Origin of the sequence: Polaribacter sp. Z022, assembly GCF_023555495.1 — a bacterium.
Classification (GTDB): domain Bacteria; phylum Bacteroidota; class Bacteroidia; order Flavobacteriales; family Flavobacteriaceae; genus Polaribacter.
Genome location: NZ_JALCZO010000004.1, coordinates 173014 through 403699 on the forward strand (window position 1 = coordinate 173014; position 230686 = coordinate 403699).

183 protein-coding genes, 3 tRNA genes and 1 other RNA gene (2 of these 187 running past the window's edge) are annotated in these 230686 nt (G+C 28.5%); 85 read left to right on the top strand and 102 right to left on the bottom strand.

Annotated features, from left to right (window positions below):
• The 8 genes from MPF13_RS10505 to MPF13_RS10540 all read left to right on the top strand — a co-directional run.
• On the top strand, positions 1-3076 hold the 3' portion of the coding sequence (locus MPF13_RS10505; RefSeq protein ID WP_249982475.1) for a caspase family protein. 938 nt of this gene lie to the left of the window's left edge; 3076 of the gene's 4014 nt are visible here — the last part of the coding sequence; its start codon lies off the left edge, out of view; it ends in the stop codon at positions 3074-3076.
• A 102-nt stretch (positions 3077-3178) separates the two neighbouring features.
• Positions 3179-4009, top strand: coding sequence for an ion transporter (locus MPF13_RS10510; protein ID WP_249982476.1), 831 nt, complete (start codon positions 3179-3181; stop codon positions 4007-4009).
• Positions 4010-4933, top strand: a complete 924-nt coding sequence (gene miaA / locus MPF13_RS10515; RefSeq protein WP_249982477.1) for a tRNA (adenosine(37)-N6)-dimethylallyltransferase MiaA — start codon at positions 4010-4012, stop codon at positions 4931-4933.
• Positions 4934-4988: 55 nt separating this feature from the next.
• Entirely contained in the window at positions 4989-5507 is a 519-nt protein-coding gene (locus MPF13_RS10520; RefSeq protein WP_249982478.1) for an OmpH/Skp family outer membrane protein, read from the top strand.
• A 139-nt stretch (positions 5508-5646) separates the two neighbouring features.
• Positions 5647-6588 (top strand): alpha/beta fold hydrolase, encoded by a 942-nt coding sequence (locus MPF13_RS10525; RefSeq protein ID WP_249982479.1) that lies wholly within the window; start codon positions 5647-5649, stop codon positions 6586-6588.
• Positions 6589-6987: 399 nt separating this feature from the next.
• Complete coding sequence (locus MPF13_RS10530) at positions 6988-8499, top strand: UvrD-helicase domain-containing protein (protein WP_249982480.1); 1512 nt, start codon at positions 6988-6990, stop codon at positions 8497-8499.
• 9 nt (positions 8500-8508) lie between these two features.
• Complete coding sequence (locus MPF13_RS10535) at positions 8509-9192, top strand: DarT ssDNA thymidine ADP-ribosyltransferase family protein (RefSeq protein WP_249982481.1); 684 nt, start codon at positions 8509-8511, stop codon at positions 9190-9192.
• Complete coding sequence (locus MPF13_RS10540) at positions 9189-10724, top strand: ADP-ribosylglycohydrolase family protein (RefSeq protein ID WP_249982482.1); 1536 nt, start codon at positions 9189-9191, stop codon at positions 10722-10724. Before MPF13_RS10535 ends, MPF13_RS10540 begins: the two co-directional genes overlap by 4 nt.
• Before the next feature lie 536 nt (positions 10725-11260).
• On the opposite strand, the gene MPF13_RS10545 is transcribed toward MPF13_RS10540, so the two are convergent.
• Both MPF13_RS10545 and MPF13_RS10550 read right to left on the bottom strand, forming a co-directional pair.
• A complete protein-coding gene (locus MPF13_RS10545; protein WP_249982483.1) occupies positions 11261-13327 on the bottom strand; it encodes a hypothetical protein in 2067 nt (688 codons plus the stop codon).
• A gap of 74 nt (positions 13328-13401) precedes the next feature.
• A complete protein-coding gene (locus MPF13_RS10550) occupies positions 13402-13809 on the bottom strand; it encodes a DUF134 domain-containing protein (RefSeq protein ID WP_249982484.1) in 408 nt (135 codons plus the stop codon).
• 232 nt (positions 13810-14041) lie between these two features.
• Between MPF13_RS10550 and MPF13_RS10555 the strand changes: the two genes are divergently transcribed.
• Positions 14042-15277 (top strand): DEAD/DEAH box helicase, encoded by a 1236-nt coding sequence (locus MPF13_RS10555; RefSeq protein ID WP_249982485.1) that lies wholly within the window; start codon positions 14042-14044, stop codon positions 15275-15277.
• A gap of 9 nt (positions 15278-15286) precedes the next feature.
• Positions 15287-15679: a hypothetical protein gene (locus MPF13_RS10560; RefSeq protein ID WP_249982486.1), complete on the top strand. Its 393-nt coding sequence runs from the start codon at positions 15287-15289 to the stop codon at positions 15677-15679.
• Positions 15680-15689: 10 nt separating this feature from the next.
• Here the strand turns inward: MPF13_RS10560 and MPF13_RS10565 are convergent, their stop codons facing one another.
• From MPF13_RS10565 to MPF13_RS10585, 5 genes are all read right to left on the bottom strand, one after another.
• On the bottom strand, positions 15690-17210 hold the full coding sequence (locus tag MPF13_RS10565) for an ATP-binding response regulator (RefSeq protein ID WP_249982487.1): 1521 nt from the start codon (positions 17208-17210) through the stop codon (positions 15690-15692).
• Between the two features lie 6 nt (positions 17211-17216).
• Positions 17217-17702 (bottom strand): Rab family GTPase, encoded by a 486-nt coding sequence (locus tag MPF13_RS10570; RefSeq protein WP_249982488.1) that lies wholly within the window; start codon positions 17700-17702, stop codon positions 17217-17219.
• Positions 17703-17721: 19 nt separating this feature from the next.
• A complete protein-coding gene (locus tag MPF13_RS10575; protein ID WP_249982489.1) occupies positions 17722-18531 on the bottom strand; it encodes a cell envelope biogenesis protein OmpA in 810 nt (269 codons plus the stop codon).
• Positions 18532-18885: a hypothetical protein gene (locus MPF13_RS10580; protein ID WP_249982490.1), complete on the bottom strand. Its 354-nt coding sequence runs from the start codon at positions 18883-18885 to the stop codon at positions 18532-18534. It lies immediately after the preceding gene.
• Positions 18886-18985: 100 nt separating this feature from the next.
• Positions 18986-19768 carry an MBL fold metallo-hydrolase gene (locus MPF13_RS10585; RefSeq protein WP_249982491.1) on the bottom strand — a complete coding sequence of 261 codons (783 nt, stop codon included), beginning with the start codon at positions 19766-19768 and terminating at the stop codon, positions 18986-18988.
• A gap of 77 nt (positions 19769-19845) precedes the next feature.
• Here MPF13_RS10585 and MPF13_RS10590 point away from each other — a divergent pair, with 77 nt between their 5' ends.
• Genes MPF13_RS10590 through MPF13_RS10605 form a run of 4 tightly spaced genes read left to right on the top strand, consistent with a single transcriptional unit; the run spans position 19846 to position 22936 of the window.
• On the top strand, positions 19846-21300 hold the full coding sequence (locus tag MPF13_RS10590) for a TonB-dependent receptor (protein ID WP_249982492.1): 1455 nt from the start codon (positions 19846-19848) through the stop codon (positions 21298-21300).
• Positions 21301-21345: 45 nt separating this feature from the next.
• Positions 21346-21894, top strand: a complete 549-nt coding sequence (locus tag MPF13_RS10595) for an RNA polymerase sigma factor (RefSeq protein WP_249982493.1) — start codon at positions 21346-21348, stop codon at positions 21892-21894.
• 33 nt (positions 21895-21927) lie between these two features.
• Complete coding sequence (locus MPF13_RS10600) at positions 21928-22467, top strand: hypothetical protein (protein ID WP_249982494.1); 540 nt, start codon at positions 21928-21930, stop codon at positions 22465-22467.
• A 10-nt stretch (positions 22468-22477) separates the two neighbouring features.
• Positions 22478-22936 carry a sensor of ECF-type sigma factor gene (locus MPF13_RS10605; RefSeq protein ID WP_249982495.1) on the top strand — a complete coding sequence of 153 codons (459 nt, stop codon included), beginning with the start codon at positions 22478-22480 and terminating at the stop codon, positions 22934-22936.
• A gap of 34 nt (positions 22937-22970) precedes the next feature.
• On the opposite strand, the gene MPF13_RS10610 is transcribed toward MPF13_RS10605, so the two are convergent.
• The 8 genes from MPF13_RS10610 to MPF13_RS10645 all read right to left on the bottom strand — a co-directional run bounded on the left by MPF13_RS10610 (position 22971) and on the right by MPF13_RS10645 (position 28490).
• Entirely contained in the window at positions 22971-23168 is a 198-nt protein-coding gene (locus MPF13_RS10610) for a hypothetical protein (protein ID WP_249982496.1), read from the bottom strand.
• 132 nt (positions 23169-23300) lie between these two features.
• Positions 23301-23561, bottom strand: a complete 261-nt coding sequence (locus MPF13_RS10615) for a hypothetical protein (RefSeq protein WP_249982497.1) — start codon at positions 23559-23561, stop codon at positions 23301-23303.
• 29 nt (positions 23562-23590) lie between these two features.
• On the bottom strand, positions 23591-24217 hold the full coding sequence (locus MPF13_RS10620) for a chloramphenicol acetyltransferase (RefSeq protein ID WP_249982498.1): 627 nt from the start codon (positions 24215-24217) through the stop codon (positions 23591-23593).
• Complete coding sequence (locus MPF13_RS10625; protein WP_249982499.1) at positions 24214-24915, bottom strand: HAD family hydrolase; 702 nt, start codon at positions 24913-24915, stop codon at positions 24214-24216. The genes MPF13_RS10620 and MPF13_RS10625 overlap by 4 nt, the downstream gene beginning before the upstream one ends.
• Positions 24916-24917: 2 nt before the next feature.
• Positions 24918-25649, bottom strand: a complete 732-nt coding sequence (gene kdsB, locus MPF13_RS10630) for a 3-deoxy-manno-octulosonate cytidylyltransferase (RefSeq protein WP_249982500.1) — start codon at positions 25647-25649, stop codon at positions 24918-24920.
• 22 nt (positions 25650-25671) lie between these two features.
• The gene (locus MPF13_RS10635; protein WP_249982501.1) at positions 25672-26085 is read right to left on the bottom strand and encodes a 6-pyruvoyl trahydropterin synthase family protein; all 414 of its coding nucleotides are present in this window, start codon (positions 26083-26085) and stop codon (positions 25672-25674) included.
• Complete coding sequence (idi, locus tag MPF13_RS10640; RefSeq protein ID WP_249982502.1) at positions 26078-26599, bottom strand: isopentenyl-diphosphate Delta-isomerase; 522 nt, start codon at positions 26597-26599, stop codon at positions 26078-26080. The genes MPF13_RS10635 and idi overlap by 8 nt, the downstream gene beginning before the upstream one ends.
• Before the next feature lie 37 nt (positions 26600-26636).
• Positions 26637-28490, bottom strand: coding sequence for a glycerophosphodiester phosphodiesterase (locus MPF13_RS10645; protein ID WP_249982503.1), 1854 nt, complete (start codon positions 28488-28490; stop codon positions 26637-26639).
• 88 nt (positions 28491-28578) lie between these two features.
• Here MPF13_RS10645 and MPF13_RS10650 point away from each other — a divergent pair, with 88 nt between their 5' ends.
• From MPF13_RS10650 to MPF13_RS10670, 5 genes are all read left to right on the top strand, one after another.
• Positions 28579-29271: a peptidylprolyl isomerase gene (locus MPF13_RS10650; RefSeq protein ID WP_249982504.1), complete on the top strand. Its 693-nt coding sequence runs from the start codon at positions 28579-28581 to the stop codon at positions 29269-29271.
• 44 nt (positions 29272-29315) lie between these two features.
• Complete coding sequence (locus tag MPF13_RS10655) at positions 29316-30908, top strand: peptide chain release factor 3 (protein ID WP_249982505.1); 1593 nt, start codon at positions 29316-29318, stop codon at positions 30906-30908.
• 4 nt (positions 30909-30912) lie between these two features.
• Positions 30913-32481 (top strand): hypothetical protein, encoded by a 1569-nt coding sequence (locus MPF13_RS10660; protein WP_249982506.1) that lies wholly within the window; start codon positions 30913-30915, stop codon positions 32479-32481.
• A gap of 53 nt (positions 32482-32534) precedes the next feature.
• Positions 32535-33464, top strand: coding sequence for a peptidylprolyl isomerase (locus tag MPF13_RS10665; protein WP_249982507.1), 930 nt, complete (start codon positions 32535-32537; stop codon positions 33462-33464).
• A 186-nt stretch (positions 33465-33650) separates the two neighbouring features.
• Positions 33651-34094: a hypothetical protein gene (locus MPF13_RS10670; protein ID WP_249982508.1), complete on the top strand. Its 444-nt coding sequence runs from the start codon at positions 33651-33653 to the stop codon at positions 34092-34094.
• Positions 34095-34109: 15 nt separating this feature from the next.
• On the opposite strand, the gene MPF13_RS10675 is transcribed toward MPF13_RS10670, so the two are convergent.
• Positions 34110-34334, bottom strand: a complete 225-nt coding sequence (locus MPF13_RS10675; RefSeq protein ID WP_249982509.1) for a DUF8828 family protein — start codon at positions 34332-34334, stop codon at positions 34110-34112.
• Positions 34321-35718, bottom strand: a complete 1398-nt coding sequence (locus tag MPF13_RS10680; RefSeq protein WP_502924348.1) for an MATE family efflux transporter — start codon at positions 35716-35718, stop codon at positions 34321-34323. Before MPF13_RS10680 ends, MPF13_RS10675 begins: the two co-directional genes overlap by 14 nt.
• A gap of 118 nt (positions 35719-35836) precedes the next feature.
• Here MPF13_RS10680 and tpx point away from each other — a divergent pair, with 118 nt between their 5' ends.
• From tpx to ribB, 6 genes are all read left to right on the top strand, one after another.
• The gene (gene tpx, locus MPF13_RS10685) at positions 35837-36334 is read left to right on the top strand and encodes a thiol peroxidase (RefSeq protein WP_249982510.1); all 498 of its coding nucleotides are present in this window, start codon (positions 35837-35839) and stop codon (positions 36332-36334) included.
• Positions 36335-36337: 3 nt separating this feature from the next.
• On the top strand, positions 36338-36718 hold the full coding sequence (locus MPF13_RS10690; RefSeq protein WP_249982511.1) for a diacylglycerol kinase family protein: 381 nt from the start codon (positions 36338-36340) through the stop codon (positions 36716-36718).
• Between the two features lie 42 nt (positions 36719-36760).
• Positions 36761-39226 carry an FtsK/SpoIIIE family DNA translocase gene (locus MPF13_RS10695; RefSeq protein WP_249982512.1) on the top strand — a complete coding sequence of 822 codons (2466 nt, stop codon included), beginning with the start codon at positions 36761-36763 and terminating at the stop codon, positions 39224-39226.
• A 2-nt stretch (positions 39227-39228) separates the two neighbouring features.
• Positions 39229-39885, top strand: a complete 657-nt coding sequence (lolA1, locus tag MPF13_RS10700; RefSeq protein ID WP_249982513.1) for an outer membrane lipoprotein periplasmic chaperone LolA1 — start codon at positions 39229-39231, stop codon at positions 39883-39885.
• 62 nt (positions 39886-39947) lie between these two features.
• On the top strand, positions 39948-41393 hold the full coding sequence (locus MPF13_RS10705) for an LptF/LptG family permease (RefSeq protein WP_249982514.1): 1446 nt from the start codon (positions 39948-39950) through the stop codon (positions 41391-41393).
• Between the two features lie 5 nt (positions 41394-41398).
• Complete coding sequence (ribB, locus tag MPF13_RS10710) at positions 41399-42544, top strand: 3,4-dihydroxy-2-butanone-4-phosphate synthase (protein ID WP_249982515.1); 1146 nt, start codon at positions 41399-41401, stop codon at positions 42542-42544.
• A gap of 112 nt (positions 42545-42656) precedes the next feature.
• Here ribB and pepE read toward each other — a convergent pair whose 3' ends face one another.
• Positions 42657-43358, bottom strand: a complete 702-nt coding sequence (pepE, locus tag MPF13_RS10715) for a dipeptidase PepE (RefSeq protein ID WP_249982516.1) — start codon at positions 43356-43358, stop codon at positions 42657-42659.
• A gap of 57 nt (positions 43359-43415) precedes the next feature.
• On the opposite strand from pepE, the gene MPF13_RS10720 reads away from it, so the two are divergent.
• The 6 genes from MPF13_RS10720 (at position 43416) to MPF13_RS10745 (ending at position 50736) form a co-directional block, all read left to right on the top strand.
• Positions 43416-43949 carry a hypothetical protein gene (locus MPF13_RS10720; protein ID WP_249982517.1) on the top strand — a complete coding sequence of 178 codons (534 nt, stop codon included), beginning with the start codon at positions 43416-43418 and terminating at the stop codon, positions 43947-43949.
• Positions 43950-44066: 117 nt separating this feature from the next.
• A complete protein-coding gene (locus MPF13_RS10725; protein WP_249982518.1) occupies positions 44067-44849 on the top strand; it encodes a peptidase associated/transthyretin-like domain-containing protein in 783 nt (260 codons plus the stop codon).
• Between the two features lie 9 nt (positions 44850-44858).
• Positions 44859-45662 carry a hypothetical protein gene (locus tag MPF13_RS10730; RefSeq protein ID WP_249982519.1) on the top strand — a complete coding sequence of 268 codons (804 nt, stop codon included), beginning with the start codon at positions 44859-44861 and terminating at the stop codon, positions 45660-45662.
• Between the two features lie 29 nt (positions 45663-45691).
• Entirely contained in the window at positions 45692-46192 is a 501-nt protein-coding gene (locus tag MPF13_RS10735) for a DUF6702 family protein (protein WP_249982520.1), read from the top strand.
• Between the two features lie 60 nt (positions 46193-46252).
• Positions 46253-48376, top strand: a complete 2124-nt coding sequence (locus MPF13_RS10740; RefSeq protein ID WP_249982521.1) for a M1 family metallopeptidase — start codon at positions 46253-46255, stop codon at positions 48374-48376.
• A gap of 158 nt (positions 48377-48534) precedes the next feature.
• On the top strand, positions 48535-50736 hold the full coding sequence (locus MPF13_RS10745; protein WP_249982522.1) for a M1 family metallopeptidase: 2202 nt from the start codon (positions 48535-48537) through the stop codon (positions 50734-50736).
• A 674-nt stretch (positions 50737-51410) separates the two neighbouring features.
• Here MPF13_RS10745 and MPF13_RS10750 read toward each other — a convergent pair.
• Together MPF13_RS10750 and MPF13_RS10755 are read right to left on the bottom strand one after the other, a co-directional pair.
• A complete protein-coding gene (locus MPF13_RS10750) occupies positions 51411-52229 on the bottom strand; it encodes a lysophospholipid acyltransferase family protein (protein ID WP_249982523.1) in 819 nt (272 codons plus the stop codon).
• Positions 52230-52286: 57 nt separating this feature from the next.
• Positions 52287-52913, bottom strand: coding sequence for an NUDIX hydrolase (locus MPF13_RS10755; RefSeq protein WP_249982524.1), 627 nt, complete (start codon positions 52911-52913; stop codon positions 52287-52289).
• Between the two features lie 98 nt (positions 52914-53011).
• On the opposite strand from MPF13_RS10755, the gene MPF13_RS10760 reads away from it, so the two are divergent.
• On the top strand, positions 53012-53275 hold the full coding sequence (locus MPF13_RS10760) for a hypothetical protein (protein ID WP_249982525.1): 264 nt from the start codon (positions 53012-53014) through the stop codon (positions 53273-53275).
• Here the strand turns inward: MPF13_RS10760 and MPF13_RS10765 are convergent.
• The 7 genes from MPF13_RS10765 to MPF13_RS10795 form a co-directional block, all read right to left on the bottom strand.
• The gene (locus MPF13_RS10765) at positions 53272-53583 is read right to left on the bottom strand and encodes a DUF6787 family protein (RefSeq protein ID WP_249982526.1); all 312 of its coding nucleotides are present in this window, start codon (positions 53581-53583) and stop codon (positions 53272-53274) included. The genes MPF13_RS10760 and MPF13_RS10765 overlap by 4 nt on opposite strands.
• Before the next feature lie 10 nt (positions 53584-53593).
• Positions 53594-54415 (bottom strand): prolipoprotein diacylglyceryl transferase, encoded by an 822-nt coding sequence (gene lgt, locus MPF13_RS10770; RefSeq protein ID WP_249982527.1) that lies wholly within the window; start codon positions 54413-54415, stop codon positions 53594-53596.
• Positions 54416-54513: 98 nt separating this feature from the next.
• The gene (yidD, locus tag MPF13_RS10775; RefSeq protein WP_249982528.1) at positions 54514-54747 is read right to left on the bottom strand and encodes a membrane protein insertion efficiency factor YidD; all 234 of its coding nucleotides are present in this window, start codon (positions 54745-54747) and stop codon (positions 54514-54516) included.
• Position 54748: 1 nt separating this feature from the next.
• Positions 54749-56227: a cysteine--tRNA ligase gene (gene cysS / locus MPF13_RS10780; RefSeq protein WP_249982529.1), complete on the bottom strand. Its 1479-nt coding sequence runs from the start codon at positions 56225-56227 to the stop codon at positions 54749-54751.
• A gap of 112 nt (positions 56228-56339) precedes the next feature.
• On the bottom strand, positions 56340-57752 hold the full coding sequence (locus MPF13_RS10785; RefSeq protein ID WP_249982530.1) for a hypothetical protein: 1413 nt from the start codon (positions 57750-57752) through the stop codon (positions 56340-56342).
• Complete coding sequence (locus tag MPF13_RS10790; protein WP_249982531.1) at positions 57733-58293, bottom strand: hypothetical protein; 561 nt, start codon at positions 58291-58293, stop codon at positions 57733-57735. Before MPF13_RS10790 ends, MPF13_RS10785 begins: the two co-directional genes overlap by 20 nt.
• A complete protein-coding gene (locus MPF13_RS10795; protein ID WP_249982532.1) occupies positions 58277-58834 on the bottom strand; it encodes an RNA polymerase sigma factor in 558 nt (185 codons plus the stop codon). The genes MPF13_RS10790 and MPF13_RS10795 overlap by 17 nt, the downstream gene beginning before the upstream one ends.
• Before the next feature lie 92 nt (positions 58835-58926).
• On the opposite strand from MPF13_RS10795, the gene meaB reads away from it, so the two are divergent.
• Complete coding sequence (gene meaB / locus MPF13_RS10800; RefSeq protein ID WP_249982533.1) at positions 58927-59994, top strand: methylmalonyl Co-A mutase-associated GTPase MeaB; 1068 nt, start codon at positions 58927-58929, stop codon at positions 59992-59994.
• 85 nt (positions 59995-60079) lie between these two features.
• Here the strand turns inward: meaB and MPF13_RS10805 are convergent, their stop codons facing one another.
• The 3 genes from MPF13_RS10805 to recG form a co-directional block, all read right to left on the bottom strand.
• Entirely contained in the window at positions 60080-60955 is an 876-nt protein-coding gene (locus tag MPF13_RS10805; protein ID WP_349666030.1) for a serine hydrolase domain-containing protein, read from the bottom strand.
• Positions 60952-61269 carry a hypothetical protein gene (locus MPF13_RS10810; protein ID WP_249982534.1) on the bottom strand — a complete coding sequence of 106 codons (318 nt, stop codon included), beginning with the start codon at positions 61267-61269 and terminating at the stop codon, positions 60952-60954. Before MPF13_RS10810 ends, MPF13_RS10805 begins: the two co-directional genes overlap by 4 nt.
• 86 nt (positions 61270-61355) lie before the next feature.
• The gene (gene recG, locus MPF13_RS10815; protein WP_249982535.1) at positions 61356-63452 is read right to left on the bottom strand and encodes an ATP-dependent DNA helicase RecG; all 2097 of its coding nucleotides are present in this window, start codon (positions 63450-63452) and stop codon (positions 61356-61358) included.
• Between the two features lie 186 nt (positions 63453-63638).
• Between recG and MPF13_RS10820 the strand changes: the two genes are divergently transcribed.
• From MPF13_RS10820 to MPF13_RS10845, 7 genes are all read left to right on the top strand, one after another.
• Positions 63639-75023: a DUF8693 domain-containing protein gene (locus tag MPF13_RS10820; protein WP_249982536.1), complete on the top strand. Its 11385-nt coding sequence runs from the start codon at positions 63639-63641 to the stop codon at positions 75021-75023.
• Between the two features lie 123 nt (positions 75024-75146).
• Entirely contained in the window at positions 75147-75305 is a 159-nt protein-coding gene (locus MPF13_RS15695; RefSeq protein ID WP_502924353.1) for an Fjoh_0651 family PID-CTERM protein, read from the top strand.
• A gap of 91 nt (positions 75306-75396) precedes the next feature.
• A complete protein-coding gene (locus tag MPF13_RS10825) occupies positions 75397-76608 on the top strand; it encodes an RsmB/NOP family class I SAM-dependent RNA methyltransferase (protein WP_249982537.1) in 1212 nt (403 codons plus the stop codon).
• A 79-nt stretch (positions 76609-76687) separates the two neighbouring features.
• The gene (locus tag MPF13_RS10830) at positions 76688-78790 is read left to right on the top strand and encodes an endonuclease (RefSeq protein WP_249982538.1); all 2103 of its coding nucleotides are present in this window, start codon (positions 76688-76690) and stop codon (positions 78788-78790) included.
• A 99-nt stretch (positions 78791-78889) separates the two neighbouring features.
• A complete protein-coding gene (locus MPF13_RS10835) occupies positions 78890-80971 on the top strand; it encodes an endonuclease (RefSeq protein ID WP_249982539.1) in 2082 nt (693 codons plus the stop codon).
• Positions 80972-81140: 169 nt separating this feature from the next.
• On the top strand, positions 81141-84818 hold the full coding sequence (gene purL / locus MPF13_RS10840) for a phosphoribosylformylglycinamidine synthase (RefSeq protein WP_249982540.1): 3678 nt from the start codon (positions 81141-81143) through the stop codon (positions 84816-84818).
• Positions 84819-84904: 86 nt separating this feature from the next.
• Complete coding sequence (locus MPF13_RS10845; RefSeq protein ID WP_249982541.1) at positions 84905-86125, top strand: threonine/serine exporter family protein; 1221 nt, start codon at positions 84905-84907, stop codon at positions 86123-86125.
• Positions 86126-86184: 59 nt separating this feature from the next.
• Here the strand turns inward: MPF13_RS10845 and ppdK are convergent, their stop codons facing one another.
• Entirely contained in the window at positions 86185-88914 is a 2730-nt protein-coding gene (ppdK, locus tag MPF13_RS10850; protein ID WP_249982542.1) for a pyruvate, phosphate dikinase, read from the bottom strand.
• A gap of 282 nt (positions 88915-89196) precedes the next feature.
• Here ppdK and MPF13_RS10855 point away from each other — a divergent pair, with 282 nt between their 5' ends.
• The 3 genes from MPF13_RS10855 (at position 89197) to MPF13_RS10865 (ending at position 93872) form a co-directional block, all read left to right on the top strand.
• Positions 89197-89985, top strand: coding sequence for a pentapeptide repeat-containing protein (locus MPF13_RS10855; protein WP_249982543.1), 789 nt, complete (start codon positions 89197-89199; stop codon positions 89983-89985).
• Positions 89986-90232: 247 nt separating this feature from the next.
• Complete coding sequence (locus MPF13_RS10860) at positions 90233-91999, top strand: AMP-dependent synthetase/ligase (RefSeq protein WP_249982544.1); 1767 nt, start codon at positions 90233-90235, stop codon at positions 91997-91999.
• 97 nt (positions 92000-92096) lie between these two features.
• Complete coding sequence (locus tag MPF13_RS10865) at positions 92097-93872, top strand: AMP-dependent synthetase/ligase (protein ID WP_249982545.1); 1776 nt, start codon at positions 92097-92099, stop codon at positions 93870-93872.
• Positions 93873-93985: 113 nt separating this feature from the next.
• On the opposite strand, the gene MPF13_RS10870 is transcribed toward MPF13_RS10865, so the two are convergent.
• The 4 genes from MPF13_RS10870 to MPF13_RS10885 all read right to left on the bottom strand — a co-directional run bounded on the left by MPF13_RS10870 (position 93986) and on the right by MPF13_RS10885 (position 96428).
• Positions 93986-94059: transfer RNA gene (locus MPF13_RS10870), tRNA-Arg, on the bottom strand.
• A 29-nt stretch (positions 94060-94088) separates the two neighbouring features.
• Positions 94089-94163 (bottom strand) — tRNA-Pro (locus MPF13_RS10875).
• 15 nt (positions 94164-94178) lie between these two features.
• Positions 94179-94261 (bottom strand) — tRNA-Ser (locus MPF13_RS10880).
• 103 nt (positions 94262-94364) lie between these two features.
• Positions 94365-96428: an HD family phosphohydrolase gene (locus MPF13_RS10885; protein ID WP_249982546.1), complete on the bottom strand. Its 2064-nt coding sequence runs from the start codon at positions 96426-96428 to the stop codon at positions 94365-94367.
• Positions 96429-96563: 135 nt separating this feature from the next.
• Here MPF13_RS10885 and MPF13_RS10890 point away from each other — a divergent pair, with 135 nt between their 5' ends.
• On the top strand, positions 96564-97739 hold the full coding sequence (locus MPF13_RS10890; RefSeq protein ID WP_249982547.1) for an acetyl-CoA C-acyltransferase: 1176 nt from the start codon (positions 96564-96566) through the stop codon (positions 97737-97739).
• A 23-nt stretch (positions 97740-97762) separates the two neighbouring features.
• Positions 97763-98533 (top strand): C40 family peptidase, encoded by a 771-nt coding sequence (locus MPF13_RS10895; RefSeq protein WP_249982548.1) that lies wholly within the window; start codon positions 97763-97765, stop codon positions 98531-98533.
• Positions 98534-98595: 62 nt separating this feature from the next.
• Here MPF13_RS10895 and MPF13_RS10900 read toward each other — a convergent pair whose 3' ends face one another.
• Together MPF13_RS10900 and gyrA are read right to left on the bottom strand one after the other, a co-directional pair.
• A complete protein-coding gene (locus MPF13_RS10900; RefSeq protein WP_249982549.1) occupies positions 98596-99840 on the bottom strand; it encodes a tetratricopeptide repeat protein in 1245 nt (414 codons plus the stop codon).
• 20 nt (positions 99841-99860) lie between these two features.
• Positions 99861-102377, bottom strand: a complete 2517-nt coding sequence (gene gyrA / locus MPF13_RS10905) for a DNA gyrase subunit A (RefSeq protein ID WP_249982550.1) — start codon at positions 102375-102377, stop codon at positions 99861-99863.
• Positions 102378-102651: 274 nt separating this feature from the next.
• On the opposite strand from gyrA, the gene MPF13_RS10910 reads away from it, so the two are divergent.
• From MPF13_RS10910 to MPF13_RS10920, 3 genes are all read left to right on the top strand, one after another.
• The gene (locus MPF13_RS10910; protein ID WP_249982551.1) at positions 102652-105216 is read left to right on the top strand and encodes an ATP-dependent Clp protease ATP-binding subunit; all 2565 of its coding nucleotides are present in this window, start codon (positions 102652-102654) and stop codon (positions 105214-105216) included.
• 48 nt (positions 105217-105264) lie between these two features.
• A complete protein-coding gene (locus MPF13_RS10915; protein ID WP_249982552.1) occupies positions 105265-105759 on the top strand; it encodes a TlpA family protein disulfide reductase in 495 nt (164 codons plus the stop codon).
• A 555-nt stretch (positions 105760-106314) separates the two neighbouring features.
• The gene (locus MPF13_RS10920) at positions 106315-112887 is read left to right on the top strand and encodes an SP85-like N-terminal domain-containing protein (RefSeq protein WP_249982553.1); all 6573 of its coding nucleotides are present in this window, start codon (positions 106315-106317) and stop codon (positions 112885-112887) included.
• A gap of 135 nt (positions 112888-113022) precedes the next feature.
• On the opposite strand, the gene MPF13_RS10925 is transcribed toward MPF13_RS10920, so the two are convergent.
• Positions 113023-114321, bottom strand: coding sequence for a sulfatase-like hydrolase/transferase (locus MPF13_RS10925; protein ID WP_249982554.1), 1299 nt, complete (start codon positions 114319-114321; stop codon positions 113023-113025).
• A 118-nt stretch (positions 114322-114439) separates the two neighbouring features.
• Here MPF13_RS10925 and MPF13_RS10930 point away from each other — a divergent pair, with 118 nt between their 5' ends.
• From MPF13_RS10930 to MPF13_RS10940, 3 genes are read left to right on the top strand one after another with little or no spacing between them, the layout of a single operon-like run.
• Entirely contained in the window at positions 114440-115120 is a 681-nt protein-coding gene (locus MPF13_RS10930) for a tetratricopeptide repeat protein (RefSeq protein WP_249982555.1), read from the top strand.
• Positions 115120-115656, top strand: coding sequence for a YfiT family bacillithiol transferase (locus MPF13_RS10935; protein WP_249982556.1), 537 nt, complete (start codon positions 115120-115122; stop codon positions 115654-115656). Before MPF13_RS10930 ends, MPF13_RS10935 begins: the two co-directional genes overlap by 1 nt.
• 1 nt (position 115657) lies before the next feature.
• Positions 115658-115996, top strand: a complete 339-nt coding sequence (locus tag MPF13_RS10940) for a tRNA-binding protein (RefSeq protein WP_249982557.1) — start codon at positions 115658-115660, stop codon at positions 115994-115996.
• Here MPF13_RS10940 and MPF13_RS10945 read toward each other — a convergent pair.
• From MPF13_RS10945 to MPF13_RS10960, 4 genes are all read right to left on the bottom strand, one after another.
• Positions 115993-116151 carry a YqaE/Pmp3 family membrane protein gene (locus tag MPF13_RS10945; protein WP_249982558.1) on the bottom strand — a complete coding sequence of 53 codons (159 nt, stop codon included), beginning with the start codon at positions 116149-116151 and terminating at the stop codon, positions 115993-115995. The genes MPF13_RS10940 and MPF13_RS10945 overlap by 4 nt on opposite strands.
• A gap of 177 nt (positions 116152-116328) precedes the next feature.
• Positions 116329-118821: a M14 family zinc carboxypeptidase gene (locus MPF13_RS10950; RefSeq protein WP_249982559.1), complete on the bottom strand. Its 2493-nt coding sequence runs from the start codon at positions 118819-118821 to the stop codon at positions 116329-116331.
• A gap of 92 nt (positions 118822-118913) precedes the next feature.
• Positions 118914-119528, bottom strand: coding sequence for a LysE family translocator (locus MPF13_RS10955; protein WP_249982560.1), 615 nt, complete (start codon positions 119526-119528; stop codon positions 118914-118916).
• 4 nt (positions 119529-119532) lie between these two features.
• A complete protein-coding gene (locus MPF13_RS10960) occupies positions 119533-120567 on the bottom strand; it encodes a quinone-dependent dihydroorotate dehydrogenase (protein ID WP_249982561.1) in 1035 nt (344 codons plus the stop codon).
• A 134-nt stretch (positions 120568-120701) separates the two neighbouring features.
• On the opposite strand from MPF13_RS10960, the gene MPF13_RS10965 reads away from it, so the two are divergent.
• Both MPF13_RS10965 and MPF13_RS10970 read left to right on the top strand, forming a co-directional pair.
• On the top strand, positions 120702-121532 hold the full coding sequence (locus MPF13_RS10965) for a sterol desaturase family protein (protein WP_249982562.1): 831 nt from the start codon (positions 120702-120704) through the stop codon (positions 121530-121532).
• A gap of 44 nt (positions 121533-121576) precedes the next feature.
• Complete coding sequence (locus MPF13_RS10970; protein ID WP_249982563.1) at positions 121577-122416, top strand: thioredoxin family protein; 840 nt, start codon at positions 121577-121579, stop codon at positions 122414-122416.
• Positions 122417-122494: 78 nt separating this feature from the next.
• Here MPF13_RS10970 and MPF13_RS10975 read toward each other — a convergent pair whose 3' ends face one another.
• Both MPF13_RS10975 and MPF13_RS10980 read right to left on the bottom strand, forming a co-directional pair.
• On the bottom strand, positions 122495-123460 hold the full coding sequence (locus MPF13_RS10975) for a hypothetical protein (protein ID WP_249982564.1): 966 nt from the start codon (positions 123458-123460) through the stop codon (positions 122495-122497).
• Between the two features lie 11 nt (positions 123461-123471).
• Entirely contained in the window at positions 123472-124629 is a 1158-nt protein-coding gene (locus MPF13_RS10980) for an exo-beta-N-acetylmuramidase NamZ family protein (protein WP_249982565.1), read from the bottom strand.
• Between the two features lie 52 nt (positions 124630-124681).
• Here MPF13_RS10980 and MPF13_RS10985 point away from each other — a divergent pair, with 52 nt between their 5' ends.
• The 7 genes from MPF13_RS10985 (at position 124682) to MPF13_RS11015 (ending at position 141132) form a co-directional block, all read left to right on the top strand.
• A complete protein-coding gene (locus tag MPF13_RS10985; RefSeq protein ID WP_249982566.1) occupies positions 124682-125917 on the top strand; it encodes an ABC transporter permease in 1236 nt (411 codons plus the stop codon).
• A gap of 157 nt (positions 125918-126074) precedes the next feature.
• Complete coding sequence (locus MPF13_RS10990; RefSeq protein WP_249982567.1) at positions 126075-126920, top strand: MORN repeat-containing protein; 846 nt, start codon at positions 126075-126077, stop codon at positions 126918-126920.
• Between the two features lie 359 nt (positions 126921-127279).
• Positions 127280-128659 carry a sugar porter family MFS transporter gene (locus MPF13_RS10995; protein ID WP_249982568.1) on the top strand — a complete coding sequence of 460 codons (1380 nt, stop codon included), beginning with the start codon at positions 127280-127282 and terminating at the stop codon, positions 128657-128659.
• A gap of 28 nt (positions 128660-128687) precedes the next feature.
• Entirely contained in the window at positions 128688-132836 is a 4149-nt protein-coding gene (locus MPF13_RS11000) for a hybrid sensor histidine kinase/response regulator transcription factor (RefSeq protein WP_249982569.1), read from the top strand.
• Between the two features lie 359 nt (positions 132837-133195).
• Positions 133196-136180 (top strand): SusC/RagA family TonB-linked outer membrane protein, encoded by a 2985-nt coding sequence (locus MPF13_RS11005; RefSeq protein WP_249982570.1) that lies wholly within the window; start codon positions 133196-133198, stop codon positions 136178-136180.
• Positions 136181-136200: 20 nt separating this feature from the next.
• Complete coding sequence (locus MPF13_RS11010) at positions 136201-137745, top strand: RagB/SusD family nutrient uptake outer membrane protein (RefSeq protein ID WP_249982571.1); 1545 nt, start codon at positions 136201-136203, stop codon at positions 137743-137745.
• A 102-nt stretch (positions 137746-137847) separates the two neighbouring features.
• Complete coding sequence (locus MPF13_RS11015) at positions 137848-141132, top strand: VCBS repeat-containing protein (RefSeq protein ID WP_249982572.1); 3285 nt, start codon at positions 137848-137850, stop codon at positions 141130-141132.
• Here MPF13_RS11015 and MPF13_RS11020 read toward each other — a convergent pair.
• The 6 genes from MPF13_RS11020 to MPF13_RS11045 form a co-directional block, all read right to left on the bottom strand.
• Positions 141129-142469: a GntP family permease gene (locus tag MPF13_RS11020; protein WP_249982573.1), complete on the bottom strand. Its 1341-nt coding sequence runs from the start codon at positions 142467-142469 to the stop codon at positions 141129-141131. The two genes, MPF13_RS11015 and MPF13_RS11020, sit on opposite strands and share 4 nt — an antisense overlap.
• A gap of 6 nt (positions 142470-142475) precedes the next feature.
• Positions 142476-144728: a beta-glucosidase BglX gene (bglX, locus tag MPF13_RS11025; RefSeq protein ID WP_249982574.1), complete on the bottom strand. Its 2253-nt coding sequence runs from the start codon at positions 144726-144728 to the stop codon at positions 142476-142478.
• A gap of 8 nt (positions 144729-144736) precedes the next feature.
• The gene (locus tag MPF13_RS11030; protein ID WP_249982575.1) at positions 144737-145711 is read right to left on the bottom strand and encodes an SMP-30/gluconolactonase/LRE family protein; all 975 of its coding nucleotides are present in this window, start codon (positions 145709-145711) and stop codon (positions 144737-144739) included.
• Positions 145712-145714: 3 nt separating this feature from the next.
• Complete coding sequence (locus tag MPF13_RS11035) at positions 145715-146590, bottom strand: carboxylesterase family protein (RefSeq protein WP_249982576.1); 876 nt, start codon at positions 146588-146590, stop codon at positions 145715-145717.
• A 65-nt stretch (positions 146591-146655) separates the two neighbouring features.
• Positions 146656-148884 (bottom strand): beta-glucosidase, encoded by a 2229-nt coding sequence (locus tag MPF13_RS11040; RefSeq protein WP_249982577.1) that lies wholly within the window; start codon positions 148882-148884, stop codon positions 146656-146658.
• A gap of 345 nt (positions 148885-149229) precedes the next feature.
• On the bottom strand, positions 149230-149754 hold the full coding sequence (locus MPF13_RS11045) for a YkgJ family cysteine cluster protein (protein ID WP_249982578.1): 525 nt from the start codon (positions 149752-149754) through the stop codon (positions 149230-149232).
• 88 nt (positions 149755-149842) lie between these two features.
• Between MPF13_RS11045 and argS the strand changes: the two genes are divergently transcribed.
• The 5 genes from argS to MPF13_RS11070 all read left to right on the top strand — a co-directional run bounded on the left by argS (position 149843) and on the right by MPF13_RS11070 (position 154693).
• Positions 149843-151618, top strand: a complete 1776-nt coding sequence (gene argS, locus MPF13_RS11050) for an arginine--tRNA ligase (protein WP_249982579.1) — start codon at positions 149843-149845, stop codon at positions 151616-151618.
• Positions 151619-151702: 84 nt separating this feature from the next.
• A complete protein-coding gene (gene lpdA, locus MPF13_RS11055; protein WP_249982580.1) occupies positions 151703-153091 on the top strand; it encodes a dihydrolipoyl dehydrogenase in 1389 nt (462 codons plus the stop codon).
• Between the two features lie 270 nt (positions 153092-153361).
• Positions 153362-153736: a LysM peptidoglycan-binding domain-containing protein gene (locus MPF13_RS11060; protein ID WP_249982581.1), complete on the top strand. Its 375-nt coding sequence runs from the start codon at positions 153362-153364 to the stop codon at positions 153734-153736.
• 76 nt (positions 153737-153812) lie between these two features.
• Positions 153813-154094 carry a hypothetical protein gene (locus MPF13_RS11065; protein ID WP_249982582.1) on the top strand — a complete coding sequence of 94 codons (282 nt, stop codon included), beginning with the start codon at positions 153813-153815 and terminating at the stop codon, positions 154092-154094.
• A complete protein-coding gene (locus tag MPF13_RS11070; RefSeq protein WP_249982583.1) occupies positions 154091-154693 on the top strand; it encodes a hypothetical protein in 603 nt (200 codons plus the stop codon). Before MPF13_RS11065 ends, MPF13_RS11070 begins: the two co-directional genes overlap by 4 nt.
• On the opposite strand, the gene rlmF is transcribed toward MPF13_RS11070, so the two are convergent.
• Positions 154690-155544, bottom strand: a complete 855-nt coding sequence (rlmF, locus tag MPF13_RS11075; RefSeq protein ID WP_249982584.1) for a 23S rRNA (adenine(1618)-N(6))-methyltransferase RlmF — start codon at positions 155542-155544, stop codon at positions 154690-154692. The two genes, MPF13_RS11070 and rlmF, sit on opposite strands and share 4 nt — an antisense overlap.
• Complete coding sequence (gene bshC / locus MPF13_RS11080) at positions 155544-157136, bottom strand: bacillithiol biosynthesis cysteine-adding enzyme BshC (RefSeq protein ID WP_249982585.1); 1593 nt, start codon at positions 157134-157136, stop codon at positions 155544-155546. Before bshC ends, rlmF begins: the two co-directional genes overlap by 1 nt.
• 201 nt (positions 157137-157337) lie before the next feature.
• On the opposite strand from bshC, the gene MPF13_RS11085 reads away from it, so the two are divergent.
• The gene (locus tag MPF13_RS11085; protein ID WP_249982586.1) at positions 157338-159815 is read left to right on the top strand and encodes a M14 family metallopeptidase; all 2478 of its coding nucleotides are present in this window, start codon (positions 157338-157340) and stop codon (positions 159813-159815) included.
• Positions 159816-159851: 36 nt separating this feature from the next.
• On the opposite strand, the gene MPF13_RS11090 is transcribed toward MPF13_RS11085, so the two are convergent.
• Both MPF13_RS11090 and rimO read right to left on the bottom strand, forming a co-directional pair.
• On the bottom strand, positions 159852-160583 hold the full coding sequence (locus MPF13_RS11090) for a Dph6-related ATP pyrophosphatase (protein ID WP_249982587.1): 732 nt from the start codon (positions 160581-160583) through the stop codon (positions 159852-159854).
• A 50-nt stretch (positions 160584-160633) separates the two neighbouring features.
• On the bottom strand, positions 160634-161986 hold the full coding sequence (rimO, locus tag MPF13_RS11095; RefSeq protein ID WP_249982588.1) for a 30S ribosomal protein S12 methylthiotransferase RimO: 1353 nt from the start codon (positions 161984-161986) through the stop codon (positions 160634-160636).
• 107 nt (positions 161987-162093) lie between these two features.
• On the opposite strand from rimO, the gene MPF13_RS11100 reads away from it, so the two are divergent.
• Together MPF13_RS11100 and MPF13_RS11105 are read left to right on the top strand one after the other, a co-directional pair.
• Positions 162094-163167 (top strand): serine hydrolase domain-containing protein, encoded by a 1074-nt coding sequence (locus MPF13_RS11100; protein WP_249982589.1) that lies wholly within the window; start codon positions 162094-162096, stop codon positions 163165-163167.
• Positions 163168-163258: 91 nt separating this feature from the next.
• Entirely contained in the window at positions 163259-163867 is a 609-nt protein-coding gene (locus MPF13_RS11105; RefSeq protein WP_249982590.1) for a hypothetical protein, read from the top strand.
• A gap of 89 nt (positions 163868-163956) precedes the next feature.
• Here the strand turns inward: MPF13_RS11105 and MPF13_RS11110 are convergent, their stop codons facing one another.
• The 10 genes from MPF13_RS11110 to MPF13_RS11155 form a co-directional block, all read right to left on the bottom strand.
• Entirely contained in the window at positions 163957-164838 is an 882-nt protein-coding gene (locus MPF13_RS11110) for an NAD(P)-dependent oxidoreductase (protein ID WP_249982591.1), read from the bottom strand.
• Positions 164839-164915: 77 nt separating this feature from the next.
• The gene (gene ftsY / locus MPF13_RS11115) at positions 164916-165890 is read right to left on the bottom strand and encodes a signal recognition particle-docking protein FtsY (protein ID WP_249982592.1); all 975 of its coding nucleotides are present in this window, start codon (positions 165888-165890) and stop codon (positions 164916-164918) included.
• 236 nt (positions 165891-166126) lie between these two features.
• Positions 166127-166279 (bottom strand): DUF4295 domain-containing protein, encoded by a 153-nt coding sequence (locus MPF13_RS11120; protein WP_249982593.1) that lies wholly within the window; start codon positions 166277-166279, stop codon positions 166127-166129.
• Between the two features lie 51 nt (positions 166280-166330).
• Positions 166331-166513: a 50S ribosomal protein L33 gene (gene rpmG, locus MPF13_RS11125; RefSeq protein WP_249982594.1), complete on the bottom strand. Its 183-nt coding sequence runs from the start codon at positions 166511-166513 to the stop codon at positions 166331-166333.
• Between the two features lie 30 nt (positions 166514-166543).
• Entirely contained in the window at positions 166544-166783 is a 240-nt protein-coding gene (gene rpmB, locus MPF13_RS11130) for a 50S ribosomal protein L28 (protein ID WP_077809621.1), read from the bottom strand.
• 88 nt (positions 166784-166871) lie between these two features.
• On the bottom strand, positions 166872-168113 hold the full coding sequence (locus tag MPF13_RS11135; protein WP_249982595.1) for a competence/damage-inducible protein A: 1242 nt from the start codon (positions 168111-168113) through the stop codon (positions 166872-166874).
• Positions 168114-169268: a T9SS type A sorting domain-containing protein gene (locus MPF13_RS11140; RefSeq protein ID WP_249982596.1), complete on the bottom strand. Its 1155-nt coding sequence runs from the start codon at positions 169266-169268 to the stop codon at positions 168114-168116.
• A gap of 394 nt (positions 169269-169662) precedes the next feature.
• Positions 169663-170271, bottom strand: a complete 609-nt coding sequence (locus MPF13_RS11145; protein WP_249982597.1) for a fumarylacetoacetate hydrolase family protein — start codon at positions 170269-170271, stop codon at positions 169663-169665.
• A 72-nt stretch (positions 170272-170343) separates the two neighbouring features.
• A complete protein-coding gene (purU, locus tag MPF13_RS11150) occupies positions 170344-171213 on the bottom strand; it encodes a formyltetrahydrofolate deformylase (RefSeq protein ID WP_249982598.1) in 870 nt (289 codons plus the stop codon).
• An 82-nt stretch (positions 171214-171295) separates the two neighbouring features.
• Positions 171296-172135, bottom strand: coding sequence for a 1,4-dihydroxy-2-naphthoyl-CoA synthase (locus MPF13_RS11155; protein WP_249982599.1), 840 nt, complete (start codon positions 172133-172135; stop codon positions 171296-171298).
• 150 nt (positions 172136-172285) lie between these two features.
• On the opposite strand from MPF13_RS11155, the gene MPF13_RS11160 reads away from it, so the two are divergent.
• On the top strand, positions 172286-173362 hold the full coding sequence (locus tag MPF13_RS11160) for an alpha/beta hydrolase-fold protein (protein WP_249982600.1): 1077 nt from the start codon (positions 172286-172288) through the stop codon (positions 173360-173362).
• 70 nt (positions 173363-173432) lie between these two features.
• On the opposite strand, the gene MPF13_RS11165 is transcribed toward MPF13_RS11160, so the two are convergent.
• The 5 genes from MPF13_RS11165 to ffs all read right to left on the bottom strand — a co-directional run bounded on the left by MPF13_RS11165 (position 173433) and on the right by ffs (position 177624).
• Complete coding sequence (locus MPF13_RS11165) at positions 173433-173885, bottom strand: S1 RNA-binding domain-containing protein (RefSeq protein WP_249982601.1); 453 nt, start codon at positions 173883-173885, stop codon at positions 173433-173435.
• Positions 173885-175567, bottom strand: a complete 1683-nt coding sequence (gene menD / locus MPF13_RS11170; RefSeq protein WP_249982602.1) for a 2-succinyl-5-enolpyruvyl-6-hydroxy-3-cyclohexene-1-carboxylic-acid synthase — start codon at positions 175565-175567, stop codon at positions 173885-173887. Before menD ends, MPF13_RS11165 begins: the two co-directional genes overlap by 1 nt.
• A gap of 119 nt (positions 175568-175686) precedes the next feature.
• Entirely contained in the window at positions 175687-176340 is a 654-nt protein-coding gene (fsa, locus tag MPF13_RS11175; RefSeq protein ID WP_249982603.1) for a fructose-6-phosphate aldolase, read from the bottom strand.
• Between the two features lie 200 nt (positions 176341-176540).
• Positions 176541-177344 (bottom strand): SDR family oxidoreductase, encoded by an 804-nt coding sequence (locus MPF13_RS11180; protein WP_249982604.1) that lies wholly within the window; start codon positions 177342-177344, stop codon positions 176541-176543.
• Between the two features lie 181 nt (positions 177345-177525).
• Positions 177526-177624: signal recognition particle sRNA small type (ffs, locus tag MPF13_RS11185), an RNA gene on the bottom strand.
• A gap of 177 nt (positions 177625-177801) precedes the next feature.
• Between ffs and MPF13_RS11190 the strand changes: the two genes are divergently transcribed.
• The 4 genes from MPF13_RS11190 to MPF13_RS11205 are packed head-to-tail and all read left to right on the top strand — an operon-like array spanning position 177802 to position 182925.
• Positions 177802-178323, top strand: coding sequence for a DUF4199 domain-containing protein (locus tag MPF13_RS11190; protein ID WP_249982605.1), 522 nt, complete (start codon positions 177802-177804; stop codon positions 178321-178323).
• Positions 178324-178370: 47 nt separating this feature from the next.
• A complete protein-coding gene (locus tag MPF13_RS11195; RefSeq protein ID WP_249982606.1) occupies positions 178371-179327 on the top strand; it encodes a glycosyltransferase family 2 protein in 957 nt (318 codons plus the stop codon).
• A gap of 53 nt (positions 179328-179380) precedes the next feature.
• Complete coding sequence (locus MPF13_RS11200; RefSeq protein WP_249982607.1) at positions 179381-181096, top strand: phospho-sugar mutase; 1716 nt, start codon at positions 179381-179383, stop codon at positions 181094-181096.
• Complete coding sequence (locus MPF13_RS11205; RefSeq protein ID WP_249982608.1) at positions 181096-182925, top strand: ABC transporter ATP-binding protein; 1830 nt, start codon at positions 181096-181098, stop codon at positions 182923-182925. The genes MPF13_RS11200 and MPF13_RS11205 overlap by 1 nt, the downstream gene beginning before the upstream one ends.
• Positions 182926-182938: 13 nt before the next feature.
• On the opposite strand, the gene MPF13_RS11210 is transcribed toward MPF13_RS11205, so the two are convergent.
• Both MPF13_RS11210 and MPF13_RS11215 read right to left on the bottom strand, forming a co-directional pair.
• Positions 182939-183706 (bottom strand): DUF1647 domain-containing protein, encoded by a 768-nt coding sequence (locus MPF13_RS11210; protein WP_249982609.1) that lies wholly within the window; start codon positions 183704-183706, stop codon positions 182939-182941.
• A 7-nt stretch (positions 183707-183713) separates the two neighbouring features.
• Positions 183714-185129 carry a CCA tRNA nucleotidyltransferase gene (locus MPF13_RS11215; protein ID WP_249982610.1) on the bottom strand — a complete coding sequence of 472 codons (1416 nt, stop codon included), beginning with the start codon at positions 185127-185129 and terminating at the stop codon, positions 183714-183716.
• Positions 185130-185254: 125 nt separating this feature from the next.
• Here MPF13_RS11215 and MPF13_RS11220 point away from each other — a divergent pair, with 125 nt between their 5' ends.
• Positions 185255-186058 (top strand): alpha-1,2-fucosyltransferase, encoded by an 804-nt coding sequence (locus tag MPF13_RS11220; protein WP_249982611.1) that lies wholly within the window; start codon positions 185255-185257, stop codon positions 186056-186058.
• Positions 186055-186825 (top strand): glycosyltransferase family 25 protein, encoded by a 771-nt coding sequence (locus tag MPF13_RS11225; RefSeq protein WP_249982612.1) that lies wholly within the window; start codon positions 186055-186057, stop codon positions 186823-186825. Before MPF13_RS11220 ends, MPF13_RS11225 begins: the two co-directional genes overlap by 4 nt.
• Positions 186826-186847: 22 nt before the next feature.
• On the opposite strand, the gene MPF13_RS11230 is transcribed toward MPF13_RS11225, so the two are convergent.
• The 3 genes from MPF13_RS11230 to MPF13_RS11240 all read right to left on the bottom strand — a co-directional run bounded on the left by MPF13_RS11230 (position 186848) and on the right by MPF13_RS11240 (position 189886).
• On the bottom strand, positions 186848-188167 hold the full coding sequence (locus tag MPF13_RS11230; RefSeq protein ID WP_249982613.1) for an FG-GAP repeat domain-containing protein: 1320 nt from the start codon (positions 188165-188167) through the stop codon (positions 186848-186850).
• A gap of 144 nt (positions 188168-188311) precedes the next feature.
• A complete protein-coding gene (locus tag MPF13_RS11235) occupies positions 188312-189058 on the bottom strand; it encodes a glycosyltransferase family 2 protein (RefSeq protein WP_249982614.1) in 747 nt (248 codons plus the stop codon).
• Between the two features lie 12 nt (positions 189059-189070).
• A complete protein-coding gene (locus MPF13_RS11240) occupies positions 189071-189886 on the bottom strand; it encodes a 2,3,4,5-tetrahydropyridine-2,6-dicarboxylate N-succinyltransferase (RefSeq protein ID WP_249982615.1) in 816 nt (271 codons plus the stop codon).
• A 208-nt stretch (positions 189887-190094) separates the two neighbouring features.
• Between MPF13_RS11240 and ruvX the strand changes: the two genes are divergently transcribed.
• The 4 genes from ruvX to mazG are packed head-to-tail and all read left to right on the top strand — an operon-like array spanning position 190095 to position 192377.
• Positions 190095-190505: a Holliday junction resolvase RuvX gene (ruvX, locus tag MPF13_RS11245; protein WP_249982616.1), complete on the top strand. Its 411-nt coding sequence runs from the start codon at positions 190095-190097 to the stop codon at positions 190503-190505.
• Positions 190506-190557: 52 nt separating this feature from the next.
• Complete coding sequence (gene def, locus MPF13_RS11250; protein ID WP_249982617.1) at positions 190558-191148, top strand: peptide deformylase; 591 nt, start codon at positions 190558-190560, stop codon at positions 191146-191148.
• 27 nt (positions 191149-191175) lie between these two features.
• Positions 191176-191598: a DUF5606 family protein gene (locus tag MPF13_RS11255; protein ID WP_249982618.1), complete on the top strand. Its 423-nt coding sequence runs from the start codon at positions 191176-191178 to the stop codon at positions 191596-191598.
• The gene (gene mazG / locus MPF13_RS11260; RefSeq protein WP_249982619.1) at positions 191598-192377 is read left to right on the top strand and encodes a nucleoside triphosphate pyrophosphohydrolase; all 780 of its coding nucleotides are present in this window, start codon (positions 191598-191600) and stop codon (positions 192375-192377) included. Before MPF13_RS11255 ends, mazG begins: the two co-directional genes overlap by 1 nt.
• A gap of 192 nt (positions 192378-192569) precedes the next feature.
• Here the strand turns inward: mazG and MPF13_RS11265 are convergent, their stop codons facing one another.
• The 14 genes from MPF13_RS11265 to MPF13_RS11330 form a co-directional block, all read right to left on the bottom strand.
• On the bottom strand, positions 192570-193532 hold the full coding sequence (locus tag MPF13_RS11265) for a glycosyltransferase family 2 protein (RefSeq protein WP_249982620.1): 963 nt from the start codon (positions 193530-193532) through the stop codon (positions 192570-192572).
• 252 nt (positions 193533-193784) lie between these two features.
• The gene (locus MPF13_RS11270; RefSeq protein ID WP_249982749.1) at positions 193785-194561 is read right to left on the bottom strand and encodes an enoyl-ACP reductase FabI; all 777 of its coding nucleotides are present in this window, start codon (positions 194559-194561) and stop codon (positions 193785-193787) included.
• 131 nt (positions 194562-194692) lie between these two features.
• The gene (recN, locus tag MPF13_RS11275; protein ID WP_249982621.1) at positions 194693-196345 is read right to left on the bottom strand and encodes a DNA repair protein RecN; all 1653 of its coding nucleotides are present in this window, start codon (positions 196343-196345) and stop codon (positions 194693-194695) included.
• Between the two features lie 71 nt (positions 196346-196416).
• Positions 196417-197307 (bottom strand): type IX secretion system protein PorD, encoded by an 891-nt coding sequence (gene porD, locus MPF13_RS11280; protein ID WP_249982622.1) that lies wholly within the window; start codon positions 197305-197307, stop codon positions 196417-196419.
• Entirely contained in the window at positions 197300-198511 is a 1212-nt protein-coding gene (gene coaBC, locus MPF13_RS11285; protein WP_249982623.1) for a bifunctional phosphopantothenoylcysteine decarboxylase/phosphopantothenate--cysteine ligase CoaBC, read from the bottom strand. The genes porD and coaBC overlap by 8 nt, the downstream gene beginning before the upstream one ends.
• A complete protein-coding gene (locus MPF13_RS11290) occupies positions 198511-198831 on the bottom strand; it encodes a DNA-directed RNA polymerase subunit omega (RefSeq protein ID WP_249982624.1) in 321 nt (106 codons plus the stop codon). The genes coaBC and MPF13_RS11290 overlap by 1 nt, the downstream gene beginning before the upstream one ends.
• 8 nt (positions 198832-198839) lie before the next feature.
• Positions 198840-199700 carry an outer membrane protein assembly factor BamD gene (locus tag MPF13_RS11295; RefSeq protein WP_249982625.1) on the bottom strand — a complete coding sequence of 287 codons (861 nt, stop codon included), beginning with the start codon at positions 199698-199700 and terminating at the stop codon, positions 198840-198842.
• A 124-nt stretch (positions 199701-199824) separates the two neighbouring features.
• The gene (locus tag MPF13_RS11300) at positions 199825-200334 is read right to left on the bottom strand and encodes a ferritin (protein ID WP_249982626.1); all 510 of its coding nucleotides are present in this window, start codon (positions 200332-200334) and stop codon (positions 199825-199827) included.
• 6 nt (positions 200335-200340) lie between these two features.
• Positions 200341-201219 (bottom strand): 4-hydroxy-tetrahydrodipicolinate synthase, encoded by an 879-nt coding sequence (gene dapA / locus MPF13_RS11305; protein ID WP_249982627.1) that lies wholly within the window; start codon positions 201217-201219, stop codon positions 200341-200343.
• Positions 201220-201318: 99 nt separating this feature from the next.
• Positions 201319-201840, bottom strand: coding sequence for a DUF6913 domain-containing protein (locus MPF13_RS11310; RefSeq protein ID WP_249982628.1), 522 nt, complete (start codon positions 201838-201840; stop codon positions 201319-201321).
• Positions 201840-202925, bottom strand: a complete 1086-nt coding sequence (locus MPF13_RS11315) for an esterase-like activity of phytase family protein (protein ID WP_249982629.1) — start codon at positions 202923-202925, stop codon at positions 201840-201842. The genes MPF13_RS11310 and MPF13_RS11315 overlap by 1 nt, the downstream gene beginning before the upstream one ends.
• A gap of 430 nt (positions 202926-203355) precedes the next feature.
• The gene (locus tag MPF13_RS11320; protein ID WP_249982630.1) at positions 203356-204003 is read right to left on the bottom strand and encodes a lysoplasmalogenase; all 648 of its coding nucleotides are present in this window, start codon (positions 204001-204003) and stop codon (positions 203356-203358) included.
• A gap of 4 nt (positions 204004-204007) precedes the next feature.
• Entirely contained in the window at positions 204008-207658 is a 3651-nt protein-coding gene (locus tag MPF13_RS11325) for a M1 family aminopeptidase (protein WP_249982631.1), read from the bottom strand.
• Positions 207659-207706: 48 nt separating this feature from the next.
• Complete coding sequence (locus MPF13_RS11330; protein ID WP_249982632.1) at positions 207707-208594, bottom strand: ABC transporter ATP-binding protein; 888 nt, start codon at positions 208592-208594, stop codon at positions 207707-207709.
• A gap of 153 nt (positions 208595-208747) precedes the next feature.
• Here MPF13_RS11330 and MPF13_RS11335 point away from each other — a divergent pair, with 153 nt between their 5' ends.
• Positions 208748-209836, top strand: a complete 1089-nt coding sequence (locus MPF13_RS11335; protein ID WP_249982633.1) for a M42 family metallopeptidase — start codon at positions 208748-208750, stop codon at positions 209834-209836.
• A 199-nt stretch (positions 209837-210035) separates the two neighbouring features.
• Positions 210036-210581 (top strand): NUDIX hydrolase, encoded by a 546-nt coding sequence (locus MPF13_RS11340; protein WP_249982634.1) that lies wholly within the window; start codon positions 210036-210038, stop codon positions 210579-210581.
• On the opposite strand, the gene MPF13_RS11345 is transcribed toward MPF13_RS11340, so the two are convergent.
• From MPF13_RS11345 to MPF13_RS11360, 4 genes are all read right to left on the bottom strand, one after another.
• Complete coding sequence (locus MPF13_RS11345) at positions 210578-211150, bottom strand: hypothetical protein (protein ID WP_249982635.1); 573 nt, start codon at positions 211148-211150, stop codon at positions 210578-210580. The genes MPF13_RS11340 and MPF13_RS11345 overlap by 4 nt on opposite strands.
• 4 nt (positions 211151-211154) lie before the next feature.
• Positions 211155-211919: a DUF6503 family protein gene (locus MPF13_RS11350; protein ID WP_249982636.1), complete on the bottom strand. Its 765-nt coding sequence runs from the start codon at positions 211917-211919 to the stop codon at positions 211155-211157.
• A 135-nt stretch (positions 211920-212054) separates the two neighbouring features.
• On the bottom strand, positions 212055-213821 hold the full coding sequence (locus MPF13_RS11355; RefSeq protein WP_249982637.1) for an ABC transporter ATP-binding protein: 1767 nt from the start codon (positions 213819-213821) through the stop codon (positions 212055-212057).
• A gap of 216 nt (positions 213822-214037) precedes the next feature.
• Positions 214038-214808 carry a hypothetical protein gene (locus MPF13_RS11360; protein ID WP_249982638.1) on the bottom strand — a complete coding sequence of 257 codons (771 nt, stop codon included), beginning with the start codon at positions 214806-214808 and terminating at the stop codon, positions 214038-214040.
• A gap of 212 nt (positions 214809-215020) precedes the next feature.
• On the opposite strand from MPF13_RS11360, the gene MPF13_RS11365 reads away from it, so the two are divergent.
• Both MPF13_RS11365 and MPF13_RS11370 read left to right on the top strand, forming a co-directional pair.
• Entirely contained in the window at positions 215021-216913 is a 1893-nt protein-coding gene (locus MPF13_RS11365) for a DUF294 nucleotidyltransferase-like domain-containing protein (RefSeq protein ID WP_249982639.1), read from the top strand.
• Between the two features lies 1 nt (position 216914).
• A complete protein-coding gene (locus MPF13_RS11370) occupies positions 216915-217580 on the top strand; it encodes a 3'-5' exonuclease (RefSeq protein WP_249982640.1) in 666 nt (221 codons plus the stop codon).
• A gap of 54 nt (positions 217581-217634) precedes the next feature.
• Here MPF13_RS11370 and acs read toward each other — a convergent pair whose 3' ends face one another.
• From acs to MPF13_RS11415, 9 genes are all read right to left on the bottom strand, one after another.
• A complete protein-coding gene (gene acs / locus MPF13_RS11375) occupies positions 217635-219542 on the bottom strand; it encodes an acetate--CoA ligase (protein ID WP_249982641.1) in 1908 nt (635 codons plus the stop codon).
• A 22-nt stretch (positions 219543-219564) separates the two neighbouring features.
• The gene (locus MPF13_RS11380) at positions 219565-221460 is read right to left on the bottom strand and encodes an acetate--CoA ligase (RefSeq protein ID WP_249982642.1); all 1896 of its coding nucleotides are present in this window, start codon (positions 221458-221460) and stop codon (positions 219565-219567) included.
• Entirely contained in the window at positions 221457-221681 is a 225-nt protein-coding gene (locus MPF13_RS11385) for a hypothetical protein (protein ID WP_249982643.1), read from the bottom strand. Before MPF13_RS11385 ends, MPF13_RS11380 begins: the two co-directional genes overlap by 4 nt.
• A gap of 46 nt (positions 221682-221727) precedes the next feature.
• Complete coding sequence (locus MPF13_RS11390) at positions 221728-222093, bottom strand: response regulator (RefSeq protein ID WP_249982644.1); 366 nt, start codon at positions 222091-222093, stop codon at positions 221728-221730.
• Between the two features lie 16 nt (positions 222094-222109).
• On the bottom strand, positions 222110-224797 hold the full coding sequence (locus tag MPF13_RS11395) for a sensor histidine kinase (RefSeq protein ID WP_249982645.1): 2688 nt from the start codon (positions 224795-224797) through the stop codon (positions 222110-222112).
• A gap of 277 nt (positions 224798-225074) precedes the next feature.
• Positions 225075-226766: a sodium:solute symporter family protein gene (locus tag MPF13_RS11400; RefSeq protein ID WP_249982646.1), complete on the bottom strand. Its 1692-nt coding sequence runs from the start codon at positions 226764-226766 to the stop codon at positions 225075-225077.
• Positions 226767-226793: 27 nt separating this feature from the next.
• Entirely contained in the window at positions 226794-227054 is a 261-nt protein-coding gene (locus tag MPF13_RS11405) for a DUF4212 domain-containing protein (protein ID WP_249982647.1), read from the bottom strand.
• A gap of 12 nt (positions 227055-227066) precedes the next feature.
• On the bottom strand, positions 227067-228287 hold the full coding sequence (locus tag MPF13_RS11410) for a hypothetical protein (RefSeq protein WP_249982648.1): 1221 nt from the start codon (positions 228285-228287) through the stop codon (positions 227067-227069).
• 109 nt (positions 228288-228396) lie between these two features.
• Positions 228397-228816 (bottom strand): IS1/IS1595 family N-terminal zinc-binding domain-containing protein, encoded by a 420-nt coding sequence (locus MPF13_RS11415; RefSeq protein ID WP_249982649.1) that lies wholly within the window; start codon positions 228814-228816, stop codon positions 228397-228399.
• A 120-nt stretch (positions 228817-228936) separates the two neighbouring features.
• Here MPF13_RS11415 and MPF13_RS11420 point away from each other — a divergent pair, with 120 nt between their 5' ends.
• Positions 228937-229716 carry a sulfite exporter TauE/SafE family protein gene (locus MPF13_RS11420; protein ID WP_249982650.1) on the top strand — a complete coding sequence of 260 codons (780 nt, stop codon included), beginning with the start codon at positions 228937-228939 and terminating at the stop codon, positions 229714-229716.
• Between the two features lie 66 nt (positions 229717-229782).
• The gene (locus MPF13_RS11425; RefSeq protein ID WP_249982651.1) at positions 229783-230580 is read left to right on the top strand and encodes a TerC family protein; all 798 of its coding nucleotides are present in this window, start codon (positions 229783-229785) and stop codon (positions 230578-230580) included.
• Positions 230581-230632: 52 nt separating this feature from the next.
• Here the strand turns inward: MPF13_RS11425 and MPF13_RS11430 are convergent, their stop codons facing one another.
• A protein-coding gene (locus tag MPF13_RS11430) for a hypothetical protein (RefSeq protein ID WP_249982652.1) crosses the window boundary here: on the bottom strand, positions 230633-230686 show its 3' end. Its footprint extends 426 nt past the window's final position; only the last 54 of its 480 coding nucleotides appear in the window; its start codon lies beyond the right edge, outside the window; its stop codon occupies positions 230633-230635.

The window sequence follows — 230686 nt, forward strand, 5'->3', positions numbered from 1 at the left end:
TGTTATTAAACATATAAAAGATGGCACACAGTCTTTTACAAAAGATTGGACAGAATCTAGCCATATTAAAACTGGAGATGGAGCTGTAAACTATTTAAAAGTAGAAAAAGATGGCAGTAAATTAAAATATTACATTAACAGTAATCTAGTGTATACATCCTATTCTTATGAATTTTATGGAGACAGAACAGGATTTATTGTTTATGGAAAACAAAAAATATCTATTGGCTATTTAAGTATGGCCTATACAGATAGTAAATCTAACAACAATAATAACAACAGCAACAATAAAGACAAAACCACTAAAACCATACTTTATGATAGTTTTTATTCTAACAAAAATGGTTGGGCAATTGCAGATGAAGATTTAACTAAGTTAGAAATTAAAAATAGTAAATATTACTTTCAATATACAGGAAATAAAGGTTGGACAACCACTAAAGGTTTTGATTTTGATGCCACAAGAGATTTTAAAGTAGAAGCCTCTATTCAAAAAATATCTGGTATAAAAAACAATGGTTTTGGTATTGTTTTCGGAAGACAAGATGGAGACAATCAACATCAATTTTTAATAAATGCACTTGGTAGTTATTCTATAGATAAATATGAAAATGGAAAGTTAAATACACTTGTTGAGTGGACTAAATCTTCTGCAATTAAAAAAGAAAACTACTCTACCAACCTTTTAAAAATGGAAAAAAGAGGTAGCAAGTTTTATTATTACATAAATAACTCTTTAGTTTACACAGGTTCATATATGAAAGTGTATGGTAAACGTTATGGATTCTCAATTTTTGACCCTCAAAAAATTGCTGTAGATCATATTTATATTTCTTATTTAGACAATGGTCCAAACAACAATAACATTTTTAATAATAACACTAAGTTTAAGGGAGATTTAGTTTTTAGTGATGATTTTAATGTTGGTAATACCAATGAATGGGCAACTCAAAATGATGAAAAAATCCATTTTAGATTTAAGAACGGAAAATATCATATACAACATAAAAGAAAAGAAAAGGGTTGGTCTACTTACATTTCTAAGAAATTTGATAGCTCTAAAGATTTTGAAATAGAAACTAAAATTGACAAAATTAGTGGTGTAACCAACAACTCTTATGGTTTAACTTGGGGACTAGATGATAATAATAGTTTTAGATTTTTTATAGCAAGTACAGGGTATTATAAAATTTCTAGAACCGTAAATAATAAAGAAGAAATAATTGTAAAATGGACAAAATCTTCTAATATTAATCAAAACAATGGAGCTTCTAACATTTTAAAAGTTAGAAGAGATGGAGAATATTACAAATACTACATAAATAATAGATACATAACTAAAACAGATTTTGAACCTTTTTACGGAGATAAAATTGGTTATGTAGTTTATTCAGATCAAGAAATAGCTATAGATTATTTAAAAATTTATAAAGTAAAAAGTAATAACAACACAAATATTGTAACCAATAAAAAATTAACACTTCCTGTTTATGATAATTTTGATGGCAATAAAAATGGTTGGAATTTAGAAGATTCTGATGATTATTCTGTAGCTATTGCAAATAGCAAACTATTACTACACAAGAAAAAAGAAGGAGGAATTTTTATTAGTAGAGATGTAACTATAAATACAGAAAAAGATTTTATTATTGAAACTGCTTTAAGTAGAGTTACAAAATCTACAGACGGACTTTATGGTATTACTTTTGGAAGAAAAAATTCTTCAAACGAATATTCATTCTTATTCTCTGGTAATGGAAGTTATATCTACAGAAAGTTTGACAACGATGTTTACAAAAAAATTATTCCTTTTACAGAATCTTCTGCTATTAAAACTGGCATAGGAGAATCTAACAAAGTTAAAATTGTAAAATCTGGTAATTTATTACGTTTTTACATCAATGATCAATATGTAAATGAAACTCCTTTTGAAGGTTTCTTTGGAAGTAAATTTGGATATAGTATTTATTATGATAAAAAAATAGCTGTAGATTATTTAGATATTAAATACCAATCTTCTAACTTTAACAATCCACCTGTTGTTGTAATTACTTCTCCTAATGTAGAAGCTAAAAGAGGTTTTAAAATTGTAAAAACTAAAAGAATTCAAGTTAAAGGAAAAGCAACAGATTCTGATGGTATATACGAAATAACAGTAAATGGTATAGAAGCAAACGTTGCAGAAGATGGTACTTTTATTGCAAACGTACCTTTAAAATATGGTAAAAACGATTTAATAGTAAAAGCTACAGATTTAAAACAAGCTTCTTCTACTAAAACATTTGTTATTAAAAGAAACTCTCCAATTATAGACAATACTATAATTACAGATAATAAAATAGACAAACTAGATATTGGTTTTGGTAAATACCATGCTTTAATTATTGGTGTTAGTGAGTACAAAGACGAAAGTATTGTAGATTTAAATGGAGAACCAACTAAAGATGCAGATGCTTTAGCTAGTTTATTAATTTCTAAATACAATTTTAGCCAACAAAATGTTACTGTTTTAAAAAATCCTACAGAAAATCAAATTATAAAACAGTTATACACACTAAGAAAAAACGTTGGTAAAAATGACAATTTAGTAATTTTCTATGCTGGTCATGGTAACTATGATGAAGCAAGTGAAAAAGGTTATTGGATGCCTGCTGATGCAGAAATGGAATTTGAAGGAAATGTAATTTTAAACACAAGTATTGTTTCTTACATAAAATCTATTAACTCTAAACATACTTTATTAATTGCAGATGCTTGTTTTAGTGGTAGTATTTTATCTACAAACAGAAATTATAGCAAAGCTTCAAATGCTGTAAAAACTAAATATTCTTTACCAAGTAGAAGAGCAATTACAAGTGGTACATTAACAACAGTACCTAATAAAAGTGTATTTATGAAGTACTTGTTAAAAAGATTAAGAGAAAATACCAAAACATATTTATCTGCTGGTCAATTATTTAACATGATAGAAGATCCTGTAATTAATAATACTTCTGGAGATAACAAACCTCAATATGCACCAATTAGTAGAACTGGTGATGAAGGTGGAGATTTTATATTTATAAAAAATAATTAAACATGTATATCACTTAAAAATAAGCTCTTGTTAATTATAACAAGAGCTTATTTTTTATAACGCAATTAATAGCTTTATATTTGTAATTATCAACTTAGTATTTTGGAAACAAATAATCAAAAAAACAATTCTTGGAAACATAGACTTCATGAAATTATTTATGAAGCAGATACCAAAGCAGGTAAGTTATTTGATGTAGTTTTATTAATTGCAATACTTGCTAGTATTTTATTGGTAATGCTAGAAAGCGTAGAGAGTTTTGACAAAAAATATCACGATTTTCTTAACATTTCTGAGTGGGTTATTACAATTCTATTTTCTATTGAATATTTTATCAGAATCATTTCTATAAAAAAACCATTAAAATATATTTTTAGCTTTTATGGTGTTATAGATTTCCTGTCTACAATACCTAAATACTTGTCGTTATTTTTTATTGGTTCTCATCATCTTGCAGCATTAAGAGCTTTACGTTTACTAAGAGTTTTTAGAATCTTAAAATTGGCAAGATATATAGGTGAGTCTAATAATTTAATGAAAGCTTTAAAAGCTAGTAAAGCAAAAATTGCAGTTTTCTTATTTTTTGTTCTTATTTTATGTATAATTTTAGGTACTGTAATGTACATGATAGAAGGAGAAGAAAACGGATTTACAAGCATACCAAGAAGTGTATATTGGGCAATTGTAACCCTAACAACTGTTGGTTATGGAGACATTGCTCCTAACACACCTTTAGGGCAACTTATTGCAAGTATTATTATGATTTTAGGTTATGGTATTATTGCAATTCCTACAGGAATTGTAACTTCTGAAATGACAAAAACAAATTTAAATTCTGTAGATACCAACACACAATCTTGTAAAAGTTGTTCTGCAGAAAACCACAAAGACGCTTCTCAATTTTGTTATAATTGTGGAAACAAATTAAAATAAATGATCTCTAAAAACTTTTTAATTACCATTGTTGGTCCTACTGCCATAGGTAAAACTGCCTTAAGTATTAAACTAGCAAATCATTTTAAAAGTGATATAATTTCTTGCGATTCAAGGCAATTTTATAAAGAAATGAAAATAGGAACTGCTGTTCCTGAAGATGATGAACTGGCAGCTGCAAAACATCACTTTATACAAAACAGAAGTATTTTAGAAGATTACAATGTTGGTTCTTTTGAAAAAGATGCACTCAATAAATTAGAAGAACTTTTTAAAGAAAACCCAGTTCAAATAATGGTTGGTGGAAGTGGTTTGTATGTAGATGCTGTTTTAAAAGGATTAGATTATTTTCCGAAAGTAAATGCAAAAATAAGAGAAGATTTAAATAGTAAATTAGAAAAAGAAGGCTTAGAATCGCTTCAAAATAAACTTAAAGAATTAGATTTAGAAACCTACAATACAATTGCAATAGACAACCCTCAAAGAGTAATTAGAGCCTTAGAAATTTGTATAGGTTCTGGTACACCCTACTCAACTTTTAAAAACAAACCAAAAGCACCAAGAAATTTCCATTCTATAAAAATTGGTTTAGATGCAGAGAGAGAAATTATTTACAACAGAATTAATATGCGAGTAGATATTATGATTGCAAATGGTTTATTAGAAGAAGCTAAGTTATTGCATAAACATAAAAATTTAAACGCATTACAAACTGTAGGTTACAGAGAATTGTTTTCTTATTTTGATGGAGATTTTACCAAAGAATTTGCAATTTCAGAAATTAAAAAAAACACCAGAAGATTTGCAAAAAGACAAGGAACTTGGTTTAAAAAAGACCAAAATACCTTATGGTTTAATTACCAAACAGAAATAGAGACTATTATTGCCAACATTTCTGATAAAATTAACAAAACTAAACAGTAACAAACTTTTGTAATTCATTCACTTTTATATCTTTGTCACACATAAAACAAAAAACATGAAATCTAAAATTATATTTATTTGTATTGCTTTTTTTAGCATCGTTTCTATTGCACAATCTAAAGTTGGTACCATTGATAGCGAATATATTGTTGGTTTAATGCCAGAAACAAAAATTGTTCTTAAAAGATCTCAAGATTATGGAGCAAAATTAGATTCTTCTTTTTCTATTAAATTAAAATTATATCAAACTAAAGTTGAAGCTTATAAGAAAAACGAAAAGACTTTAGGCGCTTTAGCTAAAAAAACTGAAATAGCAGAACTTACACAAATGGAGGCTGATATTAAACAATATCAACAAAATGGAAATAAGTTAATGCAATTAAAAAAGAACGAATTAATGCGTCCTTTATATAAAAAATTAAGCGATGCTATTACTGCTGTTTCTAAAGCAGGAAACTACACACAAGTTTTAACTTTAACAGGTAACCAATTTGCGTATATAGATAACAAATATGATATTACAGATTTAGTTATTAAACACTTAGGCATTAAAATACCTGAAGCTAAAAAGTAATTTAAATTACTTTTAACAGATACCAAACCTCACAATTTTTGTGAGGTTTTTTTGTTTTAAAAAACACCTATTTAATCATAGATTAATAGCAACAAAAAAAGTAACTTCGTTATTAAAATTAGAACTTAATCTGCTAACAATGAAAACTAAAGAACTTATTACCTATGTATTATTATGTATAATATTTACTTCTTGTTTTCAAAATAAAAAAGAAGCTAAAGTTAATTTTTCAGACAAAAAGCATTTTAAATATATTGCTGTAGATGATCATTACAAAATGGCATATCTAGATTTAGGAAACCCAGAAAAAGAAACAGTGCTTTTATTACATGGAGAACCTAACAGTTCTTTTGTTTATAGAAACATTGCTCCTCTTTTAGTAGCACAAAATTACAGAGTAATTATTCCTGATTTGGTTGGATTTGGTTTTTCTGACAAACCAAAAAATAAAGAAATTGTAACTTATACCAACCACACAAAGTGGATGAATAACTTTATTAAAAACCTAAACCTATCTAAAATAAATTTATTTGCACATGATTGGGGTGGCATGATTTCTTTAAGAATTGTAGCCGAAAAACCAACACTTTTTAACAAAGTTGCAGTTTCTTATAGCTATTTATTTGAAGGAAATGAAAACATACCAACAAGCTTTTTAGGTTTTGTTAATTATGCTAAAAATGATCCTTCTTTTTTACCTGGTAACATTATGGATTGGGGAAGCAACACAAAACTCAAAGATTCTATTAAAACCATTTACAACAAACCATTTAAAGATAGTACAGACTTTATATCTGTAAGAAAATTTCCTTCTCTAATTCCTTTAAAAGAAGAAAACAAAGAAGCAATGATTAATAAATTACTTAATAAAAAGCTTAATAATTTTTCGAAACCATTTATAACTATTTGGGGAAATCATAAAGATTTAATGTGGATTAGAAAAGATAGTATTTTACAAAAAAACATACTTGGTGCAAAGAATAAAAAGCATTATACTATAGATGCAAATCATTTTATTCAAGAAGACAAGCCAAAAGAACTTGCAAAAATTTTAATTGACTTTTTTAATAGTAATGATTAAATATAAGTGTTATATAGTTTAAAAAACTTAATAAAATAGGATCTATTAATCCAAAATGGAAATTCTATTTATTGACTTTTTAAAATAAAAACACGAACTTCGCTAACGCCTGATATAAGTCATTGAAACGAACGTATATCAGCGTAAGTTGTAAGTAATGCGAAAATCGTGCTAAAATTGAACATTTGAACTAAAAAAAGCCAACGCGCAAACAGCACATTTATTTTTTTGCCAACGCGAAAAGCCAACGCTGAAAAAAATAAAAGAGCTGTTTCTTGCCAACGCTCGAATCAGATTGTGGGAATCCGTAAAGAAGTAAACTGAAAATGTAATAAATTGCTGAATTGTATGAAAAAAGAAGAGTAACTGCTTTTTTCTAAAGCTCTAAATAGAAATGAAATGCTGAAAAAAATTACTCTGAAAGGAGAACAGAAAAAAGTACTATTCTTACCACCAACAAATCCAATTCAGATTAAAGGAGTTGCTGGAAGTGGAAAAACCACAGTCGCACTTTATAGAGCAAAACATTTACTTGAAACACAAGCTAATCTTTTTAAGGAAACTAAAATTGTAATATTTACATACAATAAAACACTTGCTGCGTATATCAAAGCTATTAAACCATATATAAATGGTGGGTATCAAAAAGATAGTGATGAACTCAAACCTAAAACAGCAGATGGACTAAATGTCCAAATTATAAATTTTCACAGTTGGGCTTATCATTTTGCAGGAATACAGTACAACCAGACTGTTATGCAATGGACTCAAATTGAATATATAGAAGACATAATCAGCGGACTATCTTCAAGTACATCTAACATTTTAGATAAAAGTGCAGAATTTTTTCAAGAAGAAATTTCTTGGATGAAAGGTAAATTGTTCAATAACAAATCAGAATATCTTGAAGCTGCGAGAACTGGTAGAGGAACTTCTGACCGTGTTACAAAAGTAGATAAAGAAGTTATTTGGGTAGTTTACGAAAAATATAATCAGGAATTGAAAAACAGAGGTCAAGTAGATTTTGATGACTATGCAATTCTTGCATTAAAAAAGATACAAAATGATAGTAGTTTTATTCCGCCATACACTCATATAATAATTGATGAAGCACAAGATTTAAATAAAGCACAAATTTTAACTATTTCAAGTTTAGTAGATACAGAAACAAACAGTTTATCAATAATTGCTGATGCAGCACAACGTATTTTCAAAAGTGGTTTCGTTTGGAGTGAAGTTGGTATTAACGTAAGAGGTGGTAGAACAATTGAATTTAAGAAGAATTACAGAAATACTGTTCATATTGCTAAAGCTGCACTTTCTCTGCTTTCAAACGAGAAAGACCAATCTGAATTTACAACAGTAGAAACTGCATTAACAGGTGGAGAAAAACCGAAAATTGCTTATTATTCAGATTTTGACGAGCAATTAAATCATCTTGATGACCAACTAACAATACTAAAAAACAGTAGTAATCTTAAAAGTACGGTTGTTTTACATAGGTCAACAAGTGGAGTAAAACAAATAAAAGCTTTTTTAGATGCAAATGGTTTTTCTACAGAATTAGTAAAATCTAATCTTGCAGTAAATTATGGAAGTGATAGCATTAAAATATGCACAATGTCATCAGTAAAAGGACTTGAATTTAACAATGTAATTATCCTTGACCTCAATGATGACATTATACCTTATCCACCAGGTTTTATTGAAGCAGATGATGAATTTCATATTTCAACAGAGCGAAGGTTACTTTATACTTGTATGACAAGAGCAAGAAACAAACTTTATCTATTTTCAAGTGACAAGCTAAATCCGTCAAGGTATTTGAAAGAAATAAACGCAAGTTTATTAGAAGATATAAGTCCAAAAAGTTCTTCTAAAAGAACTTATGATAATGACTTACCTTTTTAAAAAACAACTATGAGTTTAAAACCAAACCATATAGAATTTCAGAATGAAATAAAACAAAGAGAAATCGAGTGTTTAATTCATTTTACGCCAACCATAAATTTATTCAGTATTTTAGAAAATAATGAATTAATGAGTAGAGCTAAATTGGAAAATTTAGACATTGAGCAATTTGACATTTTAGATTATGTTCAATTTACAGATGACGTAAGATATGATGATAAAAATTATATTAACCTTTCCCTTTCAGGTCCAAATACCTTTTTATTTTCAAAATTTAGACAAAAAACTAAAGAGGATTTTACTATAAATTGGTGTGTAATTAAAATAAACCCTAAACATATTTACGATAGTGAAACTCTATTCGCAATCACAAATGCAGCTTCAAATGCAGCTAAAAGACAATACGGAATTTCGGGAGATTTAGATAAATTCAAAATGCTTTTCACAGAACAATTAAACATAAATTCTTACAATGGTATTCGCACTATTTCCAGAAATTCAGCTCACTCAAAATATCCAACTGATGTTCAAGCAGAAATATTAGTGAAAGATAAAATTTCATCAGATAGTATTTTAGCTGTTTGTTTTGAATCAGAAGAAAAAATGGCAGAAGCTAAAGCTGCAATGTCTTCTTTTGACACAAGTAAATTTATAGTTAATAAAGAAATATTTTTACCAAATCGTTCAATATGAAAGCAGAAACAAAATATAAAGGTAGCTTAAAGCTCGCAGCTATTGGAGACGCTTTAGGCTGGATGACTGAATTTGAAAAAAGTCAAACCACTTTGAAGAAAAAATTTGGAACTGATTACATTAATTCGTTTCACGATTGGGAAAAAAATGTTGGTGGTAGATTTTACGGTTATGTAGATAAACTTAATTCAGGTTCGTATTCTGATGATACGCAACTCTTACTTTCAGTCGCTCGTTCAATCAACAAAGATGGTTTTGTCGACCAACAATATTTTGCAAAAAAAGAATTGCCAGATTGGTTACTTTATTCAAGAGGAGCAGGAAGAACTATAAAAAATGCAGCTCGAAAGATAGAAAGAAAAACAGCTAAATGGAATAATAACTTTTTCACATTTAAAGCAGGTAAAACTACAATCGATTATAGAGAAAGTGGTGCAAATGGTGCAGCAATGAGAATACTGCCAATTGCATTGGCAAATTTCGGAGAGCAAGAAAAAATCAAAGAAGAAATCTTTGGAAATAGCATAATAACTCACGGACATCCAAGAGCGATTTTAGGAGCAATGCTTTATGGATATTCTGTTGACACTATTTTGAGATTTAATCCCGAAAATTTTAACTATAAAAACTTTCTCACCGAATTAGGAAAAGATATTCACCAAAAATTCTCAATCGATTTTTTAGATAGTCCAAAATTAAAAAGCTGGGAAACTGAATGGAATAAAAACTCTAAAGAACCTTTTAGAATTTTATTTAAATCTATTGTTGATGAAACACAAGAGTATTTAAGAACAACTTATAAATTGATTACGAATAATTCATCTGATTTTGATGCTTTATCTAAACTTGGCTGTTATAAAAACGAGACAAAAGGTTCAGGAACTTCTACTGTAATTGCAGGTATTTATTTAGCTTGTAAGTATTCTAAAGAACCCTTAAAAGGAATTGAGCAAGCTGTTAATTCAATTGGAACTGACACAGATAGTATTGCTGCATTTGCAGGTGGTTTAATTGGTGCTTTACACGGACAATCTATTATTCCTTCAAAATGGAAAAACGTTCAAGACCTTGATTATATTGATGCAATTTCAATTCGCTTACTTGAAATTTCCAAAAGCAGAGCAAATTTCAATAAGACAATAAACACAAAAAACACTAAATCTATTTCAGAGATTGAAAATGACAGTTTTGAAATTAACGAAAGAGTCTTTCTTGAAACTTTAGGAGATGGAAGAATTGAAGCTATTGACAGACAAAAGACTTTAACAAAAGGAAAATACAATCTGATTTTAGACGTTCAATTTGACAATGGACAGTTTTGTCGATTTGCGAAATTATTGAGTATCGAAAAAGAAAATAAATCTGAATTATTTACCGAGAGTTTGGAAAAGGAAGTTAACCTATGGAATGGACTTAATTTGGATTACAAATCAAAAGAACGAATTGAAAAGTTTATGGCATCTCTAAACGAAATGAATAAAAAGGAATTTAAGGAAATAATCAAGTTAATAGAAAAAAGAGTCCAACGCTAAAAGCCATACACATTTGCAATTCGCACCAGCCAACACACAATCCAAAAATTGCAAAAGAGTATGTCTTGCCAACGCTCACATTTGAACTAAATAAGAAACATCGGTAAAACAAGCTGAATGAAAAAAGCACTACTTACAACAACGTGTATAAAACATAGCTATTACAGGCTTTCTGAGAAGTTTTCGCTTATTTACAAAGTACGCCAAATTTTTTATTTGGTTATATTTATAAAAGGAACTTAAACATAAAAATAAAAAATTCGGCTCGTGTTAAATCCGAAAAGTTAGCGTTTATTTATACGCTACGTTTCATACACAAGACCGTTAGCGAAATAATCAAAAAAAAAAATCTTACAAAAAGCTAGCAAACAAGTTTAGCCCTGATAGGAACAATTGTTTGAGCTCTTTTTTATTTGTTTTTCAGAATAAAAAAAGCGAGTGTGGATAGCAGGAAATAGCTACAAAAAAAATAAAACAGCAACAAAAAAGCATCCAATATTTATGGATGCTTTTTGTTTGTAATTTATAATTTAAGATTAATCTAACAAATCTGAGTTATTTAGTATTAAATCTATTTTCTTAATAATTACTGTTATTTGGTTTAATTGCAATTCTATGTTTCTAAAATAGATACTAATGTCTCTATTTACCCAACTTTCTGATATTACTCTTGCTCCTAAACTTATTCTTAAAATAGCGCTTTGCAAATGGTTGTATTTTACATTTACTGCTTGCCCTATATGACATTTTTGTGCTGCCAATCTAATGGTTTCTATAGAGTGGTTTTTAAATTGTTGAGACAAGTCTGAATTTAACAATACATATAGTTTTTTAACTTTATCTACAGGCAACGCTTCTTTGTTTTTAAGAATGAAAAAAGGAAATATTGTACGAATATTTCTCATACTAAATTCTTCGTCTTTAAAAGTATTTGCTCTTGTATCATTGCCATAAATAGGTTCTAAAAAAGCTGCATCTTTTATAGAATCTTCTACAAAATTACAGAACATTTCTATACCCATATTTCTGTATAAAACTGGTGTTTTAAAATACCTATCCATTTCTACCAAAGCTGCTTTCCAACGCATATAAGAACCATAGTTAAAACCTTCTGAAAGTTCTTTAGCACAAGACCAATTTGTAGGCCAATCAGAATGGTTAAAATAGGCTGTTAATCCTTCTGGCAATTTATTTTTAGTTGCATGTACAAGTTTGCTTACACTTTCTGGAAAAATTAAGGCTCCAGAATAAGGAGGCCCTGTAAAGTATTTACTACCTGTAATGCTCATAATATAACCTTTAGAAAGGTATTTTCTTACATCTGAAGGGTCTAATCTTAATTGAGCTGCATCTATTATAACTTGCATAGATAGGTTGTTTAATGCATCTAATTTTTGCATCATTTCTTCACTTGGAGATTGATATCCTAATTTTGAATGATCCATTACATGCAAAACAACTTGTCTGCCTAATTTATTAGTTTCAGTTATGGCTGTATAAACTTCTGAATCTAATTGAGCTGTAGATTTTAATTTTCCTGTTTCATCTCTAAAAGGAATTTTAATTAATTCTACATCTTTAAAACCTTTAATTCTATCTCCTTTTTTTATTGGAAAATTAAGTGCTGTTGTATTTTCGAAATGACAACCTTTTAATGCTGCTGGTACACCACTACCTGTTTCATCTGATGCTACTAAAACATGGGTAATTTCTTTTTTAGTTATAATTTGAGTTATTGCTGCAATTTGTAAAGAAGAATCTGTACCTGAAGGAGAAAATATTATTTCGTTTTTTTCTTTTAAATCAAATGCAGTTCTTAGGTTGTCTTTTAATGATTCTGCAAAATCTATAGTTGTATCTGTAAAACCATATTTTAAGCTATTTTTTATTAAAATGCTTCTTACTTTATCTGCTTTATCAAAAGAATAATTAGATACACTTGTTGCTGTAGATGATGCAAATGTAAAGGCTTCTGGTCTTGGAAAAGGTCTGCAACCATATTTGTTAAGCAAAAATATTTCGTCAATATTTAACCTTAAATCTCCACCATCCATTAATAAGTATTCTGTTGGTTTTGCTAAATTTTCTAAAATAGGTTTCCAAGAATCTTTAAAAGTTTTGATTTGGTTTTTTAAACCATGAAAGCTTTCTAATTCTTTATACTTATCTAATTGTGCAGTGTTTACATCTTCTTCTTTTCTAATTTTATCTATTAAATAAAAATGTACTTCTTCTAGCTTTTCTTTATCTTCTTTTGGTAATAATTTGTAAAAAATACGAGTTACTTTTAACGCAGCTAAATCGCACAAAACTGTATCTTCTTTATTATTTAAAGCTTTATACCATAACTGCCATTCTATACCATATCTTAAATATACCAATGCCAAAACAGGATTTTTTAAATACAATGAACCAATTACGATTGATTTATTGGGTACTATTTTAAATATCTCTGGTTTATCATTAGAAGTAATAATATTAATGTTGTTAATTTTTGGAACCGTATTAAATCTTTTTAAAACATGTACTAAATAATTTACATTCTCTTTTTCGAACAATCTTGTTCTTTTATATTGATTTTCTAAGGATATATTATTTGTCATAATTATTAATTATAAAACGCTCTTAAGAGCGAAAAACCGTAATTAGTTTTTTTCTTAGTGTATTTACTACACTTTTATTCATTTAAATTTATTAACTCATTTTTTATAAACGCAGGACAATCTCCACAAATTGCTGGGTCTTTAACCCCATCAATTAATTTATAACATGTTTTACATTTGTACCAATCTTTTTCAAATTCATAGTTTCCTCCTTTTATTAATATAGATTTTCCTTCTACAAAACCCTGCCCTATTTTAGACAATGCACTATTATAAATTCTTGTTAGTGTTGGTCTAGAAACTTCCATTTGTTCTGCTGCTATGTTATGAGGTAGGTTATTGTACACAACCAACTTAACAGCCTCATATTCTTCATATTGCATTACAATATGTTCTTCGTCTTTAAACTTTATTCCAAAAGGTTTAAAACCCAGCATTTTTGGAGGATGATTAACCTTTCTTTTCTTTTTTGGTCTTGGCATTTTTTAATAAAAAAATTACTATAGAATTTTGAAAAATAATTCGGCGCAAAGATAATGAACTCACGTTCATAACTAAAACTTATATACTTTTTTAGTAATATTTTAAGAGATTGGTTTTAATTTTTAGAAATATTGAATACATGATTTATTATTATATTAAATATTAAGAAACAACTTAAAATCACAATAAAATTATAGATTCATTTAAACTACCTTTGTAAAAAAATAATACATGCAGTTTTCTGAATTACCATTACATAAATCTATTTTAAAAGCAGTTGCTGAAGAACGTTTTCATAGACCAACTTTAGTTCAAGAAAAAACAATACCCTTAGTTTTAGCTAAAAAAAATGTAATTGTTTCTGCACAAACTGGTACAGGAAAAACGGCTGCTTTTGCATTGCCAATTATTCAGCTATTAAATGAAAAACAAACCGCCAAAGATGATAGCAAAAAAATTAAATCTTTAGTGGTTACTCCTACTCGTGAATTGGCAATTCAAATTTTAAAAAACTTTGAAAGCTATAGCAAATACTTAAACTTATCTACGTATGCTGTTTTTGGAGGTGTTGCTTTAGATCCTCAAAAAAAAGCATTAGCAGATGGTGTAGATATTTTAATTGCTACTCCTGGTAGATTAATTGATTTACAACTACAAGGTAATTTAGACATAAGTGCTGTTGAAATTTTTGTATTAGATGAAGCAGATTTAATGTTAGATATGGGTTTTATTAACGATGTTAAAAAAATTGAAGCTTTATGTCCGAAGAAAAAACAAACCTTACTTTTTTCTGCAACCATACCAGAAAAAATAAACGAATTAGCTAAAACTACTTTAAAAAATCCTGTTAAAGTAGAAATAAATCCAGAAGAAACTACTGCTAAAAACATTGGTCAATTATTATATTATTTACCTAAAAAAAATAAAACAGACTTATGTTTGCATTTATTGAGAAATACCATAAATGGAAAAATAATTATTTTTAGACGTACTAAATTTGGAGTTGATAAATTAGAGCAAACTTTAATAAAAAACGGTTATAAAGTTGCTAGTATTCATGGAGAAAAAACACAGGCTATTAGAAATAAAGCCATAGAAGATTTTAAAAATAAAAAAGCAAATATTTTAATTGCTACAGATGTTGCTTCTAGAGGAATTGATATTATAAATGTTGATGCAATTATAAATTTTGACATACCAAACATACCAGAAACCTATGTTCATAGAATTGGTAGAACTGGTAGAGCTGGAAAATCTGGAATTGCTTTTTCTTTTTGTTCTCCAGATGAAAATGGGTACATAAAAACGATAGAATCTTTAATTGAAAAAACAATTAAAGTAATTGATGAACATCCTTACCCAATTACTAAACCAAAACACAAAAAGAAACAACCTAATACAATTAGCAAACATAAAAAAGGAAGAAAATCTGAAGCTTCTAAAAAGAAAAAGAAACGTTGGTATTAAAATTCTATTATGAAGGATTCGTTAAGTTTTATTTCACAAATTACAAATGGAATTCAATTAATTGTAGAAAATTTAAATAAGGAGAAATCTGATAAAAATTTTACAATTAAAGTTAATGAATCTAATTTGTATTGGTGCATAAACTGGAACAGTTGTAAAAAATGGAAAACTGATGCACTTTTAAAAGAATACTTTCAGGTTCAAATATGGAGTGAAAATGATAAATATTCTGTTTTAGGAGAACATAGAATAGAAGATTTATTTGAGCATCTTAGTGATGAATATTTTCATTACGAAAAAATTACACTTTTAAACTTAAACTCAATAATTGATGAAATTCTTTTAAAAATTAAGAATGGAATTTATGAAGCAATTGACAAAGAGTTTGATTCTGATTTTTAAAATAAAACGATTATAAAACACTTTTAATTTTCTGAATAAAATCTTGAATTTTAAAAGGTTTAGATATAACTGCAGAAAAACCCAACTCTAAATAACGTTCTATATCTTCATTAGAAGTATTTGCTGTTAGCACTAAAAAAGGCGTTTCTGAATTCAGTTTTAAAAATGTTTTTCTTTTTTTCATTAACTCCTCTCCTGTCATATTTGGCATATTAATATCTAACAAAACAGCATCAAAAGAAGATTCTTGTAATTTTATATGAGCATCTAAACCATCACCAACAACTGTACTAAAAACACTTTCTTTATTTAAAATGTGTGTAACTATTGTTTGATTCATTAAATCATCATCTACAACTAAAATGTTTTTATTTTTTAGGCTAATTCCCTCATTATTAACATCTAATTTACTTTCTGTATTTTCTAAAATAACTTTAGGAAAAGGTATTTCTACTTTAAAAGTAGAACCTATTTTTAATTCACTTTTTACAGCTATTTTACCAAACATTGCTTTTACCAAACGATTAACAATTGCCAAACCTAAACCTGCACCACCATGAATTCTATTATCATTTAACTCGTTTTGTTGGTATTCTTCAAATATTTTTAAGCATTGTTCTTCAGACATTCCTCTTCCTGTATCTATAACCTCAAAAACAATGTTTATATCATTTTCAGTTTCAGAAATTGATTTAGCATTTAAAGTTATACTTCCTTTGTTTGTAAATTTTATAGCGTTACTTATTAAGTTTGCTAAAATTTGATTCAGTCTTACAGAATCTCCAACTACAAATTCAGGTATAGTTTCATCTACAGAAAAAACAAGATTTACAGCATCATTTGTTTTTAAATATTGAAAATCATTTATACAATTTTGAACGATTTCTTTTATTGAAATATTTTCGGAAACTAAATCTAATTTACCTGCTTCAATTCTAGATAAATCTAATATATCATCTACAATAACTTTTAAATTTTTACCAGAAGCAGATAGGTTTTTAATGTATTGAGTTACATTTTTATTTAATTTTTCTGCTGAAATCATTTCTGCATATCCTAAAATAGAGTTTAAAGGATTTCTAATTTCGTGACTCATCATTGCTAAAAAACGAGTCTTTTCTTCATTTGCTTTGTCTGCAATCTTTCTTAATCTATCTAGCTCTTTATTTTTTTCTGCAATTTCTCTTTTAATAAAGAAAATATCGTTTCTATTTTGATTTAATTGATCTACATATTTGTAAACATTTGTTCTATTATGAATTAGAACATTTATAGAATTATTGTTTTTAAAAAGCTCTAAATCAACATTGTACTCTTTATTATCAGAAGCTATTACCATTCCTTCTAAAAGAAAAGATTCGTTTAGTGGTAAGGCTTCTAAAGTACCTTCTAAAAAAGGGCAAGAATTATAAATAGATTCTTGAATTATGAATTCATTTTGGGAAAATTTACCTGCAACAATGTTTGTAATTACTCCTGTATTATCAGTAGTTAATTGTAAAAAAACATCTTCTATTTTTGCAGGTATCAAATACTATTATTTTAAAGTTTGTGAGGTTAATTGCATAAATGCGTCTTCTACATTTTCATCTTCTTTAGCACTTGTAATTAAATCTATATCTACAGAAACTTGCTCAATTACTTTTTGTAATTCTTCTTCAGATACTAAATCTTTTTTATTTCCAACAACAGTAATAGCATCTAAACCAGATAAATCTTTTACCATTTTTAAATTTTCTTCAATGTTTAAAAAAGTTTCTTCTCTACTTACATCAAAAACAAACATTGCTCCATGAGAACCCAAAAAATAAGCTTTGGGTATTTTTTCATTGCCACTTGTACCAGCAACATCCCAAATCATTAATTTAATTGTTTCGTTTTTATATTCTACTACTTTTTTACTAACTCTTACGCCTATGGTACTAATGTAATCTTCAGAAAATTCATTTAATACAAACCTTCTTATTAAAGAAGTTTTACCAACGCCAAAGTTACCAACAAGTAGTACTTTTTTTGCAATCATTATTTATTGTTGATTTTTTTTACGCTTTAATTAATTCTTGAAGTATCAATTTATTTAATCGTTCTTCATCAGATAAATAAGAACGGTCTCTTAAAATACTTTCTGCTAAATTACTAATTTTATCAGAAAATTCTTCTTTGAGTTCTTCTGTTAAAACACCAGAAGTAGCAGTAGCAATATAAATAGTTTTAAAATTTCTAATTGATAATTGAAAAGTTTCGAATTTTATGTTTTCCAAATCTTGTCCTTCTTTAGAAAAAGCATCTTCTGCAAAAGATTTAATTGCAGTTAACATGCCAGAAATCATATCTTTATCTGCAATATTACCTCTAGAATAACTACCAGAAAGTAAACCAGATTCTTTTTCTATTACAAAAACCTCTTCAATTACAAATTCGAAAACTTCTTCTAAAACAATACCTGCATCATTTCTTTTCCCTTTTATAAAACGTTTTAAGATTTGTTGTAAAGAGAATTTTTCTTTTATTGTTTTATTAATACTGTCTGATAATTTGGTAATTTCTGCAACAATAAATTTCTTAACCATTTTACCCATAATTGGGTATAAGGCTTCTACAACTTCGTCTTGAGAGTCTCTAATTTGAACTTTAATAGTTTCTGTAATTGTATCTCCAAAATATTCTGGAAACCTTTCACGAAGTTCTAAGATTTTTTCATCAATAATAGGAGAAACACTATTAGACAGTTTTTCTCTAAGAATTATTTCTTGACTTAATGAATCAAACTTTTCTCTATCTTCAGCTAGTAAAAGATCTCTGAGCAACTCAAAACGATTGTCTTTATTGTTATCTGCAGGTTGTTTTTTCATCTATTCTTGCAACATCAATGCAATTTTTTCTAGAGCTTTTCCTAGTTTTCTTCTATCTGCTTTTTCATCATCTAAATCCGCAAGTCTTTTGTCTAAATCATCATTTAAATCTTGAAATTTATGATCCATTAAACTTTCTAGGTCAGATAATTTATTTTCAAGATTAGTTACTGCTTCGTTTAAGTTTTTATCAGTAGATTCTTTAAGAGATTTTATCTTGTTATATACATCAGCAAATTCACTGCTGTATTCTTTCATATTTTCACCAAAGATAAGCTCTCTTACTGCTGCAATTCTATCAACTTCTTTTTGATTGTCAACTGCATTTTTGCTGTTTTCTTGTTTTTCTGCCATTTCTATTTTTCTTGTTTAGTTAGACCTTATTAAAAAAGGGTAATTCTTTTTATAACAAGCACTTCAAACAAATATACATTAAAAAACAGTTTATAAAAATCTAAACTTTAATTTTTAACCCATCATAAGCTAAAAAAACGTTATTTGGTAAGACCTTAGATACTTCTTTATGAAAACCTAATTTATGACTTATGTGTGTAAAATAAGTTTTTTTTGGTTTTAACTCTTCTACTAAATCTAATGCTTCTTGTAAATTAAAGTGTGTAGGGTGCTCATCAATTCGTAAAGCATTTACTATTAAAACATCTAAGTTTGTTAGTTTTTCTTTTTCTTCTTTAGCAATCGTTTTAACATCAGTTAAATAAGCTACATCTTGAAACCTAAAAGCTGTAATTGGTAATTTTCCATGAAAAACTTCTATTGGTATTACTTTAAGATTATTAACAACAAAAGGAGTTCTGTCTATTATATGGGGCAAAACTGTTGGTGCTCCTGGATACTTAAATTCTTCACTAAAAATGTATTCAAATCTTTTTTCTAAACTTCTAAGAGTTCTTTCATTTAGGTAAATTGGCATCTCTCCTATTTGATAACAAAAAGGTCTTAAATCATCTATTCCACCAATATGATCTGCATGTTCATGCGTAAAAAAAACGCCATTTAAAGACTGAATATTTTCTCTCAGCATTTGCTGTCTAAAATCTAAACCACAGTCTACAGTATAAGATACATTATCCCAAGAAATTAAAATTGAAGACCTTAAACGTTTATCTTTTAAATCATTAGATAAACAAACAGGGTCGTTATTTGCAATCATTGGTATTCCTTGAGAAGTACCAGTTCCTAAAAAGGTAATATTAAGTTCTTTCTTGGTAAAGTTCATTGCAACAAAAATAGCATAAAAATTGACTGATAGCAGTCTATTTTAGTACATTTGTTTTAAACCTTAAAATCTTATTTATGGCAATATCTTTAAAAGGAGATCAAAAGATTAGTAGTGTACCTACTACTAAAAGCAAAGCACTTAGAATTAACTTAAACTCAGATATTTACGGAACTTTTTCTGAAATTGGAGCTGGACAAGAAACTGCTCGTAATTTTTTTAGATCTGGTGGAGCATCTGGTACAATTGCAAAAGCAATGAGTGCTTATGATAAAGATTTTTCTGATGCCATTTACGGAATTGAAGATGACAGACGTTATGTAACACAACCTCGTTTACATAAAATGTTAGTGCATGAAATGGATTTAATGGAAGATCGTTTAAGTAGACAAAAGCATCCTAATAAATTATTTTTTAGCTATGCTAATACTGTAACTACTATAGATTTTGCTAAAAAATTTAAAGGTCATGGTTGGGTAGGTATTCGTTTTCAATTAGACCCTTTAGAAGGTTATAATGAAATAATTTTACATTTACGTTTTAAAGAAACTGATGCTCGTTTGCAACAAGAAACTTTAGGTGTTTTAGGTGTAAACCTTATATATGGAGCTTTTTATTTAAATGACAACCCAAAAGATTTAGTAAAATCTTTTTACGATAATCTTGGAAGTGACCAATTAGAAATTGATATGATTAATTTCTCTGGTCCACGTTTTATGTATGTAGATAATAGGTTAATGAGTTTACAGTTACTAAAAAATGGTATGACCAATGCTGTAATGTTTGGTTCTGATGGAAACAACCTTTTACCAGCACAAGTTCTTTACAAAAAAAACATTTTAGCTTTACGTGGTAGTTTTAGACCTGTTACCAAAGTTAACATGGATATGTATGAGAAATCTAAAGAAATGTTTTTTGCAGAAAAGAAAGTTAACCCAGATAAAACCCAAATTATTTTTGAAATTACACTGAGTAACTTAACTTCTGAAGGAAAAATTAATGAAAGAGATTTCTTAGACAGAGCAGAATTACTTTGTTCTTTAGGACAGAATGTAATGATTACAAGTTTCCAAGAATACTATAAATTGGTTGAGTATTTTAGCGAGTTTACCAAAGAAAGAATGGCACTTGCAATGGGAGCTCAAAACCTAATTCAAATTTTTGACGAAAAATACTACAGAAACTTAAGTGGTGGTATTTTAGAAGCTTTTGGAAAATTATTTTACAAAGATTTAAAAGTGTACATGTATCCTTTCCATGATCAAAAAACTAACGAGTACATTACAAGTGAAAACCTTAGAGTTCATCCAAGAATGAAAGAACTTTACAAATTCTTTAATAGTAATGGAAGACTTATTGATATCGATATTACTGATAAAGAAATATTAGATATTTTTTCTAGAACTGTTTTAAAAATGATAACAAAAGGAGAAGAAGGTTGGGAAGAAATGTTACCAGAAGGTATTGCAGAAACCATTAAACAAAAAAGACTTTTTGGTTATGCAAGATCTAGAGTTAAAAATATTGGTTAAACCTTTTTAAGTTTTTTTAGTCTTAAAGCTACAAACTATATATAGTTGATAGATGAAGCTCTTTTAATAGAACAATTAAAAAATGTTCAAACAAAAGAAAAAGCGTTTAGAGAGTTAATTACTCTTTATAAAGAACGCTTGTATTGGCATATACGTAAAATTGTAATTTCTCATGATGATGCAGATGATGTTTTACAAAACACTTTTATTAAAGTTTTTAAAAATATAGAAAATTTTAATCAAGAAAGTAAGTTGTTTTCATGGATGTATAGAATTGCAACTAATGAGTCTATCACTTTTATAAACAAACGTGCAAAACAAAGAAATGTAGATATTACAGAATATCAACATGAAATTACATCAAACTTAAATAGTGATGATTTTTTTAATGGAGATAAAATTCAATTAATTTTACAAAAAGCAATTGCAACTTTACCTCAAAAACAACAAATTGTTTTTAACATGAAATATTTTGATGATTTAAAATACAATGAAATGTCAGAAATACTAGAAACATCTGTTGGAGCCTTAAAAGCCTCTTATTTTCACGCAGTTAAGAAAATAGAAAACTATATAAAACAAGAAACTAATTAAACCTTTTTAAAAATAAAAGGTCTAAAAAGTATAATGGAAGAACAAATAAAAAATAGCGAAGCATATTTAAACTCAATTTTGGGAAAAGAAAATGGATTTTCTACTCCTGATAATTACTTTAATTTAATTGAAGATAATATTGAAATAAAATTAGCTGAAGAAAATTTGAAAAAAGAAAGTGGTTTTAAAACACCTGATTCTTATTTTTCAAATTTAGAAGATGCTATTTTAACAAAAGTAAATACAATAGAGAAAAAACCTAAAGTAATATCTTTTAAAAGTCGTGTATTAAAATTAATACCTATTGCAGCTGCAGCTTCTATTATTTTATTTATTGGGTTAAATTCTTTTATATTTAACAAGACAGATGAACTTACATTAGATTCTTTATCTGATAATGATATTGAAATCTGGTTAGATTCTAATACAATTAGCACAAATGATATTGCTTTTGTATATAATGACGATCTTTTAAGTGAAATTGATTTTTCTTTTGCAACACTTGAAGATGAAAACATAGAAGATTATATTAATTCTATTGATAATACTTCTATTTTAAACGAATTAAATTAAACTGAAGATTATGAAAAAAATAATCACTTTAATAACGATTACCTTATTCTGTATTTGTACAGTAAATGCACAAGGCAAAAAAAGTAGAGAAAAAATTAAAGCACTTAAAATTGCTTATTTAACAGAACAATTAAATTTAACTTCTACAGAAGCAGAAAAATTTTGGCCTATTTATAATGCTTACTCAGAAAAGCAACATAAATTAAGAAATATAATTAGAACCGAAATAAAAAACACAGTTAAAGAAAATGGAGATATAAATTCTGTTTCTGAAAAAACTGCAGAAAGAATCATTAAATTAAAGTTAGCTACAGATAAAAAAATTTATGAAGCTCAAAATAAATTTATTGATGACATTAAAAAAATAATTTCTTATCAAAAAATAATGCAATTACAGGTAGCAGAATTAAATTTTGGAAGAAAACTAATGAAAAAATATAGACATAAAAAAGGTAATTCTAAAAATTAAAATAAAAAAGGAAGCAAAATTTGCTTCCTTTTTTTTATTCATTAATTAAAACCATACATGAGTATAATTCTGGTTTATTTGCTGTAAATTGTCTTAACCAAATTGTTAACTCATCTATTTCATAAGGTAACAACCTATTTAAAGCTTTCTCTACTTCTTTATAAAACAAATCTGAATTAAAACTCACTTTTTTAAGTACGGTTTTGGTGTACTCAAACATTGCTCTAGCCATTTTTTATAATTAAATTATACTAATAAAACGTATACTAATATATATTTAGTATAAATTTCCTTTCAAATTTAATAAAAAAAAACCATCATTAAAAAATGATGGTCTTAAATTTTGTTTAAAAGAATGTTAAGATTATAAACTATTAATCTTTTCTACTAAACCTTTAGCTTTTTCTTCTAACTCAACGTTAATTGCTTTAAAGTGAGCTTTTTTGTTTTCTACCTTATTGTTATTTACTTTAGAAACTAAATTGTCAAAAATATCAATTGCTTCATCAATAATAGCATCACCTTTTTCTGGTGCATTCTTTAATATAGATACGTCTAATGCATATTCAATAACATCTCCTAAAACATAATTAATATCTTTTTTTAAGTTTTTAATACTTGCCATAACTTATTATAAATTTTAATGTTGCAAATTTAGGTGTTTTTATCTAATTGTATCTGAAATTCTTTAAAAAATAAACCAATATGATATCCATCTACCAAAGCATGATTTACAGAAATACCAACTGGCATCATTAATTTATCATTTTCTTTAAAAGTTTTTCCAAATGCTAACCTTGGTATACTGTCGTTTTTTTGTCCAGAAACAGGTTCTGATTGGCTTGTAAATGAAAACCATGGTAAAGCAGAACAATACATACAAGCTTCTGAATATTTAGGCGAAAACAATTCTGTAGAATTTAAAATTCTTTCTTTTTCTTTTAATAAATTCTGATTAAAAATCTGAAAATCATTAGAATAATCAATAAATGAAAAACCAAAAGTATTGTCTTTTCTTGCAATTGTTGCAGACGCATGAATTATATCATGAATTACAACCTTACCTTCTTTAATTCTATATTTAAAATTTTCTACACTGTTTAATGCTTTTAAACAGGCATGCAAATACAAAGTAAAAAATGATACTTTTTGTGCTTTTGCATACTTATAAGAAGATGTTACATCTACATTTACAGTTACACCAAAAAATGGATCTTTTAACGATAAAAAATGTTGAAAATGTTGTTTTCTATTCCAATTGTCAATATTTAAATACCTCATATTAATAAAATTACATCCTTAATATTAGAAACTGTTTTATAAGCAACATCAGATTTTTCATTTTCATGTACTTCTTCATGTGCCCAAGTAGTATGAAAAGGAACATGAATTGCAGTTGCTCCAATTTCTACCAATGGTAAAACATCCGATTTTAGCGAGTTTCCAATCATTAACAATTCTGATGGTTGAATATCTAAATGTTTAATCAACTTTAAATAATCTTTCTCCTTTTTATCGCTCATCACTTCTATATGATGAAAGTATTTTAGCAGATTTGATTTTTCTAGTTTTCGTTCTTGATCTAATAAATCTCCTTTGGTAGCAACAATTAACTTGTATTTTCCTTGAAGAGATTTTAACACCTCTTCTACTCCATTTAACAATTCTATTGGTTCTTCTAACATTCTTTTTCCAATATCTAAAATTGCTTCAATAGTTTTTTGACTTACTTGATAATTAGAAAGTTCTAAAGCACATTCTACCATAGATAAAACAAAACCTTTTACACCATAACCATAATGTTGTAAATTTTTAATTTCTGTTTTAAATAACTCTTGGTCTATTTTATTTTCTGTTTCGTATTTAGATAAAAGTTTAGCAAATTCGTATTCTGCATTTCTAAAATAAGTTTCATTTACCCACAAAGTATCATCTGCATCAAAAGCTATTACTTTAATGTTTTCACTTATTTTATGCATAACTACGAGTTTAAAAATTGAATTGCTTTTTCTAAGTCTTCTGGTGTATCTATACCTACAGCTTCTACACTGGTTTCTACCATTTTAATTTTTTTACCAATTTCTTGATATCTAATAGCTTCAATTTTTTCTGCAGCTTCTAAAGGTGTCATTGGTGTATTGTAAAAATCTATTAAAGCTTGTTTTCTAAAGGCATAAACACCTTTATGTTTAAAGTATTTTACTTCAACATTTTTATCTCTATGATAAGGAATAACACTTCTAGAAAAGTAAATTGCCAAATTATTTACATCTGTTATTACCTTAACATTGTTAGGATTTTCAATATCTTCTTTGTTAGTAATTTGTACTTTTAAAGAAGCCAAATCTATTTCTTTTTTAGCATCTTTTTTAAAGACATCTATTAATTTAGAAAGCGAAACTTCATCAATAAATGGCTCATCTCCTTGTACATTAATTACAATATCTGCTTCAATATTTTCTACAGCTTCTGCAATTCTATCAGAACCACATTCGTGTTCTTTTTTACTCATTATTGCTTTTCCTCCAGCATTTTCTATCGTCTTATAAATAATATCAGAATCTGTTACAATAAATACTTCATCAAATAAATTTGTATTTTTTGCTGCTTCATAAGTTCTAAGAATTACAGGTTTCCCTCCTAAATCTTTCATTAATTTTCCTGGAAAACGAGATGCACTATATCGTGCAGGAATCATTGCAATAATCTTCATATAAGTTTATTTATTAAAGAATTTATTCTCCAGAATAGCGTACAAAATTTCTTCGTGTTTCATACAAAGTAACTTCTATTTCTAAATGCTCTGGAATGTGTGGTCTTAATTTATCATAAATTACTATAGAAATATTTTCTGCAGTAGGATTTAAGTTTTTAAATTCTGGCACTTCAATATTTAAATTTTTATGATCTAAAGGTTCTTCAATTTCTTTTTTAATTAACTCTCTTAAAACACCTAAATCATAAACAAAACCTGTTACAGGATCAACATTTCCAAACAAAGCTACTATCATTTCATAATTATGACCATGATAGTTTGGATTGCTACATTTACCAAAAATTTCAGCATTTTTTTCATCTGTCCAATCTGGATTGAACAGTCTATGTGCAGCATTAAAATGAGCTCTTCTGTATACTTTAACTTTAGGCATTTTTTAATTTATCAAAAGATTTATCAAAAATAATTTTAAACCATTCTGTATATTCTTGCGGATTTAATTCCATATCATTTTTAACAGCTTCTAAAGTCATCCACTTATAAGCTTCTACTTCTTCTTTGTTAATTTCTGGAACATCATCATAATAACCAACCATAACATGATCTAATTCATGTTCTGTTAATCCGTTATCAAAAGGAGCTTTGTAAATAAAAGAAAACACTTCTTTAATTTCTGTTACAAACCCCATTTCTTCTTGTAATCTTCTTTTACCTGCTGCTAAATTTGTTTCTCCATCTCTTTGGTGAGAACAGCAAGTATTTGTCCATAATAAAGGAGAATGGTATTTACTTGCAGCTCTTTGTTGCAACATTAATTCTCCTTTTTTATTAAATATGAATACTGAAAAAGCTCTATGTAAAACCGCTTTTTCATGTGCTTCCATTTTTGGCATTAATCCTATTGGATTATCATTTTCATCTACTAAAACAACTTGTTCTTCTATCATGCCGTAAAAATACCAAAGAAATTTTTAATTTATGGCTTTAATTTTCAATTTTCAAAATTACGCTCCAATTAGACTTAGAATGACCATCTTGAGCAGTAACTGTAATAATTTGTTGTTTGTTTTCTTTAAAACGTAATACATCTCCAGAATTTATACTGCTTTTGGCTCCATAAGGTAAATTAAAACTAACCTTCAAATTAATATCTGAATCTTTATTATGCTCTTTTGATATGTAAACATAAATCTCTTTTGCATCCCAATTTACAATACTTTCTTTTAGTTCTCCTTCAAATTTTAAGTTATAAATTCCTGTATTGTTTATAGCAATTCCATTTGATTTTACATCTCCAAGTAATTTTATTTCTTCTTTACTCATTGCATAATTTCTAAGTTGTAAACTACTTAAAAATAATGGAGCAGTTTCATTATCATTATCTGAAAAAAGTAAAAACCCTTGATCTTGCCCACCAGCAAAAGTGTTATAAACAGACCATCTACCAGAAGAAATAGCTTGTTCACCAACAAATTTTCCATTTATATATTTTTTTATTGAAAACTCACTCACAACAATTCCTAATCTATACCAAGTTTCAGATTGTAAATTTCCATGATATTCATTATCTATTCCAATTCCTTTTTTATTGATAAAAAAATCTCCATCATTACTATTAGTAGGACTTGTTTGAAATAAACTTATAAATTTATTTTCACTTTCTTTTGGGATGTACAAATCCATTAGTAAAGAATAATTAAAATGATGATTCTCATTTTTAAATGGAGTGAAATTGGTAAAAAGAAAAAGTCCGTTTTTAGGATCAAAAGCTGGCACTTTAATAATACTTGTATTTTTACCTTCAATAGCACTTATATTAAAAGATGAAGTGGTTCCAAAAGTTACTTTTTGATAATTTTTATCTGTGTAATTAAAAGGTCTTAATTGGCTTCCAACCCCTGTACTTTGTAGGTTATTTTTATCAAAAGTCCAATTTCCAGTTGTTGCTTTTAAGGGCTTAATTTCTAAGTTTTTATTTTCATAAAGAGCTTTAAATGCAGAAGCTGATAAATCTGATTCTACTCCATCTACGTTATTTTCTTTAATTTTATTTATTTCAGTAATATCATTTGAAGTAAATACCCAAACTTTGGCATTATTTTCATGAACCTTCTTAACAAATGTTTTAAAATCTTCTTTATTATCTAAAGCAAAAGTGTAATAAGTTTCAAAAACAGTACATCCTAAATCTACATATTCTTTGTACCAATTATCATCATTTGGATTTTTAGGCATTCCTCCAAAATATACAAAAGAAGAGTTTGGACAATATTTTTTAAATTCTTTAGCTTCTTTAATATTTGCAATTGCAGGCATTAATCTTTTAGGATTAACTTTAGTTTTTTCTAAAGCTTTCCCCATTAAATCTACTCTAAATTTTTTAGTGTCTAAATATAAAAAAGCATCATATTTTTCTGCTAATTCAAGAGCTTCTTCTAAAGTTGCAATTTTAGTGTTTTTAAATTGTTCTCCTTTCCAACTTCCATAATCAAAATCTAATAATTCTTTATATGTAGAAGAAACTACATACCTATTACCACTACTAGTTCTATACATTGTAGGTTGATCATGAAACAACACATAAACATCGTCTGAAGTTACATTTACATCAATTTCACAATACTTAACTCCTCTTTTAAAAACTTCTTCTATAGCTAACAAAGTATTCTCTGGATACATATCAGAAAAACCACGGTGACCAATAATCTGAAAATCAGAAATATTATAATTATAAGAAGGTATTTTAACAGGTATGGATTCTTTTACTTTTTCTGTTTTACACTGAAAAAACAATACTACTACCCCTAACAAATAAAGTATTTTTAAAAATAATTTCATTCGAAAAAATTAACAAGAATTAGAACTCAATATTATCAGATGTAACAAAATCAATTACCTTTGTAATTTACAATTATGTTTTTAAACTATGAAATTAAGAAGCTTTTTTATAATTATTTTATTATCAATAATTCATATTGGTTGTGACAATAAAAAGTCAGAAAAAAACACCTCTGAAAAAACATTAAAAACAATAAAAGAAAAACAGGTTAAAAAAGTAAAAAAACGTTGGGATAGCCTAAATAGTAAAAACGTTGAAGCTTTTTTTACAGAATATGAAAAGAAAAACAAAGAATCTAAAGTTATTATAAAAACTAAATTTGGTAACATTAAGTTACGTTTGTATGATGACACACCTATTCATAGAGCAAATTTTATTTTCTTAACTAAAATTAAATATTTTAATACTACAGAAATTTATAGAGTTGCTAAAAACTTTGTAATTCAAGGAGGAAATTCTGATGAAACATATACAAAAACACAAAGAAGATTGTATGGAAACTATTTAATAAAACCAGAGTTTAGAAAAAATAGAAAACACAAATACGGAGCTTTAGCAGCCACAAGACATTGGGAAGACAACCCTAATAAATTATCAAATCCGTTTGAATTTTACATTGTTCATAGTAGAAAAGGAGCACATCATTTAAATAATGAACACACAGTTTTTGGAGAAGTTATTTCTGGTTTTGACACTATGGATAAAATTTCTAGAGTAAAAGTTGGTGTAGATGAATGGCCTACTAATGACATTCATATGACTGTAGAAATTTTAGATTGATATTTCTCTAAGTAAAGACTATCTTTGCACCTCAAATTTTGTAGATGAGTTTTTTAGAAGAAATAGAACGTAGAAGAACCTTTGGTATTATATCACATCCAGATGCTGGTAAAACCACATTAACAGAAAAATTATTACTGTTTGGTGGTGCAATACAAGAAGCAGGTGCTGTTAAAAATAATAAAATAAAAAAAGGTGCAACTTCCGATTTTATGGAAATTGAACGTCAACGTGGAATTTCTGTAGCTACTTCTGTTCTTGCTTTTATTTATAAAGATAAAAAGATTAATATCTTAGATACACCAGGTCATAAAGATTTTGCAGAAGATACTTTTAGAACCTTAACAGCTGTAGATAGTGTAATTGTTGTTATTGATGTTGCAAAAGGTGTAGAGCCGCAAACCGAAAAGTTAGTAGAAGTTTGTAGAATGAGAAGCATACCAATGTTGGTATTTATCAACAAGTTGGATAGAGAAGGAAAAGATGCTTTTGATTTATTAGATGAAGTTGAACAAAAATTAGGATTAACAGTAACTCCAATGAGTTTTCCTATTGGTATGGGTTATGATTTTAAAGGAATTTATAACATTTGGGAAAAGAAATTAAATCTTTTTTCGGGTGATAATAAAACTACAATTTCTGAAGGAGTACAATTTAATGATTTATCAAATCCTGAATTAGATACTATTGTTGGTGAAACTGCTGCAGAAACTTTACGTGAAGAAATAGAGTTAATCAGTGAAGTTTATCCTGAGTTTAATCAACAAGAATATTTAGAAGGAAAATTACAACCCGTATTTTTTGGTTCTGCTTTAAATAATTTTGGAGTTAAAGAATTGTTAGATGCATTTATAGAAATTGCTCCTTCTCCACAACCTAAAAAAGCAGAAGAACGTTTAGTTGATTCTAAAGAAAATAAAATGACTGGTTTTGTGTTTAAAATTCATGCAAACATGGATCCTAAACATAGAGATAGATTAGCCTTTATAAAAATTGTATCTGGTACTTTTAAACGTAACTCACCATATTTACATGTTAGAAATGGTAAAAAAGTTAAATTTTCTAGTCCAAATGCTTTTTTTGCAGAAAAGAAAGAAATTGTAGATGAATCTTTTCCTGGAGATATTGTAGGTATACATGATACAGGTAATTTTAAAATTGGTGATACATTAACAGAAGGAGAACAATTGAATTTTAAAGGAATTCCAAGTTTTTCTCCAGAACATTTTAGATATGTAAATAACGCAGACCCAATGAAATCTAAACAATTATATAAAGGTTTAGATCAATTAATGGACGAAGGTGTTGCTCAATTATTTACTTTAGATATGAATGGACGTAGAGTAATAGGTACTGTTGGTGCTTTACAATATGAAGTTATTCAATATCGTTTAGAACATGAATATGGAGCTAAATGTACTTACGAAAATTTACAAGTTCACAAAGCTTGTTGGGTAGAACCAGAAGATATTAAAAACGAAGAATTTAAAGAATTTAAACGTGTTAAACAACGTTTTTTAGCAAAAGACAAACAAGGACAACTTGTATTTTTGGCAGACTCTGCTTTTACTATTCAAATGACACAAAGTAAATATCCAACTGTAAAATTGCATTTTACAAGCGAGTTTAAAAACTAAACAAATGAAAAAATTACTCTTAGTACTTTTTACACTTTTAGGATTACAAAGTTTTTCTCAAACTTATAGTCTTTCAGATTTTGAACCTAAAGAAATGCACAATAGCATTCGTTTAAGTTACTTGGTGGTAAATCAACCTGTAAATAAAGTTTCTTATGATTTAGAACCAAAAATGGGTTTTGTAGGTTTAAATTATAATATTCCTATAAATGATTGGCTATATACAGGTGCAGGATTTCATGGTGCAATAACTGGTGATCAGGGTGGATTATTTACTTTAGGAGTTAATTTAGGTGTTAATTTACCGCTTTATAAAAACTTATTTTTTGATGCTAATGTTCACTTTGGTGGTGGTGGTGGTTATAGAACTCTTGTTAATGGTGGTGGTATACTAATCCCTAATATAGGTTTACAATACAAAAAGAAGAAGTTCGCATTTGGTGTACAATATACCTATGTAAACTTTTTTACAGGAATTCAAAAAAATGATAATGTTTCCTTTTTTGTAGAAATACCAAGTTTATTAAGAACTAGTTCTTACGCAGATGCTCAAAAAACTTTTATTGTAAACAATAAATCTAAAGATGAATTTTGGAAAAGACCTGCTGTAAAGTCTGTACAGCAAATAACTTTCGATTACTTCTTTCCCTTTGGAAACTCAAGAACAGATGCTAGTACAACTCCATCTTATAAACCTATTGACCATACTTTATCTGTCTTAGGATTTGAGTACCAAAAATATATTAACAGTAATACTTTTATTTATGCGCATGTAGATGCTATGTATGGAGGATTAACTGCTGGATTTATGGATGTTTTTTTTGGAGCAGGAAAAAACTTTATTGAAACAAAACATATAAACTTTTTTGGAAAGTTTGGTATTGGTGCTGCAGGTGGAAGAATTTACCCTGAAGGTGGTTTAACTATGTATCCAAATGTAGGTTTTGATGTTAAATTAACTGATAAATTTGGAATTAGTGCTCATGGAGGTTTACATAAATCTCTTGGAGGTATTGCAAGTTTTGAAGCTTTAACTACAGGTTTTAGTTTAAAATACTATGGCTTAAGTGGTGGAGTTACACATCCTTTTACAGAAGAAAAACAACACAAAATAAAAACTCAAGGAATACAGTTAAGTGCTCAAAATCAAACTTATTTTGATGTAGCTAAATTTGGAATTCCTGCAAGTAACTTACAATTAATAGCTTTAAAAGTAAATTACGATATTACTAACAGGTTTTATTTAGCAGGAGAAGCTTCTTTTGCATATAAAGGAAAATCAGGTGGTTATGCTCATGGTATTTTTGGTTTAGGGTTAAAGTCTAACAGATTTGCAAACGAAAAACTTTCACTTTTTGCTGAAGCTGCAGCTGGTGTAGCTGGTGGAGGAAGAGTAGATTCTGGAGAAGGTGTATTAATTAGACCTACTGCAGGTATAAATTATCACCTAACTGATGACTTTTCTTTTAACATTGCTGGAGGACAAATGTGGTCTCCATTTGGAAACGTAAATTCAACAAACATAAACATAGGTATTTCATATGGTATATCTATTTTAAATGCAAAAAAATAAATTGAACTTGTTTCAACAAATAATAGAAAATAAGAATTATTAAATAATAAAAAATGAATAACGGAATTTATGCAAAATTCACTACTCCAAAAGGTGATATTTTAGTACAATTAGAAAGCGAAAAAGCACCTGGAACAGTTGGTAACTTTGTTGCTTTAGCTGAAGGAAATTTAGAAAACTCTGCTAAAGAACAAGGAAATCCTTATTATGATGGATTAAAATTCCATAGAGTAATTCCAGATTTTATGATTCAAGGTGGGTGTCCTCAAGGAACAGGAACAGGAAACCCAGGTTATAAATTTGATGATGAATTTCATCCAGATTTAAAACATGATGCTCCAGGAAAATTAGCTATGGCAAATTCTGGTCCTGCAACTAATGGAAGTCAGTTTTACATTACCCACGTTCCTACTCCATGGTTAGATAATAAACATACAGTTTTTGGGTCTGTAATAGAAGGACAAGATGTTGTTGATGCTGTTGCACAAGGAGATGATATGTCTGTAGAAATTATAAGAGTTGGTGCAGAAGCAGAAGCTTTTAATGCAGTTGAAGCTTTTAGAACTTTTGAAGGAGCTAGAGAACAACGTGAAGCAGAGGCTAAAGCTGCTCAAAAAGAAATGTTAGATAAAGTTGCAGCAGGATATGAAGAAACTGCTAGCGGTTTACGTTACCAAATTTTACAAAAAGGAACAGGTAAAAAAGCTACAAAAGGAGCTGGAGTATCTGTACACTATAAAGGACAATTATTAGACGGAACTGTTTTTGATTCTTCTTACAAAAGAAAACAACCAATCGATTTTAATGTTGGTGTTGGTCAGGTAATTTCTGGTTGGGATGAAGGAATTCAATTATTACAAGTTGGTGATAAAGCACGTTTTGTTATACCAAGTAATTTAGCTTATGGTTCTGCAGGTGCAGGAGGTGTAATTCCACCAGATGCTACTTTAATTTTTGATGTAGAATTAATGGATGTAAAATAATCATTCAAATAAATAATACTTTAAACCTCAAAGCACAATCTGTTTTGAGGTTTTTTTGTTTTAAAAATCAAGTATTTCCACGTGTTAACAAACTTGTAAAAATCAATATTTTTGATAAAATTGTTTGTATTGATTTTAAACCAAATAAAAAAAGAGCTTAACGAATTTGAGATTTTTAAATGTGAAATGTATCATGAAAAAGTAAAAACAAATTCAATAACAAAACTTCCTATCAAAAAATGTGTTGATGGTAAAGATGTTTTTATAAGAGTAAAACTGTGCAATATTAATTTAAGACAAAAAAGATTAGGTTGTGCTCATTCTTCTGTCAATTTAAGGTTTAATGCATTATTAGATAAAATAAAAGTAGACACTAATAAAGTAAATAAAATCAAAATAAAATTCAACCAAACAATTAACAACATCTATTTATTAGATCATAAAAAGGGAAATTTAGAGAAAGAATATGCTAACCTTTTACTTAGAAATAATATCGATTTAAATAAAAAACACAACCTTCAAAATAAAATTGAAGATTGTGTTTTAATTCATAATAATTATTTAAATACCTTAAGTTTACTAAAAGTAGAACTTATAAAAATAATTAATCAAAATATTTTAAAAGAATAAAGCTCTTAAAAACTACTATTCAAAACCTTTCATTTCTTCATCATAAAATGCACCAGCTTTATCCATTAAGTCTGCTAATTCTGTTGCAATATCTTCTTCACTTTCTCCTGTTAGATCTTCAAACCATTCAATTTCATCATCTTTTAAATTAATTAAAAAACGAGGAAATTCTGTATGCAATACAAAAATATCTTCAGGAAAATTACTATTATCTGCTAATAAAAATTTAGGTAAGTTCATGTTTTTTTTCAATAAGTTTTAAAGTTAAATAATTAAATCTAATAAATAATAAAATAGATGCTGTAGTTAAACCTGCTAGCAAACCTAACCATATGCCAAAACTACCATACATTTCTTCTGTTCCTAAAAAATAAGAAATAGGAAACCCCACAACCCAGTATGAAATAAAAGTAAGTATTGTAGGTATTTTAACATCTTGCAAACCACGTAAAGCTCCTAATACAACTACTTGTATACTATCTGAAAGTTGAAAAAATGCAGCTGCAATTAACAATTTAGACGCAATAGTAATTACTTCTATATTATCATTATAATTTACAGTATCACTTAAATCTACATAGATATTTGGTAAGCTTTTATGAAATATAAAAAATAGAATTGCAAAAAAAGTTGCAAATATTGTTCCTAGTAAAAAAATTGAAAAAGCAATTCTACGAAGTTCTTTATAATTTTCTAGACCTTTTTGATTTCCTACTCTAATCATAGATGCAACACTTAAACCCATTGCCACCATAAATGTCATAGATGCTAAATTTAAAGCAATTTGATTTGCCGCTTGCGGATTTTTACCCAACAAACCACTTAGCCAAATAGCTGCAGTAAATATTGCTACCTCAAAAAACATTTGCATTGCACTTAAAGAACCTAAATTAATTATTTTCTTTATCATTAAAATGTCAAAAACAAAGATTTTAATATCTTTAACTATTCTAGCAGAACGTTCTTTTAATCTTAAAGTTAGCCATAAATAAATAACCATTATAACACGTGAAGCTAATGTACCATAAGCTGCACCTACAATTCCCATTTCTGGAAAACCAAATTTTCCGAAGATTAAAATATAATTTAAAACTATATTTACAATGTTGGCTATTAACGTTGCATACATTGGGTATTTTGTCATAGACATACCATCACTAAACTGTTTAATTGCCTGAAAAGTAACTAAAGGTATTAAAGAAAAAGCTACTAAATCTAAATATGGAATTGCCAACTCAACCACCTCTTTTGGCTGTTTCATTAAATACATTAATGGTTTAGAAAAAAAAATTCCCAGAAATAATACGATTCCCAAAGTAGAGCATAAAAACAAACCATGTTTATATGTAGATCTTGCCTGTTGTAAATTATTAGAAGAATCTGCTTCTGCTATTAAAGGTGTAATTGCTGTAGAAAAACCGATTCCAATAGACATGGCAATAAACATAAAACTATTACCTAAAGAAACTGCAGCTAATTCTGCGGTTCCTAATTGTCCAACCATAATATTATCAATAAAACTCACAAAAGTATGTCCTAACATACCCAACATTACTGGTGCAGCTAGTTTCCAATTGTACTTAAATTCTGATGTATATTGAGAAATATTCAATTTAAAATTCATTTTTCTGACTGCGAAGATAAGTATTAATACAAGACATTTTATGCTGAAGTAATCCATTTTCTGATTAAGTTTTTTGAATAAAAATAGTTACTTTTGAATTTCAAATAAAAAACACGACATGGCAGATATTACATTAAAAGGAAATGCATTTAATACAATTGGAAACTTACCTAAAATAGGAACTCAAGCTCCAGATTTTAAACTAACTGCTGTAGATTTATCTCAAAAAAGTTTATCAGATTATTCTGGTAAAAATATTATTTTAAATATTTTTCCAAGTGTAGATACTGGAACTTGTGCTACATCTGTTAGAGAATTTAATAAAAAAGCAGCTAATTTAGAAAACACGGTTGTTTTATGTATTTCTAAAGATTTACCTTTTGCTCAAAATCGTTTTTGTGGTGCAGAAGGTATAGAAAACGTTGTTATGTTGTCTGATTTTGCTGACGGAAACTTTGCAAAATCTTATCAATTAGAAATTGCAAACGGACCTTTAGCTCATTTACATTCTAGAGCAATTGTTATTATTAACGAAAAAGGAAACGTAGTTTATACAGAACAAGTTTCTGAAATTGTTAACGAACCTAATTATACTGATGCTTTAAACGCAATTTAATTTATGAAGAACCCTAATGATAGTTTTTTAAGAGGAAGACTTCGTAGTTTTAAATTTGCTTTGAGAGGTATGTGGCTTTTAATGACTACAGAAGATAGTATTAAGGCCCAACTTTTTGTAGCTGTAATTGCTACTATTTTAGGCTTTTATTTTGATATTTCTAATGTAGAATGGATGTTTCAATTCTTGGCAATTGGATTGGTATTAGTTGCAGAGGCATTAAATACTGCTGTAGAAAAAGTGGCAGATTTTATTCATCCAGAATATCATGAAAAAATTGGTTTCATAAAAGATATAGCTGCAGGAGCTCCTAGTTTTGCTGCTTTTACCTCTTTAATTATTGCAGGATTTATTTACATTCCTAAAATAACTTTATTATTTTAGGCAAATATGTATATTTACCCTTAAAACTTACTTAAAGCATTAATGGCAAAAAGAAAAACAAGTACAAAATCTACAGTGAAAAATTCGGAAAAAAAACCGAGTATTTTTGCTTTTCTAAAAACTAGACAAGCACAAACAATTTTAGGAACCTTCTTAATTTTATTTTCACTTTTTCTTTGTATTGCTTTTATTTCTTTTTTCTTTAATTGGCAAGAAGACCAAAGTACGCTTAGTAAATTAATAGATAAAACTGTTAAAAGCAAAAATTTACTAGGTAAAATTGGAGCTAATTTAAGTCACTTTTTTATTTATAAAGGTTTTGGTATAGGGGCATTTATTATTGCTTTTAGAGTATTTTTTACAGGAGTTTATATTTTAATAAAAAAGAAATTCTCTTCAATTATTATTTCATGGAATTGGGGTCTTATAGCAATGTTATTGGTTTCTATTTCTTTTGGTTTTATAAATAAAAAATATGCACTTTTATCTGGAATTGTTGGTTCTGAATTAAATGAATATTTACAAGCCTTTATTGGTAAAACAGGTTTGGTAATTCTTTTAGGATTCTTTTTTATAACTTATATAGTTGTACGTTATAAAGTTACTTTTGATAAATATATAGAAAATTACAAAAGAAATAGAGAAAAAAGAAAAGCTCAAGAATTAGAAGAACTAGAAAATTCTACAATAGTTGAAGAATCTCAAGAAACCAATGAAATAAAAGATGAAACTTCAGATTCAATACCTTTAAAACCTGAGAAAAAAGTAAAATCTGCAGTAGAATTATCTTTAGAAAATTTAAAACCTACCATTTCTAAACATTCTGATGTAACAGATAAAAATGAAGAAATTACTTTAAAAATAGACAAAGAATTAACACCTGTCTTAAAAACTGAATTACCAAAAGACGAAGAAAAAGAGGTTGTAATTGATGTTGAAGAAACTAAAGAAGAAGAACATTCTACAGAAAATTTATCTAATCAATTAGTAAAAGATTTTGGTGAGTTTGATCCTACTCTAGAACTAGGTAACTTTAAATTCCCAACTTTTAATCTTCTTAAACAATACAATGAATCAATTTCAATTGACCCTGTAGAATTAGAAGCAAATAAAGATAGAATTGTAGAAACTTTAAAAAACTACAAAATTGGTATTGCAGAAATTAAAGCAACTGTTGGTCCTACCATTACTTTATATGAAATTGTACCAGAAGCTGGAATTAGAATTTCTAAGATTAAAAACTTAGAAGATGATATAGCACTTTCTTTATCTGCCTTAGGAATTAGAATTATTGCTCCAATTCCTGGAAAAGGTACTATTGGTATTGAAGTACCAAATAAAAAATCTACCATAGTTTCTATGCATTCTGTAATTTCATCAAAGAAATTTCAAGAATCTACAATGGAGTTACCAGTTGCTTTAGGAAAAACAATTTCTAATGAAACCTTTGTAGTAGATTTAGCAAAAATGCCACACCTTTTAATGGCAGGTGCAACAGGTCAAGGAAAATCTGTAGGTTTAAATGCAGTTTTAACATCTCTTTTATATAAGAAACATCCTGCTGAAGTAAAGTTTATTTTAGTAGACCCAAAGAAAGTAGAGTTAACATTATTCAATAAAATTGAACGCCATTATCTTGCAAAATTACCAGATAGTGAAGATGCTATTATTACAGATACTACAAAAGTTGTACATACTTTAAACTCATTGTGTATAGAAATGGACAATCGTTACGATTTGCTTAAAAATGCAATGGTTCGTAATATTAAAGAATACAATGCTAAATTTAAACAACGTAAGTTAAACCCTAATGATGGACATCAATTTTTACCTTATATAGTTTTAGTTATTGATGAATTTGCAGATTTAATTATGACTGCAGGTAAAGAAGTAGAAACTCCTATTGCACGTTTAGCGCAATTAGCAAGAGCTATTGGAATTCATTTAATTGTTGCCACTCAAAGACCTTCTGTAAACGTAATTACAGGTATTATAAAAGCAAATTTTCCTGCTAGAGTTGCTTTTAGAGTAACATCTAAAATAGATTCTAGAACCATTTTAGATGCTGGAGGTGCAGACCAATTAATTGGTAGAGGAGATATGTTATACACTGCAGGAAATGATATTAACAGAATTCAATGTGCTTTTGTTGACACACCAGAAGTAGAAAAAATTACAGACTTTATTGGTTCTCAAAGAGCCTATGCAGAAGCTCATATGTTACCAGAATATGTAGATGATGAAAGTGGCACAAGTATTGATATAGACATTGCAGATAGAGATAAACTCTTTAAAGAAGCTGCAGAAATTATTGTTACAGCTCAACAAGGATCTGCATCTTTATTGCAAAGAAAATTAAAATTAGGTTACAATAGAGCAGGAAGATTAATAGATCAATTAGAAGCTGCAGGTATTGTTGGTGGTTTTGAAGGTAGTAAAGCAAGACAAGTATTAGTACCAGATTTTATAGCATTAGAACAATTATTAGAAAACGAAAAGAACACATAGAAATGAAAAAAATAACAGTTTTATTTTTAACTATATTATTTACATCGATAACTTTTTCTCAAAGTTCAGAAAAAGCAAAATCTCTTTTAGATGAAGTTTCAACTAAAATGGGTGCCTATAAAAATATGTCAATAAGTTTTAGTCAAACTTTAAGTAATGAAGATGCTGGTATTATGGAAGGTGATGAACCTCCAATTAGAGGTAAAATTACTTTACAAGGAGAAAAATATAATTTAGATTACTTAGGAAATCAATTTATTTTTGATGGAAAAAAACTGTATGTAATTAATAATGAAGAAAAAGAAATTAATATAACTGAAGGTGATATGGGTGAAGATGATGGTTTTATTTATCCATCTAAACTACTAACTTTTTACAAAGAAGGTTATAATTTTGAAATGGGAAAACTTACAAATTTAAAAGGTAGAAAAATTCAATTTATTAGCTTAAATCCTATAGATAGTAATTCTGACATAGTTAAAGTAGAACTAGCAATAGATGCAAAAACGAAACATATTTACAAGTTAATACAAACTGGTGGTAATGGTTCTAAAACAACTTTTACTATAAATACATTTAAAAGTAATCAAACCTTTTCAAACAATATTTTCTCTTTTGATGAAGCTAAATACAAAAAGCTTAATTTTACAATAGATTAATTTTTTTCCAATTAACAGAAAATTAGTAGCTTCTTTCATCTTAAGAAACTACTTTTGCCAAGATGAAAATTTTAGATAGATACATCTTAAAAACGTTTTTAGTTCCTTTTGTAGCTACATTTCTAATTGTGCTTTTTGTTTTGGTGATGCAAGTTTTATGGCAAACCTTCGAAAACATAGCTGGTAAAGGAATTAGCTTACCTTTTATCTTAAAATTTTTATACTATACTACCTTAATTATTACACCTCAAGCATTACCTATTGGAGTGCTGTTATCTTCTATTATGGCATTGGGTAATTTAGGTGAAAACTACGAGTTTGCTGCTGCAAAATCTGCAGGTATTTCTCTTCAAAGATTGGTAAGACCTTTAGTTTTTTTAACCATTTTATTAAGCGGAATAAATTTCTTGTTTTTAAACAACATATATCCTTATGCTGTTCTAAAACAAAAAAACTTATACTTAAATATTAAAAAGAAAAAACCTGCAATGGCTTTAGTTCCTGGTAGTTTTAATAGTGACATACCAGGTTATCAAATTAAATTTGAAGAAAAATATGGTGAAGAAGAAAACTTACTAAAAAAAGTTTTAATCTATGATTTATCTGGCAATAAAGGAAATCAAAAAGTAATTACTGCAGAAAGAGGAAAAATTATTTCTGAAGAAGGAAGTAGATATATGACCTTTATTTTATATAATGGTTATTATTATGAAGAACACACAAAATCTGCCAATACATTAATTAAGAAAAAGAAAATGGCAGCATCAAGTGCCACTTTTAAAGAATACGAATTTAATATAGATATTTCTGATGTTTCTGGTGATAAAGGTTTAGATGAAACTAAACACACAAAAAACTATATGATGCTAAGCTTAAGCCAATTAGGAGACACAATTCCTAGTTTAAAGAAAAGCTATGATGAAGTTTTATTACTAAAATCTAAAAATTTATTAGCTACAGTTTCTTCAAAAGATCTTTATCAATATCCAGATTCTGTAAAAACAAAAGATATTAATCCAGATATTTTAGAAAACTTTACTTTAAAAAATAAAATTAGTATTTTAAATACTGCCTCTACAAAAATAGGAAGAGCTAAAAGTTCTTTAAAAAACAACATTGCCTCCATAAAATGGAAACGAAAAAACTTAAACTTTTTTGATACTGAATATTACAATAGAATTGCATTTTCTTTATCTTGTTTAATTCTCTTTTTTATAGGAGCTCCTTTAGGTTCTATTATTAGAAAAGGAGGTTTTGGACTACCAATGATACTTGCAATAGCTATTTATGTAACTTATTTCTTTAGCAATACATTTGGTAAAAATTTAGCTGAAGAAAGTTCTATTACATCATTTTTAGGATCTTGGATAGCAGCAATGATAATGGTTCCAATTGGTATTTTATTAACCAGAAGAGCCACAAAAGACAAAGGAATTTTTAATGTAGATGCAATTATACAACCCATCTCTAATTTCTTTAAAAAAATATTTTCAAAAAAAGAAGCATAATCAATATGACAGCTCAAAATAATCAAAACAAAACACAATTAAATTTAATTTCTGAAGCTATAGAAGACATTAGAAATGGTAAAGTAATAATTGTTGTAGATGATGAAAATAGAGAAAATGAAGGTGATTTTTTAGCTGCAGCTGAAAAAGTTACTCCAGAAATGATAAATTTCATGGCAACTCATGGAAGAGGATTAATTTGTGCTCCTTTAACAGAAACACGTTGTAAAGAGTTAGAATTAGGAATGATGGTAAACAACAACACAGATCCTATGGAAACTGCTTTTACAGTTTCTGTAGATTTACGTGGTAAAGGTGTTACTACTGGTATTTCTGCTTCAGATAGAGCGTTAACAATTAAAGCGTTAATAGAAAAAGGCACAAAACCTTTTGATTTAGCTAGACCTGGTCATATATTTCCTTTAAAAGCTAAAGATGGTGGTGTTTTAAGAAGAACAGGACACACAGAAGCTGCTATAGATTTTGCAAGATTAGCGGGTTTACAACCTGCTGGTGTTATTGTAGAAATTATGAATGAAGATGGAACAATGGCACGTTTACCACAACTTTTAGAAGTGGCTAAAAAGTTTGATATTAAAATTGTTTCTATAGAAGATTTGGTGGCTTATAGAATGGAACACGATTCTTTAATTGAAATAAAAGAAGACTTTGATATTAAAACAAGATTTGGAGAGTTTAGGTTAAGAGCTTATCAACAAACAACAAATAATCAGGTTCATATTGCTTTATCTAAAGGTTCTTGGTCTAAAGATGAGCCAATTTTAACTAGAGTAAACTCTACTTTAGTAAACAATGATATTCTTGGTACTTTAACCAATGATGCAGATAAGAAACTTGATAAAATGTTTCAAGTAATTAACACTGAAGGTAAAGGTGCAATCATATTTGTAAATCAACAAAATCAATCTCAAAACTTATTAAGTAGATTGTCTATTTTAAAGGAAAATCAAGCTAAAGGAAATATTAAAGCTCCAGAAATTAAAATGGATAACAAAGATTTTGGTATTGGTGCTCAAATTTTACATGATTTAAACATCAGAAAATTAAAACTAATTACAAATACTCAACAATCTAAACGTGTTGGTATGATTGGTTATGGATTGGAAATTGTTGATTATGTAAATTATTAATTTTGATTTGGGTTGCTTTTTTAATTGCAGTTTTCTTTTTTGTAAAATATTTAAACAAAACTAAATCAAGAGATTCTAGAAAAAGAAAAAGCAATTATTTTAAACGAAAATTTTAAAGCTTCACTTCTACTCCACTTTCTAATTCTATTGGTTTTTTATTTTGCTGAAATAAACGAGCAGTTAATCCACCTTGTAAAATAATTGTATTATTGGTTACTTCAAGCCAACTTCCTTCACGCAATCCTAAAACAGAAATATCATTAAAAATATGAAACTCTTTTATACGTGTTTCTCGTGTTTCACCCATATGAGTAGAACCTTCAATTGGGTCTAAATAATGTGCATTAATATTAAAAGGAATTGCTGATAAAGTTTTAAAACTTGGTGGATACACAATTGGCATATCATTGGTATTCATCATATTAACACCACAAATATTACTTCCAGCACTTGTACCTAAATATGGGGTTCCAGCCTCTAAAACTTCTTTTAAAACATTTAAAACATCGTTTTTATATAACTGATTAACCAACTCAAAAGTATTTCCTCCACCTGTAAAAATAGCTTCTGCCTGCTTAATAGCTTCAATAGGATTTTTAAATTCATGAATTCCCTTAACATCAATATCAATAGTAGAAAAAGCTTTATTTGCGATAGCAGTATATTCCTTATAAGTAATTCCACCTGGTCTTGCATAAGGAATAAACAAAAGTTCTTTTACATCTTTAAAATGGTTTTTTAAAGTTGGTAATAAATAAGTTAAATATTTACTTCCATGAACTGTAGATGTACTTGCAATAATCATTTTTTTCATAAACCAAAAATACTAATTTATAAGTTGTTTTTTGTATTTTTGATTAAAACGAAAACTATGAAAACAAAAATTTTATTACTTCTCACAATTGTTACTTTTTTAACTTCTTGTGAATCTAATGACGATGCAAACATTAATATTACAAGCGCAGATTTAATTGGAACTTGGAATTTAAAACAACAAAGTATTGAAAACGGTAGCATGACTATTACCAGTCAAGGACAAACATTAACTGCAACTTATTCTACTATAGCAAAAGATATCGATTTAACATATACTTTTTCTGAAAACCCAAACAAATTAAATTTAAATGGTTCTTATAATTTGGTTGCTACTGCAAATTTTTTAGGACAATCTGAAACTGAAGAAGAAAAAATAGACACAAATTTATATCCTATAGAAGCTATTGATTGGTCTTTAAAAGGAAACACTTTAACTTTAATTGAAGATAATGATTTTCCTACAGTTTTAAATGTTGTAGAGTTTACAGATAGTTACATAAAACTAGTTGGTGAATTAGATGAAACAGAAACTGATGGTGGAGATTCTTATAACATAAAAGCAACACTAACAGTAATATTAGAAAAGTAAAATCACAAAAAAATCTTAAAAAAAGGCATCATTTATAATGATGCCTTTTTTATTTTAACAGAAGTTTACAATTCTATTAATACAGTTTTAAGAGGCACTTCTACTTACTTTGTAGAGATGAAAAAAATACTAGTATTATATACTTTATTGTTTTGTTTATTTACAACAAATGCTCAAAAAAAAGACACTTATTTAATAGGTAAAACTGTTGTAGGTAAAACTACTATTGTAGATGTTCATGTAATTAATAAAAACACTAAAATAGGTACAATTACTAATGATAAAGGAGAATTTGAAATACCTGTAAAACTTGGTGATAGTTTATTATTTTCACATTTAAACTTAAAAAATAAATTGGTAATAATTACTTCTAAAATTATTAATAACAAAGCTCTTAAAGTTAACTTAGAAGAAAAAACCATAGTTTTAAAAGAAATGGTTTTAGAAAAACAAAGAAGCATTTTTTATCAAGACCCAGAAATAATTACCTATCAAGGTCCTGTTGTATCTGCCAAAACACTTAATTTACCTTATGCTAATACAAAACCAAAAGAAGATAAAGCAATTATTAAAATTAGATCTGGAGGTGTTGTTAGTTTAGACAATTTAATTAATAGTATTAATGGTAATAATAGAAGACTAAAGCAGTTAAAAAAAATGTCTGAAGAAGATAGACAGTTAGAAAAAATTAGAAAACATTTTACTGATGATTTTTTTATCACAGATTTAAAAATTAAAAGAGAATATATCAACGAATTTTTAAATGATTGTATTGATAAAAATATAATTAATATCTTTAAAAATGAAGACAAAATAAAACTGACTAAATTGTTAATGGAAGAAAGCAAGCTCTATCCTAAAAAAATAATTAATGAAGGTTTGTATTTATCAAAACAATAAAATTACTGAATGGCAAAAAAACTACTTCTACTCTTTTTATGTTGTATTTCATTTATTAGTTTATCACAAGAAAGAAAAACGTTACTTTCTGGTAAATTAATAGATTCTTTAGGAATTGTAAAAAATGCTAACATTATTAACATAGATACAAACCAAGGAACTTTTTCTTCAGATGAAGGTAATTTTAGAATGTTTGTTTCTGAAGGAGATTCTCTACAAATTTCTTCTATACAACACATTACAAAAAAATTTATTGTTACAAAAAATATACTAGCTTCACAACCTTTAACTATTACCCTAAAACTAAATACGTATGTTTTAGATGAATTCGAATTAAAAAAACACAATTTAACGGGCAGATTAGGTATCGATTTAAAAGATGTACCCAATAACAGAAAAGATTCTATTTTAAGAGATGTAATGGATTTTTCTAATGTAAATATGAAAATTGTAGAGGGTGATGATTATATAGATAAAAGAGTAAGACCTCACCTAGTAAATACAGACCCAAACTCTACATTTGTTGGTGCAGGAACAGCAATTGGTATGCCTTTTAAATACTCAGAAAGATTATGGGCTTTGCGGAAAAAATTGGATCGAAAAAAAGCATTTCCTTATAAATTATTTTCAGAACTTGGAGAAAAATTTTTCTTCGAAAAACTAAAAATACCCGTAGAAAATTATTTTCATTTTTTAGAATACTGTAACCCTTTAGGAATAGAAAAACTTCATAAAGAAAATAACCTCTTAGAAATTATTAAAATTCTACAGAAAGAAAGTGTTACATATTTAAAAATCATAAAAAAAGAGTAATTTGGCGCAATAATTGTTTTTAAGTACTTATGAAATTTAAAAAAGCATATTTAATTCTTCTTATTATTCCTCTTCTTTCTTTTACCATGGCTCATAAGTATTACTTGAGTTTAACACAAATAGAATATAGAAGTGAATTAAAATCTGTTCAAATTACTATCAATGTATTTATGGATGATATTGAAGAGGCTCTAAACAAAGATTATAAAATTAATTTACAGCTTACCACAAAAAATGAATTGAAAAATAATGATGATTACTTCATTAAATACTTAAATAAAAAACTTCATTTTAAAATAGATGACATTTCTAAAAAGTTTAATTATATAGGTAAAGAATATGATGGTGATTTGGTTTATTTCTATTTAGAAATAGAAGATATAAATACATTAAATTCTATAGAGATTACAAACAAAATTTTAACCACTCATTTTCCAGATCAACAAAATTTAGTAAAATCTAAAGTGAAAAAAAAGCATAAAAGTATCTTGTTAGATGCGAAAAATGATAAAGGTTTGTTAAAATTTTAACTCTTTTTAACTTTTTTAACTAGTTATCCTTAATTTGTAGGCTAATTCAAATACCTACAAATGAAAAAAATTAAGCTACTTTTTTTAAGTATCTTTTTTATTGGTGCAGCTGCTTTTGCTCAAGAAAAAAGAATTACTCAACAAGGTCACACAAACCAAAACAAGTTTAAACAACTTAAAGATCTTTTAGCAACTCCAAACAGTCAGCATACAGCATCTGGAGCTCCTGGTATCAATTATACTCAACAAAAAGTTGATTATGTAATGGATATTGTTTTAGATGATGAAAATCAAAGAATTACTGGTAAAGAAACAATTGTTTACCATAATAATTCTAAAGACCAATTAACATATTTATGGGTACAATTAGACCAAAATATGAGAGCTAAAGACTCTAAAACTCCAGATATTAGTACTAACAAAGTCCCTAAAAAACTTAATAAACGTTGGTTTAAAAGAGTTTTTCCTGACAATTCTTTTGATGGTGGTTTTAAAATTACAAGTGTAAAAAATACAGATGGAAGTAACTTATCTCATACCATTAACCAAACAATGATGAGAATTAACTTACCAAAACCATTAAAATCTGGTGAAACTTTTTCTTTTAAAATTGATTGGTGGTATAATATTAACAACCACAGAACACAAGGAGGAAGATCTGGTTATGAGCATTTTACAGAAAATGGAAACAACAACTATGTAATTGCACAGTTTTTTCCAAGATTATGTGTGTATGACAATGTAGAAGGATGGCAAAATGACCAATTTTGGGGAAGAAGTGAATTTGCTTTAGAATTTGGAGATTATACTGTAAACATTACAACTCCAGATGATCATATGTTAGGTGCAACAGGTGTATTGCAAAACGAAAAAGAAGTTTTAACCAAAAAAGAATCAAAAAGATTAGCAATTGCTAGAAAAACTTTTGATAAACCTGTAATTATTAGAACTCAAAAAGAAGCTACTAAAATTGAAAAAAGTAAATCTAAAAAAACTAAAACTTGGAAATTTGTAGCTAAAAACGTTAGAGATTATGCTTTTGCTTCATCAAGAAAATTTATTTGGGATGCACAAGCTGTAGATATTAATGGAAGAACTGTAATGGCTTATTCTTTATATTCTAAAGAAGCAAACCCTTTATATGGAGACCATTCTACAAGATCTGTAGTACAAACTTTAAAAACTTATTCTAAATATACATTTGATTATCCTTACCATAAAGCAATTTCTGTAGATGGACAAATGGGTATGGAATACCCACAAATTTGTTTCAATCCTGGAAGACCAGATTTAGAAGATGGTGGATATTCTGACAGACAAAAATACAGAACAATTGGTGTAACTATACATGAAGTTGGTCACAACTTTTTTCCAATGATTGTTAACTCTGATGAAAGACAATGGACTTGGATGGATGAAGGTTTAAATTCTTACATGCAAATGTTGGCAATGATGGAATATGAAGAAGATTATCCTTTACGTAGAGGATTACCAAAAAACATTGTTAAATATATGTCTGGAGATCAGTCTAAAATTGCGCCAATAATGTCTAAAGGAGATAATGTTTACAGTTTTGGTAACAATGCTTATGGTAAACCTGCTACTGCATTATGGATTTTAAGAGAAACTATAATGGGTAAAGAATTATTTGACCATGCTTTTAAAACATATTCTCAAAGATGGATGTTTAAACACCCTACTCCTGCTGATTTCTTTAGAACTATGGAAGATGCTTCTGGTATAGATTTAGACTGGTTTTGGAGAGGATGGTTTTATACTACTGATGTTACAGACATAGGTATTAAAGGTGTAAAAAAGTTTTCTATGAAAGAAAATGAAAATGATGTAGAATTTATAGAAGATACTTCTAAAGGTTTAGGTTTTGCAAAAAAACACTCAAAATATCACTATGAAATAACCTATAATAAACCAGGTGGTTTAGTTATGCCAATTATAGTTGAGTTTACTTATAAAGATGGTTCTAAAGAAAGAAAAACGTATCCAGCTCAAATATGGAGATACAATGACAAAGAAATTTCTAAAGTATTTTCATCTACTAAAGAAATTTCAAATATAACTATAGATCCAGATTTAGAAACTGCAGATGTAGATACTTCTAATAATAGTTGGCCAAAACAACAAAAAAATAAATTTGAAAAATTTAAAAATAAAGTAAAAGGGTAAACCTTTTAGTACTAAAAAAAAGCGATATCGTTTGATATCGCTTTTTTTTATTCAATACTTTCCATTTTTTGATAAAGGTTTGTTAAATTTTTAACATTCTTTAACTTATTAATATTCTAATCACTAATTTTATCGGTAATTAATTCAAATCTATAATAATGAAAAAAATATTTTTATTAGTATTTTCTTTATTCTTTGTTGTTGCTAGTAATTTTGCACAAGAAAAAAAGAACAAAAAAGAAGTACAACAAGGACACATTGACCAAAACAAGTTTAGGCAACTAAAAGATGTTTTGGCTACTCCAAATGATCAGCATACTGCTTCTGGAGCTCCAGGAAGTCAATATACTCAACAAAAAGTTGATTATGTTATGGACATTCGTTTAGAAGAAAGTACAAATAAGATTTATGGTGATGAGACTATTACTTATCACAACAACTCTAAAGATCAATTAGATTACTTATGGGTTCAGTTAGACCAAAATATGAGAGCAGATGATTCTAAAACTCCTTTAGCAAAATCTACAGGTGCTTCTGCTTTTATTACTCCTAAAAACTTTCAAAATACGTATATGAAAGAAGGTAAAGGATTTGGTTTTAATATAGAAAAAGTTGAAAGTGAAGGTAAACCATTATCTCACTTTATTAACAGAACTATGATGCGTATTAATTTACCTAATCCTTTAGCTTCTGGAGAAACATTTAAATTTAGAATTAAGTGGAACTACAAAATTAACGATATAAATAAAGATGGTGGTCGTTCTGGATTAGAATCTTTTCCTGATGGAAACAACAATTATACAATTGCACAGTTTTTTCCAAGATTAGCTGTTTATAACAATGTAGAAGGTTGGCAAAATATGCAATTCTGGGGTCGTTCTGAATGGGCTTTAGAATTTGGAGACTATGAAGTTAACTTAACAGTACCTGCAGATCATATTGTAGATGCAACAGGAGTTTTACAAAACGAGAAAAATGTTTTAACTAAAACACAACGTAAACGTTGGGAAAAAGCGAGAACTACTTTTGATAAACCAGTTATGATTGTTACTCAAGCAGAAGCTGAAAAAGCAGAAAAAGGACGTACTTCTAAAACAAAAACTTGGAAATTTAAAGCTAAAAGAGTTAGAGATTTTGCATTTGCATCTTCTAGAAAATACATTTGGGATGCTATGGCTACCAATGTAAATGGTAAAACTGTTATGGCAGTTTCATTATACCCTAAAGAAGGTAACCCTTTATGGGAAGAGCACTCTACAAGAGCTGTTGCTACTACTTTAATTGAGTATTCTAAACTTACTTTTGATTATCCTTATCCTAAAGCAATTTCTGTTCACTCAGAAAGACAAGGAATGGAATACCCAATGATTTGTTTCAATTTTGGTCGTCCAAATCCTGATGGAACATATTCTGATAGAACTAAAAAAGGAATGATTGGTGTTATTGTACACGAAGTTGGACACAACTTCTTCCCAATGATTGTAAATTCTGATGAAAGACAATGGACATGGATGGATGAAGGTTTAAACTCTTTTGTTGAAATTTTAGCTGAAGATGTTTATGATCCAGTATTATTTGCTGGTAATCCTGCAAAAAACATTACTAGATATATGAGTGGAGACCAAAGTAATATTTCTCCAATTATGTCTCAAGGAGATTATGTTAAACAATTTGGACCAAATGCATATACAAAACCAGCAGCTGGTTTATATATCTTAAGAAAAACAATTATGGGACCAGAATTGTTTGACCATGCGTTTAGAACTTATTCTAAACGTTGGATGTTTAAACACCCAACTCCTGCAGATTTCTTTAGATCTATGGAAGATGCTTCTGGTATGGATTTAGATTGGTTTTGGAGAGGTTGGTTCTACACAACAGATGTAAATGATATTGGTATTAAAGCAGTAAAGCCTCTTTATTTAACTGATAAACCAAGTGAGAGAGTTGCTAAATTAAAAGAACAATACAAACAATATTTTGATGGTTTAGGAGATTTAGTTTACATCACTGACAAAAAAGAAGATGCAAACCCTAAAGCAATGGATAAATATGCTGAAGGTAAAGAAGTTCCTTCTTACATTTACTCTGTAGAATTTGAAAAACCAGGTGGTTTAATTATGCCTTTAATTGTAGAATTAACTTATGCTGATGGTTCTACTGAAAAACAAACTTTTCCTGCTCAGATTTGGATGAAAAATGACAAAACAGTAAAAAGAGTTTTTGCTTCAACTAAAGAAATTAAAAGTATTAAAGTAGATCCAGATATGGAAACTGCAGATGTAGATACTTCTAACAATAGTTGGCCAAAGAAAGAGTCTAAGAAATTTGACGAGTTTAAAAACAAAGTAAAAAACTAAACTTTAGTTAGTTAAATAAATAAAAAAGGTCTCACAATTTTGTGAGACCTTTTTTGTTATGCTATAGTAATATAAAATGTATAACTTAGTAATAAAATAAATTTTAAAGAATGCATAACTTTCTAATAAAAAACAAAACAAAAATTCTGATACTAATTTTGTTTTGTAATTATTCTGTTTTTTCACAATCAAATAATAGTTTTATAAAAAACACTCATTTAGATTCTTTAAAAATTGACTTAAGTATCAATATAAGAAGATATGTAGCAAGTTTTAAAGAATTTAATAACCTCTCTTCTAAAGATTCTGTTACCTATAATTACCCAATAGATACAATACTTGGAAGAGCAAGAATTTTAAATTTTCTGTAAATAAAGAAAATTCTTTAGGAAACTATAAGCATACATTTATTAAAAATATTAAACTTGAATTCAAGAATAAAAGTAATCTTATATCAATTGAAGATGAATTATTTATAAGACCTAATAAGAGTATTACCATTTGGAATGGGAAAAAGAGTAAAAGACCAAAATTATTAGCAAAATCAGATCACGTAATTATTACTTTAACTACTGTTACTAATAAAATTAAAAATAACACTAAATATTACGTTACATTTAAATAAAAAAAGCATCCATATAGGATGCTTTTTTTAGTATATATTTATCGAATTATTATTTACTCCAAAATTCTCTTTTCTTATTAAGTTCTTCTTCTTCTTTAATATAATCTTCTGCTTCTTTAGGAGATAAAACCTTTAAAAAAGAAGGATGCTGTTCAATAGCAAATTCAATTTTAGTGACAATATCAGCAATTTCTTCATTTTCATAATCTATTTCTAAAGGCTCTTTTATAACCATAGATTGTAAAACATTACGCTTTTTAATATTCAATCCTTTTTTATCAAAAGAACGTCTAAAACCATCAATTACAATAGGAACAACAACAGGTTTGTATGTTTTAATAATATGAGCAGTACCTCTTCTAATTGGTCTAAAAGGAGTAGTTGTACCTTGAGGAAAGGTAATTACCCAACCATCATCTATAGCTTTACCAATATTTGAAATATCAGAATTTTTTACTTGCCTGTTAACATTTTTACCTGCACTTCTCCATGTTCTATCTATAGAAACAGATCCTGCATAAGCAAAAATCTTTGGTAGTAATCCTGCTCTCATTGTTTCTCCTGCAGCAACAAAATATATATTTAATTTAGGATTCCATATATAACCTACATTTTTAATTGTATCATCTCTCCCTTTTAATGAAGCATTAAAAACATGAAACATTGCAGCTACATCTGCAAAATAAGTTTGATGGTTAGAAATAAATAATACATTTTTTTCTGGTAAGTTTCTTAAAATTTCTGAACCTTCAATGTGTAAATTATTGAATTTACGGTATCTACCATGAGATATAAGTCCAAAAATTCTAATGATCATTTTTTTTAAGAACAAAATATGACCAAATGTATTCCTTTTAAATAAGGACATTATAATTATTTTTTAAGTTGGGTAATCGCAAATTTACAAAAACAATTAAGAATTATGCTACTTTAATAGTTCTTTAATTTCTGAAAGCATCATTGCTGTAGCTCCCCAAACAATGTAATCATTTAATTTAAAGCAAGGTACCTCAACATTACTCATATAAGAGGTATTCATATTTGTTGAAGATAAATTACAATCGTTTAAAAGGTCTTTTAATAAAACTTCAATGGTTTTATCTACTTCATAATTTAAATTGAATGTAGGTTTTTGAGAAACATAACCCAAAAAGGGTGTTGCTAAAAAATTACTTGGTGGTATATAAACATCTGTCAATTCTTTTATAACAGAAATTGAAGATTCTACAATTCCAACTTCTTCAAAAGTTTCTCTTAAAGCAGTATTTTTAAGACTTAAATCAGTTTTATCAATTTTACCACCAGGAAAACTAATTTGAGCAGAATGTGTGCCTTTATAACTAGCTCTTAAAGTAAGAAGAAAACAAGTTTCGTTATTTTTATTAGGATAAAACAATGCTAAAACTGCTGCTCTTTTTGGGTTTTTTGCTCTTATTTTATCTGCATCATATTTTAATCGCATTTTAGGTGCTAATTTAAATTGAGCATCTAATCCTCCTAATTTGGCATATTTTAAATTCTCTATTTTATTTTTAAAACTATTAAAATTCATTAAAGAATAATTTACTTTTAACAAACATATTCATTTCACCTTTAAATAAATATTATTTGGCAAGAATTTTGATTAATTTAGAGTAATTAAAACATTACATGAATAAAAAATACAAAAAATTAATATTAAGCATTGTTTTAGATGCTATTGGGTTTATTCCTTTTACAGATATAGTTTGGGCGCCATTATCTGCCTATTTAATGACAAAAATGTATAAAGGAAAAGAAGGTAAAATTGCAGGAATTGTAAGTTTAATAGAAGAAGCAATTCCTTTTTCTGATGTAATACCAACTTTTACTATAATGTGGTTTTATAGCTATGTTATTAAAAAAGAAAAAGTAGAAGAAATTATAAAGTTCTAGTTTTCTCCTTTAAATAAAAAACCTAAACCTAATCTACTTAAAAACTTTTTTTCGAAAGCCCAAAAGAATTTAAACTGTCCAAATAACCAACCAACTATAGGCAAAGTTAATTGATACACAGGAAATATCAATAAAATTCTTAGTGGCCAATAAATCCAACCAGAAATATTTTCAGGATTTAAACCTATAAAATTAGTAATTGGTTTTGCAACCCAAGCTGCAAAAGAACCATTTACTGCAAAAGCACAAAAAATAAGAATGATAGCTAAATTACTTTCAATTCCCCAACGTTGTTTTAATTTTTCCATATAATCTATATTATTTTGCTTTTTTAAACATTAACCATAATCCTATTAATACTAAAGGAATACTTAATACTTGACCTGTATTTAAAGAATTAAGAACCCAGTCTTCTCTACCTTGTACTTGAGCTTCTTTTAAAAATTCTATAAAGAATCGTAAAGACCAAAGAACTACCATAAATAAGCCAAAAAGAAATCCTGTTTGTTGCTTTTTGTCGGTTTTCCAATACAAATACCACATTACAAAAAACAATATTAAATAGCTAAAAGCTTCATATAATTGTGTTGGATGTCTTGGTACTGTTTCTCCTGCAGCTTTAAAAATTACTCCAAAGCTAGAACCTGTTTCTTTTCCATAAATTTCTGAATTAAAGAAATTACCAAAACGAATAAAAAAACCAGCTAAAGCTACCATAATTGCTAATCTATCTAAAATAAATAACCATGGTTTTTGTAAATGTTTTTTTGCATAAAAATACATTGCAATTGGTATTGCTATTGCAGCACCATGACTAGCAAAACCAGTAAAACCTGTAAACTTCCAAGTACCATTAACTTGTTTAAAAGGAAGAATTATTTCTAGTAAGTGATCTTGGTAATAATCCCAACTGTAAAAAAACACATCTCCTAAACGCATACCTATTAACATAGATACAAATACGTACATAAAAATTACGTCTAATTTTTCTACAGGAATTTTATCTTCTATATAGATTTTTTTCATGAGTCTTAAACCCAATAAAAAAGCGGCAACAAACATTAAACTGTACCAACGAACAGTAAAAAAACCTAAATCGATTCCTAATGATGGATCCCAAGTAATTGCTAAAAAACTCATATATTTTTTTATTTTTTATAGTCATTGCGAATGTAATGAAGCAATCTATAATTAAAAACAGATTACTTCGTCATTCTTCCTTGTAATGACATTATTTTTTATTCTTTTTTTTCTGGAACAGGATCATAACCACTTCCTCCCCAAGGATGACAACTAAAAATTCTTTTTAATGCTAACCATCCTCCAGAAAAAAGACCATGTTTATGCAAAGCCTCTATTGTATAATGTGAACATGTAGGACTATATCTACAAGTAGCAGGTGTAAATGGTGATATTGCTACTTGATAAAAACGTACCAACAATATAAATGGATATGATAGTATTTTTTTCAACTTAATTTATTGAGAAAGTTGTGCCTTCTCTACCATCTTTTAACTGAATACCTAAAGCTATTAATTCGTCTCTAATCTGGTCTGATAAAGCCCAATCTTTATTTTCTCTTGCTTCCTTTCTAAGTTTAATTAACAACTCTACTACTCCATTTATTTTTTCAGAATTATCTTGAGAATTTTCATTCATCAATCCTAAAACATCAAAAACAAATGCATTAATTGTTTGTTTAAACTCTGCTAAATCATCTGCAGTTAAACTAGCTTTTTGTTCTTTTATTTGGTTGATAACTTTTACAGCATCAAATAAATGCGCCACTAAAATTGGTGTGTTAAAATCGTCATTCATTGCTGCATAACAATCTTTTTTCCAGTTTTTAACATCAAATGTAGATGTTTTACTAGCTTCAATTTTGTCTAAGAAATTAACAGCCTCCATTAATTTAGCATGTCCTTTTTCTGAGGCTTCTAAAGCTTCTCCAGAAAAATCTAAAATGCTTCTATAATTAGCTTGCATATTAAAGAAACGAACAACACTTGCCGAAAATGCTTTTGGTAAAATAGTATTTTCTCCTGTTAAAATTTCGTTTGGTAAAATGTAGTTTCCTGTAGATTTTGCCATTCTTTGGCCATTTAAAGAAAGCATATTAGTATGCATCCAATAATTTACAGGAGTTACACCACTACAAGTTTTAGATTGTGCAATTTCACATTCATGATGAGGAAATTTTAAATCCATTCCTCCTCCATGTATGTCAAAACTTTCGCCTAAATATTTTGTACTCATTACAGAACATTCTAAATGCCACCCAGGAAAACCATCAGACCAAGGAGAAGGCCAACGCATAATATGTCTGTCATCTGCTTTTTTCCAAAGTGCAAAATCTTGCGGATTTTTCTTGTCTGATTGTCCGTCTAAAGTTCTTGTATTATTTAATAAGTCTTCAACTTTTCTACCAGAAAGAATTCCGTAATTTTCTTTTTTATTGTACTCATGTACATCAAAATATACAGAACCATTTACTTCATAAGCAAAACCTTTTTCAATGATTTCTTTAATCATTTCTATTTGTTCAACAATATGACCTGTGGCTGTTGGCTCTATACTTGGTGGTAAAAAATTGTAATTTTTTAGTACATCATGAAAATCTACAGTGTAACGTTGTACAACTTCCATTGGTTCTATTTGTTCTAAACGTGCTTTTTTGGCAATCTTATCTTCACCTTGTTCAGCATCGTTTTCTAAATGACCTGCATCTGTAATATTACGTACATAACGTACTTTATATCCTAAATGTAATAAGTATCTGTACACAACATCAAAAAACATAAAGGTTCTTACATTACCTAAATGTGCATTGCTATAAACAGTAGGACCACAAACGTACATACCTACGTAGCCGTCTGTTATAGTTTTAAAATCCTCTTTTGTTTTGGTTAAAGAGTTGTATACTTTAAGTTGATTTTCTTTGTAGAGTTCCATTAAAAAAATTGACTATTTACGGGCGATAAATATAGTCACTTTAAAAAGAATGACGAAATGGAATTTGTTAGAAGTTTGGTAAAAAATAAAAGTAGTTTTTTATCAATAATTATTATTCTTTTAATGAAATTTGACTGTACTTTCCTTCAATTATAAAGGTACCATCTTTAGTTTTTATAATATAATTACCATTGATGTCTTTTTTATTTGGATTTAAAATATCAAATTTTAAAGCTGCTTTATTTGGAAAAAGTGGAGATTTATCTCCAATATTGATAATCAAATCTTTTTTAACACCTGCAGTGTTAACAAAAGCTTCTGTATAGTCTAACATTAAATTAAATGTTTGATAATTGGGTACAATATTTTGAATAGTTAACTCTCCAAATTTATTAGACAATTTTACATTTTCATTAATATTTATAATCTTTACTCCAGAAGAATTGTTAGTCATTTTTGTATTAGTAACTGATGCTATTTTAGCATCAGTTACATTGTTTAAAAATAATGTACATCCATTTAAATCGTTTATAGAAACTTTAGAATAATCTATTGTTAATTTTCCTCCGTTTAAAAAACCTGCATTAAAACCACCATATTTTACGTTACCAGAAGCAACTGTATTTGGCAATTTTACTTTACAATGACGTGTATTTAAATTAAAAGTAGCTTTTTTTGGTACTCTTATTTCTAACCTTTTTGTTATTTTTATTTTCTTACCATTTATAATTATGTTGTTAGATTTTGAATTGTAATTCAATTTCATTTCCATAATATGTTTCTTAGCTTTTGCTAACTCTTTTTTTATTTTTTCTTTATCTATTTTTTTTATTTCAACTCTAGCTTTGGCAAGTTCTTTTTTCATTTTATCTCTAGAAAGTAAAAAGCTTTTTCTAGATTTAATTCTTTTAGACTTCATTTTCTCTCTAAGCTCTTTGTACTTTTTTGTTTTCTTAAAAGCTTCCCATTCTTTTTTAGATTTGATATTTATTTTATCCACACCATCATTCCATTGAAAAGAATATTTACCATTTTTTTCAATATTGTCATCAAAATCATCTAAATCTTCAAAAATGTTTTCAAAATCGAAATCAAAATCCATTTCTGGTATTACAATTGTTTCTACATCTGGTAATTGAATATCATGAATTTGAATATCAGGAAAAGAAAAATCATTGTCATTAAAAAAAACAAAATCGTTTTTAAAATGGAAAGAATTATTTCCTTTCGATGTTATTTTTACCTTAGTTTTATTACCTAAAGCTTCAAAGTTCCAGTTTTTAAAATACTTTTCTGCATCTTCTTTTGACAACCCTTCTACTTCAATAAAAGCCTTTACTTCTACCTCATTCTTGTTCCAAGTAGATACATTTATATCTGTATTAGAAGCATTAATTACTACCTCTACATCTTTATTTACATTAAATCTTTCTGTAAATTTTTTATCAAATTTTTGTGCTGATAATGATCCTATAAAACATAGTGTAAAAAGTGTACATAAGTTTTTATATAATTTGTGTTTCATTCTGTTTATCGTTTAAATTTTTAAGTTGTTTTAATTGCTTTTTCAAGCGTTTTAACAGCTGTAAGCGTAATTGTAAATTACTAATCAATGCATCTATGGTTGCATCATTAACACCTTTTATATTGAGCTCTTTGGTTAATGATTTGTACTCTTTTGTGAGTTCGGCTATTTTAATTAAATAACCATCAACAATATCTTTATTATCATCTGTCATTTCTAATTGACTAATTTCTATATTGATACTGTTTTTATAATATTTTTCTATGGTTTGAAACTCTGGAGAAATACTTCCTAAACTAATTTCTTTTGAGGTTGTTAGAGGATCTACTTCTATAGTTTTTGTTGGATAAAACTTAACACCTAAACTAACTAACAACACTATTGAAGCAGCTATAGAAAACCATTTAAAATTTTTATTTTTTGAATTTTGTGGATGCATTTCTTTTTGCAATAAATCTTCAAATTTATTTGCATGATTAGATGATAATTCAACACTTTCATCCTTATAATTCTTCAACAATTCTTTAATATCCTTCTGCATAACTCGTATTTTTTAATTGTTCTTTTAATAATCTTTTTCCTCTTAATAAATGTGTTCTAGATGTTGTTTCTGTAATCTTTAAAATTTCAGATATTTCTTGATGATCATAACCTTCTAATAAGTACAAGGTTAATACCAATCTATATTTTTCTTTTAAATTATTAATACTATTTACAATACCATCTATACTAATATCTGTATCAACTTTCCAATCATCATCATTTGATTTTGTTAAAATCTCATCATTTATAGAAACCAATTCTAATTTATTTTTCTTTAATTGATCTATACTTTGATTGATTACAATACGTTTTAACCAAGCTCCAAAAGCAACTTCATTTTTATATTTATCTATATTTTTAAAAGCTTTAATAAAAGCATCTTGCATTACATCTTCTGCAATAAACCTGTCTTTTACATACCTAAATGCTATTACAAACATAGATTTACAATACAAATTATACAATTGCATTTGTGCTTTGCTATTGTTGTTTTTGCATTGATCAATGATTGGTTGATGTAATTGTTTGGTTGATCTCATTGAAACTTTCTTGCTCTAAAGACGATACTTTTTTCTTTACGTTGCAAAATTTATAAATTAATTATCTTTAAATTTACATATTAACTTTTACAATGGATAAAAAACAATCTGCTTTACATGAAAAAGATGGAGTTTCTCAACCAGAAACAACCAGTAAAACAAGTGCAGAAAGAATAAAACTAAATAGAGCCAAACAAAATTCTGTTGCTGTTTTTGTAAGTAAAATATTAGAAGGTAATATTACTTATTTAAGTCGTGCAATTACTTTAGTAGAGAGCACCAATACTAAACATCAAGAAAAAGCAAACGAAATTTTAGAACGTTGTTTACCTTATGCAAATAAATCTGTAAGAATAGGAATTACAGGGGTTCCTGGTGTAGGTAAAAGCACTTTTATTGAAGCTTTTGGTAAACATTTAACTTCTTTAAATAAAAAGGTGGCAGTATTAGCTGTAGACCCTAGTAGTTCTGTAAATAAAGGTTCTATTTTAGGTGATAAAACAAGAATGGAACAATTAGTAACTGATAAGAATGCTTTTATAAGGCCTTCTCCTTCTGGTACTTCTTTGGGTGGAGTTGCTCAAAAAACTCGTGAATCTATTATTTTATGTGAAGCTGCTGGTTTTGATACTGTAATAATAGAAACTGTTGGTGTTGGTCAGTCTGAAACTGTTGTACATTCTATGGTAGATTTCTTTTTACTTTTAAAATTAGCGGGTGCTGGTGATGAATTACAAGGAATAAAACGTGGAATTATAGAAATGGCTGATGCTATTGTAATTAACAAAGCTGATGGAGAAAATGAAAAGAACGCAAAAATTGCAAAAGTAGAATTTAACAGAGCATTGCATTTATACCCTTTAAAAGAAAGTAAATGGCAACCAAAAGTTTTAACTGCAAGCGCTTTAAAAAACATTGGTATTTCAGAAATTGAAAAAATGATTTCAGAATATATTTTATTAACTAAAGAAAACAATTATTTCAATTCTAAAAGAAACGAACAAAATAAATATTGGCTATTATCTACAATAGAGCAACAATTAAAAGATAATTTTTATCAAAACCCGATAATTAAAAAAGCGCTTTCAGCAGAAATACATAATTTAGAAAACGGAAAAACGACTCCTTTTAATGCTGCTAAGAAACTATTAGAATTGTAATAAATAACAGTAAAAGTTGTTTTAAAAAATATCTATTGATGTTTTTACATCTGGAAATCCTAATAAAGTTATTGCAAAATTTTAATTAAACATCTAAATGCTTGGTAACAATTTTCTTTATTTTACGATTTAATGATTTAATGGCATTATAACTAGTATGTTCTAGAACAATAACAACTAAATCATCTTCTATATAGTTGCTTAAACCAGTACTAAATCCATTCCATTTTCCATAATGGTAAATATTTTTCTCATTTTTATCAATTCGAAAACCTAAACCATAAGGCACTTTTCTTCCATATATAGTTTCTCCTTTAGAATACATTAATTCTAAAGATTCTTTTGTTAGTAATTTTCCTGTATTTAAGCCGTTTGTCCATCTAAAAAGATCGTCAATTGTGGAATAAACATTTTTATCACCAACAACAGCATCATTAACATTATTACCTATTTTAATATGTTTCCAACCCCTATATAATCTATAGCCTGTTAATTGATTTTTTTTAACAACATCATTTTGATAACTATAAACATACGTATTTTTCATTCCCAAAGGTTCAAATATATTTTTATCCAAAAAATTGCTAAAAGAAGTCCCAGAAACCTTTTCTATTATAGAAGCCAACACAAAATATGCTGTATTAGAATAATCAAAATTACGTCCTGGTTTAAAAAAACGATTAACTTTAGTAGCAGTTAAAAGTTGCATCATTTCACTATTTGTAGGTGCTTTATTCTTTTTCCATTTATGTTCTGCTACCCAAAAATATTTTGGCAAACCTGCAGTATGATTTAAAAGGTTTTTAATAGTAATATTCTTGTAAGGGAAATCTGGAAAATATGCATTAATAGTATCTGTAATTTTAATTTTATTTCTTTCAAACAAAATCATAATTGCTGCAGCTGTAAACTGTTTACTTACTGATGCTAATTGAAAAGCTGACTCTTCTTTTAGGCTTATTTTTTTCTAAAATCTGCATAACCTATTTGATTTCTATAAACAATCTTCTTGTTTTTTGCTACCAATATTGCTCCATGAAAATCGTGTCTTTTATTAATTCTTTTTAATAAAGAATCTAGTTTATGGTTAACTTTTTTGGTAATATTTTCAGAATAGTATTCTAAAGAAATTGCAGTATTTTTACTTTGATTTTCTTTAAAAGTAGTTGTAGATATCTGCTTTTGTTTTTTATACTCTGGTGTATTACAGGTAAAAAACAATAGGCTTAAAATTCCTATTAAAATTAGGTTTATTTTTTTTAAATATTTTCTCAATGAACACAAGTTGGGGTTTTGTAAAAATAGAAATGATTCATCTAAATTCAAAATATTTTTTTTGACATAAAAAACAACTAATAAAATTAACTAATATTGCTCCAAATTTTAGAGTTTTTAGACAATTCTAAATAGGTTTTTTTTATGGCTGCGTTTTCTGGTTTAGATAAATTAGAATCTTCTTGTAATACATCAACAGCTTTGTTTCTTGCAGCAACTAAAATTTGAGTATCTTTTACAACATCAGCAATTTTTAAATTTAAAACACCACTTTGTTGTGTTCCCATTAAATTTCCTGGACCACGTAATTTTAAATCTACTTCTGCAATTTTAAATCCATCAGTAGTATCTACCATTGTTTTTAAACGTGTTTTTCCTTCTTCAGAAAGTTTGTAACTAGATAACAAAATACAATAACTTTGGTCTGCTCCTCTACCAACTCTACCTCTTAATTGATGTAACTGAGATAATCCAAATCGTTCAGAACTTTCAATAATCATTACACTTGCATTGGGTACATTTACACCAACTTCTATAACAGTAGTTGCTACCATAATTTGAGTTTCTCCCTTAACAAAACGTTGCATTTCATACTCTTTATCTGCAGGTTTCATTTTACCATGTACAATGCTTATCTGGTATTTTGGTGAAGGAAATTCGCGAGAAACACTTTCATATCCATCCATTAAATCTTTATAATCCATGGCTTCAGATTCTTGAATTAAAGGATATACAATATAAACTTGTCTTCCTTTTTCAATTTCATCTCTCATAAATTTAAAAACTGACAACCTATTACCGTCAAAACGATGTACAGTTTTTACTTCTTTTCTTCCTGGAGGTAATTCATCAATTACAGAAATATCTAAATCGCCATAAACAGACATTGCTAGAGTTCTAGGTATTGGTGTAGCTGTCATTACCAAAATATGTGGTGGAATCTCATTTTTACTCCATAACTTAGATCTTTGAGCAACACCAAATCTATGCTGTTCGTCTATTATTGCTATACCAAGGTTTTTAAATTGTACTTTGTCTTCTAACAAAGCATGTGTACCTATTAAAATATGTAAAGTTCCATCTTCTAAATTTTGATGAATTTCTTTACGTTTTTTTGTTTTTACAGAACCAGTAAGTAAATCAACATTAATATTCATGTCTTTAACTAATTCTGAAATTGCATGATAATGTTGAGTTGCTAAAATTTCTGTTGGAGCCATAATAGTTGCCTGAAATCCATTATCAATTGCTAATAACATTGTTAACAATGCTACTATTGTTTTTCCAGAACCAACATCACCTTGTAATAAACGATTCATATGAGCACCAGAAGCAACGTCTTTTCTAATTTCTTTTAACACTCTTTTTTGAGCATTTGTTAGACTAAAAGGAAGATGGTTTTTATAAAATGAATTAAAATTTTCAGCTACATTTTCAAATACATAACCTTTAATTTTTGTTTTGTTAATGAGTTTTTTTCTTAACAACTGTAATTGAATAAAAAAAAGTTCTTCAAACTTTAAACGGTTTTGGGCTCTTGCTAAATTTTCTTGACTTTTAGGAAAATGAGCATTTAACAATGCTTCTCTTTTAGACATTAACTTAAAATCAGAAATAATTTCTTTTGATAAACTTTCTTCTATTACATCAAAAAACTGTTGTAATAAATTCTGAACATAAGTTCTCATCAATTTGTTAGAAACACCAGAATTTGTTAATTTTTCTGTTGATGGATAAACTGGTTGCATTTTGGTTTGCAACTTTTTCTTGTATTCATTAACCAATTCCATTTCTGGATGTGGAATGCTAAAATTGCCATTATAATGGTTTAATTTACCATAAATAACATAAGGTTCATTAATTTTAAGTGCATCTTTTATCCATTTTTGTCCTTTAAACCAAACCAATTCCATACTTCCAGATGCATCTTGAAAAGTAGCCACTAACCTACTTCCTCTTTTTTGAGCAACAGATTTAACACGTGTAATTTTACCCACAATTTGAACTTCAGAAGAATTAGGTTGCAAGTCTTTTATAGCATAAAAAGCTGTTTTATCAATATATCTAAAAGGAAAAAAATTAAGTAAATCGTTGCAAGTTTTTATACCCAACTCTGTATACAAAAGCGTTGCTCTTTGAACACTTATACCATTAATGTATGTAATTGGATAACTTAAATTCAATTTTATAATTTATAAATAACGAAAATAAATAAAAACTATTTTTTTATATAATTTACTCTTATAATTATTTTTTATATAAAATTAAGTATTTTATACCTAATACATGTGTTTTCAGAACAATTAGTGTTAAAAATATAATAATTTATTAATAAAGTTTTTATTTTTGTTACTCAATATGCCTCCACTATGAAAAACAGCGTAAATAAAACGAAATTTTTTGGGGAAATTTTTCGTTTTAAATTACTTACTCCCCTATTTTTTATCTTTTTTCTATCTTATAGTAACGCTCAAGAATGTCCAATTGTAGGTACAGATGGAGTATTTGATCCCAATTCAGATGTTATCATCACATCTTACCACCAAAGTATGGCAAAAATTGCTACAGGTGTAGTTGCTTGGGGAGAAGACATGGGACCTGATGGAAATGGTGATGCAACTTCAGTTACTGAAATAACACCTGCAAATGGTTACAATTATACTGGTTCAATTATTCATTTTGCTGTATCTGGTAATTCTGGAGGACAAGCTTTTTTAGCTACTACAACAAATTTATATGTCTGGGGACAAGAAAATGAAGTAATTGCTGATGATTTTACTATTGGAAGAGCTTTTGATGTTGTCGATTTATCAGGCCCAAGTGGACAAGCTTTTAATTCTAGTGAAATTTTTGATATTCATGCAACTAGTGATGCTGTTTTTGTAACATTAAATAACGGTACTGTTTGGGTAGCTACAACTAACTCAAACGCAACTAACAATCAGGCTGTTACTGGTAATTCTAATACAGATATGACTGTATGGCAACAAGTACAAACATCTTTAAACACTCCTTTAACAGGAGTAAAACAAGTGACAGGTACAAAAAATGCTGGTTATGCGTTAAAAGAAGATGGTACAATTTGGGCTTGGGGTAGAGGTGTATCTATAGGAGATGGTCTTGCAGCTTCAGATAGACAATATGCTACTCAAATGAATGCTTTACCAGGAGGAACTGCACCTAAATATATAACTGTTATTTATGACAATGGTACAACATCAGGACTTTTAGCTTTGGGAACAGACAAAAAAGTGTACGGTGTAGGTGCTAATACAGATGGTAAATTAATAAACGAATCTACAGGTGATGTAGCTACATGGACTGCAATAAAAAAAGATGCAACTACTGATTTAACAGGAGTTGTACTTTTATCTTCCTCACATACTTCAGAAGAATGGTCTGGTGCTGCAGTAGTAGTAGAAGCAGATGCTTATTCTAATGGTTTTCCATTTATTATGGCTTGGGGTCAAAATAATTTAAATTCTTTGGCTGATGGAACTAATCAAGTATTTGAATATCCAATTATACCTTTATCTTTTACAAAAGGTTCAGACGACCCTTCTTCTATAAGTATTGGTGGACATGCCATTACTTATTTTAACAGAGCTCTAGGTAGTATCTGTTTTGCAGGTCATATTACCAATGGTAGTACAGGAGGTTTAACTACTGGTGATGGTTCTACTTTTGAATGTGTAATACCAAATAATGTAGAATTATGTGGTTTACAAAGTATACAACCTCAAAAAGACTCAGGTACTGTTAAACAAGGTGTAGGTGGTACAGCTATAGCTAATGTTGTTGCTAACGACTATTTAAATGGTGTTTTTGCTCCAACTATTGGTCCAGGTTCTGGACAAGTAACACTTACCCAAACAAGCTCATCCAATGCAGGTATTGTTTTAAATACTAATACAGGTGAAATAACCGTAACAGCTGCAGTTCCTTTAGGTACTTATACTGTAGTTTATAAAATTTGTGAATCTGGTAAAACACCAGAAAACTGTAATTCTGCGGTAGCAGTTATTAATGTAATAGATGATGCTGATGGTGATGGAATTTCTGATATTGATGATTTAGATGATGATAATGATGGTATCAAAGATACAGATGAAGGTTGTACAAATATTTCTGTAACTGGTGCTAATGCATCTTCGGCTACTGAAATTGCTGTCGACGTTAATAACCCAACAAGAGCTGTAGATGGTGTTAATAATAGTTTTGCAGAATTTAAAGATAATAACTCAAGTATGAGAGTTACACTTAGAAGTGGTAATGATATTGCAATTGGTCAAAGTATATTCATCATTTCTAGAAAAACAGATAACGATGCTAATAATATAATGCAGGTTCAACAATCTACCTCTACTTCTGGCCCTTGGACAAACACTCAATCATTTTCATTCTCTACTAATAATGATTGGTATACCCAAGAATATGTATTAGGTAGTGATGCAAAATACCTTTTAATTACATTTTTAAGAGATGGTGGTGACTTAGAAATAGATAATATCAGTTATCCAAGTTTCACTTTACCTTGTACAAATGCAACAGACACAGATGAAGATGGTATTCCAGATTACCAAGATTTAGATTCAGATAACGATGGTATTCCAGATGTTATTGAAGTAGGTGGTACAGATGCAAATAGAGATGGTTTAGCAGACGGTGCTCAAGGTACAACTACCTTAACACAAGGTATTCCTGTTTCTGCAGGTACTGGTCTATCTTTAGTAAACACAGATGGAGATGCTGTACCCGACTTTAGAGATATTGATGCAGATAATGATGGAATTCCAGATAATATTGAAGGACAAACTTCTTTAGGATACACACCTCCAAGTGGTATTGGAACAGGTATAACAGACGCCAATAATAATGGTGTAGATGACACCTATGAAAGTGGTGCAATTATAGGTTTAAACCCAGTTAATACAGATGGTACAGACAACCCAGATTATTTAGACTTAGATTCAGATAATGACCTAACACTGGATATAAGCGAAAACGGAGACCTACAGAATGTTGCTTCAGGAATAGATACAGATGGAGATGGTTTGGATGATGCTTTTGATGATAACAATGATACTGGTACTGGTTATACTGTAAACGATGGTTTAGGTGCTAATGATAAAGTAACCAACACAACCAATTTAGAAACTGCATACAATGATGCAGATGGCGATTTCAATCCAGGTAGAGGAAATTTAGATTATAGAGATGGACCAGACAATGATAATGATGGTATAGCAGATTATTTTGATATAGATGATGATAATGATGGAATTTTAGACACTGTAGAATATGGAGTTGCTCCACTTACATATACTAATCCAGATTTTGCAACAGATACATCAAGTTGGACTAGTAATAACGTCGATTATTCTACTAATGGGTATCCTTTTGTAGATAATAATTGTGTTACTGCATCATTGAGCCAAATTGCTTGTCCAGCATCAAAACTAACAAGTTTCTCTTTCGACGTTGGCTGGAATAATGGAGTAAGTGGTTGTTCACCTGGTAGTTCAATATCAACTATGAAAGTGAGTATTGGTGGTGTTAACTATATTACCATAGCTACACCAGAAGGAGGTTCTAATAATAGTGATAATGCAACAGGCCAAGGTGGTGACGCACTTGTTACTGCATCAAATGGTGCAAATTTTGTAATTTCTTCACCTTCAGGTCAAGGATCACAATATATAGATCATTCACCTTATAATAATTGGACATTTACTACTATAACAGTTACATTAGCTTCAGAATCATTAGATGGTTCAATTTCTTTTAATTGGGATATGCTTTCCGATGATATTGCCATAGATAATATTACTGTATTAAGTGGTTCATGTGCTATTGATACGGATAATGATGGTATACCAAATGTTTATGATTTAGATTCAGATAATGACGGTATCCCAGATATTATAGAAGCACAAACCACAAAAGATTACGTTGCTCCTTCAGGTTCTGATAGTGATAATGATGGTCTAGATGATGCATTTGATACAACACCAAATGGTAGTTCTGATGGATCAGGTTCTTTAGGTTTAACTCCCCAAAATACAGACAGTACTGATATTCCAGATTATTTAGATTTAGACTCAGATAACGATGGTATTTTTGATGTAGTAGAATCAACTGCAATAATTTTACCAAATGATGGTAATGGAAAATCAACAGGTACATTTGGTAGTAATGGTCTAAATAATCTTGTAGAGTTAGGGAGTACAGACTTAACTTTTATAGATCCAAATGGTAATTTTGACAATACACAAACTGACAATTTTATAGATACAGATGGAGATATAAGTCTAACTGGAGGAGATGTAGATTATAGAGACGTAGTTGGAACAGATTCAGATGGAGACACTATCCCTGACGTAGATGATCTAGATGATGACAATGATGGTATTTTAGATACAGTAGAAAATAGTTTAGGTTGTGTAACTATCCCTACTACAGCTGTTAATGGTATTGGCGAATCTAATGGTACAAGTGATTTTAATTTAATTAATGACAATAATTTTACACCTGACAATGGAGTTATTCTTAATGAGGTTGGTGAATATATTGTTATAGATTTAGGTGAAGAAATACCAGTAAACACTACTATTAGATTTACTTTATGGAGAAATAATAATACTTCTGCAAGAAGTATTAGAATTGCGCAACTATCAAACTCTAATGCTAATATAGGTGGTGGAACCAACCTTCAAACCATAGATTATACATCAATTACAGGTAATGCAAATACAGAATATAACTATTCACTTACTAACACTACAAGGTATATACAAATAGATATGCCTACAAGAGCTAATAATAGAATTGAAATTATAGAAGCTCAAATTTTAACCTATTTGTTTTGCGACTCAGATAAAGACGGTATTCCTAATTCACTAGATCTAGATTCAGATAACGATGGAATTCCTGACGTAATTGAATCTGGTGGAGCTGATATAGACAGAGATGGTAGAGCTGATGGTTCTGTAGGTACTACAGGTTTATCTAAAGGTGTTCCAATTTCTACTACAGGAGGAACAGGTAATACACCAACTGCAACTGCAGATGGAGATACTTTACCAGATTATCTAGATATAGATGCAGATAATGATGGTATCCCTGATAATATAGAAGGTCAAACTTCTAATGATTACATTGCCCCTAGTGGAGTTGGATCACATATTATTAATGGTATTACTGATGCTAATAATAATGGTGTTGATGACAACTACGAAAATGATGCTATAATTGGATTAAACCCTGTTAATACTGATGGTTTAGATTATCCAGATTATATTGATACAGATGCTGATAATGATGGTATTTTAGACATTGCAGAAAATGGAGATTCAAATAACTCATTGGCAGGAACAGATGTTGATAACGATGGTTTAGACGATAACTTTGATGATAATGATGATTCTACTATTGATGGATCTACTGTAAATGATGGTGTTGGTATCGAGACTAATGATGGAATTGGAGTTGGAGACAAAATAACAGACACAACTTCATTAGATGATGCTTTTGGTGATGAAGATAACGATTTCCCTGGGACAGGAAATTTAGATTATAGAGATTTTCCAGATAGTGATGGTGATGGTGTTGCAGATAGTGTAGACTTAGATGATGATAATGATGGTATTTTAGACCTAACAGAAAGTAATGGAAACAATCCAGATGGTGATGCAGATGGTGATGGTATTCCTAACTATATAGATACTAACGATACAGTAGGAGGAACTGGTGATGGTTCTACAACAAGTTACATAGATTTAAATTCTGATGGAATACCAGATGTATATGATAATGATGGTGATGGAACTCCTAATCACTTAGATTTAGATTCTGATAACGATGGTATTCCTGATGTAATCGAATCTGGAGGTACAGATTCTAACAGAGATGGAAGAGCAGATGATGATGATAACAATGCAAACAATACAGGTTCAAATGGTATTCCTACAACTGCAGGTTCAGGTATTACAACTCCAACTAATTCAGATTCAGCTGATGGAGATACATTACCAGATTATTTAGATATTGATTCAGATAATGATGGAATTCCAGATAACGTAGAAGGACAATCTACCAGTGGTTTTATTACTCCAAGTGGAGTTGCAGGATCAATGACAGATTCTAATAATAATGGTTTAGATGATAATTATGAAAATAGTGAATTCATAGGTATAAACCCTGAAGATACTGATAGTGATTCTACTCCAGATTATTTAGATGCAGATTCAGATAATGATGGAACTTTAGATATAGCAGAAAATGGAGAGCCTGCAAATAATGTACTTTCTGGAAGCGATTCTGATGGTGATGGTTTATATGATATTTTTGATGAAAATAATGATTCTGGTATACAAGGTGCTACAGTAAATGATAATCATTCACCTCCAAATGCAGCCAATTTAGGAGATGTAGATGGTGATATTAGCACTGGTGGAGATGTAGATTATAGAGATTTTATTGGTATAACAGATTCTGATGGTGATACAATTGCAGATATAGATGACTTAGATGATGATAATGACGGTATAACAGATGCTCAAGAATTATGTACTTCAAATGTAAATACTACAGCAAAAGCAGTTATTGGAGTTAATATTACATTTGATAATTGGCCTGAAGAAGTTTCATGGACTTTAACTATAGGTGGTAATACAGTAACAACCAATCAATACTCTACAGCAAATCCTGATCAATCTACTGTTAACGAAACTGTTAATATTTTTACAACAGGAACGTATGTGTTTACTATTAATGATACTGCTTCAGATGGATTTGAAAGCCCAGGTCAATATCAAATTACTTTAGATGGAACAATTGTTGAAACAGTAACTTCTGCAAACTATAACGGATCTTCAGGAACAATTAATGTAATAGTAAATTCTTTAAATACAAACTTAAAACCACCATGTTTGACCGCAGATCCAGGTGCAGATTCAGACAACGATGGTACCATAAACTATAAAGACCCAGATTTTGCAACAGCAAATGGTTCTTCTCTTAATGCAAATGGAACTATGGCAAGTTTAGATGCTGATGGTGATGGTATACCTAATCATTTAGATACTGATTCAGACAATGATGGTTGTCCTGATGCAGTTGAAGGAAATGGAGGTATTTCAATTTCAGATTTAGATGATAATGATGGAATTAATAGAACTGTTAATACAAATGGTATTCCTGTAGGTCCAGGAACAGCAGGTAATGGAACAACTGGTCAGTCAGATGTAAGCTCTAGAAACGCCTCTGTACAATCTTCAGAATGTGACCCTTGTAATCCTGCTAGTTCATCATTTGTAGATACAGATGGAGATGGTATAGGAAATGCGTGCGACTTAGATGATGATAATGATGGTATATTAGATACAGATGAAAATAGTTGTACTAATGCATCTCTTGAAAGTTTCGGTACAGGGACAGGTAGTCCAGTAACAACACATTCAAATGTTATAAATATTCAAAATACTAGAGTTGGTACAAGTGCAGACTTTCCAGGTGAATCTTGGTTCCAATCTAGTACAGGTTTAGATGCTACTGGAAATGCTAATGGTAAATATCTAGCTTTAGATAACCCTATAGGATCAGCACCTGTTTTAATTTATCAAGAAAATATTACTTTACTTGCTAATAATCCATATACATATTCTCTATACGTAGCTGCTGCAGCAGAAGAATCTGGTCAACCAGCAAGTGCTTATCCTGATGTTAGAATGCAAGTAAAAGATGGTTTAGGTAATATTTTAGGAACAATAAATACAGGTACAATATCATTATCTTGGGTCCGTTATCAATTCCTTTTTACATCAACTACAACTAATGTTACAATTGAAATATATAATAATAGTGCAGATGCCCCTTATAACACATTATTAGTAGACGAAATTAGTGTTACTAGTACATCTTGTGATAATGATGGAGATGGTATTCCTAATTCTTTAGACTTAGACTCAGACAATGACGGTATTCCAGATGTCATAGAAGCTGGAGGTACAGATGCAGATAGAGATGGTAAAGCAGATGGAACAGTTGGTACAACTACAAATACTAATGGTATACCAGCATCAGCAGGTACAGGTAATTCACCAACTACAACTGATGGAGACACTATACCTGATTTCTTAGATATAGATGCAGATAATGATGGAATTCCAGACAATATTGAAGGGCAACCAACTACAGGTTATATAGCTCCAAGTGGTACTGGAACAGGAATTACAGATACTAACAATAATGGTTTAGATGATAATTACGAAATTGGAGGTTTTGTAGGTTTGAACCCTGAAAATACAGATGGAGCTGATACCCCAGATTATATAGATTCAGATTCTGATGAAGATGGTATTTCTGATATTGAAGAAAATGGCTCTAGACCAGACACGTTAAGTGGAATTGACACAGATGGTGATGGTTTATACGATATTTTTGAAAACGGAAATGTAAATGATGGTTATAATGTAAATGATGATATAAACACACCTAACAAAGATAGTCTAGGAGATATAGATGATGATGCCACTACAATAGGTGATGTAGATTATAGAGATTCTGGTGCAAACGGAATTCCTATGATTACACAAATTTATCAATTAGGTACAGAAAAGTGGATAGAAATAACAAATATTCATAGTACAAATAGTATTCCTGCTAATGTTGTTAAAATTCAATTATATAAAGATAAAGCTGGAGAACAAACAGATATTACACCAGATGTTACTTTTACAATTACTTCATCTATAAATGCTGGAGAATCAGTACTATTTAGAAATACAAGTAATGTTATTTCAAATTTAAGAGGAACAGCAACAATATTTAATAACAATGCTTTAACAGATATTGATGGTGCTAATGATATTATAACATTATCTAAAACAACAGATAACACTTCTTGGGCTAATAGATATGATGTTATTTCAGATTTTTCTGATAATACTTCATATGTTAGAATAGATGAAACATTAACTACAAATAAGACTTATACTGAGAGTGAATGGGTTGCTTTTATAGATGATGCATTAAACCCTTATAGATTATTAGCTGCTGGTGGAGCTGAAAGGCATCCACATGATCCATTAATTTCCGAAATTGAAAACTCTAACACAGAAGCAAATACATTGTTAGGATTACACAGAGTTAATATTACTACAAGAGTTTCAGCTTCTGGAGGTAGCTGGAATAATGGTTACCCAGATAGATCACGTTTTGTTGTTATAGATGAAGATTATAATCATACAACAGCAAGATTAAGTGCTAGAAAACTAACAGTTAATGCTTTAAAAAAACTTTCTGTTACAGATAATCTTTTAGTTGTAACAAATGATATTCTACTAAATGGTGATATTCGTTTAATTGACTCAGACCCATTTAACCCAGACCCAGAAGATACAGATTATGATACTGATACAGCAAACAGAAATAGTGCTGCTCAATTAATTCAAACTCATACTTCTGCTAGTTTAGTAACAGGTACTGGTAGATTATTAATTGATCAAAACTCTACAGTACCAAGTAAATATAGATATAATTATATTGGTTCTCCTGTAAAAAGTGGTTCAGGTTCTCTAACATACACAGTTGCAGATATCCTTAAAGACGGAACAACACCTGTTAATCATGATGGAATAATTAATACTAATATTGCTAAAAACATTAATTGGATTAGTGGTTATGATGGAAATATTTCAGACCCAATATCATTAGCTCACTATTGGATTTACACTTACGCTTCTAATGGAGGTACTAGATCTTCTTGGTCGCAGAAATTTAATAATGGATCTATTCCTAATGCTGATGGATTTATTTTTAAAGGTCCTGGAAGGCCTCAAAACTACACCTATTTAGGAATTCCTAAAGATGGTATAACTACTACTTTTGTAGGACAAAATGAGTCTTATTTAGTTGCAAACCCTTTTGCTTCTTCAATAAGTGTTAAAGAATTTATAGAAGATAATTTAAACTCTATTTCTGGAACTTTATACTTCTGGGAACATGCTGGTGAAATTGCTAGTGAAACTGGTTCTGAAGGTCATAATTTTGCAGGTTATATTGGAGGTTATGCTACTAGAACAATTAATATGGGTGTTAATGCTAGGGGTTCTTTTACTGGTAACACCATAGATACCGATTTAAATTTAGAAGCAGAAGATGCAACAATTACAGCAGGAACAATAGAATCAGTTTCTAATAATTATGATGTTATTCAATTAAATGCATCTAATTCTAGTATTGTATTTAATGAAATTTCATCAAATTTTAAAGTTTTAAGAATTAGATACAGCTCTACAGTTTCTAAAACTATAAGAATAAAAGAAAATCAAACAATTATAGGAGATTATGTACTTCCTGCTACAAGTAATGGAGAGTTTTCTGTATTTGAAATTTCAGAATCCGTTACTCAAGGAAGTAATATTACTCTAGAATCTTTAGATACTAATGCAATTAAAATTGATTATTTAAATCAATTACCAGCTACAGAAGCTTCAACTACAAATACTACTGTTGATTCTGTTTCTGAAGCTATAGATGTTGTTGTTTTAAATGCAAATTTAGAAGAAATTACTTTTAATAAAATATCTACTGGAGTTGATAACCTTAGAATTAAATATAGTGCTATTTCAACAAAAAATATCATCATAAAAGAAAATGATATAATAAAAAAAGAGATAGCATTGCCTTCAACAGGTAGTGTAGATAACTTCAATATTAAAATAATTGATTTATGTGTTGAGTTAGGTAGTAAAATTTCATTAGCCTCTGATGACACAAGTGAAATACGAATAGATTATTTAAATTTATATGATGTAGATGGAATAGTAAGTTGTGCTCCAAATTTAGGTGATGAAACAATTAACTACACAGAACCTTTACCTTATATTGCTATTGGACAAGGATTCTTTGTACAAGGAGATGATCAAAATGGAGGAACTATTGAATTTAACAATAGCCAAAGACAATATGTTGTTGAAGGTTCTGAAACACTACCAGGTACAGGTTCTATTTTCTTAAAAAACAACAAAAAAACTACCCCAAATAGCTTCAGTAATTTACCTGTATTAAAAATTGGAATGAATTTTAAAGAAGGTTCAGAAAAAGAAATATATCATAGACAAATTGGTATATCTTTTAGTCAATTCACTTCTTTTAGATATGATAAAGGTTATGATGCAGAAATTTATGATATTGGAACAACAGATTTCTATTGGAAATTTCCATATGATGATAAAAAATATGTGATTTCTGGAGTACCAGCCATTTCAGAAAATTTAGAAGTTCCTTTAGAAATTATTATGGGGTATTCAGGAAATGTAACGATAAAAGTTGATGAAATGAAAAATATAAATCAAGAAGTATACATACAAGATAAAGTAACTGGAATATCACAAGAGATTATAAATGGAACAGCTAACTTTAATCTTGAACCTGGTACTTATTCAGATAGATTTGTATTAACATTTAAACCTAGTATAGCTTTAAATTTAGAAGACACAATTATAAACGGGTACACTAATATTTATTCAGACAATGAAAATAAACAATTAGTAATTCAGAAAACGGCAAGTATTCAAATAAATCAAGTAGCAATATATTCTATCTTAGGCAGAAAAATTAAAAATTGGAAAATTAATGAACAAAAAGAACAACTAAAATTAAAAATAGATAGGCAGTTACCAACAGGTATTTACATTGTAAAACTAAATACGGATAAAGGTAATAGTTCTAAAAAAATAGTAATAGAATAAAAAAACGAATATAGAAAAAGAAAGGTTTGAGTTTTTTAAATATTTACTCAAACCTCCCTTTTCTTAAAGTTTTTAACCAAAAGAAGCAAAATAAACAACAAGTAGGAAAACTTTATTATAAAAATGGCTTTATTACAAATAGTACCTCCTCCTGCTCCCCCACCTCCACCCCCAGGACTACCTGTAGATAATAATATTATTATATTGTTAATACTTGCTATAATTTATGCAAGCTTTGTAATAGTGTATAAAAAAGGAAAAAATTTAAAGTATATCCTTTAAATTATTGAATATAATTATAACTTTAAATAAAATCTACTTAAGCAAAAAACAAAGGTAGATTTCGTACATTTGCTCCCCATTATAATAAAAAATGAGACTACACAGAAACTTAACATTTGCTGTTATTGATAGCATTAGAGATATATTTAATGAAGGTGTTTATGCAGATAAAGCTGTAGAAAAAGCCTTAAAAAGAGATAAACGTTGGGGTGCAAGAGATCGTAAATTTGTTGCTGAAACTATTTATGATATCGTAAGATGGAATAGACTATATGCAGAAATTGCTGAAGTAAAAGCTCCATTTGATAGAGATAATATTTGGAGATTATTTTCTGTTTGGTGTATTTTAAGAGGAATTGCATTACCAGATTGGAATCAAATTGGTGATGTACCAGAAAGAAGAATAAAAGGTCGTTTTGCAGAATTATCTAAAACTAGAAAATTTAGAGAATCAATTCCAGATTGGATGGATGAACTTTGTGCTTCAGAATTAGGTGAAGAAGTTTGGACTAAAGAAATCGCTGCATTAAACCAACAAGCTAAAGTAATTTTAAGAACAAATACTCTAAATATTTCTAGAGAAGTTCTTCAAAAGAAATTAAGGTCAGAAAATGTAATTACAGAGTTTGTACCAAATCATCCAGACGCTTTAGTTTTACCAGAAAGAGCCAATGTTTTTAGAACAGAAGCTTTTCATAATGGTTATTTCGAAGTTCAAGATGCTTCCTCTCAATTAGTTGCTGCTTATTGTGATGTAAAACCAGGTATGAAAGTTGTAGATACTTGTGCTGGAGCTGGTGGTAAAACATTACATCTTTCTGCTTTAATGCAAAATAAAGGTCAGGTTATAGCTATGGATATTTACGAAAGTAAACTACGTAAATTAAAAGTTAGAGCAAAAAGAAATAAAGCACATAATATAGATATGCGTGTAATAGATTCTACAAAACCTATTAAAAAATTACATGGAAAAGCAGATAGAGTTTTAATTGATGCTCCTTGTTCTGGTTTAGGTGTTATTCGTAGAAATCCAGATTCTAAATGGAAATTACAACCAGAATTTATAGATAATATTAAAAAAGTACAACAAGAAGTTTTACAACAATATTCTAAAATGGTAAAACCAGGAGGAAAATTAGTGTATGCAACATGTTCTATTTTACCTTCAGAAAATCAAGATCAAGTTAATACTTTCTTAACATCAGAATTCGGAAAAGAGTTTACCTTTGTTTCAGATAAAAAAGTATTAGCCCATATTTCTGGTTTTGACGGATTTTATATGGCTTTATTAGAAAGAAAATAAACTTTTATATATAATTGCTAGTATAAGAGTTTAATGATATTGAAAAAGAAATCGTTTCAACTTATAATTTATTGTTATGATGAAAAGATTACTCTCTTTATTGGTAATTATTATTACTACAAATGCGTTTGCGCAACAAAACTATTATAGTGATGTTGACCTAAACTTAACTGGTTTAACTTTAAAAGACGAATTAGCTACTAAAATTATTAGTACTCATTCTCAATTTTTATCTTATGACCAAATTTGGGATGCAAGCAAAGCAACTGATGTTAACCCTAATAATGCTCAAGAAGTTTTATTAATTTATGGTTTCGAAAACGGTACAGATTCAGATGCTACTAATGATAGAGAACGTGGTATTAATAGCAATAGCGGTTCTGTTGGTGATTGGAATAGAGAGCATGTTTTTTCTCAATCTTTAGGTGTTCCTCCTTTATCAGACTCTGGTCCTGGTTCAGATGCACATCATTTAAGACCTGCAGATACTCAAAGAAACTCTTCAAGAAATAATAGAAAATTTACTTCTGGTTCTGGAAATTCTGGAGCACAAGCTAATGGAGGTTGGTATCCTGGAGATGAATGGAAAGGAGATGTTGCTAGAATGATGATGTATATGTATGTAAGATATGGAGACAGATGTTTAATGACTAATATTGGTATTGGTAACAACGCTTCTACTCCAGATGATATGATAGATTTATTTTTACAATGGAATGTAGAAGATCCTGTTTCAGATTTTGAAAGACAAAGAAATACGTATCATGAAAATACATCAAATCAAAATGCGCAAGGAAATAGAAATCCTTTTATAGATAACCCTATTTTAGCAACAAGAATTTGGGGAGGTACAAAAGCAGAAGATACATGGGGAATTTATACAAATAATGATACAGAAGCACCTTCTATTCCAACAAATATTTCAATTACAAACATTACAACTTTTTCTGTAGATATTTCTTGGGATGCTTCTACAGATAATACAAAAACTACTAGTTATGATGTTTTTGTTGATGGATATTTAATTGTAAATACAACTACAACAAACACCAAAGTAACAGGTTTAAATTCTGATACTAATTATGCTTTTACTGTATTAGCAAAAGATATTGCTAATAATTTATCAGCACAAAGTGTTGCTATAAACGCAACAACTTTAGCAGATTCTGAGGCACCAACAATACCTACAAATATTATAATTAGTAATGAAACAGGTGAATCTTTTAAAATTTCTTGGGATGCTTCTACAGATAATACTGCTGTAACTGGTTATGATATTTATATAGATGGAACAAATTTATACACTACTTCAGAAACTACTTATACTGTTGCAAACCTTACCAATTCTACAACATATAGTGTACAAATTTTAGCAAAAGATGCAAAAGACAATAAATCTGATTTAAGTACCAGTGTAAATGCAACAACTACAAATGGTTCTACAACAACAGCTAATGAATTATTCTTTTCAGAATATATTGAAGGTTCTTCTAATATTAAAGCTTTAGAAATTGTAAACTTAACTAATGCAGATATAAATTTAAGTGCCTATAGTATTCAAAGGCAATCTAATGGTGGTTTAAATGGAGCAGATTGGGAGTGGGAACTCCAATTAACTGGTATTATAAAAACTCAAGATGTTTATGCTATTGCAAATGAAGCTTCAGGAGAATCTTCTTCTACTTCAGATCCTAATGTTGCCATAGCAGGGAAATTTTTAATTGATAATGCAGATTATATAAGAGTTCATGATGGAAACACAAATTTTGGAGCTCCTATAAACTTTAACGGTAATGACCCTGTAGGTTTATTTAAAAATGGAGTATTAATAGATATTATTGGTACTTACAATGGTGGCTCAACAAACTTTGCAAAAGATAAAACTTTAAGAAGAAAAAAAGGAGTTTCACAACCTAACACTGCTTTTGATATTGATAATGAATGGGATATTTACTCTAAAAACATAGTAGATGATTTTGGTAAACATAGTGCAATTGTACTTTCCACTGATAATTACATTGACAATAAAGTACAATTTTATCCAAACCCTGCTCAAAATAAATTATTCATTCAAAATAATTCTAACTTAAAAATCAATAATATTAGTATTATAAATGCTCTTGGAAAACAAATTATTTCAATTCAAAAGTTCAATAAAGAAATTAATTTAAATAATTTATAAAAAGGAATTTATATTCTTAAATTTGAAATTGAAAATAAAATTTATTCAACAAAGTTCATCAAAAATTAATTTTTATTCCCCCTAAAAACTCAACTCAATATGAAAAAAAAATTACTATTCTTATCTTTATTTTTAACAGTATTAGTATCAGCTCAAGAATCTTATTATAATGATGTAGATTTAACTGCTACAGGTTTAATTTTAAAAGATAATTTAGCTACAAAAACCATAAATGCTCACACCAACACATTATCTTATGGTTGGAGTGCATTACAAAAAACAGACTTAAACCCAGAAAATAGTTCAGAAGTTCTATTAATTTATGGATATTCAACTTCTGGAACCACAGCAAGAACAAGAGGTGTTAATCAAAATGGTGGTGGTCAAGGTGATTGGAACAGAGAACATACGTATGCCAAATCTTTAGGAAACCCCAATTTAGGTACTTCTGGTCCAGGTGCAGATGCACATCACTTAAGACCTTCAGATGTTAGTTTCAATAGCCAAAGAGGAAGTTTAAAATTTGCAGATGGTTCTGGTAATGCTGGTAATGTTTCTGGTGGATGGTATCCTGGTGATGAATGGAAAGGTGATATTGCAAGAATGATGATGTATATGTATTTACGCTATGGTAATCAGTGTAAACCAAATAATGTAGGTATTGGAAGCACTGCTTCTACTCCAGATGATATGATTGATTTGTTTCTAGAATGGAATGCTGAAGATCCTGTTTCTGACTTTGAAAGACAAAGAAATACGTATCATGATTCTAACCAAACTTATGCTCAAGGAAACAGAAATCCTTTTATAGACAATGCTTATTTAGCTACAAGAATCTGGGGAGGTCCAGAAGCAGAAGATTTTTGGGGTATATATACTTCTAATGACAATCAAGCACCTACTGTTCCTACAAATATTTCAACTAGTAACCCTACAATTACCACTGTAGATGTTTCTTGGTCTGCTTCTACAGATGATACAGCAGTTGTAGGATATGATATTTATGTTGATGGAGTTTTAAACGGAAATTCTAATACAACTTCTTATAAAATTAACAACTTAAATCCAAACACTACAATTGCAATTACTGTTTCCGCTAAAGATGCTGCAAACAACAAATCAAATCAATCTAGTGCAGTTAACGCTACTACTTTACAAGATACAACAGCTCCATCAGTACCAACAAATATTACAATAACAAATATTACAGGTACAAGTTTTAAAGTTAATTGGACTGCTTCAACAGATAATGCAGCAGTGGTTGGTTATGATGTTTATGTTGATGGTAGTTTAGACGGATCTACAGCTACTACAACATATTCAACTTCCAATCTAACAAACTCTACTACCTATAGTATAGAGGTATTAGCAAAAGATTCTGAAAATAATAAATCTTCAAAATCTACAGCAGTAAATGCTACAACTACAGATGGAAGCAGTAGTACTTCAGAATTATTCTTTTCAGAATATGTAGAAGGAAAAACTAATAATAAAGCTATTGAAATTGTAAACTTAACAGATAACGCAATAGATTTATCTAGTTACAGTATTAAAAAACAATCAAATGGTGCTGGTTCTTGGGTAAATGAACTAGCTCTTAGTGGTACTATTAATGTAAATGATGTATTTGTAATCATCCATCCTGATGCTGATGATTCAACTTTAGTAAATGAAGCAGATATGGTAGCTCCTCTAGGTTCTAACTATGGAGCTCCAATCAACTTTAATGGAAATGACCCAGTAGGATTATTTAAAAATGATGTTCTTGTAGATATTATTGGGGTATTAAATGTTACTGCAAAAAACTATGAAGACATGACATTAAGAAGAAAATTAACCATTACAAGCCCAAATACAACATTTACATCAAGTGAATGGGATGAATTTGAAATTGAAACTTATGATGGTATAGGTAAATATTCTAATACTGCAAGTTTAAAAAATTCTGAATTTATTAATTTTAAAATTTATCCAAATCCAGTAAATGGAAATAAAGTATATTTTAAATTAAATACAGAATTAAATATTAATGTATATAATGTTTTAGGAAAATTAATTAAAACAGAAAAAGTAAATACCAAAAACAATAGTATTGATGTTTCTAAATTAGCCAAAGGGGTTTATTTATTAAAAATTAACTCTACAAATCAATCAATTGCTAAAAAATTAATTAGAAAATAATTATTTTTTAATCTATTTATTACAACAGGCACTTAATAAATTAAGTGCCTTTTTTTTTGGTTAATAAACACGTGAATAACTATTAAATTTCAATAAGATTAATCTTAATTTTTAATTTGAAAAAGGGTATTTTTGCATTTTTACAACAACACGCAAACAAAACCTAAAAATGATTCATTTCTTTGGAAACAAAAACAGCAAAGTTTTCGCTGTTCAAACAACAAAAGAATTAACTACAGAAACTATTTCTAAACTAACTTGGTTATTTGGTAATCAACCAAAAATAGACCAAACAACTTTAGATGCTTTTTTTGTAGGTCCTAGAGCAGCAATGATTACTCCTTGGAGTACAAATGCTGTAGAAATCACTCAAAACATGGGGATTTCAGACATTATTAGAATTGAAGAATTTACTGCTTCTACGAAAGATTTTTCTGACTTTGACCCTATGATTTCAGAAAAATTCAATGAATTAAATCAAGAATCATTTTCTATTGATATTCAACCAGAAGCTATTTTAGAGATTGATGACATAGCTACATACAATAATCAAGAAGGATTATCTTTAAGTGATGAAGAAGTTGCTTATTTAGAAGGTGTTGCAGAAAAAACAGGAAGAAAACTAACTGATTCTGAGGTTTTTGGCTTTAGTCAAGTAAACTCAGAACACTGTCGTCATAAAATATTTAATGGAACTTTTGTAATTGATGGAGAAGAAATGCCAACTTCTTTATTTAAATTAATTAAAGAAACATCAAAACAAAATCCTAACGATATTGTTTCTGCATATAAAGACAATGTTGCGTTTGTAAAAGGACCTAAGGTGGAACAATTTGCACCAAAAAGTGCAGACAAACCAGATTTTTATGAAACTAAAGAATTTGAATCTGTAATTTCATTAAAAGCAGAAACTCATAACTTTCCAACTACTGTAGAGCCTTTTAATGGAGCTGCAACTGGTTCTGGAGGAGAAATTAGAGATAGACTTGCTGGTGGTAAAGGTTCTTTACCTTTAGCAGGAACAGCTGTTTACATGACTTCATATTCTCGTTTAGAAGAAAAACGTCCTTGGGAGCAAAAATTTGAAGCAAGAGATTGGTTATACCAAACTCCAATGGATATTTTAATTAAAGCCTCAAATGGAGCATCAGATTTTGGAAACAAATTTGGTCAACCTTTAATTGTTGGTTCTGTATTAACTTTTGAGCACGAAGAAAATGCTGCTTCTAGTGATGCTGCTGCAAGAAAATTAGGTTTCGATAAAGTAATTATGCAAGCTGGAGGAATTGGTTATGGAAAAGCAGAACAAGCCTTAAAAGATACGCCAAAAGATGGAGATAAAATTGTAATTCTTGGTGGAGAAAACTATAGAATTGGAATGGGTGGTGCTGCTGTTTCATCTGCTGACACAGGTGAATTTGCTTCAGGAATTGAATTAAATGCTGTTCAACGTTCAAATCCAGAAATGCAAAAACGTGCTGCAAATGCAGTTCGTGGAATGGTAGAAAGTGATGAAAACTTTATTGTTTCTATTCACGATCATGGTGCAGGTGGACACTTAAATTGTTTATCTGAATTGGTAGAAGATACAGGTGGAAAAATTGATCTAGATAATTTACCAGTTGGTGACCCTACTCTATCTGCAAAAGAAATTATTGGTAACGAATCTCAAGAAAGAATGGGATTAGTAATTGCTGATAAACATTTAGAAACTTTACATAAAATTGCTGACAGAGAACGTTCTCCTATATACGATGTTGGTGAAGTCACAGGAAATGACAGATTTACTTTCGAGTCTAAAACTACAGGTGAAAAACCTATGGATTTAGCTTTAGAAGACATGTTTGGTTCATCTCCAAAAACAATAATGACAGACAAAACTGTTGTTAGAAAATATAAGAATCCTCGTTATAAAACCAAAAATTTAAAAATCTATTTAGAGCAAGTTTTACAGTTAGAAGCTGTGGCTTGTAAAGATTGGTTAACAAATAAAGTAGACAGATGTGTTGGTGGTAAAGTTGCCAAACAACAATGTGTAGGTCCATTACAAATTCCGTTAAATAACTTGGGTGTAATGGCTTTAGATTATAATGGTAAAGAAGGTATAGCAACTTCAATTGGACATTCTCCTATTTCTGCATTAATCAATCCAGAGGCTGGAAGTAGAAATGCAATTACAGAAAGTTTAACTAATATTATTTGGGCACCTTTAAAAGATAATTTAGCTTCAATTTCATTGTCTGCAAACTGGATGTGGCCTTGTAAAAATGAAGGTGAAGATGCGCGTTTATATAAAGCTGTAAAAGCCGTTTCAGAATTTTCTATTGATTTAGGAATCAATGTTCCAACAGGAAAAGATTCTTTATCAATGAAACAAAAATATCCTGATGGAGATGTAATTTCTCCAGGAACTGTAATTATTTCTGCAGCTGGAAACTGTAATGAAATTAGTAAAGTTGTAGAGCCTGTTTTACAAGTTGATGGTGGTAACATTTACTACATCAATATTTCTCAAGATGATTTTAAATTAGGGGGAAGCTCTTTCAATCAAGCATTAAATGCCATTGGAAATGAAGCTCCAGATGTTACAAATACTGCTTTTGTAAAAAACACTTTTAATACAATTCAAGAATTAATTAAAGCTAATAAAATTACTGCAGGACATGATATTGCTTCTGGTGGATTCATTACTACTTTGTTAGAAATGTGTTTTGCTGATGTAAATTTAGGAGCAGATTTTGATATTTCTTCATTAAACGAAGAAGATTCAATTAAAGTTTTATTCGCTGAAAACTCAGGAATTGTTTTTCAAGCAGATGCTTCAGTAGAAAGTGTTTTAGCTGATAATAATATTGAGTTTTTCAATATTGGAACTGCAAATAATTCAGGAAAAGTAAACATCAAAAATAATGAAGATAATTTCTCTTTTGATGTTACAGAACTAAGAGATGTTTGGTATAAAACTTCTTTCTTATTAGATCAAAAACAAACTGCTAACAATTTAGCTCAAGACAGATTTGATAATTATAAAAAGCAACCTTTACAATACACGTTCCCTAAAAACTTTACAGGAAAACTACCTGTCATTTCGAGCGAAGTTGAGAAGCCAAAAGCTGCAATCATCAGAGAAAAAGGTTCAAATTCAGAACGTGAAATGGCTAATGCTATGTATTTAGCTGGTTTTGATGTTAAAGATGTACACATGACCGATTTAATTTCTGGTCGTGAAACTTTAGAAGACATTCAGTTTATTGGTGCTGTTGGTGGTTTTTCTAATTCTGATGTTTTAGGATCTGCAAAAGGTTGGGCAGGAGCATTTAAATACAATGAAAAAGCAAATACAGCTTTAAAAAACTTCTTTAAAAGAGAAGATACTTTATCTGTTGGTATTTGTAATGGTTGTCAACTTTGGATGGAATTAGACCTTATAAATCCTGAACATGAAGTTCATGGAAAAATGGTTCATAACGATTCTAAAAAACATGAAAGTTCATTTACTTCTGTAAAAATCCAAGAAAATAACTCTGTAATGTTATCATCTTTAGCAGGAACAGAATTAGGTGTTTGGATTTCTCATGGAGAAGGAAAATTTAATTTACCAGAAACTGAAGAAAACTACAATATTGTTGCTAAATATGGTTATGAAGGATATCCAAATAACCCAAATGGATCAGATTTTAACACAGCTATGATGTGTGATAAAACTGGTAGACATTTAGTAACTATGCCACATATAGAGCGCTCTACTTTTCAATGGAATTGGGCAAATTACCCTTCTAATAGGCAAGATGAAGTAACTCCGTGGTTAGAAGCATTTGTAAATGCTAAAAACTGGTTAACAAAATAAAGTCGATTTAAATTAAATTTAAAAGAGGGCTTTAAAAAGTCCTCTTTTTTTTGCTCAAATAATAGAAACATTTTATTACTTTTTTTATGAAAGTTCCAAAGAAATATCGTTTTATCGTTGAATTGGGGAAAGCACTTCATATTTACGGAATTCCATCTTATAGAATTCAATCTTATCTAACTAGAGTAGCTAAAACACAAGGTCTAAAGGGAAGTTTTATGGATTTTCCTACTTGGATAAATTATGCATTTTATGATGATGAAGAGTCTTATAATTATATAGAATGTATTCCTCCTGGAGTATTAAACTTAGGGGCTTTATCAAGAATTTCTGAACTAACAAACAAAGTAATCGCTTCAAAAATTAATAGAGATTCTATAGATGAAGAATTAAATAAAATTCATGCTAAAACAAAAAAGGTAAATCACTTCTCTCTTATTTTAGCTTATGCTTTTTCTGCAGGAAGTTTTAGTCTATTAATAGGAACAAATTTGGTTTCTTTTGGATTTTCTTTACTTTTAGGTGCCTTAATTTATCTTTTATTATTTTTATCTACAAAATCTAAATATTTAGAAAACATTTTTGAAGCTTTTAGTGCTTTAATAGTAACTATTATAAGTTGTCTTTTAGCAATAGTTTTTCCTGATTTAAATATTGGATTAACAATTTTAGCATCCATCATAATTTTTATTCCAGGTTTAGCAATTACAACTGCTTTAGAAGAAATTACATCAAAAAATCTTGTTTCTGGAGGAGCTAAACTTTTTGATTCAATTATTTCATTATTTAAACAGTTTTTTGGGGTATTACTAGGTTTAGGACTTATGTCTTCTTTAATAGATATTAATTTATCTAATCATGTTTCAGATTTACCTAAATGGACAATGTTTTGTGCTGTCCCTGTATTTTCTTTAACACTTTTCCCTATATTTCAAGTTAGAAAAAAAGAACGTTTACTAGGACTTTTAACAGGTGCTTCAGCATTTTATATTACGTTAATTCTTTCTGAATACGGAATAATGGTAAGTACATTTATAGGAACTTTAGCTGTAGTTGGTTTAAGTCGTTTATTTGGTATAATTTCAAAAACTCCTAGAACTGTATATTTAACTCAAGGAATTATTTTACTTGTACCAGGAAGCAAATCGTTTATGGGATTAAGTAATTCGTTTTTACATTCTTCTGCAGCAGGTTCTGGAAACTTATTTGAACAAGTTGCATTTATTTTAATGGGAATTATTGGAGGACTACTCTTTGCTGGTACTTTTAAAGGTAAATCTAATATAGGAACAACAGAAAATAAATAAAATTAAAAAATCCAGAAGCTTTAAACTTCTGGATTTTTTTTAATCTATTTCTAAAAAAATTATTTTATTGACCTTAAAGTTGCTTGAGCAGAAACCAATCTTGCAATTGGCACTCTATATGGAGAACAACTTACATAATCCATACCAACACTATAACAAAATTCTACAGAACTAGGTTCTCCTCCATGTTCACCACAGATACCAACTTTTAAATTTGGTTTTGTAGACCTACCTCTTTCTGTTCCAATTTTTACTAATTGCCCTACTCCTTCTTGATCTAAAACTTCAAAAGGATCTACTTTTAAAATTCCTTTTTCTAAATAAGTAGGTAAAAACTTACCTGCATCATCTCTAGAATAACCAAATGTCATTTGCGTTAAATCATTTGTACCAAAAGAGAAAAAATCTGCTTTTTCTGCAATAATATCTGCCATTAAAGCTGCTCTAGGAATTTCTATCATTGTTCCAACTAAATAATCTACAGTATTATTTCTTTCTTTAAAAATAGTAGCTGCTGTTGTTCTAATTATTTTTTCTTGAAACTCAAATTCGTTTACAGTACCAATTAATGGAACCATAATTTCTGGTTTACATATAATACCTCTTTCTTTTAAATTTAATGCAGCTTCAATAATTGCACGAGTTTGCATTTCTGTAATCTCTGGGTATGTATTTCCTAATCTACAACCTCTATGCCCTAACATAGGATTAAATTCTTCTAATTCTGCTACTTTATTTTTAACGGCTTGTAAAGAAATATGCATTTCTTCTGCTAAATCTTTTTGAGTAGCTAATTGATGAGGCACAAACTCATGCAGTGGTGGATCTAACAAACGAATAGTTACTGCATAACCTTCCATTGCTTCAAAAATTCCTTCAAAATCTTCACGTTGCATAGGTAATAAATCTTCTAAAGCTTGTTTTCTTCCTTTAACAGTTTCAGCTAAAATCATTTCTCTCATAGCTTTAATTCTGTCTAATTCAAAAAACATATGTTCAGTTCTTGTTAAACCAATACCTTGCGCACCAAAACTTCTAGCAACTTTTGCATCTTTAGGGCTATCTGCATTGGTTCTTACTTTCATTATTGAATACTTGTCTGACAGTTTCATTAATTCTGCAAATTCACCACTTAATTCTGGCTCCATTGTTGCAACTTTACCTTCAATAATATTACCTGTAGAACCATTTAATGATATCCAATCTCCATCATGATATTCATGTCCATCTACAGTTAAGGTTCTTGTTTTATAATTTATTTTTAATGCTCCTGCACCAGAAATACAACATTTTCCCATTCCTCTAGCAACCACAGCAGCATGAGATGTCATTCCTCCTCTTGCTGTTAAAATTCCTTTTGCAATATTCATTCCTTCTAAATCTTCAGGAGAAGTTTCTATTCTTACTAAAATACTACTCTTGTATTTATCTGCTTCATCAGCAAAAAACACTATTTTACCAGTAGCAGCTCCAGGAGAAGCTGGCAAACCTTGAGCAATTACATTTGCATTTTTTAATGCTTTAGAATCAAATATTGGATGTAATAATTCATCTAATTTATTTGGTTCTACTAATAATAAAGCTTCTTTTTCATCAATCATACCTTCTTTTAGTAAATCCATTGCAATTTTTACCATTGCTGCACCAGTACGTTTACCATTTCTGGTTTGTAATATCCAAAGTTTACCATCTTGCATAGTAAACTCCATATCTTGCATATCTCTGTAGTGCTTTTCTAATATATCTTGATATGAATTTAATTCATTAAAAATTGAAGGCATTAATTCTTCTAAAGAAGGATATTTTTCTATTCTTTCTTCTTCTTCTACTTTTGCTAATTCTGCCCATCTTTGAGAACCTAATTTAGTAATTTGTTGGGGAGTTCTTACTCCTGCAACAACATCTTCTCCTTGAGCGTTAATTAAATACTCTCCATTAAAAACATTTTCTCCTGTACCTGCATCTCTTGTAAAACAAACTCCTGTACCAGAATTTTCTCCCATATTACCATAAACCATGGCTTGTACGTTTACAGCTGTTCCCCATTCTGAAGGATAACCATTCATTTTTCTATAATAAATAGCTCTATCACCATTCCAACTATTAAAAACAGCGATAACTGCACCCCAAAGTTGGTCCCAAGGATTTGTTGGAAAATCTAGACCCGTTCTTTTTTTAACAGCAGCTTTAAAATCGAACACTAAATCTTTTAAATCTTGAATTGTAAACTCTGTATCTAACTCAATTTTTCTTTTTTCTTTAAGATTCTCCATTATTTCTTCAAAAGGATCAATATCTTCTTTAGAAGCAGGTTTCATACCTAAAACAACACCACCATACATTTGTATAAAACGACGATAAGAATCCCAAGCAAACTGTTCATTTTTGGTTTTCTTTGCTAAACCTAAAACAACTTCATCATTCATTCCTAAATTTAAAACAGTATCCATCATTCCTGGCATAGAAACTCTTGCTCCAGAACGTACAGAAACCAAAAGTGGATTTTCTTTATCTCCGAATATTGTTCCCATTAAATTTTCAATATTAGCTACAGACTCTTCAACCTCTTTTTGTATCAAGTTTATAGCTGTTTCTTCACCTAAAGAATTGTACTCTGTACAAACTTCTGTTGTTATTGTAAATCCAGGAGGAACAGGAATTCCTATAGAACTCATTTCAGCTAAATTAGCTCCTTTACCTCCTAATAAGTTTTTCATTGTGCTGTTTCCATCAGCTTGTTTATCCCCAAATTTATATACACGGGGTTTTACTTCTTGTAATACTTCCATAATATGTTTATTTAAAAATACTGCTCCCTAATAAGCTTCTCTAAAAGTAGCTTTTAAACAACTAAAAAACTCTGATAAAAATCATAATATGAGTGTTTTACATTATAAACAACAGAAAAGTAATTCTGCTAAACAAAGTGTGAAAAATTATAATTTATGATGACAAAAAACAGTTAAATTTCAACTGTTTAATAACTATTTTTTAAAAATTGAGACTAAAAAGTGTCACAACTTTAAAACCATAATGTCATTATAATGTAGTCAAACTAAAAAACATATAAAATGAAAAATAAAATTACATTATTAGCTTTTAGCTTATTTCTAATTACTAGTGTTTCTTTTGCTCAAAAAAAAATAGAAGCAAAAACAATTATGAATGATATAAAATCTGGAAAATCTATTTCAATAAAAAATGCCACTATAGTTGGTGTTTTAGATTTTACTTATATGGATGAAGCAATAGAAAAACTTCCAAGAAAGAAAAAAAATAGTTGGTTTAATTGGAATAATAACGGCTCTTCTAACGAAGTAAAAAAACTAATTGAAACTAAAGTTTCTTTTATAAATTGTACTTTTCAAGATGATGTTTTAGCTTACATTCCTGATGAAAGAAGTGGTTATACATTTACCGCAAGTTTTGAAGACATTGCTATTTTTAAGGACTGTAATTTTGAACGCAAAGCAATGTTTAAATACTCTAGGTTTGAAAGAGATTCTGATTTCTCTGGTAGTACTTTTAATGATGATACTACTTTTAAATATGCAAAGTTTGATAAAAACATAAGTTTTTCTAACACCAATTTTGATGAATTAGCTACTTTTAAATATGCTAAATTTAATAATAATGTAAGTTTTTCTAATACTACTTTTAAAGATTCTGCAATATTTAAATACACAAATTTTAATGACGGAGTTTCTTTTAAAAATGCAAATTTTGAAGAAGATTTAAACATCAAATACATGAAAGTATCTGGAGATTTTGATATTTCTAACATGAAAGTTGCTTATGAAATTGACTCTAAATACACTAAAATCAATGGAAAAAGCTTTACTAAATATTTGATTGACTAAAAACAGGTATTTATACGTATTTTATTTTATCTAATATATTATAAATTGCAGCCATAATGGAAAAGGTTAGATTAGGGGCTAACTAAAACCAAACAAAGCTAGCCTTTCTTAAGGCTAGTTTTTTTTCTCTATAAAAAAATTCCCCACGATCAATTAATTTTGATTTATTGAAGAAGGTTAGTGTAAAACCCTAACCTTTTTTTTTAGAAAATTCTTTATTAGTATATTGTAGCAATACAAAACTAATATGCCAAATACAATTACAAGACTTTTCGATATTCCTTATTTTCAATTAAAACACAATCCTTTAGATAAATGTTTTAATTATAAAAAAAATAATATTTGGCATGCTATTTCTTCTAAACAATACATTAATACAGCAAATAAAGTAAGTGCCTCACTTTTAGAATTAGGTATAAAACCAAATGACAAAGTAGCTGTAATAACAGAAAACAATAACCCCAATTGGCATATTTTAGATATAGGTGTACTGCAAATAGGAGCACAAAATATACCTTTATACGCTACTCTTTCAGAAAAAGATTACGAATATATTTTAAATCATTCTGATTCAAAATGTTGTTTTGTTTCTTCTATAGAAATTTATAATAAAGTAAAGTCAATAGCTTCAAAAACAAAATTAAAACACATTTTTTTGCTAGAAGAATTAAACTCAAATTATGGTTGGGATACTTTTTTAAAAATAGGACAAGAAAAAAATTATCAATCAGAAATAGAAAACCTAAAAAATAATGTAAAAACAGAAAATTTAGCTACTATAATATATACTTCAGGTACAACTGGCACTCCTAAGGGAGTAATGTTAAGTCATAAAAATATTATTTCTGCTGTTTTTAGCGCTAAAAATTCATTACCAGATATAAATTCTGAAGTAATTAAAATTTTAAGCTATTTACCTGTTTGCCACATTTTTGAAAGAGCATCTTCATATTTTAATCAATATAGAAGCGCTGAAATTTATTTTGCAGAAAGTTTAGAAAAAATTGGAGATAATATTAGAGAAGTAAAACCCAATTATTTAGCTGTTGTACCAAGATTACTAGAGAAGATTTTTGATAAAATTGTAGACAAAGGAAGTAATTTAAAAGGCATAAAAAAAGTACTTTTCTTTTGGGCACTTCAGTTAGGTGAAATCTATGAACCTTATCATAAAAACGGAAATTGGTATCACTTTAAATTAAAAATTGCTAATAAATTAATTTTTTCTAAATGGAGAAAAGCTTTAGGAAACAACTTAGAATTTATGGTTTCTGGAAGTGCTCCTTTACAACCAAAACTTATTCGAATTTTTACTGCTGCTAAAATTCCAATTTTTGAAGGATATGGTATGACAGAATCTTCTCCATCTGGTTCTATTAACGATTTAAGAAATTTTAATTTAAAAATTGGTACAGTTGGTAAACCTGTGAAAGGTGTAGAAATTAAAATTGCAAATGATGGTGAAATATTGATGAAAGGAGATAATATTATGATTGGATATTATAAAAATCAAGAATTGACTGACAAGACTATAATAGATGGATATCTTCATACAGGTGATATTGGTGAACTTGATGAGGAAGGTTTTTTAAAAATTACTGATAGAAAAAAAGAAATATTTAAAACATCTGGAGGTAAATATATTGCACCTGCTGCTTTAGAAAGTGAGTTTAAACAATCTAGGTTTATAGAACAAATTATGGTTATTGGTGAATCTCAAAAAATGCCAGCTGCATTAATACAAGTAAATTTTGACTTTGTAAATGAGTGGGCAAAAAGACATAATTACAAAATTAACAATGTTTCAACTGATAAAACACTGATTAATAGGATTCAAAAAGAAATAGATTTCTATAATTCAAATTTTGGTAAATGGGAACAAATCAAAAAATTTGAAATTACACCTAATGAATGGACTATTGATGATGGACACCTAACACCAACAATGAAAATGAGAAGAAAAGTAATTCTAAAGAAATACAACAATCTTTATCATAAAATATATAATACCTAAATAAATTTATAATATTCATAATAAAAAACTCTTTTAATAAGTATTTGTTAAATCAATCTAAAATTCATATTTTGCCTTCTTCAAATTTAAAACAAGTATGGCAATAGAAATTACTCGATTATTCGATTTTCCTTATTATCAATTAGAAAACTATAATTTAGAAAAAGCATTTATATCTAAATCTAGTGGTTCTTGGCAATCAATTACTACTCAAGAGTATATTAATCAATCAAATCAAATAAGTAGAGGGTTAATTAAATTAGGTGTAAAACCGAATGATAAAATTGCAGTAATTTCCTCTACCAATAGAACTGAATGGAATATTTGTGATATAGGAATTTTACAAACAGGTGCACAAAATGTTCCTATTTACCCAACAATATCAGAAGTTGATTATGAATATGTTTTAAATCATTCTGAATCTATTTACTGTATTGTTTCTGATGAAGAAGTTCTAAACAAAGTAAATCTAATTAAGAAAAATACTAAACTAATAGATGTTTTTACTTTTGATGACATTAAAGGTGAAAAAAGTTGGAATGAGATTTTAGAATTAGGTAAAGATGAAAGTTTACAAAATGTTGTTGAAGACAGAAAAAACAATGTTAAAGAAGATGATTTAGCTACATTAATTTATACATCTGGTACTACTGGTAAACCAAAAGGTGTAATGCTTTCTCATAAGAATATAGTTACAAATGTTTTAAGTTCTGAAAAACGAGTACCTCTAGATAATGGAAATTCTAAAGGATTAAGTTTTTTACCAGTTTGCCACATTTTTGAACGTATGATTTTATATCTATATCAATACTGTGGTGTATCTATTTATTTTGCTGAGTCTATAGAAAAACTTTCTGAAAATGCTCAAGAAATAAAACCTCATGTAATGACAGCTGTTCCTAGATTATATGAGAAAATTTATGACAAAATAATTTTAAAAGGAGAAACTTTAACAGGTATTAAAAAAGCATTATTCTTTTGGGCTGTAAATTTAGGATTAAAATATGAGCCAAATGGAGCTAATGGTTGGTGGTATGAAAAGCAATTAGGTTTAGCAAGAAAACTAATTTTTTCGAAATGGCAAGCTGCTTTAGGTGGAGAATTAAAATTAATGGTTTCTGGAAGTGCTGCTTTACAACCAAGACTAACAAGAGTTTTTGCAGCAGCAGGTATGCCTATTATGGAGGGTTATGGTTTAACAGAAACATCTCCTGTACTATCTGTTAACGATCAAAGAAATAAAGGTTTTAAAATTGGAACTGTTGGTAAAGTAATTGATGGTGTAGAAGTAAAAATTGCAGAAAATGGAGAAATATTAGCCAAAGGTCCAAACATTATGCAAGGATATTATAAAGACCCAGAAAGAACCGCTAATGTTTTAAAAGATGGATACTTTTATACAGGAGATAAAGGAGAAATTGATAGTGAAGGATTTTTAAAAATTACAGGAAGAACAAAAGAAATGTTCAAAACTTCTGGTGGTAAATATGTAGTTCCTCCATTATTAGAGGGAGAGTTAAAACAATCTTTATTTATAGAACAAGCAATGGTTATTGGTGAAGGAGAAAAAATGCCAGCAGCATTTATTCAACCAAATTTTGAATTTATGAAAGAATGGATTCAACATAAACACTTAAATATTGGCACTAGTAATGAAGAAATAGCAAAATCAGATATTGTTATAAAACGTATTCAACAAGAAGTAGATAAATGTAATAAAAACTTTGGTAAATGGGAACAAATAAAACGTTTTGAGCTTACTCCTGAAGTTTGGTCTATAGAAGATGGCCATTTAACTCCTACAATGAAAATGAAACGTAAAATTATAAAAGAAATTTATAAAGATTTATACGAAAAAATATATAGAGAATAAATCAACATTTTCTTATCAAAAAAAAGGAGCAAGTTTTTAATAAAACTTGCTCCTTTTTTTACATTAAAACCTATAAAAAACAAAAAACCTCCACATTTCTGTGAAGGTTTAAGTGAGCCCTAAAGGATTCGAACCTTTGACCGCCTCCTTAGAAGGGAGGTGCTCTATCCAGCTGAGCTAAGAGCCCGTAGTTTTTATGTTGCTACGACAACTTTGTCGGGGTGGCAGGATTCGAACCTGCGACCTCCTCGTCCCAAACGAGGCGCGATGACCGGGCTACGCTACACCCCGTGTGCAATTTTCTTGCGGAGAGACAGGGACTCGAACCCTGGCGACCAAAAAGGTCGACAGATTAGCAATCTGCTGCATTACCACTCTGCCACCTCTCCTTTCGACTTCAAAACAAAGCTTGAAAGGAAAATTGCGAGTGCAAATTTAAGACTAGATTTACAATATAACAAGACTTTTTTGCACTTTTTTTTAATTATTTTTTTACTCAGGATATTCCACTCGTAAATGATAAATATTCATCAATTTTTTCTTAATTACTTTCTTAATTATTTCTATTTCTCTAAACGTAATATCTGAATTTAAGAACTGATTATCAGTCATTTGTTTTTCCATTATTTTATCAATTAAATTACTAATTGATAAAGCAGTTGGTTTTGTTAAACTTTTTGATGCTGCCTCAGATGCATCACACATCATTAAAATTGCTGTTTCTTTTGAAAAAGGTATTGGGCCTTGATATTGAAATTTCTTAATATCAACGTCAGAATCTGGGTTTAATTCTTTTTCCTTCATATAAAAATAATAAGTAGAACTAGTACCATGATGTGTTCTAATAAAATCTATAATTCTATCTGGAAGCTTATTCTTTTTAGCAAGCTCTACTCCTTTTATAACATGATCTGTGATTATTTTAGAACTATCTCTAGGAGATAAATCATTATGAGGATTCACTCCTGTAGATTGATTTTCTATAAAATATTGAGGATTTATCATCTTACCAATATCATGATATAAAGCACCTGTTCTAACTAACATTGAATTTGCACCAATTTCATTAGCAGCTGCTTCTGCTAAATTTGCTACTTGCATTGAATGCTGAAATGTTCCTGGAGCTTTTTCATTAAGTTCTCTTAAAAGTTTTGTATTTGTATTAGAAAGTTCTAACAATGTAACATCAGAAACTAATCCAAAAACTTTTTCATACATATAAATAAGAATAATAGATAAAAAGGATAATAATCCGTTTGCAGCGAAAAGCATAAAATAAGTCCAATTTATTTGAGAAGCATTTCCTTCTTTTATAATTGAAAAAGCAAAATACGTTAACATATAAATTAATGTAATTTGAGCAACTGAAATAAATAAATTGGCTCTTTTGTATAATTCTGACACTGTAAGTATTGTAACAATACCTGCAATAATATGTAGGTAAATAAACTCAAAACTATCTGGTACAATATATCCTAATAGCAAAACAGTTAAAACATGAGTAAAAAGGCCTAAACGTGCATCAAAAAAAGCTTTTAATACAATTGGTAAAATACTTAATGGTACTACATATAAATAATCTGAATTGTATTTTATTACCAATGTTTGAATAAATATCATTGAAAATACATTGAAGAAAATAAATGTAACCTTATTATTATTATCAAAAATTTCTACTCTATATTTTTTCAAAAATAATAAGAGCATTAATAACGCTAATGATACTAATATTGTATATCCTAAAATAATCCAATTATAGTTAGACTCTGTCCAAACCTGAGATTCAGATTCACTTTTTAAAGAGTTTAAAACTGCTAATTTTTTTCCTTCTACAATATCACCTTTTAAAATAATTAGTTTTCCAGATGCAACTTTACCTTTGGTATAAGAAATATTCTTTATTTCATTGTCTATTACTTTTTCTGTAAAACTACTATCATAAGATACATTAGGTTTAATAATTTTAGTTAGTAATTCTAATAAGGTCTTTCTTCCATAAGAAACCCCAACTTTGTTTAAGTTATTTCTAATAAGTTCTAGAACCTCTTTAGAGGTAAACAATTTTTTAAAAACTATATCTTCAACTTCATTTCCTTTTCTTATGGCAATAATTTCATTTTTGTTTAATACTCTGTCTTGACTTACAACTTCTAAAAATCCATTTTTATAAACTGTGTTGATTATCGATTCTCCAACTTTTGATAAATTATTAATTTGAGTAATGCTTAGTGAATCTGATTCTTTTATAAGAGAAAACCTTCTTTTAAAATTGGCTTTTACAGTATTTTCTATTTTAAAATCTTGAACAAAATAAGATTTTGAGTTCGCCTCAATCTCTTTAATTTCAATTTTTATTTCTTCTTCTGTTTTTTGAATTGCAAAATCAAAAGGAGCATATAAATTATCATATTTCCAAAGCTGTCCATTGCTAAAATCGTATTTAAAATGGCTTCCTTTTGGAAATAAATAAACAATAGCTATTGTGGCTACTAAAAACAAAATCACCTTATAAATAATGGTGTTATTTTGGTACAATTTATTTACTATATTACTCATACTTCTTATCTTCTTATAACAAACTTACCATAAAATATCCAAGACCTAAAATTCATGTTGAATATTAAAACTTAAATTGATTAAAAATAGTTAATTTAGCACAACAAACCATATAAAATTAAATTCAATTTATTTATGAAAGAAGTAGTAATTGTATCTGTTGCAAGAACTCCAATAGGAAGCTTTATGGGAAGTTTGTCTTCTATTCCTGCTCCTAAATTAGGAGCTATAGCAATTAAAGGAGCTTTAGAAAAAATTAATTTAAAAGCTAATCTTGTAGAAGAAGTTTATATGGGTAATGTAGTTTCTGCTGGTTTAGGTCAAGCACCTGCTAGACAAGCTGCAATTTATGCTGGAATTCCTGACACTGTACCATGTACTACCGTAAATAAAGTTTGTGCCTCAGGTATGAAATCTATTATGCTTGCTGCTCAAACTATTATGTTAGGTGATGCAGATGTTGTAGTTGCTGGTGGTATGGAAAATATGAGTTCAATTCCTCACTATCAACATGCAAGAAAAGGTGCAAAATTTGGACCTATTACATTAGAGGATGGAATGCAAAAAGATGGCTTAGTAGATGCTTATGATAATGTAGCTATGGGTGTTTGCGCTGATAAATGTGCTAGCGAATATGAATTTTCTAGAGAAGATCAAGATAATTTTGCAATTCAATCTTATAATCGTTCAGCAAAAGCATGGGCTGAAGGGAAATATACTGATGAAATTGTTCCTGTAGAAATACCTCAAAGACGTGGAGAACCTATTGTTTTTTCTGAAGATGAAGAATACAAGAATGTAAAAATGGAAAAAATACCAGCTTTAAGAGCTGCTTTTACCAAAGAAGGAACAGTAACTGCTGCAAACGCTTCTACTATAAATGATGGAGGTGCTGCATTAGTTTTAATGTCTGCAGATAAAGCTAAAGAATTAAACATTACTCCTATTGCTAAAATAAAAAGTTTTGCTGATGCTGCACATGAACCAGAATGGTTTACTACTGCACCTGCCAAAGCTTTACCAAAAGCATTAGCAAAAGCAAACTTATCTATAAATGATGTAGATTTCTTTGAATTAAATGAAGCATTTTCTGTAGTAGGTTTAGCAAATATGAAAATTTTAGGAATTACTGATGACAAAGTAAATGTAAATGGTGGTGCAGTATCTCTTGGACATCCTTTAGGTGTTTCTGGAGCAAGAATTGTAATTGCTTTAACATCAATTTTAAAACAAAATAATTCTAAAATTGGAGCTGCAGCTATTTGTAATGGTGGTGGTGGTGCAAGTGCTTTAGTATTAGAAAAAATATAACCTTAATAAAATAACAAAGTTTTATGCTCTATGGCATTTGTAATTTAAGTATTGTCTCTTTAAGAGCAACAGCTTCAGACTTATCAGAAATGGTAAGTCAGGTTTTGTTTGGTGAAACTTTTGAAATAATTGAAGAAGATAAAGAATGGAGTAAAATTCGTTTAACTTTTGATAATTATGAAGGTTTTATAAATAATAAACAATTTATTAAAATTACTGAAAACACATTTTCGAACTTAATTGCTAAAAAACCTTTTTATTCAGGAGAAATCTTAGATTTTATAACAAACAATAAAAACGAATTAACTACAATACCTATTGGTGCTAGTTTACCTTTTTACAATCAAGGAAAACTTCAAATTAATGAAGAAACGTATTTTTATGAAGGTGCAGTTTTATCTGAAAAAAAATCTAAAAAAGAAATTTTACAAACAGCTTTTAACTACTTAAATACTCCTTTTTTATGGGGAGGAAAAACTCCTTTTGGTATAGATTGTTCTGGTTTTACTCAAATGGTATATAAACTATGTGGATACCACCTTTTAAGAGATGCTAAAGAGCAAGCGACCCAAGGTGAAGTTCTTAGTTTTATTGAAGAAAGTGAAGCTGGAGATTTAGCGTTTTTTGATAATGAAGAAGGTGAAATAATACATGTAGGGATTATTCTAAATGATTATCATATTATACATGCACATGGTAAAGTAAGAATTGATACTTTAGATCATAGTGGAATATTTAATGCAGATATTCAAAAACATACACACAAATTAAGAATCATAAAAAAAATGATTTAAGAGATAAAAAAAATCCGAAACTAAATAGTTTCGGATTTTTTTATTTTTATAAAGTCTAATAATTATTGACCTCTCATTTCTTTATAAATTGGTCTTAAAGCATCTGCTTCACTTTCCATTTCTAAAGTATCATAGATATTTAATAAAGTACCTACAGTTCCTTCAGTTCTTTTAATTTCATCAGCCTTAACAATATAAGGTAATGCATCTTTACAGATAGTTTTTAATACACCCTCTAATTCAGTATATTTTTTATCATTAGATAAATTTTCATTCATTTCATTAACAACAGCAATTCTTTTATTTAAAATTACAACTCCTAAATTTAAATAAGCATCACCATAATCTGGATCTAATTCAATAGCTTTTTTATAAAAACCAATTGCTTCTTCAATCTTGTTTTCATTAGCGTTTACAACACCTAAATTAAAAAATAAGTTAGGGTTTGTAGGGTCTATTTTTACAGCTTCTTCCATTAAAACTGCAAATTTATCCATTTGCTTAAGCTCAATATACATTTGAGCTTCATTTAATAAAAGATTGATATTTTTAGGATCACTTTTTCTAGCTTCAGCCAAAGCTTCAACTGCTAATTCTGGTTTACCAAGATTTACATAGTTATACCCTATATTTTTAATAATCTCAGATTTTTTAGATTTAGAGTTTTTTTCAGTTGGTTTATTATATTTACCAAACTTAATCATAGCATCTCTATTTGCTTTAGAACCTAAATTTTCAACTTTATTTGTAGCCTTATTTACTGCAAAATATTGAGTAGTAATACCTGTATAATTAATATCTTGTAATTGTTTATAATATTTTAAAGAAAGATTATAATCTTTTGCAGCTGCAGAACTCATAGCAGCATTGTATAAAAATGCTGTATCTGCAGGACTTAATTTATAAGTTAAATAAAAGTTATTAGTTGCTTGTTTATAATTCTTATTTCCATATTGCTCAATTGCTTTTTTAGAAACAAACTGAATTAAATCATTTAATTTAGGTTGAGCTAACTTTGTATATTTAAGTTTACCTGATTCTTTTTCATAATCAAATAAATCTTGGTAAGCATCTGCTGCTTTATTTATATTCGATTTTCCATAAGCTTGACCTTTTAAAAAGTAATATTTTGCTTTATATTTTGGTTCTATTGAATCTTCAGAGCCTTCTAAAGTTGCTATAGTAGCTTTAGCTTCTTTAAATTGACCTTTTTTTAGGGCCTTTTCAACAGCTTTTAATTCATTTTTTTGCGCAAAAGAGGCTACAGATAATAAACCTATAGTTAACGCTAATAATTGTTTTTTCATTTTACTTATATTAATATTTGTTATTCTTGATTTTCATTTACATCATTGTCAATATTCGTGCCATTGTTATCATTTTCTTCATCATTTTCAACATTTTCTTCTTCATGAACCACTTTAGCAACTGCAGCAATGCTATCATCATCTTTAATGTTAATTAAACGTACTCCTTGAGTAGCTCGTCCCATAACTCTTAAATCTTCTACAGCCATTCTAATAACAATTCCAGATTTATTAATTATCATTAAATCGTTAGAATCATCAACGTTTTTAATTGCAACTAAATCACCTGTTTTTTCAGAGATATTTAAAGTTTTAACTCCTTTACCACCTCTGTTTGTAATTCTGTAATCTTCTAAACTAGAACGCTTTCCATATCCTTTTTCAGAAACTACTAAAATGTTACTTTCCATATCATTAACAGCAACCATACCAATTACTTCATCATTTTCATGTTGCAAAGTAATACCTCTAACACCTGAAGCTGTTCTACCCATAGGCCTAGTTTTAGCCTCTTCAAAACGAATAGATTTACCAGATTTTAAAGCTAACATTACTTGGCTATCTCCAGTAGTTAATTTTGCTTCTAAAAGCTCATCACCTTCTTTAATTGTTATTGCGTTTATTCCATTTGTTCTTGGACGAGAATATTGTTCTAAAGAAGTCTTTTTAACTTGACCTTTTTTAGTAGCCATAATTACATAATGACTATTAATATAATCTTGGTCTTTTAAATCTTGAGTTACTAAGAATGCTTTTACTTTATCATCTTGTTCTATATTGATTAAGTTTTGCATTGCTCTACCTTTGGTATTTTTACCACCTTCAGGTATTTCATAAACTCTCATCCAGAATACTTTTCCTTTTTGAGTAAAGAACATCATATATTGATGGTTAGTACCCACAAATAAATGCTCTAAGAAATCTTCGTTTCTGGTAGTTGCTCCTTTTTGACCTCTACCTCCTCTATTTTGAACTTTATATTCTTCAAGATTTGTACGTTTTAAATATCCTGCATTAGAAATAGTAACTACTACTTTTGTATTAGGAATCATATCTTCAATACGCATATCTCCACCAGCATATTCTATAGTAGAATTACGCTCATCACCATATTTTTCTTTAATGTGAAGTAATTCATCTGTAATAATTTGGTAACGTCTTGGTTCGTTAGATAAGATATCTTTTAAATCTGCAATTGTTGCAATAATTGCATCATATTCAGCTCTTAACTTATCTTGTTCTAATCCTGTTAATTGACGCAATCGCATTTCTACAATTGCTTTTGCTTGAATTTCTGTTAATTCAAAACGCTCAATTAAACTTTCTCTAGCTTCATCTGCATTAGAAGAAGCTCTAATTAGCTTTATAACTTCATCAATATTATCAGAAGCAATAATTAACCCTTCTAAAATATGTGCTCTTGCTTCAGCTTTTTTTAATTCAAATTCTGTTCTTCTAACAACAACTTCATGTCTGTGTTCAACAAAATAATGAATTAATTGTTTTAAGTTTAATTGCTCTGGTCTTCCGTTTACAAGTGCAATGTTATTTACACTAAAAGAAGTTTGTAATTGTGTGTATTTAAATAATTTATTTAAAACAATGTTAGGAATTGCATCACGTTTTAAAATATAAACGATACGCATTCCGTTTCTATCAGATTCGTCTCTAATATTTGCAATACCTTCAATTTTCTTATCATTTACCAATTCAGCAGTTTTCTTAATCATATCTGCTTTATTTACTTGGTAAGGAATTTCTGTAACAATAATGCACTCACGTCCTTTAACCTCTTCAATAACGGCTTTAGCACGCATTACAATACGTCCACGACCTGTATGAAAAGCATCTCTTACACCATCATAACCATAAATAATACCTCCTGTAGGAAAATCTGGAGCAGAAATATGCTGCATTAATTCGTCAATCTCAATATCTCTATTTTCAATATAAGCTACAGTACCATTAATAACTTCTGTTAAATTGTGAGGTGCCATATTTGTTGCCATACCTACTGCAATACCAGAAGCTCCGTTTACTAATAAATTAGGAATACGAGTTGGTAAAACTGTTGGCTCTTGCAAAGTATCATCAAAGTTTAAACGATGATCTACAGTATCTTTTTCAATATCAGCTAACATTTCTTCTGATATTTTTTGCATTCTAACCTCAGTATAACGCATTGCTGCAGGAGAATCTCCATCTACAGAACCAAAGTTACCTTGGCCATCTACCATCATATAACGTACACTCCAATCTTGAGCCATACGTACCATAGAGTCATAAACAGAAGTATCTCCATGTGGGTGATACTTACCTAAAACTTCTCCAACAATTCTTGCGGATTTTTTATACGAACCAGTTGCTTTAATTCCTAATTCATGCATACCATACAAAACTCTTCTATGAACTGGTTTTAAACCATCTCTTACATCAGGTAATGCTCTTGATACAATCACTGACATCGAGTAATCAATGTATGCAGATTTCATCTGCTCTTCAATGTTAATCGGAATCAACTTTTCTCCGTCTGCCATATATATATTTTGATTAATTTTACTTCATTTTTTTAAAACAAGGCAAGATACTATTTCTTCCTCTTTTTACAAAGGTTTTAACGCTTCTAATTGCGCTTAGTTATTAACATTTTTTGATAATTTTTAACACTATTTTATTTGTTTGATTTCTAAGAGTTTTCTACCTTGGTATGATAGACTAAATGTCATTTATTTACCATTGGCATATTTTTTGTAATTAACCACAAAAAAAAGGACTAATTTTACAATACATCAATTAAAGACATAAAGAAATATGGATGATAATTTTTCACCAAAAGTTAGAGATGTTATTACTTTCAGTAAAGAAGAAGCACTACGTTTAGGGCAAGAATTTATTGGAACAGAGCATCTTTTACTTGGTTTAATAAGAAAAGGAGAAGGTAAAGCAATAGAAATATTAACAGCTTTTGATATTGACTTAGGTTTATTACGCACTAAACTAGAGCAATTAAACCCTGCTAATCCTACTTTTATTGAAAACAACGACAAACCAAGTTTACGTTTAACTAGGCAAGCAGAAAAAGCTCTAAAAACAACTTTTTTAGAAGCTAAATTATATCAAAGTGATTCTATAGATACAGCTCATTTATTACTGTGTATTTTAAGAAACGAAAATGATCCTACAACAAAATTAATTCAAAAATATCATGTAAATTATGAAGAAGCTAAAACTTTATACAAACAATTACATGTAGATGATACTGACGCTGAATTACCAACAAATCCTATAGCTGAAACACCTTCTGATGATGAATTTGCTTCAGAAAAAAAGAACCCTTTTGATCAACCTCAAAAAGGAAAAAATGTAAAAAAATCTAAAACTCCTGTATTAGATAATTTTGGTAGAGATTTAACAAATTTGGCTGAAAATGGAAAATTAGATCCTGTTGTTGGAAGACAAAAAGAAATTGAAAGGGTTTCTCAAATTTTAAGTAGAAGAAAGAAAAACAATCCAATGTTAATTGGAGAACCTGGTGTAGGTAAATCTGCCATTGCAGAAGGTTTAGCATTAAGAATTGTAGAAAGAAAAGTTTCTAGAATTTTATTTGATAAAAGAATTGTTTCTTTAGATTTAGCAAGTTTAGTTGCTGGCACTAAATACCGTGGACAATTTGAGGAAAGAATGAAAGCTCTAATGAATGAACTTGAAAAGAATGATGATATTATTCTTTTTATTGATGAAATTCACACCATTGTTGGTGCTGGTGGAGCAACAGGTTCTTTAGATGCTTCTAATATGTTAAAACCTGCTCTTGCAAGAGGAGAAATACAATGTATTGGAGCAACAACTCTTGACGAATTTAGAACAAATATTGAAAAAGATGGCGCTTTAGAACGTCGTTTTCAAAAGGTAATTGTTGAGCCAACAAGTGTAGAAGAAACAATACAAATTTTACATAATATTAAGGCAAAATATGAAGAACATCATAATGTAGATTTTACTGACGATGCTATTGAAGCTTGTGTAAAATTAACAAATAGATATATGACAGATAGATTTTTACCAGACAAAGCTATAGATGCTTTAGATGAGGCTGGTTCTAGAATTCATATTACTAATATTGTAGTTCCTCAACAAGTTTTAGAACTAGAAGCTCAACTAGAAATTATAAAAGAACGTAAAACTAATGCTGTAAATGGGCAAAAATATGAAGAAGCAGCTAAATTACGTGATGATGAAAAAAACATGGAAGCTGCTTTAAGTTCTGCTCAAAATCAATGGGAAGAAGCTTCTAAATTAAATAGAGAAATTGTTACAGAAGACAATGTTGCTGAAGTAGTTTCTATGATGACAGGTATTCCTGTAAATAGAGTTGCTGAAGCAGAAAGCCATAAATTACACGAATTACCTCAACTTATTAAAGGTAAAGTTATTGGTCAAAACGAAGCAGTTACTAAAGTTGTAAAAGCTATTCAAAGAAATAGAGTTGGTTTAAAAGACCCTAACAAACCAATTGGTTCTTTTATTTTCTTAGGACAAACTGGTGTTGGAAAAACACAATTAGCAAAAGTTTTAGCACGTGAATTATTTGACTCTGATGATTCTTTAATTAGAATTGATATGAGTGAGTACATGGAGAAATTTGCAATTTCTAGATTAATTGGTGCTCCTCCTGGTTATGTAGGTTATGAAGAAGGTGGACAATTAACAGAAAAAGTAAGAAGAAAACCTTACTCTGTAGTTCTTTTAGATGAAATTGAAAAAGCACATCCAGATGTATTTAATATGCTTTTACAAATTTTAGATGATGGCTATATTACAGATAGTTTAGGAAGAAAAATCGATTTTAGAAATACCATTATTATAATGACTTCTAACATTGGTGCTCGTCAATTAAAAGATTTTGGTGGTGGTGTTGGTTTTGGAACCTCTTCAAAAAAAGAACAAGCAGATGCCCATGCAAAATCTGTTATTGAAGGAGCCTTAAAAAAATCTTTTGCACCAGAGTTTTTAAACAGAATTGATGATGTAATAGTATTTAATGCTTTAGAAAGAGAAGACATACATTCTATTATAGATATTGAATTAGACAAGCTACTAAACAGAATCTCAGACTTAGGTTATACTTTAAATTTAAGCGAAAAAGCTAAAGATTATATAGCAGACAAAGGTTTTGATAAAAAATATGGAGCAAGACCTCTTAAAAGAGCTATACAGAAATACATTGAAGATGCTTTAGCTGAAGAGATTGTAAATTCTAAACTTTCTGAAGGTGATACTATTATAATGGATTTAGATGAAAAAGAAAATAAACTTACTATTAAAATAGAAAAAGGCGAAAAAAAACCTGAAACTAGCACTGAAACAGAATCTTAAAATAAAAATCCTAAACTTTAGTTTAGGATTTTTTTATACATACACTCTATGAAAAAAATAATTTTAATTGTAATCTCATTATTATATATCAATTCTTACGCTCAAAAAAAACAACTATGGGCTAAATCTTTTATTAACAAAAAAGCACCAGAACTAGTAGTCGAAAAATGGTTATCAAACGTACCAACAACTAAAGATAAATTTATATTAATAGATTTTTGGGCAACTTGGTGTGGTCCTTGTGTACGAGGTATTCCAGAAATGAATAATTTTCAGAAAGAATTTTCAGAAGATTTAGTTGTTATTGGTATAAGTAAAGAATCAAGATCAAAAGTTAAGAGATTTAAAAAAGCTAAAATAGAATACTTTAGTGCAATAGATACAAAAGGAACTATTAGTGATAAATTAAAAATTAGAGGAATACCACATTGTATAATTATAAACCCAAAAGGAATTGTAGTTTGGGAAGGTTGGCCACAATTAAAAGGTTACGAATTGACTTCAGAAGTTATACAAAAATTAATATCAGATTATAAATCCTAATTAAAAAATCACGATAATTTTATACATGTTATATTAAAAACTAAATAATACATAGCCAAATTTTTATTAGTTTAAAAGATAAATAACTCAACTACCATCTATATCTTTTAAAGAATACCCACCACAATAACCTAAACAAAACCAATAAGTTAACGTTTAGGGGTAGGAAAAACCACCCTGCTTTTTTTAGGAATTTACTTATTATTTTTAGAAATTTACATTATTGGTAATTTATAATTAAGACTTACAATAAGTATTAATTTGTAAAACCAAGTAGAAATACCCGATTTTAATATGAAAATTGTTTTCATTCAATTTTTATTATACTTTTAAACTATCAAACTAACTAATTACTAACCCAAGTTATCCCTATATTCTTATAATTCCTCCAATATGAATATACCTTTCTTATAACTTTTTTTTAAAATTTAAACAATCAATTATTCTTTAATTGACATCTAATCTTGATTTGAAAAAAACAAAACTCGATTTTAATGGGATAATTATGTCCAAAAAAAACTAATAACAAATATTACTAACCCAAACTTAATTATTATGAAAACAAAACTAAACTTTATTATTAATCTTAAAAAACTGCTCATTATATGTGGTTTTTTATTTTTTACTAGTTCAGCTATGGCTAGTCATTTTAGACATGGAACTATTAGTTGGCGAGTTGTAAGTGGAAACACTGTTGAATTCAAAATTAGTCAAGCATGGGCTAATTATGGTAATTGGACTATTGGACAAACTGGATATGGAGATAGACTGTATTTTGGTGATGGACAAAACACTCCTTTTTCTGTAGTAATTACTGCAGTAAATACCTCAGAAAATTGGTATTATGGGGAAACAACTTTTACACATACGTATGCAAATTCAGGTAATTTTTTGGCCTATTTTGGAGGATGTTGTAAAATCGGTCAACTCTCTAACAATAGTGGTTCTTCTTGGAGAAGTGAAACAATAGTTAATGTTGGGTCTGGTAATGAATCTCCTGTTACAACAATGGCGCCAATAATTAATATGCAAACCGGTTCAACAACAGCTACATTTCAAGTACCAGCTTCAGACCCAGATGGAGATACATTAACATATAGATTGGCAACATCTTCAGAAATTAATGGAGGGCAACCTTCTGGAATTTCCATTGACGCGAACACTGGTATAATAACATTTAATACTCAAGGTAGAGCTATAAATAGTTTATGGAATGCTGCCATTGTTGTAGAAGATGGGCAAACAAAAGTTATTAACGATTTTATCATAAAAATTGTTCAACAATCAAACCCTCCAGTTTTTGATTACACAGTAACACCTAATAATGGTTTTACATATCAGGTTTCTCCTGGTGTTCCTGTAAATTTTTCAGTAAAAGCAGATGACACTGATCCTGGTGCAACAGTTAGTTTACAATCTATTGGTGTTCCTCCTGGAGCTAATATCGTTTTAAATAACCAAAATATAAGTTCTATAACTGCCAACTTTAGTTGGACACCAACAGCTTCAAATTTAGGAACAAATGTTATAAACTTTCTTGCACAAGATAATGTTGGAGCTCAAGTAAGTACCTCTGTAACAATTTTAGTGAGTTTAAAACCACAATTTGATGTACCGCCTACTCCTGCTGAAGGAATACATAATGTATATACACCTGGAGACGTCATAACATATACTGTTCAAGCTTCAGATCCTGATCCTTTAGATGTAGTTAGTTTTACAGATATAAAAGGTAAAGATATGATGGGTATGCCAATTGCACTTTACAATAATGCATCTTTTGGCAACTTAAATGGTATGGCTACAAACCCTACAAGCGGAACATTTACATGGAATACCCAAGCAAGTGATTGGGGACATAAACATGTTTATTTTTATGCTACTGATAGCTATGGAGATGTTACAAGACATGAAGTTAGTCAATTAATAAATACGCCACCTATTTTTACTTCTACTCCAGTTAATTCTGCAGATGTAGGCGTACAATATAATTATACAATTAGTATTTCAGATGCAGATATTGTATATGGTGATGAAATAACTATCTTAGGAATTACAGTTCCTAATTGGTTAACACTTACAGATAATGGAGATGGAACTGCAACTCTAATTGGAACACCTTCTGTTTCTGACGTTGGTACTGCTTCTTTAAATATTCAAGGTGAAGATAAAAATCATCATCAAGATCCAAGAGGTATTATAAATCAACTTTTTGATATAACAGTAAATAATTGTGCTATAGATGTAATAACATCAAACATTTCAATTGAACTTGATGCCCAAGGAAATGCATCAATTTCTACGAATGACATAGATAATGGTTCATCAGCTACTTGTGGAATTTCAACATTAGCCTTAGATAAAACTAATTTTAACTGTAACAATATTGGTCAAAACACAGTAACTTTAACAGTAACTGATACAAATTCTAATACTTCTTCTGCAACAGCAATTGTTACTGTAACAGAAAATACACCTCCAATTATTGATACTCAAAATGTAAGTGTTTATTTAGATGCTTCAGGTAATGCAAGTATTGCTACTTTGCCTTCTTCAACTTCTATATATACTGAAAACTTTAACAACCAATCTTCAGGAGGAAATCTATCTTCATTAGTAAATTGGGATGTATTAACTGGTAACGTAGATGTTGCTGACTTTATTCCTGGAAATGGAAGTCAAGAATTAGATTTAGCTGGTTCAGTAAATTCTATAATTAGAACTAAAACAGCTATTAACTTAACTCCTGGTCAATATGAAATAACTTTTGACAATAAAGTTAATTCCAATCCTAGTGGAGGAAATACTGTTCTAGTTTCTATTGGTACTGCTTTTAGCCAACAATTTGCCTCACCAAATGTTGCAACTCAAGAAAGTGCAACTTTTACAGTTTCTCAATCTGAAGCAGCATTTATTACTTTAGAGCAATTAGGCACTTCTGATGCTTCAGGATCATTTGTTGGTAATTTTAATATTAATAAAATAGAAAATTCTTCTTATTCTGTTATAACACAAATAACAGATAACTGTGGTATAAGTAATATTTCAATTAGTAATTCAGATTTTACTTGTGATAATCTAGGTCAAAATACTGTAACAGTTACTGCAACAGATTTTAATGGAAATTCAACGAGTAGTCAGGCAATAGTTACGGTTATAGATGATATTATTCCAACTGCAATTACACAAGACATTACAGTTCAATTAGATGCAAATGGTACAGCTTCAATAACTCCAGAAAGTATTGATAATGGTTCATTTGACAATTGTGAAATTGTAAACATGACTTTAGATAAATCAAACTTTACCTGCAATGACATAGGACAAAACATTGTAACATTAACGGTTAATGATGCTGCTGGAAATGGAAGAACTATTCCTTCTAATTTAATTGGTCATTGGAACTTTAATTCTGGAACAGAACTTCAAGATCTAACTGGTAATTGGGGAGATCTTATTGTTTCTGGAAACGCATCTATTTCTAATGGAGAATTAGATGTAAATAATGGTGGTATGGCAAGAACATCATCTTATAATGGACCAACAATTGGAAACAAAACATTAGTTTCATTTGTTTCTTTAGATAATTTAAATGTTAGATCTGGTTCAGCTATTACTATTGATGCTATTTCAGTTGATAATTTTGACGGAATAATTTATGCAGAACAACAAGCTAATAGATGGATGAACGGTAGTTCTTATTTTAGAAGAACTCAAGCTCTAAATCCAGGATACGCAGAATCTGTTCCAAGTGAAAAAGTTATGGTTGCAATAACATATGAACAAATAAACTCTTCTCAAGTTAAAGTTTCTTTTTATAGAAATGGGGTAGCTTTTGGTTCATACACTTCAAACAATTATACAACTTGGAGTGCTAATAATGCTGAAATACTATTTGGAGCTAGACATTTTATTAATAACTCAAACTCTCAGATAGGTTCTTTAGATGCTCATGTAGATGAGGCAATGATCTTTAATAAAACCTTAACAAATGCAGAAATATTAGCTTTATATAATAAAGGTAATACTGCAACTGCAACAGTAACAGTTGAAGACAATATTCTACCTACAGTAATTACTCAAGATATTGTTATAGAATTAGATGCAAACGGAAATGCTTCAATTACATCAGATATGATAAACAATGCTTCTTTTGACAATTGCGAAATTGCATCTTATTCTTTAGACTTAGACAGTTTTAATTGCTCTAATGTTGGTAACAATACAGTTACTTTAACAGCTACTGATGTAAATGGTAATGTTGCTTCATCAACAGCAACTGTTACTGTTAAAGATACGATTTCACCAACAGTAGTCACTCAAGATATTTCTATAGATTTAGACGCAAATGGTAATGCTTCAATTACTCCAGATATGATAGATAATGGATCTAATGATGCCTGTGGAATTGAATCTTATAGTTTAGACATGGATTCTTTTTCATGTGCAAATGTTGGAAACAATACAGTTTCTTTAACTGTAACAGATGTTAATGGTAATTCTGCTTCTTTAACTGCAAATGTAACTGTTAATGATATTACACCTCCAACAGTTTCAACACAAAATGTTGTTATAGATTTAGATGTTAACGGAACTGCATCAATAACTACAGATATGATTAACAATGGAACTTCTGATGCTTGTGGAATTACAACACTTGCTTTAAATGTTGACTCTTTTACTTGTGCAAATGTTGGTAATAACGAAGTTATTTTAACAGCAACAGATGTTAATGGAAACTCAGCTTCTTTAACTGCAAATGTAACTGTTAATGATAATATTGCTCCTACTGTAATTACACAAGACATTGCACTTTTATTAAATACAAATGGAAATGTTTCTATAACACCACAATTTATAGACAATGGTTCTTTTGACAATTGTGCTATTGCAAGCTATTCTTTAAGTAAAGATAGTTTTGATTGTTCTAATGTTGGATCAAATATAGTTACTTTAACTGTTGTAGATGTTAATGGTAACAGTACTTCAAATACAGCTACTGTTACAGTAAGTGATAATATTCCACCTGCTGCTATTGCTCAAGACATAACTGTTCAATTAGATGCAAATGGAAGTGCTTCAATTACTGCAAATGATATAGATAATGGCTCTTTTGATAATTGTTCATTTACTACTTCTATTGATATCTCAGAATTTAGTTGTGCAAATGTTAATACAACAAATACAGTTACATTAACAGTAAGAGATACTAGTGGAAATACAACTTCTACAACAGCTAATGTTACAGTAATAGATAGTGTTATACCAAATGTAATTACACAAAATATAGATGTGTTTTTAGATGAAAATGGAAGTACTTCTATTACTACAGACATGATAGACAATGATTCTTCTGATGCTTGTGGAATTGCTTCTATTGCTTTAGACACAACAACATTTAATTGTGCTAATTTAGGAGAGAACATTGTAACTTTAACAGTTACAGATGTTAACGGAAATGTTAATAGCAATCAAGCTACAGTTACAGTTATAGATAACATAGCTCCAATTGTTGGTACACAAAATATATCTGTAGAATTAGATGCTTTCGGAAATGCAAGTATTACTCCAGAAGATGTATTAATAATGACTGAAGATGATGTTGAAAGAGGTGATAGTTGTATTGTTTCTAATGCTAATGAACATGCAATGTGTTTAAATGACTATAAACATTCTAGTTATAAATACAAACATGGAAATAAGTATAAATACAGCTGTAAAAGTTCTAACCATGGTCATCACAAAGACAATGCTTGTTTTTCTTTTGATACCAATCAAGGAACAGTTATTAAAAACCTTGATGGATCTATGGTAGTTACTGGTAACCTAATAAACCCAGAAGATGCTACAGATATTTGGCAAGTAACTTTAAATTTAGTAAACCCAAAAAATTGGACAGATTGGTCTCAATTAAAAAGAAAATACAAAGGTTCTAAAAGAAAAATAGGTTACAGCTATAAAGATTGGACATATTTTGAGTTAGGAACTGGAAGTAAATTAACAGGTGCAGGAACTAATGCAGGCTCTGAAACAGAAATCACTCAAAAGTATTCTAAATATGGTTTCCAATTAGGTGATAAAGCTAATTTAGAAAACGGTAATTATGGATTAAGTGGTACTTTTTATTACATAAATTCTAAAGGAAAGAAGAAAAAAGGAGAATTTAATTTCGATATTTCTGATTGTGAACAATTACCTGTACCAGAAGGAACAGTATTTACAACTGACAACTGTAGTATAGCAAGTACTTCTTTAGATATTAGTTCTTTTGGATGTGATAATTTAGGAGATAACACAGTACAAGTTTCTGTAACAGACCAAAGTGGCAATACAACTACAGTACCTGTTACTATTACTGTTTTAGGAGAAACACCTTCTATTAGTATTGAAAACTTCAATACTGTTTATGGTCAAAAAGAAAACACTGTTTACTTAGGATATCAAGAAAGCGTTTATTTAAAAACTGAAGTAAGTGGTGGATCTGGATTTACTTATGAATGGACAGATGAAAGTGGAGATGTATTTTCTACAGACAAACATCCAAAAGTATCACCAGAGGTTACAACAACCTATACTGTTGTCGTTACAAATTCTAACGGTTGCCAATCTACAGATTCTGTTGAAGTTTGTGTTATTGATGCAAGAGCTAAAGACAGACATGGACGTTTTAATGGTAAAGTTCTAATTTGTCACCATGCACATAAACATTCTAAATCTTATAAACATAATTCTCATTCGAGTAATCACAATGATGATAAATTAATAAGTGTAAGTAAAAATGCTGTAAAAGGGCATTTAAAACACGGAGATGTATTAGGAGGTTGTGAAGCTACTTGTGCTACTGAAGTATATGTTGAGCCAGAACCAGTAACAGATGTTAATATATATCCAAACCCATCTACAGGTTACTTTAAAGTAAAACTAGAAAATTTCGAAAATAAAGCTGAGGTTTTACTTTATAATTTACATGGTAGATTGTTACAACGTAGATATGTTAGAGACTGCAGAAGAGAACAAAGTGTTACTATGGGTAGCAGATGGTTACGTGAAGGAATTTACGTTGTTAAAATTAGAACTGGAGGTGAAATATTTACAGGAAGAGTTGTAATAGAAAGATCTCATTATTAATTTTAAACTTAAGTAAGTAATAACTTATTTAATAATATTTAAACTGGCTAAGTCATTACTTAGCCAGTTTTTTTTTAACAACTATATATTGTAAATAAATCTGTAATAAATAAGAATTTAGAAAAGAATACATACCTAATTCCTAATTCTATCAGCTTCAGCAATTAAAGCAACTTTAGCATTTTCAGCACCTATACTCAAAGTAGTTTCTAATAAATTATCTTTTTCATAAGCATCATTTATTAAATGATACAATTCTTCTGAACCATCATCAAACTTAATGTATTTATAAGTTGCATTTCTAACAGTATAAGCGTCTTCTTTTTCAGAATACACAAAATCTCTATTTGTTGAGTTTTCATCAGTAAGCAATCCATAAAAGCTTTGGCTATTATTTAAGTCTGTTATATTTACACCTGCAATATTACCTATTGTAGTATATAAATCTGTTGTGTTTATTAGTGCTGTTTCTCTTACTCCCATTCTATTTACTCCTGCTCCAGAAACAACCATAGGCACATTAATTCCACCTTGATATAAAGAACCTTTTGCAGTTGTTCTACTATAAGGTGTTTGAATAACTCTATTGGGGCCACCATTATCACCAACAAATATTACAATTGTATTTTCTCTTTCTTCTGTTGTCATACTATTTAAAAGTCTTCCCATTTCAGAATCTAAAGCTTCAATAGCAGAAATATAATATGGTAATGGATTTGCGTTTATAGAAGCATCATCAGTTGGTAAACTTCCTTGATTATGTAAATGTTCTGGAGCCAAATGAAAAGGTGTGTGTGGTGCATTATAAGCAACCCATAAAAACCAAGGCTTGGTTTGAGCTGCCATCCAATTTATAGCCAAATTTGTTAGTTTAGAAGTTGCATATTCTGTAGAAGTTGAGCTTACTCCATTTTCTACTAAAGGCCAACTATAATAATTTCCAATTCCACCTGTTAAAATACCAGCATAATAATCTACACCCATAGTTATTGGGTCTGTTGTAGTTCTAGATAAATGCCATTTCCCAATAATGGCAGTTGCATAAGCATCATTTAAATTATTATTTATATGTTGCTGTAAAGACGTTTCTGAAGTAGAAATAGGATCATCTACCTTAATCACACCAGTATTAATACCATATTTACCTGTAAAAATAGAAGCTCTTGTTGGTGTACAAACAGCATAAGACCAAGTGTTATCAAACGTAATACCAGTGGTTTGTAAAGATGATAAAGTTGGCATATTTGCTTTAACAATTCCTTCTGTATAATTTGGTACTACATCTTTACTTATATCATCTGCTATAATCAATAAAATATTAGGTTTTGTAGGCAGAATAGGTTCTTCAATAATTTCTTCTATAATTGTTGGTGATGATGAACAATTGAAAAACAAAACACATAATAAAATGTAACTAAAGGAAAAATGTTTCATAAATAAATATTTATTCTTAGACCCTAACTTTAAATAATAGTTTAAAAATTAGCTGTAAATTGTAACAAATCGTATAAATTAGTCGTCTAAAATAAAGAATCAAATTAACTTATCAACTATGAAAAACCTTATAGCTCCTTTATTTTTACTCGTTTTATTTGCAAGTTGCACATCTCAAAAAAATAGTGATGCCTTTATAAAATCTACTGAAGGAAGATATTTATTTAATGCAAATGAAGTTATAGAAATCTATTTTAAAGAACAAACATTATTTGCTAAATGGAGAGGAAATGATGATTTAAAACTGCTAAAAGTAAACGATAGTACTTTTTATATGAAAGAACTAAATGAAAAAATGCTTTTTGTTAGCAAACCAGAAATGCATATAGAATTGGCTCCTAAAACTGAACATGAAGGTGTAAAATATTATTATAAAAAATTAGCCAAAGGAGAAAAAACGCCTTTTGAATATATTGAAAACAACGAGTTTAACAAAGCTTTATATGCTTACAAATTAATTAAAGAAAAAGACTCTTTAAATGAAGTGGTTAAAGAATATAGGTTAAATAGAATAGGATATAAATACATTAAAAATAAGGAGTTTGATAAAGCCATAGAAATTTTTAAAATTAATACTGTTTTATACCCAAAAAGTTCAAATACTTTTGATAGTTTAGGGGATGCTTATTTAAAATCTAAAGACACTGTAAATGCGGTTATTAGTTATAAAAAAGCATTAAATATAAACCCAGAAAACAAAAGTTCTAAAAGAATGTTGAAAAAAATTACAAAGAAATAATGAATTTAGAAGAATTAAGATATCCAATAGGACAAGCAGATATACCAGAAAATATTACTAAGAAAAATATTGAAGATTGGATTTCGTTAATAGAACGTTTTCCTCAAGAATTAGAATATTTAGTTAGAGAATTATCTGACAAACAATTAGATACACCTTATAGAGAAAATGGCTGGACAATAAGACAAGTTATTCATCATTGTTATGACAGTCATCAAAACTCATATACGCGTTTTAAATGGGCTTTAACAGAAGACAAACCTGTTATAAAAGCGTATTATGAAGAACGTTGGGCAGAATTACACGATTCTAAATCGATGCCAATATTTTTATCTATAGACGCATTAAAAGCACTGCACTCTAAATGGGTTTATTTATTAAGAGGTTTAACAGAAGAGCAATTAAATAAATCTTTTATACATCCAGCAACTAATGAAGAAGTTGGTTTAAAAGAAAACATAGGTATTTATGCATGGCATTGTAGACATCATTATTATCACATAGAAAACTTAATGAAAAGAGAAGGTTGGAAATAATATGAAAAACGAAATTACTTTCGAAGACTTTTTAAAAGTTGATATTAGAATAGGTACCATTATTGAAGTCAATGATTTTCCTAAAGCTAGAAAACCTGCTTATCAACTAAAGATTGATTTTGGTGCTTTAGGTATAAAAAAGTCGAGTGCTCAAATAACAGATTTATACTCTAAAGAAGATTTAGTTAACAAACAAGTTTCTGCAATTGTAAATTTTAAACCAAGACAAATTGCCAATTTTAAAAGCGAAGTTTTAGTTTTAGGCGTTTATAATACTGATGGAAATGTAGTTCTATTACAAGCTTCTAAAGACATTAAAAACGGAGAACAAATAAATTAACTCTTAGGATTATTTAAAATTACTAACGCTCCAATTACTCCAGGAATCCATCCACAAAGGGTTAGTAAAAAAATGATAAAGAAAGATCCACAACCTTTATCTATTACAGATAATGGGGGAAAAATAATTGCAAATAATACTCTAAAAAAACTCATTTATATATTTAATTGGTTACATAAATAAGACGTATAACTAGTTGTTTTGTTACACCTTTACTATTAACAATACTAAAAAAAGTTGCAAAGTAAGAGAGTAAAAACCCTTAAACTTTGCAACTTTATTATTTTAAAATGTGAAACCTTCAAATTTCGTAAAGGCTTCAAAACCAACAACTACATCTTATCTCCAAAGAAAATTGAATTCATTAAAAGCTTGTTTGTACCAAACCAAAATCCTCTAAAATTAGTATTATCTGTAAATACAATTACTCTACCTCTACCCAATCTTTGTACCTTAAATGGAACTGTGTTTTTTATTATTTTGGCATTTTCTTTAGAAATATAACCGCTTAATAATGGATTAGAAGTGTACTGTATAGGATTATTATAACTTTTCTTATCTGCCTTCATAAACAAGGTAGAGTTTCTAAACAAAGCAATTTTATCATTTTTATAACCAAAATTTATTGGATGAGAACGATCTTGTTTTGCTTCAAAAATGGCACCTCCTATATATTGTGCTCCAGATTTTAAAGACTTGTTTTCAAAAGATACACCATTAATTGTATCAATTTTAGTTTTATCAAATTCAATATTTATAAATTTATTTGAAGACAACCATTTCGCAGTATTTTTATACCCCACTATAATACCTCCATTTTTAGTCCAAGTTCTTAATTTTTCTCTTGCAGCTTTGTCTAAATTACTACTTGGAATAATGATATGTGTGTATTTACTAATATCTATTCTAGTAAAATAACTCATGTCAATTCGTGTTAAACGCATATCAAAACGTTGGTCAAACAAATGCCAAATTTCTCCAGAATCATTACCTGCAATTCCATTACCAACCAACATTGCAACTTTAGGTTTTTTTATTGCTGCAAAATTTCTACTACCTAAATCAATTCCTTCATTTAATCCTGTAGAAACTGCTGTAATTTTTAAATGAGAATCTTTTGCTGTTTTATCTAAAAACTGATACAATTCAATAGCATTCAATTTTTGATTTTGAACTGGGATAAAAATGGTTCCATATTCATAAGAATTACCTCCATTTTTAAAATTTTTCATGGATACTTTTGCACGAATTCCTTTTTGTAAAATAGCATTTAAAGCTTTAGGAGTATAAAATTCATTCCAAGACAATAAATAACCATAATCGCTTTTATGAGAAGCTTTACCAGTATGCATTTTTAAATCTGTAATTTCATTTCCTGCTTTAGAAATCGACACATTTTCTGCATAATCAACACCAAAAGCATGGTTAAATGTCCAAGCAGAAACATCGTAAAACAAACTGTCTTTAAACTTTGTTCTTACATCAAACATCGCTTTTACCAAACGTTGATTTTTCTGATTCATAGGTACCACATAACTAAACCCTTTTTTGTATGTTTTTCCTCCTTGAGTAAAATCTGATTTTACTTCATGAATTTTAACCTGATGACGTTTTAAAACCTCAGCTAAATGAAAACTTTTTGCTCCATCTTTTTCATCACCAAAAACAATTGCTTTTTTAGAACCTGTGTTTCTAGACTCTTTGTAAAAATCTTGTTGGTATTTTAAGATTTTTACTCTCATTTTTTTTGCTGCTTCTAGTGTAGATAATGCAGCTGTAAATTGATTTCTAATTGTAAACGGAAACGTTAAAACACCATTTACTGTTTCTTGAGCATGACCTCTAGAACTTCCTTGTTCAAACAAAATTCCAATACTTCCATTAATATCTGGAAACGTAGAACCTTTTCCGTAATAAAAATCGTCAAAACTTTCTTCTGAGTAATATAAAGAACCTATTTTGTCTAAAGCCTTTGCATGATAAGTTGCAATTTCTTTAGTTAAATCTTGATTCATTTGCGGTGTTAAAGGATTTGTTCTACTAGGAATTCCTGGTTGAAAAAAGAAACTAGAATTACTTCCCATTTCATGATGATCTGTTAAAATATTTGGCAACCATTTATGAAAACTAGCAATTCTTGCTTTACTTTCTGGTAATTGAACTGGCAACCAATCTCTGTTCATATCAAACTGGTAATGGTTGGTTCTTCCACGAGGCCAAATCTCTGTATATTCCCTATCATTAGGATCAGGATTTATGTTTTTACTTTTGTTTGTATTAGCCCAATAAGCAAAACGTTGCAATCCATCTGGATTTAAAGAAGGGTCAAATAATATTACTGCATTATCTAATAATTCTTTTACCTCTGAAGATTCTGAAGCAGCTAAATAATACACAGCAGCTAAAGCTGCATTAGAACCACTTGGTTCATTTCCATGAATAGAAAAACCTTGATAAACAACTATAGGGTTGTTAGAAACATCTACAGAACCATCATTGGTAGCATCAATATGAGTTTGTCTTATTTTATCTAAATTTTGATGATTATTTGGAGATGTAATTGTTAATAACAACAAAGGTCTTCCTTCATAAGTGGTACCTCTACTTTCTATAGAAATTCTATTAGATGAAGCTGCAATAGCTTTCATATATTCTACTAATTTATCATGAGTAATGTGCCACTCTCCTACTTCATGACCAATAATACTTTTTGGTGTTGGTATTTGAGAATTGTAATTTCCTTTGGGTAAATAATAAGATAAATCTACTTGTTGACCAATCATTGTAAAAGATGTCAACAAGAATAATAAAAAGATTTTTTTCATTTGAATTAAGTTTGGATATCTAACAAATATAAGAATATCAATATCACAACAATTTTCTTTAACAATTCATTAAGAGTTAAAAAAGTTGCTTTTTATATCAAAATCATAATTGCAATAAAAACAAATACAATTATTTGTCCCCATTTTAAATAAACACCAATTTTAGAATGTATTTTTAAATAGTTAGAAACACTACCTGCTAATAATGCAAGTGTGCCAAAAACTAAAAATGTAGTTGCTATAAATATTGCTCCCAACACATAAAATTGAATTACATTTGATAAGTTTTCTGAAAATAAAAACTGAGGAAAAAACGCTAAAAAAAAGAGTGTTACTTTAGGATTTAAAACATTCATTATAAATCCTTTTTTAAACAATTGTAAAACTGAAGTTGATGTATCTGCTTTGTTAGACAAAACTATTTCTGCATCACTTTTATAGATTTTAAAAGCCAAATACAACAGATAAGCAGCTCCTAACATTTTGATAAAAAAGAAAATACTTTCATTTTCTTTTAAAATAGCAGAAACCCCAAAAGCAACTAGAGTTGTATGAATAATACAACCAGACATTAACCCTAAAACAGTAGCCAAACCAAATTTTTTACCATTTACAATACTTTGTGTTAAAACAAATATATTGTCTGGTCCTGGAGAAATTGCTAAAACTATTGTTGCTATTGCAAAAGAAAAAAGCGTTTCAAACATTCAATTAAGATTGTTGTAAAATAGCTTTATTAATTCGCTTTATTAATTTTGGTCCTTCGTAAATAAAACCTGTATAAACTTGTACTAAATCTGCACCTGCATTTATTTTTTCTAAAGCATCTTGTTCTGAGTGAATACCTCCTACTCCAATAATAGGAAAGGATTTATTACTTTTATCTGCTAGATATTTAATTACTTTTGTACTCTGATTTTTAACAGGTTGACCACTTACACCTCCATTACCAATTTCATTTAAACGTTCTTTTGATGCTTTTAAATTATCTCTATTTGTAGATGTATTTGAAGCAATTACACCATCAATTTTAGTTTCTGCAACCAGTTCAATAATTTCATCTAATTGAATATTATTTAAATCTGGAGCAATTTTTAATAAAATTGGCTTTTGTTTTGCTTCTTGTTTGTTTAGTTCTTGACAAGCAGAAATTAATTCAACCAAATAATCTTTATCATTTAATTTTGCATGACTACCAACATTTGGGCAACTAACATTCAGTACAAAATAATCTACATATGGATGTAAAGCTTTAAAAACCGTACAATAATCTTCAGTATAATTTTCTGGTAAAGTAGAAGTATTTTTACCTAAGTTACCACCAATAACAACTTTCCCTTTGTTTTTCTTTAAGTTTTTTATAGCAGCTTCTAATCCTTCATTATTAAAACCCATTCTATTAATAATTCCTTGATCATCTTTTAAACGAAACAATCTTTTCTTCGGATTTCCTGCTTGTCCTTTTGGAGTTACAGTTCCTATTTCTATAAAACCAAAACCAAAGTTTGCCAATTCATTATATAAAACCGCATTTTTATCAAATCCTGCAGCTAAACCAACTGGGTTTTTAAATGTAATTCCAAACAAAGTTCGTTCTAACTTTTTATCTTCAACTACATAAAGACTTCTAAAAATTGAAGCTAAAAAAGGAATTTTACAAAGTGTTTTTACTAGTGAAAATGTAAAATAATGAATTTTTTCTGGGTCGAATAAAAAGAAAATTGGTCTTACAATAGATTTGTACATGTGTTTCTAGAATTGAATTATGTAGTTGTTTCTAGTCTGCAAAATTACACATTTTTAAACGGATAGCTCTCTAAAAGAGCTTTCAATTTAAGGTTATACTATTTTTACTATTTTAGTAAAAAAATAAAATCAATTTGGAAACCATATTTAATTATTTCGAAAACATCCCAAGAGAACACAGAAGTGCCATAATTGTTGGAGGTATTACTTTCTTTTGGATTATTGAAGGATTTTTCCCATTATTTAAGTTTAAATATAACAAATGGAAACATGCAATTCCTAATTTATTTTTTACATTAACTACGGTTTTAATTAACTTAGGATTGGCTTTTTTATTACTAAAAACTGCAGATTGGGTACAAGCAAATAACTTTGGAATCATTAATTGGTTACCAGAAATGCCTTTGTGGTTGTATATGGTTTTAGGCGTTTTATTTTTAGACTTTTTTGGTGCATATTTAGCACATTATGTAGAACACAAAATTCCGCCTTTGTGGATGGTTCATTTAGTGCATCATACAGATCATAAAGTAGATACAACAACTGCAAACAGACATCACCCAATAGAAAGTGTTATTCGTTTTTCATTTACTTTATTAGGCGTTTTTGTGGTTGGAACTCCAATAGCCATTGTAATGTTATACCAATCTATGTCATTAATTTTCACTCAATTTACACATGCAAACTTAAAAATATCACCAAAAGTAGATAAGTTTTTAAGTTATTTTATTGTGTCTCCAGATATGCATAAAATACACCACCATTATATGTTACCTTATACAGATTCTAATTACGGAAATATTTTTTCTATTTGGGATCGTATTTTTGGAACCTACATGGAAATGGATAGAGAAAAAATAGTGTATGGAGTTGATACTTTTTTTGATGAAGAACAAAACTCCTCTTTAAAAGAGTTGTTAAAACAACCTTTTCAAGGCTCTAGAAAACCTACAAATTTGGAATGATTTTTGCTTCTAAAGCAATATATTTACAAAAAAAATATAATGCTATGAAAAAACTTATTTTACCTTTTATCTTTTTATTATTATTTACAAACAATGCTAAAGCTTCACAATGGATGACATCTTTTGAAGATGCTCAAAAAATAGCAATTGCTACCAATAAATTTATACTTGTAGATTTTTGGGCAACTTGGTGTGGTCCTTGTAAAAAAATGGATTCTGAATCTTGGAGTAACTCTGAAGTACAAGCTTTAATGGCTAATTTTGTTCCTTTAAAAATTGACATTGATGTAGAAAGAAATCTATCTTCTAAATTTAGTATAAGATCTATACCTCAAGTTTTTATACTAGACCCTAATGGCGAAATTGTTTTGCAAACAAAAAGCTATATGAATAAAGAAAAAGTAATGAGAGTATTAAAAAAATATACTTACGGTAATAAACTTTTGCAACAAGAATACTTAAATTATTTAAAAAAAGAATCTGGAGATAATGCACTTAAAATTGCTGAAAAATATTTTGATTACTCAATATATGTGGACAAAGAAGTAAAAAATGATTTTTTGAAACTAGCTAATAAATATCTTAAAATAACGAATAAGTTATACAAGAAAGAAGGAGACAAAAAGAAGAATTCTCAAAGAATAGGTTTATTTACAGATGCCTATAAATATTTAATTAAAGGAGACTATGAAAAAACAGTAAAAAATTTAAATGATGATTTTAAAGAAGATAAAATTTCTCCTGAAAATAAAGGTTTTTATAACTTCTTATATTTTACAGCTTATAATAAATTAAACGATAAGGATAATGCCAGAATTTGGTATCAAAAACTAAAAACAGATAAAGATTCTAAGAATTTAATTTTAAAATCTAGAAGAATATAAATTATAAAACCCGAAGTTATACTTCGGGTTTTATAATTATGTAATAAAATCTTCAAGATTTTATAATACCTACTAATTTCAAAGAAATTCAATAATTTCTGTTCTAATTTTTAAATTTTTTTCTTTTCTTATTCTGTTAATTTTTTGCCATAAAATTAAATAGTTTTCAATTGATAATTCTATATTAATGGAAATTAAATACGTAGAATTAGCTTTTAATCTATCTAGCTTTGAAATATCTTGTTTTGAATTTATTTCTAATAAAAAAGGGGAATTTACTTCAATAAATTGTTCTTTTGAAAAATTATCTGGTAAAGAAGGAATTTCTCTTTTTTCAATTCTATTATCTAAAATATATTTACTAGCCTCTGTTTGCCAAACATCAGTTCTAATAAAAAAAACATCATAATTATAATTATGAAAGTCAGTATTAGTTACTAATCTTAAACCTCCAAAATTATAGTAATACATTTCCAAAAACACAGTTTTTAAATCACGTAAACTAAAATTATCACCAAGTAAAGCAACATGACCAATTTTTTCAAAGTGAATTGGAGTTGAGTCAATATATTCTTCAAATGAAACGTACTTATTCCATAATCTTATTTTTACAGAATCGTTTTCTTTTACCAACAAAAAACTTCCTTGATGTTCTGATAAGTCTTCAGCAGTAAATTTTCTAACGGAGTTTAAATTAACTAAATTGTATTCTTTATAATTTATATTATCATCTTTATACGCACCTCTAAAAGAAGTTGTATTTAAAATTAGAGAAGAATCTGTAACATTTATTTTTTTTCTTAAAACTTCATTTTTTAGATTAATAATTATAGAATCATTTTTTAATTTATATGTTCCTTTTTTTATAAAATATAAATAATCAATTAAGGTTATAGAATCTTTTCTTATTACAACTTCACTTAAGTTATTGTTGTCATTTTCTTTAAAATTATAGTACCAAATCCCTTGTAAATCTTTTTCATTAATTCTCGTTGAACAAGAAAATAAAGACAAAATTGATAAAAAAACAATTAACTTTTTCATAGAATTAGTTTCTATTCATATATCAAATACTGTTCCCTTTTCTTTTTAAACCTCTTCAAATCTTTACTCCAAGTTTTTCTAATTTCTTTAGCAGTTAAACCTTGTTCTATTTGTTTTTGCAATTTGGTATTTCCTGCATGAATTGTAAATGTTTTACCAAAGAATCTTTCTGTTTTTGGGGTTTTGTTATAAGCATCTATTAGCCATTCTAAATTTATAGCACTTAATTTTTTAGTAGCTCTTAAATCTACACCATAACAAAGTTTGCCCTTTTGTTTTGGATATTTTGCACCAAAATTTGCTTTTGGAGTATAAGAAAAATCACTTTTTGGAAAAAATGACGCCCCATATCTTTGAAACTGAAACTCTGTACCTCTACCTGCATTAATTATGGTTCCTTCAAAAAAACCTAAACTAGGATACAAATTTATACTCTTATCATTTGGTAAATTTGGTGAAGGTCTAATTGCTAAACTGTACTCAGAATCATGCGTATAATTTTCTAACGGAATTACTGTTAATTTACATTGAGTTCCGTTTTTTAACCATTTTTCACCATTAATCATTTGCCCATATTCTCCAATTGTCATTCCATAAACAACAGGTACAGGATGTTTACCTACAAAACTTGCATGTTTGGTTTCTAACATGGGGCCATCTACATAATGTCCATTAGGATTTGGTCTATCTAAAACAATAACTTCAATTCCATTTTCAGCACAGGCTTCCATAACATAATGCAATGTAGAAATATAGGTGTAAAAACGAACTCCTACATCTTGTATATCAAAAATCACTACATCAATATTTTCTAATTGTTTTGCAGATGGTTTTTTACTTTTTCCATGTAAAGATAAAATAGGTAATCCTGTTTTAGTATCAACAGCATCTGCAACATGAGCTGCTGCATCTGCTTTTCCTCTAAAACCATGTTCTGGTGAAAACACTTTTTTTACTTTAACTCCTAAAGAAAGTAAACTATCTACTAAATGTGTATTCTTAATTACTGAAGTTTGATTACAAACAATTGCAATATTTTTTCCTTTTAATAAATTTAAATACAAATGTGTATTTTCTGCACCTGTTTTTATTACCAATTCTTGTTTCAACACTTTTTTTATAGATGTTTTAGAATTTTGAGCACAAGAAATCAGCTGAAAATTCAGCATCAGAAATAAGAATAAATATGTACTTTTACGAAGGTTAAAATTTATCATCAATTTGAATTACGAGTTATTTATTGCAAAACGCATTATTGCTGGCAAAAAGTATAAAAATAGCATTTCATCGCCAATAATAAAAATTGCAATTACTGCAATTGCGTTAGGAATTATTATTATGTTAATTGCTGTTGCAACTGGTGCTGGTTTGCAATATAAAATTAGAGATAAAATGGCTGGTTTTAAGGGTCATGTACAAATTATCAATTATGATGCCAACAACTCAGATGTATCTACAGTTTCAATAAATAAAAACCAAGATTTTTACCCAAAATTTAAAAATATTGATGGCATTAAAAACATTCAGGTTTTTGCTAATAAAGGTGGTATTTTAAGAACTAAAACAGATTTTGAAGGTATTGTTTTTAAAGGAGTGTCTAAAGATTATGATTGGACTTTTTTTAATGAATATTTAATTGAAGGAAGGGTACCAAACTTTAATTTATCTAGAACTAAAGAAGTTTTATTATCTCAAACAATTCTTAATCGCTTACAATTAAAATTAAACGATACAATTTTAGCTACTTTTTTAAAAACTGCAACTAGTAAATTAACTACAAATAGAAAATATACAATTGTAGGTGTTTACAATTCTGGTTTTGCAGAATTTGATAAAAGTGTAATGGTTGGTGACATAAGAGAAGTTCAAAAGCTTAATAAATGGACAGAAAATGAAATTGGTGGTTTTGAAGTTATCTTAGATAGTTTTGATAATATAGAAACTAAAGGAGAAGAAATTTATAGTAATATAGGAGCCACTTTAAATAGTAAAACAATTTTAGAAACATATCCTACTGTTTTTGAATGGATTCAGCTTTTTGACAACAATGTTTGGTTTATCATTGCTATAATGATATTGGTTGCTGGTATTAACATGATTACTGCTCTACTGGTTTTAATTTTAGAACGTGTACAAATGATTGGTATTTTAAAAGCCTTAGGAAGTAATAACACTAGTATTAGAAAAATCTTTTTATACAATGCTGCATATCTAATTTTAAAAGGTCTTATGTGGGGAAATATAATTGGGTTATCTATTATTTTTATTCAATACTACTTTAAAGTAATTACTTTAGATCCAGAAACCTATTATGTAACTACAATGCCTGTTTACATTTCTTTTACGTATATACTATTATTAAATATAGGAACACTAATTATGTGTTTCTTAATGTTGATAATTCCTTCTTATATTATCACTAAAATAAATCCATCAAAATCTATTAAGTTTGCTTAATAGCAAAAAACATTTGATTAACACCTTTTTATCTACAAATCTATACTAAAACATTATTTTTATTGATTTAAAACAACCTTATTAATACATTTATTAATGTTTTAATATTTCAATATTACATTAAATTTTATATTTTTAGACCAAAATACTTCTATATATGAAAGCTTCTATTGTTATTTTATTTTTATTTTTTACATCAATTACTTCAAATGCCCTTTGTGTTTCTGGAAATTGTGAAGATGGTTTTGGAACTTATGTTTGGGAAGATGGAGATATGTATAGTGGCTTTTGGAAAAATGGAAAAAAACATTATTTCGGAATGAATTTTTGGAAAGGTGGAGATTTTTGGTTTGGACTTTATAAAAATGGAGAAAGAAAACCAGGTCATGGTATTTATGCATGGGATGATGGTGATAAAGAAAACAGAAACAATAGAGTTTATTACAATGAAAAAGGATGTGTTTCTGGAGATTGTGAAGATGGTTGGGGAGTATATATTTGGGAAGATGGAGATTTGTATGCAGGCAGTTGGAAAAATGGGAAGCAACACTATTTTGGAGCAAAATTTTGGAAAGAAGGAGACTTTTTTTTAGGCCTTTATAAAGAAGGTAAAATAACTTCTAACGAACATGGTTATTATGTATTTAAATCTAATAAATCTAAAACACATTTAGGACCTGTAAGATACTCAACAACAGGTTGTGTTCAAGGAGATTGTGATAATGGATTTGGAACCTATATTTGGAAAAATGGTGATTTACACACTGGTTATTGGAAAGAAGGTAAATCGCACTTTATTGCTTTTAAATTTTGGAATGAAAAAGATTTCTTTATTGGGCTCTATAAAAATGGAGAAAGAAAAAGAAGAGGCCTTTATGTATATGAAGATGGTGATTTAGACATTAGAAATGAAAAAGTAATTTTTAATAATTTAACTTTTTTAAAGAGTACACAAAATATAGAGATAGAAAATGGGGGCAATCAAGCTGCTCCACAAAACTAAATACTACTTATTTTCAATTAAAAAGCCATCTTAAATAAGATGGCTTTTTTAAATCTACTAATTCAAATAATTTACACATGAAAACAGTTTACAAAGTTGCTTTCATTTATTATTAAGCAAGCTTCGTGCCAAACAAGATTTAATTAAAATAAAATTTTATGATTTTTTTTATCGTAAAAGTAAAAAATGTAAAAATTTAATTAAATTCAATTTTTCTATATCAAAAACGATTTTGAAACTTATTTACTACCATAAAACAACATTTCTTTTATTAGATGTTAATTATGTTGCATTCAATATTACATTGTAGGTTTATATTTAGCGTTTATTATAAAAAAATAAATTAAAATATATCTCTAATGAATAATGTAAAATTTTTATTATTAATTACTTCAATTACTGCTTTAGGAGGCCTCCTTTTTGGGTACGATACTGGTGTTATAAACGGCGCTCAATTTTACCTAACAAAATATTTTCAATTAGATGCAGCTATTAAAGGTTGGGTGGTTGGAAGTGCACTATTAGGTTGTTTGTTTGGAGCAATAATTGCAGGTCCTTTAAGTATAAAAATTGGTAGAAAACATTCATTAATTATTTCTGCAATATTATTTACCTTATCTGCATGGGGTTCTGGACTGCCTAGTTTTTTAGAAGAATCTGTTAGTTTATTAGTTGTATTTAGAATTATTGGTGGTTTAGGAATTGGTATTGCCTCTATGAATGCACCAATGTATATAGCTGAAATTGCTCCCGCTGAAAAAAGAGGTAAACTTGTAACTTACTACCAACTAGCAATTGTAATTGGTTTTTTTGCAGTGTTTTTAGTAACCTATTTTATTGGTAATAATTTAACTGAATTAGAAAACTTATCTTTTGGGTGGAGAAGAATGTTTTGGTCTGAATTAATACCAAGTGGTTTATTTTTATTTGCATTATTTTTAGTTCCTAAAAGCCCTAGATGGTTGTTATTAAAAGGAAAAAATGATGAAGCATTGTCTGTATTAACCAAAATTCATGGAGAAGAAAGAGCTCTAGTTGAAGTTGAAGAAATAAAAAACTCTTTAGCCAAAGAAACATCAAAAGGAAAAGTAAATTATTTTTCTAAAGCTATAATTACTATTATAATTATTGGATCTGTATTTTCATTATTACAGCAATTTACAGGAATAAATGCTGTATTATATTATGGTGCAGATATTTTTGAAAAATCATTAGGTTTTGGAAAGAATGATATTTTAAAACAACAAGTATTATTAGCTTTTGTTAATTTAATATTTACTTTAATAGCAATGGTTACAGTAGATAAATTTGGAAGAAAACCACTTATTTATATTGGAAGTATTGGAATGTTAACTGGTTTTTTAATTTTAGGAATAACCATTCAACAACAGTCTATAGGAATCTTTTCTCTTTTAGGAGTTTTAATTTTTATTGGTTCTTTTGCACTTTCTATGGGACCCGTAGTTTGGGTTGTATTATCAGAAATGTTTCCAAATAAAATAAGAAGTGTTGCTATGTCTGTTGCAGTAGCTGTTCAATGGGCAGGAAACTATTTAGTATCTCAATCTTTTCCCATGGTTACAGTTAGTGAAGTAAATAATAATTCTTTTTGGAATGGATCATTACCATACTTTATTTTCTCATTTTTTATAATTATAATCATCTTTTTTACCTATAAATTTATACCCGAAACAAAAGGGAAATCTCTTGAAGAGATAGAATCTATCTGGAATAAATAGTAAATATTATATCTAAAATTTAAATTTTATGAAAAAAAACTTTGTTCTAATCTTACTATTATTAAGCTCACAACTTTTTTCGCAAAACCAAAATAAAGAACACAATTTTGTAAACATAATAGAAGGTATTCCAAAAGTTGGGGTTTCTTGTATTGTACAAGATAATTCTGGTTTTATTTGGATTGGAACAGTAGGAACAGGTTTGTATAAATTTGATGGTATAGATTATACTTCTTATAAATTTGATTTTGAAGATGAAAACTCAATTAGCAGTAATCTTGTTCAATCTACTTTTATTGATAGTAAGAAGAGATTATGGGTTGGTACAGAAAACGGGTTAAACTTATATAATAAAGACTTAAATCAATTTAAAAGAATTAAACTAAATAATGAGAATAACTATAAAGAAATTGTTATTGTAATTGAAGAAGATTCTTTTGGAAATATATTGATAGGTACAGATAATAAAGGTCTTTTAAAATTAAACCCAAATACATTTGAATTTGATAAAATACTAAGCTCTGATTCTCCAGATATCAGTATTCAAAGCATACTTCACACAAAACAGGGTAAAACTTTTGTAGGTACAAATATTGGATTAAAAGAAATAGATTTTATTCATAATAAATTAATTCACACAAGATTATTTACTGATAATAAAAAAACTATTGATGCTGCTATAGAAAACTTATTTATTGATAATCAAGATAATTTATGGGTTGGTTTTCAAAGAGAAGAAGGCATTTATAAATGTAAATTAACTGATGACAGGAACAATAATATCATTAGTTTAAAGAAACTAAATTTTACATCAAAAAAGATTATGAAAATTATCCAATTATCAGATAACACAATGATGATTGGTACTGAAAATGATGGCCTTTTTCACCTTGATAAGGAAGATCATATAATTAAAAATTATAAATACAGTAGAAAAGATGAAAATAGTTTATTGCATAACTCTATTTGGGAATTATTTATAGATAATAATGACAGAGTTTGGTTAGGTTATTACAACAGTGGTATTGCTGTTAGTGATCACCTTTTTGATAAATTTCAAGACATAAAAAGTTTACCAAATAATAAAAACTCTTTAAAAATTCCTTCAGTTACAGGTATTGTAAAAGACAAAACTGGAAATTTGTGGATTTCTACAGATGGTGGTGGAATTGATGTTTACAATCCTAAAACTTCAAAAATAATTCACATTAATAAAAACGAAAACTCAGTGTATTCTGGTTTAGATTCTGATTATATTGTTGGGTTATTTTTAGACTCGCAAAATAATTTATGGGCAGGAAGTTGGGATAATGGAATTTTTCTATTAAAAAATGGTTCTAAAAAGTTTATTAATTACAATAAAACTAATACTTCTAATAAATTTAACTCTAACACAATAAGGAGTTTCTCTGAAGACTCAAATGGAATAATTTGGATGGCTACCTTTTTTGAAGGTATTCATTCATACAATCCAAAAACAACTAAATTTACCAAGCACAATTCTAAAGAATTTTTAAAAGAAAAATCTTTAGGAAGTAAAATAATGCTTGTTTTTGTAGATTCTGAAGATTTCATATGGGTAGGAACAGCAAATGGTTTATTCAAAATTAAAGACTTAGGAAATAAAGAATTTAAAGTAGAATCCTTAAAAGAAAGAATGCAAAAAGAATATGGAGATATTTCTAGTATTAGCAACATCTTATATATTTATGAATCTTCTGATAATAATATTTGGATTGGTACAAGAGGTTCTGGACTCTGTAGATATAATAAAAAAGAAGACACTTTTACTTGGTATAACAAATCTAATGGTTTAGAAGAAGAAAATATTGCCACAATTATTGAAGATAATGATAAAAATATTTGGGTTAGTGGTAATTCTGGTTTAACCAAAATAGAAGTTAAAGAACAAAAAATTACAAATTACACATCTAAAGATGGTTTATTATCTAATGATTATAATATTGGAGCTTCTTTAAAAGATGAAAACGGTATATTATATTTTGGTAATTTTAAAGGCTTAGATTTTTTTAACCCAAATGAAATAAAAAAGAATACCAGCATTCCTTCTTTACACTTAACTGGTTTTAAATTATTTAACGAACAAATTACTCCAAAAACAAAAAACACTCCGTTAAAAAAAGTAATATCAGAAACTCAACATATTAACTTGTCTCATACTCAATCTGTATTTACCATAGAATATACAGGTTTAAATTATACAAGACCTGAGAAAAATAATTATGCTTATTATTTAGATGGTTATGAAACAAGTTGGAATTATGTTGGTCATAAAAGAAATGCAACTTATACCAATTTAGATCAGGGAGAATATATTTTTAAACTAAAGGCTTCTAACAATGATGGTTTTTGGAATGAAACTCCTCTAGAATTAAAAATTACCATCCTTCCACCTTGGTGGAAAACAAATATTGCCATATTAATTTATGTTATTGCCTTTCTTTTTTGCATCTATTTACTAAACAACTTAACTCAAAAAAGAATAAAAGAAAAAGAAATAATTAAGAACGAACGTTTACAACAAACACAAAACGACGAATTAAATAAAAAGAAACTTCAATTTTTTACAAACATTTCTCATGAGTTTAGAACTCCGTTAACATTAATCATAAATCCTATTAAAGATATTATTAATAACAAAGACCTAAACTTACCACAAGGAGTTAAAAACAAACATGCTATAATTTATAAAAACACCAATAGACTTTATCGATTAATAAATGAATTAATGGATTTAAGAAAATTAGAGTTTAATAAAATGATTGTTAGAGCAAAAGAAATTAACCTAATTAAATTTACTCAAAATATAGCTAGCTATTTTCAAGAAGAAGCAAATAATAAAAATATTCTTATTAGTGTAGATTCTGATATTCCAGACATACCAATTTGGGCAGATCAAAAAATGCTTGAAAAAATCATTTTTAATCTTTTATCAAATGCAATAAAAGCAACTCCTAAAGGAGGAGCAATAAACATAGAACTTTTCTCAAATGACAAACTTTATGTATTGCCCTTATTAAACAAAAATAAACCTGTAAAAGCTATCGAAATAATCATTTCTGATACTGGGTCTGGTCTTAAAAAAGAAGAAGTAGAAAAGATTTTTGAGCGTTTTTATCAAGTAGAAAATCAAAATAAATCTTATATAGGTGGCACTGGTATAGGATTAGAAGTTGTTAAAAATTTTATGCAACTTCATAAAGGAGATATAAGAGTAGAAAGTAAAGTTGGTTCTGGTACAACTTTCAGGTTATTGTTTCCTATAGGAAATGATCATTATGATAGTGATCAAATAATTTTAGAAGAAGAAAAAAGAGACACTTCTAAAGAAGATTTTATTCTTATTAAATCATCTAAATTAAATACAATTTCAAAAGAAAATGATGATACTACTAGAACAAAAACAGTATTAGTTGTTGAAGATAATGTTGAATTAGTAGATTATTTAAAATCTGAATTAAGTACAGATTATAAAGTTTATACAGCTACTCAAGGAAAAGACGGAATTAAAATAGCTAAAGAAATATTACCTGATGTTATAATTACTGATGTTGTTATGCCAGAAATGGATGGATTCGAATTTTGTAAAGCCATAAAACTAAATGCTTCCACTAGTCATATACCATTATTAATGCTTACTGCTAGAACAACAATAGAAAACAGAATTGAAGGAATAGAAAATGGAGCTGATGCTTACATGGTAAAACCTTTTGATTTAAAATTATTAAAACTAAGAATTTCTCAGTTAATTACTAGTAGACAACTAATATTTGATAAATATTTTAGTGCAATCAGCGGTACAGAAAACATTGTAAACTCCAGTTCTATTGATAAAGAATTTATTCAAAAATTACTTGATTACATTAATGATAATATTTCTGACTCAAATTTAAGTGTAGAAGAATTAGCTTCACAATTAAAATTAAGTAGAAGTCAGTTGTACAGAAAAATTAAAACTTTAACAGGTCAAACAGTTAATGAGTTTATTAGAAGAATAAGATTAGAAAGAGCAAAACAAATTTTAGAAGCTGGTAGTGCTAATATAAGTGAAGCATGTTTTAACGTAGGATTCTCATCTCCATCCTATTTCTCTAAATGTTTTAAAGCTCACTTTGGAGTCTTACCTTCTGAAATAGAGACAAGTAAAGAACACTAAAATTTGACTAATAAAACTTTTGTTGCGCCAAATGAATTAAATGTAGCATAACTGTTAAATTAAAGTTAATTAGCTTCAATAGTTTTAATCTCTGTTTTTTATGTGTTAAAAAAAAAGAGATTGTTCATTTACATTTGAAACAAGTATAACAATATATGAAACAAAACAACTTAACTAAAAAACTTCTGTATGAGATATTAATAGTAATTATTATGTTAATTCTATTAGTATTAATACTGAAAAAAACTTAATTAAGCCTTTTGAATTACATGTTGTTAATCTAAAAATATTTAATTAACCAATTAATATGAATGATGATAAAATTTAAAGTCACGATTATTGCATGTCTACTATTATGCATGCAGAATGTTTTTTCGCAAAACAAAACAATTACTGGTAAAGTAAAAGATTCCTCAGGAAATAGTTTACCAGGAGTATCAGTTGTTATTAAAGGAACAACTAAAGGAGCAAACACAGATTTTGATGGTAATTATACCTTAGATGGTGTATCTCCAAAAAATGAATTAGTATTTTCTTACTTAGGTATGTATTCGCAAACAATACTTGTAGGTGATAAAACTAAAATCGATGTAGTTTTACAAGATAATTTAGAATCTCTAGACGAAATTGTAGTTGTTGGTTATGGTAGTAAAAAGAAAAGTTTAGTAACTGGTTCTATTTCAAGTATCGATTCTAAACAAATTAAAAGCTCTTCTAATCAAAGAGTAGAAGCTGTTTTACAAGGTAGAACATCTGGTGTAACAGTTTCATCTTCTTCTGGTTCACCTGGTTCTGGTGCAAAAATTAGAATTCGTGGTGCAGGATCTAGTGGAAACTCAGAACCTTTATTTATTGTAGATGGTATGAAAACTTCATCTATTGCAGATTTAGCTCCATCTGATATTGCTAACATAGAAATTTTAAAAGATGCTGCTTCTGCTGCAATTTATGGTACAGAAGGTGCAAATGGTGTTGTAATTGTTACTACTAAAAAAGGGAAAAAAGGAGGTTTAAAAATTTCTTTTAATTCTCAATTAGGAGTGCAATCATTAAAAACTAAAATGGAATTAATGAATGCTTCTCAATTTGTTCAATACATGAATGAAGCTGGAATTTCTAGCGTAGTTGATAATGGATATAATACAAACTGGATTGATGAAACATTTTCTAATGCATTAATGCATAGAAATGACATAAACATATCTGGAGCTACAGAACATTTTTCTTATTATACTTCTGCATCTCATTTAAATCAAGAAGGTATTATTACTGGTGCAAATGATTCTTTTAAAAGAAGTACTTTTAGAGTAAATTTAAAAGCAGATGTTACTAAGTGGTTAGAAGTTGGTGTAAATACAACTTACTCATCTTCAGATAAAAGAGGAATCCCAGAAAATAGTGATACAAGAGGTGTTATTCAAAATGCATTAATATTAGATCCTTTAACACCTGTTGTATATCCTAATGGACAAGTGCCACAATCTGTTAAAGATAGAGCCACTAATAATGGAGTACCATTATTAACAGACCAAAATGGTAATGTTTATGGTTACCCTAGTTATTCTACAGGAGAAGTTATAAACCCAGTTGCATATGCAAATGAAATTAATAGAACAGTTGTTGATTCTTATCAATTATTAACTTCGGCTTATTTAAAGGTAAAGCCTTTTAAAGGTTTTTCTTTTACATCTAGATTTGGTTATGATGAAAATGAATGGGATACTAGAAATACAATTAACCCATATTATGTTACTTCTGAAGCTGCAAATACTGCTTATACTGGTTCTCAAGGTATTGTAGAATCAAAAAGATGGTTATGGGAAAACTTTGCTTCTTATGAAAAAGAAGTTGGAAATCATAATTTTAAATTATTAGCAGGTTATTCTGCAGAAAACACTAGAGTCAAAACTATTATCTCTAGAAGTGGATCTACTTCAATAGCTAATTTTACTGGTTTTGATTTTGATTTACCAGATTTTAATACCCAAATTAACCAAATAGATCCTTGGCCAGATAATATGGTATCTATGTTTGGAAGATTTTCATATGATTATGATAATAAATACTTATTTGAAGCTTCGTTAAGAAGAGATAAATCAGACAAGTTCCCTACAGCAAACAAAGTTGGTACTTTCCCTGCTTTTTCAGCTGGTTGGGTAGTTTCAAATGAAGGTTTTTGGAAAGAAGATTCTAAAATTAATTACTTAAAACTTAGAGCTAGTTGGGGACAAAATGGTAGTAGAAGTAACTTAAGTGGTAATTCTGATAAAACATACATTACATCTACTATAAATGGATTAGGAATTGATTATTTAGGTAATACTGGTTCACAAATTACTGGATATTCTAATCTTAATTTAGTTTGGGAAACTTCAGAACAATTAGATTTTGGTGTAGATGTAAGAGCTTTAGATAATAGATTAAATTTTTCTATGGATTACTACAAGAAAACTACTAGAGATGCAATTGTAAATAATGGAAGTTTAATTACACCTGGTTCTGCTGGTTTTGTTTCTAACGAATTTAATGCTGGTACTATTGAAAATAAAGGTTTTGAATTTGAAGTTGGTTATGGTGATACTTCTGAAAGCGGACTTAGTTATAACATAAATGCAAACTTATCTACTTTACAAAATAATGTTACAGAAATTCTTTTTGTACCAGAAGGAACTTCTCTTAATGGAGCTGGAGCACCACAAAATGCAGATGGAATTACTAGATTTACAGAAGGACAACCTTCTTGGTATTTTTATGGATATAAAACTAACGGAATTGACACTAATACTGGTGAAGTAATTATTGTAGATACCAATAAAGATAATACTATTACAAATGCAGATAAAACTAATATAGGTTCACCTCATCCAGATGTGTTATTTGGTGGTAATATTAGCTTAGGTTATAAAGCGTTCGATTTTAATATTCAATTTCAAGGAACTATTGGTAATGATATTATATCTACATACCACCAACCATCTAGAGCAATCACAAATAAACCAGTACATTTCTTTACTGACAGATGGCAAAATCCTGGAGATGTAGCAAAATATCCTGGAGCAGGTAGTGTTATTGGGTCTTATCAAACAGATTTAATGGTAGAAGATGGTTCTTTTATGAGAATTAAACAAATTCAATTAGGATATACTTTACCAGAACATGTTACTAAAAGAATTCATGCAAAAAACTTAAGAGTTTATATTTCTTTAGATGACTATTTTACTTTTACTGGATATAAAGGTTTAGATCCAGAAATTGGTAACTTTAACTATAATAGTATTGGAGTTGATAGAGGATTTTATCCTACTGCTGCCAAAGCAATATTTGGATTATCTCTAGACTTTTAATAAAAACAATATAACTTATTATGAAAAAAATATTTTTATCAATTATTTTAATTCTTTTCTTAGGAGTTTACTCTTGTAGTGAAGACTTTACAGTAAACCCTAGACTTAACGTCGAAGATTTAGAAACATATTTTCTAGAAGAAGATAATGTAGAAACAGCAATTATAGGTATTTATGACTTAATGCAATATAATTATGGTAGAGACTGGCACAGTGCATTTTTAGTAAAACTATTACCTGGTGATGATTCTAATGCTGCAGGTGGAAACTCTGAAGATCAAGGTCAATTACAAAACATAGATGATTATGCAAATGTATCATCATCTAATGTATCAATAGCAAGTGTATGGGATCTTTTTTATAGAACAATAGCATTATCTAACCTTGTTATTGAAAACATCAAAGACTCTAGTTTAAGCAATAAAGATAAAGCATTAGCAGAAGCAAAATTTATGAGAGCTTGGTCTTATATGGAGTTAACTACTATGTTTGGAGACATTCCTTTACGTTTAACAGTACCAACTGGTGCAGAAGAATTTGGTATTGCAAAATCTTCTAGAGCAGATGTATATGCACAAATTAAATTAGACTTAACAGATGCAATTGCTTCTTTGCCAGAAAAAAGCGCTTTGTCAGATAACTTTAGAGTTTCTAAAGGTACTGCTCAAGCGTTAATGGGTAAAGTATTGGTTTTTCAAGAAAAATATTCTGAAGCAATTCCATATTTTCAAAGTGTAATTAACAACCCTTCTCATGATTTAGAAACAGATCCAGGAGATGTTTGGAGCATTAGTAATGAATTTGGTAAAGAATCATTATTCGAAATTGGTTTTGTATCAACTACTGCAAGAGATTGGGGTAATATTGCTTGGGGTGGAAGAAATGAAAGTAATTTACATATTCAATTAATGGGACCTAGAGGTGATGGAATTTTCGATTTAACTGGGACTGGTTTAATAAATGGATGGGGTTTTAATTTACCTACAAATAAATTAGCTACTGCATTTGATACTGCAGGAGATGTTAAGAGAAAAGCGGCAACACTTATGACTGAAAATGAACTAATTGCAGCAGGAGGTAAAGTTGACGCAACTGCTGCTTCTGGTGGTGTAATATGGGATTATGAAGGTGCTATTAGAATTAAATACGCAACAAAATCTGAAGATACAAGTTCTGGAGGAGTTAGAGAATTAAATTACAGTACAAACTTTAGATTGTTTAGATATGCAGAAGTATTATTACTAGCAGCTGAAGCATATAATAAAGCTGGTGGGCAAGATGCTGCTGCTAGAGCTGAATTAAATAAAGTAAGAAATAGAGCTGGATTAGTTGATATAGATGTAACAACATCTGGAAATGCTTTATTTGAAGCAATTGTAAACGAAAAATATTTAGAATTAGCACATGAAGGACAACGTTTTTGGGATTTAGTTCGTTGGGGAAAAGCTAGTACAGAACTAGCTGGTACTGGATATTCTTCTACAAATGATTTGTTTCCTATTCCAATTACAGAAATTGACAAAAACAGTGAATTAACTGTTGCTGATCAAAACCCAGGATACTAATCATACAACACCCAATTTTGATTACAAAAAAATAAAGCAGTATGTGTTTAATCTCATACTGCTTTATTTATTTTTACAAAACACTATCAATTATGCATAATTATGAATAAGTCAATCATCATAATATTTATCATTTCGTTATTTATAAATTGTTCTAATAATAAAGATCAGAAAAATAAAGAAACTGTTTTCAACAAAGTAACATCAGAAAAAACAAATATTCATTTTAGTAATAATTTAAAAGAAACAGATTCATTAAATTATTTTAAATACACTTCTATATATATGGGAGGTGGTGTTTCTGTTGGAGACATAAATAATGATGGATTGTTAGATTTATTTTTTACAGGAAATCAAGTAAAAAATAAATTATACTTAAACAAAGGAAATTTACAATTTGAAGATATTACTGAAAAAGCTAACATTTCTGGTGATAAAAGATGGTATACAGGTGCAACAATGGCAGATGTAAATAACGATGGTTATTTAGATGTATATTGCTCTGTTGCTGGCAAAAATGGTGTAAAAAACAATCAACTTTTTATTAATAATAGAGATAATACCTTTACAGAAAAAGCAAAAAAATATGGGATAGATCATACTGCAAACTCTGTCCAATCAACTTTTTTTGATTATGATAATGATGGCGATTTAGATCTTTACATAGCTAATTACCCAATAGCACACCCTTCTACTTCAAATATGATTTATAAAAACAGAATGAAAAATGCTTCTGATAATGAAACAGATAAACTTTTTAGAAATGATGGTACAGTATTTACAGATGTTACTGAACAAGCTGGTGTTAAAAATTATAGCTTTTCATTAGGTATTACAGCATCTGATATTAATAATGATGGTTGGCAAGATTTATATGTTTCTAATGATTACAGCATTCCTGATTTTTTATATATCAATAATCAAGATGGTACTTTTAAAGAGGTAGTAAAAAAAGCTACTTCTCAAACTTCTTTTTACGGAATGGGGATAGATATTTCAGATATAAATAACGATGGTTTTTTAGACATTTTTCAAGTAGATATGGATTCTAACAACAATCGTCGTCAAAAAGCAAATATGGCTAGTATGAATCCTAAATTGTTTTTTGAAACTGTTTTCTACGGTTTTCATTATCAATATATGCACAATTGCTTACAGTTAAATTCTGGACTGATTAATGATGGAATTCCAAAGTTTTCAAATATCTCAAGATTAACAGGCACCTCTTCTACTGATTGGAGTTGGGGACCATTATTTGCAGATTTTGACAATGATGGATTTAAAGATTTGTTTGTTACAAACGGTACAAGAAGAGAGGTTAATAACAAAGATTTTTTTAAAAAAATTGGTAAAAAAGAATATGATAAATATTCTTATCTAGAAAAAACTAAAATGATTCCTAGTGAAAAAATAGACAACTTTATGTTTAAAAATAATGGAAATTTAGATTTTAAAAATGTAGGTAAACAATGGGGATTAGAACATAAAGGTTTTTCAAACGGAGCAGTTTATGCAGACTTAGATAATGATGGAGATCTAGAAATAATTGTAAATAACATTGATGAAAAGGCAACTATTTTTAACAACAATAGTTCTAAAAACAGTAATTATTTAAAACTAAGATTAAATGGGAAAAATGCTAATAAATTTGGTTTAGGTAGTAGAGCTTATGTTTTTTCTGATGGAAAAAAACAAATGCAAGAATTAACCCTAACTAGAGGTTTTCAATCTTCTGTTGCTCCAGAAATTCATTTTGGGTTAAATAATAATACAACAATTGATAGTCTAAAAATTATTTGGCAAGATGGTAAAACTCAAGTTTTAAATAAAGTTTCTACGAATCAATTATTAACAATTAATTATACAGATTCAGATAAAAATCAACAAAAAAAAGAACTCAAAAAGAAGAATACTTTATTTTCTGAAGTATACAGTTTTCTAAAACCTAAACATAAAGAAAACGATTTTAACGATTTTGACAAACAAGTTTTATTGCCTCATAAAATGTCTACATTAGGGCCAACTTTAACAGTAACAGATGTAAACAATGATGGATTAGATGATTATTTTTTAGGCGGTTCTTTTGGTAATCCTTCTAAATTATTTTTACAAGAAAACGGAAATTTTGTTGAAACTAAAATTCCGTCTATAGAAAAAGACAAACTTTCAGAAGATTTAGGATCTTTATTTTTTGATGTAGATTTAGATGGAGATAAAGATTTATATGTTGTAAGTGGTGGTTATGAGTATGTTAAAAACTCATCTATGTTGCAAGATAGACTTTACATTAATAGTGGTAAAGGCAATTTTATAAAATCAAATAAATCTTTACCAAAACTTACTTCAAGCGGATCTAAAGTATATCAAATTGACTTTAATAAAGATGGAAAACAAGATATTTTTGTTTTAGGAAGACAAGTCCCTGGTAAATATCCTTTAGCTGCTACAAGTTATCTTTTAGAAAATAAATCTACCTTTTCAAATATAAAATTAGAAAACACCTCTTCTACTTTATTTTCAGATTTAGGAATGGCTACAAGTGCTGTAATTACAGATTTTAATAATGATTCTTGGCAAGATATTATTATTGTTGGAGAATGGATGTCTATCAAAGTATTTAAAAATAATAAAGGAACATTTGAAGATGTTTCTAAAAAAATGGGCTTATCAAAAGACACTACTGGTTGGTGGTGGAGTATTAATCAAGGAGATTTTGATAATGATGGTGATATAGATTATATTCTTGGAAATAATGGTTTAAATTATAAATACAAAGCAACAGAAAACGAAACTTTTGATATTTATGTTAATGATTTTGATAAAAACAATAAAAGTGATATTGTATTAAGTTATTATAATGAAGGTAAGCAATATCCACTTCGTGGAAGAGAATGTTCTTCTCAACAAATACCTGGAATTAAAAGTAAATTTAAAAATTACGAAGGTTTTTCGCAAGCAACTTTAATAGATGTTTACGGAAAAAAGAATCTAGAAAACGCTTTACATTATCAAGTAAAATCTTTTGCCAGTATCTATTTAGAGAATAAAGGAGGGACTTTTAAAATTCATAAGCTTCCTGTTGAATCACAATTTTCAAGTATTCAAAAAATATTGGTAAACGATTATGATAAAGATGGAAATTTAGATGCTTTAATTGCTGGAAACCTACATAATTCTGAGGTAGAAACACCAAGAAACGATGCCAGTTATGGATTATTCTTAAAAGGGAATGGAAATGGTACTTTTAATGCAGTTTCTGTTTTAGAAAGCGGTTTTTTTGCTACAGGTGATGTAAAAGAAATGTCTGAAATGAAAATCAACAATGAAAATTATATCATTATTGGAAAAAATAATGATGAAGTACAATATTTTAAAATTAATAATTAAAATATAAAAGAAAGTATCATAACAGTAGTGAAACCAACAACAGACAATAAAGTGGTCATTACAGACCAACTTTTAAAAGTTTGTTTCTCATTAATGCCTAAATATTTACTTACTAGCCAAAAGCCACTATCATTAACGTGAGACATTATAGAAGCTCCTGAAGCTATAGATATTACTAATAAAGCTTTATCAATTTCTGTTATATCTACAGCTAATAAAGGGGCAGTTATACCTGCAGCAGTAATCATAGCTACTGTTGCAGAACCTTGTAATACTCTAACAACAACAGCTGCTAAAAAAGCAAAAACAAGAATACTAAAACCTTTGTCTGCAAAATAATTTGCTAACATTGTGCCTGTACCTGTATTAATTAAAACTTGTTTAAAAACACCTCCTGCACCCGTTAACAAAATAATAATACCAGCAGCTTCCATAGATTTAGTTGTAATCTTTAATAATGTCTCTTTATGATAACCTCTTCTAATTCCTAATAAATACCAAGCAATTAAATTGGCAATAATTAAAGCTGAAAATGGATGTCCAATCATTTGTAACCAATTCTTTATTTGAACAGGAATTGTACCTTCTTCAAATAAAGGGCTGTTTAAAACAGTGTTACTTACTATTAATACAATTGGAATTCCTATAATAGCCAATATTAGACTTATTGCTGGGTATTTTTTATATTGATGTTTTTTATTAATAACTGGTGCTTCTACAAATATTTTTTTAGAGATATATTTTGCAAATAAAGGCCCACTAATAATTGCAGAAGGAATACCAACAATAAAACCCAATAATATAACCCAACCCAAATCAGCTTTTAAAATATCTGCTACTGCAACAGGTCCAGGTGTAGGTGGTATAAACGAATGCGTTATTGCTAATCCTGCTAATAAAGGAATAGCATATAAGAGTAGAGATTTTTTAGTTTTACGCTGTAAAGAATAAATTAAAGGCACCAAAATGATGAAAGCAACATCAAAAAAAACAGGAATTGCTATAAAAAAACCGGTAATCATTAATGACCAAGAAGCATTTTTTTCTCCAAACTTATGTAATAGATAATTTGCCAAAGCTTCTGCACCTCCTGAATGCTCTAAAATAGCACCAAACATTGCACCTAAACCAACAACTGTTGCAACAAAACTTAAGGTATTACCCATACCAGTTTTTATGGTGTTTACTATATCTAAAGGATTCATTCCAGAAAATATACCTACAGAAATACTTGCAATTAATAGTGCAATAAAAGCAGGTATTTTTAATCTTAAAATTAAAAATAACAAAATAGCTATTCCTAAAAATACTGCAGTTATTAAAGAAAAATCTATCATTTAAATTTAGTTTTTAATAAAAAAAGTTTCTTTTAAACCTTCTACAGAATTTGGTCCAACCCAAAGATTAAATTTACCAGCTTCAGCAGTTTTTATTAATTTATGATTTACAAATTCTAAATCTTTAGAAGATATTTTAAACGTAATTTCTTTAGATTCTCCACTCTTTAAGAAAACATGCTGAAATCTTTTCAATTCTTTTACAGGTCTTGTAATACTACCAACAACATCTTGAATGTATAACTGAACAGTTTCTTTTCCTGCTTTTTTTCCAGTATTTGTTACGTTTACTTTAACATTTAAATCTTCATTAAATTTGATACTTTCTTTTGAAATTGAAATGTTTGAATAACTAAATGTTGTATAAGTTAAACCATAACCAAAAGGAAAATGAGGTGTAAAACCAGCATCTAAATAATGAGAATCATTTCCTAAAGAACTTTGCCATGCAGCAATTGGAATTTTATCAATATGAACAAAATTGCTACTATCTGCTGGTCTTCCAGTATTTTTATGATTATAAAAATATGGCAACTGTCCTGCAGTTTTTGGCCAAGAAACAGGTAATCTACCTTCTGGTGAACTTATGCCGTTTATAATTTCATATAACGCTTCTCCTCCCATTGTTCCTGGATGCCAGCCCATTAAAACCACATCAATTTTATCAATAATGTTGGTTATTGTTATAGGTCTACCTGCCATAATTACCAAAACAATTGGTTTTCCGGTTTTAGCTAATACTTTAATTAATTCTTCTTGAGCTCCAGGTAAATCAATATTTGCTCTACTGTGAGCTTCTCCTGATAAAATAGCTTCTTCTCCTCCAAAAAATAAAATAACATCAGATTTTTTAGCAACTTCTATAGCTTCTTTAAATCCTTTTTTAGATTTATCTCTACTATAATCCAATCCTTTAGCAAATGTAAAATTAGTATTTGCCTTTTTATATGCATGCAAAGGTGTGTTAGTATGCTCTTTTTCACCATCAAAAGCCCAAGTACCTAATTGCTCATGAGGTGCATTTGCCAAAGGTCCAATAATTGCCACTTTTGTTTTTTCTGAAAGTGGTAAAATTGAATTTTTATTTTTTAATAAAACAGTACTTTCTATAGCTGCTTTTTTAGCTTCTTTTAAATGGTTTTTTGAGTAAAATTTCCCAGTATGTTCTTTATTTCTGTAAGGATTTTCAAATAACCCCAACCTAAATTTCACTCTTAAAATATTACGAACAAAATCGTTTAATTCTTCAATTGTTACTTTCTTTTCTTCTATTAATTTTTTAAGATGATCTTCATATGCTGTACTAGTCATTTCCATATCTAAACCAGCTTTAGCTGCTAATTCTCCAGCATGTTTTTCATCACTTGCATAACCATGAGCCACCATTTCAATTACAGAATCCCAATCACTTACAACAAAACCGTCAAATTTTAACTCCCCTCTTAAAACGTCTTTTAATAAAAATTGGTTTCCTGTTGCAGGTATTCCATTTATTTCATTAAATGAACTCATTACTGTTGCAGAACCAGCGTCTATAGCAGATTTAAAAGGTGGTAAATACACATTTCTTAATAAAGGCTCGCTCATATTTACTGTATTATAATCTCTACCTCCAATGGCTGCTCCATAAGCTATATAATGTTTTGCAGAAGCTGCAATTCTATAAGGATTACTTAAATCATCACCTTGAAAACCTTTAACATAAGCAGCTCCTAAAATTGTTGCTAAATATGGATCTTCTCCTGGAGACTCTGCAATTCTACCCCATCTGCTATCTCTAGCAATATCTAACATTGGTGCAAACGTCCATCTTATTCCATAAGCAGAAGCTTCAAAAGCGGCAATTTCTGAAGATTTTTCTACTATTTGTGCATCCCAAGTTGCAGCTAAACCTAATGGAATTGGAAACATTGTTTTAAAACCATGTATTACATCTCTACCAAAAATTAATGGAATTCCATTAGGACTTTCTTCAACTGCAATTCTTTGTAATTCATCTACATATTCTAAATTCATGATGTTTAAAAATGCACCAACATTTCCTTTTCTTACAGATTCTTTTATATTACTAGGTAATGATTTTGCTCTACTAGATACTCCTCTAAGATTTGTTTGACCAATTTTTTCTTCTAAAGTCATTTTAGAAAGAAGTGCTTCAATCTTTACTTCGTGAGTTGCATCTTTTACAAAAGAGGTCTTATTTTCTTTACAACTTATAAGTGTAATTATTAGAACTAGTAAAAAGATTATTTTTTTCATTGTGTGTTTTATTTGGTTGGTTTATTTTCTTTATAAAAATTACTTTTTACTCCTTTTACAGAAGTTTTAAATTTAAATATAGAACCTGCTAAAGGGTATTTTTTTAATTCACCTTCTGTCATATCAACTCGTGCAGTTGTTATAAATAATTCATCTAAGTTTTCACCCCCAAAAGCACAAGAAGTAACATTATGTGCTGGTACAATTATTTTAGATATCACTTTACCTGTATTTGGATTAAAACGAATAACTGCATTACCATTCCACATACCTACCCAAAGCATATTTTCATTGTCAATTGTCATTCCATCTGGAAAGCCAAGAGATTCTGGAATTTGAACAGCAATTTTTTCATTAGAAATTTCTCCAGTTTTATTATCGTATTCGTATGATTTAATTGAAGATGTAGGAGTATCTATATAATACATTGTTTTTTTATCTGACTTCCAAACTATTCCGTTAGAAATGGTAACACTATCAATCTTTTTTTGCAATTCATTTTCAGAATTAATGGTATATAAATTTGCTTTACCTTTTATTTGATTAAAATGCATAGAACCTACCCAAAATCTTCCTGCAGGATCACATTTACCATCATTTAATCTACTTTCAGGCAATTCACTTTTCATATCTGTAAACAAAGAACTTTTGCCCGTTTCTAAATTTATTTTATGAACACCATCTTCTAAAGCTACAATTGCTTCTTTTTCAGAAAAAGGTACAACAGTTCCAATTCTTGAAGTAGTTGCTAGAACTCTATTTTTTTTCGTTTTAGGGTTGTAAATATTTAATTGTTTTCCTTCAATATCTACCCAATACAATTCTTGTGTTTTGTAATTCCAAATTGCACCTTCCCCTAAAGTGGCTTTAACTTCATATTCTAAAGTTGCTATGTTATTCACTTGTGATTTATTTTCTTTATTGTTTTTTGTACATCCAAAAATTAATATTGCTAGAGCAATAAGTACTATTTTTTTTAACATAAATTATTTTATTTTGGTTTTTGAAAACATCCAAGTAATTAATTCTGGTTCTAAAAATGCTTTTTTAAAAGTGTCTCCATGACCCAAATTATATTCTGTATATTTTGCATTTTTATTGACTTCTTTAAGAAGATTATACATATTTCTAGATCCTTCAACAGGATTCCATTTATCTTTATTTCCGTGAAATATCCAAATAGGAATTTCTTTAATTTTTTCTAATTGATTTGAATCTGAATATCCTGCCATAGGTATTGCTGCTGCAAATAAATGTGGCTTTCTTGAAATAAACTCCCAAGTTCCAAAACCTCCCATAGATAAACCTGTAATGTATATTCTAGAATTATCAATTGGTAATTCTTTTCTTAACTTTTCTATCAATTCTAAAGTTGCTTCACCAGAACTAGAAGGAGTTGGGCTCATTAAATAAGCACCTTCTTTAGTTAAACCTTTAAAGGGAGCTTCAGGAGAATTTCCAATCCATTTTGCCCATTCTTCATTTTCTGTTTTATTAGAACATTGTGGTATTAAAATATAACAAGGGTATTGTTTTTGAGATTGAGGTGTTATTAAGGAGTTTTCATTCATTATAAAACCTGCATTTCTATATATTCTTTCTCCATTTTCTGTACCTCTTTCTCCTCTACCATGCAAAAATATTACCAATGGAACATTCTTATTTTTAATACTTTTAGGTGAAAATAATCGATAAGGTAGTTTTAAACCATTACTAGAAAAATATGTTTTTTTCTCTAATAAACTATCTACATTATTTAAAATCCATTTTTCACTAAACTTTTCTACTTTATCAAAAGTATTTTTTGAGCTACAAGAAAAAAAACAACTAATTAAAATTGCAATTAATATTTTATTTTTCATTTTATAAAAATTAAAAAAACAGTGTAAATAATTTACACTGCTTCTTACCTTAATTAACTACACAATTATAAAATACTAAATTTAATTTTTTTTGTAATATTATTAGAGGCGTTACCAACATATATATAATAAGTACCTTTTTCTAAAGACCAACTTGAAATTTCTGTATTATAATAAGCTAAATCTGAAACATTAAGAGTTACAGAAGCAGTTTTTTGTAGTCCTTTTTCTAAGTTTACTTTTGTAAAACCTTTTAATTCCTTTAAAGCTCTTTTTACCTTAGATTTGTATTTACCTACATAAACTTGAACCACCTCTGCTCCTTCTCTATTCCCTGTATTTGAAACATTGAAGGTTACTTTAATTTTATCATTTTCAGAATATTTTTTTTGATTTATTTTTACATCTGAAATTTTAAAACTTGAGTATGACAAACCATAACCAAAAGCAAACTGTGGTTCAATTTTTCTAGTATCAAACCATCTATATCCTACCAAAATATCTTCTTTATAATATTGATTTTCATCAATACCTGGATAAGATAATTTCCCAAAAGAATGTGCAGCATTGTCTTCTAACTTTTTAGGAAAAGAAAAAGGTAATTTACCTGATGGATTTACATCTCCACTCACAATATCTGCAATAGCATGACCTGCCATACTACCCAAATACCAAGTTTGAATAACTCCTTTTGTTTTTGGCAACCAATTCATTTCTACTGCATTACCAGTTAACAATAAAAACCCTAAATTTTTATTAACTTCTTGAATTCCGTTTATTAATTTTTCTTGACCAAAAGGTAAAGCAAAAACTTCTCTATCATCTCCTTCACTATCTTGGTGATGACTCTTGTTTAAGCCACCAACAAATAAAACGATATCTGCTTTTTTAGCAACTTCAATAGCTTTTACGTATAAAGAATCTTGATTTAAACTAGCAGGAACTACTTCATCATAAACAGAAGCACCAGATTCGAATCCCATTGTGTGAATAATTTTTGCATTTTTATATCTAGCCCTTAAACCTTCTAAAGGAGAAACTTCGAATAAAGGTTTTAATTGAGAAGACCCTCCACCTTGAGTCATATTTCTTGTTGCATTTTCTCCTATTACTGCAATAGTTAATCCTTTTTTATCTTTTATAGGAAAGAAATTATCTTCATTTTTTAATAAAACAATACCTTCAGTAGCAATTTTTCTTGCAACTTTATGATGTTCTTTATTATTCATTTTTCCTAAAGCTCTATTAGGATTAAGACTTGTTCTATAAATTAATCTTAAAATTCTTCTAACTTTATCATTAACTAAATCTTCACTCAATTCACCCTTTTTTAAAGCTTTTAAAAATGGGTTGGCTAAATAATAATGTTGATAATGATTATTTGTAGTTGTACCTAAACCATCTGTTCCTGTTCCCATTTCCATATCAACACCATATAATGCTGCTTCTTTAGTAGAGTGAACAGAACTCCAATCGCTAATTACAACACCATCATAACCCCAATCTGTTTTTAAAATTTTATTTAAAATCTTATTATGAGTTGTATATTGGCCTCTAAATTTATTATAAGCTCCCATTAAAGCCCAAACTTTTCCCTCTTGAACAGCAGCTTTAAAAGCTGGTAAATAAATTTCATATAAAGCTCTATCACTTACTTCTACATTTATTTTATCTCTTAAATGCTCTTGATTGTTTAAAGCAAAATGTTTTACACAAGCAGCAATACCGTTTTTTTGCACACCTTTAATATAAGGAACAACCATTGTTGATGCTAAAAAAGGATCTTCACCTAAATACTCAAAATTTCTTCCATTAAATGGTGTTCTATAAATATTAACCCCTGGTCCTAAAAGCACATCTTTTTCTCTGTATCTAGCTTCCTCTCCTAAATTAAAACCATATTCTCCAGATAATTCAGGATTAAATGTTGCTGCCAAACAAGTTAATGCAGGAAAAGCTGTAATGGCATCATTTGTCCAACCCGCATTTTCCCATGCATCCCAACTAATTTCTTCTCTTACTCCATGAGGTCCATCAGACATCCAAACTTCTGGTATTCCTAATCTTTCTACTCCTTTTGTACTAAATTTAGATTGAGCATGCGTCATTGCAACTTTTTCTTCTAACGTTAATACATTAATAATACTATCAATTTTAGCCTCTAATACTACTGAAGTAATTTCGCCTTGTGGAAATTGTATCTTAGGAATATTATCTTGTGCATTAAAAAATGATGTTTGCAAGCAAAAAATAAAAATCAATAATGCTATTTTTTTATTAAAAACTACTCTCATATTATAATTATTCAAATTTTTTGATAAAACTAATTTTTAACCTATAATATCAATAAAACTAATTCAACTAAGATTAAAACATTTGTTGCAATTTATTGACAGTAGTAGTAATTCTTAAAAGCATAACACATTTATGCTACTATTTACTCAATTCAAATAAACTTCTTTATATTAAATCTTAAAATTTAAAATAATAATCTTTTAAAGTTTTTAATAAAAAAGCCATCTTTTAAAAGATGGCTTTTTTTATCAATTAGTTTAAATAATAAAATAGTTTACTGTTTTATATTCTTATTAATAATTATAAGCAACAATAAAATTATATTATAAGAATTCTTTCCTTAACTACTTTCTTCTAATTTTTTTATTAGACTTTAAAGGAATTCGTTTTTTTAAAGCTTCTATAATAGAAAATGTTGCAGGACAAATAGAAGTATTTACTACAGTTAAATCTGTTATACCAATAAATTTCTTTCTGTTTGTATGAGGATATTCTGCACAAGCTTTAGGTCTTACATCATATATAAAACAAGTATTATCAGATTCGTCTAAAAAAGAACATGGAGCCGTTTTTAAAACCATAAAATCATCTTCATCTCTTTCTAAATATTGCTTTGTAAAAGCAGCTACTTTCATTTTTAAATATTTAGAAATACGCTCTACATCTTTATCTGTAAAAATAGGGCTTGTAGTTTTACAACAATTTCCACACGCTAAACAATCCGTTTTTTTAAATTCATCATCATGCAATTCTTGCATTACATAATCTAAATTTTTAGGTGTTCTTTTCTTAAGATTAGCAAAATATTTTAGATTTTCTTTTCTAACTTCTTCAGCTAATTTTGGCAGTTGCTCTAAACGTTTTTCCATAGAACAAAAATACAATTATTCTTCGCCAAAAATCATTCTAAAAAACAAATAAAAATATGTAATTTTGCATTTCAATTTTCAAGATTTTATGAGCATTCAAAACAGTATAGAAACCAAAGTAAAAGAAGGTTTTTTAGCTTTATACAACATAGAAATTCCTTCAGTAGAATTTCAAGCAACCAGAAAAGAATTTGATGGTGATATCACAGTAGTTGTTTTTCCTTTGTTAAGATATAAAAAAGGAAACCCAGTTCAAATTGGTGAAGACTTAGGTAAATATTTAGTAGAAAATATTACAGAAATTACTAATTTTAATGTTGTAAAAGGTTTTTTAAACTTGGTGATTGATGATAGTTTTTATACAAAATTATTCAGCTCAATTAATAAAAATGAAACTTATGGTTTTGTATCGCCAAAGGCGGATGACAAAGCAATTATGGTTGAATACTCCTCTCCTAACACAAACAAACCTTTACATTTAGGGCACGTTCGTAACAATTTATTAGGATATTCTGTTGCAGAAATTATAAAAGCTGCAGGTAAAAAAGTTTACAAAACTCAGATTATTAATGATAGAGGAATTCATATTTGTAAATCTATGTTGGCTTGGGAAAAATTTGGTAATGGAGAAACTCCAGAATCTACAGGCTTAAAAGGAGATAAATTGGTTGGTAATTATTATGTAAAATTCGATCAAGAATACAAAAAAGAAATTGCTAAATTAATCTCTGAAGGTAAAACAGAAGAAGAAGCAAAAAAAGAAGCTCCTTTATTATTAGAAGCTCAACAAATGCTACGTAATTGGGAAGCTGGAGATGAAAAAGTAGTTACACTTTGGAAAACCATGAACCAATGGGTTTATGATGGTTTTGATGTTACTTACAGAAATATGGGAGTTGATTTTGACAACCTTTATTTTGAAAGTAACACCTATTTATTAGGAAAAGATGTTGTTGCTCAAGGTTTAGAAAAAGGTGTTTTTTATAAAAAAGAAGATGGTTCTGTTTGGTGCGATTTAACTGAAGAAGGTTTAGACGAAAAAATTGTTTTACGATCTGATGGAACTGCAGTTTATATGACACAAGATATTGGTACAGCAATTCAACGTGTAAAAGATTACGAAGATGTAGGAGGAATGGTGTATACAGTTGGTAATGAACAAGATTATCACTTTCAAGTATTATTCTTAATTTTAAAGAAATTAGGGTTTGATTGGGCAAAACAATTACACCATTTAAGTTACGGAATGGTAGATTTACCATCTGGAAAAATGAAATCTAGAGAAGGTACTGTTGTAGATGCAGATGATTTAATGGTTGAAATGACAGATACTGCAAGAACAATTTCTGAAGAATTAGGAAAACTAGATGGTTATTCTGATGAAGAAAAAGAAGAACTTTATAAAACAATAGGTTTAGGAGCTTTAAAATACTTCATCTTAAAAGTAGATCCAAAAAAGAGAATCTTATTCGATCCAAAATCTTCAGTAGATTTCCAAGGAAACACGGGTCCTTTTATTCAATATACTTATGCTAGAATACAATCTATCATTAGAAAAGCAGATTTTGATTATTCTAAATCAGTTACAATTGAATTACATGAAAAAGAAAAAGAATTATTAAAACAATTAGAGTTATATCCTGAAACTGTACAACAAGCTGCCGCTAATTATTCGCCAGCAATTATTGCAAACTATACATATGATTTGGTAAAAGAATTCAATTCTTTTTATCAAAATGTATCAATATTAGGAGAAGAAAATCAAGATAAAAAAATCTTTAGAGTACAATTAGCAGACAAAGTTGCAAAAACCATAAAATCTGCTTTTTCATTGTTAGGAATAAATGTTCCTGAAAGAATGTAAAATACTATGATAATTCTTAATAAAATAAACGAATTATCATTAAATTTGCACTAACAAACAACATTACATAGATAAAATACAATTATGAAATACGACATCATTATTATTGGAAGTGGTCCTGGAGGATATGTAACAGGTATTAGAGCTTCGCAATTAGGGTTTAAAGTTGCCATTGTAGAAAAAGAAAACTTAGGTGGAATCTGTTTAAACTGGGGGTGTATCCCAACTAAAGCTTTATTAAAATCTGCTCAAGTTTATGATTATTTAAAACATGTTGATGAATATGGCTTAAAAGCAGAAGCAATTGATAAAGATTTTGATGCCGTAATTAAGAGAAGTCGTGGTGTTGCAGAAGGAATGAGCAAAGGTGTTGCTTTCTTAATGAAGAAAAACAAAATAGATATTATTGACGGTTTTGGAAAAATTAAAACTGGTAAAAAAGTAGATGTTACTGCTGCAGATGGTACTGTAACAGAATATGCTGCAGATAATATTATTATTGCAACTGGTGCTCGTTCTAGAGAATTACCAAACTTACCACAAGATGGTAAAAAAGTAATTGGGTATAGACAAGCAATGAGTTTACCAAAACAACCAAAATCTATGATTGTTGTAGGTTCTGGAGCAATTGGTGTAGAATTTGCTCATTTTTATAACTCAATGGGAACAGAAGTTACTATTGTAGAATATATGCCAAATTTAGTTCCTGTAGAAGATATTGATGTTTCTAAGCAATTTGAACGTTCTGTAAAAAAATCTGGAATTAAAGTAATGACAAATTCTGCTGTAGAATCTGTTGATACTTCTGGAGAAGGAGTTGTTGCAACTGTAAAAACTAAAAAAGGAGAAGAAACTTTAACTGCTGATATTTTATTATCTGCAGTAGGTATCAAATCTAACATTGAAAACATTGGTTTAGAAGATGTAGGTATTATTGTTGATAGAGATAAAATCTTAGTTAACGATTGGTACCAAACTAACATACCTGGTTATTATGCTATTGGAGATGTTGTTCCTGGTCAAGCTTTAGCACACGTTGCTTCTGCAGAAGGAATTACTTGTGTAGAAAAATTAGCAGGTTTACATACAGAAGCTATAGATTATGGAAACGTACCTGGATGTACATATGCAACTCCAGAAATTGCATCTGTAGGTTTAACTGAAGCTAAAGCTAAAGAAGCTGGTTACGAATTAAAAGTAGGTAAATTTCCTTTCTCTGCCTCTGGTAAAGCAAAAGCTGCTGGTACACCAGATGGTTTTGTAAAAGTAATTTTTGATGCTAAATATGGTGAATGGTTAGGTTGCCATATGATTGGTGCTGGTGTTACTGATATGATTGCAGAAGCAGTATTAGGACGTAAATTAGAAACTACAGGTCATGAAGTATTAAAAGCAATACATCCTCACCCAACTATGAGTGAAGCTGTAATGGAAGCTGTTGCTGATGCTTATGATGAAGTAATTCATTTATAAAAAAACCTCTGGAATTATTTCAGAAAAATATAAAAAAAAACCGAAACATATTGTTTCGGTTTTTTTTATGACTATAATATTACCTTTCTTTATTATATAATATTATTAAATACTGGATATTTTAATTCTTATTTTCTATTGCACAAATATTTTGTTCTTCTTCGGTTAAACATGTTAGTTTAACTATTCTAACAATCATTTAATCGAAAACCCATTTTTATAATTAACTTTTTTTGTATTTTTAATCTATAACTTAATATAAAAATTAACATGAAAGCAAAATATCAAAGCGTATTAGATTTAGGAGAACAATTAAATATCCAAAATGGTGATGTAAAAGAAGAAGGTGGTCAATTAAAAGTATGGGGAACTGCAAAAACTCCTTATGAAAAAGATTTAATTTGGGATGAAATTAAAAAAGTGGGAGGAGATAATCCAACAGATATCATGGCAGATATAAAAGTAGAAGATGAGTCTGTTTATGCAAGACATACTGTTGCAAGTGGAGAAACTTTAGGAAAAATAGCTAAACAATACTATGGTAAAGCATCTAAATATACTGCAGTATTTGAAGCAAATACTAATATTTTAAAAAACCCAGATGTAATTCATCCAGGTCAAGAATTAATAATTCCTAATTTGTAGAATATTAAAATTACAAATCAAAAACCGAAGCTTTTAGCTTCGGTTTTTTTATATTTGAACTTATTATAAATAAATTATGAATGCTTTAGAAAACGATAAAAAAAAGAAAGAAAATCTAATTAATTATTGGGAACCAAAAAGAAACAATAGACTTAAATATGCTTTAATGCAAAGTTTATATTTTGCTATTCCTTTTAGTTTTGTTTTTCAGATTTTAGAAAGTTTAGATGGTTTTTTATCTTTAAAATTTGCATTTAAATTTCTTACTATTTTTTGTATTTACTTTTTACTTACATTTTACATTACGTATAATATTTATGAGAAAAAGTATCAGAAAATTAAAAACGAAAAAGTTTGATAACTAACAAAAATACATTCTCTAAAGAAATTTTAAAAGCTATATTTAAACTTGTAGTTGCTGGCTTTTTAATAGGTTATTTAAAACAAAATGATTTACTAATTGCAGGTTTATTGATTTTAAAAATCATCCATAATATTTATAAAGAAATCATTAAACCAAAAACAAATAAAAATTGGTTGTTATTGGTTGGAATGTTATTAACTGGGTTTGGAGGAATAGTTGGTGAAACTTGGGGTGTAACAAATGGTTATTGGAAATATCATGAAGTAACAAGAGAATTACCTTTGTGGTTACCATTTGCATGGATGCTTGCCTTTCATTATTTATACAAATTAGAACGTAATTTAATTCCGTTATTGAAAGAACAATCTCAAAAAAATAAAATAATTTTAGCTGTAATTTTAGCTTTAATATTACCAGCTTTTGGTGAGGTTATTACGATTTATCTTGGTGTTTGGACCTATTATTGGCCTTATCAATTTTTAGGTGTTCCTCTTTATGCTTTTATTTGCTTGGTTTTTGTACACATGTTAGTGTATACCATATTACATTTTGTTTGTAAAAAATATAATATTAAAGACATCGTTTTTAATTAAAACTTCCAGCAAACAATACGAGTTACTTTATTTCCTTGATGCATAGGAATCACTTTAAATTCATTTACACCTAATTTTTTAGAAGATTTTTCTAAACTTTCTACATTTTCTTTTTTAGAAACCAAACTTGTAAACCACTTACTTGCAGTTTTATATAAAGAACTTTCGTATAAATAATTATGTAGAAAAGCTTTTTCTCCTCCAACATACCATAATTCATTATTATTTCCAGAAAAGTTTCTTACTGCATTGTTCCCTAAATTTCTAGTTTTTCTTTTGTTTGCTCCTTTTGCCTCTTCTGCAGATTTATAAAAAGGAGGATTACACATAGTTGCAGAAAAAGAATCATTTTCTTCTAAAACTCCTTTTAAAATTTGTTGTTCATTAAATTGTTGACGTAACTCTATATTACTATCAAAATTATTATCATCTATTATATCTTGTGCATAATCTAATGAGTCTAAATCTATGTCTGTAGCTACAAAATTCCAATTGTATTCTGCAACTCCTAAAAGCGGATAAATACAAGTTGCTCCTGTACCAATATCTAAAATTTTAATATTTTCTTCGGATGAAAGTAAATCTGATAAATGATGAATATAATCTAAACGACCAGGAATTGGTGGACATAAATTTTCATCAGAAAAATCCCAAACAGAAATATTCTCATAAGAAAACAACAGTCCTTTATTCAGTTCTTTTACAGCTTTTGGATTCGAAAAATCTATACTAATATTTCCATAAGAATTTGTTGCAACATATTCTTTTAAAGCAGGATTATCTTTAACTAACTGCTCAAAATTATAGCCTTTATTAAATTTATTCTTTGGATGTAAACCTTTGTCTTTCATTATAATTCTAATACTGTAAATTCTAATTGCAAAGGTTTTAAAGCACCTTTTAAGGCTGTAATAAATGATGGTCCGTACTCTAAATAATACTCAGAAAAATTACGTTGACGTTCTTCTAAACTTTGATTTGGCAAAATTACATTTTGCAACTCAATAATTCTTTCAACTAAATCTTTTTGTCTCTTTTTCTCGGCTTTTAACAAGCGTTTTTGTAAGTTTTCTAAACCTTTAATTTGCTTTCTTTCTTGGGCATTTACAGCATTTTCAAAAGAAACATCGGTTTGTTTTGCTACATCTTTTAATTCTAAAAATTGATTTTTTAAATTTTGAATCTTCTCTTTAAAATCTAAATCTAAAGCAGAGTTTTCTATAACTTTTTTTGATAACAAATCATTTTGATTCAAAAACATTTCTTCTAATGAAATATTTAACTTTTTAAGTTTTTTTACTTGTTTCTCAGAAACAACTTGAACAGAATTTCTTAATAATAATATTGGAAAAGGGATATTTACTTCTTCAAAATAATCTTTCAATTCTAACCAGTAAGCCATCTCTCCTCCTCCACCTAAATAACAAAGATTTGGTAAAATCACTTCTTGATACAAAGGTCTCATAATTACATTTGGCGAAAACGCTTTTGGATTATCTTCTACTTCCTTCAAAATATCAGCTTTAGTAAAAGTAATTTCTGTGTTATTTACTTTGTATAATCCATCTTCAAAAAGTATTCGTTCTCTAAAGTTATCACCTAAATAAAACAAATTTATTTCTCTTGGGTTTACCTGAATTTTATAATGCTCTTCTAATTCTTTAATAGTTTTAGAAACAGCTTTAAAAGAAGTTTTATTTTCTAACTCGTCTTTTACAATAGGATTGAATAATTGTTTTAATTCAGAATCATCACCATCAATAATTATCAAACCATATTCTTTAAACAATTCATTGGCAATATAACGAGTTGCATCAGCTAAGTTTTGATGTTTTAAATATCCATCAGAAAATAACTTCTTAATAAATACTGCATTTTTAGAGTTTCCTAAATGATTAGAAAACACCTCAAAAACATTTTCTAAACCGTCTGTAGAAAATCTTCCAACTGCACCACCATCTTCTCTATTCCATTGTACTTTTTTACCATCAAAATTAAAATAATTTATCTCATCAAAATCATGATCTTCTGTTGCCATCCAATAAACAGGTACAAAATTTTGATCTGTAAATTTATCAGACAATTCTTCACATAAATTTATAGTAGACAGTATTTTATATAAAAAATACAGAGGCCCTGTAAATAAATTTAGTTGATGACCAGTTGTAACTGTAAAAGTATTTTGTTGTTTTAAAAGAGTTATGTTTTCTGTTATTTTTTCTGAAACTTGAAATCCTTTATATTGCTTTTTTAAGGCTTCAACTAATACCAATCTAGATTGAAGACGAAATGACTTTTGCTTCTCTTCTATCTGATTATGAAATCCAGAAATATCTGGAAAATTATTATAAAAAGGTTGTATAGATTCTTTTTTCCCTAAATAATCTATCATTGTTTTAGAGAAAAAACCTGTGTTTTTAAAAGGTATTTGAGTTACTTTCATAAGATTAAAAATAACTCTTTAGGCAACAATCAGAATCTGATGTACAATTCATAAATTAAGATAAATTTTTGATAAAAATACAAATATTTAATCGTTGTCGTAACTCTAAAATAAATCTAACAAAGTTTTAACACCATTAAGATAATTTCTAAAGATTTTAGAAAAATATATTCCTTATTTTTGATAATTAAATTCTACTTTATGAAAATTAAATTACTTTTAATTATAGCTTTCTTAACTATTGGAAGCGTTTTTTCTCAAACAATACAATCTCCATCAGAATATCTGGGTTATGAAATTGGATCAAGATTTACAAGACATCATAAAGTAGTAGATTACTTTAAATATGTTACCAAAACTTTATCTAATGTAAAATTAGAAAAATACGGAGAAACTAATGAACATAGACCTTTGTATGTTAGCTATATCTCTTCTCAAGAAAATATAGATAATTTAGAAAAAATTAGAAAAAACAACCTTTCACAAACAGGTATAATTAGTGGTAATGCTAATAATAAAAAAGCTATTGTTTGGTTAAGTTACAATGTACATGGTAATGAAGCTTCTAGTACAGAAGCAGCAATGTTAACTTTGTATGAATTGGTTACTAAGAAAAAAGATTGGTTAAAAAATACAGTTGTTATTTTAGATCCATGTATAAATCCTGATGGTAGAGATCGTTATGTAAATTGGTACAATCAAGTAAAAAGTACTCCTTACAATATCAATCAAGATGCTAAAGAACATGATGAACCTTGGCCTGGGGGAAGACCAAATCATTATTTATTTGATTTAAACAGAGATTGGGCTTGGGTTACTCAAGTAGAATCTGCTCAAAGAATTAATATTTACAACAAATGGATGCCACATATTCATGTAGATTTTCATGAACAAGGAATTAACAGTCCTTATTATTTTGCACCTGCTGCAGAACCTTTTCATGAAATAATTACAGATTGGCAACGTGATTTTCAAACTCAGATAGGAAAAAATCACGCAAAATATTTTGACAAAGAAGGTTGGTTATATTTTACAAAAGAAAGTTTTGATTTGTTATACCCTAGTTATGGTGATACATACCCAACTTATATGGGTGCAATTGGTATGACTTACGAGCAAGCTGGTCATGGACGAGCAGGGTTAGGTATTAATACAGATGAAGGTGAAGTTTTAACTTTAAAAGACAGAGCTAATCATCATTTAACAACAGGATTGTCTACAGTAGAAATATCTTCTAATAATGCTGAAAAATTAAACAGCGAATTTAAAAAGTTCTTTAATAATAGTAGTTTAAATTATAAAAGTTATGTTTTAAAGAATGAAAATGAAGATAAAACAAATCGTTTAAAAGCATTGTTAGATACTCATGAAATTAAATATGAAAATGCAAAAGGAGGAAGTGTAAAAGGATATATTTACAATACACAAAAAGAAGGAAAAATGAATATTTCTTCTAAAGATATAGTAATTCATACCAATCAGCCAAAAGGTAAAATGGTAAAAGCTTTATTTGAACCTAAAGCAAAACTAGTTGACTCTTTAACATATGATATTACAGCTTGGTCTTTACCTTATGCACATGGTTTTAAAGCCATAGCTTCTAAAACTAAAGTAGGTTCTTCTGCAAGCAAAAATTCTAAATCAAATTCAAATTCTATTGATAAATCTGCTTATGCATACATTTCTAAGTGGAATAGTTTAAAAGATGCAACTTTTTTAGGAGCTTTATTGCAAGCAAATATTACTCCTCGTTTTTCTGAAAAACCTTTTTCTATAGAAGGAAATTCTTACGAAAGAGGAACTTTAATTATTTTAAGAAATGATAACAATGAATCTTCTTTTGATGAAAAGTTAATTAAGATTGCTAACAAACATCAAAGAAAATTAAATGCTGTTGCAACAGGTTTTGTAAGTTCTGGTGTAGATTTTGGTTCTTATTCTGTAAAACCAATTAACAAACAAAAAATTGCAGTTTTATCTGGCAAAGGAACTTCTTCTTTAAGTTTTGGAGAAATTTGGCATTTCTTTGAAACGCAATTGCAATACCCAATTACAAACGTAAATTCAGATAGTTTTGGTTATTTTGATTATTCTAAATATGATGTAATTATAATACCTAATGGTTATTATGGTTCTGTTTTAACAAAATCTACTTTAGAAAAATTAAAAAAATGGACACGATCTGGAGGAACTTTAATTGCAATTGGAGGTGCTTTAAATAGTTTTGCAGACTCAAAAGAATTTGCTTTAAAAAAGAAAAAAACAAATTCTTTATCAGAAAATGCAAACCTTACTCCTTTTGCAGAAAGAGAACGTAAAGATGTAGCCAATTTAATTACAGGTAGTGTATTTAAAAGTAAAGTAGATACTACTCATCCTTTAGGGTTTGGATACAATAAAGAATATTTTTCTTTAAAATTAAGTGGTTCTTCTTTTGAATATTTAAAAAAAGGAAATAATGTTGCCTATTTTGAAAAAGACACTAAAAATGTTTCTGGTTATGCAGGTAGTAAAGCCATTAAAAAGGTACCTGAATCATTATTATATGGTGAGGAAAAATTAGGAAGAGGAAGTGTTATTTATATGGTAGACAATCCGTTATTTAGATCGTTTTGGGAAAATGGAAAGTTATTTGTTGCTAATTCTGTTTTCTTATTAAATTCTAATAAATTGAAATAAAAGTATAAAAAAAGCGATTTGAAAAAATCGCTTTTTTTATTTAGATAATAAATCACAATACCAGAAACTGTTATCGTGATTTACGTTTTCTTCTTTTTGTTGATGACAATTATCTTCTTCTTTATCATGTAAAGTGTACGTTTTTAAAACTTTTTCTCCTAAAGAAAAATCTATAGGGTAATTAAAGATTGGGCCATCGTACACAAAAGTATGGAATTCTCCATTTTCTCCACAAACATCTACATTCTCAGGTAAATCATTTATAAATTTTTCATCTATAACTCTACCTACAAATTCTTTACCCAATAACTTAGCATTAACACAAACCGTAATTGCTTTAAAACCTAAATCTAAAAACTCTTTAATTAGCGTTTTTGTATCTTTTTTCCAAAGAGGATACACTCCTTTTATATTTACTTCTGCTAATTTAGAATCTCTGTATGCTTTTAAATCTTCAAGAAAAATATCTCCAAAAACAGCATGTGTATATTTTTTTTCTACCAAACTATTCATGGATGTTTTCATAATTTCAGAATACAAATCCATAGTAACATCTGCAGGAAACTCAATTGTGTTTAGCTTTATACCAATTGAATCTGCTTGTTTAAAAAGCAATTCTTTTCTAAGACCATGCATAGAAACTCTATCAAAATTTTTATTTGTTGTAGTAACTAATAAGTCTAAGTTATGCTCTTTATTTTGTAGCATTTTGTGTAATGCTAAAGCAGAATCTTTACCAGAACTCCAATTAAAATAAGTTTTTTTCATAGCGAATGTTTCAATAAAAAAATCCTACACTAAGTAGGATTTTTATCTTTTTATTTTCTTTTTTGATTTAAACTTACTGGTTTTTCTTGTTTAACTGTTGGTGTTCCATACAAATCATAATCTCCAGCATCATGGATTTTTATATCAATAAATTCACCAATTTTAATATAATGCTCTTTAGCATCTACAATTACATCATTATCTACATCTGGAGAATCAAATTCTGTTCTTCCATAAAAATATTCTCCATCTTTTCTATCAAACAAACATCTAAATGTTTTACCAATTTTTTCCTGATTCAATTCCCAAGAAATTTGAGATTGAACTTCCATAATTTCGTTTACACGTTTAAACTTTACATCTGCTGGCACATCATCTTCTAAAACATAAGCACCCGTATTTTCTTCATGAGAATACTCAAATGCACCTAAGCGTTCAAAGCGCATTTCTTCTACCCAATCTTTTAACTCTTGAAACATTTCTTCTGTTTCTCCAGGATAACCTACAATTAAAGTGGTTCTAATTGCCATTTCTGGCACTGCTTCTCTAAATTTATGAATTAATGCAGTTGTTTTTTCATGAGTTGTTCCTCTTTTCATAGACTTTAACAACTCTGTATTAATGTGTTGTAAAGGAATATCTAAATAATTACAAACCTTTGGCTCACGTTTCATAACTTCTAAAACATCCATTGGAAAACCAGATGGAAAAGCATAATGCAAACGAATCCACTCAATTCCATCTACCTTAACTAAAGCTTCTAATAAGTCTGCTAATGCTCTTTTTTTATAGATATCTAAACCATAATAAGTTAAATCTTGTGCAATTAACATTACTTCTTTAATTCCTTTTTCAGCTAATTTTGTAGCTTCAATAACAATTTCTTCAATTGGTGTAGAAACATGCTTACCTCTCATTAAAGGAATTGCACAAAAAGAACAAGGTCTATCACAACCTTCTGCAATTTTTAAATAAGCATAATGTTTTGGAGTTGTTGTTAAACGCTCTCCAATTAACTCATGTTTATAATCTGCTTCTAAAACTTTTAAAAGATTTGGTAAATCATGAGTTCCAAAATATTGATCTACATTAGTAATTTCTTTTTCTAAATCTGGTTTATAACGTTCACTTAAACAACCAGAAACATAAACCTTATCTACTTCACCAGCTTCTTTTCTTTGTGCATAATGTAAAATAGTATCTATACTTTCTTCTTTTGCTTTTCCTATAAATCCACAAGTATTGATAACCACAATATTTCCATCATCATTTTCATCTTCATGCACCACTTCTTTTCCATTAGCTTTTAATTGTCCCATTAAAACTTCAGAATCATAAATATTCTTAGAACAACCAAGAGTAACAACGTTAATTTTATTTTTTTTGATGGTTTTAGTACGCATTATTGCTTATATTTTTAGGCTGCAAATATACATAATGATTGTTTATGAATTTATGTTAGCATAACTTTAAACTTTTTATCTTTATTACAGTCTAAAAAATAAATTCTATGAAATCTTTCCATTATCTTTTTTTGATTTTATTATTATTTAATTGTTCTTCAAAGGATAATGAAGAGTTAATTGAACCCAAACCTGATTTAGAAACCATCTATTTTCCTCAAATAAATTCAACTATTTGGGAAACGACATCTATATCTGATTTAAAATGGAATGAAAATCAACTTCAACCTTTACTTGATTTTTTAGAAGACAAAAACACTAAAAGTTTTATGGTTCTTTACAAAGGAAAAATTGTTATAGAAAAATACTTTAACAATCATACATCTTCTTCTAGCTGGTATTGGGCAAGTGCTGGCAAGACTTTAACTTCTACAATTATAGGAATTGCACAAGACAAAGAAATTTTAAATATAAATGATAAAGTTTCAGATTATTTAGGAAATGGTTGGACAAGTTTAACTTTAGAAAAAGAAAATTTAATTACTTGTAAAAATTTACTTTCTATGAATTCTGGTTTAGATAATTCTTTAGGTGACGATGTTTCTCCTTCAAATTTAAAATACATAACAGATGCAGAACAAAGATGGGCTTATCATAATGTATATGTTAAACTACAAGATGTAATTGCTAATGCAAATGGTTCTACATGGAATACTTACTTTAATAAAAATTTAAAAGACAAAATTGGAATGTCTGGTGCTTGGTTACAACTAAACAACTTGAATGTTTATTGGAGTAATACAAGAAGTATGACACGTTTTGGTTTATTAATTTCTGCTAAAGGTAAGTGGAATAATGAACAAATTGTATCAGAAGAATTTTTAAATGAAGCTACAAATACCTCTCAAAATATAAATAATGCTTATGGTTATTTATGGTGGTTAAATGGTAAAGAAAACTATTTATTACCAAATAATCAAACAGAAATTAAAGGTAGTTTAATTCCGAATGCACCTTCAGATATGTTTTGTGCTTTGGGTAAAAACGATCAGAAAATATATATTATACCAAGTAAAGATTTAGTTATTGTAAGAATGGGAGAATCTGCAAATAATTCAAACTTTGCATTGTCTAGTTTTGATAATGATTTATGGGCAAAAATTAACCAAGTTATCAACTAATTTTTATTGTTTCTAAACTAATTTAATTTTATCTTAGGCAGAGATAGAAAGCTTACATACAGCAAAATATCAATTATAAAACTCTAAGATTATGATACGATTTATAGATAATTTTAAATCTAAATTAGAAGGAATAGATTTTGAAACATTAGAACAAAGTAAATATACTATTTATGGCCTTTCAGAAGATTTAGAACTAATTTATGTAAATCCTGGTTGGGTTAATTTTGCAAAAGAAAATGGGGTTAGTGATTCTTATATGAACGACAAACTTATTGGTTCTTCTATAATTAACGCTATTGATGGAGAAAAAATAAAAAATTTTTATGCTGAAAATTATATTAATGTTTTAAAAACAAAAAAACCTTGGAAACATGAATACGAATGTTCTAGTATACAAGAATATAGACAATTTCATCAGAATACATATCCATTAAAAAACGGTAAAGGATTAATAGTTACTAATACATTAACTGTTAATTTACCCATGAACAGTCAAAACAGAAAAGCTTATGATGCTTTAAATAAAAGATATGTTGCAAATTCTGGTTATGTAACACAGTGTAGTAATTGTAGATGTACTCAACGTGCTAATGAAATAGATGTTTGGGATTGGGTTCCTAAATGGGTAGAGAATATTCCAAAAAACTTTAGTCACTCAATTTGTCCTATTTGTTTTGATTATTATTGGAAAAAATAATTATTACCTTTAATTTAATATAAAAAAAACTCCTTTCTAAAATTAGAAAGGAGTTTTTTATTTTTGAAGTTAATAAATTACTTCGTTTATTATTTTTTTAAATTTACGAAATAATCGAAAATTTCTGGAACATTTCCACTCCCCATTCCTGCATCTAATGCAGTTTGAAGATTACCAGAAGTTGCTTTTGCAATATCAGATACAGAACCTAAATCATCTACCATTTGAACAAAATAACCTAAATCTTTATTTGCATTTGCAATAGAAAAACCTAAATCACTTACATTATCTACAGCGTAGTTTTTACAAAATTGCATAAAAGGTGAATTTGATGGTCCTGAAGACATAATATCAAATAATTGTTGTCCATCTACACCTGCAAGTTTTGCTGCTGCAAAAGCTTGAGACATTGCAACTACAGTTGTCATACCCATAAAGTTATTAATTAACTTAGTTGTATGACCAGCACCTAAAGCTCCTAAATAGAAAACATTTTCTCCTTGATCATCAAGAACTGGTTTTACTTTTTCAAAAGTTTCTTTATTACCAGCTGCCATAATGTTTAACAAACCATCTTTAGCATGTGCTGGAGTACGTCCTAATGGAGCGTCAATCATACCAGCTCCTTTTTCTGCAAGATCTTTACCAATTTTTTGAGTAGATGCTGGAATTGAAGTTCCAAAATCAACTAAAACTGCTCCTTCTTTAATACCTGCTAAAACACCTTCTTCTCCATAAACAATCTTTTCTACTACAGCAGAAGTTGTTAAACAGAACATAATTATATCGCTATTTTCTGCTAATTCTTTTGGAGAGTTAGCTTCTTTAGCATTTCCACGAGCCACAACTGTTGCAACTGCTTCTTTATTAAGATCCATAACATTTAAAGTATATCCTCTTTTTTGAAGATTCTCTACCATGTTAGCCCCCATTAGACCAAGACCGATAAATCCGATAGTCGGTTTTCCCATTTTACTTATTTTAATAGTTTATTTTGTTTTTTGTTAGCGCAAAGATATGCTAATTCATTATACTGATCATGAATTAGTTACTTAAAAAATGAATCTACAAACTCATGTTTATTAAATACTTGTAAATCATCTATTCCTTCACCTACTCCAATATATTTTACTGGTATTTTAAATTGATCTGAAATACCAATTACAACTCCACCTTTGGCTGTACCATCTAATTTTGTAACTGCTAAAGATGTAACTTCTGTAGCTTTTGTAAACTGTTTTGCTTGTTCAAATGCATTTTGTCCTGTAGAACCATCTAAAACTAATAAAACATCATGAGGTGCATCATCTACCACTTTTTGCATAACTCGTTTAATTTTAGTTAACTCATTCATTAAATTAACTTTATTGTGTAAACGACCTGCAGTATCTATAATTACCACATCTGCATTTTGGTTTACTGCAGATTTTAAAGTATCATAAGCAACAGATGCAGGATCTGAACCCATTTCTTGTCTTATAATTGGCACATCTGTTCTGTCTGCCCAAACCTGTAATTGGTCTATAGCTGCTGCTCTAAAAGTATCTGCGGCTCCTAAAACAACTTTTAATCCTTGCTTTTTAAATTGAGAAGCTAACTTACCAATAGTGGTAGTTTTACCAACTCCATTTACACCAACAACCATTAAAACATAAGGCATTTTATTACCTTCTTTATCTTTTGGTATTTCTGGAATAGTAAATTCGGTTTCATTACCAACATTGGTTTCAGATAATAAACCTGCAATTTCTTCTCTAAGAATTCTGTTTAATTCGTCTGTACCAATGTATTTGTCTTTAGCAACTCTTTCTTCTATTCTATCTATAACTTTAAGTGTTGTATCTACACCAACATCAGAAGCTACTAATACTTCTTCTAAGTTATCTAAAACATCATCATCTACTTTAGATTTACCTGCAACTGCTTTGGTTAGTTTACCAAAGAAACTTTGTTTAGATTTTTCTAATCCTTTGTCTAAAGTTTCTTTTTTTTCTTTCGAAAATATTTTTTTGAAAAAACTCATATTCTGTTTTTATAATCTAATTGATATACCTTAAAAAGTATGCCAATTCTTAGGTTTGGTCAATTTGTCATTAAAAAAGCCTGCGTTAGCGATTGAAGCTTTGTTGGAGCTCTTTGAAAAAAGCGACTGCTGAAAGCGCGACCTTTAGGTAACGCCCAAAAATAAGGAATTCTAATGCATAAAAAAAGCTACTCTCTAAATAAGAAAGTAGCTTTGAGTGTTTTATGTAGTAAATATTACTTTTTTGCTAAAAAGTCATTTACTTTAGAAGGATCCATAATTTTTTCTACAAACATGTAAGCTCCTGTTTTTGGAGACTTTACCATTTTTATAGCTTTACTTAATCTTTTTGATCCTGTTTGTAACGATGCTACTGATTTCTTTGCCATTGTCTAAATGTTTTAATCTATGTGCTCTGTTCTGAGTTCTAGATAGTTTAATTATTTAATTTCTTTGTGAACAGTCATTTTCTTTAAGATAGGATTGAATTTTTTAATTTCCATTCTATCTGGAGTGTTCTTCTTGTTCTTAGTTGTAATATATCTAGAAGTACCTGCTTGACCAGAAGCCTTGTGCTCTGTACATTCTAAAATTACCTGAACTCTGTTACCTTTTTTTGCCATTGTATAAAATTTTAAATTGCTTGAGCCTTATTATTTAGTTAAAAATCCGTTTGCTCTTGCTTCTTTTATAACTGCAGAAATTCCTTTCTTGTTAATATTTTTTAAAGCAGATGCAGATACTTTTAAAGTAATCCATTTATCTTCTTCTGGAATGTAAAAACGCTTGGTCATTAGATTAGCGTCAAACTTTCTCTTTGTTCTATTTAAAGCGTGAGAAACGTTGTTCCCAACCATTGCTTTTTTTCCTGTTAATTCACAAACTCTAGACATCTTTTCGACAGTATTTATAGTGTTATCTCTAAACGAGGTGCAAATCTACAATTAATTCTAATTATGAACAAAACTATTTTGCATATTTTTAAAGAATTTCTTTTTGTAAAATTTCTAATGATTTACTTACAGTTCTATTAATTACTTTTTCTCTTGGTTGTCCAAAATTAAATTCTTGTACAATCTCTTTATTATCAGACACAAATGCAATAAAAACTACACCTACACTTTTATCTGTATCATCTAAAGTTGGTCCTGCATTACCAGTTACTGCAATAGCAAAATTAGTTTTTAATTGCTCTTTTGCTCCTTTTGCCATTTCTAAAGCTACCTCTTTACTTACAACAGAATGTTTTTTTATAGTTTCTTTAGAGACATTTAATAGGTTAATTTTTGTTTCTTTAGAATAGCTTACAATACTTCCTTTAAAATATGCTGATGAACCTGGAACAGAAACTAAACTAGCTGCAATTTTACCTCCTGTTAAACTTTCTGCAGTGGCAATAGTTTTATTGTTTTCTTTAAGCAACTCTCCTACTCTTTTTTCTATAGAATTGTCATCGTCTAAACCTGTAATGATTTCTGGTATTAACGCATACACTTCTGCAACTTTTTCTGTTAACTCTTTTTCTAATGTTGCTTTATTATCGCCTTTGGCGGATAAACGTAGTCTTACTTTACCAAATGAAGGTAAATAGGCTAACTTTATATGTGATGGTAAATTATCTTCAAATTCTTCAATTCTTTCTGCTATTGTGCTTTCTCCTTGTCCATAAGTCATAATTGTTTTATGGATGATAAATGGCAATTTAAATTGTTTTTGAATTCTTGGTAAAACTTGATTAGTTATTAAACCTTTCATTTCATAAGGTACACCTGGAAGTGACACAAAGACAGTTTCGTTTTCGTAAAACCACATTCCTGGAGCTGTACCAAAATTATTTTGCAAATAAGTTGCTTTGGATGGTAATTGTGCTTGATAACGTTGAACTTCTTTAAATGGATGATTGATTTTTTTAAAAAGTCCTTTTATATGTTCTATAACTTCTGGGTATTCTATTAACTTATTGTCATTAAAATATTCTGCAATTGTTTTTTTTGTGATATCATCTTTTGTAGGTCCTAAACCGCCTGTTATTATAACAATATCTACTCTTTCTTGTGCTTCTTTTAGTGCATTTAAAATATGTTGTTTATCATCTTGAATAGAAGTTATTTGATATACAGAAACTCCAATTTTATTTAATTGTTGACCAATAAATTGAGAATTGGTGTCTACTATTTGACCAATTAAAATTTCATCTCCTATAGTTATGATTTCTGCTTTCATTTATTTTAAAATACTACGTATTGCAATTTTATTAGATATACTTTCAATTCTTAACCAATAAACACCTTTAGATAGTTTAGAGGTATTGATATTATCTTTATTAGTTTTTAATATCATTTTTCCAAGACTATTATAAATTTCAATTATTTTTATCTTTTCTTTAGATTGGATAGAAATTTGTAAAATATCATTTACTGGATTTGGAAATAATGTAATACCTTTTGAAAACTCGTTATTATTTATATTAGTTGTTGAACAAGTTTCACTATAAATTACATTATCATCTAAACACCAACCATTTCTTTTTGTAGAACTACAAGTTGGTGGAGTTACACTTTCATCTTCAACTTTTACACAAGTTAAATTTGCATTTGCATAAGCCAATAAACGAGTTGTATTTGAGTGTTTAGACATATCTAAGAATGACAAATCATTACCTACAAGTACAATGTCGTCTAATTTAAAATTTTTAGAAATATCGATACTCTTTAAATCGTTTGCTCTTGCATAAAAAGTTAATAATTGGGTATTATTAGAAATATCTATACTTGTAAAATTGTTTCTACTAATTACCAATGTTGTTAATTGAATATTCTTTGTTACATCTAAACTTGTAAATTGATTTTCTTCTATTTCAAAAAGTCTTAATCTAGTATTTTGAGTAACATCTATATTAGTTAGTAAGTTATTAGTACACCATAATTTTACTAATTCTACATTTTTAGTAACATCTAAACTTGTAATTTTATTATTAAAACACTCTAACTCTTCTAAATTAATGTTTTTAGTAACATCTATACTTGATAGTTCATTGTTATGGCAATGTAAATCTATTAATTCTATATTTTTTGATACATCTATTTGAGTTAATCCATTAAAAGAACAATCTATGGCTGTTAAAGTAGTAAATGCTTCTAAACCTGTTAAATCTTTTACTTTTTGACTCTCTAGTTTCCCTGAACCTTTAATATCAATTTTACCAGTAAAACTTTGTGCTTCAGAAATTTGAATTTCAGAATCATTATTGGTATTGATACTTGAATGCTCTAACAAATAATTTTTAAAATTAGAATCTGGAATATTAACAACTGACTGTGAAAATGTTAAGTGAGTTACTATAAAAAACAAGCATATTAGGGAGTAGTTTTTTTTCATATCTAAACTATATATTTTTTAATGCTTTGCAAGATAGAATATTTAACTTCTTTATTTAGAATCTGAAATGTTAATTATTTATTTCCGATTTCAACAATTTCTTTAGTTTTGATTCTTAGTTTGTTTTCTAAAATTTTATAGTGAATACCTGAAACTAGAAAAGATAAAGGAATTGAAAAGCAGTTAATTAATATTTCATTTGAAAAGTAAAATTTATCTATTAATGTAGATGATAAAAAAGTTATTAATATTGTTGACAAAAAATAGACAAACAAAAAAACAAAAACACCTAAAAAAGTATTTAAGAAAACTAAAGTTTTCTTTTGATTTTTTAAACTAAAAAAAAACTTAGCAATAAAAATTGAACCTACTATTAATAAAATAGTCATTATATTTATTTCACTCTAATATTAAACGCTTCTTTTCCTTCAATAATTCCTTTTAAAGTATCATTTTCTACAACTTTACCAACTCCTGCTGGTGTTCCTGTAAAAATAATGTCTCCTTTTTTAAGTGTGAAATATTTAGAAACATAAGAAATCAATTCGTCAGTTTTCCACAACATAGCATTTGTGTTTCCATCTTGAACTACTTCATTATTCTTATATAATTGAAACTGTAAGTTTTTTAAATCGAATTCTTCTTTTGGATAAAATTCACCAACAACTGCACTTCCATCAAAAGCTTTTGCTTTTTCCCAAGGCAGCCCTTTTTCTTTACATTTAGCTTGCACATCTCTTGCTGTAAAATCGATTCCTAAACCAATTTCATCATAATATTTATGAGCAAATTTTACATCAATATGTTTACCTACTTTATTAATCTTCACTAAAACCTCTACCTCATAATGTACATCATCAGAAAAAGGTGGAATAAAAAATGGATTTTTTCTAGGCAAAATAGCAGAATCTGGCTTTAAAAAAACAACAGGATTTTCTGGTCTTTCATTAGCCAACTCTTCTATATGTTTTGCGTAATTGCGCCCAATACAGATTATTTTCATTTTTATTTAATTGAAAAATTAAAAACCAATTACTTAATATAACAGATTGTTAAGTGATTACAGAAAACTGAATTATTCTCCTGCTTCTGGAAAAACAATAGCTCTATTACCAGAAACTATAATCTGGTTATTCAAATGGTTTTTTACAGCTCTTGCCAACACCAACTTTTCAATATCTGCACCAATTCTTTTTAATGTAGTTGGTGTACTTTCATGAGTAACTGGTTTTACATCTTGCTCAATAATTGGACCTTCATCTAAATCTTCTGTTGCATAATGAGCTGTAGCTCCAATTAACTTTACCCCTCTTTCATATGCTTTTTTATAAGGATTTGCTCCTTGAAAAGCAGGTAAAAATGAATGATGAATATTGATAATTCTTTCTGGGTAATGATTGATAAAATCTGATGATAAAATCTGCATATACCTTGCCATAATTACCAAATCAATTTCATTAACATCTAGTAATTGTTTAACTTGAGCTTCTTGTTCTTGCTTAGTTTCTTTAGTAACAGGTAAATGATAAAAAGGCACATCAAACATATCTGCAATATGTCTTAATTTATCATGATTACTTATAATCATTTTTACATTACACTCTAACCTGCCTTCTTTATAACGCTCTAACAAATCGTATAAATTATGACTTGTATGAGAAACCATTATGGCTACATTTTGTTTTTTATCTCCATAATTAACAGACCAATTAAATTGTAAAGGTTCTGCTAATTTTAAAAAGCTTTTTTCTAATTCTTTTTTAGAAATATCTGTTCCATCTGCATTTAAACGAATTCTCATAAAATAAGTATCTTCAATAGAATTTACATATTGCTGACAACTTAAAATATTGAATCCTTTATCATAAAAAAAACTGGTTATTTTAGCTACCAATCCTTTTTGATCTGGACATTTTATTAAAAAAGTTACTACTTGTGATTTCATTTGTTTTTATTCAAAAATTAAATGATTATAATTTATAAAGTAGGTTTTAACTGCGCTAAACCTGACAAATTGATAATTAAATTTATGGTATCCATTTTTTAGGAAAATTAGGCTTTCTCTTTTCTAAAAAAGCATCTCTTCCTTCTTTTGCTTCATCAGTCATATACGCTAAACGTGTTGCTTCTCCTGCAAAAACTTGTTGTCCAACCATTCCATCATCAGTTAAATTCATTGCAAATTTTAACATTTTAATAGAAGTAGGACTTTTAGCTAATATTTCTTGTGCCCATTCATAAGCAGTATCTTCTAATTCATCATGAGGAATTACAGCATTTACCATTCCCATTTCATAAGCTTCTTGAGCAGAATAGTTTCTTCCTAAAAAGAAAATTTCTCTAGCTTTTTTCTGACCTACCATTTTTGCTAAATATGCAGAACCATACCCTCCATCAAACGAAGTTACATCTGCATCTGTTTGTTTAAAAATAGCATGTTCTTTAGATGCTAAAGTTAAATCGCAAACAACATGTAAACTATGTCCACCACCAACTGCCCATCCAGGAACTACGCAAATAACTGCTTTTGGCATAAAGCGAATTAAACGTTGAACTTCTAAAATATTTAATCGATGATACCCATCATCACCAACATAACCTTGATGTCCTCTTGCTTTTTGATCTCCTCCAGAACAAAACGAATACACTCCGTCTTTTGTACTTGGTCCTTCAGCAGAAAGCAACACTACACCAATAGATGTATCTTCTCCTGCATCATAAAAAGCATCATACAATTCTGATGTTGTTTTTGGCCTAAAAGCGTTTCTAACATTTGGTCTATTAAATGCTATTCTAGCAACACCATTACATTTTTTATACGTTATATCTTCGTATTCTTTAACAGTTTTCCACTCGGGTTGTATCATAATTTTGTATTTTGGACGTTCTTTTAGAAGAACAAAATAATTGGTTACAAAAATAAAAGATTCAAATTTATGATAAAGAAATCGTTCTCACTAATATTTATGCTGTTTTGCATTTGTGGTTTTTCACAAAAACTAATTGAGAAAAATTTGGTGTCAGACATTTTAGAAACTACAAGAAGTTTAAAAATTTATTTGCCTGAAGGTTATGAAGAAGACACTAAAAAAAATTATCCTTTAGCTTTAGTTTTTGATGCAGAATATTTGTTTGATGCTTATGTGGGTAATTCTGTTTTATTTGCAGCAAAAGACAAAGCTCCTAAACAAATAGTTGTTGGTATCTCTATGAAAAATTCTAGAAAAAAAGATACTTACTTTAATGTTAACAACGGAAAATTAACTGCAAGCAACAACGCTTTTTATCAATTTGTTAGAGATGAAGTTATTTTTTATATGGAAAGTAACTACAGAACTTCACCTTTTATTTCTTTAATTGGAGAAGGTACATCTGCCAATTTAATAAGTCATTATTTAAAAGAAAATGTTCCTTTTATCAATACATATATTTGTATTAATCCAACTTTTTCAGATTTTATTGGTCAGCAATTTCAAGATTATAACCTATCTAAGTTTTTAAAAGAAGACAACACATTTTATTTTTATTCTAACAATTCTTCTTCTTTTTCAACAAAAAAGCAAACTAAAATTGGAGAACTACAAACAGGTTTATCTTCTCTTAAACTAAAGAACTTTAACATTGTAAATGACACAATTAATACTTCTAGCAGTATTTCTGCTATGAGTGAAGCAATACCTAGAGCAATCACCAAAGTTTTTGAAATCTATTCTGCCATTTCAAAAGAAGAATATGAAAAGAATATTAAAGACTTATCTCCTATAGACGCAATTGCATATTTAGAAAATAAGTACTTAGAAATTGAGTTTCTTTTTGGTACTAATTTAGGTATTAGAGAAAAAGATATTTATGCTGTAGAAAGTATTATTATTGAAAAAGAAAATGGAGATCAATTACGAGAATTTGGTAAAATGATTCTAAAACTTTTTCCTTCCTCTCCTTTAGGTGATTATTATATTGGTAGATATTATGAAAGTGGAAAAATGTATAAAAAAGCTTTAAAACAATATAAAATTGGATATGGTAAAATGGATCCTTCTGACCCAAATTCTGACGCTTTTTATGAAAATGTTTTACGCTTAGGAGGAATGTAAAAAGAGTTAGCTGTTTTCAGTAACAGTTAACAGTTTGACTGGAAACAGCTACTGAAAGCTGAATACTTCTTTATTTAACTAATACAATTCTATCAGGTTCAATAGTAATCAGTTTTTGTCTGTATAAATTACCAACTGCTTTTTTAAAGGCTTTTTTACTCATTTTCATATGAAAACGAATAGAATCTGGTGAACTTTTATCTGTTAACAATAAAAAACCTTCTCTACTATTTTTAAGTTTCTCTAGTACTTTTTCAACATCTCCATCAATAACATTTCTAAACCCTTGTGGTCTAAGAGAAACATCTATTTTGCCATCTTCACGAATTTGTTTTACATAACCAACAACTTCCATGTCTTCTTCTAAATCCTGAAAAACTTCACTTCTAAAAAGCAAACCATCATATTCATCATTAATTAAAACAGTATATCCTAAACGTGTTTCAGTTTCAATTATCAATTGTACTTTTTCTCCTTCTTGTAAATTGATATCTCCTTCTTTATACTCTTCTTGTGAATCCATTATTGTATATATTTAAAATATGATGTTAATATTAAATCATTATCATCACTTGGTGTGAAAATTTCTAAAATTTTTGGTTTTTCTGAAGCTTCATAAAAACCTTCTAATTGTTTTTTTACTGTTTCTGTAGTATACGCTTTTAAATATTTAAAGCCATACATTTTACACAAATGTTCTGCTGTTAAACTGTGTGGAGTTTCAAAATATTTTGTTGCATTTGTAGACTTAGGTCCTGGAATGATTTTAAAAATTCCTCCTCCAGAATTATTTATCAATATAATTCTAAAATTAGCAGGAATGTTTTTATTCCAAAGTGCATTAGAATCATAGAAGAAACTTAAATCTCCTGTAATAAAAACGGTTTGATTTTTAGATGCAAACGCAGCTCCAATTGCTGTACTTGTACTACCATCAATTCCACTTGTACCTCTATTACAAAATACTGTTTTAGTAGCATTAATAGTAAATAATTGAGCATATCTTATAACAGCACTATTACTAATTTGCAACTGACTATTGTTAGGAATACTTTCTAAAACTTGTTCAAATGTTTTAAAATCTGAGTGTGCAACTTCTGATAAATATTGTTGATGTTTTTCTCTTTTTTCATCTCTTAATTGCAACCATTTTTGTTGATAATTACTATCTTTTTTAACGATTGATTTACTAAATTCTGAAAAGAAGTTTACTGGTTTTAATTGTATAAATTCAGACAAACAAAAGAAAGTATTTGTAGCTTTTTGCTCATCAATATTCCAATGATGTTTGGGTTGATACTTTCTTAAAAATTGTTTTATTTTCTTAGAAACAATCATTCCTCCAAAAGTAATTAACACATCTGGTTTTAAATCTTTAAACTGCTTATCATCTAATGAAAAAATTAACTGATCTATAGAGTTTACAACTTTTTTATGATGCAAATTAGAAGTTGTTTCTGTAAAAATTAATACAGAATCGTCTTCAGCAAAAACATTTATTAATTGTAATAAATCTTTATCAGGATAATTAACTCCAACTAAAATCATCTTCTTTACAGATGAATTCCAAATAGAAGCTAGTTTTTTATAATCTGTGTCGTCTTTTATAAGTGAAAATGATGAAATAACTTTATCAACAGATTGCTTTACTTTGTTGGTAATATCAGTATCTAAATTATCTACAGTTTCATACAAAGGTTCATCAAAAGGAACATTTATATGAACTGGTCCTTTTTGCGAACTAGAAACATGTAATGCTTCTGTAACAAGTTCTAAATTTTTAGTTTTAAATTCTGATTCCTCAACTAGATTTGCAGAAAATAAAATATGATTTTCAAACACGTTTTCTTGACGAATTGTTTGTCCATCTCCAATATCAATTAAATGTTTTGGTCTGTCTGCAGAAATTACAACTAATGGTATTTTGCTATAAAAAGCCTCTGCAATTGCAGGATAATAATTTAACAAAGCAGAACCAGATGTACAAACTATTGCAACTGGTTTTTGTTTTTGTTGAGCAATTCCTAGAGCAAAAAAAGCGGCACATCGTTCATCTACAACACTCAATGCTTCAATTTCTGGATGATTAGAAAAACCAACCGTTAATGGCGCATTTCGTGAACCAGGAGATATTACAACTGTATCAATATTAAATTGATGACATGCTGCAATTACTATTTGTGCAAGTTCTTTTTTTGGAAACATTTTTTTTAAGTTACAAAGCTGCAAAGTTACAAAGACCTTAAGTTTTAAAGCATAAAAAAGTCAGAAAGTAAAATATTTTTCACTTTCTGACTTTTTAAAACAAAAACCACCTGTGTTGGTTAGTTCCCTTTTTGGTAATCTGCTAAAAATTTAGCCAAACCACTATCCGTTAAAGGGTGTTTTAATAATCCTTCTATTGCACTTAAAGGACCTGTCATTACATCAGAACCTAATTTTGCACAATTAACAATATGCATTGTATTTCTTACAGATGCTGCTAAAATTTCTGTTTCAAATTTATAGTTATCAAAAACTAATCTAATTTCAGAAATTAAATTTAATCCATCTGTAGATATATCATCTAAACGACCTAAAAAAGGAGATACATAAGTTGCACCTGCTTTAGCAGCTAATAAAGCTTGTCCTACAGAAAACACTAATGTTACGTTCGTTTTAATTCCTTTAGAAGAAAAATATTTACATGCTTTTACACCATCTTTAATCATAGGTAATTTTACTACAATTTGCGGATTTAAAGCAGCCAAAGCTTCACCTTCTCTTACCATTCCTTCAAAATCTGTAGAAATTACTTCTGCAGAAACATCTCCATCTACTAACTCACAGATTTCTTTATAGTGATTAATAATGTTTTCTTCTCCAGTAATTCCTTCTTTAGCCATTAAAGATGGGTTTGTTGTAACTCCGTCTAAAATTCCTAAAGCTTGCGCTTCTTTAATTTGCTCTAAATTGGCAGTGTCAATAAAAAATTTCATTTGTACTTATTTAGTTGTAATTGTTTCTATTAATTTTGGGCATTCCCTAAAGGTCGGGCTTTACGCACTCGCTTTTTATTCATTCTTCACAAAAGAGCTCAAACAAACGCTTCAATCCCTAATGCAAAGATAGTTACTCAATTAGAATTTTATGTACATTATTTATAATCATTTATAAACAATAAAAAATATTCTAAATTTTATAATTTATAATGATTCATTAATAATCTCTCGTAAGCTCTGTCTGGTAAAATTCTTTTTAAAACTATAGAAAACTTCTCCATAAAACCACCTACTTTATAATGAATTTTAGGTTTTTTAGAATTAATTACCTTATAAACTCCTTTTGCCATTTCTAAAGGATCCATACCTCCATCTACATGAGCATCCATTAAATCTAAGTTCATTTGATAATTCTTTTTATATGCAGAGTTTTCAAAAACAGGCGTATGATATCTACCTGCAGCAATATTGGTTGCAAAATCTCCAGGAGCTACATTAACAACGTTAATTCCAAAATTCTTTACCTCCATACTTACTGCCTCTGTAACCAATTCTAAAGCTCCTTTTGTGGCAGAATACAATCCTCTATAAGGCAATCCCATATAACCAGCTATAGAAGTAACATTAATAATTGTACCCGATTTTTGCTTACGCATTTGTGGTAAAACAGCCTTCATAACATCAATAGCTCCAAACAGATTGGTATTAAAAACCACTCTCATTTCATCAGTTGGTGTATCTTCTATTGGGCCAGTAATTCCCATACCTGCATTGTTTACTAAAACATCTAGCTTTCCTTCTTTTTCAATTATTAATTTAACAGCAGCATTAATTGTTTCTACTTTTAATACATCAAGTGCAATCAATTCAAAAGAAAAGTTTTCTATGTTTTTTGGGTTTCTACTTGTTCCATATACTTTATAACCTTTTTCAGATAAAAAAGTAGCAACAGATTTTCCAATTCCAGAAGAAGCACCAGTAATTAATACAACTTTAGACATTTTTTATTAAAAGATTTAATGATTAAAATAGTAAATGATTGAAAAAAAGAAACAAATTCTTAATCAATCTTATAATTCTTTAATTTTCAATTGATTTACAAATATCTAAAAAGGAAATGAAGAAATCTAAAATTGAAGTAATTAATTAAAGTCACTAAAAAACGAAACTTTAGTGCATAAAAAAAGGCAAGCTACCTACATCACACTGCTACAACCTAATACCCTTGCTGTGTTCCCACCCTGGGGGATTCAAAGGGAGCTAGTTGTGTAGGACTTGCCGCTGCAAATTTACAATCTATTTTTATTTAAAAAAACAAAAAAAGTATTATTTTTATGTAACATTTTCAACAACCTGTATACTAATGATTTGTTCTAATAGTTTACAATCTTTTATAAAAAGTAAAAACTATCAAAAATGAAATCAATATATTTGTATAACTAACTAAATTTAGAAAAAATGGAAAATCAAGCAAGCAGTAAAAGTATTATTTTAAATTATGGACTATATCTAGGTGTAATTAGCACAATAATACACTTAGTCCTTTTTGCTTCTGGGAGTTTAATAGAATTACAATGGGTACAAAGTCTTGGTGGTTTTATTGCAATGACTGCTCTTATAATACTAGGAATAAAAAAATATAAAGAAGGTAATGGAGGTTTTATTTCTTGGGGACAAGGAGTTAAAATCGGAATGGGAATAACAATGATTAGTGCAATTATTGCTATTGTTTACACTTTAATTTTCATGAACTTTATAGACCCTACTTTTCAACAACAAGCTATGGAAGTACAACAACAAGCTTGGTTAGATGCAGGAATGTCTGAAGAACAAATTGAAGGAGCAACAGAAATGGCTGCTAAATTTCAAAGTCCAGGAATTTTATCAGCAATGATATTAGCTATGTCTGCGTTTTTAGGTTTTGTAATTTCAGCAATTGTAGCAGCAATTATGAAAAAATCTGAAGAAGAGCAATACTAAATAAATAGTTTATAAGACATAAACTTATTACATTACAACAAGTAAATATGGATATTTCGGTAGTAATACCACTTCTTAACGAAGATGAATCTTTACAAGAATTATACGATTGGATTGCAAAAGTTATGCAATCCAATCGTTATTTATATGAAGTTATTTTTATAGATGATGGAAGTACAGATAATTCTTGGAAAGTAATAGAAGAATTATCTGAACACAATTCTGAAGTAAAAGGAATTCGTTTTCAAAAAAACTACGGAAAATCACAAGCTTTAGATGCTGGTTTTGAATTAGCCCAAGGAAGAGTTGTTATAACTATGGATGCTGATTTACAAGACAATCCAGAAGAAATTCCTGATTTATATAGTTTAATTGTAGATGAAGGTTTTGATTTAATTTCTGGTTGGAAAAAGAAACGTTATGACAATATTGTAACCAAAAATATTCCATCAAAACTATTTAATGCTGCTGCAAGAAAAACTTCTGGTTTAAAACTTCACGACTTTAATTGTGGGTTAAAAGCTTATAAAAATGAAGTTATTAAAACTGTTAAAGTTAGTGGCGAAATGCACAGATACATTCCTGTTTTAGCTAAAAATGAAGGCTTTCATAAAATAGGAGAAAAAGTAGTACAACACCAAGCAAGAAAGTATGGTGAAACTAAATTTGGTATAGATAGGTTTATAAATGGTTTTTTAGATTTAATAACTATTTCATTTCTTACTAAATTTGGAAAAAGACCAATGCATTTTTTTGGCCTTTGGGGAACACTAATGTTTATATTTGGAACTACTTCTGCATTTTATATTGGTGCTTATAAACTTTACAATGTATACAAAGGAATAAAAACAATACTTGTTACAGATAACCCTTGGTTTTACATAGCATTAACCTCTATGATATTAGGAACTTTATTATTTTTGTCTGGTTTTATAGGAGAACTAATTATAAAATCTAAAAGTGATGAAAAACACTACTCAATAAGGGAAAAACTAAATTTCTAAACGTATATTTGTATATATAATATTAAGTTTAACTTTATATAAAAAAAAATCCCATGAAAGACATTTTAGACAAAGCAAAACTTTGGTTAACACCAACTTTTGACACTGAAACTCAAACAGAAATTCAAGAATTAATAAATGGCAACCCTGATGCCTTAACAGACAGATTCTATAAAAATATGGAGTTTGGTACTGGAGGAATGAGAGGTGTAATGGGTGCAGGTACTAACAGAATTAATAAATACACATTAGGTAGAGCAACTCAAGGTTTATCTAATTATTTAATAGAAAACGTAAAAAAAGAGCAATTAAGCGTTGTTATTGCTTTTGATTGTAGACACAACAGTAAAAAGTTTGCTAAAGTTGTTGCTGATGTTTTATCTGCTAACAATATAAAAGTTTTTCTTTTTGAAGATTTACGTGCAACTCCAGAACTATCTTTTGCGGTTCGTCATTTAAATTGTGATGCAGGAATTGTATTAACAGCTTCTCATAACCCACCAGAATATAATGGTTATAAAGTATATTGGGCAGATGGTGGACAAATTGTGCCTCCTCATGATAGCGGAATTATAAGTAAAGTAAATGATTTAGATTTTTCTGAAATAAACTTTAATGCTAAAGAAGAATTAATAGAAGTAATTGGTAAAGATGTTGATGATGCTTTTATTGATGGTTCTGTTAAAAATGGTTGTTTGTCTAATGATATAAATAGAGATAATTTAAAAATAGTTTTTACTTCATTACATGGAACATCTATTGTTTCTGTACCAGATGCATTAGCTAAAGCTGGATATTCTGATGTTCATATTGTAGAAGAACAAAGAGAACCAAATGGAGACTTTCCTACTGTAAAATCTCCAAATCCAGAAGAACCAGAAGCATTAAAAATGGCTACTGATTTAGCAAATAAAATTGGAGCAGATATTGTAATTGGTACTGACCCAGATTGTGATAGATTAGGTGTTGCAATTAGAGATTTAGATGGTAACATGAAATTAATGAATGGTAACCAAACTATGGTTGTTATGACTGAATTCTTGTTAAAAAAATGGAAAGAAGAAGGTAAAATAAATGGAAACCAATTTGTTGGTTCAACAATAGTTTCTACAGAATTAGTTAATAAATCTGCTGCTAGCTATGGTGTAGCTACTAAAGTTGGTTTAACTGGTTTTAAATGGATTGCTAAAATGATTAGAGACCACGAATCTATGGATTTTATAGGTGGTGGAGAAGAAAGTTTTGGATACATGATTGGAGATTTTGTAAGAGATAAAGATGCAGTTACTGCTACTTTATTAGCTTGTGAAGTTGCTGCATATGCTAAACAAAATGGTAGCTCTTTTTATGAAGAATTATTAAACATATACCTAAGAAACAATTTCTATAAAGAACACTTAATTTCTATTGTTAAAAAAGGAATGGATGGAGCTGCAGAAATACAGCAAATGTTAAGTGATATGAGAAACAATCCTTTAACAGAAATTGATGGAGAAAAAATTGAAACGCTTTCTGATTATGAAGCTTCAACAAGAAAAAATTTAATAACTGGCGAAGTTACCAACATAGATTTACCAAAATCTAATGTATTAATTTATCAAACTGCTTCAGGTACAAGAATTGCAGCAAGACCAAGTGGTACAGAACCAAAAATTAAATTTTATTTTAGTGTTAACGCTTCTTTAGATAATAAAAGTAATGCTGTTTCTGTAGAAAAAGAATTAGATGCTAAAATTCAGAGAATCATTAAAGAAATGAAACTGAGTTAATGAATCATTTTAAAGACATTTTAAAATATGAAAAGAAGTATAGAAAATTTACAATACTAAATATAGTATTTAATATTTTCTATGCTCTTTTTAATGTCTTATCAGTTTTAGCTTTTATTCCTGTTTTAGGTATTTTATTTGGCACTGATAAAAACGTTGTTGCCAAACCAAATTACGAGGGCATCACAAAAGTTGGAACTTTTTTAAAAGAAAGTTTTTATTATTTTATTTCTCAAAAAATTGAGAATGATGGTCAAATAAATACACTTTTATTTATTTGTTTACTTGCAATATCTTTATTCTTTCTAAAAAACTTTTTTAGATACTTAGCTTCTTATGTTATAACATTTTTAAGAACTGGTGTAGTAAAAGACTTAAGAGACAAACTTTATCATAAAATTGTAGAATTACCAATTTCTTATTTCACCGAAAAAAGAAAAGGAGACATTATTGCACGTATGACAGCAGATGTACAAGAAGTAGAAATCTCTATTTTAACATCTATAGAAACAATTGTTAGAGAACCTTTAACAGTAATTATTGCTATTGCAATTATGCTTTTTATGAGTGTTAAATTAACTTTATTTGTCTTTATTTTACTGCCTGTATCTGGTTTTATAATATCATCTATAAGTAAAAAATTAAAAGCAAACTCTGTTAAAGCTCAAAAAGAAACGGGTACATTTTTATCTTTTATAGAAGAAACACTTACTGGTTTAAGAGTAATAAAAGGCTTTAATTCTGAAAAAATAATTGAAACTAAATTTAACAATTCTACCACTACTTTTAGAAACTTAATGACAAGTGTTTTTCATAGACAAACATTGGCCTCACCAATGAGTGAGTTTTTAGGTTCTGCTACAATTATTGCTATTTTGTGGTTTGGAGGTAAAGAAGTCTTATCTAATACAAGTTCTTTACAACCAGATGAATTTATGGGATATATTGTTTTATTTTATACAGTTCTAAATCCTATTAAATTAATTACTACTTCATATTATAATATTCAAAAAGGAGAAGCTTCTGCAGAAAGAATTATGCAAGTTTTAAATACTGAAAACAGTATAAAAGACAAACCTAATGCTATTGTAAAAGAAAATTTTGAAAGTAATATTGAGTTTAAAAACATCTCTTTTAAATATAAAGATGATTATGTTTTAAATGATTTTTCTTTAACCGTTAAAAAGGGAGAAACTGTTGCTTTAGTAGGACAATCTGGAAGTGGAAAATCTACATTAGCCAATTTAATTACCCGTTTTTACGATGTTAATAAAGGTGATATTTTAGTAGATGGCATCAGCATAAAAGATGTTACTAAAAAATCTTTAAGAGGTTTAATGGGTATTGTTACGCAAGAATCTATTTTGTTTAACGATTCTGTTGAAAATAATATCAAATTAGGTTCAGAAAATGCATCAGAAACCGAAGTTATAGAGGCTGCAGAAATTGCAAATGCTATGGAATTTATTAAGGATTTACCAGAAAAACTTAAAACAAATATTGGTGATAGTGGAAACTCTCTTTCAGGTGGACAAAAACAACGTTTATCTATTGCCAGAGCTGTTTTAAAAAATCCACCAATAATGATTTTAGACGAAGCTACTTCTGCCTTAGACACAGAATCTGAACAATTGGTACAAGTGGCTTTAGAAAAAATGATGCAAAACAGAACATCTTTAGTAATTGCGCACAGATTATCTACCATTCAAAAAGCAGATATAATTGTAGTAATGAAAAAAGGGAAAATTGTAGAGCAAGGAAAACACGACGATTTATTAACTAAAAAAGGTGAATACTTTAAGTTAGTTTCTATGCAAAGTTTAGGTTAAAATATAGATCTAACTAATCTATATCTTGATGTGTTTTAAAACCAAATTTTCTGTACGTCATTTTTTTGCCAATATCAAATAGATGTTTATAAACTAAAACAGATAAAATTGCTTGATCTTGTCTGTGATTCTCTCTGCTGCTTCCTTGTGGAGCAATACAATCTTTAGTTTTTGCAGCATCGCTCCAATTTTTAATTACCTGTCTAGCTTTTATATTATTATAATCAACAGCAACACAAGCACCATTTAAATTCTTCTGTTTCAATAAATTCTTATCATTTAAAACGTCTAAATACTTTAATGATTTTGGGTGAGTCCAATCAGAAATTATCCCTTTAGAAAAAGGGGAATAAAATCCGTAAAATTCTATCACTTTTCTAAGTAAAATTAGTGGTTTTGTTACTTTATTACCTCCATCTAACCAACAAACAGATGTTTTACATTCATTTAAAACATCATTAATAATTACAGGTTTCCAAGCATATTCTCCTGCGTTTATTTTAATATTAAAATAAGATGGGTATTTAGAATAGTCAAATTTTCTTAGCTCAAAATTAGAAAAATCATTTTTTAAAATTTCACTTTCTTGAGCTGTTATTCCCAAATCGTAAATTAAAACTTTGGTATTTTTTTCATACAGATTTAAACTAACTAAAAGTTGGTATAAGCTTTTAAAATGTGAACTATCAGAACCTGTAACAATTACCAACTCTTGTTTACTTTTAAAAAAAAGCAATCTTAACTCTAAAACTACTGTTCTAAGTTCTGTAAATAATTTCATAAGCTTTTTATTGAGAAATTGTTAAGCCTAAAGATTTCCCTTTTTCAAGCATAAAGTCATAAGAAGCTTGGTGTTCATTAGGTATTTTACCATCTAAAATTGCTTCTTTAATCGCTTCTTTAATTTGACCAATTTCTCTACAAGGTTTTAAATTAAAAGCTTGCATAATTTCTTCGCCAGTAACAGGTGGCTGAAAATTACGAACACGATCTCGTTCTTCTACTTCTTTTATTTTTTTTCTAACTAAATCGAAATTTTGATGATAACGTTTAAATTTTCTCGGATTTTTAGTGGTAATATCTGCCTCGCACAATGTCATTAATGCATTAATATCATCACCAGCATCAAAAACCAAACGTCTTACAGCAGAATCATTTACATCCGAAGCTAAAACAATAGGTCTAGAACTTAATAACACCATTTTTTGCACAAATTTCATCTTGTTATTTAACGGCATTTTTAATCTCTTAAAGATTTTATACACCATTTTAGAACCCACAAATTCATGCGAATGAAATGTCCAACCTACTTTTTTAGAAAATCTTTTTGTAGGTGCTTTTCCAATATCGTGCAATAATGCAGCCCATCTTAACCAAACATCATCTGTATGTTTTGCAATATTATCTACAACCTCGAAAGTATGGTAAAAATTATCTTTATGCTTCTGCCCTTCTACTTCTTCTACTCCTTTTAAAGCTATCAATTCTGGTAAAATTTGCGGCAATAATTTTGTTTTTTCTAACAATAAAAATCCAATAGAAGGTTTAGGAGATGCTAAAATTTTGTTCAATTCATCTACAATTCTTTCTCTAGTTATAATTTTTAATCGATACGAGTTTCTTGTAATTGCCTCTAATGATTCGTTGTTAATATTAAAATTTAATTGCGTAGTAAAACGTATTGCACGCATCATTCTTAAAGGATCATCAGAATAGGTAATATCTGGATCTAATGGTGTTCTAATAACTTTATTTTGCAAATCTTCTATTCCGTTAAACGGATCTAATAATTCGCCAAAATTAGTTTCATTTAAACTTAATGCTAAAGCATTTATAGTTAAATCTCTTCTGTTTTGATCATCTTGTAAAGTTCCTTCTGTAACATCAGGATTTCTACTATCTTCAGAATAAGATTCTTTTCTAGCACCAACAAATTCAATTTCTATATCATTATAACGTAACATTGCAGTTCCATAAGTTTTAAAAACCTGAACTTTTGGTTTGTTAGGCAATAATTTTGAAACTTTTAATGCTAAATCAATTCCACTACCAACTGCAACTACATCTATATCTTTGGCAGTTCCTCTTTTTAAGAAATAATCGCGCACAAAACCACCAATTACATAACTTTCTATTTGTAATTGTTTTGAGGCTTTAGATATTACACTAAATATTTCTAAAGAAATTGCTTCTGTATATTTCATATTTTTAAAAGTGAGGCAAATTTAAAGTTTTCTTGTCTTTTAAACATCAAATTGATAAAAGAATATTGTGATAACATTCGTACTTTTGTTTTTGAGTAAATTTTTTTCTCAAATTAATACTAAGAATGATAATTGTAAGAATAGTTGGTGGATTAGGAAATCAAATGTTTCAATATGCTTATGCAAGAGCATTGTCTTTAAAAGGACATAATGTTACGTTAGATATTTCAAAATTTAAAAAATACAAGCTGCATGGTGGTTATCAATTAGATAAGTATAAAATTGATTTAAATTTAGCAGATTCATTTTCAACTTTTTTAGGAAAGATAGGTTTAAAAAAGTCTAAAAAAGAAAAAAGTTTGTTATTTGAAAAAGAGCTAAAATCTTTAAAAGGAAACGAATATTTAAAAGGGTATTTTCAAACAGAAAAATATTTTAAAGAAATTAGAGAAACTTTATTAAAAGAGTTTAAAATAAATCAACCTTTATCAGAACAAACAAATAAAATAGCCAATCTAATTTTAACATCTAAAAATAGTTGTTCATTACATATTAGAAGAGGCGATTATATTTCAGATAAAAAAGCAAATAGCGTTCATGGAACTTGTAATTTAGATTACTATAAAAAAGCCATAGAAATTATAAAAAGTGAATACATTAACACTTCTTTTTTTGTGTTTTCTGATGATATATTATGGACAAAAGAAAACTTACCAATTGAGAATGCTATTTTTGTAGATGTTAAATCTATACCTCATGAAGATATGTATTTAATGAGTATCTGCAGCAATAATATTACTGCTAACAGTAGTTTTTCTTGGTGGGGTGCTTGGTTAAACAAAAACAAAACAAAGACCGTAATTGCACCTAAACAGTGGTTTGTGAATAAAGAAAATGAAATTGCTTGCGAAAACTGGATAAAAATATGAAGTCTTATAAAGTATACTACATAAACTTAGACAAAAGTATTAAACGTAAGAATTTTATGGAAAATCAATTTAAAAAATTGAATATTCCCATAACAAGAATTCCTGCAATTTATGGTAAAGAATTAGACAAAAATTTACTTAAAAAAGAAAAAAGCAAACACAATATTTTAGCACATTTTCCTTATCCTAATGATGGCGAAATTGGTATTTGTTTAACGCATTTTAAATTATGGAATTTTTTATCAAAACAACCAGAAGATTTTTCGATTGTTTTAGAAGATGATGCGCAAATTCATGACGATTTTTTTAAAGACTTAGAAGCTCTTTTAAATCAAATTACTACTGATGATTTCTTAGATATTTCTGGTAAAAAAGGATTTTATCCTTTAGAAAAAAATACATTGATTACCACCTATTTAATGCCTCCTGTATTAATGATAGGGCAAATTATTGGTAAAAATGCTGCCAAAAAATTATCAGATAATTTAAGTAATTATTATGCCCCTATTGATGTAATGAAACAAGATGTTTACAAGCATAGAGTAAAATTATATTCTACTAATAAACAATATGTAGTTAGTATAGATAAAAAAATGGGTGGTAGTACAATACAGCAGAATAATATGATTCTTTGGAAAAAAGCAATCAGAGAAATTATTCGTCCTTTTTGGCAGATACTTTCTTTATTTACTTATAAATTAAAAAGATGTGTTAGAAATTATTTCTTCTATAGAAAATCGTCCAAGACTAAGCCATTGGACGATTAAAAAATATTAAATATTATTAAATTTAAAACTTAGATGTTGTAACCCAAACATCATTATCTCCAAAACCAATAATATCTCCCTTACCATCACCATCCACATCTTCTGCTAACCTTGGGTTTTTATTAACTTCCCATTTTCTTGCTGTTATAGCTCCGAAAAAACCTCCTCCATAGCCATAACCATTATACCAGACCTGACCATTTCCAAATCCATTACCATTTGATAAAGCAACCCAAACATCATAATCCCCATAAGCTACTATATCAGCCTTACCATCTCCATTAACATCAGATAACATCCTTGGGTTTTTATAAACCTTCCAGTTTTGATTTTCAACATATTCTGAAGACTTCCATATCTGGTCTTGATTAAAACTACTTCCATTAGACAAAGAAACCCATACATCATTTGAACCAAAAGCTACAATATCTGCTTTTCCATCTCCATTTACATCTGCAACAGTTCTTGGGTGTTTATCTACTTTCCAATTTTGATTTTGAACAAAACCGGTATTCCATATTGTTCCGTTTTGAAAACTACTTCCAGTTGATAACGAGACATAAACTGCGTTATTTCCAAATCCAATAATATCTGCTTTATTATCACCATTTACATCGGCCATTACCCTTGGATTTTTATCTACTCTCCAATTTTGAATTAAATAACTCCCAACACCATACCCATTACACCAAGTTTGACCTGGCAAGAATTTAGTACCATCAGATAGCGAAACAAAAACATTATCATCACCAAAAATCACAAGATCTTCTTTACCATCTCCATTTACATCAGCTACAGTTCTTGGATTCAAATAAGTTCTATAATTATGATTTTCACAATAATTACCAGAATACCAAACCTGATCAGATAAAAAATTTGAACCATTAGATAAAGAAACTTTAACATTGTTATTATCGAAAGCTACAATATCTCCCTTTCCATCTCCATTTACATCGGCAACAATTCTTGGATGTTTATTAACTCTCCAACCACTATTATATACATAATCCGTGGTCCAAATACCAGTAGTGGAGGTATATCCTACATTTCCTCCAGATCCTCCTCCTCCAAAATCATCTTCATTTTGTGTTAATTCATTTACAAAACTACCTGGTGCTAAAAACTCATTTTCATCCACAACTTCACTTTCACAATTATAAAACAAAAACGTAATTAATAAGAAAGTAAGAAATTTAACTAGCTTGTTTGCTTGTTTGCTTGTTTGCTTGTTTGCTTGTTTTTCATAACAATAATAAAATTTTAAAATATTACCTACTCTATTTAAGGCTTTTCGGTTTACGCCTTTATTTATACCTTTAACAATAAACTGATCATAGAACATTACCAAACATTAAAAATATTTAGATAATTATGAAATAATAAATTTTAAGCCTTAAAAAAGCTTAAAAAAAAATAAAGTTAAATAATTGTTCCATAGCAAGGAATTTTTATAAAAGTTCTTTAAACCAAAAATACAAAAAATATATTAGTTATCATTATTGAGTATCCACAACTTAACATACCTAGTTAAAACTGCATAACCTTGTGTTATTGAAAGAATTAATCCTGTATAACCATCCAAAAACCCCCCTTTTAGAACAAAGTGAGAAAAAACTCTAAAAGAAGGTTTTACTAATATATGATAGGCACTTACTCTTTTACCCTTTACATACAATTCTTTTGCTTTTAATTCTCCATATTGATGTATTTTGGAAATAAAATGATTGTAATTTTTATAGCCATAATGATCAATTTTACCTTTAAAAAAACCTAAGTTACCTTTAGCTTCAACTGTTTCATGAACTACTCCTTTATATTTGCAATGTTCTTTTAAAAACAATCTAACAACTTTATCTCTTTGCCAACCAGAATAATTTATCTTCTTTCCAGCAAAATAAAAAGTTCTTCTAACATAAAAACCAACATTCCCATTTGGTTCATTTATAGCATTAAGAATTTCCTTTTCAACTTCAGATGTTACCCTTTCATCTGCATCTAATATATAAATCCAATCATAATTAGCTTGCTCAATTGCAAAGTTTTTCTGTGTTGAAAAATCATCAAACTTTCGTTTGATGATTTTTACATTAAATTGTTCAGCAATTTCTATAGTTTTATCTGTACTGTAAGAATCTATAACAATAATTTCATCTGCAAAACCTACAGATTTTATAGCATCAGCAATATGAACTTCTTCATTTAAAGTAGGTATAATCGCAGTAATTTTTGTCATAGCATTTACTTCTTAAACGGCTACATCATACTCACGTAAAGCGTCGTTTAAAGATGTTTTTTTATTTGTACTTTCTTTTCTTTTTCCAATAATTAATGCACAAGGTACATTATATTCTCCAGCTGCAAACTTTTTTGTATAACTTCCAGGTATAACTACAGATCTTGCTGGCACAACACCTTTCATTTCTACAGGTTCATCTCCTGTAACATCTATAATTTTAGTACTCATTGTTAAAACAACATTTGCACCTAAAACAGCCTCTTTTTCTACTCTTACACCTTCTACAACTATACATCTAGATCCTATAAAAGCTCCATCTTCAATAATTACAGGTGCAGCTTGTAATGGTTCTAAAACACCACCAATACCAACTCCTCCAGATAAATGTACATTTTTACCAATTTGCGCACAAGAACCAACTGTTGCCCAAGTATCAACCATTGTACCCTCATCAACATGAGCTCCAATATTTACATAACTTGGCATTAATATAGTACCAGGTGAAATATATGCCCCATGTCTTGCAACTGCATTAGGTACTACTCTAATTCCTCTTTCTGCATAATATCTTTTTAATGGAATTTTATCATGATATTCAAAAATACCAGATTCTAAAGTTTCCATTTTTTGAATCGGGAAATATAAAACTACAGCTTTTTTAACCCATTCATTAACCTGCCAACCACCATCTACTGGTTCAGCCACTCTTAGCTCTCCAATATCTAATAAATCTACAACTTTTCTAATTACACTAATAGTCTCTTCTTCTTTTAGCAACTCCCTGTTTTCCCAAGCAGCCTCTATGATTTCTCTAATTTCTTTCATCTTAAATATTTACTTTAATACAAATATAATTCTATCATTAAAAACTTAAGCTAATATACGTTTTTTAAACAAATTACTAGTACTTGTTTAAAATACAATCGTCATTTTAAGCAATATTTATAATCAATAATTTCCTTAAAATTTTATATTATTTTAATTATTAGGCGTTTATTACTGAAGAACATTTATTTTTGCAAAAAAAAATAATTTGAGTAGAATTCTTGCCATCGATTTTGGACAAAAAAGAACAGGTATTGCAGTAACTGATGAACTTCAGATAATAGCCTCTGGTTTAACAACTGTTAATACCAATGAGTTAATTCCTTTTTTAAAAGATTATACCTCTAAAAATAAGGTAGAATTGTTTTTAGTAGGAAAACCAAAACAAATGAATAATACAGATAGTGAAAGTGAAACTTTAATACTTCCGTTTTTACAAAAGCTAAAAAACCAACTTCCAAACATTCCAATACAAAGAGTAGATGAACGTTTTACTTCTAAAATGGCTTTTCAGACTATGCTAGATGGTGGTTTAAAGAAGAAACAACGTCAAAATAAAGCTCTAGTAGATGAAATAAGTGCTACTATTATTTTACAGTCGTATTTATACAACAAATAATTTTATTCAAAGTAACAAACTTTGTACTTTTGCAGAGCTAAAAAAACAAGAAATGATTTTACCTATAGTTGCTTACGGAGACCCAGTTTTGAGAAAAGTTGCAGTAGAAATTGATGCTGATTATCCAGGGTTAGAAACCCTAATTGAAAACATGAGAGAAACTATGTACAACGCTTCTGGTGTTGGTTTAGCAGCTCCTCAAATTGGTAAAGCAATTCGTTTGTTTTTAATTGATGCTTCTCCTTTTGCAGATGATGAAGAATTATCTGACGAAAACAGAAAAGCATTAGAAAGCTTTAATAAAGTATTTATTAATGCTAAAATTTTAAGTGAAGATGGTGATGAATGGGCTTTTAATGAAGGATGTTTAAGTATTCCTGATGTTAGAGAAGACGTTTTTCGTCAACCAGAAATTACAATAGAATATCAAGATGAAAACTTTGTTAAACATACAGAAACTTTAAATGGTTTAGCAGCAAGAGTTTTTCAGCATGAATATGATCATATTGATGGAATTTTATTTACGGATAAACTTTCTTCTTTGAAAAAAAGATTGATTAAAAAGAAATTAGAAAACATTTCTAAAGGGAAAATTAGAGCAGATTATAGAATGCGTTTCCCAAATGCAAAAAAAGGTAAATAGTCTAAAAAAGACACAAAAATATAGAACATGGAATTTAGTAAAATTATAGCTGTAACAGGTAAACCTGGTTTATTTCAAGTAATATCTCAAACTAAAAACGCAGTAATTGCAGAATCTTTAATTGATAACAAACGTTTAGCAATTAATGCAACTCAAAACGTTAGCTTGTTAGAAAACATTGCAATTTATACGTATGAAGAAGACGTGCCATTATTAGATATTTTTACTGCTATGTTTGAAAAAACAGCAGGTAAAGAAGCTATTTCTCATAAAGAAAGTAGTAAAAAATTAACAGCATTTTTTGCTGAAGTTTTACCAAGTTATGATGAAGAAAGAGTGTATGCTTCTAACATTAAAAAAGTAATACAATGGTTTAATGTTTTAGTAAAAGCAGGAATGGATTTTACTAAAGTTGAAGCTACTACAGAAGAAACTGAAGCAGAATCATAATGAATTCTAGAAAAGATCAGTTAGCTGCTATCAATAGATTGTTAGATATTATGGACGATCTTCGAGAGAAGTGTCCTTGGGATAAAAAACAAACTTTAGAAAGCCTACGTCATCTTACTATAGAAGAAACGTATGAACTTGCTGATGCTATTCTAGACAATGATTTACCAGAAATAAAAAAAGAATTAGGCGATGTGCTTTTGCACATCGTTTTTTATGCTAAAATTGGAAGCGAAAAAAATGCTTTTGATATTGCTGATGTTGCCAATTCTATTTGCGATAAACTTATTGAAAGACACCCACATATTTATGGTGATGTTGTGGTTGAAAGTGAAGCAGATGTAAAACGTAATTGGGAACAATTAAAATTGAAAGAAGGAAAATCTTCTGTTTTAGAAGGTGTTCCAAAAAGTTTACCTGCTGTAGTAAAAGCAAGCAGAATTCAAGAAAAAGTTGCTGGAGTTGGTTTTGATTGGGAAAAACCTGAACAAGTTTGGGAAAAAGTACAAGAAGAACTGAGCGAATTAAACGAAGAAATTAAAAAAGGAAATACAGAAAACATTGAAAAAGAATTTGGAGATATTTTATTTTCTATGATTAATTATGCACGCTTTATAAACGTAAATCCAGAAAATGCTTTAGAAAAAACGAATAAAAAGTTCATTAATCGTTTTCAGTTTTTAGAAAAATTTGCTAAAAAAGAAGGCAAACAACTTGCTGACATGTCTTTAACTGAAATGGATGTTTATTGGGAAAAATCTAAAGAGTTTTTTAGATAAAACTTTGTTTACATAAAAATATAAAGACCTTTCGACTGCGCTCAAGGTGACAGGTAATTTCAATAAAATTTAAATTTGTTATTTCTAACATTAATGAAATTGAAAGTAGATTATGAAGTAAAAATGAAGTTGAGAAATCTTAATATTTTTTTTAGATTTCTCCACAAGGTCGAAATGACATTAGATTTTTAATCATCTATTTTTCTTAGGATATAATTTTGATTCTAAAAAGCCTAATCCATAACCTAAAAACTGGGTTAAAGAAGTAAACATACTTAAAAAAGCTACATACAAATTCTTATTCTGAACTAAAGAATCTAAGAATATTAGCAAGAAATAAAAGCCGTAAAAATAGAGTAATTGATTATAGCCAAAAACTGCTAAAATTATTGCAACATCAATTCCTATTATAAATAAAGAAGGAAACCAATAGGTTGGTTTTGCTGTTTCTGGGTATTTTTTGTTTAAAATTGGTCTTGCAGTTCCGAAACCAAAAGTTTGTTTAAAAAATTGCTGAATAGTACTTCTTCTTTTATGATATACAAATGCTTTTTCAATAAGTTGCGTTTCACATTTATTTTCCCAAAGACGAAACGTTAAATCGATATCTTCTCCGTTTTTCATTTTAGAAAAACCTTGTGTTTTATGAAATGCTTCTTTAGATAAACCCAAATTAAAACTACGAGGTTGAAATTTACCAACAGCTTGTTTTTTTCCTCGAATTCCACCAGTTGTTAAAACAGAAGTCATAGAATAATTTATGGCTTTTTGTAGAGCTGTAAAACTTTTATGAGCTGCATCTGGACCTCCAAAAGCATCTGTAAAATTGTTTTCTAAAGCTTTTTGAACTTCTGATAAATATTGTTTTGGAACAATTACATCAGAATCTAAAATGATAAAATAGTTACCAGTAGCTTTTTGCATTCCGAAATTACGGCTTGCTCCTGCTCCACTGTTTTCTTTAAAAAAGTATTTTAAATTTAATTGAGATTGATATTTCTCTACAATCGATTCGCTTTTTTCTGTAGAACCATCTTCTATAATTAAAACCTCAAAATCATTAGAAAAATCTTGTTTTGTAAGACTTTCTAATAATTCGTCTATTTCATTTGGACGATTGTAAACGGGAACAATTATGGAGAAATTTATTTTCAAATTATCAGTTTTCAGTTATCAAATGTAAATATTTAAAATGCTATTTTCTATTCTATTAAAAAAAAGTTGGCAAACAAGTTTAGCCCTGATTGAAACGGCATCCTTTTTATTACTTTTTAAATAAGCGTCATTACGAGCTTGCGAAGTAATCTCTTTCGTTTTTAGAGATTGCCTCAGTTTACAAAAAAGCAAACTTCGCAATGACAAGAATAAAAAGATATAGTGGAAAGCAGGAAATAGCTTCGAAAAATACTACTCAAATTTTTCCATAACTGCAGTACTTACGCCCATATTTGAAAAACCACCATCGTGAAATAAATTTTGCAACGTAACTTTTTTTGTTAAATCTGAAAACAAGGTAATTGTATAATCTGCACATTCTAAAGCAGATGCATTTCCTAAAGGACTCATTTTTTCTGAATAATTGATAAATCCGTCAAAACCTTTTACACCATTTCCTGCAGTTGTAGCAGTTGGAGATTGCGAAATTGTGTTGACACGAACTTTATGATCTCTTCCAAAAAAGTATCCAAAACTACGTGCAATAGACTCTAAATATGCTTTATTATCTGCCATATCATTGTAATCTGGAAAAACTCTTTGTGCAGCCATATATGTTAATGCAACTATACTTCCCCACTCTTTCATGGCATTTTTGTGGTACAAAACGTTTAATAATTTATGAAAAGATACTGCAGAAACATCCCAACCTTTTTTGGTGTAATCGTAATTAGGATCTGTGTAAGGATTCTTTTTTCTAACATTTACAGACATTCCAATTGAATGCAAAACAAAATCGATTTTTCCTCCTAAAATCTCCATAGATTTTTCTACTAAATTTTCTAAATCTTCAACAGAAGTTGCATCTGCAGGAATAATTTGAGAACCTGTTTTTTTGGCCAAATCATCTAAATTTCCCATTCTAATAGAAGCTGGTGCATTTGTTAAAACAAATTCTGCTCCTTCTTCATGAGCTCTTTCTGCTGTTTTCCAAGCAATAGAGTTTTCATTTAAAGCTCCAAAAATGATTCCTTTTTATCCTTTTAATAAGTTGTACATTTTGTAGTTATTAGGTTTTGATTGTTTGTTTTGAGATTTCTCAATCGTTTTTCAAACTCATTTCGAAATGACATTCTTAGACGAAAATAAATTGAAAATCTTTAATTTAGTAATTCTTTTGCGTGCGTTAATGCAGAGTCTGAAATATCTTTTCCACTTAACATTTCTGCAATTTCACGAACTCTTTCATCAGAAGATAAAAGCTTTAAATTAGTGGTTGTTATACCTTTAATTTCTTTTTTATAAACCTTGTAATGGTTTACCCCTTTTGCTGCAATTTGAGGTAAATGTGTAATAGCAATTACTTGCATATTGTTACTCATTTGTTGCATTATAGCTGCAATTTTGTTAGAAACTTCACCAGAAACTCCTGTATCTATTTCATCGAAAATTATGGTTGGTAATTGTGTGTTTTTAGATAAAACAGTTTTTACAGAAAGCATAATTCTTGATAATTCTCCACCTGAAGCTACTTTTTTCAATTCACCAAAACTACCACCTTTATTTGCAGAAAAAAGGAACTCTAATTCGTCTTTTCCGTTAGAAAAATAATTTTTACTTAGATTTATTTTAATTGAAAAACGAGCGTTTTCCATACCTAAATCTGTTAGTAAAACTTGTAATTCTTTGGTTAATTTGGGTATTGATTTTGTTCTTGCATTAGAAATTAATGCTGCTACTTTATCTAACTTTTCTGAAACATCATCAATTTCTTTTTGCTTTAAATTGATTACTTCATCTGCAGATTCTACTTGTGCTACTTTTTCTGATAAATCTTCAAAAACTTTAATTAGTTCTTTGTTAGAACTTACATAATGTTTTTTTTGAAGGTTGTATAACAACTGTAATCTGTCATTGATTTCTTCTGCTTCATTAGGATTAAAATCTACATTTTCATTTGCATTTTCTAACTCACCAACTACATCATCAACCTCTATTTTTACCGATGTTATTCTATCTGATAATTCTTGATATTCTTTAGAAAAAACAGCAATTTTAGACAACCTGTTTTCTAGAGTATTTAATAAATTCTGAATTCCTATTTCTTCATTAATGGTTAATTCTAATGCTTCAGATAAATTCAGTTTTATATCTTCTATATTATTAAGTTTTTCTAATTTTTCTTCTAATTCCTCTTGCTCATCAACTTGAATTTTTGCTTCTTCTAATTCTTTAAAAAGATGCAAATTATAATCGTATTGTTGATTGGCTTCTTTTTGTATTTCTACTAAGCTAGCAAGTTCTTTTTTTAGTTGATTTAGCTTGGTAAAACCTCTTTTATAAGATTCTATTCTTGCTTTGTTTTTTGCTAAAGCATCTAAAATTGAAAATTGAAATGCTACATCAGACAATTGCATTGTTTGATGTTGAGAATGTACATCAATTAATTTAGTTCTTAATTGATTTAAAACTGCTAAAGTTACTGGTGTATCATTAACAAATGCTCTTGATTTACCTGAAGGAAGAATTTCTCTTCTAATAATAGTTTCTGCCTCATAGTCTAAATCTACTTCATTAAAAAAGGCTTCTAAATTATAATTAGAAATAGCCACTTTTGCTTCTACAATACATTTTGTAGAGGTATCTTTTAATGAAGATAAATCTGCTCTATTACCTAAAACCAAACCTAAAGCGCCTAATAATATAGATTTACCTGCACCAGTTTCTCCTGTAATTATAGAAAGTCCTGAAGAAAAATCAATAGATAACTGATTGATTAAAGCGTAGTTATTAATGGAAAGTTGAGTTAGCAAATTCTCTAAATTTTAAAAAATAAAATTAGTGAAAAATGGAATAAGAATAAAGAATTAAAGAAATTAAAGTTTTACTTTATATTCTTCCATTTAGAATTATTGTTAGGAGAAATTTTTCTAACTACATCTGTTAACCTATTTTTATTTCTAGTATTTGGTCCATCAGAATATATATTTACAATTTCATCTGCTTTTGCATCAAAAAATGTTCTAATTAAATAATTTCCAACTGTTTTATTATAAATTCTTTCTAAAGAAATTACTGCATCTTCAATTTTTTGTTTTGCAGCATTTTTATTCTTAGAAAAATTATCTAAACCATTTCTATGATAATCGTATAAAACTGTTCTATAAGTTGTAAGTTTTGGTGATAAGAAATTATCAATCAATAAAAAACGATTTTGTTTACCAACCACATTTTGCCATGAAGCTAAACCACTTTGCTGTGCTTGTAACATAACATTATGGGCTTCTTTTAAATATGTATCTCCACCATTTTTCTGAAACGTATCTGCATCTGCACCTAAAATGATATTCACATAAAAAACTATGGTAGAAATTAAATTGCTATCAAAAGAGTTTTTATTATAAATTAAAGGATCAAACTCATTATACTTAAAGTTAAAATCGTTGTCTTTTAAGTTTAAAACAGGAGTTGCATAAGAAGCATTAAAAACTGGTCTTGTAGATTGCACTTGCAAAGTAGCACTAAATGTATTAGCATCTCTTGAAGAAATAATAATTGTAAAAGCACAATCTATTCTTTCTTCTGGTTTTACTACATTATTAGTCCATTTAGTTTGATTTATAAACTCTGATAAAGATTTTTCTAACGTTTTAAAAACCTGTGTATTAGAACCTTGAACCTGATTGTAATTAACTGTAACTAAAGCGTTTAATTCTTGAGCTTTAGCTACAAAAATTGAAAAAACTAATAGAATAAAAAAACTTAATTTACGCATTTATCTTATTTACAATTTCGTTCATAATATCTTTTGCAACTTCAACTTTAGATTTTAATTCAAATGCTTTTTCATTTAAATCTTTATCAATAATAGTAATTTTATTTGTGTCTGTTGCAAAACCAGCACCTTTATCTTGTAAAGAATTTAAAACAATTGCATCTAAATTCTTTCTTTCTAACTTACTTTTTGCGTTTTGTAATTCATTATTAGTTTCTAACGCAAAACCTACTAAAAATTGATTTTCTTTAATCTTTCCTAGAGAAGCTAAAATATCTTTTGTTGGTTCTAATTGAATATCTAACGAAGCATCCTTCTTTTTTATTTTCTGAGAGGCTACATTTTTTGGTTTATAATCTGCAACAGCTGCAGAAAGTATAGCAATATCTACTTCTTTAAAATAATTATGAGCAGCATTATACATTTCATCTGCAGAAACTACATCTATTCTTTTAACAAAAGAGTGATTTATTTGTTGATGACTTGGACCAGATATTAAAAAAACTTCGGCTCCTAAATTTGCTGCTGCTTTTGCAATAGCAAATCCCATTTTACCAGAAGAATGATTTCCTATAAAACGAACAGGATCAATTGCTTCATAGGTTGGTCCTGCAGTAAGTAATACTTTTTTTCCTTTTAAAGGCAATTTAGATAAAACATCATTTTCTATAAATGATACGATATCTTCTGGTTCTGCCATTCTACCTTCACCAATTAAACCACTTGCTAACTCACCAGAAGTAGCAGGAATAATTGTATTACCAAAACTTTGTAATTTGTTTAAAGTTTCTTTTGTAGAAGGATGAATGTACATATCTAAATCCATTGCTGGAGCAAAATATACTGGACATTTAGACGATAAATAAGTTGCTAACAACAAATTATCGCAAGTACCATTTGCCATTTTAGACATGGTATTTGCAGTTGCTGGAGCAATTACCATATAATCTGCCCAAAGTCCTAAATCGACATGATTGTTCCACAATTCATTTTCATCTTCTTTATCATAAAAAGTTGAATGAACAGGATTTTTAGAAAGTGTAGAAAGTGTGAGAGGTGTTATAAAATCTTTAGACGCAGGAGTCATTACTACTTTGACTTCTGCGCCTAATTTTATAAATAAACGAACTAAACTAGCCGTTTTATAAGCGGCAATTCCAGCAGTTATACCTAATAGAATTTTTTTACCACTTAAAATAGACATTATTCTGCGTCTGGAGTTCTAAAGTAAACTTTGTCATTTAACCACTCTTCAACAGCAAGTGCAGTTGGTTTTGGTAATCTTTCGTAAAATTTAGAAACTTCAATTTGTTCTTTGTTTTCAAAAACTTCTTCTAAACTATCGTTATAAGTAGCAAACTCATCTAATTTATCTACTAATTCTTTTTTTAAGTCACCATTAATTTGAGTGGCTCTTTTAGCAATAATAGAAATAGCCTCATAAATATTTTCTGTAGGAGCTTCTATTACTTCTTTATTATAAGTAATAGTACTTAATGCTGCTTTTGTGTCTTTATAATCCATAATAATAATTATTTCTTTATTGATTTTTGAAATTCTTTTTGTTTTGCAATTATATCTTCTGCTTCTTTCTTTTCAGCATTTAATGTAACTACCATTTTATTTGCTTCTTCCATGTATTTAGATTCAGGGAAGTTTCTTTTTAACTTTTCGTAAGCTTCAATAGCATCTTTAATACGCTCTGGTTTTCTTCTAATTGTACTTTTTAAAACAAAATCATGAGCTGCTTTTAATCTGTACAATAAAGCTTCTTCTTTAAACTCTGAACCTAAATAATCTGACAATAAATTATCAAAAGCTTGTATTGCTGCTTTGTAATTTCTTAAGTCATAATCTGCTGTTCTATAATAAGTTTTCGCTATTTCAAAATATTTCTTTTGAAGCTTGTATCTTAACTCTTTATAATGTTTGTTAGCTTCTTCAATTTTATCTGAATCTGGATATGTATTTATAAAACTTTGAAATGATTCTAATGCTTTATTTGTATCTGTTGGATCTAAACTAAAAGGAGGAGATGCCAACTTATAACTATATGCAGATAAAAATGACGCTTCTTCTTTCTTAGAACTTTTTGGATAGTTTTTAGCAAATCTATCAAAATAATAACCAGAAATACTGTAATTTTTTACGTTAAAATTTGATTGTGCAATCATAAAAGAAATACGCTCCATCTGTGGTTTACCTCTATAAGTTGGTGTAACTTTTTCGAATAAACGCAAAGCTTTGCTATACTTCTTACTTTCGTACATCTTAGTAGCCATTTTATACTGGTCTTCTGCTGTACCTTTGTTTAATACTTTTTGATATTCTCCACATGAAAATAACACAAGTGAAACTATCAATAAATACGCTAAATTTTTAATTTTTTGCATCGTGCAAAATTAGGAATTAAATATGGATTAATAAAACGTTTTTTTACACAGAAAATTGTGTACTGCAATATTCAACAAAAAAGACTTAAAAAAAGTACAAAGAGATACTAAAAGTTTGTTAAGGTTACTCTTGTGCTTCTTCTGCAACTATTAGTTGCTTAATGTCATTATCAAATAGATAAAAACCACTTTTATCATCTCCAATTAAATTAATTTTATCTAAGATATTTCTAGCTAAAGCTTCTTCTTCTATTTGTTCAGAAACGTACCATTGTAGGAAATTGTGAGTTGCATAATCTTTTTCTTGCAAAGAAATATCTACCAACTCATTAATAGATGCAGAAACTGCAACTTCATGATTAAATAATTCTTCAAATAATTCTTTAAAAGAATTAAACGAAACACGAGGTGCTTCTAAAGGAGAAATTATTGCATGACCTCCTCTTTCATTAATAAACTTTACCAATTTTAACATATGCATTCTTTCTTCATCAGAATGCGCATACATAAATTGAGAAACACCTTCAAAACCTTGTGTTTCAGCCCAAGAAGCCATTGCTAAATATGCTTGAGAAGATTGTGCTTCTATAGATACTTGTTTGTTTAATGCGTCTTGTATTGTAGCTGATAACATAGTTTTTTATTTAAATTGAGTTACAAATTTAGCAATTTTAGATGAAAGTTCTGTACTTGCTTTTACCAATGGCAAACGTACATCATTATTACAAATATTTAACTCTTGTAATACAGTTTTAATACCTGCAGGATTGTTTTCTTCAAAAATGTAATCGATTATATCCATCATTTTATAATGAATATTATAACCTTCTTTATTGTTTCCTTGTAAACCATGATTAATCATGGTAGAAAATTGCTTTGGAAATGCTTGCCCAATTACAGATATTACTCCAGAACCACCTGCCAATGCAACTCCTAAAGCTAAATCATCATCTCCAGAAATAATTAAAAAATCTGCTGGTTTATCTTTTAATAAAGTATGATATTGTTGTTGGTTATTACCTGCTTCTTTAACTCCTACAATATTTGTAAAGTCTTTTGCTAAACGTAAAGTAGTTGCAGGCTCCATATTTTTAGCAGTTCTACCAGGAACATTGTATAAAATAATTGGTAAATCTGTTGCTTCTGCTATTGCTTTAAAATGCTGATAAAAACCTTCTTGTGTTGGTTTGCTGTAATATGGTGCTACAGAAAGAATACCATCTAAACCAGTAAAATCTCTTGTTTTTAATTCTTCTAAAACCAAAGCAGTATTGTTACCACCAACACCTAAAACTAAAGGCAAACGTTTATTATTAGTTTTAATAATAACATCTATAATTTGTTGTTTTTCTTCTTTGGTAATTGTTGCACTTTCTGCAGTAGTACCATTGATAACTAAATAATCTGTTCCGTTTTCGATATTAAAGTTTACCAAGTTAATAAGTGCATCAAAATCTACACTTAAATCTTCTTTAAAAGGTGTTATTAACGCAACTCCAGTTCCAATAAATTTTTGCATTCTTTAGTATATTTAAGGAGGTAAAATTACAATTTTAAGATGAATTTAATGACTAAAATTAAAAATCATACTAAGAATAAACAACTTTATTGTTTAAGTTTAATTTTTGATTTTTTTAAGTATTTGCAGATACCTTTTTAACTCTGATAAAAACGGTTGAGTATTGTTTATTGCTTCTGAAATTTCAATTTCATAAAGTTTAGAATTTACTTTAGAAAAACCTGCTTTAAAAGTAGCTTTAGATTGATATACAGCTTTTTCTAAATACAAATGATTAGTATCAAAATAACCAATTAACAAATCGAATGGCTGCTCTAAAAAGTTTTGAAAAGTGGGCTCTACAAACTCTCCACTCCAATTTATATCTTTTTCAGAAAAATGTTGAAAAGATTCAGTATTAGATTTATCAAATTTTCTAAAGCTGTAAATTTTAGTATTCTTTACACCTAAAACAGTTTCTATTTCTGCTTGTAGATTAATTTTATCAGCAATTGTATGAGTTGTTAAAATTGCAACAGATTTGATTTCTTTTTGAGAAACAATTCTATTACTTGATTCTTTTAAAAGCTTTTTTAAAAACTTATTTTTTATTCTAGATTCTTTAAATTTTGATAAATTCATTAATTCTGAATTTCTAATAAAATAAACTGATTTAATTGTTCTCCATAAACTTGAAAATTATCATCGGAAACCAATATTAAAGATTGATTTCCGTTTTCTAATTTAGGACCAAAAGTAATTCCTTCTAAATTATCTACAATAGATTTAGTTAATTGGTCTTTTACATCATTAAAATCAAATAACAATCTTTTTTTAAGTGGGGTAAATTTTGATTCTTTTAAAGATTGAACATCTAAAATATTTGTAGAACCCTCTTCTACAGTAGCTTGAAAAATTCTTAACGTATTTCCATAAGGGCCATAACCATTTTGATAAGCTCTTTCTACTATTAAAAAATTATCTTTTTTAAATTCTAAAATAGCTGTTAATCCATTTAAATTAATGTTTCCTTTAGCAACCCTAGAAACACTATCTAATAAATATGCATATTGTTTTGTTGCTATTTTCTTTTGTTTATCAAAATACGTTATTCTTATTGGTGAAGATGTTTTCTTAAAAGTTGGTTCTTCTCCATCTACAATTAATGGAGATTCCATAGCAACCCAAAACCCTTTATTATCTAAACTTTTAGAAGATCCTTCAAAAGCACCATTATGTTTTAATTTTTTTATTTCATTGGGTATAAAATAATTAGGTATAGTGTACTTTTCTATAAAATTGCCTAAAGAATCTGTTGTAAATACAGAAGGACTTTTTCTTCTAATAATAGATCCTTCACTTACAAAATTAACTTGTTTATTTTCTGTATCAATAAAGATGGATTCTAAGTCTAAAACCTGTTTTGTATAAAAGGGTACTGTAGAATCATTTAAATAGATAACCTTCTTAAAATCTACAGACTCAATTTTATTTTGTTTGATATTTATTTTTGTTTTTAAAAACCTCGGGTTTCTAGCATCATCTATTACTAAATAATAATATCCATTTGAGTAATCTATACCAGAGAGACCTCCAATAATTGAATTATTTATTGCTAACGAATCTTTTACAACATATTCATCTAAAAAAGTAAGTTTTACTTCTTGTTTCTTAACACAAGAAAAGATGAATAAAGATGCTAAAAGAAAAATAAATTTGGTTTTCATTTTGAAGAATCTATATTGTTTCAAATATAAACATTATGAGAATTTAAATTAAAGTCTTTCAAATAAATATTTTCTAATTTAATATTTAAACTATCTCTTATTCATTTAAAACATTGATAATAATATTGATAGAAATTGAGTCTTTTTAATTTTTAAAAAAAATGCATTTTTTTTTATTTTTTATTTGTGAGATAGAATTATTCTTTTTAATATTGTAGTGTAATTGTAGTTAAAGCTTTAAATACAGTTATAATTTTCCCCTAAATCAATACATATGAAGTAAATTATTTTTTGTTATCCCCCTAATTATTAGTCCCCCCTAAAATAGCTGATAATTAACAAGAATAAAGACAAAATATCTATTAATTTAGAACAACAAAAAGCAGTTACATTTGTAACTGCTTTTTTTATTATATAAAGATTATTCTTTTTATGAATCTTTTACAATCATTGCTTTACATATTAAATACTGAGCAACAATATAAGTAACCATTACACTTATACCGTAAATTTCTCTTGCTTCATAAAATCTATTGATTGCCAACAAACTATCTGAAACAATAAAAATTACTGCACCTAAAAATAACCATAAGTTTTCTGTGCTTTTAGTTTGGTTGTAATTTAAAACAGTTAATAACCCAAAAGTAGAAATTACGATTCCGTAAATAATTACAGGTATCAACATTTCACTTAAATTATCTTTTATTAAAATTACAACACTTCCAAAAGCAATTATAAAAGGAATTGAAAAGCCAATTGTTTTAGATATTGATATTGATTTTAAATAACCAGAAGATATTTTTATATACAAAACATGTCCTATTAAAAAAGAAACCAATCCAAATAAGAAAAACTCATCTTTAAAAAGTAAAAATGTATCACCCCAAAAAGAAAAGAATAATGCAGAAACATACCAAAAATTTGCTTTTTTAACTGATGATAAATACACAACTGCTAAAGAAATTGTTATAAATGGTTTTGTAAAAAATGCTAACGCTTCATTTTGTAAAAGTCCTAAAAGATGAAGAATTACAACAATTAAAAATAAACCTGAAAAAAATTTAGTTTTAGTTTTCATTATTTTACAATTTTCTCCTGTTATCTTCAGATTGTGTGTCAATCAATTTATTGTATGGGTCTACCCCTACTTCTGTTGGCTTTTTATCTACAATAATTGTTATTTTATTATTGATTTCTGTAATCTTAAATTTCTTTAAAAACAGTTCTTTCTCTTTGGTTTTACCATCAACATCTTCTTCTGTAAAAATTCCAATATCAATATAATCTGCTAAAGGAACAGATAAAATAGGTTTTTTCATTTTCTCTGTTTTATAAGACAATGTATCTCCTACTTTTTCTCCATAATAACGTTTTCCTTTTTCATCATTTCTATATTTAGAAACTTCAAACTCGATTTCTACTTCGTATTTTCCGTTTTCTAATTTGGTAGATTTTGCATCTAAAATTCTATTTCTATAAAGAGTAATAGTTTCAAACATATCTTTTATAACATACTGTAAAGAATCTGGAGTTGCTTCTTTAATAAAATCTACCATTTCTATAGATGTTGTATATGGTGCTTCTTGAAACTTAACTTTTTCTACATATTTTTTTAAAGCTCCATTTAACTTTTCTTCACCTATATAATCGCTCAAAGCATAAAAAACCAAAGAACCTTTTTGGTAACGAATATACCCTTGACCATCATTATACATTAATGCATTTTCACGCTTTCTTTCTAAAGTTCTTTGGAGTAAATAATCATCTAAAGCTTTCTTTAAAAACGTACGCATTTTAGCTTTTCCATGTTCATGCTCTAGCACTTTTAAAGACACATATTCAGACAAACTTTCAGACAACATTGTTGCTCCCAACACATCTGCTCCTATAACCTGATGTGCCCACCATTGATGAGCCACTTCATGCACAGTTATTGCAAAAGGATAATCTACTCCATCATCATTTTTATCATCTACATCTGCAATAAAACCAACACCTTCTGAAAAAGGAATTGTATTAGGAAAAGATTGTGCAAAACTACCTCCAGTTCTTGGAAACTCTATAATTCTTGCTTGTTTATGCTGATAAGGACTAAAGTTCTTAGAATTATAATCTAAAGAAGATTTTAAACCTTTCATCATTCTATCTAAATTAAATTCATGTCCTTTATGATAGTAAATTTCTAAACTAATTCCTTTCCACATTTCTTTTTTAACTTCATATCTTGCAGAGTTAAAAGCATAAAAATTTAATATTTTACTATCCATTTTATAATGGAAATACTTTCTATCTCCTTCTGTCCATTCTTTTTGTAAATATCCTGGAGCAATTGCAATTTGATCTTTTGATGTAGAAACTGTTGCTTCAAAATCTATCCAATCTGCATCTTTAGAAATATATGTATCTCCTAAAGCTGTTGAATCTGAAGGATGAGGACGTAAATCATTTGGTGGTAAATCGTGCTTTTTTCTAGTTTTATTGTCTGTTAATTCTGCTTGAGAACTATATCCTAAAGAAGGAAACATAGAAAAATTATTTATAAACGTTCCATTTTCTCTTACAGGAGACCTTCTTCTATAAGTTGTATTCTTTTTACTTTTTACAGAAATTGCTAATTGTAATGTGTCTCCTGGTAAAATTTTATCTTTAAAATGATACATATCAAAATGCTGAATTGTATCTTCTAAAACCAATGTGTTTTCTCTATTAAACTTAAATGTAGATTCTAAAGAATTATGATTTAAAAACAATGTATCAATTGTTTTGTCTGTTTTATTTACCATAATGTAAGTTGCAGAAGCATCAAACAATCTTTCTTTTGGAAATATATTTACATCAGTTTTAACAGATACAATTCTTGGTTGCGCATACTTTTCATACTTTTTGTATGTTTTTTCCCAAGCAACACTTTGCAATTCTGCTTCTTTAGAAGAAGTTTTCTTTCCTTTAGCTCCTGTTTCTTGGTAAATTGAATATCCTAAGCTTAAAAAAGCGATTAAGAAAACACCAAAACTTATTGCTGCAACTCCTTTAAATCGAGATTTTGCAATAGAAATTCTTTCTAAAAAAGAACTTGGAATTCCACGAACCCAAAATAAAAACGAAGAAACTAACAACACTAATCCTCCTAAAATCCAATAAACTTTATAGGCTAAATATGGAGTTAAAATTCCATATCCATTCATGTCAGAATAACTAAATCTAGGCCCCTGATTATATTTATAAATAGACAATTCTATTCCTGCTAATGACAAAAACGGCATTCCTATAGAAATAACTAACAGTACAAACAGTCCTAAATATGGATTACCAATTAAAGTTTGAATAAAAATTGACAATAAAGCCCAAATAAAATAACTTAAGAAATTTAATAAATATAGCTCTATTAAATAATGGGCAATTTCAAAATTATAAAAGCCATTATAGGCTTGAAAAACCATACCAGAAACCATAATTACTGCCAATAACACCAACTGCATTTTTATTAATGCAATTACCTTAGAAAACAACAAGGTCCAATTTGGTATTGGTGTTGCATCTACCAAGTGATTTACTTTGGCAATTTTTGCTCTATGTACTAACATACCAGCATATAAAAATGTACAGATATTAATAGAAGCTGCAAAAACTCCACCTGTACTTAACATTTTCCATGTAACTGGTAAAGTTGCGGTTCCAAAAAGGTTTCCTATTTCTGACAAACCAACTATTATTAAAACAACACCAACCAATACAATAGAAATAAAAGCCCAACTTTTAACAATATATTTAAAATCGATATTCGATAATTTCCAAGTTGTTTTTAAATTCTGAATAAAAGAATAATCATAAGAAACTTTGGGTAAAACTATTTTTGTTATTCCGCTAAAATTAGTTTTTGTAACTCTTTCTGCTTTTGGTTTTTTAAAAGAAATAGAAATTGCATTCTGACTAAATGTAAAGAATTTATATACCAAACTAAATATAATTGTTGAAATTGCTAACCACAACAAACGATTGTAAACAATCATTTCTTTTATAGGGATTTGCATTTCATTCTGTTCAGACAATGTCCAGTATTTAGTGTAATAACTGGTTGCAGCAGAACCAAATGGGTCTAAAATTGCAGCCAATGTTCTATGTTCTGGTTCAGACAATAAACTTTCTAAAACTCCCTGACCAAACAATAAAATTATTACAGTAATAAATCCTGCAGCTATATTTCTTGTAAATGCTACAACTGCAAAAACAATAGCACCAAACAACAAAACATTTGGTAATATAAAAACTAAATAAGTCTTTAAATAAGTTACAATACTTAATGACCCTACAATATCTGGATTTGTACCTGGAAAACGAAATCCAATAATCATTCCTAATGCAATAGAAAACACAATTATTGAAACAATTACAATAGAACTAAAAAACTTTGCAAATAAGTAATTTGCCTTTGTAAAAGGGTAAGAATATAAAATAGTATGCATTTCACTTTTAAAATCTCTAAAGACCGAAACTCCAACAATAGATGGAAATAAAAAGAAAATAAAAATAGTAAGTGCACCAAATAAATTATTAACTCCAATTGGAGAATTTACAATTCTTGAAGAACCAGTTGTTGCTGTTACAGAATCGAAAAACCCAGCAGAAGCAGCAGATAAAAAGAAAGCTAATACTAAGAAAATACCTATATAAATATAAAATGCTGGTTTGTTAAACCAATATTTTAATTCTTGTTTGAAAATAGTTGAAAACATAATTTAAATGTGTAAAAGTTGAACTGTTAAATTGTTTAATCGTACTGTTTATGCATTAACAGGTTCATCTTGTTTAAGAGCGATAAAATAAACATCATCTAACTGTGGTTCTGCAGCCACAAAATCTTCTGATGGTTTTTCTACAGAATGTACTCTAATATTTAAGGTATTATCTTGATTATAGTTAGAAGAAAGAATGTTGAAGTTTTTTTCATTTTCTTCTAATTCTTCTCTAGTAATTACTTTTGTCCAAATAGTATTTCCAATTTCTTTGGTTGCCTCTAGAGGTGTAGTGTGTTTTAAAATTCTACCACCATTTAAAATTGCCATTTCATTACACAATTCTTTTACATCTTCTACAATATGAGTAGAAAAAATAACGGTTGTATTGGTACCTACTTCTCGTAAAACATTTAAAAAACGATGTCTTTCTGCAGGGTCTAAACCTGCTGTTGGTTCATCAACAATAATTAATTTTGGATTATTTAGAAGTAATTGTGCAATTCCAAAACGTTGCTTCATTCCTCCAGAATAACCTGCAACATGTTTACGTCTAACGTCATATAAATTGGTAATTTCTAACACCTCTTTTACAATTGCTTTTCTTTCTGATTTGTTAGCAATTCCTTTTAAAGTAGCAAAATAATCTAACAAATCTTCTGCAGACATTTTTGGGTACACTCCAAAAGATTGAGGTAAATATCCTAATACTTTTCTTAAAGACATATTGTCTTCTAAAACATTAATATCACCAAAAGAAATAGCACCAGAATCTGGAGTTTGTAATGTTGCAATAGTTCTCATTAACGATGATTTACCTGCACCATTAGGACCTAATAAACCAAACATTCCTGTTCCAATTTCTATACTTAAATTGTCTATTGCTTTAACACCATTTTTATAGGTTTTAGTTAAATTTTCAATTACTAACTTCATATTTTTGGTTTTAGTGATTTTTTACTTTTGTGATTAGTGTAAAAGTAAGCACTTTTGTTACACTTTTTTGTTCTTTTTTTAACGTAATTCATAAAAAATGGTATTATTTTTACAATTATCAAGAAAAAAACAATTTTTATAAATATATAAATAATGGCAAAAGAATCAATCTTAAATAAAAAATCGCTTACTTTTTTAGAAAAATACTTAAACAATGCTGCACCAACAGGGTATGAATGGGAAGGCCAAAAAATTTGGATGGACTACCTAAAACCTTACGTAGACACTTTTATTACAGACACTTATGGATCTGCTGTTGGAGTTATCAATCCTGATGCAAAATATAAAGTTGTAATTGAAGGTCATGCAGATGAGATTTCTTGGTACGTGAATTACATTTCTGATAATGGATTGATTTATGTGATTAGAAATGGAGGTTCAGATCATCAAATTGCACCAAGTAAAATTGTAGACATCCATACAAAAAACGGAATTGTAAAAGGAGTTTTTGGGTGGCCAGCAATACATACTAGAAATAGAGCTAATGAAGAAGCTCCTAAACCTGATAATATTTTTATTGATACTGGTTGTGCAACTAAAGAAGAAGTAGAAAAATTAGGGATTCATGTTGGTTGTGTAATTACGTATCCAGATGAGTTTCACATTTTAAACGGAGACAAGTTTGTTTGCAGAGCTTTAGACAACAGAATGGGTGGTTTTATGATAGCAGAAGTTGCTCGTTTGTTAAAAGAAAACAAAAAAGAATTGCCTTTTGGTTTATACATAACTAATTCTGTACAAGAAGAAATTGGTTTACGTGGAGCTGAAATGATTACCCAAACTATCAAACCAAATGTAGCTATTGTTACTGATGTTACTCATGATACAACTACACCAATGATCGATAAGAAAAAAGAAGGTCATTTAGAAATGGGTAAAGGACCTGTTGTTGCTTATGCTCCTGCTGTTCAACAGAAATTACGCGATTTAATTACAGAAACTGCAGAAGCTAAAGAAATTCCTTTTCAACGTTCTGCGCTTTCTAGAGCAACAGGAACTGACACAGATGCATTTGCTTATAGTAATGGTGGTGTTGCTTCTGCATTGATTTCACTACCTTTAAGATATATGCACACTACTGTAGAAATGGTACATAGAGAGGATGTAGAAAACGTTATTAAAATGATTTATGAAACATTATTAAACATTAAAGACGGAGATACTTTTTCTTATTTTGAATAAATAAAAAAGACAAACGTCATTGCAAGGAACGAAGCAATCTTTTCATTAAAAAGAGATTACTTCATTATTCTTCCTTGTAATGACATTTGTTTGTTATTTCGAGTGAAATGTAGTTGAGAAATCTCATTTTTTTTTAGATTTCTCAATAAAGTCGAAATGACAACCTGACTCTTTATTCATAAAATTCACACCTTTTTCTATGGATGAATTAATAGACATTTTAACAACAGAAGGCAAACCAACAGGAAAAACGGCTTTAAAATCTGAAGCTCATAAAAATGGTTGGTTTCATGCAACAGTTCATGTTTGGTTGTTTACTGCTGATGAAAAAATATTGCTACAAAAAAGAGCAATGACCAAAAAAGTATTTCCTGGTTTATGGGATATTTCTGTTGCTGGTCATATTGGTGCTGGAGAAGCTATTTTAGAGTCAGCAAAAAGAGAAGTTTTTGAAGAAATTGGTTTACAGTTAGAAGAAAAAGACCTCATCAAAATTGGCACCAGAATACATCAAGTTTCTCATCCAAATGGAATACAAGACAATGAACATCATCATGTTTATATTGCTGAATTAAAAGTTTCTTTAGATGAATTATCAATTCAAAAAGAAGAAGTAGATGATATTAAACTTTTTGATTTATCTACTTTAAAAAACACAAAAAACCTCGAAAACGTTTTGCTCTCAAGGTTTCATGATTATTATTGTACCGTTTATAACAATATTATTAAACAAATAAAAATTTAATTATTGCAATACAGATTATATTCAATTACTAAATCTTCAATTTTGTAATTTAAGTAACTTTTATCTTTAAATAAATCAATTATTTCTTTACAGTCTTTAAAATATTCTAAACTTTTCTTCTTAAAATCACCTCTTAAATTAGTTGCAATTTCTTCATTTTCTCTTTTTAAAAACATTGTTGTAGATTTTGTTTTTTTATAAATTGCATTATGATCTCCTTTTGGATTATACCCTAAAAAATAACCTCCAACTACTAACTTTTTATATAAGGTTACCTTACCTTCTCTAAAAACTTCAGCAAGAATTGGCATTTGTTTATTATTTAATTTAATATACTCAAAAACTTTTTTTGTATTAAAACCATAAAAAATAATTCTTTTAACCATTAAAAAAGTCCATTTATCTGGTTCATCATCTAATGAAATTCTAAAATTAATTTTATTATTCTTTAAAATCATTGCATAACCACTTATTGTATCTCCATCTTTAAAAATTAAATCTGCTTTTTGTGTTTGAGAAAAACTAAAGCAAAAAGAAAACACAAAAAAAAGCAATGAAAAAGGTTTCATAAATTTATTCTTTTGGTTTCATAAAAAACGAATCAGATAATTTTCCTTGACTAACCAAAGGTAAGGTAAATTCTACAGCAGGTTTTGCAGGTTCAGTAGGCATACCTTTTTCATCTTTTATATACCAAGTAATTTCTTTTGGTAAAACCAAACCGTTTACATTTTCCCATTTATTGTATTTTATAATTTTATACTTATCTGAAGGTTTTTTAGATCTAAAAGTAACTGTATATGCCAACCATTCCATTTGATATGTTTTAGAATTGTAATAAATGATATAATTATCATCTGGAGAAGTTCCTTTATCTGAAGCGTAAGAAATTTTATAACCGGGATAATTTGTTCCTTCAAAATATAAATCATCTACTTTAGTATAAGTAATTCCATCATCTGCCAATACAAAAGGCATTGCATAAAAATAGAAATATAGATTGTAATAAAAACTAGGGTTTCCTTTATAATCTCCTTTCGTTTCTTCATCTAACCAAACTTCTTTACCATCGAAACCTAAAGAATATTTTGGAGAATTAATAACTATTTTACGTGAATGTAAATCTGAAGTATGTACTTCTTCTCCTTTATTAAAAGAAAGAACTTGTGCTTTTCTCCAAGCTTTAATTCCTCCATGTTTTTCAAAAACTTTTCCCAATTCTTCTGGGAAATTTTCTTTTTTAACTTCTACAACAATTTCTTTTTTTACATCCTTTTTAGTCTCTTTTTTACAAGAAACAGCTATAACAACAATTAATAACAATAGTATTTTTTTCATAATTTGGTATATGTACTTTATAACAGAATTTTGGTCGTTTTATTTTTAAATACTTTCAATAATAGTAAAAATAAAATTTTATTATTGTCATTTTAAGATTTCTCCACAAGGTCGAAATGACATAAATTCCTTTTCTTATATTTTTGATTGGTATGTATATAATTCATAATACCTTCCTTTTGCTGCAATCAACTCGTCATGAGTTCCTCTTTCTGCAATATTTCCTGCTTCAATTACTAAAATTTGATCTGCTTGCTTAATAGTACTTAATCTGTGTGCAATTACAATTGTAGTTCTATCTTTAACTAATTCTGATAAACTTTTCTGAATTAAAGACTCACTTTCTGTATCTAAACTAGAAGTTGCTTCATCTAATATAATGATTTTTGGATCTGCCAAAATTGCTCTTGCAATTGCTAATCTTTGTCTTTGTCCTCCTGATAATTTCACTCCTCTTTCTCCAATTAAAGTATCTAAACCATCATCAAACCTGTCTGTAAATTCATTTACATACGCAGCTTTAACCGCATTTTGTAATTCTTTTTCAGTTGCATTTGGTCTTGGAAATAAAATATTGTCTCTAATAGTTCCTTCAAACAAAAACTCATCTTGTAAAACCACACCTAAATGTTTGCGATAACTAGATAATTTTACTTTAGACATATCTTTATCATCAATCGTTATTTTACCTGATTTTGGATTTAAAAACGTTGCTGACAAACCTGCAATTGTAGATTTACCTGAACCAGAACTTCCTACTAATGCAGTTACAGAACCAGAAGGAACTTTAAAATTGATATTATTCAACACTTCTTTTCCTTCTTCATAAGAAAAAGAAACATCCTCAAAAATCATTTCTCCTTTTACATCTTCTAAAACAATGTCTCTTTCTTCATTATCTTCTTCTGCATGCATATTCATTAACTCTTCTGTTCTGTCTAAACCCGCTAATGCTTCTGTTAATTGACTACCAATATTACTCATTTGTACTATTGGTGCAATCATAAAAGCTAATAGAAATGTAAACTTAATAAACTCTCCAAAAGTCATGGTTCCTTGCATCATATAATAACCTCCAATTCCCATAACTCCTGTTGTAGCCAAACCAATTAAAAAAGTTGAAGAACTTGTCATAATTGCACTCGCAGTCATACTTTTTTTAACATTTTGAAAAATATCTGCTACACCTTTTTCAAATATTTTAGCTTCTTGGTCTTCTGCATTAAATGCTTTTATTACACGAATTCCTCCTAAAGTTTCAGTTAACCTTCCTTTTACTTCAGCATTAATTTTTCCTCTAGCTCTAAAAATTGGACGAATAAATTTAAATGACTTTAGTGCTATAACTCCAAAAACAGATAATGGAATAAACGTAAAAAGTGTCATCCAAACATTCATTTTTATCAAAATAACTAACGTTACAATTGCTGTAAAAGAACCTCCAATTAATTGTACTAAACCTGTACCAATTAAATTCCTAACTCCTTCAACATCACTCATAATTCTAGAAACCAAAGCACCAGATTTTGTATTATCGAAAAAACTAATAGGTAAAGACAATACTTTCTTTTGTACTTGCGCTCTTAATTCTGATATTAAATATTGGGCTTGAATACTCAAAACTTTAGTCAATAAAAAAGAAGTAATTGCCTGAACTAAAATGGCTCCAATTACAAAATATATTAAATTATACAATTGAACATAATCTTTATTGGGCACAACTTCATCCATTAAAACCTTACTTTGTAATGGCAAAACAAAACCAGACAAACTTCTAATGATAATTAAAATTAATCCAACAAAAACTAGGTTTCTCCTTGGCCAAATAATTGTTTTAAAAGCTTGTTTTAAAGTAACTTTTGGTTTCTTTTTATCTTTTGATGATTCTTTTAGATGTTGCATAAAAATTAATTGTCAATTTATATGCCATTCATAATAAATATGACATATTTGCGTAGTTCAAATGAAAAATACTAAGACTTGAATTAAAGTTACAAATACATTTTCATTTCCTTATAAGAAACTATAAAGCCTATATTTAATTTTCAACTAAAATTATTTTATAATTGTTTGAAGGCCTCTTAATAAGAGTTTTCCAATTTTTTTAAATATTCATTTTTATTTTTCAAAGTATTTATACTCAGTAATAGTCACATAATCTAATACCTTATCGTTTAAATATCTTCTTGATTTTATTTCAAATCCATGAATATTATATTCTTTGAGAATTGAATAACTAATTTTATTTGAATAACTTTTTTTGGAATGACGTGTGTTACCCCAAGAATTAAAATGAATTTCTTTTCTTGAAAAACCTTTTCTATTATAAAAATAAAAGTATTCAATTTTTTGAGAATTATTCATATTGTATGTTGTCCATTTTTTTATTCTCTTTGATCTATCTAACTTAAATTTGTTTTTGAAAATTGAAAAGTACCGTATATGATCTAACAAACTAGAATAATAAGTAATTTTAGCAGCATCTATTATTAATCTATTTTTTATTAATACAGATTCTCCGCTATTGTTTTCAGTTTTTTTAATTAAACTTTCATCATTAGAATTATTTATTCCTCTTTTTAATTCCTTATGAATACTGTTATTAAATTTTATTGAAATTAGTCTACCTTTTTCATCAAAAAAATGTCTGCTATGTAATTGTTTCTTTGGTTTAGTATCTAAACTATTTTTACTTTGTATTTTATAATAAACAATCTCTTTAATTCTATATTTTGCTCTATATTTTGCTTGCTCTATTTCTAGTTTTTGAAAAATAGCCTTTTCAGAATCAGTTTTTTCTATTAAAGTTATAGCCCTATTTTTGGTTTGAGAGAAAACTACACTTGTACTCAACAAAAAAAATGTAAAAAGTATTATTTTATATTTCATTTATTAATATCAATTTTAAGTTAAAAATACAGATAAAAATTAATTTAAATGTTAAGTAACTACCAATATCACCTCTTTAAATCTATAATTTATAAACTATTAAAAAAACATTTTTAAAGTCAATAAATAATTTAAATAAAAACTATATGTATTTAGCAAAATACACAGTATAACACACTAATAAACAACTACTTTTTTATTATTTTAGTAAAATGAACACTATTGCAGAACGTATTTATGATTTCTTAAAAAACTTTCCTCCATTTAGCATGTTAAGTGCAGAACAATTATTATCCGTCTGTAAAGAAATTGATGTAATTTATTTAGAAAAAGACACCAATTTATTTATAACAGGAAAACCAATTGAAAACAAATTTTACGTTGTAAAAGATGGTGCAATTGGTTTGTTCGAAGAAAATACAGATGCCTTAGTTGACAAATGTGATGAAGGCGATATTTTTGGTTTAAGGGCTCTTATGAGAAAAGATAACTACAAACTTTCAGCAAAAGCTATAGAAGAAAGTATTGTTTACAGTATTTCATCAGAATCGTTTAAAAAATTTATCACTACAAATTCTAAAGCTAGTTCCTATTTACTTTCAACTTTTGTTTCTAACACTAGATATGTAGAAACTGACCCTATTAACATTCCTAAAGTAAATAAAAATATTCAAGATTTTTTTGAAGAACAATCTGCAGAGTACTCTAAAACTCCTATTAGTTGTATTATTGAAACTAAAATTAAAGACGCAGCAATAATAATGAGCAAAAAGCGAGTTGGCTCTATTGTTATTACAAAAAACAAAAAACCTATTGGTATTATTACAGACAAAGATTTACGTACAAAAATTGCTACAGGTATTGTTTCTATAAACAAACCTGTTTCAGAAATTATGTCTTCTCCTGTAATTACTTATCCAGAAAAAATTACAGTTGCTGAAGCTCAAATTGCAATGATGAAGCATAAAATTACTCATTTATGTATAACAAAAGACGGAACTCCAAACTCAGAATTAATAGGTATTTTATCTGAACACGATATCATTGTAATCAGAGACAATAATGCTTCTGCTCTTGTAAAAGAAGTAAAACGTGCTACTACTTTTGTTCAACTTCAAAAAATAAGAAAAAGAGCAGAAAAAATATTAAGAAGAAATTTAGAGCAACATATTCCTATTACATATATCACCAAAATAATTTCTAGTATAAATGAAAGTATTACTAGACGAGTTATAGAATTATCTTTATTAGAAATACCCTCTCCTGCTCCAACTTCTTTTGCTTGGTTAGCAATTGGAAGCCAAGGAAGAGAAGAACAGTTACTACTTACAGACCAAGATAATGCATTGGTTTTTAACAATGTTGCAAAAGAAGATTATCAGAAAACTAAAGAATATTTTTTAGCATTATCTAAAAAAATAAACAATGGACTTCATGTTGTTGGTTTTGAATTATGTCCTGCAGATATGATGGGCAGCAACCCAAAATGGTGCTTATCTGTTGATGAATGGAAAAGTCAATTTAACAGCTGGATTAAATCTCCAGGTGAAGACAATTTAATGCTTTGTACCATTTTCTTTGATTTTCAATATGTTTTTGGTGATGAAGAATTGGTTAAAAAAATTACAGCTGGTATTTATAAATCTATAGATTCTCATGAAATATTTTTAAATTTCTTAGGAATTAACGCCTTAAAAAATCCACCTCCATTAAGTTTTTTTAGACAATTTTTAATTGAAAGAGATGGAGAACATAAAAACCATTTTGACATAAAAGCAAGAGCTATGATGCCACTTGTAGATGCTGCTAGATTATTAATTTTATCTAAAAACATAGATGTAGACAACAATACTATTTTACGATATGAAAAATTAGCTGAGTTAGAATCTCAAAATAAAGACATTTATATTGCCTGCAGTAATGCATTTAAAAGCTTATTAAGATACAGAACAGAACAAGGACTTTTAAACAATGATTCTGGTAGATTTATAAATTTAGAAACTTTATCTAAAGCAAATCGTTTGCAATTAAAAAGTTGCTTTAAAGCAGTTAAAGATGTTCAAGATTTAATACAAACAAGATTTAAACTATCTCAATTTATGTAATATGAAGTGGTTTAAAAGAAAAACATATCCTCCTTTTTGGGACTCTTATTTAAATTATTTTAAAGAAGAACAAAATACAAATTTAGAAGAAATTCGTTTTGTAATTTTTGATACTGAAACAACAGGATTAGACACTAAAAATGATAGAATTTTATCTATAGGAACAATAGCTGTTATTAATAATACCATTAAAGTAAATGACAATTTAGAAAACTATTTAAATCAAGATTTTTTTAATACAGAAACTGTAAAAATTCATGGTTTACTTAGTGATAAAAAAGAAAATAAAATTGAAGAAAAAGAAGCTATAATTCAGTTTTTAGAACATATAAAAAATGCTATTTTAGTTGCACATCATGCAGCTTTTGATATTACCATGATAAATAATGCTTTAATAAGATTGAATCTACCTAAGCTAAAAAACAAAGTTTTAGATACTGGGCAACTGTATAAAAAAACAAAAAAAGTTACTACACAAAATCACTTTAGTTTAGACCAATTAGCAGAAAAATTTAACATCCCTTTGCATGATAGACATACTGCATCTGGAGACGCTTATATAACTGCTATTTTATTTGTAAAACTTATAGTAATTCTTAAAAAAGAAAACCCAAATTTATCATTAAATCAACTGCTTCAAAATAAAGAAAGAAGAGGACTTTTATAAACAGAAAAGCGCCTTTTATAAAAAAGACGCTTTAAATTAACTATTAAATTATTACTACAATCTATTATCGATAATACTTTGCACAACTTCAGGATTTAAAAGTGTACTAGTATCACCTAAATTACCCATATCATTAGAGGCAATTTTTCTTAAAATTCTTCTCATAATTTTACCAGAACGTGTTTTTGGCAATCCTTCTGAAAATTGAATTTTATCTAATTTTGCAATTGGCCCAATATGTTCTGTAATTATTTGATTGATTTCTTTTCTTAAATTATCTTGATTTCTGCTTTCTCCTGTATCTTTTAAGATTACATAACCATACAATGCACTTCCTTTGATGTCATGAGGGAAACCTACAATTGCAGATTCTGCTACTGCTGGATGCTCATTAATTGCATCTTCAATTGGAGCAGTTCCTAAGTTATGACCAGAAACAATTATTACATCATCTACTCTACCCGTAATTCTGTAATAACCAACCTCATCTCTAAGAGCTCCATCACCTGTAAAATACATATTATCAAAAGCAGAAAAATAGGTTTCTTTATATCTTTGGTGATTTCCCCAAATAGTTCTTGCCATACTTGGCCAAGGGAATTTAATGCATAATCTTCCTTCTACCTGATTTCCTTTTAATTCAGCTCCATTTTCATCCATTAAAGAAGGTTGAATACCAATAAAAGGCAATGTTGCATAAGTTGGTTTTGTTGGTGTAACATAAGGAATTGGTGTAATCATCATTCCTCCTGTTTCTGTTTGCCACCAAGTATCTATAATCGGGCTTCTTTTCTTACCAACATTGTCATTATACCAGTGCCACGCTTCTTCATTAATTGGTTCACCTACAGAACCCAATACTTTTAATGATGTTAAATCGTATTTATCTACCAATTCTGTTCCGTGTTTTGCAAGAGCTCTAATTGCGGTTGGAGCTGTATAAAACTGATTTACTTTGTGTTTTTCTACAATTTCCCAAAATCTTCCAAAATCTGGATAACTTGGTACTCCTTCAAACATAACTGTTGTTGCTCCATTTGCTAACGGACCATAAACAATGTATGAATGACCTGTAATCCAACCAATATCTGCAGTACACCAATACACTTCATTATCTCTGTATTGAAACGCATTTTTAAATGTGTAAGCTGTATAAACCATATAACCTGCAGTTGTATGAACCATTCCTTTTGGCATTCCTGTAGAACCAGATGTATATAAAATAAATAACGGATCTTCTGCATCCATAATTTCTGCTACACATTCTTTAGAAGCTTTATCTAATAAAGGTTGTAACCATTTATCACGACCTTCTTTCATGTTGATATCAGAATTGATTCTTTTAGCGACTAAAACAGTTTCTACACAAGAACAAGACTCTAATGCTTCATCTACAATTCCTTTTAAATCAATAGTTTTTTTACCTCTATAAGAACCATCAGAAGTAATTACCATTTTACAATCAGAATCATTAATTCTTGTTGCCAATGCTGTTGAAGAAAAACCAGCAAAAACGACAGAGTGTATTGCTCCAATTCTTGCACAAGCTAAAGTTGCTATTGCTAATTCTGGAATCATAGGTACATAAATACATACTCTGTCTCCTTTTTTTATACCTTGTTCTTTTAAAACATTTGCAAATTGATTTACTCTTTCATGCAATTGATTATATGTAATATGTTCTGCAGCTTCATTAGGGTCATTTGGCTCGAATAAAATAGCAGTTTTATCTCCTTTTGTAGTTAAATGTCTATCAATACAATTTTCTGTAATATTTAATTTAGCACCTTGAAACCATTTTACTTCTGGTTTAGAAAAATCCCAATCTAAAACTTTATCCCATTTTTTTCTCCAGACAAAATGCTCTTCTGCTATTTCTTCCCAAAAAGTTTCTGGTTCTCTAATCGATTTTCTATAAACCTTATAATATTCTTCTAAATGTTTTATGTGATAATTACTCATGACTAAATTTTTTGTTTTTATTTTATTTATGAATACCAACTTGGTTGGCTATATATTTTGATTTTATTTCGTCTATAATACTTACATCATCTATAGTTGATGGAATATTATATTGTTGATCGTCTGCTATATTCCGTAATAATTTACGAAGAATTTTTCCACTTCTAGTTTTTGGCAAACGATTTACTACAATTACATCTCTAAAAGAGGCTACTGCTCCAATTTCTTTACGAACTTCTGCTATTATTTCTTTTTGAATAACTGAATCTTCTTGAGTTTCTCCTGATTTTAAAACCACCAACCCAAAAGGTTTTTGACCTTTTAAATCACAATGAATACCAAAAACTGCACATTCTGCAACATCTTTATGAGAGGCAACAATTTCTTCCATTTCTGCAGTAGATAATCTATGACCTGCTACATTTATAATATCATCTACTCTTCCAGTTATAAATACATAACCATCTTCATCTTTATAACCACCATCTCCAGAAAAATAGTACCCAGGAAATTTATCTAAATATCCTTTTTTAAATCTTTCTTCATTACCCCAAAGACTCATTAATGTTCCTGGAGGCAAAGGCAACTTAACAGTTACAAAGCCTTCTGCACCATCTAAAACTTTTTCTCCTTTTTCATTTAAAATTTGAATATCATAACCACTTACAGGAAAACTTGCTGAACCTGGTTTTACATCTTGCAAACCAACACCAACCATATTTGCCAACATTGGCCATCCACTTTCTGTTTGCCACCAATGGTCTATTACTGGAACTTTTAATTTTTGTTGTGTCCAATTTAAAGTAGCAACATCACAACGTTCTCCTGCTAAAAATTGATATTTTAAAGAAGACATATCAAACTTGTTTAAGAATTCTCCATTTGGATCTTCTTTTTTAATAGCCCTTATTGCAGTAGGTGCAGTAAACATTACTTTTACCTTATGCTCGCTTATAACTCTCCAAAAAGTAGAAGCATCTGGAGTTTTAATTGGTTTTCCTTCAAAAAGAATTGTGGTATTTCTGTGTAATAAAGGTGCATAAACAATATAACTATGCCCTACAACCCAACCAACATCACTAGCAGCCCAAAAAACATCGCCTTCATCTACACCATATACATATTGCATAGAAAATTTTAAAGCAGTTGCATAACCCCCTGTATCTCTTATAATTCCTTTAGGTTTTCCTGTTGTACCTGATGTATATAAAATATAAGAAGGATGAGTAGATTCTAAAGAAATTGGTTCAATAGAAAGTGATTCTTTTACCAATTTTTCATAATCTATATCATAATCTTTTTTAGGTATTTCTATCCCTAAATTTCTATCAAACAAAATAACATTATTTGGTTTGTGTGTAGATTGAGTTATTGCCTCATCTACAAAAGGTTTATAGGGTATAATCTTTTTAATTTCTATTCCACTTGAAGCTGTTATTATGGCTTTAGGCTTGCAATCGTCTATTCTTATTGCCAATTCATGAGGAGCAAAACCGCCAAAAACAACAGAGTGAATTACACCAATTCTAACACAAGCTAACATTGCATAAATTGCTTGTGGAATCATTGGCATATATATGATAACTGTATCTCCTTTAGAAAGCCCTAAATTTTGTAAACCTCCTGCAAGTTTAGAAACTTCATTATGTAAATCATAATAAGTTATATGTTGTTTTGTATTGGTTACAGGAGAATCATAAATAATAGCATTTTGATTTCCAAAACCATCATTTATATGTTTATCAATACATAAATAACTTAAGTTAAGTTCTCCTCCTTCAAACCATTGATGGTAATCTTTATTATTTTTTGACAAAATATTTTTTGGCTTTTTAAACCAATCTATTTTATCTGATTGAGCTTTCCAAAAACTTTGAGGGTTATCTATACTTTCTTTATAAAAGGCTTGATAGTTCATGATCTTGCCTTATTAACATTAAATAAGCCAAACCAATTAGGGTTTAATATTTTTACTTTTATCAACGCCCAAATAAAAAGAATAAATAAGAATCCTATAAGAATTGAAAATAAAGGATTTATTGGATATTCGTTTTGAATTTTAATTCGAAAATACAGTGTACCAACAATGTAGATACTTATAAAAATATCTGAAATTAAAGGATTTATTTGAAATTTCATTTTTTTAAACTTTAATTAAACAAGGTTTGTTTGCACACAAAACTATTTAATTAATTAGTTCAAATATTTCTGAAACTATTTTTTTGATAGAAAACGGTTTGGTTAAATACTTATCTGCACCTAGCTTTAAACCTTTTTCTATATCTGTTGTTTTATTTTTTGCTGTTAAAAAAGCAACCTTAATATTACTTAACTTAGGGTTGTCTTTTATAAATTTTAATGTTTGATATCCGTCTACATTTGGCATCATAATATCTAACAAAATAACATCTGGAATTTGATGTTCTAAAATTTGTAAAGCTTCACTACCATCTCTTGCAATTAACACTTCTAATCCCTTTTTTTTAAAGGTATATTCTAAAGTCATTACAATATTTGGCTCATCATCTACAATTAAAATCTTCTTCTTCATTGTTTTCGTGTACAATTTAGTTAAAAGGTAGTTTAAATCCAAAAATTGTGCCCATTTTATTTGATTTTTCTATCCAAATTGTTCCTTGATGCATTTCTACAATTTGTTTACTAATTGCCAAACCTAAACCACTACCCTCAGGTTTTATAGTGTTCTGATTACTAGACTGATAGAATTTATCAAAAATAAAATCCATATCACTTTTTGGAATACCTATTCCATTATCTTCTACATAAACATAACAATATTTTTTATGTTTTTTAACAGATACTTTTATAAGACCTGTTTTTTTAGGAATAAATTTAATTGCATTAGACAATAAATTAGTTAATACTTGTAAAATTCTATCTTCATCATAATAAAAATTTACAGTCTCTGTAACTGGAATAGAGATTTTTATTTCTTTTCTATTTGCTATTTGCTGTATACCAACAACAGCTTTTTCTATTGTTAAATTAATTGAATTTTTCCCTAAATCTAAATGATTTCTACCCGCAGATAATTTTTCAAAATCTAGAATATTATGAATCAATCTTGACAACCTATCTGAATCTTGTAAAATATTTTTAAGAAATTGAGTTTTAATTTCAGCATCCATTTCTTCATCATCTAAAATTAGTTCTGTTGCTGCTCTAATACCCGTAATTGGGGTTTTTAGTTCGTGTGCAACTGTATCTAAAAACTCATCTTTTTGTAAATCTTTAACTATTAAGTTTTGATTTGCCGTTTTTAACTGATTAGATAATGTTAATAGCTCATGAGATTTTTCTTTTAACAACTTATTATTGGCAATATTCTCTTTAGATTCTTCTAAAATTTTTAAAACCTCAACCAAACTAATTTCTTCCTCTTTAACTACATTATCTATTAATATTTTTGCAGAAGAACTACCAATACTACCTGTAAGCAGTTTTTCTGAAAAATTAATTAACCTTGCATCTGCTAATTGAGTGTCTTGGGGTAATTTGTACTTAGTAAAGAAAATATTTAAAGCTCTTTGAGCTCTTTCTTCTCCTAAAAATTTAATCAGAATATTTTTAATATCGGCAACATAAGCTTCTCCTTTCCATACTAAAGCTCCATCTTGCAAAGTAGAGTAGCTCATACTGTCTACATACATTTCTGCATAATTACGTTCTCTATAATTTCCTTTAAAAATAAGAGAAACTACTAAGTAAACTAGTATGTTTAAAGACAAGCTCCAAAAAAATGCATGAGCTGGTGGAGATAAAAAATCGATACCAAACAATGCATAAGGTTTGGTAAATGACAGGTTAAAAATTCCATTTTCAGTAAAATTAGAAGAACCTGTAAAAGCTTCTATTGTAAAGGGCAAAATTAAAGTATAAGCTGTTATTAAAAACCCAACTATAATACCAATTATTGCAGCTTTAGAAGAACCTCGATTCCAATACAAACCAATAAAAAATGAAGGTGCTAATTGTGCTATAATTACAAATGATATTAATCCGATTGAAAAAAGAGACAATTCAATTGAGAAATTAACATAAAACAAATATGCAAAAATGATTATTAAGAAAATTGAAACCCTTCTAATTCTTAGAATGTATTTTGCATTTTTTTGAGGATGATTTTTTATGAATTTCTCTAAAAATCCGTAAGGAATAATTAAGTTATTACTAATCATAGTAGATAGAGCTAATGTAGAAACAACTACCATAGAAATAACCGCAGAAAAACCTCCAAGAAAAACCAATAAAGCCAAAAACACATTGCCATTTTGCAAAGGCAACAACAAAGTATAATACTCTGCATTCACAGTATTTCCAAAAGTTAACTTACCTGCCCAAGCAATATATATTACAAAAACATTAAATAATAATAAGTACAATGGAAATAACCAAATAGCCTTTTTTAAATGTTTTTCTCTATTATTTTCTAGTACAGAAACTTGAAATTGCCTTGGCAAAAGAAAAATTGCGATGAATGATAACATAATCATAAACATCCAATTGAGTCCACTTTCAAAACCACTTATTGTTGTTAGATTTTTAAAATCTTCTGTAGTTGAAATTTTACTGTAAATATCCTGACTACCATCAAAAAGAATATAGGTTACATAAACACCAATAATTAAGAAGAAAACTAACTTTAAAATTGACTCAAAAGCTACAGAAGTAACAATACCTCTGTGCTTTTCTGATGCATCTGTTTTTTGTGTTCCAAAAAAAGTAGCAAAAATTGCTAATAAACCAGCGATGTAAAAAGTAGAGTCGTCAAAAATATTTGTAGAAACATAACTAGTATCATCTGTCATAATTTCAAAAGTTTCAGAAACTGCTTTTAACTGTAAAGCTATGTAAGGTACAATTCCTAAAAAACAAACAATAGTAACTAAAGCCCCTAAAAAACGATGATTTCCATACCTTAAAGAAATAAAATCTGCAATTGAAGAAATTTTTTGTTGCTTAGATATTTTAATGATTTTTCTTAAAACCAATATCCATAAAGGCGATGCAATAACAGGCCCTAAATAAATAGCAAGAAAACTAATTCCTGAATTTGCTGCTACACCTACACTTCCATAATAGGTCCAAGCTGAACAATAAACCGCTAAAGATAATGTGTAAACATAGGGGTTATTTACCCAAATACTTTTTGACTTCTTTTCTGCTAAAAAAGCAATGTAAAAAAGAATTGACAAATAAGAAATGATAATAAATATCAATAAATAATTACTCATAATGTCTTTTTAAAACAGTGTAAGAAATTAATATTGAAACTAACCAAATAGAAAATATTGAGAAATATAAAGTTGGAATACCCAATATTTGTCCTTCAATATTAAAAATAAATATAAATGGAAGATTAAAAATTAACAACAGCACCAAAGAGAGTACTACTAATTTTTGTTCGTGTCTTTTTTTCATATATACTATAAATATAATAAAAAAAACAGCGCCATTATAAAATGGCACTGCTTTAGTAATAATAAGCTTTACTTTTTCAATAAAACCTTTTTAATGATCAACAGCATCTCCTGCTCCAGATGGTATTCTAATATTCTCAACCAAATCTTGAACATTTTCTGGTGGTGCAGGTGTTAATCTTGAAACTACAGCTGAAATTATAAAATTCACAAACATTGCAATAGTTCCAAATCCTTCTGGTGATATACCAAACCACCATTCACTTGCTGGTGGTTTTTCTCCAAACCAACCTAATTTATATTTAGCCATGTAGAAAAACATTAATCCTAAACCAACTACCATTCCTGCAATAGCACCTTCTTTGTTCATTCGCTTATCAAAGATTCCTAACACAATTGCTGGAAAGAAAGATGCTGCAGCTAAACCAAAAGCTAACGCAACAACAGCGGCGACAAATCCTGGAGGATTTATACCAAAGTAACCTGCTACACATACTGCAACAGCAGCACTTATACGAGCAGCAATTAACTCGCCTTTTTCACTAATTTTAGGGATAAATATTTTCTTTAATAAATCATGAGAAACAGAAGAAGCAATTACTAAAAGTAATCCTGCAGCTGTAGATAATGCAGCAGCTAAACCACCAGCACCTACAAGCGCAATAACCCAATTTGGTAATTTTGCTATTTCTGGATTTGCCAATACCATAATATCTCTATCTATCTTTAATTCGTTTTTATCGGCATCTGCTAAATATTGAATTACACCATCTTTATTTTTGTCTTCAAAATTTAATAGACCCGTTTTTTCCCAGTTACCAAACCACTCTGGCATTTCTTCATATTTCTTATCGCTTACAGTTTCAATTAAATTAACTCTAGCAAAAACTGCTACAGCAGGAACTGTTGTATATAAAATTGCTATAAATAATAATGCCCAACCTGCAGACTTACGAGCATCTCTTACATTTGGAACTGTAAAAAACCTTACAATAACGTGAGGTAAACCTGCTGTTCCTGCCATTAATGCCAATGTTATAGCAAATACATCCATCATAGATTTTCCTCCAGATGTATACTCTGCAAAACCAAGTTCTCTATGAAGACCATCTAACTTATCTAATAAATATATTCCATCTTCTCCAGTACCACCAAAACCAAGTTGTGGTATAGGATTCCCTGTCATTTGAATAGAAATAAATATTGCAGGCACCATAAAAGCAAAAATTAATACACAATATTGTGCTACTTGCGTATACGTAATACCTTTCATACCTCCTAATACAGCATAAAATAATACAATTGCCATACCAATATAAACTCCTGTATTAATATCTACTTCTAAATATCTAGAAAATACAATACCTACTCCACGCATTTGACCAGCTACATAAGTAAAAGAAACTATTAAAGCTGCAATAACAGCTACAATACGTGCAACATTAGAGTAATATCTATCTCCAATAAAATCTGGTACAGTAAACTTTCCAAATTTTCTTAAATAAGGAGCTAGTAATAATGCTAAAAGTACATAACCTCCAGTCCATCCCATTAAATAAACAGATCCATCATATCCTCCAAAAGACACAATTCCTGCTAAAGAGATAAATGATGCAGCAGACATCCAATCTGCAGCTGTAGCCATACCATTAATAATTGGAGGCACTCCTCCACCAGCTACATAAAATTCTTTTGACGATCCTGCTCTAGCCCAAATTGCGATACCAATGTATAATGCAAAAGATATTCCGACTAAAATCCACGTCCATGTTAATATTCCCATAATATTTTAATTATTTTGTTAGTTAGTTTATTCGTCTACTCCGTATTTTTTATCTAGTTTATTCATAAGTTTCATATAAACAAATATGAGAACTACAAACACATAGAGAGATCCTTGTTGAGCAAACCAAAAGCCTAGTTTAAATCCACCCATTTTTATAGTGTTTAACTGTTCTACTAACAGAATACCAAACACATAGGAAACTAAAAACCAAATCGATAGCAGTATTGCTAGATACTTTAGGTTTTCTTTCCAATATTTTTTCATTTGTTCTTTATTATTCGACATAATTTTTTGTTTTTATAGATAGATCATTGCTTGTAATGTTAAAGTACTTGTAGAAGTTACATAATCTTGACTTTTATATTCTAATGTTAATTTTGAATTATGACCACTCATAAATGCATTAATTCCTAATCCTAAAATGTTTCTATTGTCTGAAACTGCATCGTAACTATTGCTACCATAAGATGCATAAGGTTGGTATCTTGTTTTAGTATTGTCTCCTGCAAACACATAACCAACATGAGCGTAAACCATACTACCAGTACCATAAGCACTGTATAAATAGTTTTCTCCATAATCGTTAGATTGAAAAGTTGCATAAGCAGTTATAGCACTTCCATCTTCTCCTAAAGGAGCATCATAAAAAGCATCAACAGCAAAAATTGAAACATCTTGACCAACAAGGTTACCATTTTCCATTAAAGCTGATCCATTAGGATGTAAGAAAAAACCAGCTCCAACATTGAAAACTTTTTTTCCTCCTAAATAAGTACCTACTTTATATGGTAAAAAGTTAGATTCTTGATCTAAAAAATGATAATCAAAATAACCTGCATAAGCTTTTCCTGCATCTTTAGATCCTAATAAGTTTTTACCAGCATAAGCTATTTCTCCATTTGCAGCAGGTACTCTAGCATCTAACCCATTAGTTATTGCATCATTAATTGCAACTCTATATTGAAGCTTACCAAATTTACCTTTCATAAAGATACCAATATGTCTTGCAAACTGATCTGTTAAACCAATTGTAGCCCAAGATTGACGGTTATTATCAAGAGTCATCATATTTAAAGTACTTTGATTATTTAACCTAGAAATACCATTAAAATAATGCAAACCACCACCAATAGAATGATTTTTATCTAAGTTATATTGTGCCCAAGCAGCATGTAAAAATAATTGGGACCCTGTACCTTTACCTGTTGGAGAAAGAGTATTTGAGTTTAAACTATTAAGTCCAAAGTGAGTTACTATTAAAAAATCGTCATTAATTTTAGAGAACATAAGAACTCTTGCTCTTCTTAAATTAAAACTAGTTTTACTTGAAGTTGCAGCTGCATCATTATTATAAGCTGCTTGTACTTGAGCCCAAGAAATTAAACGAAGATATTTTTTACCTTCTTCATCAAATTTAATTTTTAGTCCTCCTTTATAATCTGGAGAACCTTGAGAATACATTACTTGTAAGGAAAGAAAAAATAAACCTAATAGTAATATTCTTGAAGTTTTTTTCATTTTTAAATGTTTTAAGGTTAGTTTAAAAATAGTTTTGTGTGCCCTACTAAATTCTAACTAAATCTTAATACAAAAAAAAACAGTATACTAATTTGGTAATTTTATATATTTATTCTTTAAATCTTTCCCATTTTATAAGCATAAACTTATCTCCTAACTCAGTTACAACCAAACCTGCTCCTGTAAGATTACTGGTGTCTTTAAAATAATTTGACAATTCTACAGCATTTAAAATCTTATAAGTAGAATGGTAATTCCCATTATAAGGTCTTTTTATATTATACTTTTTTACCCAGTTAATTATACTTACATGAGACACCCCTAAAATACGTTCAATTTCACGATAAGAAAGACCTTCTAAATATAATTGTAGTGCTTTATTTACATAGTAATCATCTATCTTTTTACCTAACTTATTTACAGTAAAATAATAAGAACAATCTTTACATTTATAACGCTGTCTATTATTAACAATTCCACTCTTAATATTACGTTCAGAATTACAGTTTGGGCATATATTTATTTTCATGTATATAAAATTAGCATAAATATATCAATTTAGCAAAAATATTTAATTAAAAATCAATGATTTAAGTATAAATCCCTTTAAAACTATGGGAAGAAGTATTAAAAATATACTTTTGCTAATATGAGTTTTTCTTTAATCTTAGAATCTTTAATACTTAATTGGTATATAGTTGTATTGTTTTTTATAATAGCAATACTTTATTCTTCTGTAGGATTTGGTGGTGGCTCTAGCTATTTAGCAATTCTTGCTCTTTCTGGGATAATATTTACACAAATAAGAGCTACAGCATTATTATGTAATATTGTTGTAGTTACCAGCAATGTCTTTTTATTTCATCAACAAAAAAGAATAAATTGGAAAAAAATATTACCCTTAATTTTAGCTAGTATTCCTTTAGCTTATATAGGTGGTTTTTTAAGAATTAGTCAGCAATTGTTTTTTATACTGTTAGGTTTTACGTTATTATTTGCTGCAATTACCATGTGGATTTCTAAAAGAATAACCCCAACTAAAGAAAATATATTCAAAAACAATACTTTAAAGAATGTTGGATTTGGTGGTTTTATAGGGTTTGTTTCTGGAATGATTGGTATTGGTGGTGGTATCTTTTTAGCACCTCTGCTTCATCTTACAAATTGGGACACACCTAAAAAAATAGCGGCTACTGCAAGTTTATTTATTTTAGTAAACTCTACTGCTGGTTTGTTAGGACAATATTCTAACCCCGAATTTGTAATCGATTGGAATTTAACTACAATTTTATTAATAACAGTTTTTATTGGTGGTCAAATAGGTAATAGATTAAGTAACAATTATTTTACTCCTATTCAATTAAAAAAGGCAACCGCTATTTTAATTGCCTTTGTAAGTTTAAGAATTTTATGGAAGTATTTATTTTAAAAAGTTGATATTCATTTAATTTCTTTAATATATTTGAAACTTCATTTAAAAATTAAATAAAAAAACATGCTAGAAGTAATTTTTACATTAATAATGCTTGTCTTATTACAAGCTGTTCTTGGGTTTGACAACCTATTATACATTTCTTTAGAATCTAAAAAAGCGCCAGAAGCTGATCAAAAAAAAGTTAGAAAAAATGGAATTCTTATTGCTATTGTATTAAGAATTGTTTTGTTATTCTTATTGGTATCTATCATTGATTATTTTCAAGAACCATTTTCTTTTTTATCTGGAGGTATAAAAGATGTAGTAAAATTTGCTTTTAATGGACACAGTATTATTGTATTAGTAGGTGGTGGATTTATCATTTACACAGCAATTAAAGAAATTTGGCATATGATTGGTACTAAAGATTTAGAAAATGATGTAGAAGGAGATTCTAAAAGATCTAAATCTTCTAATGCAGTAATTACTAGTATTGTTTTAATGAATTTGGTTTTTTCTTTCGATTCTATTTTAGCTGCAATTGGTTTAACGAGCGAAATAGAAAACCCAACAACTGCTTTTATTGTAATGGCTATTGCAATTGTTATAAGTGGTTTACTAATGTTGTTTTTAGCTGATAGAATTTCTACTTTTTTAGCAAAAAACAGAATGTATGAGGTATTAGGTCTTTTTATTCTTTTTATAGTAGGAATTATGTTAGTTACTGAAGGTGGACACCTTGCACATATAAAACTATTTGGAGAAGAAATTGTACCAATGAGTAAAACAACTTTCTATTTTGTGTTGGCAATTTTAGTTATTGTTGATGTTGTTCAAGGAAAATATCAAAAGAAATTATTAGCTGAACAAAAAAAATAACATCTAAAAAAAGACAAATAAAAAGGGTTTCAATTATGTTGAAACCCTTTTTTTATTGATCTAATAAATCATCTAATTCTAGTTGATAATCATATTGTAAATCTTC

Bases quoted from the DNA above. Each gene is read 5' to 3' on its own strand.
- purL (WP_249982540.1), top strand. From the start codon at position 81,141: ATGATTCATTTCTTTGGAAACAAAAACAGCAAAGTTTTCGCTGTTCAA.
- MPF13_RS10895 (WP_249982548.1), top strand. From the start codon at position 97,763: ATGCTCTATGGCATTTGTAATTTAAGTATTGTCTCTTTAAGAGCAACA.
- MPF13_RS10980 (WP_249982565.1), bottom strand. From the start codon at position 124,629: ATGCTGAATTTTCAGCTGATTTCTTGTGCTCAAAATTCTAAAACATCT.
- MPF13_RS10680 (WP_502924348.1), bottom strand. From the start codon at position 35,718: ATGAATTTTAAATTGAATATTTCTCAATATACATCAGAATTTAAGTAC.
- lpdA (WP_249982580.1), top strand. From the start codon at position 151,703: ATGAAATACGACATCATTATTATTGGAAGTGGTCCTGGAGGATATGTA.
- MPF13_RS11060 (WP_249982581.1), top strand. From the start codon at position 153,362: ATGAAAGCAAAATATCAAAGCGTATTAGATTTAGGAGAACAATTAAAT.
- MPF13_RS11015 (WP_249982572.1), top strand. From the start codon at position 137,848: ATGAATAAGTCAATCATCATAATATTTATCATTTCGTTATTTATAAAT.
- MPF13_RS11395 (WP_249982645.1), bottom strand. From the start codon at position 224,797: ATGAGTAATTATTTATTGATATTTATTATCATTTCTTATTTGTCAATT.
- ftsY (WP_249982592.1), bottom strand. From the start codon at position 165,890: ATGAGTTTTTTCAAAAAAATATTTTCGAAAGAAAAAAAAGAAACTTTA.
- MPF13_RS11200 (WP_249982607.1), top strand. From the start codon at position 179,381: ATGAAAGACATTTTAGACAAAGCAAAACTTTGGTTAACACCAACTTTT.
- lolA1 (WP_249982513.1), top strand. From the start codon at position 39,229: ATGAAAAAAATAACAGTTTTATTTTTAACTATATTATTTACATCGATA.
- argS (WP_249982579.1), top strand. From the start codon at position 149,843: ATGAGCATTCAAAACAGTATAGAAACCAAAGTAAAAGAAGGTTTTTTA.
- MPF13_RS10690 (WP_249982511.1), top strand. From the start codon at position 36,338: ATGAAGAACCCTAATGATAGTTTTTTAAGAGGAAGACTTCGTAGTTTT.
- MPF13_RS10730 (WP_249982519.1), top strand. From the start codon at position 44,859: ATGGCAAAAAAACTACTTCTACTCTTTTTATGTTGTATTTCATTTATT.
- MPF13_RS10655 (WP_249982505.1), top strand. From the start codon at position 29,316: ATGAGTTTTTTAGAAGAAATAGAACGTAGAAGAACCTTTGGTATTATA.
- MPF13_RS11045 (WP_249982578.1), bottom strand. From the start codon at position 149,754: ATGGAAAAACGTTTAGAGCAACTGCCAAAATTAGCTGAAGAAGTTAGA.
- MPF13_RS10645 (WP_249982503.1), bottom strand. From the start codon at position 28,490: ATGAAATTATTTTTAAAAATACTTTATTTGTTAGGGGTAGTAGTATTG.
- gyrA (WP_249982550.1), bottom strand. From the start codon at position 102,377: ATGGCAGACGGAGAAAAGTTGATTCCGATTAACATTGAAGAGCAGATG.
- MPF13_RS10765 (WP_249982526.1), bottom strand. From the start codon at position 53,583: ATGGAAAAATTAAAACAACGTTGGGGAATTGAAAGTAATTTAGCTATC.
- MPF13_RS10945 (WP_249982558.1), bottom strand. From the start codon at position 116,151: ATGAGTTTTTTTAGAGTATTATTTGCAATTATTTTTCCCCCATTATCT.
- MPF13_RS11220 (WP_249982611.1), top strand. From the start codon at position 185,255: ATGATAATTGTAAGAATAGTTGGTGGATTAGGAAATCAAATGTTTCAA.
- MPF13_RS11290 (WP_249982624.1), bottom strand. From the start codon at position 198,831: ATGGATTATAAAGACACAAAAGCAGCATTAAGTACTATTACTTATAAT.
- MPF13_RS10725 (WP_249982518.1), top strand. From the start codon at position 44,067: ATGAAAAAAATACTAGTATTATATACTTTATTGTTTTGTTTATTTACA.
- MPF13_RS10970 (WP_249982563.1), top strand. From the start codon at position 121,577: ATGAAAAAACTTATTTTACCTTTTATCTTTTTATTATTATTTACAAAC.
- MPF13_RS11180 (WP_249982604.1), bottom strand. From the start codon at position 177,344: ATGTCTAAAGTTGTATTAATTACTGGTGCTTCTTCTGGAATTGGAAAA.
- MPF13_RS11295 (WP_249982625.1), bottom strand. From the start codon at position 199,700: ATGCAAAAAATTAAAAATTTAGCGTATTTATTGATAGTTTCACTTGTG.
- MPF13_RS10665 (WP_249982507.1), top strand. From the start codon at position 32,535: ATGAATAACGGAATTTATGCAAAATTCACTACTCCAAAAGGTGATATT.
- MPF13_RS10820 (WP_249982536.1), top strand. From the start codon at position 63,639: ATGAAAAACAGCGTAAATAAAACGAAATTTTTTGGGGAAATTTTTCGT.
- MPF13_RS10550 (WP_249982484.1), bottom strand. From the start codon at position 13,809: ATGCCAAGACCAAAAAAGAAAAGAAAGGTTAATCATCCTCCAAAAATG.
- MPF13_RS11090 (WP_249982587.1), bottom strand. From the start codon at position 160,583: ATGAAAAAAACTTATTTTAATTGGAGTTCTGGTAAAGATTCTGCTTTA.
- MPF13_RS11345 (WP_249982635.1), bottom strand. From the start codon at position 211,150: ATGAAACCTTTTTCATTGCTTTTTTTTGTGTTTTCTTTTTGCTTTAGT.
- MPF13_RS11190 (WP_249982605.1), top strand. From the start codon at position 177,802: ATGGAAAATCAAGCAAGCAGTAAAAGTATTATTTTAAATTATGGACTA.
- MPF13_RS10625 (WP_249982499.1), bottom strand. From the start codon at position 24,915: ATGCATAAAATAAGTGAAAACATTAAAGTAATAGCTTTTGATGCAGAT.
- MPF13_RS11065 (WP_249982582.1), top strand. From the start codon at position 153,813: ATGAATGCTTTAGAAAACGATAAAAAAAAGAAAGAAAATCTAATTAAT.
- MPF13_RS10585 (WP_249982491.1), bottom strand. From the start codon at position 19,768: ATGAACTTTACCAAGAAAGAACTTAATATTACCTTTTTAGGAACTGGT.
- MPF13_RS11040 (WP_249982577.1), bottom strand. From the start codon at position 148,884: ATGAGAGTAGTTTTTAATAAAAAAATAGCATTATTGATTTTTATTTTT.
- MPF13_RS11405 (WP_249982647.1), bottom strand. From the start codon at position 227,054: ATGTCGAATAATAAAGAACAAATGAAAAAATATTGGAAAGAAAACCTA.
- MPF13_RS11320 (WP_249982630.1), bottom strand. From the start codon at position 204,003: ATGAAAACTAAAACTAAATTTTTTTCAGGTTTATTTTTAATTGTTGTA.
- MPF13_RS11310 (WP_249982628.1), bottom strand. From the start codon at position 201,840: ATGAATTTATCAAAATTTAAAGAATCTAGAATAAAAAATAAGTTTTTA.
- MPF13_RS10745 (WP_249982522.1), top strand. From the start codon at position 48,535: ATGAAAAAAATATTTTTATTAGTATTTTCTTTATTCTTTGTTGTTGCT.
- MPF13_RS10620 (WP_249982498.1), bottom strand. From the start codon at position 24,217: ATGAGGTATTTAAATATTGACAATTGGAATAGAAAACAACATTTTCAA.
- MPF13_RS11215 (WP_249982610.1), bottom strand. From the start codon at position 185,129: ATGAAATATACAGAAGCAATTTCTTTAGAAATATTTAGTGTAATATCT.
- MPF13_RS10520 (WP_249982478.1), top strand. From the start codon at position 4,989: ATGAAATCTAAAATTATATTTATTTGTATTGCTTTTTTTAGCATCGTT.
- MPF13_RS10845 (WP_249982541.1), top strand. From the start codon at position 84,905: ATGAAAGTTCCAAAGAAATATCGTTTTATCGTTGAATTGGGGAAAGCA.
- MPF13_RS10695 (WP_249982512.1), top strand. From the start codon at position 36,761: ATGGCAAAAAGAAAAACAAGTACAAAATCTACAGTGAAAAATTCGGAA.
- purU (WP_249982598.1), bottom strand. From the start codon at position 171,213: ATGAAATCACAAGTAGTAACTTTTTTAATAAAATGTCCAGATCAAAAA.
- MPF13_RS10560 (WP_249982486.1), top strand. From the start codon at position 15,287: ATGAAGGATTCGTTAAGTTTTATTTCACAAATTACAAATGGAATTCAA.
- MPF13_RS11210 (WP_249982609.1), bottom strand. From the start codon at position 183,706: ATGAAATTATTTACAGAACTTAGAACAGTAGTTTTAGAGTTAAGATTG.
- MPF13_RS11110 (WP_249982591.1), bottom strand. From the start codon at position 164,838: ATGGGAAAACCGACTATCGGATTTATCGGTCTTGGTCTAATGGGGGCT.
- MPF13_RS10530 (WP_249982480.1), top strand. From the start codon at position 6,988: ATGCTGAAAAAAATTACTCTGAAAGGAGAACAGAAAAAAGTACTATTC.
- MPF13_RS11145 (WP_249982597.1), bottom strand. From the start codon at position 170,271: ATGAAAATAATCTGTATTGGGCGCAATTACGCAAAACATATAGAAGAG.
- MPF13_RS11330 (WP_249982632.1), bottom strand. From the start codon at position 208,594: ATGAAGTTAGTAATTGAAAATTTAACTAAAACCTATAAAAATGGTGTT.
- MPF13_RS10580 (WP_249982490.1), bottom strand. From the start codon at position 18,885: ATGGCAGAAAAACAAGAAAACAGCAAAAATGCAGTTGACAATCAAAAA.
- pepE (WP_249982516.1), bottom strand. From the start codon at position 43,358: ATGAAAAAAATGATTATTGCAAGTACATCTACAGTTCATGGAAGTAAA.
- MPF13_RS11365 (WP_249982639.1), top strand. From the start codon at position 215,021: ATGAACACTATTGCAGAACGTATTTATGATTTCTTAAAAAACTTTCCT.
- MPF13_RS11300 (WP_249982626.1), bottom strand. From the start codon at position 200,334: ATGTTATCAGCTACAATACAAGACGCATTAAACAAACAAGTATCTATA.
- MPF13_RS10890 (WP_249982547.1), top strand. From the start codon at position 96,564: ATGAAAGAAGTAGTAATTGTATCTGTTGCAAGAACTCCAATAGGAAGC.
- bshC (WP_249982585.1), bottom strand. From the start codon at position 157,136: ATGAAAGTAACTCAAATACCTTTTAAAAACACAGGTTTTTTCTCTAAA.
- idi (WP_249982502.1), bottom strand. From the start codon at position 26,599: ATGATAGAAGAACAAGTTGTTTTAGTAGATGAAAATGATAATCCAATA.
- MPF13_RS10750 (WP_249982523.1), bottom strand. From the start codon at position 52,229: ATGTCCTTATTTAAAAGGAATACATTTGGTCATATTTTGTTCTTAAAA.
- fsa (WP_249982603.1), bottom strand. From the start codon at position 176,340: ATGAAATTTTTTATTGACACTGCCAATTTAGAGCAAATTAAAGAAGCG.
- rpmB (WP_077809621.1), bottom strand. From the start codon at position 166,783: ATGTCTAGAGTTTGTGAATTAACAGGAAAAAAAGCAATGGTTGGGAAC.
- MPF13_RS10975 (WP_249982564.1), bottom strand. From the start codon at position 123,460: ATGAAAAAGTTAATTGTTTTTTTATCAATTTTGTCTTTATTTTCTTGT.
- MPF13_RS10955 (WP_249982560.1), bottom strand. From the start codon at position 119,528: ATGTTTGAAACGCTTTTTTCTTTTGCAATAGCAACAATAGTTTTAGCA.
- tpx (WP_249982510.1), top strand. From the start codon at position 35,837: ATGGCAGATATTACATTAAAAGGAAATGCATTTAATACAATTGGAAAC.
- lgt (WP_249982527.1), bottom strand. From the start codon at position 54,415: ATGAGTTTTTTAGCAATTACTTGGGATCCATCATTAGGAATCGATTTA.
- MPF13_RS10760 (WP_249982525.1), top strand. From the start codon at position 53,012: ATGAATAAAAAATACAAAAAATTAATATTAAGCATTGTTTTAGATGCT.
- MPF13_RS11325 (WP_249982631.1), bottom strand. From the start codon at position 207,658: ATGTTTTCAACTATTTTCAAACAAGAATTAAAATATTGGTTTAACAAA.
- MPF13_RS10555 (WP_249982485.1), top strand. From the start codon at position 14,042: ATGCAGTTTTCTGAATTACCATTACATAAATCTATTTTAAAAGCAGTT.
- MPF13_RS10740 (WP_249982521.1), top strand. From the start codon at position 46,253: ATGAAAAAAATTAAGCTACTTTTTTTAAGTATCTTTTTTATTGGTGCA.
- MPF13_RS10615 (WP_249982497.1), bottom strand. From the start codon at position 23,561: ATGGCAAGTATTAAAAACTTAAAAAAAGATATTAATTATGTTTTAGGA.
- MPF13_RS10635 (WP_249982501.1), bottom strand. From the start codon at position 26,085: ATGCCTAAAGTTAAAGTATACAGAAGAGCTCATTTTAATGCTGCACAT.
- MPF13_RS10590 (WP_249982492.1), top strand. From the start codon at position 19,846: ATGGCAATATCTTTAAAAGGAGATCAAAAGATTAGTAGTGTACCTACT.
- MPF13_RS11350 (WP_249982636.1), bottom strand. From the start codon at position 211,919: ATGAAAAAAATACTATTGTTATTAATTGTTGTTATAGCTGTTTCTTGT.
- MPF13_RS10540 (WP_249982482.1), top strand. From the start codon at position 9,189: ATGAAAGCAGAAACAAAATATAAAGGTAGCTTAAAGCTCGCAGCTATT.
- MPF13_RS11005 (WP_249982570.1), top strand. From the start codon at position 133,196: ATGCAGAATGTTTTTTCGCAAAACAAAACAATTACTGGTAAAGTAAAA.
- MPF13_RS10650 (WP_249982504.1), top strand. From the start codon at position 28,579: ATGAAATTAAGAAGCTTTTTTATAATTATTTTATTATCAATAATTCAT.
- MPF13_RS10660 (WP_249982506.1), top strand. From the start codon at position 30,913: ATGAAAAAATTACTCTTAGTACTTTTTACACTTTTAGGATTACAAAGT.
- MPF13_RS11420 (WP_249982650.1), top strand. From the start codon at position 228,937: ATGAGTTTTTCTTTAATCTTAGAATCTTTAATACTTAATTGGTATATA.
- MPF13_RS11135 (WP_249982595.1), bottom strand. From the start codon at position 168,113: ATGAAAGCAGAAATCATAACTATAGGAGATGAAATTTTAATTGGTCAA.
- MPF13_RS10855 (WP_249982543.1), top strand. From the start codon at position 89,197: ATGAAAAATAAAATTACATTATTAGCTTTTAGCTTATTTCTAATTACT.
- MPF13_RS11340 (WP_249982634.1), top strand. From the start codon at position 210,036: ATGGATGAATTAATAGACATTTTAACAACAGAAGGCAAACCAACAGGA.
- MPF13_RS11100 (WP_249982589.1), top strand. From the start codon at position 162,094: ATGAAATCTTTCCATTATCTTTTTTTGATTTTATTATTATTTAATTGT.
- MPF13_RS10785 (WP_249982530.1), bottom strand. From the start codon at position 57,752: ATGAAACACAAATTATATAAAAACTTATGTACACTTTTTACACTATGT.
- MPF13_RS10675 (WP_249982509.1), bottom strand. From the start codon at position 34,334: ATGAACTTACCTAAATTTTTATTAGCAGATAATAGTAATTTTCCTGAA.
- porD (WP_249982622.1), bottom strand. From the start codon at position 197,307: ATGCGTAAATTAAGTTTTTTTATTCTATTAGTTTTTTCAATTTTTGTA.
- MPF13_RS10535 (WP_249982481.1), top strand. From the start codon at position 8,509: ATGAGTTTAAAACCAAACCATATAGAATTTCAGAATGAAATAAAACAA.
- cysS (WP_249982529.1), bottom strand. From the start codon at position 56,227: ATGGAACTCTACAAAGAAAATCAACTTAAAGTATACAACTCTTTAACC.
- MPF13_RS10705 (WP_249982514.1), top strand. From the start codon at position 39,948: ATGAAAATTTTAGATAGATACATCTTAAAAACGTTTTTAGTTCCTTTT.
- MPF13_RS11030 (WP_249982575.1), bottom strand. From the start codon at position 145,711: ATGTTAAAAAAAATAGTACTTATTGCTCTAGCAATATTAATTTTTGGA.
- MPF13_RS11385 (WP_249982643.1), bottom strand. From the start codon at position 221,681: ATGAAATTTCAAATAAATCCTTTAATTTCAGATATTTTTATAAGTATC.
- MPF13_RS11085 (WP_249982586.1), top strand. From the start codon at position 157,338: ATGAAAATTAAATTACTTTTAATTATAGCTTTCTTAACTATTGGAAGC.
- MPF13_RS11120 (WP_249982593.1), bottom strand. From the start codon at position 166,279: ATGGCAAAGAAATCAGTAGCATCGTTACAAACAGGATCAAAAAGATTA.
- MPF13_RS10885 (WP_249982546.1), bottom strand. From the start codon at position 96,428: ATGAGTAATATAGTAAATAAATTGTACCAAAATAACACCATTATTTAT.
- MPF13_RS11390 (WP_249982644.1), bottom strand. From the start codon at position 222,093: ATGAAGAAGAAGATTTTAATTGTAGATGATGAGCCAAATATTGTAATG.
- MPF13_RS10900 (WP_249982549.1), bottom strand. From the start codon at position 99,840: ATGAAAAAACAATTATTAGCGTTAACTATAGGTTTATTATCTGTAGCC.
- MPF13_RS10990 (WP_249982567.1), top strand. From the start codon at position 126,075: ATGAAAGCTTCTATTGTTATTTTATTTTTATTTTTTACATCAATTACT.
- MPF13_RS11400 (WP_249982646.1), bottom strand. From the start codon at position 226,766: ATGGGAATATTAACATGGACGTGGATTTTAGTCGGAATATCTTTTGCA.
- MPF13_RS10940 (WP_249982557.1), top strand. From the start codon at position 115,658: ATGAAAAACGAAATTACTTTCGAAGACTTTTTAAAAGTTGATATTAGA.
- menD (WP_249982602.1), bottom strand. From the start codon at position 175,567: ATGTTTCCAAAAAAAGAACTTGCACAAATAGTAATTGCAGCATGTCAT.
- acs (WP_249982641.1), bottom strand. From the start codon at position 219,542: ATGAGTAATTATCACATAAAACATTTAGAAGAATATTATAAGGTTTAT.
- MPF13_RS11355 (WP_249982637.1), bottom strand. From the start codon at position 213,821: ATGCAACATCTAAAAGAATCATCAAAAGATAAAAAGAAACCAAAAGTT.
- MPF13_RS10935 (WP_249982556.1), top strand. From the start codon at position 115,120: ATGAATTTAGAAGAATTAAGATATCCAATAGGACAAGCAGATATACCA.
- MPF13_RS10735 (WP_249982520.1), top strand. From the start codon at position 45,692: ATGAAATTTAAAAAAGCATATTTAATTCTTCTTATTATTCCTCTTCTT.
- MPF13_RS11370 (WP_249982640.1), top strand. From the start codon at position 216,915: ATGAAGTGGTTTAAAAGAAAAACATATCCTCCTTTTTGGGACTCTTAT.
- dapA (WP_249982627.1), bottom strand. From the start codon at position 201,219: ATGCAAAAATTTATTGGAACTGGAGTTGCGTTAATAACACCTTTTAAA.
- MPF13_RS10720 (WP_249982517.1), top strand. From the start codon at position 43,416: ATGAAAACAAAAATTTTATTACTTCTCACAATTGTTACTTTTTTAACT.
- MPF13_RS10790 (WP_249982531.1), bottom strand. From the start codon at position 58,293: ATGCAGAAGGATATTAAAGAATTGTTGAAGAATTATAAGGATGAAAGT.
- MPF13_RS11360 (WP_249982638.1), bottom strand. From the start codon at position 214,808: ATGAAATATAAAATAATACTTTTTACATTTTTTTTGTTGAGTACAAGT.
- MPF13_RS11155 (WP_249982599.1), bottom strand. From the start codon at position 172,135: ATGATACAACCCGAGTGGAAAACTGTTAAAGAATACGAAGATATAACG.
- MPF13_RS11140 (WP_249982596.1), bottom strand. From the start codon at position 169,268: ATGAAAAAAAACTACTCCCTAATATGCTTGTTTTTTATAGTAACTCAC.
- rlmF (WP_249982584.1), bottom strand. From the start codon at position 155,544: ATGAAAGACAAAGGTTTACATCCAAAGAATAAATTTAATAAAGGCTAT.
- MPF13_RS10835 (WP_249982539.1), top strand. From the start codon at position 78,890: ATGAAAAAAAAATTACTATTCTTATCTTTATTTTTAACAGTATTAGTA.
- meaB (WP_249982533.1), top strand. From the start codon at position 58,927: ATGGATAAAAAACAATCTGCTTTACATGAAAAAGATGGAGTTTCTCAA.
- MPF13_RS10610 (WP_249982496.1), bottom strand. From the start codon at position 23,168: ATGGCTAGAGCAATGTTTGAGTACACCAAAACCGTACTTAAAAAAGTG.
- MPF13_RS10755 (WP_249982524.1), bottom strand. From the start codon at position 52,913: ATGAATTTTAATAGTTTTAAAAATAAAATAGAGAATTTAAAATATGCC.
- MPF13_RS11105 (WP_249982590.1), top strand. From the start codon at position 163,259: ATGATACGATTTATAGATAATTTTAAATCTAAATTAGAAGGAATAGAT.
- MPF13_RS10545 (WP_249982483.1), bottom strand. From the start codon at position 13,327: ATGACAAATAATATATCCTTAGAAAATCAATATAAAAGAACAAGATTG.
- MPF13_RS10605 (WP_249982495.1), top strand. From the start codon at position 22,478: ATGAAAAAAATAATCACTTTAATAACGATTACCTTATTCTGTATTTGT.
- MPF13_RS11415 (WP_249982649.1), bottom strand. From the start codon at position 228,816: ATGAAAATAAATATATGCCCAAACTGTAATTCTGAACGTAATATTAAG.
- rpmG (WP_249982594.1), bottom strand. From the start codon at position 166,513: ATGGCAAAAAAAGGTAACAGAGTTCAGGTAATTTTAGAATGTACAGAG.
- MPF13_RS10995 (WP_249982568.1), top strand. From the start codon at position 127,280: ATGAATAATGTAAAATTTTTATTATTAATTACTTCAATTACTGCTTTA.
- MPF13_RS10600 (WP_249982494.1), top strand. From the start codon at position 21,928: ATGGAAGAACAAATAAAAAATAGCGAAGCATATTTAAACTCAATTTTG.
- MPF13_RS10920 (WP_249982553.1), top strand. From the start codon at position 106,315: ATGAAAACAAAACTAAACTTTATTATTAATCTTAAAAAACTGCTCATT.
- MPF13_RS11255 (WP_249982618.1), top strand. From the start codon at position 191,176: ATGGAATTTAGTAAAATTATAGCTGTAACAGGTAAACCTGGTTTATTT.
- MPF13_RS11205 (WP_249982608.1), top strand. From the start codon at position 181,096: ATGAATCATTTTAAAGACATTTTAAAATATGAAAAGAAGTATAGAAAA.
- MPF13_RS10830 (WP_249982538.1), top strand. From the start codon at position 76,688: ATGAAAAGATTACTCTCTTTATTGGTAATTATTATTACTACAAATGCG.
- MPF13_RS10670 (WP_249982508.1), top strand. From the start codon at position 33,651: ATGTATCATGAAAAAGTAAAAACAAATTCAATAACAAAACTTCCTATC.
- mazG (WP_249982619.1), top strand. From the start codon at position 191,598: ATGAATTCTAGAAAAGATCAGTTAGCTGCTATCAATAGATTGTTAGAT.
- MPF13_RS10960 (WP_249982561.1), bottom strand. From the start codon at position 120,567: ATGTACAAATCTATTGTAAGACCAATTTTCTTTTTATTCGACCCAGAA.
- MPF13_RS11010 (WP_249982571.1), top strand. From the start codon at position 136,201: ATGAAAAAAATATTTTTATCAATTATTTTAATTCTTTTCTTAGGAGTT.
- MPF13_RS11020 (WP_249982573.1), bottom strand. From the start codon at position 142,469: ATGATAGATTTTTCTTTAATAACTGCAGTATTTTTAGGAATAGCTATT.
- coaBC (WP_249982623.1), bottom strand. From the start codon at position 198,511: ATGTCTATTTTAAGTGGTAAAAAAATTCTATTAGGTATAACTGCTGGA.
- MPF13_RS10825 (WP_249982537.1), top strand. From the start codon at position 75,397: ATGAGACTACACAGAAACTTAACATTTGCTGTTATTGATAGCATTAGA.
- MPF13_RS10915 (WP_249982552.1), top strand. From the start codon at position 105,265: ATGAAAAAAATAATTTTAATTGTAATCTCATTATTATATATCAATTCT.
- MPF13_RS10575 (WP_249982489.1), bottom strand. From the start codon at position 18,531: ATGAAAAAACAACCTGCAGATAACAATAAAGACAATCGTTTTGAGTTG.
- MPF13_RS11315 (WP_249982629.1), bottom strand. From the start codon at position 202,925: ATGAAAACCAAATTTATTTTTCTTTTAGCATCTTTATTCATCTTTTCT.
- miaA (WP_249982477.1), top strand. From the start codon at position 4,010: ATGATCTCTAAAAACTTTTTAATTACCATTGTTGGTCCTACTGCCATA.
- MPF13_RS10950 (WP_249982559.1), bottom strand. From the start codon at position 118,821: ATGAAAAAAATCTTTTTATTATTCTTGTTGACATCTTTTACAATGATT.
- MPF13_RS11410 (WP_249982648.1), bottom strand. From the start codon at position 228,287: ATGAAAAAAACTTCAAGAATATTACTATTAGGTTTATTTTTTCTTTCC.
- MPF13_RS10925 (WP_249982554.1), bottom strand. From the start codon at position 114,321: ATGAAACATTTTTCCTTTAGTTACATTTTATTATGTGTTTTGTTTTTC.
- MPF13_RS11230 (WP_249982613.1), bottom strand. From the start codon at position 188,167: ATGTTCTATGATCAGTTTATTGTTAAAGGTATAAATAAAGGCGTAAAC.
- MPF13_RS15695 (WP_502924353.1), top strand. From the start codon at position 75,147: ATGGCTTTATTACAAATAGTACCTCCTCCTGCTCCCCCACCTCCACCC.
- MPF13_RS11165 (WP_249982601.1), bottom strand. From the start codon at position 173,885: ATGGATTCACAAGAAGAGTATAAAGAAGGAGATATCAATTTACAAGAA.
- MPF13_RS10930 (WP_249982555.1), top strand. From the start codon at position 114,440: ATGAAAAACCTTATAGCTCCTTTATTTTTACTCGTTTTATTTGCAAGT.
- bglX (WP_249982574.1), bottom strand. From the start codon at position 144,728: ATGAAAAAAATAATCTTTTTACTAGTTCTAATAATTACACTTATAAGT.
- MPF13_RS11035 (WP_249982576.1), bottom strand. From the start codon at position 146,590: ATGAAAAATAAAATATTAATTGCAATTTTAATTAGTTGTTTTTTTTCT.
- MPF13_RS11380 (WP_249982642.1), bottom strand. From the start codon at position 221,460: ATGAACTATCAAGCCTTTTATAAAGAAAGTATAGATAACCCTCAAAGT.
- MPF13_RS11425 (WP_249982651.1), top strand. From the start codon at position 229,783: ATGCTAGAAGTAATTTTTACATTAATAATGCTTGTCTTATTACAAGCT.
- MPF13_RS11195 (WP_249982606.1), top strand. From the start codon at position 178,371: ATGGATATTTCGGTAGTAATACCACTTCTTAACGAAGATGAATCTTTA.
- MPF13_RS11000 (WP_249982569.1), top strand. From the start codon at position 128,688: ATGAAAAAAAACTTTGTTCTAATCTTACTATTATTAAGCTCACAACTT.
- ppdK (WP_249982542.1), bottom strand. From the start codon at position 88,914: ATGGAAGTATTACAAGAAGTAAAACCCCGTGTATATAAATTTGGGGAT.
- def (WP_249982617.1), top strand. From the start codon at position 190,558: ATGATTTTACCTATAGTTGCTTACGGAGACCCAGTTTTGAGAAAAGTT.
- MPF13_RS10860 (WP_249982544.1), top strand. From the start codon at position 90,233: ATGCCAAATACAATTACAAGACTTTTCGATATTCCTTATTTTCAATTA.
- MPF13_RS11235 (WP_249982614.1), bottom strand. From the start codon at position 189,058: ATGACAAAAATTACTGCGATTATACCTACTTTAAATGAAGAAGTTCAT.
- ribB (WP_249982515.1), top strand. From the start codon at position 41,399: ATGACAGCTCAAAATAATCAAAACAAAACACAATTAAATTTAATTTCT.
- MPF13_RS11335 (WP_249982633.1), top strand. From the start codon at position 208,748: ATGGCAAAAGAATCAATCTTAAATAAAAAATCGCTTACTTTTTTAGAA.
- MPF13_RS11225 (WP_249982612.1), top strand. From the start codon at position 186,055: ATGAAGTCTTATAAAGTATACTACATAAACTTAGACAAAAGTATTAAA.
- MPF13_RS10795 (WP_249982532.1), bottom strand. From the start codon at position 58,834: ATGAGATCAACCAAACAATTACATCAACCAATCATTGATCAATGCAAA.
- kdsB (WP_249982500.1), bottom strand. From the start codon at position 25,649: ATGAAGATTATTGCAATGATTCCTGCACGATATAGTGCATCTCGTTTT.
- MPF13_RS10865 (WP_249982545.1), top strand. From the start codon at position 92,097: ATGGCAATAGAAATTACTCGATTATTCGATTTTCCTTATTATCAATTA.
- MPF13_RS10525 (WP_249982479.1), top strand. From the start codon at position 5,647: ATGAAAACTAAAGAACTTATTACCTATGTATTATTATGTATAATATTT.
- MPF13_RS10570 (WP_249982488.1), bottom strand. From the start codon at position 17,702: ATGATTGCAAAAAAAGTACTACTTGTTGGTAACTTTGGCGTTGGTAAA.
- MPF13_RS10910 (WP_249982551.1), top strand. From the start codon at position 102,652: ATGGATGATAATTTTTCACCAAAAGTTAGAGATGTTATTACTTTCAGT.
- MPF13_RS11240 (WP_249982615.1), bottom strand. From the start codon at position 189,886: ATGAAAGAAATTAGAGAAATCATAGAGGCTGCTTGGGAAAACAGGGAG.
- rimO (WP_249982588.1), bottom strand. From the start codon at position 161,986: ATGCGTACTAAAACCATCAAAAAAAATAAAATTAACGTTGTTACTCTT.